Source organism: Rosistilla carotiformis, assembly GCF_007753095.1.
GTDB classification, from domain to species: Bacteria; Planctomycetota; Planctomycetia; order Pirellulales; family Pirellulaceae; genus Rosistilla; species Rosistilla carotiformis.
In genome coordinates this window covers 6357551-6588236 of record NZ_CP036348.1, presented here as the reverse complement: position 1 = coordinate 6588236, position 230686 = coordinate 6357551, and the positions used below count along the sequence as shown (strand labels likewise).

Sequence of the window (230686 nt, the reverse complement as noted above, 5' to 3'; positions counted from 1 at the left end):
CCGACCAAACCGCGTTTGTAAACAACTTGGATTACGAACCGGTTCTGCGCAACGGTGTGAAAGCGGAGACCGATTTGGGATATTACCAAGTCGAGATCCGTATCGGTGCCGACTATGGAACCGAACCAGATGGTTTTGTTCGCGATCTATATATTAACCGTACTTTCGACACCAATGATCGTCTGGCAACCGCCGTTTCGCTCAACGCGCCATCGCCGGATCAAGTTTACGACGGTCAGACGTTTACGCTGTCCGATGGCACCAATACCGTAACGTTCGAATTTGATGACACGACCATATTGCCCGGGCAGCCCGGAAGTGGTGTCACTGCAGGCAACGTGCGGGTGCCATTTGATCCATCGGGTACCATGTCACGTGCTGCGTTGGGACGTAGTATTCGGGATGCGATCAATGGTGCTCAGGCTCAAGAAACGCTTGCCGTTTCCGCTTCGATGTCTGATGGGTCCGTCAATGGATCGACCACGGTGTTGGGCTCGCCGAGCAATTCGCATGTGATCTCCTTACATGGCGTTGTTGCCGTCGATAACTTTGGCAGTTCCAATTTTGCCGACTTGAACAACCAGTTGCCAACGGCGACCGATGCCGCTGGAAATCTGATTCCTGACGACTACATCCTGCATGGCGTCGATATCTTCAATAGCGTTGATGGTGGCGATCGAAACCGCAAACGCGACCAAGGCCAAATCTTATTGCAGGGCAACGTGATCACGGATGCCTTGACCTATGGCATCAATATCATTCCTGGCGATCGAGATACGGCGATCTCCCCGTTGGCGGGGACGTTACCGCACGCTGGACCGCCACGAGCGACTCAAGAGTTCAACGATGAACGTTTAGCACCCGGCGTCTCCGTCTTCAACAACATTGTCGTTGCGAGCGGTACCGCAGGGATTCGGATTTCTGGGGAAGCGACCGACGATGCGGCGGTTCCGATGGCACGGATCGTTAACAACACGGTCTATGGAACCGGTTCAGGGATTGGTATTCAAGTCGAAAACAATGCGGGACCGACGCTCAGCAACAATATCGTCGCAAACGTTACAACGGGTGTTCAGGTCGATAGCTCAAGCAATGCTACGACTGAAATCAGTACCTCGTTATATTATCGCACTGGCACCGCGAGCACGTATCGTGGTGGCGATCTGGGGACATCGTCGGTCTTGATTGCCGATGCGACGACGCCTGTATTTGTCGATCCCGACAATCGCAATTTCTACCCAGTGCTCGATTCTCCCGCGATCGATAGTTCGCGCGAAGTGATCACCGATCGTAGCTACATGCTGACGATTAAGGGGCCACTGGGGATTGGGGCCTCGCCGATCGTGGCCCCCAATCGCGATGTGACGGGCCAATTCCGAACCGACGATCCCAATAGCCCTTCGTCTGGTACCGGGCAGAACGTTTTCAAAGATCTGGGTGCCTTCGAACGTTCAGACTTTGATGGTCCGGTGGCATTGTTGATCACGCCCCAAGACAACGACAGTGGCGGGCAAGACAAGGATCCCAACGATACCTATGTGCAATGGGTGCAAGGGACGTTGAATGTCTTTGAGATCTTGATCTCCGATATCAACGGAACGGGGCCTGATGTTGCGACGATCGATCCCGATTTTGGTCCTGCCCCCGATCCGAATGATCCGGCGATCGATCTATCGGCTGTCAGCATTACCGAAAACGGACGCCTGTTGACCGAAGGTGTTGATTATTCGCTTGGATTCTCGCCGACCAACAGCAAGATTCTGTTGACGCCGCTGACCGGCATTTGGCGTCCCGAGAGCATCTATGAGATCACGCTGAACAATCGCGACCGCATGGTCCTGACCGCTCCGGCTGGATCAGAGGTTCAGGATGGCGACCAGATCCAAATCGTTGACGAAAACGGCGTCGAAGCGACCTTGGAATTCGACAGCGGCTATGTGTTGGTTGTCCCGCAAACCTTGACGATCGTCGTGCCTGCCAACGGCGGCAGCGGCGTCCAGGACGGCGAAACGTTTACGATCAATGATGCCGGTACGCTCCGCGTCTTTGAATTGAACAGCGATTCGAACGTGACCGCATCGCGAACACGTGTTGACTTTGCGGTGAGCGACACCGCGACGCAATTGCGCGACAAGATTTTGACCGCCATGACCACGTTGTTGGCGAGCCTGCCAGCGAACGAAACCACCCAGCTTCAACCGGTCGCGGTGTCCGGCGACAAAATCCAAATCGGTAATTCTCCATCGATTGCACTCACGACGACCGGCGATACGCAGTTGGGACTCTCGCAGCAAGGCGTTGCTGCGGGTGTGACGGATGGTCAGTTGATATCGGTCACCCATCCGGGCGGCTCGACTGTCTTTGAATTTGATACCGATGCCGTCTCCACCATCGCCGCGGACCATCGCCGTATTCCGATTCAAGCGACCGCAACCCACGAGCAAATCGCTGCGGCGATCGCGCAAGCGGTCCGCAGTGCAGGAGTCGGCCTCGATTCGGCACGCGATCTGGGGCAAGGAGTGGTGCAACTGGGGGGCACGTCCGCAGTGACCGTCGACGTGACGAATTCGACGTTGGTCCCGTACGGTACCCCAGGCGTCGAGGAAAGTTTGCAATTGACGGTTCCGGTAGACTCTGCTGGGTTCCCCACGGTCAGCGATGGGACCAGCTTCACGTTGACCGTCGGCGCCGCAACGGTTCGCTATGAATTCAACGACTTGAACGTCAATCCGGCGACCACTCCCGGTACCCAGGTGATTGGGCTAACGAAGCCCGATCCGGTCAATCCTGGTCTGTTCGTGTTGCGTACTGCAGATGAACTGGCCGTCGAAATTGCGAGTGTCATCCAAAATTCGAGTCTCGATCTTGAGCCCACCGCGACCTCCGGCGGCGTCGTTGAATTGAATGAACCGCTGGGGACGACGTTTGATCTGAACAACAGTGGTCTGGTGGCCAGTGGGGTTGCGGGGGGAGCGATTCCCGTCGCCTTCAGTCCGTTGAATTTCACCAGCAGCCAAATGGCATTGGAACTGGTTCGTGCGATCAATGGCATCGATATCGTATCGGATCCGAACGATGGGCCGTTTGTCGGCTTGGCATCTCTGCGAGGCAGCGACACCTTGTTCCTCAGTGGCGTGACGAGTGTTGTCGATGCAAACAACCTCCTTGGTGTGAGCAACGTGTCGGCGATCCGCGATATCGCAGGGAATGCGCTGAGCCCGAATCGTGCCAACAGCGAAACGCAGTTCACGATTCTTACCCCCGGCTTGTCGCTCGATTTCGGGGACGCACCGTTTGCGTCGCTGTTGGCCGACAACGGTGCCCGACACGTGGTCGTGGATGGAAGCGTGTACTTGGGGACGGTCCCAACGACAACCGAAACCGACGCAAATGCGGTTGGAACATCCGCCGATGGCGATGCCGCCGAAGATGGTGTGGACTTCACCGAAGCCTTCTTTAGTCCTTATTACACCTCCTCGGTGATCCACGTTAGTGTGCAGGGCGACGGTGTCTTAGATGGTTGGGTTGACTTCAATCGCGACGGCGACTTCGACGACGTGGGTGAGCAGGTCGTCTCGATGCGACAAGTTTCGACCGGCACCGAAACGATTGCCCTCGCGGCGCCTTCGCTTGACGGGTTTGTTCCTGGGCTTACCTATGCCCGCTTCCGCGTCAGCCAGACTGGCGGTCTCAGTAGCACGGGCGTTGCCGTCGGAGGCGAGGTCGAAGATTATTTGGTTGAGAATCTTGCTGGACGGCCCCCCGTGGCTAATCCCGGTGGTGTTGTCGATGCGTATACAACCGCCGAGGACACACCATTGAGCGTTGCGACCCCGTCGCTGGGGATTTTGCAAAACGACGGTCCGGGGCTGTCGATTTTCGATGCCGATAGTACCGGTTTCCCGAAACAGATCGAGATCGGTGGTGGTGCGGTTGGGGCCGTGCAATTGAACAGTGACGGTACGTTCAACTTCACACCGGCTGAGAATTTCTACGGGACGGGCACATTCACCTATCGCGCGTTCAATGGCGTGATGCCTTCGAACGAATTGGGCACAGTGACCCTCACCGTCACTCCGGTCAACGATGAACCGGTAGCTGTCGATGATCCCGCCGGCACTCCTGCCTTCCGCTATCTGGAAGACCAGGTTGTTCGGATTCCTTGGTCGGTATTGTTGGCAAACGATGGTGGATTCCCCGCCAACGAAGCTGCCTTGGAGAATTTGCGGATTTCGTCGGTCGCCGGCATTACGCCTTCGCTGCCCGGGACACCCACGGTTCCCGTCACGGTGCGGATTATCGACGATAGCAGCACAACCGAACCAATGGTCGAGATCATCCCGCAGCAGCACTCGGTCGGTATCGCTCAGTTCATCTATCATGTGACTGACGACGGAACAACCGATGGTTCCGCCGATCCGAAACAGTCGGCGATCCCCGCAACGGTCACGTTGGAGTTCTTGAAAGTCAACGATGCTCCAGTGCCTGACGAAGCCGCGCACGCGGGATTGAATTTGACGGTGTCGGAAGACTTGCCGTACGATATCTCGATCGATTCGATCTTGAACGACGATGATCCCGCGCCCAACCGGATCAGTGATCGCGACATCTTCGAACTTACGTATCAGGAAGTTGTGTTGTCACCGGACGCGGAGGGTTTGTTCCCCGGTGGAATTCAATTGGCCACCGAAAACGGAGGGACTGCCGTCCTCGTGACGGATACCGCGGGGGATCTTGTCATCCGCTACACGCCGCCATCGAACTTCTTCGGCACCGATGCGATCTTCTACCGCATCGGCGATGTTGACACGGCGACCAATGGCTTTGAACCACCGGCTTCGGCACCGCAAAGCGGTCTGCCTCAATCGTACCTGCCGACCACCGCGCCGGCAGATCCCAACAACCCACCAGCGAACTACCTGCAGTTGGCCGATGGCAGTTGGGTGCGTTTGCAAGACGATGCCAAGGCAACGGTTGGCCGCATCACGTTGACGGTGACCCCTGTCAATGACGCCCCCGTGATCGCCACGACTCAGTTTGAAACACTGGAAGACACGCCCGTCGTGTTCAGCGACGCGCTTGCCAGTTTTGGGATCGCCGACGGCCCCAATGAATCGGGCAACGTCACGATTTCGGCGACCGGTAACATCACGACGACGACCCAGGGAGGAACGATTGCGATCGTTGGCAATCAGCTGACCTACACGCCGCCAGCCAACTTCTTCGGTTTGGACGTGCTTCGCCTGACACTTACCGACAGTGCGAATCCTGCCCTCAATACCGATGTCGAAATCACCGCGACCGTCCGTCCTGTGAACGACGCTCCCTTCGATCCGACCGCGGCAACGCCGACGGTGGTCAATGCGATCGAAGACAATACGAATCTGGTCATCGACTTGGCGCCATTGTTCACCGACAAATTGGTCAACCAGTTTGGGACCGATGAATCGACCGATCCGGATAACGTCGGCAATGTTCCGCAAAGTTTGGTCGTTCAAGGCGTCCGGCTTGGAGCGGGGGCGCCGTCGGGAGCGGCTGTATCGCTGTTGAGCAATGGCAGTGTGCGGGTGACGTTGCCGCAGAATTACTTCACCGAGATCGATGCCATGACATCGGCGCAACCCCCTTTGAATCTGATCTACACACTCAGCGATCAGGGGATCAGCTATGTTGGGGATGGTAGCGGTGGCTTTGTCGCTCAGTCGGACCCCAAGACCGTCGATGTGCCGCTGCAATTGAAGGTCTTCCCGGTCAACGACGCACCGGTTGGACGCATTCACCGTCTGGTGAATCGTGTCAGCGAAGACACGCCGGTGACGTTGGATGTCAGCGAGCTGATCCCGACCGATGGGATTGTCGCTGGTTTGAATGTTGGTCAATCGTTGCCAGGTACGTTTGATTCGGCGGGGCCCAACGAAGATCTAGGCGGCAATGCCATCAAGGACACCGCAGGCGAAACGTTGTCGCAACATCTGGCGGTACGATCCCCCAATAGCGGTTCGAATGTCATCACGACGTCGCGTGGCGGGACCGTGGAATTCATCGATACCGACAACGATACGACGAACGGTTTCGAGCAGGTGCTTTATACGCCACCGTTGAACTTCGCTAGTTCCTCCACGTCAGTTGTCGATACGTTCACCTACACGATCCAGGACGATGGGGCGACGTTTACCTTGGACGCCAACGGTAATCCGGTTGCGACTTCGTCGCCGTTGCAAGCGACTGGAACCGTCGAAATTCAAGTCACGCCGGTCAACGATCCGCCGCAGTTTGTGATCGATGAAAACGTTTCGGTCAGTGAGGATACGACACTTTACGATCCTAACGATCCTGGACACGTCACACTGTCAGGCTTTGTGAAGTCGGTTCGCCCAGGACCTGCGGATGCTTTGGATGAAGTGTCGCAGAACGTAAGGTTCGAGGTGACGACGACCAACCCAGGGTTGTTTGATCAGAAGTTCGTCGATGAATCGGGTGTCGTGACCCAACGTCCGGACATCAGCATTTCCGCCGCTGGCGATTTGGAATTCAATCTACAATTGAATCAAAACGGCAGTGCGGTGGTGACCGTCGTCGCGATCGATGACGATCCCGCCAATCCGTTGCAATCGACTTCGCAGCAGTTCACGATCACCGTCGGTGCGGTCAATGACCCGCCGGAGTTTGGGTATCCCAACGCTCCCGATGCGCCGTTGACGATTCAAGTGGCCGAGGGAAGTGGATTCTATTTGGATTCCGACTGGGCTTCCCCAATCGCTGCCGGTCCGGCATCGGCCCTGGATGAACAATCGCAGTCGGTTCGATTTAACGTGACCACCGATCGACCGGAATTGTTTGTCTTGGAACCGTCGATCACTTCGGCGGGAGCGTTGCGGTTCACGCCCGCACCGAATCAACATGGCGAGGCTGTGGTAACGGTCACTGCCGTCGACACCGGGCCGACCGGCGGCGACAACATCAGCAGTTCACAGCCGGTTGTATTGACCATCTCCATCGTTCCCGTGAACGATATCCCCGTCCCGGTCAACGATACCTATGCCGCCAATGAAAACGCTCTGTTGGAGATTACAGGGCCCGGCGTGGTGGCCAACGATACCGATTTCGATGGCGATGTTTTGTACGTCAATGCCTTTGGCGGAATGAGTCCTGGCGTCTTGACCGGAACGACCGCGTTGGGAGCGACGGTGACGTTTGCCGTCAACGACCAAAATCAAGCCGAGGGTGGATTCATTTACGATCCGACGGGGTCGGCGACGTTGGATCGATTGACTGATGGTGAATCGTTGGTCGATTCCTTCACCTACCAAGTGGTGGATGAGACCGGAGTCGTCGGTCTGACAGCGGGCCGCGTATCGATCACCGTCGCCGGTCGCAACGACGCCCCGCGTCTAGTGAACAATGCGATTCGGGTAGCCAGCAACCGCGTCACGATCATCGATGTGTTGGATCTTGTCGAAGATCCCGAAGCTTCCGGTGTAGATGCCGCATCGCTTGCGGTCACCCTTTCGGCGCTCAACGGCACGTTGACAAACAACGGGGATGGTACGCTTAGCTACAACCCACGGGAGAACTTTAAAGGTTCCGATTCGTTCCAGTTTACGATCGCCGACGTGGAAGGAAATCGCAGCACTTCGCAGACGCTGATGTTGGAGGTGGGAGAAACACCGATCTCGGCCAGCGATGTGGTTCGAACATCGATCAACCGATCGGTCGATATCGATGTGTTGGCGAACGATCAAGGAGTCGCGGGAGTCTTGGATCCCACCAGTTTGCGAATCACAACGCAACCTGCCGAAGCGGTTGGGCGTGTGGAAGTCCAGGCGAATGGGATCGTGCGATTTACCCCAGCGAATAATTTTGTCGGCACCGCTCAATTCCGATACACCGTCGCGGATGAATTTGGGGTAACGTCTGACCCTGCCAGCGTCGTTGTCTTGGTCTCGCTTAGTGCGGGGCAGAACAGCAGCAACATCCGAGACGTCAACGGTAGTGGAGAGGTCTCGCCGATCGATGCCTTGATCGTCATCAATCATCTCAATAAAAACATCTCCAACGATGTTGAGACCTTGGTCGATAACGGCACGATCTCGATCTCCGATGGGCCGTTCATGGACGTTAATGGAGACGGCGTGATAACGCCGATCGACGCGTTGACGGTTATCAACTACCTCAACGGGGTCAACGGTCTCAATGGCGAATACCAGTCGCTGGCGGCACCGGATATCTCGTCGGTGGTTGTCGGTGCTGCGGGTTGGATGCAACCGGAGGTGGACGAGCCTGAAGAGTTGACCCCCGAAGCGGCTACCGTGATCGCGTTGGGACAGCTGGTCGAAGAGGCTGGCGGGATCGAAATCGATCCAATCATCGATGAACTCGCCGATTCGCGAGAAGATCAACCCCTTGCCGAAGAACTCGACGAGTTCTGGAGCAACTTCTAAAGCCTGAAGATCCGCGAAAGAATCGGTTCAAAGCCTGTTAATTTGGGCCGATTCTAGGGATTCTGAGGACAATTCCGACACTTGGTCGTTATCCCCGTAACACCCCATTGCGGCGAGTGATCGCGGCGGGGCTGGGCCACTGCGCGTAGCGACCTAAGAACGGCGAATGGCTTCGCAGATTCCGGTCGTAACGATTTGTGCGATTTTATTGCACGAACCATAGTGTGTAGATACTATGGTCGCTTCCCCACTTGTTGGGTAATGGCTCCCGTGTAGAGAGTGAACGCAGTATGGCTGCGTAGTTACTTGGACCTCATTTCTCTGCATTAGTTTCACAAAAATAACAATATTACTGTCGTTTTTTGCAAGGGCGGAATCGCATGACTTGGCGGACATCGAAGAACAAGACTGACATCAAGGCCCGAATCAAAAATCGTCTGGAAAAACGTCGTCTACTCAACGAGATCTTAGAGCCCAGGCAAATGCTTTCGGTGGAGCCGACGTCCTTTGTCCCCTCACTGCATACCGAAGCACACTCGACTCAATACGGTCCTTACACCGCCGATGCGTTTAACGCGTCGCTGACATCTGGGGAACTGCAAGGATATGACGTGGTCTCCGCGTCCCCGCTGAACAACGTGGTGGCGAATTCAACAGGCACGGTCTACGCAGACGAAGGGTTGCTCGAAACGCAAGCGATGCTCGACGCCGATCGGGCCTTCTACCAGTCCCTGTCTGCTCAAGGGGACAGCGCCGTTGCGGGACTCGCATTTGCGCCGTTGGCCGATACATTCCGGCTGCACAGCAATCCGAGCGCAAAGCACACGATTTTTATCGATGCCGATGGTGCCGTGACAACATCATTTTGGGCGGGAGGTGCGACGATCACGTCTCCTGCGTATGATCCCGAAAATAACGGGGCTGGATTCTCGACCACGGAGTTGATGCGGATCCAAGATCTTTGGCAGCGGGTGGCTGAAGACTTTAGCCCCTTCGATGTGAATGTCACGACCGAAGATCCGGGCGAAGCGGCGTTGGTCAATACCGGCGCGGGGGACGATGCATGGGGCATTCGGGCGATCTTGACTGTCAACGATTCGGGCGTTTGCGTTGGGTGTGGTGGCGTTGCCGGTTATCACACGTTCAGTGCCGGATATGCTTTTGAGGGTGCCACCGACTCGCCGGTCTGGGTCTTCAATCAAGGCGTCAATTCCGTGGCGACAACCATTTCGCATGAAGTGGGGCATTCGTTGGGGCTAACCCACGACGGCGTGATCGGCGACGGGGATGACTACTATGACGGGCACGGCACCGGCGAGCACAGCTGGAGCTCGATCATGGGGGTTGGGTTCTATAGTCAGATGGATACCTGGGATTCGGGTGAGTACTACAATACGACCAACCCGGGCCAGGACGACTTGGCGACGATGACCAATTATGGTTTTGGGTTCCGGGCCGATGATCATGGCGATGCGATTGGCACCGCCACCAACCTGAGCGTGGCGGGAGGTTCGTTGACCGAGGACCTCGTGGCGTCGCAGTTTGGCGTGATTGGCGATCGCACCGACCGAGACTACTTCGGTTTTCAAACGGGATCGGGAACGATCGAATTGAACTTCGATTCGTACGCGGCGCGACTGTACACATCCAACGGTGCGGGAAGCTATTCGGTTAGTTATGAGAATAGTGAGGACTTTGGTTCCAGTCTCACCGAGACGCAGCACCGCAGCAATTTGAACATCGATGCGCGGTTGTACGATGTCGCGGGCAATGAGATCGCCGTGGCAACCGGTTCAGGGCTCAGCAAGACATTGACGGCCGAGCTCGACGCCGGTTTCTACTACGTCAGCGTCGATGGCATCGGGTATGGCAATCCCGCCAGTAGTTCGCCGACCGGCTACACCGATTACGGCAGCCTCGGTCAATACATGATCACCGGCACGGTGCCGAACTTCAACCAGACCCATCCCCAATTGATCGCCGTGGCGCCCAACGGAGGCGATCTGTTCGATTTGGATTCGGACGACCAGGGTGTCGCCAATGTTCGTCAAGTTGCACCGACCGAATTGACGCTGTCGTTTGCCAGCCGCGACGCGATCCGCCAGTCGTCGGTCGAAGGGGCGATCTCGGTTCAGTACAGCGAAACGGGCGACTTTGCTAACGGGTTTGTCGATGTGCCGGTTGGGTATGTCGATGTGCAGGGGAGCCAGGTGACCGTCCGGTTCGCCGAGAATCTGCGCGATGGTTTCTACCAATTGTCGGTGACTTCCGATTTGACCGACGCGTCGGGCGTTCCGTTCGAACCGATCTATCCCGAATCGGTACCGGGAAATCCGACAGCCACCCGCGAAGTCATCGGATTCGAATTGGAATTGGGAGCCAAAGTGACGGCGGTTGTTCCGCATCCGGGCACTCCGGCAACGAACCCGAACTATTTGAATCAAATCGAAGTCTATTTCGACGATCTCGATCTATTCCAAAGTGGGTCGGTGATCAACGAACCCTCGTTCTATCAATTGATCGACAATAAGGGGACGGTCAGCACCGAAGACGATGTTCCCGTGACACCAACCACGGTCGCGCGCGACGACGATGATCGCAAGGTCACGTTGACCTTTGCCGCTTCGTTGGCCAGCTTTGGCACCCATCTGCGACTCCGCGTCGGCGATGAATTCCAACCGGCCGCTGCGGTTTTGGATCGTCCGGCTGTTTTGACCAATCGCGGTGTTTTGACCGATCCCGGCGTGTCGGCTGCGGATGCTGCATTGCTTATCGCTCCATCGGCCAACGGAAATTGGTCGATCATTGTCAATGAAGAGATCGACAATGCGAATTCGTTCGACGCCTATCGCATGGCCGATAATCCCGGAGCCGCCAATGAACCAGGCCATCGCGATATCGACGTTACGCATCCCGGTGGCAGCGAAGATCACTACGCCATACCAGGCAGTCGCGATGGCGACAACGGGATTTCGACGATGGCCTATACGTTCATGCGGAACATTCCGATCGGAACGCTGCTTGGCCAACCGCAATACAACCAGATGAGCGCCCAGCAGGAAGAACGCTTTCGCGAGATTCTCGACATCTACGGAGAGGCTTACGGAATCGATTTCTATGAAGTTGAGGGGGCCGGGGGATTGCAGTTGTTGGTGAGCGATCTGAGCTTGCACGATCCCGCGTTGGTCAGCGGCGTCGGCGGCGTTGGTGGCGTGGCGGGTGGTGGTAAGGTTACGATGGACTACGTCGATTACCAAGACAGTTCCACCAATACGTTTGGCGGTGCTTTCTTCGACGTTGCATTGCATGAGATTGGCCATGTGTTGGGGCTCGGGCATTCGTACGATCTGCCGCCGGGGACATTCCAAGGTTCCACTGGGACTTACCCCACCACTCCCGGAGTTAACACCGGTTCGGAATGGTCGTTCCCCGCCGAATCCGATCTGATCCATGGCGAACACCTGCTGCAAAAGGAAGCTTTGGATGTCGATCTCTACCGAATCGATGTCGACCGGCCGGGCACGTTGGAAGCGCAAACGATCGCCGAACGGATGAGCTTTTCGAGCCTATTGGATACGCGGTTGACGCTGTTCCAAGAGCTGACCGACGGGGGTGGAAATACCCGGCTGGAACTGATCTCATCAAACGACGACTATTTTGGAACCGATTCGTTTATTCAATACGCGGTCCAACCCGGAACGTATTACGTCGGCGTCGCGGCGGAGGGGAACAACTTTTTCGATCCCAACGCTGGAACCACATCGGCCGGAGGCGTCAGCCAGGGAGACTACGATCTGCGATTGGACTTTAAGTCCGACGCAAACCCCAGCACGCCGTTGGATAACGGCGGCGCGTCCGTTGCCGCCGCGGCAACGGATGTCACCGTTGCCGATGGCAGTCTGTTTGTCGTCGGTGATCTTGTTCGTATCGGCAGCGAAGTTGCGCGCGTGACTGCAATTCCCGCCGCCAATCAACTGCAATTGGATCGCGCTCAACTGGGAACCGAAGCTGTCGACGTGGTCGATGGAACCTTGGTCACCAAGATCAGCACCTTGACCGATGGCGCGGGCAGTCCATTGGATGGCGATCGCGATGGAATCGCCGGCGGAAACTATAACTTCTGGTTCCGGCCTATCGAAGATCTCAACGGGCAGCAGACGTTGTTTGTGATCCCCACCGGGCAAGATGTGGTCGATTTCGATGGAGGCTTGGGGAATCCAGGCTCGTCGAGCAATCCCTATCAAAACATTTCAGCGGCGCTCGATGCTGCCAAAACGATCATCGAGGACACTTCCAATTCGATCGATCACGTGGTCGTTCGATTGTTGCCCGATGCGGGTGACGACGGCAATTTGCAAACGACCGACGACAATCTCGCCTACGAGATCGGTTTCGTTCAATCGTTGACCGACACCTTGGCCGATGGTCGCAATCTGATCCTCCCCGGCGGCGTCAGCTTGATGATCGAGCCGGGCGTGATCATGAAGTTCCTGGACAGCCAGATCTCGGTCGGCAGCAGCGACGACGGCGACGACCGCAGCGGCAGTTCGATCAAGGTGCTCGGAACACCTCAAGATCCCGTTTATTTCACAAGTTACAACGACACCACGATTGGGCAAAATTCGAACCGCGATATCAGTCGGCCGGTTGGCCCCGGCGACTGGGGTGGCATCGAAATTCGCAACGACGTCGATCGCCAACAGGGCCAGGGAGATCTGGAATTCGAAGGGATCTTCGGAAATTACATCAACCACGCGCAGATCTCTTACGGCGGTGGTCAGGTTTCCACGGTAGGTCGCACGATCGACCCCGTTCATCTGTCGGCCGCTCGGGCGGAGATCTCTTACAACACGATCCTCGACAGCTCCAACGCAGCGATCTCCGCGGATCCGAGCACCTTCGAGGTTTCGGAGTTTGTCGCGCCGCGGTATCAGCGTTCATCGATCGGTTACGGTTTTGTTGCCGATTACGATCGCATTGGTCTGGATGTGTCGGATAACACGTTGTTGGGGAATTCGACAAACGGTTTGTTTGTTCGGCTCGATACCCCCGCCGGCGACGAACTGTTGAAACTGGAGGTCGCGGCGCGATTCGACGACACCGATATCGTTCACGTGCTGGGCGAGAACCTTGTGGTCAACGGAAACTCCGGTGGCTCGCTGTTGCACACCCGAGCGGCATCGCCGATCGTCGGCCTAATCCCACAAACGGGAGGCAATCTCTCGCCCGGGAACTATGAGTACAGCTACACCTACGTCGATGCGTTTGGATATGAAAGCCTGCCGTCGGTTGTTCAGCAGGTAGCGGCAACGGAATCGGTACCGGGAGCAGCGGATGGCGCGGTGAAGCTGGCCAATATTTCGCCAGCCACCGGCGACTTCGTTGCACGTCGGCTGTATCGTCGCGATGCCACCAGTGGCGGGGAATTTTTGTTGATCGCAGAGCTCGATAAATCGACGCTCGATTACGTCGACAATCTTGCCGCCGCGCCGGCGACCGCGGCGGTGCTCCAGCCCGCTTCGTTCCGGCCACGGACCGATGCCAGCCTGGTGATTGATCCGGGAACGATCGTCAAGAATCAAGGGGCTCGGATCGAGCTGGAATTTGGTGCCAATCTGATCGCCGAAGGCGTGTTGGGCCGCGAGATTATCTTTACCGGTCGCGCCGACGATCGCTTCGGCCGTGGCGGCAGCTTCGACACCAATGACGACGGGGCCAGCGAAGGAAGCAAGGGTGAGTGGGCAGGTATCTACGCTTCGCCCACCAGTGGGCTCAGCATCGATCATGCTCAGCTATCCTACGGCGGTGGAACGACGGGTACCGACGGCGGTACCGCGTTCTACAACGTGATCCAGATCCATCAAGCGAACGCGCGGATTGCGAACAGTCTGTTTGAAGACAACGCCGACGGCGTTGGATCGCAACAGGATGGGGGACGCAGCGACTTGGCACCCAATTCCAGCGCGACCATTCATGTCACCGCGGCGCAGCCAACGATTGTTGGCAATACGATTCAATCGAACGACGGCGCGGCGATCACGATCAACGTCAACGCCATGGATGCCAACTTCCGGTTTGATACCGGGCGGCAGACCGGCAGCGTCGACGCCTACGAAGTTCCTCCAGCCAACGTGGGCCCTGTGATTCGTGGGAACAAGTTTGGATTGGGAACCGACAGCGATGGCAAACTGCTCGCTAACGACATCAACGGCCTGTTGGTACGTGGCGAAGTCTTGATGACCGAAGTGGTTTGGGACGACACCGATATCGTCCACGTGCTGCGGAACGATATCGAGATCCCCGACTTCCACACCTACGGCGGAATGCGGTTGCAGAGCAGCAGCACCGAATCGTTGGTCGTCAAAGCGGACAGCGATGCGCAGATCCTGGCGACCGGGCGATCGTTAGATATCACCGATCGCATCGGCGGCCGGTTGCTGGTCTTGGGGCAACCCGGCTTTCCCGTGATCTTCACATCGACAGCCGACGACACCGTCGGGGCCAGCTTCTCCCCGTTGGGCGAGCCCCATCGCGATACGGTCCTGTCGCCAGCTAGCGAAAACTGGCAGGGCTTGAACTTCGACCCCTACAGCCACGATCGCAACGTCGCCACCTACACCGAACGCGAAGGGGCGATCGGAGCGTTTGGCGATATCAACGGCCAGATCGGCAGCCATCAAGAATTGGGACTGTTGGCTAAGGATGAGAAATCGGGAGACGAAAACCTTCGCTTGGGATACACCGTCTACGGTGCCATCGCCGACGTCGGGGATCAGGACACGTATCAGTTCGAAGGCGTCGCCGGGACGATGGTTTGGATCGATATCGACAGCACCGACCCACGCCTGAATTCGATGATCGAGATCATCGAGGTCGATGGCAACGGGACGGGCAAAGTCTTGGCTCGCAGCACCGATTCGGCGACCGAAGATGCGGCCGGCAATTTGACCTATGTCGATCCTTCGATGCGCGATGGGCATGCGATGCCGATGCGGTTGGACATCGATCCGTCGACCAATGCCGACGGCAGCTACCGCGATCTGTATTCGGTTAATCCGGGCGATGCCGGTTTGCGGATCGTGCTTCCCGGAACGACGGGATCGACGAAAAAATATTATGTCCGTGTCAGTGGAGAGAACGAGACGACGGGTGGGTACCAGATGCAGATCCGGTTGCGCGAAACCGACGAGGTAGGCGGTTCGGTCGTCCGTTACTCCGATCTGCGTTACGCTGACACCGCCATCAGCGCCATCGGTCTCCCCGCGCATTCGCCGCTGGCCGCCGAGATCATGCATCCCGGAGGGACCAGCACGATCAACATCGGCAGCTTTGCCAATACCGATCGCGGTGCGGTCTCCGCGGGCGGTTATCTGAATGCGAGCAGCAATCCGTCGGATACGTATACCTTCCAGATCGACCACGATTCGTTGCAACGTACCGTCCCTGGAATCAACACCTCGTTGGTCTTCGATATCGATTGGGCCGATGGCTTAGTCCGTCCCGATACCACGTTGTATGTGTTCGATCAAAGTGGCAACTTGGTCGCTTTGGGAACGAATTCGAACATCCTGGACGATCAAGTCACCCCGGTGGTTCCCGGCCAACCGACCACGCAAACCGACCTGTCGCGCGGATCGCAGGGAACGCGAGATGCGTTCATTGGCCCGTTGGAATTGCCCCGTGGCAGTTACTCCGTCGTCGTCGGCACCGCTGCGGAGATGCTGGCCGATATGCAGCAGTACACGCAGCAAAACGCGACAAACAAAAACTTCCGCTTGGAGCCACTGGATCCAACCGTAAGAATCATCGACGACCGCTTCAGCACCGACGACGCGCGTTTCGAGACGACCAATCCGAATCCAGCGCAATTGCCCGTCGCCAAAGAGGTAGCCTTTACTCCCGAGAGCGTGATCGATTGGCACTTTGGCGATATCCCATTGATCGGAATCAGCCGCGTTGGGGTGCAGGACGGCAATAACTCTCAGATCAACATCTTCAATCCCTACACAGGTCGCCACGATGCGATCATCGATGAAGATACCAACCCGATCAACGCTGCGGCGCAGCGTTCGACGGGGTTAGTGCTAGCTATCGAACGCAATACGACAACAAGGAATGATACCAATACCGACACCGTTTATTCGATTAGTGCCGATGGTGTGTTATCCAGCGTTGGGACAACGGGAATCGCTACCTATGAGTACTTCGACACGGGGGCCGCAAACAATAATCACACTAATCGGCTAGACAATGAAGGAATGTTGTTCAGTAGCCTCGCATTTTATGAGGACAGCAATTCCTCAACCAGCTTCCTGTACGGATTGGCAAACCGAGGGTCGTTTGACGGGAGCAATGTCGGACGTAATGCTGCAAACACGGCCGACGTGATCTCGGGCAATGCAGGATCGAAAAACGCAAACAACCTGATCTATTTGTTAAATCCATCAACGGGACAGGCGATTTCTCGCAATGGGTCGGACATGCCAGGCGGTTTCCAATCGGCGAATCCCCAGGATAGCAATTTCACTAACAACAGTAGCGTCGAGATCGACGTGCCGCGTGAGGCCCCTTGGGCTGGTACCGACGTTATCGCCCAGATACAGGTCCCGACAACAAATGAAGCGGGAGACGTTACTGGTAGTGTGAATTCGTTGGTGACCGCAATCAGCGGAACGACCCTCTATGCGTTCACGGATGCAGGTGCGGTTTGGCAATTTTCAATTGATGAGAATGGTAGCGGTACATATTTTGCAAACGGCGACTTAAATGCAGACATGATTGCGGATGTGAGCTCGCCTTCGGGATATCGTCCCTCGGATAATAACTTGCTGCTAGATGGCCTGGTTGGCGGGGCATTCATTCGTGACGAAGACGGCAACAAGTTGATCTTCGAACAGGTTACCAAGGGGCCTGCGAACTACACTAACCCAGTCAACGGGATCGCCGATGTTCAGAACATGTACTTTGGCGTGACGGCAGGCGGAGAACTGTACGCTTTTACGATGGATGCCACTGGAGGCGTTGCTCAACGCATCTTCCAGTACGGAGCCGAGAGCGCTACGTTGAATGGCGCGAATGATGGTACCGGACTAGCCGGGTTGTTCTTCAGCAACTTGGACCAGAATCTGTGGCACCTCTCCAGCAGTGCACCGGCGGCTGGTCACGGGATGGATGCGTTGGATGATCGTCCCGATATTCGTGGTGGCGGTAGCCTGCGATTTGGTTTCGATACCCTCGGCGAAGACTACAACCACCTCGGTAATGATATCGGCACCGTTTACGCCGAGGATCTGCAAGGCTTCTCGGGCTACAACTTCCTGGGCGGTGCACATGGAAACATTCAAGGCGAATCGATCGATCTGTCGGGAATCGATGCCGCCGACCTGCCGAAGCTCTATTTCAATTACATCCTCGATTCCGAAAATGCCAACGCCGACGACAACCCATCGTCGTTTAGCGAGGCAAATCTCGACGATGTGATGCGTGATTCGCTTCGCGTTTATGTCGCGGGTGCCGATCAGCAATGGAAGCTGGTTGCCACGAACAATATGGATGATTCGCTAAACAATCGTGTTTGGGATGATTCTCGCGGCAACGTGCATGAATACGATCCGGTCGGAAGCGGTGGCTACACGAATGTCGCCAACCAAGTTTTTGTCCAAGAGTTGTTTGACGACAACGTCTTCCGCCAAGCCCGGATCGATCTGGGCCCCTGGGCGGGAGACAGCGACGTCAAGATTCGCTTCGAATTTTCGACAGCGGGTGAAAGTCGCCCCGATCAAACCGATCTGCAGATGTTGCCAGCCGATCAAATCGTCGATGGGCAAGCGTTTACCGTCGCAGGTTCGGTCGATGGCACCACTTACTCGGAGACCTTTGAGTACGACCTTGGACTTGTTGTGCGGATGCCTTCGGGAGCTCAAGTTGCTGCGGCGGGCGGCACGCTGAACCTGACCCGTGACGGTGGTGCTTCCACGATCGTCTCGCTGCAGATCGGTGGGAACATTTCTGCCAGCGACAGCGCCGCGACGGTAGCGGAAACGATTTCAGCGGCGGTGAGTGGAGCGTTGGTCAATCCAAGCGATCCGTCGCTGTTGCAATTCAGCAACGAAACATCGACGGGGACTTACGGATTTGGAGCTCTCAGCAGTTACATCGTCGGTACTCCAGGAGTTCAGGGAGGATCGACTGAAATTTCTGTCGATTACACAATGAGCGCCTCCGAAGTATTAGCCGTGACGCAAGCGGAACTGGCTGCGACAATCAATCCGGATGCGACATCGCAGGCCATGTTGGAGAGTTTCCCCGCGATCGCGACGTCCAATGCCATCCGCTTCTACGACGCTTTGGTCACACAGGATTCATCGAACGTGTCGGTCGGCGGCGTTGCGCCGATCTACAAGCCAATGGCATTGATCGGTGGCGAACATGCTGGCAACACGACGCTTCCGGGATCCGATTTTGGCGTCTACACCGGCGGGACCGATTCCGTTTCGGAACTGTTGCGAGCGGGGGAACGTTCGCGCGGTCTACTGAATGCATCGGTGGGGGTCTACTTGGACGACATCGTCATCGGTCTGGCGGAACGGGGCGAATCGGCGACCGGCGGCAGCGGTTCGGGGTTGGTCGACAATCCTTATCATGAAGCGCTGGCCTACAGTACGACCGGCGGTGTTGCTCCCGTCGCCCTCGATGTTCCCGAGGGCCCGTACCAATTGGAAGTCCGATTGGGGCGCGAGTATCTGTCGGATCCCGCGGGAACCGGGTTCCAGGTGGGCAAGGGAGAACGCTTCGATATCAACGACCGCTTGGCCGAAGGCTTTAATATCGAGATCGGTAACGGCGGGGCGCATGTCGTCGACGGCGATACCTTTAACCTTTCCAACGGTTACGAAACGCTAACCTTTGAATTCAACGACGTCACGCTCGGTGCACCGACTTCCGGAATCGATCCCGGCAATGTCGAAGTCGAGTACCGCATCAACAGCAGCGCGGGAGAGATCGCTGATGCGATCCGCGATGCGATCAATCGCAGTTCGGTCCGCGCCGTGCTGGGGATCGAAGCGACCTCCAGCGGCGGCCAACTCAAGGACTCCAGCGACACCACCATCGTCTTGCACGGCTACGCGGCGACCGACAATTTCGGTGGATCGGCGTTTGGGGCGCCAACAATGGTTGCTGATGCAGACGCCCGATTTGGTGACATTAGTTTTACTTTTCCCGCATTCACGCTCGCGTACACGTCGGCAGCGCAAAGTCTCGACGGCGAACTCTACGAACTGGCAACTGCTCCCGATGGCCAAGTTCGTCCTCTAATCACGATTGATGGTAAGGGCAACACCGCGGCACGCGCTGATCACTATCGGTTCACTGTTGACGAGCCCGCTACGACGGTCAATATCGAGATGCCCGACCCGACCTTCAACAGCATCATCGCGTTGGTCGATCTTTCCGATATCACCAACGCGACTCTGCTCGGGGCTAGCTTCCTCGGTTACCCAGCATTCGTGGAACATACCCTCGACACCCCAGGCGAATACCAAATCGTCGTCGGAAAGATCTCCGACGCTGATTTGCCGTTGTTCCTGGATCCGACAAACCTACCAAGCTTTTCCGACTTGCTTGACTTGAGCGGAGTACCTGGGGCAGTTTCGCCATTCAGCCGCTTCCGGCTCGATCCGACCGACGATTATCAACTGATAGTCGCAATCGATGGCAAGCGGACGCCGGTATTAAATCCCGTTGTCACCGGTCGTAACAACGGACGTGGCGAAGACAACGGCGATCGCAATCTGCATCGCGATCAAGGGCAGTTTGTTATCGATTCGAACACGATCAGCTTCTCGACGGCGACCGGCATCGTCGTCGACGCGGGGGATGTTGGTAACGGCGTGAAGGTGCCGAACGAAGGGGACCGGCCTAAACCGGGAGCGGTCCAGAACTTCCCAACGCTTAACGTCAGCAACTTGGTCCCTGGCGCGGTGGTTCAGAACAATCTGTTGATTCGCAATGCCAACGGCATCTTGATCAGTGGCGATGGGACAACGGCGGGGAACAATCTCGGAGCGCCCGCTCCGTTTGCTCGCGTTGTCAACAACACGGTTTACGGTCCGGGAACCGGTATCCGTGTCAACGACGGGGCAAGTCCAACGTTGTTGAACAACGTGCTTGTTGAAAATGCCACAGGGATTAACATCGCCGGAGCGGGGACCACGGTGATTCGGGGAACGACGGTCGTCAACGAAGGGGCGATGGCATCGGTTCCTGGCACGGCGACTGAAACCGATCTAATTTCTATCGGTGGTGCGATCCAGTGGGACGATGTCTTTATCGTCGGCGACACGGTCAGCGATCCATCCCTGCCCGATTCGTTGGATCTCGGGGCGTCGGGACTGTTTGGTATGTTCGAATTCGATCCCGCCAGCGGTGTGCCGAATCTGTATCCTGCATTTGGCAGCCCGATCATCGATAAGAGTATCGAAAACCAAAACGATCGTTTGCTGTTCGTCTCCACGAAGAATTCGGTGGGGATTGGCCAGAGTCCGATCAAGGTGACGAATCGGGACGTGGTCGGCCAGTTGCGAGAAGACGACCCGTACGTCAACAACAGCTCCGGCCAAGGTCAAGCGATCATCAAGGATCGCGGAGCGATCGATCGATCCGATCGCAGCGGGCCGTTGGCTCAGCTGTTGACGCCGTTCGATGGCGAACAATCCCAGGGCGTGTTGATCGACGGCGACGCGCGTGCCAATTCGGTCTTCCGCGATACGCGGGAAAGCGGCGTGCTGTCGTCGTTCCGCGTGCAGTTGAGCGAATTCAATCAAATCGGTCCCGATGCTTCGACGATCTCGGCGTTGTCGGTGATCGTCCGCGAGAATGGCCGAACGCTGGTCGAAGGGAAGGACTACACGTTTGGTTACAGCAAGACCAGCCGTCAGATCTCGCTGACTCCCACCGCCGGAATCTGGCGTCCCGATGCCGTTTACGAAATCATTCTGTTGAACCAGGATGCCAATCTCTACGAATTCGGATCGGGCGTCGTTCAAACCGATGGCGACACGTTCACGTTGTCCGATGGCGACACGCCGGTTGTGTTTGAATTCGACAGCGGTTTTGTTCTGAATCTGAATCAGCCTTTGGTCTTGAACGTGCTTTCGGGGATCACCACCAGTGGGATCGGACTGGGCGACCAGTTCTCGATCGCGCTGCCCGCCGGTCCGGTGCGCGTCTTCGAATTTGTCGATGCCAGCGGCGCGGATGCGGTTCGAAACGGGGGCCGCATTCCCGTGATCGTCGCCAATGGCGATTCGGCGACCAACGTACGCGACGCGATCATGGTTGCGTTGCAGGGACAGGTCAGCGTCGATCTTCAATTGTCACCGGTCGTTGTCGATGGGGGCGTGCAATTGGGGGCGACCGCAGGTCAGATCGTGACACTGGCGACCGGCTTGGCGATCTCCGGTTCGGCCGACACGGTGGCCGATGGCCAGACGTTCTCCTACTTGGACGCGGGGGACTACGAAGGGACGACCGGCGTTTCCAAGACGTTTGAGATCAAAACCTTGACCGAAGTCGGTGGAACGACGATCCGATTGACCGAAGGAAATGCGACAGCGATCGATGCGGCCAATGGTTTGTCCGCTACCAGCACTTCGTTGCCTCTCTTCAATGCGTCCGGAATCCTGCCCAATGCGTTGCTGAAAATTGGCGACGAATTGGTCCGCGTTGTCGGTGTCTCGGCAAACACCGCGACTGTCGAACGGGGCCAATTGGGGACCGTTGCGGCCAGCATCGGCCATGGTGCGTTGGTGGAGAACACGGGAGCGGTGTTCGCACTGGCGACCCCGGTTTCCGTCAACGAATCGGCGCTCGACAAGAGCGGATTCGATGCCGACGAGACGCTGCTGACCGTTTCGGACGCCACAGCGATCAAGACGAAGTTCGACAGCGATCAAGCGCTGACCCCGCCGCAGAACACCTACATTCATGTCGGCAATGAAATGTTGCGAGTGCGGTCGGTCGATGGCAACACGTTGAAAGTTGTGCGTGGTCAGTTTGCCACGACGGCTGCTGCGGCGGCCAATACCGATCCGGTCTACTTGGTCGATGCCCTCGACGTGGCAACGATCGCAAGTCCCGCCGGTCAGGTCTTTACATCGATCAGCACCGCGCTGACCGTTGCCAACGTGGCTCAACTGGGGCTCGCCCCCAACGATTATCTGCGGATCAACCACGAGATCGTTCAGGTTCTCGGAATCGCAGGCAACACGTTGACGGTCGAACGGGGCGTCTTGGGCACGTCGGCCGCGCGAGCTGTCGATGGCACGTTCATCTTCCCCGTCGCGGCGTTTGACGCCAGCGATGGGCTGCGGTTGAACGGTCTTAGCACCGCTGGCGGCAATGCGTTGGCAGACGGCGATTTCATCCGCATCAACAACGAAGTCTTCGTGGTCAGCGACGCGTCGACCAATCCGATCTCGGTGGTCCGAGGCCGATTTGGAACCGTACCATCCGAACCGGCGGTCGACGGAACCACGGTCACGCCGGTAACGGCCGACCATCTGTCGACGCTGACCTCGGCCGTCGATCCGACGCAGACAACGATCGATGTTACCGATGTGACGGCGCTTGGAATCGTGCCTGGCGATTACGTCGTCGTGCGAGGCGGCCATTCCAGCAATCTGGCCGCGGCGACTTTGAATACCCCGCTGGATGCCGTGTCGTTTGCTGCTGCCGATCCGACGTTGACCGTCGATACCGAAATTCCAGCCGGTTTGTACGAACTGAACGGTTCGATCATCCAGGTTGGCGATCTCGTCGATTTCGCTACCGACAGCTTCACCTATCGTGTGCTGGCGATCGAATCGACAGGCTTCGCTGCTGCGGCGACTCCATTGTTCGCCGCCAATCAGATCGAAGTCATGGCGGTTCGCAGCATCGATTACGCGAACAATCGCTTGACTGTCGATCGTGGACAACTGGGGACCTCGCATCCCGCCGCCGGCGGCGTTCGCGTGGGAGCTGAGTTCTCGGCCTTCAATCTGGTCGAAGGCTTGAAGAGCCCATCGGGTTTGATGGCAACGCTCGATACCGCGGGGCTCTTCCGCGACGACGAGACCGTTTTGAAAGTCGACGACGTCGCCTCACTGAACGTCGCGCCAAACGACTTCATCATGATCGCTGGTGGCTTCACCACCGGACTGCAGGCGGGAGCGTTGACCCAGCCGTTGTCGGCAACCGATTCGACGTTGGTTGCTGCGGCCGGACTAACTAATGGCTACTACAACGTCGGTGACGAAGTGGTGCGAATCAGCGGCACCGTCAGCGGGTCGCCAGAGACCTACAACATTGAACGCGCTCAATTGGGAACGGTTGCTGTCGCAGCCGCCGCTGGGGCCGCGTTGTTGCCCGCGACGGCGACGACCCAGTCGGCGGAATACATGAAGGTTCTAGCTGTCAATCACGCGACCAACGAACTGACGGTCGCGCGAGGCCAATTGAATTCGGTCGCGGTGCATCACGTCGACAGTTCAGTTGTAACGGCGCAGAATTCAGCGGCCGCAACGACGATCACGACAGGTATCACCGGGTTTGAATCGACATTCACCGTCGCCGATTTGGCCCGCTTGGCCGCGGAACCTGGCGACCTGTTGCAGATCGGTAATGAAGTTGTCCGCATCGTCGCGATCGACGGCAACGACATCACCGTCCTGCGTGGCTTCTATGGCACGCCGCAAGCGGATGTGGTTGCCGGTGCGAGCGTTGTGAAGCTGAGCCCTCGCAACGTCCCAATCTACGTCTTTGCCAGCGATTCGGTGGACGATCAAATGGTCGACGGCGTGCGACGCGATGGGATTGCGACCAAGATCGCCGATGCGATGCGTTCGGCCGATCTGCGATTGGATCGCGCTCAAGCGATCGAAGGGGGCCGCGTTTACATCGGTGGAACCGAAGGGGATCAGTTCGATATCCAAACGCTTTCGGGAACCGTGGTCGGTCAGCCGGGCGTCACCAAGTCGCTGTCGATTACTGTTCCGGTAGGCGATTATTCGTTTATTGGCGGCGTCGCGGGAGCGAACGATCTGCAGGGCCAATCGTTCGAAATCGCAAACCCTGCCGGTCAGATGGAAACTTTCGAGTTCGTTCGCGGCGGCATCGCCACCATCCCTGGAGCAACCCGCATCTTCCTGGACAACGACACCCCCGAATCGTTGGCTCAAAAGGTTGCCGCAGCGATTCGTAACTCGAGCATCCTGGGCTTGCCCGATGCCGCGGTCGACGCGGCCGATCCGACGCGTGTGATTTTGAACGAAGCCTATGGTTATGCGATCCTGGAGACGGGAACGTTGTTGGCCGAAGGCGTTTCGGGCGGGGCCGTGCCGGTGATGTTCATCCCAAGCGTGGCGTTCGACAGCGATGCGTTGGGGGCGCAAGTGGTGGGTGCGATCAGTAAGGTCCACGACGCGACTGCGACACTTCCGACGTTGGGGCGGTTTGACGTTGAGGCTTCGGTCAGCGGCGGAGCGGTTTATTTGACGGGACTCGATGGCGATAGTTCATCGCTGTCGACGATCTTCGTTTCGGGCATCAAGGATTTGGCCGGCAATTCGTTGCAGCCGAATCGCCCCAATGGCGAGACCAAGTTCATCGTGATCCTGGGCAATGGAGAATTGGGACTGGGCGAACCCGGCTTCGATTTTGGCAACGCCGATGTCGCCGAGTCGCCTCTGACGCCGTTGGACGCCGACGCTGCTGGCGGAGCGCGTCACGTGATCCTGCCACAGCAAGCCGATTACGCGATCCTTGGCAATAGCATCGATCGGGAAGCCGATTGGGACACGCCGGTCGCACCGGGAGCGGGACTCGATCCCGATGGCGGCGTTGCCGATGGGGTCCGTTTCCCCGAATACCGGGCCGTCTTTAATTACGACTTGAATAAGGTCCGCCCTGCGGAGATCGATGTTTATGTATCGGCCAACGTCGTCGATGGACTGCGCGATGGCGTGCTTGCATCGGGACTGTTGGACGGCTGGATCGACTGGAACCAAGATGGCGACTTCGGTGATCCGGGCGAGCAAGTCTTCCGTAACCAACCGGTCTTCGAAGGGGTCAACACCGTTCAGATCGTGACGCCGGTCAACGCCAAGATCGGCGGACTGACCGACATGCGCGTTCGCTTGAGCAACGGCGGCAATCTATTGGCCGACGACATCGCTGTGGGTGGTGAAGTCGAGGACTACCAGATCACCGTGTTGGGCGGAAACGCACCGATCGTGGCGAACGATTTCTTCCGCTTGACGGAGGATCAGAACGATCCATCCAGCGACGCTGCGGGTGATCCGTTGGTCGTGAAGGCAAACGATATCGCCGCGAACGTGCTGGAGGTTATCAATCCGTTTACTGGCCGGAAGCAGACGATCGAGATCGGCGGTTCGACAACCTTCGTCGACTTTGAAGATTCGTTCGGCGACATCGCCGGTACGCTGACGGTGTTTGCCAACGGAAATTTTGAGTTGGATCTAGCGCCGAACTACAACACCGACAACCTGCCGCTGTTGGCGGGGAATCCGAATCCCGCAGGCATCGGTGGTCGCGAGCTGTTGTTCTATTACAACGTGCTCAATACCGAAGGTGGGGTCGGTGTCCCCAGCGTGCATCAAGACGGCACCAGCCGTCCGGCGACGGTCACGTTGGTTGTCGATCCTGTCAACGATCGTCCGCTGCCACGTCCCAACGGAACGTCGGATGTCGGCGACAGTGCGATCCCACGGATCGATGTGTTGGAAGACTTCGACGGGGAACCGTTGTGGTTTGCCGACCCTCAAGGTCTAGGAGATCGCGTCGCGGTTTCGCGAACCTATGAATTGGTCGACGTCGGCGGAAACCCGCGCGTTGGCATGGCGAACACGCCGGGAGCGGTAACGATCGTCAACGATCTGTTGTTGCCGGGCGATCCGAACCGAGACGTTGCCGAACCGGAACTCGCACCATTCGATTCGCTGTTCGATATCGATGTCGATGCCAATTCGATCCGCTTCGATCTGGCAACCGTTCCCGCCGATCCGTCGTTGATTCGCGGCACGCTGCAAGCCGGGCAATTCGATCGCTATGAATTTCGCTTCGAAGGCCTGGCAGCCGATGAGATCATCACGGGCTTTACGGTCGACGCATCGGCCAACGCTCAGCCGACGGTCACGATCTCCGACGATGGCAAAGGCTTGGTTGTACTGTTCGAAGAAGGGATGACAATCGCCGATGGATATCAGGCGGGGATCGACATCAGCACCACCGTTGCCCCTGCCATACTGCAGCCGACGCCAGCGTCCCTGCTAGGCCAGTCGGTGGTGGTCGAGCGATTTGAGAACAGCGATGCCACGGGTGGCGTCGAGGTCTTCAGTCGTTTCAACAGCACGATCGCGGACGATCTGACCGATCCGGAGTTGACGATTTTAACGGGCTACGAGATCGATCTCGATCCCGGGCAGATCACGTTTGATTTTACCGCAGATTCGCTTGTCCTCGGAGCGGGCCAATACGATCGTTACGTCTTCACGATCGAGAATTTGGACGCCAACGAGAGCCTCGCCGATGTGGTCTTGGATGCCAGCAGCACGATCGCACCGACCGTGACGATGCTGTCGCGAAACCAAATCGAAGTCGTCTTTGAGACCGGGACGACGTACAACGATGGCGATCAAGTGTCGATCACGTTCGGCACCGAGATTGTTCGTTCGACCTTGCCGCTGGAATTTGGTGGCGAGACGTTCGAAGCGATCGTGCAACGCAACCTTGGTTTGTACGGTGACGCACCGGGATCGGCTCGCTTGGAGATGATTCTGCCCGCGTCGGCGTTGTTGATTGGCGATCTGCCAGGGCCTGTCAACGAAGGGGGCCAAACGCTGCGTGTTGTTGCCGCCAGTGGGATCCGTCCCCTGGCGAATCCGGACGTCGATGTCGAATTGAACGTCAACTTCTTGCCGATGTACGACTTCGGTGACGGCCGTATCGAGGACGCGATCCGGATCGTGCCGCAAGAGAACAGCGTCGGTTTGGCGCAGTTCACCTATACGCTGCGTGACTTCCACGAGATCCTTGCCGATGGAACGCAGGTCCTTGCCGACGGCACGCGGATTCTGAACGATGCCACCGTGCTGGCCAATGGCACCGTGGGCAAAGATGCGACGACGGTGATCATCCAATACGACAACGCCCCCACCAGTCCTTCGGTGGAGCTTCGCGATGGTGTCTTGTCGCAACCTTTGTTGGCCGGCGCAGCGACGATGGTGGTCAACAGCGCGATGCCGTTGGATGTTAATGCTGAATATCTGATCGGCGACGAATTCGTTCGCGTGACCGGTCGGGTAGGGACGTCGAATGTCTACAACATCACGCGAGCCTTGTTTGGTACCAGCGAGTTCGATCTGCCGGCGGGATCCGATGTGATTCCTGTCGATGTGACGCTGTTGCATCGCGATTTCGATGGCGACATTACCGAGATCACGTTGCCCGGCACGACGGTTCCCGTCAATTACGTCCCGGGGACGCATCCAAGCGATCCGCTCTCGGAGAACGAATCGACAGGAACGATCGAACTGAACTTCAACAAGGTCAACGACGATCCGTTGACCGATCTGTCGGACAACCATCGAGCTCGCGACTACACCGTCGTCGAAGATGGTTCGTTTACGATCGATGTCCGCGATCTGTTGATTCAGAACCAGACGAACGCGGGAACCGGTGGTCTCTATGCCGTCGACGAACCAGGACCTCGTCGCGACGCCTCCGGCGGCAGTTTGGCGATCGATGAAACCGGCGATCAAGGCGTTCGGGTTGTGGGGGTAATCAGTCCGACCCTTTATGGTGCGACGGTTGAATTCGACCCGATCACTCAAACGATCACCTACACTCCCGCTGCGAACTTCTTTACCGATGGCGGCGAACCCGATCTGATCGAATACCTTGTTGAAGACTACGAAGCGGTGAAGGTTACGTTCGGCGATGGTACCAACGCAGCCGTTGGTGTCAGCGACGATGATCAGATCACGCTAACCGATTTGGCCGGCAATGTGATCACGATCGGTCTCGATACGATGGCGGATGGAACTGCCAGCGACTACGACGTGGAAGTCCTTGCCACCGCGACCGGGCAGGAGATCGTCGCGGCGATCGTTGCGGAATTGAACGGTGTCCTCGGTGATTTCAACTTCTTTGTCGACTACCTCGATCCGCATACGCTGCGGATTCCAGGTGCCCTGGGAGCTGAATCGGTTGTCGGCTATGTGATGGCGGACGGGCTTGTCGCTTCGGCAGCAGGTTTGTCGTCTCCAGTTAACCATGTCCGTCTGCCCGACGGAACGATCGTCAACATGCCGACTTCGCTGCGAGCGATGCCCAACGGTTCGATCGCGGTGAACGTAACGGGGGTCAACGACGCACCGGTCATTCCCGATGAGATCGACGACGATAACGATCCCGCGACCCAGTACCCCGACGCGGGCGAAGCGATCCAAGTGATCGTCGATGGGGCCGTGGTCGAAAGCAGCTCGCCAGTCACCTTTGCTGATTTTGTGAAGAACTACGTCGGTGCCGAATCGGGACCGATCGCTGTCGACGCCGCGGGCAACCCGATTCTGGATTCTCTGGACAATCCGATTCGCGAAAGCGATGCACTCTTCTTGGACGACACCGTAGGGACGTTGGCAACAAGCCAGGGAGGTACGCTGACGCTGGGATCGAGGAACGCCAACGGAGACTACGACGTTGTCTACACTCCGGCAGCCGGCTTCTTCGGAATCGATACCGTCGACCTGACGTTGTTTGAAAAAAATAGCCTCGGCAATCGCATCAACGATGTTCCGTTCCAGACGCGGATCTATGTCTATCCGGTCAACAGTGCACCGTTGGGGGTTGAAGACAGCATTCACATTCTTGAGGACACCGTCGCATCGTTTGATGCCCAGTTCCTATTGAATAACGATCTGCCTGACGCATTCCCACGGCAAGACCCTCGCACGGGGATCGCGCCGCCGGAAGACACCGTCGTGTCACCAGATAACGCCGGTGTGATGCACATCGTCAACAATGCGAATCTCGTGGGCGGAGCCTTCGATCCGACGACGCTTTCGTTGACGGGGCAGTTCACCGACATCCACGGCAACCCGCTGCCGGCCACTCCGAGCAATCAGGTTTCGGTCGTCTGGGATGGAACGACGGTTCAGGTGCGGGCACCGCAGGACATGTACACACGCGATCGCGATGGGAATGAAATTCACGCCCCATTTGTTTTCCGTTATGAATTCCGTGATACCGGAACCACGTATGTCGACGACGGTAACCCCGAGACCCCGTTGGGGGCCCCGATCGAAGATTCGCAACTGGGCTGGGGGACGGTCACCGTTAACGTCTGGCCCGTCAACGATGCTCCGATCGGTACCACCGTCGAGATTCGCGACGCAGTCGAAGAGACGCCACGAGTGATCACGCAGGACGAGCTGTTTATCGATATCAGCGACCTGACCCTCAACGCACCTCCGGCGGCGGCCGATCAAGCTTCGGCGGGAACGTTGGAAGACGTGGGACCCGACGGAATCTACACCGCCGCGGACAACGGAATGCTCACGCAAACGTTGGCTCTGGTGCCGACGGGTGAATACACAACCGCGCGTGGTAACACGGTGAAGGTGGAACTCAACACAACCACCGGCCTGAACGAGATCACCTTCATCCCGCAAGACGATTTCTTCAGCGTCAATGCCGCCGATACCGATTCGTTCACGTACAGCTTCTTCGATGACGGCTGGACGTTCTCGATCGGGGGTGCGAATTCAACGGCCACCTTGGACATCAATGATGTTCAGAATAACGGTGCTGCCGCCCCACGCACGGGAACCGGCACGGTTGTAATCCAAGTGCTACCGCAGAACGATGCACCGGTCGGGACACCATTCCGATTCGACGCCTTGGAGGATTCAGCCCAGCCGCGCATCGTTCAGAACGTGTTGGCGTTGGCTCAAGTCAGCAGCGGTCCGAATGGTGAACCAACCATTCCGTTTGATCCGAACAATCCTGACAGCGGGTTTGCACTCTCCTTCGATGGCGGGACATTAAACGGCGATGGCTCGATGTCGATGGCATCCAACCTTGGCGGCGTCTTGACTCTGAGTGCCCGCAAGGCCAATGGCGACTACGATCTGGAATACTCTGCCCCGGCCGATTATTTCGGTGAAGACGACTACTTGATACTGACGCTCCGCGATTCGCATCCCGATGCGGCAGCCAGCTATTCGACGTTCCGCGTCGATGTCACCGTCCGTCCGGTCAACGATGCCCCTGCGGCAACCGATGATCGCATTCACATCATCGAAGACCAGGTCGCGACGATCTTCCCGAACTTGTTGACAGGCAACGACCGCTGGGATCCGTTTGACAGCAGCGATCTGGCCGATGCGGGTAAGTTGGAAGACCGAGCCGTGGCCGGGAACATTCCTGGTCAATCGACGGCGGGATTGACGTTGGCGGGTGCGGCCTCGGTTCCGTTGAATCGGGAGATCGCCAAACTGACCGCTCCGTTGACCGAATTGGCAACCTCGGCGACCTTCGATCAGAAGCCGCCGCTGGGCTATTACAAGCTGGGTGGAGAGATCATCGAAGTCACGTCGGTCAGTGGTGGGACGTTGGGCGTGCCGGAGATCACCGCGCAGATCACACGCGCCGCGTTTGGCACCACCGCCGCAGCGGCGGGCGCAAACGATGGGCTCTATCAAGCGATCGATGCCAGCGTGCTTGCCGGGACGACGATCACCTACAATCAATCGGATCGATCGATTCGCGTGCTGGCACCGACAAATTATTACACGATGTCCGAAACGGGCGTGCGTGTGGCACCGCCGATCTTGGTGGAATACACGGTGCAGGATAACGGTGTCAGCTATCGGTCGATCAACCAAACGATGGCGCCGTTTGGACCGATGGCAGATCCGAAAACCTCTACGGGGACGATCGCTGTTGATATCTGGCCTGTGAATGATAATCCGCAAGCCCGACTGCATATCGATCCGATTACGGTCAGCGAGGGGAGCATCGATCAACCGATCAACGCGAGCGATTTGTTTGTTTCCTTGGTGGGATTGGTCGATGGTGACTCGATGTCGGCAAGTTTGGATTCTGCTGGGCCGGGCGAGAATCTTGGCCCTGATAACATCTACTATGTCGGCGAAGCGGCCTCGCAAACGTTGAGCCTTTACGGGGTTGGGAACAGTGTCAATGGAGTGGCAAATGTAGGGCCGATCACAACGCTACGAGGCGGTACGGTTCGCATCGACACGTTGTCCAATCCGCCGCGTTTGCTCTACACGCCGCCGACGGAATTCAACTCTTCGGCGGGATTGCGGGACTCCTTCAATTACGTCATCCAAGATGACGGCTCGACCTATTATTTTGCCGGTGGCAAGACGGCCGATACGGCGATGCCAACACGAGATGCCAACGCGCAACGTCGCAGTGTGGGAACGATCTCGCTGGCAATCGAAGCCATCAATGATCCGCCTGAGTTCTTCATCGGTTCGGACAAGATCTTCCGCGAGGACCAAAGCGTCTCAGGGGCTGATTTTGCTTACGATCCGATAACCGGCGACATTCTGGTCGTTGATTTTGTTGTCGGTGTTCGGGGCGGACCAGATACGGCTCAAGACGAAGCGAATCAGCAGGTGACCTTCACCGTGACCCAGGTGTTGGGCGAAGCGCTGGTGCCTGCGGATTCGATCTTCGATGACGCGAACTTCGTGCTCGACGTCAATGATGTTCCTACGAATCAGTTTGCCGCGCCGTACGGAATCGATTCCGATGGAACGCTGCGATTGAAGCTGAAGGCAAACGCGAACGGCAAGGCGGTTCTTGATATCGTTGGAAGTGACGATCAAACACCTCCTGCATCGTATCCCGGTGTGGGTGATCCGAAGGAACGGTTTACGATCACCGTGGGGGCTGTCAACGATGCTCCGACCTTCGGTTTCACGGCAGCCGTCACCGAGACGCCAGCCGATCCGGGGACGCCGCAAATCGCCCAGGTCACGGTCGCGGAAAGCTCGGGACCGTTCAATCAGCAGGTGATTGATCCGGCAACGATTTCGGTCGGACCTCAAGATGAAGTTAACAGCAATCAGGTTGCGACGCTGCATTTGCGACTCGTCGATCCGACTCAGGCCAGCCTGTTCTCGGTCGCCCCGACGTTGGATGCCAACGGCAATCTGCGGTTTACCGCCAAGCCGTTTGTTTCGACGCTGCCCACTGCCCCGATCTTGGTCCATGTGTATGCAACGGACAACGGACTCAGTCAGGCACCCAACGTGAATCGCTCGATCGATCAGACGTTGGCGATCAACATCTCCCCGGTCAACGACGCTCCCGTCGCATTCCCGGGACCACCCGCTGGGCAGACCTACACGACCAGCGAAGATCCGTCGACGCTGTTGGTGATCTCGGGAATCGCAGGACCTGCGGGAACGGCCGGTTTATTGGTGACCGATTCCGATGGTAACGACACGCGCGTGCTCGACTTCGGCAGCAACGGTTTGGTCGTGACCACGACCTCGCTGGGGGCGACGGTCACGTTGTTGCCCGATGGATCAATTCAATACGACCCGTCGACGTCGACGCAAATCGATGCTTTGACAACCAACGGTGTTTTGACCGATTCATTTGTCTACCGGGCGATCGATGATCCCGCGGGGGATCAAAGCTTCCTCGGCTTGCCCAGCAATGCGGCGACGATTCGCGTACAAATTACTGGCGTCAACGATCGTCCGACGGCCGTCTCCGATGGAACGTTGACGACCCCGGTTGCTGTGGCCGCCAATCGAACCACCGATCTGGATGTTCTGGACAACGATTTCGATGTCGATGGTCAGATCGCCGCCGACCGAGTTCAGGCGACTCAGCCAGCGCACGGTACCGTGGTGATTCAGTCCAATGGCGAGATTCGCTACACGCCCGTCGACGGCTATTTGGGATCCGATCAGTTCACCTATACGGTTGAAGATGAACAGGGCTTCCGCTCGTCAGCGGCAACGGTTTATCTGGAGGTCACCGCGACGCCTCATATCGACACGATCGTTGCTAGCCAAATCGTCTCGGGTGGCAGCCTGACGCTGAATCCGGTTACCGATGCGGGCATCAACGGTGGGCTCACGCTTGATCCTGCCAGCATCTACGTCTTCGGATCTGCGGACCCTGCTATCCCAGGGGCGGTCGCGACGGCCAATGGTGGATCGGTTTCGGTCGACCACAATACAGGAGAGATAAGTTACCGCAGCCCTGCTGGATTTAGCGGTGTCGATTCGTTCCTGTTTACGATTCGAGATGCTTCGGGATTCGCGTCGGATCCGATCTTGGTCACGATTCCGATTGCGGCCAGTTTGGGACAAAATGCGATGAGCGTCACTGACGTTAACGCCAGTGGCTACGTTTCTGCGATCGATGCGCTCGTCATCCTGAACCATTTGAATCGCCAAACGAGTACCGACGTTGCAGTGCTGAGCAGCGAGGGCTTCTTTGATCCCGTCAAGGGACCGTGGGTCGATGTCAATGGAAACGGCGTCGTTCAACCGCTGGATGCGTTGGTGATTCTGAACTACTTGAATCGCCGATCGTCGGCTGTGGGTGAGGCGGAACAAACGTGGGCACTTCCCTCATCGGCACCGATTGTCGCCAGCGGGACGTTGTTGACCGAGACCGATGAATTGCCGGAGGATTCGGCCGTGCTGTCGATGGAAGAGGATTCGGTCGTCAGCGGTTCCGAAGTTGGTTTCGACGAAATCTTGGGTCAGATCGCTCTGGATTTGATCGACGACGAGAAGGACGACGACGAGGAATCGGACGATTCGCTGGATCAGTTCTTCAGTGAATTTGGACTCTAAGGTCGGCGGGCTTGAATTTGTCGGTGCGGCTGCCATCGGGTTTCCGGTGGCAGCGATCGGCAGTGTATGTGTGGTTCGCGTTGGATCCGTGTCTGCCAAGGACTACGTGATCCGACGTCAACCGCGTCCGAACGCTAAAGATTTGTATTGCGAGGGGCCTCGTGCGATGCGAGGGCTGGTAGGCGACGACTACTTGCGAATCCGTTGCGAGAAGTCTTTTGAGCCTAGATGTTGGCGGGCTTTGAGGCTTACGTAGGCGTCGCGACGGACCTGTTCAAATGGCCGCGAGGTGTCGATCAGTTTTAGATCGTACGCTAGTTTGTCGCTGTGGCCGGGAAGCATCAGACGCCAGTCGGTCATCAGATTCGCGGGTGCAAAGGGCGCGATGTGATCGGCGACGTTGGTCGCACAGCTGTTGCGAAGCGAGTCATAGAATTCGGGGGTCTGCCGCAATTGATTGCAGCGTTCCAAGACGCTCCGCAAGATCTGAGCCGCTTGCTCGGGCGTCGCACGGGATCGATACAAAAAGATATCGTTCCGCCGCACTTCGGCCCGCAGCCCCAACAGATCGGTCTCATCTCCAAGGATGTAGATCAGATCGAACTGTTGTGCCACACCCGCCAGCGGCGAATACGACTCACCCGCTTCCAGGCGGGCTTCGACACTGAGGGCTAGGTAGCGGTCATCGCCCAGATCGAAGCTGATCATCGTGTGGGCGAGCGCTGGCGTATCTTGGAATGGCACCACAATAAAGTCGACCGCTTGGACATCTTCCCAGCGGAACTTCCAATCGGAGTGTTTGACATCGTAATCTTCCGCCGAACGCCATCGGCATTGCCGGACGTTGTGGATGACGACTTTTTCATTCTCGTCACCGATCTCCGCATAAGGCAACACGCTTAGTTCCGGACGCCAGTCGCGGCGTTGCGAAGGGCCTGTGGAAGAAGCCAGGTCGACGACCAGTTTGGCGGGCGTGGGCAGACTCTCGGCGATCTCACTGGGGGGCACATCACCGCGCAACACACCACAGCCGCTCGCGCCGCCGATCAGGCAGAGCGTTTGGAGCAGGAGCAGATTCGTCGCGTTAAGCCATTGCCGCATCAGGACATGGATCGCCGATGCAGGCGGTGTGTGTCAAGATGGATTTGCAGCCAAAGGAAGGGATGCTGGCAAATCGAACCTCGGTCTTGAGATTGCGGGACGTCAGAAATTCGCAGCCAGACCGCTTCAGAAAGGCATTTCGCCATCTTCGTCAGGCTCTTCGAAGTCCATCAATTCATCCAGCTGTTCTTCGATTTCGTCGTCGGACATCCCCGTATCGGTCAATTCCGCAGGGGCTTCGGTGCCGTCGTCGGGAAACCAACGGACGGTCGGGCGGGGTGGATCGGTCAGTGCATCGTCGCAAAGAATCGCCCGCCAAACGATGTCTCCCGGTCCGTCGGCGGTATCGTCGTCCTCGATCACATCCCCTTCTTTGAGCATGTACAGCGAAGCGTTCCGCAAAAAGCCCTCGACATCCGTGGCGTCATACTTTTCGGCCGGGTAGGCCGCTTCGACATCGGGAAGGTCGAACTGGCCGTTGCCTACGGTATCCATCAAAGACCAGTCTTCGGTTGCGCGGAACAAGCGGACATTAGTCCACATGTCCAACGGCGGCAGATGATGGCTCCAGGCATAATTCAGGCCTTCCCGCAATCCATCTTCGTCGCGCAGCACCTCTCCGCCGGGGTTGAAATAGCAGAGTGCTTCGGGAAGCGTCAGCAACGCCGCAGCGATCTTGGTGAGATATTCCATCTCGTCGATGGCGTCGTAATCTTCCGGTAGCAGCGGGGCATCGTCGTCGGCAACGCCGATCACGTAACTGCATAGCACGCGGATGAAACAGGTATGTTTCTGAATCGCCTCGCTACACTCCTCCCAAGCCCATGCTTGTTCGGTGGAGCGTTCCAGGCAACCGGGGTAGGCCAGCGGGCCAAACTGTCCCAACGACCAAGCCACAAACACATCGGGCTGATCTTGCGGGTCGCCCATTTCGTCGGGCCAACGGTTTTCCACCACGCTCAGCAAAACCTGGCCATCGACGTCGGGCCGGAATGCAAGTAGCAGCGATGGCAGATCGATCAGTTCATCGTCACCACCGGTCGGTTGGCCGACGATTTCAAAATCGCGGAGCGCTTGCGCGATCCGATCCAGCGAAACCGGTTCGCTCAATAGAATGCACAGACCTTGCGAAAAAAAACCCTTGGGCATTGCGTTTCCTTGACGCTCCTCTCGCACACCGTTGTACTGCAATTTCGTGGCACTGACGACCGGGTGACACGCTGCCTTTGGTGAAGCTCGTCAACCTATTCTAATTGCGATACCACGGAACCCAATGCACCGGCGTTTCGTTAGAGACGTTCGAGGAATTGATAGAAACGTGCTTCCGCCATTGTTATAACATAGCCCATCAAGTTGCCGCGAACATTTTGACGATGCTCGCCGCTGTCGACGCGGACGGCGCAATGCTCTCTCCCGTTTAGGAATCTATCGCGATGAAATTCATTTTGGCCGCCGCAACCGCCGCGTTGCTGTCCGTCGGGGCTACCGCTTCGGCTGATGATCTTCCCACCCACGCCAACGTCCCGTACGGCCCGCACGCCAAGCAGGTGATCGATTTCTGGCAGGCCGAGGGTGATGGGCCACGTCCTTTATTGATCTACATCCACGGTGGTGGTTGGGTGGCTGGAGACAAACAGCGTCGGGCGACCGATGTGAAGCCGTTCCTGGACAAAGGGATCTCGTATGCCGCGATCAATTACCGTTTGACCGGTGAAGTGCCATTGCCCGCACCGGTTCACGACGCCGCCCGGGCGGTGCAGTTCCTGCGCAGCAAAGCCAGCGATTGGAATCTGCGTACCGACCGGATCGCGTTGACCGGTGGCAGCGCGGGCGCTTGCACGTCGATGTGGCTGTTGTGTCACGACGATTTGGCCGATCCCGATTCGGAAGACCCGATTGCGCGGGAATCGACGCGTGTTACCGCCGCCGCGGCCTCGGCGGGACAAACCTCCATCGATCCCAAAGTGATCGAGCCTTGGTTGGGGCCGGGCGTGCTAAAGCATCGGATGATCAACATGGCGGTCGGTGAATCGACGATGGCCGGGGCGTTGGCCAATTACGACAAGCATCACGATCTATATGTCGAATTCTCGCCTTACAATCACGTCAGCGGCGACGATCCCCCGCTGTACATGTCCTATTCAGCGGACATGACGCTCCCTTCGAAAAATGCAGGACATGGCATCCACCACCCCGTTTACGGCGTGAAAATGAAGGAGAAGGCGGATAGCGTCGGCCAGGAATGCCATCTCGCCATTCCCGGGCATTTCAAGACGCCGTTTGCCAGCGCCAACGCGTTCTTGATCACCAAGCTACTGGAATAGAATCGCTTGACGCGGTGGAAGCGGTCATGTCCCAATGCCCCCGAAGGCGTGCGTATCGATTCCAAAAAGCTGCGGAAACCCCGCAGCCGATTGCCAGGTGGAAGGCTCGCGTTAGTTGGCGTCGATCTTGCTGGCGTCGAAGCCCGCTTTTTCCAGCTTGGCCAATGCGGTTTCCAAATTGAAAGCATTGCTGTACGTCACGAAGACCGTTTTGTCATCCAGTTCGGTTTCGCTTTTCTGTTTCGCCAGTTCGACACTTTGGACGCCATCGACCGATTCCAACGCTTCTTTAACGGTCGGATAACAACCAAAAGCACAGTGCATGCCAGGCACGCTCAAGGCCACGCTTTGCACGTCGACGTCCGATCCCGCTTCGCTGTTTAGGCTTGCGCTGCTGGCGACGTTGGATGGTTCTGGGGTCTCGGTGGGTTTGCCCATAACAAAAACGATACCCGCGGCAATCAAGATCGCGGCAACATAAACCATGAATCGCATTGGATTCTCCGTTTGTAGAGTTTGAGGTGTGTTCAAGCGGCGGAGGGGGGCTCCGGCGGGGGAGGCCGATCGACGGTGTTGCCGCAACGACTTGAGTCATTCGAGTTTGGCTCGTGTTCCATTCTAGATCGCGACCGATGTCGCACCAAGAGCGCTCGAGAGATTGGATCGAGGCAATTTGGAACGCGAGAGGCGTTTGAGTCCTTCTCAACGGGGATCGACCAGTGTTATCATGCGCTCACCGGCTCATCGATCGAGGTCGGCGTTCGATGGTTTCTCCCGTTCGCCCGCACGAATGAAGCTGACCCTACCCGTTGAAATCGAAACCCAGCCGACGGATTCCGCCTGTGGAGCAACATGCCTGCAAGCGATTTACCGCTATTGGGGATTCCACATGGACGTCGCGCAGATCCTTGCCGACATTCCTCAGCTGGAGATGGGGGGCACGCTTGCGGTCCAGTTGGCTTGCCATGCCATGGTCCGTGGCTTCTCTGCGACGATCTACACGTACAACGTCCAGGTCTTCGATCCCAGCTGGTTCAACCGTCCCGATATCGATCTGGCGGAACGCCTGGAACGTCAGCGGGAGTGCAAGGGGAATTCCAATCCCCGCTTGGGCGTGGCCACCGAAGCTTACCTACGCTTCCTGGCGTTGGGGGGCCAAGTGCGGATGCAGCCGCTGGAACGTCCCTTGATCCGGCAGCACCTTACCGAGCGGGTGCCCATGCTAGCAGGGCTGAGTGCCACCTTTTTATATCAAGAATCGCGCGAGTGTCCGCAGCCTCCCGATGAACGCGGGATCAGTAGCATTCCCGACGATCTGCGAGGCGAACCGGTCGGGCACTTTGTTGTGCTCAGCGGCTACGACGACGAAGCGGATTCGGTGATGATCGCCGATCCGTTGCACCCGTATTCCAATCTCTCCTCGCAACCGTATTATTGGTCGCCAATCGATCACGTTGCCGCGGCGGTCTTGTTAGGCATCGTGACTTTTGATTCCAATTTTTTGGTCCTGCGTCCACAAACATAGCTGAAGGACTTTGCAGATCGATGGCTGTCGTAATCGTTACCGAGGCAGAACAGGATTGGATTCGAAACATTCCCGACGTCGAAATCGTCGATCCCCACGAATACTTGACCAGTCCCGACTGGAATCGTCGTCGTAATATCAAACTGTACAACCTGGCGCGTTCGTACCGTTATCAGAGCCTCGGATACTATGTTTCGCTGTTGGCCGAAGCGCGTGGGCACCGCCCCTTTCCCAGCGTCGTAACGATCCAAGATCTTGAACAACGGCAAGCGATCCGTTTGGTGCCGCTGGAACTCGAGGGGCTGATCAATCAGTGTTTGACACCGCTGCATTCGGATACGTTTTCGATGAGCGTCTATTTCGGACGCAATCTCGCGTCGCGCTACAATCGTCTGGCGCGGGAATTGTCAACGATGTTCCAAGCACCGTTGTTGCGGTTCGAATTTACGCGTCGGAAGAAGTGGCGGCTCGCCAGTGCCCATGCGATTGGTTTGGAAGACATTCCCGCGTCGCATCAACCGTTTGTTGCCGAGCAGGCGCAGCGGCACTTCAATCATGGGTCGTTAGGCAAAGCCAAACGCGCATCGTACCGGTTTGATCTTGCGATCCTCCACAACCCGAAAGAGGGCGACAACTCTCCATCGGACGACAAGGCGCTGCAGAAGATGGTCAAGGCAGCGGCAAGTGTTGGCATCAACGCTGAACTGTTGACGATCGAAGACGCCGGTCGGCTGTTGGAATTTGACGCGTTGTTCCTCCGCGAGACGACCGCGGTCAACCACTACACCTACCGCCTGGCGCGTCGCGCCGAACGCGAAGGTTTAGTCGTCATCGACGACCCGAAATCGATCCTGCAGTGCACCAACAAAGTCTATCTGGCCGAACTGCTGCACAAAGCGAAGATCGCCACGCCGCAAACGATCGTCGCGTATCGAGGCAATGCCGCGCGGATCGTGGCCGAGCTTGGGTTCCCCTGTGTTTTGAAGCGTCCCGACAGCGCGTTTTCCCAGGGCGTGGTCAAGGTTGAATCGTTGGAAGAATTGACTCGCCAGTTGGATCTCTACTTTGCCGATTCCGAACTGGTCGTTGCACAAAAATATATGCGGACTGATTTTGATTGGCGGATCGGAATCCTCGACCGTCGTCCGTTGTTTGCGTGTAAGTATCACATGGCACGCGGGCATTGGCAGATCATCAAACAGGACTCCGAAGAAAAAAATGGCAAGTATGGCAAATGCGAAACCATGCCCGTCGAGATCGCCCCGCGAAAAGCGGTTGCGCTCGCGCAGAAGGCGGCCGATCTGATCGGCGACGGTCTCTATGGGGTCGACATTAAAGAAGCCGACGGGCAGTTTTTCGTGATCGAAGTCAACGACAACCCCAATCTCGATTCGGGAGTCGAAGACAAGTTTCTCCGAGACGATCTGTATCGTCGCATTATGGAATCGTTCCTGCGTCGGATCGAACGGATTAAATCGATGGATCTCACTCAATGAATCAGCCGAGTCGTTTGTCAATTTTTGAAGCGTTTGGCATCGAGCTGGAATATATGGTCGTCGACCGCGAGACGCTCGACGTCCGTCCGATTGCCGATCGCGTCCTGCAGTCGGCGGCTGGTCGACCAACCAGCGATTTCGAATGCGGCCCGACCGCATGGAGTAACGAACTGGCGTTGCACGTGTTGGAACTCAAAGGCGCGCATCCGACTGCCGATCTGATGTCGCTATCGACCAGCCTGCAACAAGGGGTCGCGCGTTTGCAGGCAGCGTTGGCAAGTCACGATGCGATTTTGATGCCATCGGGAATGCATCCCTGGATGGATCCCACGACCGAGACCCAGTTGTGGCCGCACCAGTGCGCGGAGATCTACAACGCATACCATGCAATTTTTGATTGCTTCACGCACGGTTGGGCCAACGTGCAAAGCGTCCACTTAAACCTTCCATTTGCCAACGATTACGAATTCGCTCGGCTGCATGCGGCCGTTCGCTTGCTGTTGCCGATCCTGCCGGCATTGGCGGCCAGTTCGCCGATCGTGCAGCGTCAGTTCGGTCCGTGGCGTGACATGCGGATGCAGAAGGTTCGCGAGCATTGCAGGCGAGTCCCGTTTTTGACGGGCGATATGATTCCCGAACCGATCTATGACGAAGCGACCTATCGCCACGAGATCTTTGGTGGCTTGCAAGCTGCGATCGCGCCGCACGATTCCGCTGGCGTTTTCGATGCGAACTTCTTGAACGCCCGCGGCGCGATTGCTCGTTTTGATCGTGGATCGGTCGAGATTCGCGTGATGGATGTCCAAGAGCATCCCGCGGTGGACATCGCGATCTGCGTCGCCGCGATCGCGGCACTAAAGACCTTGGTGGCGGAGCGTTGTCAGCCGTTGAAGAGCCAACAACAAGTGGCGACGTCGACGTTGTCATCTTTGTTGGATCGTGTCTCGGCCGACGTAGAATCCACGGTGATCGACGACGCGGACTATTTGCGGCAATTCGGAGTGGTGGATCGATCGGTCACGGCCGGTGAGCTTTGGCGGCATCTGATCGACGTCGGGGCGGAGCATGAGTTGCTGATCGGCGATGTCAAAAATGAACTGCGGGTGATCCTCCGCGAGGGCTGTCTGGCGACGCGGATTGCGAGGGCGATTGGAGACGACATGCGGCAGGAACGTTTGTCCGAAGTCTATCGCTCGTTGAGCGATTGCTTGACGGCGGGACGCGCCTTCACGACTGGGTAAGTCGGATCGATTGGGGAAGTCGCCGTCGTGTCATGACAGTCATCACGCGGCGATGGGAGGGCGTTACGTGGATTTGATTCTGACTTGCGAGCATGCGACCAACCATATTCCGGCTGAATTCATGCATTTGTTTGGCGATGCGCAAGCGATACTCGCGAGCCATCGCGGTTGGGATCCCGGTTCGCTCGCCTTGGGAAGAACGTTGCAGCGGCATTGTTCGGCGGTTCTCTTTCGCACGACCGTCTCGCGGTTGTTGGTGGAAGTGAATCGATCGCCGCGCCATCGCCAACTGTTTTCGGAGTTCAGCCAACGCTTGGAACCGGCGGCAAAGGAGGCCATCCTGCAGCGATACTATTGGCCACACCGGAGGCAGGTGGAAGCCTGGATCGAGGACCGCTTGGCGATCGGAAATCGTGTCTTGCATTTGTCGCTACATACCTTTGTATCCGAACTGCATGGTCAGATCCGTAACGCCGACATCGGGCTTTTATATGATCCGCGGCGCGGGACGGAGAAGACGTTCTGTGATCGCTGGCACAACGCGTTGCAAGAGGCCAACGATGCTTTGCGGATTCGAAGGAACTATCCCTATTTGGGGAGGGCCGATGGTTTTACAACCGCCTTGCGACGGCGGTTTCCCGGTTCCAGTTATGCAGGCATTGAACTGGAAGTGAATCAGGACTTGGTTTGCGAGGCGAACGGTTGGCGGAAATTGAAACGCGACATCGCCGACGCATTGGAGGACGCACTGTCGGCTTCGAGTTGACGCGAACGCGTCCACAATTCTGTTTCCGTTGCTGCCAAAACGCTCACGATTGTCGATCATCGAGCGGTTCTCGGTGGCGGAATTCAATTTTGCCTTGCTGCGGTGCCACTGGCACGACGTTTGCGATTCCCCTGTTCCACCGCTCGCGAATGTTCGCAAGCAATCTTAACGCAAAATAAGGAGAATTCGATGAAGACGTTCACCGCAAGTGCTTTGGCACTCAGTACCATTTTGTTTGTTGGCTGTGATGAATCGGCGTTTGATCAACAAGCCGATGAGATCCGCGATCAAACCCAATATCAAGCGGAAGAAATCCGCGATTCTTCGCAAATGGAAGCCGAAGCCATTCGCGATCAATCCCAGAACGCAGCGGAGAATTTGCGTGAACGAACCGACAATGCTCCCGATGCGGTTCAGGATCGTGCTGAAGAGCGAGCCGATGCAATCGAAGATCGAGGTGAAGCCGCTGCCGATCAAGAAGAAGTTCGTGGGGAAAACAAAGCCGACGCCGTCGAAGATCGAGGTGAGGAAAAGGCTGATGAACTGGAAGCGGTTGAATAATCGGTTTCACGTTTGATTGATCCTGCCATCGTGTAAGGATCTTTTGTACACGTTCGATGCCCGGCAACTTTGCAGTTGCCGGGCTTCTATTGTTGATAGATAGCATCGCGCAGCGCAACGGCGAGCTACACTGTTGAATAGGACACCCTGTAGAAGCTGCAGTACGCTGTTGATCGTTCCGGAACACTGTCGCGTTGGACATTCGAGCCAGCGAGGATGTCTCCGCTGATATTCCCTGGTTTTCGGTTTCGCAAAGCATGACGATGCAATACAGTTTGGCCTTTGGGCTGCTATTGTTTCTACTTCAAGTCGCAGGTCCTTCGTACGCGCAGCCCGCATTGACGCCACCGATCGTCGCTCCTGCAGAGGTTGCCTCGGATGGCGAGGCTTCCCCCGCGCCGAACGTTCCCGCGGAGGGAACGCCAGCGGCCGACGCGACGTTGCCAGGTGATCCCGACGCGGCGGAGCCAACGCCTCCCGCAGCGATGTCGGAGGTCGACGAAGCGGACCAATCGTTGCTCGACCAACCCGCTCCTGAATCGGTCGCTGCCGATGCGGTCACTAAGGAGGCGATCGAAGCAGAGCTTGAGACGACGCCTCTGGAGGAGTTTGACGTACGCGAGAGCGATGAGGTCTGGACGATCAGCAGCCGACACGTCGGATCGCGACACGCGACAATCGAATCGCTTCAATATCGTCGGCGGATCGACGGAGGGCGTTGGGTAAACGAGAGTGCGTCGCGCTTCCTCAGTCCGTATTCTGGCCCTGGCAAACAGCAAACGATCTTTTTGATTCATGGAAATCGGACGCCGGAGACCAAGGCGATTCGGCGTGGGTTACAGACCTATGATCAGACCGTCCTGGGCTCGAGACCTATTTCAACATCGATTCGTTTCGTGATCTGGATGTGGCCGGCCGATCAGATCAAGGGACAGGTTCGCGATGTTCGTGTGAAGGCCGAGCGGGCTGATCTGCACGCCTTTCATTTCGCTCGGTTAATGACCTTTATCCAAACACAGGAACCGGTGGCGGTGATTGGGTACAGTTTTGGCGGACGGTTGGCCATTGGAGCGATGCATCTGATGGGAGGCGGTTCGTTGTGTGGTTCGCGGTTACCCAACACACCCGTTTCGGCGGTTCGCGTGAATCTTGGGTTGGTCGCTCCGGCGATCCGCAACGATTGTTTTATCACCACACGCACTCAGGCGTTGTATCCTGTCCAACGGTTGTTCTTGTTGCATAACTCACGCGATCAGTACTTGAAGTTGTATCGCTTCCTCAAACTCGACAATAATACGCCCGCATTGGGCTACACAGGTATCTGTGGGATCAACCGGTTGCCCCTCTCACGTGATCACATTCGTCAATTTGATGCGTCCCAAAGCGTCGGCAGCGATCACGACTACCTGGAATACCTGACGGACAAGCGTATCGATGCGCTGGCTAGGCAGAATCTGTTTACAGGAGCCCCGCTCAGTCCTGCGTCGCAAATGTCGATCGGGGCGCCGATTCAGCGTTTGCCGGCGGCGAGCATTCGTTTATCACCATAACGCATCGCCAGGACGTTGATCCGCCAGTTGGCGACCGCCCATGAAATACGCTATCGCGAAGGCATGGCACTGCTCGTCGGATCGTCGATCCGCACGACCGCAGACTGCGGTTGAATGATTGGTTCGGGCGCGGGGACGGGGGCCGTGGGCGTTGCGGTCTCGGGCGTCGCAGCTCCCAGGATCATTGCCAGCGGCATCAGTCCGTCGTAGCCTTCGCAAGTCATCCGCGCCGCGATCAGGATGGGGACCGAAAGGAAAACGCCCATCATCCCCCACATCCAACCCCAGACGACGATCGACAGAAAGACCAATACAGGGCTCATGCTCATCGATCGTCCCAGGATCGCTGGGGTGATGAATTGACCTTCCAGTGACGTCAGCGCCAGGAAGGTTCCCGTCACCACAAACGCATAGTAGGTTGGTTCGAAGTTGACTAACGCGACAACGCCGATCACGCAGGCTCCGGCAATCGCCCCGACGATGGGGATGAAGTTGAAAGCAAAAGCCATCACACCCCAAAGCACAGGCGAAGGCATTCCTAGCGCCCACATCGCGATACCCACCGATAGGCCCAGCCCGGCGTTGATCGAAGTGACTTGGGCCAGGTAACTACCGAGGCCTTCTTGGACGTTCTGGATCACCTCAACAAGTTTCCGCCTCGCGGTCAGGTTGGGAAGTGCGCGGACGATGCTCCGTAGCAGGTTGTCGCCCGTAGCCAATAGGAAGTAGAGAAGTGCGCCGCAAATGGTTAGGAACGAGACGACGTTGCCTGTCCCACTGAGGTAGGAGAGATTATTGTTCCAGTTCGGTTGTTTGATCTCAACGGGAACGGGTTTCTCTTCCTCACCAACCTCCGCCTCGGCTTCTTCGGTAAGATCTTCCGCTGCCCGGTCGATCGCCTTCAATTTGTCGGTGATTGTGGCCAGTCGCGCCTTAACGATCGATAAGTTTTGCGGGGCTTCGGCGATGATCTGCCTCGCCGGTTGCAGCACCAAGAACGTGCTTAGACTCAGCAGAACCAACAGGCCCAGCATCGTCCCGATAGCGCCAACGGTCGATGGAATCCCCAAGCGTTGCGCATGCCGCACCAAGGGCCGCAGCACCAGGTACAGGACGACCGCGGTGACGATCGGAACGATCAGGCTGCGCGCATAATAGAATGCATACAGCACGAGCATCCCGGCGCAGATCCGCGTCGACAAAACACCCGCGGCGTTGGGCTGAAGGTCTTTTGTGTCGTTGCTCATCGCAGGAGGTACTCGGCATGGAATCGCTGGGGGAAACGGTCGCAGTTTGATTATTCGTCGACTTCGATATCGATCGCACCCGTATCTCGAGAGCGTTCGATTTCGACGCCGCCACCATCGGGGGTGTCCACATCTAGCAGCGTTTCCTTGTTGTCGCAGCCCACCAACATGCAACTCACTGCAAAGGCGGAAATCAGCAAAAAGGTAAACATCAGGTCTTTAGTCGCGTTCATCGGTAGAGTTCCTTAGAAAGGGCTGTGTTGGTATGTTCGGGCCGAATTGGGGCTAGGTACAAATCTCCGCTCCCGTCTGCGACGGTTGGCTGCACGGGCAATGCGTGCGGTTGTCTACAGACGGTCACGGATTGTGCTGCGGTGTAGTTCCTTGCCGCTGCAAATCGCTAGGCATGGCCTAACGGTTTTTATAGCTGTCGCGAAGGTCGCGGATCTTGTCGTGACCCGCTTTCACGATCGCATATTGCGCGGTCAGCACGTCGTTCATCGCGCTGCCGGCGGTCTCCTTCAGCACGTCTTCGTACGCGTGTTTGATATGGTCCTCGCCACGTTCGGCTTCGATCAAAATGACATAGGGATCGCCCCCATTGATCTTGCTGCGGACGTTGATCCAAGCGCGATGGACGCTTGCTGCGACGGAACCGTCGTCCTCCGCTTCGGCACCGTTCCACTCAACGTAGTTTTGCAGTTCCGTGGCCAATGCGGAGCGCTCGCTGGCGACTTGACGGAACAATGTCGCCAGTGCGATATCCGAGATCTCCTCGGCCGACTCGCGAAAGCCATCGTAGGCGTCAATGTTGGCCCGAATCAGCTTTTGTAATTTTGTTACGGTGGCTTCGTTGAGATTCGTCTTCGTTTCAAGGCTCATGATTTCGCTCCGGTCAGGGGGATGAATATAGGATCGCGAGCAACCTGTCTCGCTCCATCACGCTAGTAACGCAAAGGGCGTGCCAGGTTCTGGCGAGCGCTGAATTCAGGCTTGAAGAGCGGTGAAAGCCTTTAAATCGACGTTGTCTTGTGTCGTCGATGCTCTCCGATCGACCACGGTGATCGGGTGGAGTGCTGGGTTTGCGAACGCCGTCCCGTATCGATCGGTGGTCCATCGTCGCCTTGGCAATCTTTGCCTGTTGTGATAGGGCGTTGACCGTGGGGACCGAATTCTCTTCAATCAGAGCTGGGTTCAAAGATTCATCGGGCGGCGGACTGCAATCGTCGAAGCGTAGGTCAAGGAACAAGGCAATGGACGAACAGTATCATGGTCACTCCACTGTGCTGCTTGCGGAGCCCTCTTGATGAACGAACACTTGTCCGTCGGGCTGGAAGCGGCCGACATTTCAGGGCGTGCATCCAGTACCTACTTGTCCGAATGAATGGAAACGGTAGCGGAAGTTTTGGCTTGCGCGACATGGCGGCGGCTCACGTCATCCCGGTGAAGTCGGTCGAATTTGCGAGGACTCGGAGTGACTGTGTTTTTGTGCCGCTAGAACCTTTTGTCTTTGGTTGATTCGGTAGGTGGCTTGGGGCGTTGGCGTGACGCGATGGCCCAAGGGGCTCGGATCGACCGCGGCGCACGGGGGTATTGCACTTCGGATGATTGGGGCGTTTGCCGAACTCCGTATACGACTCGAACACGTGGCTGCTCGAAAGGCCAGCCAGAGCTCAACTCAATGAAAGCTATTGAAACCTCGTCGAATCGAATCGATCCCACCGCGGGTCCGTTGATTGTTGGTGTCGGCGCATCGGCGGGAGGGCTGGAGGCGTTTCAGGAATTATTGCGCGCCCTTGGCGATGCCGACGGTTTGGCGATCGTGTTTGTCCAGCATCTCGATCCGTCAAGTGAAACGTTGTTGAATGATTTACTGGCCGGGGCAACGACTTTAGAAATCATTCCGCTGTCCGGCCGCAAGAAACTGAAATCGGGCAAGGTGTATGTTTGCCCGTCTCACAAGAGCCTGCAGCTGAAGAACGGTTCGGTAAGCGTGGTCGATCCCCCCCAAAGCCGCCAGCAGCCTGCTCCCATCGATGGCTTCTTTCATTCGATTGCTGAGGATCAGGGGGAGCTTGGGATCGGCGTGATTCTGTCGGGCGCTGGCAGCGATGGAACGTTGGGGCTCAAGGCGATCAGCGATCGAGGGGGATTAACTTTTGCTCAGGATGCTGCTTCGGCCAAATACGATTCGATGCCGCGGAGCGCGGCGACAACGGGAGTTGCCGACCATATTCTGAAGCCTGCCGAAATCGCGACGGAGTTGCTGCGGTATCACAATCATCTTCAAAGCGTACGACCTCCGGCGATCCAGCGACGGTTGCAAGATCAGATTGAAGAGGCGATTCCGATGATCGCCGAGACGTTGTTGAAGGTCACCGAGCACGATTTTCAGCACTATAAATTCAATACGCTGGCACGTCGCATCCAACGCCGCATGCAGGTGCTAAAAGTCGCCGTCGCCAGCGACTACGTCGACTACTTGCAGCATCACGATGAAGAAGCGCTGGCGCTGTTTCAAGAGCTATTGATCGGCGTGACAACCTTCTTTCGTGATCCCGAGGCCTTCAGTGTTTTGGCCGAGCAGGTGTTGCCCAAGTTGTTTGAAAATCGCGGCCCGGATGATTGTGTGCGGATTTGGGTTGCCGGGTGCGCCAATGGCTCGGAAGCTTATACGATGGCAATCCTTTGCCGCGAAGCGATGGATGCGCTTCCGATGGCGCCGGAAGTTCAGATTTTCGCCACCGATATCGATGAACGCGCACTCAATGTGGCGAGAGTGGGGTCGTATCCGATTGGAATCGAAGAGCATGTCTCCGCAGAGCGGTTGCAACGGTTTTTTGTCAAGCGTGGCAAACGTTATCAGGTCGCGAAAGAGATTCGTGATATCGTGCTGTTTTCGACGCACAACTTAATCCACGATCCTCCTTTTTCACGGCAGGACCTGATCTGTTGTCGCAACCTGTTGATCTATCTTGGTCCGCATCTACAGAACAAATTGATCCCGTTGTTTCACTACGCGCTACGTCCGTCGGGTTACCTATTCCTCGGTCCAAGCGAAAACATCACATCCCACGGCGAATTGTTTCGTCCGATCGATGCGCGGCTGCGGATCTCGCAACGCAAAGGGACCGCGGCGCGGTCCCACGGGTTGCAAACGGAGATGTCACCGCGTCGCAGCGGTCGTCCACCGCAGGATCCCGAGGTCGATCTGACGGAGATGATGCAGAAGATTGCGTTGGATGAGTTCACGCCCAAAACGGCAGTCATCGACGCCTCGGGGAACGTGCTGACGAGTTCGTCAAACATCAGTAAGTATCTGAGCTTTGCTGGCGGACCGATGCAAACCAATATCGTGAAATTGGCGGACAGCGGGTTGCGGATTGGGTTGCGGGCCGCAATCGCCGAAGCGAAGAAATTGCGTCGCCGGGTGGAGCATGAGAACCTTTCGATCCGTGTAGGAGATTTGGTTCAGCGCGTGATGTTGACCGTGCAACCGATGCCTCAGTTGGGCGAGGACGAACCGTTACTGATGGTCGTGTTTCACGATGTCGGTTTGCCGTATCGACGCGACGACGTCGAAGCGGAGGATGATTCGAGTGAAAATGGGGTCGATTCCATCATCGCGCAAATGGAACGCGAGTTGGAGACGGTCCGCAGCGATCTAGATCGGTCGATGCAGGACATGGAGGCGGCCAATGAAGAACTCAAGTCGTCCAATGAAGAACTGTTGTCGATGAACGAAGAGCTTCAATCGGCCAACGAAGAATTGGAGGCGTCCAAAGAAGAGATTCGGATCGGCAGTGACGCGACGGCGCGGGCCAATGCCGATTTGCAGAACCTGCTTCGCAGTACACAAATCGCTACGGTGTTCTTGGATCAACAGTTATTGATTCGCAGCTATACCCCCGCGATTCGCGAGATCTATGGCCTGATCAGCACCGATATCGGACGGCCCTTGGAGATGTTCGTTCCGTATGTGGAAGACATGCCGCCGCTGCCCGACCCGGCGATGATTCAAGACGGCCAACCCATCGAACACACGGTTGTGGCACGATCGGGCAAGTCGTTCATTCGCCGCGTGCTCAACTATCGTTCGCACACTGGACAGGCGGAAGGACTCGTGACCACGTTCACCGACGTCACGGAGTTGCGGAACAGTCACGAGTTGTTTCAGTCGTTGGTCGACGTCTCGGCGCAGATTGTTTGGATTGCCAATGCCGAGGGAAACATCATCGAAGATTCCCCCAGTTGGCGCGCGTTCACGGGGCAAACGTATGAACAGTGGCGGGGCCGCGGTTGGGTCGATGTGATCCACCCGGACGATCATGCGATCACGCTGTCGACGTGGGAGACGTGTCTTGACACGGGAGAACCGTTCTCGGCGGAATATCGCTTGAAGCATGTTTCGGGAGTCTGGAAATGGAACCACGTGCGGGCGGTTTGTTTGCGAAGGCATGATGGAACGATTCGCCGTTGGGTCGGTATGAACATCGATATCGATGCGCGGAAGCGGGCTGAATTGAATTATGGTTTCCTGGCCGATCTGCAGGCGCAGTTCAGCCCATTAATGTCAGATCGTGATCTGATGGAAGTTGCCGTTCAACGGACCGCACATTATCTCGGTCTCTCGCGATGCTGCATCGTCGAATTTGATGCGGAGGCAGAATCCGCCGAGGTGTTGTACGAACACCATGATCCTGAGTTGCAAAGTATTGTCGGCACGCATCGCGTGAAAGACTTTCATAGCGAACAGGAGCAGAAGATGTTGGCTGCCGGCCAACAGGTGCTGCAAAACGATACGCAAGCTGAGGGGATCGATCCAACGCTTGCGAAAAATCAACGAGATATCCAGATCCATGCATTTTGCAATTCTGCTTATGTGACCGAACAAAAAGTTCGATTTGTCGTCTCCGCGATTAAGTCCGAACCGTATTGTTGGCAGCCCGACGACCTGAGCCTTCTTCAAGAAATAGCGAATCGATTGTGCATCCGAATCGAACGGGCCCGCGCTGAAATGGAGACCAAGCGTCGCGAAGCGCACTTGCGACGAGTGATTAACAATCAATTGGGCTTGGTAGGGGTGATCGGACGCGATGGTCGTTTGTTAGAGGTCGACGACCGCTCGATAAACATCGCGGGGTTGAAACGAGAGGACGTAATCGGGAAACACTTTGCCGAGTGCCCTTGGTGGACCTACGACGCTCGAGTTGCCCAGCAGATGCGAGACGCCATGGATCGCGCATTTGCCGGTCAGCGGGTCCGCTTTGATGTCGGACTGTATGCGCAAGGCAATGATCGATTGATGATCGATTTTATGATCGCGCCAGTGCTGGGGGATGACGGCCAAGTCGAATATTTGATCCCGTCGGGAGTGGACATTAGCGACCGCAAAGCCGCGGAGGATCAGGTTCGTGCCCACGCGGAACAATTGTCGACCGAACGGACCAAGTTGATCGCGTTGTTGGCGGATTATCAAAAGAATGAACAGTACCTGAAGCTCTCATTGAATGCCGGACGGTTGGGAAGTTGGCAATGGATTCCAGGCAACAATCAACTGACACTGTCGGATGAATTGCTGGAAATTTTTGGGATGAAGGCGGCGCACTATGACGATTCGTTCGAGGCGTCGTTGCAGATCATTCACCCCGAAGATCGCGATTTCGCAGCCTCTCAATTACGGGCGCTCTTGGAAGGGACTAGCAACGAATTTCGCTTCGATTGGCGTATCGTGCGAGCCGACAATGGCAACGTTTGTTGGACCGAAACGCGTGGCTTGGTGACTCGAGATTCACAGGGCCAGCCGGTATCCTTGACGGGGATCACGAGTGATGTGACCGATCGTAAAATTGCTGACTTGGCGCTCGTTGAAAGCAATCAACGGATGTCGATGGCGCTGAAAGCGGGAGGCATGGCTGCGTGGGAATGGTCCGAGAATAAAAGCGTTTGGGAACCTGCAATGTTTGCATTGTTGGGGATCGAACCGATCGAAAACCCAACCATCGATTTGTTCTTTCAGTACGTCTACCCTGACGACGTGGCGGCACTGCGCGAAGTTTGGGGCCAGGCGGCCAACGACCAGGAGGATTACGATACCGAGTTTCGAATCGTGCGTTCCAATGGTGAGGTGCGCTGGTTGGCCGGTGTTGGTACCGTGATTTGCGACGATCGCGGGAACGTCGTCCGAATGCACGGTTTAAACTGGGACATCACCGACGAAAAACAATCGGAACTCGCGATCAAGCTCAGCGAAGAGCGTTTGCGAAGCGCTGCCGAAGCGGCAGGGTTTGGCATGTTGCATGCCGATCTGATGAAAGGGACCGTGACTTATTCGCAAGAGTTGAAACGATTGGTCGGGATCGACGATGCGGATGACGAACAGACCGAGGTTCCGATTGGCGAGATGTTGAACTGGGTCCATCCCGATGATCGGGCCGCTTGCGACCAACATTACCGCGAATTGGTCGAGCATCCGCATACGGCCGAACGCAGTATCGATCATCGGATCGTTTGTCCCAATGGCGATATCCGTTGGGTTCGTTTGCAGGCCAAACCACTATTCACTGGCGATGATGCCGACGAGGACAGTCAGGCAACACAATTGATTGGAACGTTGTTAGACATCACGCGCCAACGGCAATTCGAACTCTCTCTCAAAGAAGCACGCGAGCAGGCGGTCGCCGCAAATGAATCCAAGAGCGCGTTTCTCGCGAACATGAGTCATGAGATTCGTACACCGATGACGGCGATCTTAGGGTACACCGATTTGATTGCTGAAAAAGTGAACGACGACGAGACCCTGGCCCATGTCCGCACGATCCGTCGCAACGGTGATTTTTTGTTGGACATCATCAACGATATTTTGGACATCTCCAAAATCGAAGCGGGCAAGTTTGATATCAGCCATGAACGCTTTGCACCGAATCGATTGGTCGAAGACGTGCGGTCGATCATGGAAGTGCGAGCTTCCGAACGCAAACTGGACCTGGACGTCGAGTACCACGGTTTAATCCCGTCGGAAATTCAAAGCGATCCCAAGCGGCTCAAGCAGATTTTGATCAATTTGGTCGGCAATGCGATCAAATTTACAACCGAAGGCTGCGTGAATATCGTCGTTCGGTTCCTACCCGGAGAGATGCCAAGGCTGCAATTCGACGTGGTCGATTCAGGGATTGGTATGTCCGAAAAACAAAAACGTCGATTGTTCCAACCCTTCTCCCAAGGCGATGGAAATGTGAATCGAGAATTTGGCGGTACCGGGCTTGGATTGGCAATCAGCAAGCGATTGACGGAGATGCTGGGGGGCGAGATTTCGGTGCAAAGCAACCTCAGTCAAGGCAGTCGATTTACGATTACGATCGCGACTGGTGATGTCGAAGACGTGCCGATGATCCAACCGCAGTTGGCGATCGATAGCAAGCCGACCGAACCGGGGAAGGAAAAAGAGATCCGACTGAATTGTCAGTTATTGGTCGTCGATGATCGCCGCGACATCCGTTTCTTGAGTAGGACGTTGTTGGCCAAGGCGGGGGCTGATGTCGATGAAGCGGAAGATGGTCAAGTTGCGATCACAATGGTCAAGGAAAAGGCAGCGGCGGGTGAACACTACGACCTGATTCTGCTGGACATGCAGATGCCACGATTGGATGGGTACCAGACCGCCCAGCAGCTCCGAAAACTTGGTTTCAGCGGGCCGATCATCGCGTTGACTGCGGATGCCATGCAGGGGGATATGACTCGCTGTATCGAGTGCGGTTGCAACGATTACCTCAGCAAGCCGATCGATGTCGAACGGTTAACGTCAATGGTCCATCGATTGACCTCCGCCTTGAAGGCATGAAACCGGGCTGAAGCGGTTGTCGACCGACAGATCTGTCGTCGGTTGCGTTAGCTATTCGACAGCGGCTTCAGCAAGCGGCGAAAGGTGGGCGAGACCAGACCGTCGCCGGTGATCTTGCCATCGGGGTCGCTGACGATGAACGATTCCTGATCGGTTTCAGGGGCCAACACCGCCAGCACCGTGACGTAGGTCGAGTATTGGTCCAGAGGCTTGGTGAGTAAACCATTGCCCCCCAGACGCTGGATCGTCGGTTGAATCTGACTGTCGTGCAAGCTCGTGATCACGAGAACCGGAATCGACTGAATCTCTGCCGAAGAGGCGGCGCGTACTCTCCGAAGCAGTTCGAGGCCGCAGCAGTGAGGCATCTCGATGTCGGTGATCAACAGGTCGGGGGGGTGGTTTTCAATCGCCTCCCACGCCTGGTCGCCGTCGTGTGCCAGGATGCATTCGAAATGGCAATCGGTAAGCCACGACCGCAAGACTTCACGCGACGCTCGCACGTCATCCGCAATCACGCAGCGTTTGGGTTGTTCGGGGGTTGGCATAATGTCATTCGCACTGGAAGCGGAAAATCGATCGACGGGGGCAGTCGACCGGCCAGAGAAGCTTCTGTCAAACTGAACCTTACAAGCAACTTGCGTGCCAGTGAACCTATGTTACGAGGCGACTTCATCCCCTCGGTCCTTGAACCATATTTGCCATTCTAGGGGCTCTTTGTTGGGTGGTCAAATGTTCATTATTCTGAGGCCTCGTGGTTTGTGGGGAATCAACCGTAGAAGAAAATCGGCTCACGGTTTCTCCGAGGGCGGGACATTTCTGTGTGGCGGCCAATTCCCTCATTGAAAGAGGGAGCGATGCGCGTGGTGCGCTGCCCCCGATGCGTCGAAACTGGATGTTACGACGCGTTGTTGGTAACATGTTTCGCAATGCCATTGCCGACGACTCACGCGATCGTGAGCATCCTGGCGCAACCAATTCTCCAAAGTCCCGGAACCGTCATCCAATGCTTCGCTTCGTATTGTCCAGTGCTTTGGTCGTGATGGTTCTGGGCTCAGCCGGGGCAGGTGAGTTTAATCAGGTGCTGAGCATCGGCGACGCGGCGCCGACGTGGAACGATCTGCCGGGAATCGATGACTACAAGCATGGCCTGGACGATTGGAAACAGGCCGAGGTGGTGGTCATCGCCTTCACTTGCAATTCCTGTCCCTACGCGACCGACGTCGAACAGCGATTGATCGCACTGACGAAGGACTACAAAGATCATGGCGTCGCCGTGGTGGCGATCAATTCCAACAAGGTTCCCGAAGACGAACTGCCAGCGATGAAAGCGCGTGCGGCGATGGCGAAGTTCAATTTCCCGTATCTCTCCGACCCGACTCAGCAGACAGCCAAGGCGTATGGCGCGATCACGACGCCCGAGTTTTATGTGCTCGATAAAGAGCGACGCGTCGTCTACATGGGCGCGATGGACGACAGCCCCGATGGCAAACAGATCGAACATCCCTACGTTCGCCAAGCGATCGACGCCGCGTTGACCGGAGGCAAGCCCGCCGTCGCGGAGACCGTTCCGATCGGCTGCCGTATCCGCTTCCAACGCGTCCGCCGCAAACGCTAACGCGCTGGAGTCGAGGCTTTAGCCGAAGGCGCGCGCATCAATCGCCCACGGTCAACACAACCTTGCCGGCCAGCGAGCCGTCGCCGGCGAGCGTTCCCGCTTCTTGAAGGCGATGCGATTGGGCGGCTTGCGACAGCGGCAGGCGCTGCGAGATCTGGCTCTTCAATTGCCCCGAGGCGAGCCATTGGTTGATGTCCTCGGCCGCCAGCTTCATCTCGTCCGCTGTCGCCTTGAACATTACAAATCCATGCACCGTGCACTCTTTGACGTAAAAAGGCCCCACGGGAAACTCGGGCCGCGCGTCGCGACCGGCCATCAAAACCATCCGGCCTCGCGGCGCAAGGGCTTCGACGGCGAAGTCGAAATCGGGTTCACGGATCGTTTCCCAGAAGACGTCGACGCCATCGGGAGCCAGTTCGGCCAAACGCTCTTGCAAATTTTCGGTCTTGTAGTTGATGGCAAAGTCGGCCCCTAGCTCGCGGCAACGCTCGACCTTCTCATCGCTGCCGCCGGTCGTGATCACATTCGCACCAGCCGCTTTGGCCATCTGCACGACCATCGATCCAACGCCGCCGGTCCCGCCGCGAACAAAGATCGTCTCATCGGCTAACAGTCGCGCGCGGCCAAACAAACCCAAGTGGGCAGTGATCCCGACCAACGCACAGGCCGCGGCATCTTCGGCCGCGACGCCGTCGGGCAGCTCGTACAACCAATCCTGATCGATCGCGCACAGCTCGGCAAACGTCCCCTGTCGGCCCAGCAAACCTTGGCTGCTGCCCCAAACGCGATCGCCGATCCGGAATCCAGTGACACCTTCGCCAACCGCCGCGATCGTGCCGGCGATGTCGCATCCGATAATGAAAGGATCGGGCAGATCCATCGCGATCATTCCGCTGCGGACATAGGTATCGATCGGGTTAACCGACACCGCTTCGGTGCGCACCAAAACCTGGCCTTGGCCGGGCTGCGGATCGGGAAGGTCGCCGTATTGGATAACGTCTGCGTCGCCCGTCGTCTTAATAAATGCTGCTTTCATCGGTATCGCCTAAAGGTTTCTGTTTATTAAATGAAGCTAGATTTGATTGTCTGCTCGCGATATGAAGACTCGCCCATTCCACAATCGATGGGATCGATTCGTTTCGCCGCAGCGAAGCCGAACATCTTTCGAGATATTTAAAACTCGCCAAAGTCAAAATCGTTTAGTTCATCGAGCGCTTCGGACTCCGATTCCGAGAGCGGTTGGTTCAACACTTCGCTCGCCAGATCCTGATCGACGCCCCAGTGCTGGCCCAGGTTTTCGGCGATCGATTGTTTTTCTTGCGGGCTGAATTCGCCAAACGCACGCCGCAGGAAAACCAACGCCCGGCGGAACTGTTCGTCGTCCAACGACTCCACATAATCGGCCAATTGCTGCCACAGCGGTTGCCGAGCCAGCAGCGCGTATCGATTCCGCCGCGAGAGCCCTTCGAACCAACCGGCGCCGAGATCGGCCGGCGCACCGGGGGACAGTCGCCGCGAGACCTCGCGAGCCAACCGCGCGTTGTCGATCTGATCGCGCTCCAACAGCATTGCACATGCGTACCCGCTGAGCAACGGATTGCGATCATCGCTATCGCTTAAACCATGCAACTCAGCGATCCACAGCGGTTCGTCGACCAGATCGTGAAATTCGAGCGCGACGCGATTGAGGGCGTCGATCGACGCAATCAGATCACGGGCGGCGTCGTTATCGCAATTGGCGACCGACATCAGCACCAACGCTCCTTGCGCAAACAACGTTTCGATCAACGGACGCAGCGGCGCCGCGTCGAACTGGCGGACATCGCCATACTTTACCAGGCTGGCCAATTCAGCCGCCGCGCCGGCGACGGCGGTGAAGTCGCTCGATTCGGCCGCCAACGCCTGCAACCGCCCGCGAGCCTGGTCCATCGCCTCCATCATGCCACAACGACACGCGATCGCCACCGCCGAAGCGGCTTGCGCGACCGTTGTCGCTTCGTCCAACAGCGTCTTGAATTTGAAACCGGCGGCCAGTTCGATCGTCTCCCCCAACAGCACCGATTCGACTAACGTGATCTCCGATTCGGGCGTCCACTGCAACTCCCACTTCTCGCTCCACGTCGACGCCTGCTGTCGCGAGGCGACGGGGGACGCAAAGTTGATCTCCAGCAGATGCAGCCGATGCAGGAAGCTGGATCGATGCAGGTCCAAGAAAGCGGCCGCGGCGGTCTTCGCTCGACGGTTCTCTCGCAGATCGATCGACAACAACTGCCGAACCGCCGTCCGGTATTTGACTAACTTCAGTGCGGTCAACTGCTGAGTGAAGTCGGCTTGAATCGATGTCTGCGAGACGCCGTCGGGCAGGCTGCCGATCGCCGTCCCGACGTCGACTTGAGCCAGCGATTCGGCGACGCTCGACCGCTGGCCGTGTCCGATCAGCGTGACCGCTGCGTCGCGGAGATCGTTGAGCGTCGGTGCCATCCCCGCTTTTAAAGCCGACAGCGAATTGGCCAACCGAACCGCTTCGATCACCTCGGCCGTGGAGCGGTGCGTTCCGGCATCGCGCTGGTGCCGGACGACCATCGAAAGATAGCGAGCGGGCAGATGGGACAACTCGCGCGCCGACAACGCCTCCCACAACAACTCAAAATACGCGGGAGCTTCGTTCCCCGCGCCGTAGCCCGATTGGCTCGACAGTCGGAAGTACGAATAGGGCATCAGCGTTAGGTTGCTCTCCAGTCGCGGCAGCTGTTCCAATTCCTGATCGCTCATCGGCGGAAACTCTGCCGACAGCACCGGTGCGTGATAGGCACCGACGATCGCAACAATCTTGTCGGGCGCGACGCCACGATCGATCGCGGCTTGGATCTGCCGCCGCATGAACGCTTCGCGAACCAGATTCTCTGCCGCATCGGCCGCGGTGTCCGATTCGATCTCACGCAGATTGCGACCGAACTCCATCGATGTCTTGCGATACGAATCGAGACAGGTGTTGTGCTCGAAGTTCCGCTCCCAATAACTCTCGTAATGCTCTTCGCCCGCGAGGGCTGCCAGCTGTTGATACAACGAGCCACGCGAAACGATCGGTTCGATCGCCGGTTCGCCGACCGCCGGATCGTCGCTCGCGTCGGATGCCGCTGGCTCTGGCGAGACGGCATCGGGCTGAGCATCTTTTTTCGAAGCGATGATCGCTTCGGCGATCCGTCGATGTTCGCGATCTTGCAACCCGAGGAAGATATCGCTGCGCAAGTCGATGAACTCGCAATCGGCTTTATTTTCCTTGGCCCACAGGATCGCTTGGTACTCGGGGCTGTAGCGGGCCAGCGGGTAGACAAACGTTCGCACGGGGACCGAATTGGAGAAAGCGAGGATCCCAATCGGCGGAACCGTTCCCTTGCGAACGACGTCGTCCAACAGACCCTCCGCGTCGCAGGGGCCTTCGATCAGCACGACCTGCGGCTGCACTTGATCGAGGAATTGCCGCAGCTGCCACGCCCCCATCGGCGACAGATGCCGCACGCCAAAAACGTGGCAAAGGGAAGCCGTATCGATCGCAGACATTTTGTCTGGTGCCTTCGAAAGGGGGATGAAAACGCGGTCCTGATCGCCGCGATTGTTATACCACGGGCGGCCAACATTGGCACATTCCGTTCCCCCGATCGTCGTCGCGACCGATGCGGCCGGGCTGCCGTCATAGTCAATTAAATTGAGCGATGTTAAAATGCCTCGCCCATCGAGTTCGCGATACACCCAACGCACCGGCCCCTCCGTCCGCCAGGAAACATGATGCAAACCACTGTTAAGTCACCCGTAAATGATTCCACCGGCAACCTCTTGGACTTCGCCGACGGATTTGTGCGACGCCACATCGGCCCGTCGGACACTCACATCCAACAGATGCTGGAACTGCTGGGCTTCGATTCGCTGGATCATTTCTCCGACGCGTTGGTTCCCGAGGACATTCGGTTGACCCTACCACTGGACATTCCGTCGGCTCGCGGCGAGCACGAGTTCTTGGGTGCGTTGCGGGTGATCGCCGAAAAGAACAAGGTCTACCGTTCGTGTATCGGTATGGGTTACACGGGGACCGTTACGCCGCCGGTGATCTTACGGAACGTGCTCGAGAATCCGGGTTGGTACACGCAGTACACGCCCTACCAAGCGGAGATCGCTCAGGGACGGCTCGAAGCGCTGCTGAACTTTCAAACGATGATCGCCGACTTAACCGGCTTGCCTTTGGCGGGAGCAAGCTTGTTGGACGAAGCGACCGCGGCGGCCGAAGCGATGTGCATGTGCGTGGCGATCGCTCGCGATAAGAAGCGAGGATTCTGGGCGTCGGACGATTGCCATCCGCAGACGCTGGAACTGCTGCAGACGCGTGCCGACGGATTGGGGATCGACCTGAAGGTCGGCCCGATCGAAGAGATCGACTTCAACCACGGCCAAGGAGGACTCGGCGGGTTGTTGGTTCAATATCCAACCACCGACGGCCGAATCGAAGACTATGCCGCGTTGACTGCGCGGGCGGCCGAAAAGGGGTGCTTGGTCGTCGCTTCTGCCGACCTGTTGGCCTTGACTGTGCTGACGCCGCCTGGTGAATGGGGAGCGGATATCTGTGTCGGCAGCGCCCAGCGATTTGGCGTTCCGATGGGCTTGGGCGGACCGCACGCCGCCTTCATTTCGACTCACGAAGCCCATGTCCGCAAGCTTCCCGGGCGGATCATCGGCGTCTCGAAGGATCGCCAAGGCAACCGCGCGTTGCGGATGGCGATCCAAACGCGAGAACAACACATCCGCCGCGACAAAGCGACCAGTAACATCTGCACGGCGCAAGCCTTGCTGGCGATCATCAGTTCGTTTTACGGAGTCTATCACGGGCCGCGCGGCTTAAAACAGATCGCCGACCGGACGCATGCCTTCACGTGTGCGTTGTTGAAGGGACTCGAGCGACTGGGGCACTCGCGAACCAGCGACACACCCTTCTTCGATACGATCCGGATCCGGTTGGGCAAAGGGCGTGCGAGCGCGACGCGTCAGGTTGTCGATGCGGCGTTGGAGCGTCAGATCAATCTTCGCGAATACGCCGACGGCACGTTGGGCGTGACGTTGGACGAAACCGCCGACGCGGCGTTGGTCGCCGATCTGTTGGCCGCTTTCAACTTTGGCCACTACACCGGGTTCGATATCGACGACCTGCTGGCCGAAGCGGAAGCCGACGGCATGCTGTCGCATGGTGCACTGGCGCGGACCAGCGAATACATGACGCACCCGATCTTCAACGAACACCACAGCGAAACGCAAATGCTGCGGTACATCTTTAAGCTGATGCAACGCGATCTCTCGTTGGCACACAGCATGATCCCGCTGGGTTCGTGCACGATGAAGTTGAACGCGACAAGCGAGATGCTGCCGGTGACCTGGGCCGAATTTGGGCAACTGCATCCGTTTGCTCCCGACACGCAGTGGCGCGGCTACACGCAGATGTTCCGCGAACTGGAAAGCTGGTTGTGCGAAGTGACCGGATTCTCGGCGGTCAGTCTGCAACCGAACGCCGGTGCTCAAGGCGAATACGCCGGGCTGCTGGTGATCCGGGCGTACCACGAACACAACGCCGTCGGCGAGAACAAGCGGAACGTCTGCCTGATCCCCACCTCGGCGCACGGCACCAACCCGGCGTCGGCGGTGATGGCGGGAATGCATGTTGTGCCGGTCGCTTGCGACGCCAATGGCAACATCGACATGAACGATCTGAAAGCGAAAGCTGCCGATCATGCCGAGACGCTGTCGGCACTGATGGTCACCTACCCATCGACGCACGGCGTTTTCGAATCGACGATCCGCGAAGTCTGCGACGTGATCCACCGTCACGGCGGACAGGTCTACATGGACGGTGCCAACATGAACGCGCAAGTCGGACTGACCAGCCCGGCGATGTGTGGCGCCGATGTCTGCCATCTGAACCTTCACAAGACGTTCTGCATCCCGCACGGCGGTGGCGGTCCGGGAATGGGGCCGATCGGCGTGGCAGAGCAGTTGGTGCCCTTCCTGCCCGGCCACAGTGTCGCTCGCCCCGACACGGCGGGTGAATTTGCGATCGGTGCGGTCTCGGCGGCTCCTTATGGAAGCCCCAGCATCCTGACGATCAGCTACGTCTACATCGCCTTGATGGGAGCCGAGGGACTCAAGCGAGCGACGCAAGTCGCGCTGCTGAACGCCAACTACATGGCTCGTCGGCTGTCCGATAAATTCGACATCCTCTACACCGACAAAAACGGAAACGTCGCCCACGAGTTCATCGTCGATTGTCGCGAGTTCGACAAATCGGTGCACATCAGCATCGACGATATCGCCAAGCGTCTGATGGACTACGGATTCCATAGCCCGACGATGTCATTTCCCGTTCCGGGAACGTTGATGATCGAACCGACCGAAAGCGAACCGAAGGCGGAACTGGATCGGTTCTGCGAGGCGATGCTTGCGATCCGCGAAGAGATCGCAGCCATCGAGCGCGGCGAGATCGATGCGGAGAACAACCCGCTGAAAAACGCACCGCACACGTTGCAGATGATCGGCGGCGACCAGTGGCCACACCCGTACGGCCGCGAACAGGCCGCGTGGCCCAAGGCGTGGCTGCGGGATGCGAAGTTCTGGCCAACCGTGGGGCGGATCGATCACGCCTACGGCGACCGCAATTTGATCTGCTCCTGCCCGCCGATGGAAGAGTATCAATAGCGGTTGCCGTCCCCCCCTCCACATCGGCTGCACCGTGCGGTTACGCAGCAAAAAGTTGGATTGTGAGGCGGACAAGTCATTCTGAATGACAATTTCTTGATTATCCTTGACCAACCCTCGCCGATTTTATTCGTCGGTAGGGGTTCTTGTGTGCAAGAATTATAAGCCACAGCGGCCGCACGAAGCGGTTGGTTGCGGCCAGTCGTTAACTTCGGTTAGGCGACTGACTTGCGCACCCACGCTCACCTCAAGGATCTCTGTCGGCCTTGCGTTGCGATCCGGCAAGGAGTTTTCATCTTTATGGCTACCGTTGAACAATCGCCGCCGCCGGGCAAAGTCCGTCCGTCGCGAACCCTGCCGCTGAATCTGACCCCGTTCGAAGATTATATGATCTGGGACGATCGCCCCGAATATCCGATGACCTTCGTGGTTCAGATGGAATTTGCTGGAACGATCGATCACCCGGCGATCGAAGCGGCATTGACCGACGCCTTGGAGCGTCATCCGCTGCTACAAGCCATCGTGCAACCGGCCAAGGGGAATCGCGACTGCTGGGTCAACGCGCCGCAGCCGGAGATCGCGATCGATTGGGGCGACTTGGCCAAACCGATCGATCTGCCCGCTGGAGAAGCGATCGACGTGCGGAAGGATGTGGGGCTGCGGATCTGGATTCGCAGCGACGAAAACCAAGCCACCATCACGACTCAGTTCCATCATGCGACCTGCGATGGCATCGGCGCATATCAGTTCCTCGGCGACTGGCTGTGGTTTTATGCGTCCCACGTCGGCCAACCGATCGACGAACCGCTGCCGCCACTGGATGTCAAAGCGCTGCGTCAGCGGAACCGGAACAGTTTTGATGTCGAAAATTATCGCCTGCCCGATGGCAAACTGGACACCGCCGAAACGAAGGCGCTCGGCTGGCATTGCTTGACCGGCGTACAAGCCTTGGCCAAACCGCGATCACAGCAGGCCGAAGCGAATCCTCGAGCGTTGTTCCCCGGATTGTGCGGGTTTGAGTTCGACAAAAAGATCTACAAAGATCTCCGCCACGTGGCCGAGCGACGCGGCCAATCGACTAACGAATTGTTGATCGAACGGTTGTTGGTGACGCTGCGCCAGTGGAACCAGATGCAAGGAGATCGTGGCCGCCGCGATCTGTGCATCATGATGCCGATGGATCTGCGCGAGATCGAGAGCCGGATGGCGACGGCTGCGAATCTGGTGACCTACGCTCTGATCCGACGCAAACAATCCGAGTGCACCGAATCCGAAGCGTTGATCGATTCGATTCGCCAAGAGATGGTGATGTTGAAACGGAACCGGCAACGGACGCCCTTCATGAGCTTGATCGCCCATACGCAACGCTATCCCACCTGGTTGAAACGTTGGCTCGGTTCGCGGCGATGTCTCGCGACGGCGATCCTATCGAACACCGGCGACCCAACCAAACGATTCAGCGTCGCGTTCCCACGCGTCAAAGGTTTGCTGCAAGCGGGCAACCTGTCGATGACCGATATCGTTGGGGTGCCCCCAATGCGATCGGGCACGCGGCTGACGATCTCGATCTTCACCTACCGCCGCGTGCTGAAGATCTGTATGCGATGCGATCCGCACTACTTTTCGACGTCGCAAACCGAAGCGTTGTCGAATGAATATCGAGCGTCGATCCAACGGTTGCTGGATGCACCGGCGGAAGCTTAGCCTATCGGCAACATCCCACGCGTCGGCAATTGCGATTTAGTTGCTAAAATGCAGCGGTAGCAATTCTCCGCCACGCGACCGCTTGCGCCCCACCGGGTGCGAAGCGATCTTTTTCATACGGGATGTAAGGATATGGATTCGATGCCCTCGCCGACAACGGCTACGGTTTCGCTGACCCCAGGCCGATTTGTCGGCAAAAGTTTTCGACACCATTGGCGAATCAGCGCCGCGGTCGCGCTGGGCGTTGCCGCTGCCACCGCGGTGGTCACGGGAGCTCTATTGGTCGGCGATTCGATGCGGGGCAGCTTGCGCGAACTGACGATCGAACGCCTCGGTTCGATCGACTACGTCCTCTATCCGGGCCAATTTTTCCGAGCCGCCGCCGTCGATCCGCTCCGCAGCGACAGCGACCAACCGTTGGTCGATCGCGCGGTCCCCGCGATCTTATTTTCGCAAGCGGTCGTGGAAACCGATCGGTCTGCCAGCGACGTCGTTCGCCGCGCTGGGTCGATCCAAGTGATCGCGGCCAACGAAAAGTTCTGGGATCTCGATGTCGAAGGAGTCCGCCCCGACGTGATCCCCGAGGGAGACCAAGTGGTTCTGAACGCATCGGCTGCGGCGGAGTTGCAAGTCGACGTCGGCGATCTGGTGACGGTGCGACTTCCCGTCGAACAGGCGGTTCCAGCGGACAGCCCGCTGGGACGACGCGAGAGTGAAAGCGAAGGCTTGCCGCGATTGGAAGTCGTCTCGATCGTTCCCGATCGCGGGCTGGGACGCTTCAGCCTGCAGCCCAGCCAACAGCAACCGCTGGCGGCGTTCCTGCCGTTGGAATTGGTGCAAGATTCGTTGGATCGCGAGGGAGAAGCGAACGTGGTCTTCATCGATGCCGCCGGGACACAGGCGTTGCAACTGGAGTCGGCTCACGCGCAAGCTGACCAGATCGCCGCGGCGATGGCGCTACAGCTGAGCGACTATGGATTGAAGATCGAAGAGATTCGGCAGAGCTTCACCGACGCCGAGGGCAACGAAAAAGAGGTCTTCGATTATTACAGTCTGACCAGCGACCGATTGCTGCTGCCGACCGCGATCGCCGAAAGTGTCCGTGAGGAGTTGCCGGGAGCGACCGAGCCGGTGATGACTTACCTGGCCAACGCAATCGATCGGATCGACGATGAAGATCAGACCGCCGCGTCGGTTCCCTATTCGATCATCACGGCGATCGATTCGAGCGACGCGATGCCGCTGGAATTTGGCGACTACGATCCCAACGATCTCAGTTTGCCGGTGCCGGTCGTGATCAACGACTGGACCGCGGAACAACTGAAGGCTGCGGTGGGAGACAAGATTCGGATCTTCTACTTCGAACCCGAGACCTCGTCGGGCAAGGAGGTCGAGCGATCGTTCGACGCAGTCGTCAGCGGGATCGTGCCGATCACGCAGCCGCAGACGAAATACCGCCGCGGTCGGCCCCCGAAGTTCGACGAAGCCCCCACGGTCTATAACGATCCCGGGCTGACACCGACCGTGCCGGGAGTGACCGATCAAGATTCGATCGACGATTGGGACCTGCCGTTCAAACTGGAACGCCCGCGATCGAAGGATGACGATCTTTACTGGGACTATTATCGTTTGACCCCCAAGGCCTTCATTCCGCTCGCCGCCGGGCAGCGCTTGTTTGGCAGCCGGTTCGGCGATCTGACCAGTCTGAAGATTCGCAAGTCGGCAGTCGTCGATGTCGACGCGTTGCAAAAACTGGTTACCGAAGTGGCCGACCAAGATCGCGATCAGATCGGATTCGCCGTGATGCCGACGCGGGCGTTGCAGTTGGCGGCGTCCAAGGGGACGACACCATTCGACGCCCTCTTCGTATCGCTCAGCTTCTTTGTCATCGTCGCGGCACTGATGTTGGTCGCGCTGCTGTTTCGATTGGGGATGGAACAACGGGCCAGCGAATACGGGACGCTGATGGCCGTTGGGCTATCGGGCCGCTTGGTCGCGGGGATGGCGCTGCGCGAAGGGATCCTCGTCTCGCTGGTCGGTTCGGTGCTGGGCGTTGTCGGCGGGATCGGTTACGCGTGGCTGGTGTTATACGCCCTGCGGAACTGGTGGGTCGGCGCCGTGACGGTTCCGTTCTTGCGATTTCACTGGTCGCCGGTCAGCCTGATCGTCGGGATCGTGGCGGGAACGGCGATGGCGGCGGTCACGATTTGGTGGACCAGCCGACGGCTGCGTTCCAGCAAGGTATCAAGCTTGGTCGGCGGACATATCGACGAACTGCGAACCGAAAGCGGCCAGCGGCGGCGAAATTGGTCGGGGCCTGTGGCGATCGGATGTTTTGTCGTGGCGATGCTGACCAGCCTCAGCGCCGTCTGGCTGGGAGGCCAAGCTCAAGCGGGAGCGTTTGTCGGCGGCGGGATGATGCTGTTGGCAGCGATCGTGCTGGGCGTCTTTCATCGATTAACCAACACCAAGCCGCGACATGCGGCAAACCGCAGTTACAGTCTGTTCCGGATGGCGATGCAGAGCGCTCGACGCAATCCGCTGCGTAGCACGCTGTCGATCGGGCTGTTGGCGGTTGCTTGTTTCCTGATCGTATCGATGAGTGCGTTTCAGTTGTCTCCGAGCGACGAAGGGGTCGGCGGTTTCGATCTGATCGGGCAGACCGCGATGCCTTTGTATCGCGATCTCAGCGACCCGGCGATACGGGCGGATCTGATGGGGCGCGATGCCGAAGCGATCTCCGACGCCAAGATCTTTGGTTTTCGGATGAAGCCGGGACAGGATGCCAGTTGCAACAATCTGTACCAAGCATCGCAGCCGCAGGTCCTAGGTGTACCAGCTAACTTTATAAGTCGATTTAACGACCCCAAAGTGATGCCAAGATTTGGTTGGGTGGGGGCTGGCAGCGACAATCCTTGGGAGCGTTTGGAGGCGGAGGCCACCGGCACGGCGGAAGATCCGATTCCGATGGTCTTGGACCAAAATACAGCGATGTGGGCGTTGCAAATGTATGGTGGCGTGGGAGAAGTGAAGTCGTTTGAATACGTCGTCGGAAAGCCGCAATATTTTCAAGTCGTCGGCTTGATCGGCGGTTCGGTTTTACAGGGCTCGCTGTTGATCGGTGAAGCGAATTTTGAGGACGCGTTTCCCGAGATCTCGGGGTATCAATATTACTTGATGAAGGCCGACGGAATCGACGCCGATCAGCTGGCCGAAATCTTGGAGAACCGGCTGAGCGATTCGGGGATGGATGTCGCTGACAGCCGCGACGTGTTGGCTCGACTGTTGGCTGTGCAGAACACCTATCTTCGCACTTTTCAAGGTCTCGGCGCGTTGGGGTTGTTGCTGGGGACGTTCGGTTTAGCAACGGTACAGTTGCGCAGCGTGCTTGAACGTCGTGGCGAACTGGCCGTGATGCGGGCGACCGGTTTCAGCCGGAAGCGGCTGGCTGGGATGGTCGTTTTGGAGAACAGCGCGCTGTTGATCGCCGGGATTGGGTGCGGTCTGTTGGCCAGTTTCGCAGCGGTGATTCCGTACATGCTGATCGGCCAAGCAAAGCTAGGAATTGTGGAGCCGATCGTGATGCTGGGGATCGTCTTTGCGGTCGGCCTATTGGCCGCATCGGTGGCGGTTAAACAAGTGCTGCGGATGCCGTTATTGGAATCGTTGCGCGGGGCGTCGTGAGCCGTCTGGCAGCGGTGACGAAGGCTGATTTGAATGGCTCCGTCAAGCCGTCTCGGGCCGGTTGGACGACGGTGCTAGAATGGAGGAACTGGATTACAATATCCGCACTCGCTCCAATTCATTCCCTTTCTCGACGCACATTCAATTTGTTGATTGCGGCATCCGGCAAACCTGGAATTTCTGCAACACTGATTGCTATGTTTGATCCGAAGAAAGTTTAACATCGCCCCCCCGTTCAATCGCCTCCCCAAGGCTTCATGGTGCATCAACAACCGAGTCCAAACAAACCCGTAGTCGATTGTCTTTCCATGCCAGTCGAATTCGCACAACGTCTGCGAGTAGAGCTCCAGGATCGAGACTGTGGCATGGTTTGTTATGAAGATTCCGAATCGTTGTTGCTGCCACCAGCGATCGATCAGTATGGTTGTGTGGTGATCTACAATTGGTCCGATGGCCGCGAGTCGCTGGATTTGATTCGCCGTCTGCGAAGCCAGAGCGTCCCATCGCAGATGGTATTGGTCGTGGTGGAGACCGTGGCACCGATCATTGCCCGCGCCGTGCATTGCGGTGCGGTCGAGGTTTTGTCCGCGGATCAACCGCTGGCCGATCTTGTTGACGCGATCACCCATGCGGTGGAAATCGATCGCACGCAACGGCCGCAATCGATTGAAGCCTTGCGGCAGCGCGAACGGTTGGATTCGCTTTCGGACGGAGAACGCGATGTCCTGCGTCTGGTGCTCGAAGGCTTCCCCAACAAGGTGATCGCCTCGCGTTTGGACGTCAGTCAGCGGACGGTCGAAGCGCGGCGTCACAAGTTGTTCGTAAAGACCGAAACCACTTCGATTGCTGAATTGGTGCGTATGGTGGTCCGCTTGGAAGAGTGATCGGCAACTATCTCGCTAATAGTTGGATGAGCCGCTGGTCGGCCAATGAATCGATGCTCATGAAGGCTCGATCGTAGCGGTGCCCCGCGGTGTGTTCGCCAGGAACCGCGATCGCGCAGGCACCCGAATCGGCTGCAGATAGGCAACCGTTCTCACTGTCCTCCAAGACCAACATGTTTTCTGGTTGGATCTGAAAGCGATCGGCGGCGGAGAGATACATCTCCGGATGTGGCTTGCCTTGCGAGACATCGTCGCCCGTTAGTAAGAATTGCAACCGCGGGATCAGGTCGAACGACGACAGCATCTGTTCAGCGAAGTGTCGCTTGCTGCTGGTCGCCACGGCATACGGGATCGCTTCGTTTTCCAAATGCTCCAGCAGTTCAAACAGGCCTGGCATCGCGACCAGCCCGCCGGCCAAAAGGCCGCTGTACAGGTCGTCGCTCTCTTGCTGCAGGTCGGTTGGCGAATCGGACAACTGAAACTCGGAGATCAATACTGCGATCGCTTCCGGAGCAGGACGCCCCATCATTTTTTGCTGAATCTGCATCGTGAATTCAAATCCTCGACGCGCCAGCAGTTCGGTCCCGACTTGGTAGTACAATGGTTCGGTATCAAACATCAGCCCGTCCATATCCAGTGCAACCGCTTGGATTGGATGTGGCCAACCGGCACTGCCAGAATTGGAACGATTTGACATGTCTTTGGGGTCTCGCAATGGAGTTCGTATAGCTCAGGAGAGTAGTTCGGGAGAATATATTGCCGAAAATGCGCCGCATTGGAAAGCGGAGCCCTTCATTCCGATCACCGCGACGGAATTGAAAAACGTTCTGCTTTCCCACCCTTTGGCGGCGTCGAAGGCGGAGCATCTGCGTCGCGTATTCGAATCGCTGACATCGATCCTGAACCATGACTACCGAAACTTGCATCAGCAGCTGGAAACGCATTACTCGGTACTCGATCCGGACCGCGATCTGAAGCTGTTGACCGAACCGACTCCTGCCCAGTGTGACGCATCGCTGCGTCACATGCGAGGTTACTTGCACGATCTCTTGCGAGCGGCCAATTTCACGCAACTGAATCAGCAACAAATCCGCGGCGCGATCCAAACCTCCAGCGAGTGGGGGGTGCGGTTGCAGATCAATTTCGACATCTTCGAATCGATCGACGTCTATTCGCGAGGGGACATCGTGGGGATGCGGACGCGTCGGCTGTGGAAGTCGTATTGGAAGATGACCGAAATGGAAGTGCCGATCTACCAGCGGTTGGTTGCGGTTTTCAAACTCAAGCCCGATGCGAAACTGGCCGGTGCCCACGCCGGAGGCCAATACCATCGCGACCGCTTGCATCTATCGATGTTCAAAAACATCCCACAGGCCGATGTCGATATGTTGCTGCCCGGTTCAAGCATCCGTTTCAGCTGGCTTGATCGAACCAAGATCTTCGCGCCAACCCTGGGCGGGATTGGGGTCACGTTGTTCAAGATCCTCCGCGGTGCGGTCGTGATCGCGGCGACCGGTCTCGCAGCGGTGATGGGGGTGGCGGTGTTGATCATCGGGATCGTTGGATACGCCGTTCGCAGTGTCGTCTCCTACTTTCACACCAAAGACAAATACCTGCTGAGCATGACCCGCAGCCTCTACTATCAGAAGCTCGACAGCAACGCCGGGGTCATCTACCGCCTGTTGCAAGAGGCGCGGCAACAAGATCTGCTGGAATCGATCGTCGTCTACTTTGTGCTTGCGACCGCCAACGAACCGCTTTCCGAAGCGGCGATGTGCCAGCGGATTGAGTTACTGTTGAAGGAGCTGCTGGCAATCGAAATTCGATTTGATCCGTTCTCGGCGATGAAGCGACTGCATCGATTGGGGATTGTCTTGGACGGTGGCGGCGACACGGTCAGTGTATTGAGTCCTGAGACTTCGGTTCGACAGTTGGATCATTATTGGGATAATCTGATAACTTGTGATCGCACGTGGACGCCCGGGTAGAAAAGCTAGCAAACGAGATTCTGAGTGGATACCTCTCGAGAGGGGGCCGCCCTACAGTTTGCCTATTTAATTGCAAGCAAATTGAAGCAGTTACGATGCGGTGGCATGTTACGGTTCCCTCCGGATGGGCCCTCGGGGTTCGGCGGTTTTAGGTGTTTGCACGCATGCCAGATGCCGATGGGATGGACAAGCTGCGGGCGGTTGATGGCGGAAACAATCGTGTGTCGGCCGAGTGTCGTGTCAATTCATTCTGATGGATTGGCGACGTTAGTGACGTTGCGTGCCTCCGGTGAGATCTGTCTCGTGCCAGCCAGCCGATACCTAACCCCTCCAAATCAATGGCAGCTTGGCCGGCGGTTCGCCCGGACAACGGAGTTGATTGGAAAGCGATTTATCGAAACGCTGAAGGTGGTGATCAGTCTGTTGGCGTTGATTTGGGCCGTCTTTTTCATCGCTGCGAGCCCTCGATCGTGGACGCCGTTTACCCGTTTGGTGTTCGCGCGCCAGCTGTTGTTCACGGCGGTGGATGGTCTGTTGGTGGCGATGCGAATTTCCGCCGCGGTGGGTGTGTTAGTGATCGTGCAGACCGCGATGTGGTTGGACGCTGTGGGAGCAACGACCGAAGGGATCACGCCGGTGCTGTGGAAAGCGGTGATCCATGAGATCGCCCCCTTGATCGCCAGCCTGGTCGTGATCGGTCGCAGCGGGATCGCGATCTCGACCGAACTGGCGACGATGCTGGTCAGCGGCGAATTGGAAGTGCTTGAATCCCAGGGCATCGATCCGATGACGACGCTGATCATGCCACGCGTTTTAAGTGTCACGCTAAGCGTGTTTTGTCTGGCCATTGTCGTCGCCACGACGATGTTGGTCACGGGCTACATGATCGGTTGGTTGGTGGGCGTGATTCACATTCCGTGGGCCAACTTTTTGGAGAAGCTGTTGTATGAAGTCAACGTATTGGACTTCGTGTTTTTTGTCCCCAAGACGATTGTTGCTGGGGCCTTTGCCGGCGCCATTTGTTGCGCCGATGGTTTGACGGTGCGTGGCACGATGGCGGATATTCCGCGGATTGCCAGCCGCAGCGGAATCCATGCGATGACGGCGGTGTTTGGTGTCTCGGCGATCATGTCGATCTTGATCTATGGACGCATCTTGGTCTTTAAAATCCTCTGAGCCCGATCGATGAGTAAACACGCAACACGCACCATCGTCTCCGCGGATGCCAAACCGCGTCGCAAGGTCTTGGTTTTGGAGAACCTTACGTTTCGCGATTTGACGCGTCAGTCGTTGACGCTCCGCAATGCAAATTTGACAATCTGCGAGAACGATTTGGTCACCATCGGCTTACCACCTTCGATGGAATCGCGCGCGTTCACGTCGATGTTGCAAGGCCTTCGAATGCCTCAGGACGGACGTGTACTCTACGATGGCAACGATTGGTCGGGCGAAAATTATGTCTTGCATGATCGAATGCGCAGCGAAATCGGACGCGTCTTCGATGGCAAGGCGTGGGTCGAAAACATGAACATTTATGAAAACGTCGTACTGGCTCAGCGGCATCACCGCAATCGACCACTCCACGAATTGGACCATGAGATCCAGTACTGGTCGCGTCGCTTTGGTATCGAACCGATGAACAGTCAGCGTCCCGCGTTTGTTGGCAAGACGTTCCTGCGTATATGCGAGTGGATTCGCGCGCTGATCGGTTCGCCGCGATTATTGTTGTTGGAACATCCCATGCGTTCGGTCCCCAGTTCGCGGTTCGAATCGTTGATACAAGCGGTGGTTTCCGCGATCGAAGCGGGGGCGGCGGCGTTATGGATTGCCCCCGAAAGCGATCTTCCGCGTGATCAATTCCCGCCATCGACACGCCATTTTTGCGTGCGTGAATTTCAATTAAGCCCGGTAGGATGAGGTTGCTACGATGAACGATCCCTATCGGTTGCGGTACACGAATCAATTGGTGGGCACCTTCTTGTTGGTGGTGCTGCTGTTTTCGTTAGTTGTTTCGTTTTTGGTGTTTCGCACCAAAGACTACTTTGCAGAGAAAGACCTGTTCTGGATCGACGTCCCTCAGCATGCGGTCGATGGTTTGCAGAAGGGTTCGGAAGTCGTGATCTTGGGCGAGCGTGCAGGCGACGTCGAAAGCATCCGCTACATCGACGGTACCAGTAATATTCGAGTCATCTTGGCGATCCGCCGCGAATACAGCAAACAGGTCTTCGAGTCGTCGACCGTCGCGCTCGAACGTCGCTACGGAGTCGGTGCGCCGCAGTTGGTGATCCGTCGCGGCATGCCAGCCGATGGTGTCTTGAAACTACTGCCGCCGAGCAGCCGGATCGTCAACTTTGAAGCCGAAGAGGATCGCTTGGATCAGCTGGCCCGCGAAGTCCAGTCGGTAAGCGCATCGATCAATAAGATTCAAGTGAAAATGGATCCCACGCTGGATAAGATCGGCAAGTCCGCAGAGACCTTGGATACAGGAATTCAGGAGGACGCGTCGCCAGCGTTCCGCACGATGGGGGAAGCGTCGGCATCCTTCCAGCAGACGAACGAACAGCTGCGCCCCGAAGCCTCCCAAACGATGCTGGAAATCCGGCAAGCGACGAAAAATTTGGACCAACGGATCACGCAGCTTACGGAGAAGATTGAACTGCTGGTCGAGGCCGATATGCGCGATACGCTGCAGGGTGTCCGCGACACCAGCAACGATGTCAGCGATGCTGCCGGGAGCGTTAAAACGACCGCCACCGATGTCAACACCGATGTTGCCAAGACGCTTGTTGAGATTCGTGAAGCCGCTGACAAGATGACGCGTTTGGCCGACGAAGCACGCGATGTGGTCCGCGTCGTCCGCAAGGAGAGCGAAGAGCTGCCCGGGACGGTCGAGCAGTTTAATTCGACGGTCGGCAACGCGCAGGACATGGTAGGCGAAATCCGCAGCCATTGGTTGCTTCGCCGCTACACCGATCAATCGACCAGCACGCGGCAGCTCTCGCCGTCGGGAATCCGAGCTGGAGGTTCGCCGTGATCGCAGTTGCACCGCAACCATCCAAACACGCCGCCGCCGCGATCGTGGGGATTCTGATCTGTGGACTCGGGATCCTGGCAGGATGCCGCAGCGGTGGTGCGCCGCAGCGGAAGATCGATCCCCAGTTGAAAAACCATGCCGAGGCGGCGACGGAAGCTTTTGCCGAGGGGCAGCTGGAGGATGCGGTCAAACAGTATCGCAAAGTGATCCGCCGCGCCTGGGCGATGGACGATCCACTGGAATCGGGCAACAACGCATACAACATGGCTGCTGCGATGACCAGCATGTCACGCGTCGCGGAGGCTCGCGATTGGTTGGTCGATGCCCGCGTGGAACTGTTTCGGGCGGGCAAACCGGATGGCAACACCTGGCTGTTGGAAGCGAAGATCGCGCAGAACCAATGTCGCTTCGACGAAGCGGCCCGCATGATCCAGCGCGCTTCCTGTTCCGAACCTCCCTGCGAAGGGGATTCGGGCGATTGTTTGTGTGGCCCGCATGATCCGTGCGAGGGCAGCTGTGCCGCACAAATTCCTTGCGTCGGCGAGAAGTTCGAACAACGGAAACAGAAGGTCGATTGTGAGCAGACGTTCCAAATCCAAATCCACTTGGCCCAGGCCCGTTGGTACGCCGAACAATACGACCTGCCCAATGCGCGATGCCATTATCAGGCAGCCTGCGAAAAGGCTGCGGAGATCTGCGACTTTGAACTGCAAGCTGAACTGCAAAGCGTTGCAGCGATGATCCACCTGGCTTGCGGACAATTTTTGCAAGCGGGTTGGCATCTCGATCTGGAGGCGAAAAACCTTCGACTGGCTGGCAACTATCGCGAGATCCCGCGCGCTTTGGAATTGGCATCGGCCGCGTATGCGCAGGCCGCTCGTCCGGCGCTAGCCGCCGATCGGTTGTGCCGTGTCGCCCGGATCTGGTACGGCCGCGGGAACATCAATCGATCGTGGAAGTATGTGAAAGACGCGATTCCAATGGCAGAGATGTCGGGCTCGGCAAGCACCCAGATCCGGCTGGCCCTGTTGGTGCATGAATTGCGGCAAGAGATCGATGACACGACAGACAACGATCCCACATCCCACGGCGATTCGGCTCTCACGCCCGAATTGGCTAGGCTCGACGCGCCGCAAGAAACCGATCCTGCCGACACGAAGGTTCACCCCGCCGATCCCATCCAAGAAGCGGATTGGCTGATGCTGGAAGGCCCCAAAAAACAAGCCTCGGCAGTGATCGAGCGTTTGGCCAATCAACGCCTTCTTCACAGTGACATCTAGAACGGTTGCGTGAGCCGCCTGCCGTTGCAGGATCGCAACATGCAGCGGCTGGAGGCCGCGGGTACAATCTCGGAATCTGCCCCACGCCCATCGCTCCATCGGGGGCGTTGGCAATTCCTCTTTTGGCCGCCGAAAGACCTTGCCACGGATACGGGGCGTCGCCGTTTAGATGTTTTGAACATGCAATGATTCGTGCCGTCGCAACCTACTTCGCTGCCGTGTTTGGTATTGGATTCGTCCTGGGGCCGATTCGTGAATGGGTGCTTGTTCCCCGTGTTGGAGCACGGAACGCCGAACTCATCGAGTTTCCTGTGATGGTTGTCGCAATGCTGCTCGCTGCACGATGGCTTGTTCGACGCCATCGTCCGCTTTTAACTCGAACACGCTGGTTGTTCGTTGGCATGGCTGCGGCAACTTTGGTGTTGGCAGCTGATGTTGCGGTGGGTGTTTTTCTACGTGAAATGACCCTCCGCGCCATCTTGCTGCAGCGCGATCCAGTGACCGGGCTCATCTACTACGCTCTTGTCATCCTCTTTGCTCTGCTGCCTTGTTTGCTGCAAAGCTTCATTTGTCCCGTCGAACCAAAGGGCACCTCCATGCCACGCTCCGAGCCAGACGGCGGATAGTCATCCGATGGGCAAACGTGGTAGCGGCGAAGTCGTGCAATCCCATTCACGTGGGCCGATGGTTGGTGACGTTGTTCGACGTGCCCGTGCCGCCTTAGAATTGCTGCAGCAGCATACTTTTATGGAAGAGCCGATGAAGAATAATCCATTGCCGCGGTTGGACAACGATCTGAAGTTGCGAGATCGCATCCTGCCGTTTTGTCGACTGCAGCCGGGCGAAGTCTGGGACGATCCGGATGGCAAGCATCGCATCGCCTGCCGAGATGCGACGGACACCGACGCGGTGACGGACCTTGTTGGCAATGCGCTCCCGACCCTTGCCATTCACGATCCGCCGTACAATCTCGTTGCATTTGAGCTTCGTACGGTTGGCGAATTTGTGGCTTGGTGCCGCAAATGGATTGGGAATACCACCGAGGTGTTGGCGTCCGATGCATCGCTCTACGTCTGGCTGGGGGCGGATCAGAACAATGGTTTTCAGCCCTTGCCCGACTTTATGGTGATGATGCGCGACTTGCCTTACAGGTCGCGCAGTTTCGTTACGATGCGGAACCAGCGTGGCTACGGAACGCAAAAGAACTGGATGGCGGTTCGGCAAGAACTGCTGTACTACACCAAAGGCTCACCTGTCTTCAACGTCGAGGCGGAATACACCGACATCCCGAAGATTTTGCGAGGTTACTACAAGGATGTGCAGGGGAAGAAAACGGAAAACCTTGAACGCAGCAAATCCGAGAACATCCGCGCCGGGAACGTTTGGGTTGATATTCAGCAGGTGTTTTATCGGATGGATGAAAACGTATCGGGGTGCTACGCCCAAAAGCCTTTGAAGTGCATCGAGCGAATTGTCGAGGCAAGTTCCAGACCTGGCGATGGCGTTGTGGACTTCTTCGCGCACTCCGGTGCCACCCTGATCGCCTGCGAAAAATTGGGGCGACGTTGCATCACCACGGACACCGATCCGATTTATGCCGAAATTTGTATTCGACGATTGGAGCGTTATCGGGAAACGGGGCGTGAGGGATGGCAGAACGGCCATCCATTTGAAAAGGAAGTTCCCCGTCTTTCAGAGGATTGGGACGCGAGCGAAACGAGGGACGAGCCATCACAAAGTCTTCGATCCTAATTTTGGCATTCCAATGGGCCGTTTGAAGCGTTCGGGAAACGACTCGTTTGGGCCTTTCGAAGTATCGGTAACGACGTTTAACGACGCGCTGCGAGTCCCTGAGGGGGGATAGCATTGCATTGACCCGCAGGGAGCCGCGGAGATGACTTGCAATTTCTGAAGCCGACAATGCCTGAGCCCCTGTCCGGAGCTAGATCGAAGCCCACTCGATTGACTATACTTTTGTGACCTCTTCGGAGCCGAGTGACGTTGGTATATTGGATTGTTCGGTTCTTTCACGATGTTGTTTTCCCACAGAGCAAGTCAAAATAACGTTCTGGATGGTCGCGATACGTCGGCGACGAACCAGCCCGTGATCCAGCCTCGCCTATGCAAAGGTGAGGAGGAACGTTGTTTTGGGCTGCTCCCTACCGTACGAAGTTTGCATGCCAAATATCCTGGTCATCGACGATGACCGAACCATTCTGTTGCTCGCCTCGAAGGCCCTCGAACCGTTTGCTCAGGTGACGACTGCGGCGTCGGGACAAGCGGGGTTGGAGCAACTGCAGTCGAAGTCGTTTGATGTTGTGTTGCTGGACATCCAGTTGCCCGACCGCAGTGGGATGGCGATCTATTGTGAGATCCGCGCTCACGACCGTCGGTTGCCGGTGATTTTTATGACCGCCGATGCGGGCAGCCAAACGACGATCGAAGCGATGCAGTTGGGAGCGTTCGACTACATCGCCAAACCGTTGGCGGTCGAACCGCTGCAAAAGTTGGTCAACAAAGCGATCGAGCAGCGCAAGATGAGTAGCGTTGCGGTGGCGATCGCTGCCGACGATAAGCTGCCCGATGAATCGAGCGAGCTGTTCATCGGCAAGAGCCAACCGATGTTGGAAGTTTTTAAGTCGATCGGTCGGGTCAGCAAGCAGGATGTTCCTGTTCTGATCCGTGGCGAGAGTGGTACCGGTAAGGAACTGGTCGCCCGCGCCCTCTTTCAATACAGCCATCGCGATCAGGGGCCGTTCCTGGCGGTCAATTGTGCAGCGCTCCCCGACAACTTGTTGGAAAGCGAATTGTTCGGCCACGAAAAAGGGGCCTTCACCGGCGCCGAAACGCGTCGGATCGGCAAGTTCGAACAATGCAACGGCGGAACGCTGTTCCTCGATGAGATCGGCGACATGGCGGCGTCGGTACAAGCCAAAGTTTTGCGGGTTCTGCAAGAGCAGCGGTTTGAACGCGTCGGCGGCAACAAAGAATTGCAGACCGATGTGCGGATCATCGCCGCCACCAATCGTCCGTTGGAAAAGATGGTCGAAGAGGGAGAGTACCGCGAGGATCTTCTGTATCGGCTCAACGGCGTCACGATCGATCTACCGCCACTGCGTCAGCGGTCGAGCGATATCCCGTTGTTGGTGCAACACTTTTTGACTCAAGCGAAGCACGATCTGAACAAGCCCGATCTCGAAGGGATCGCTCCAGAGACGCTCAGCCTGCTGAACGCGTATCGCTGGCCTGGCAACGTCCGGCAACTGCGAGCGGTAATCCGGCGATGCGTGCTCGATTGCGTGATGCCTGTCATCGTTCCCGACGTGTTGCCAAAAGAACTGACGGCGCCGAGCGCTTCGAATGAACCCGTGACCGTTGAAGAAACGTCCGGCGAAGCGGCGGTGGAGAAAGCGGATGACTCAGGCGTCTGCGGATCCAAATTGCCAGAGTTGGTCGAGCGATTGTTGCGAGACAAATCGACCGATGTCTATGCCCAGACGATTGAGTATCTGGAACGCTTTGTCATCTTGCGCGTCTTGCAGGAGACGGGTGGCAACCAGAGCCAAGCGGCTGAGATTCTTGGTATCACGCGCGGCAAGCTTCGCGACCGCGTGATCACCTATGGAATTCAACTCTATCGCGACGTCTCGGCGAACTGATCGTCCAACCGAAGGTTGTTGTCGTCGACATCGCTCCGCTGCCACTCAGGCTTTGGGGTGATCGTGGGTCGCGACGACTTCGCTGTTGCAACGCTGCGATCGGTAGACGACTCGCAGTCATTCCATGATGTTGCGTCTATGGTGCTGCGGTTATCAGCAGGTTGCCGGTCCTCGCGGTGCCTTACCCCGTACAGGATGCACGGGGGAGAAGACTCCCCGTTGGGGAGGGCATCGATCGGGCGATCGACCTCGTGGCGATGCGGTTCACGCAGGGCCACGATTCGAATCGATCGCCGGTCATACCACGGGGCCGCGGCGACCTGCGATCAGGCTGATCACGAACAGTACCAGGAAGACGACGAACAAGATCTTGGCGATACTTGCTGCGGTACCGGCGACAACTCCAAAGCCCAGAGCTCCGGCAATCAATGCGATAATCAGAAACGTTAAAGCCCAGCCTAACATGGCGATCTCCAAATGGTTTGAGGAACAGAAAGGTGCGAACGATGGTTGTGAACAACAACAGCCACTCGTTTCGCTGAAGGGAACGGTAACGCGATTGTCGTGCCAATCGCGTCGATAGCTGAAATCTGCTTCTTTTCTCCCCGCCAGCTCGCAAATGCTGAACGGTCAGCGTCCGCGGTGGCTTCAAATCGCGCTCTTCCGCTCACCCAACCTAGGGTGCACCGCTTTCTAGGTGCCTTCCTCCCCTTTGCGGCAGCGATTCCGTTGCGTCGCTGCGGTGCGGCACCCTATTTGCTTTCTCCACACGCTGACTCTTCCCAGGCGGAATGCCGCCGGGATGCGTGTCGTCGATTGCTGTCTTCCTTCCACAGCTCGATTCTGTTCCTTTAACAATTCAACCAACGGCTTCGATCCGATGCGATCCTTTTATTGTCAGTGTGGCGGCACCCTTTTCTTCGGCAGCGTTTGCTGCGTCGCTTGCAACCGGCCCACCGCGATGTGCCCGCATTGCAACGCGGTCCGTTCGATGGCGGTTGCCGACGACGGGGTGTTGGTTTGTGATCACTGTCACCACGAGTGCCGGATGTGTTCCAACGCGACGCAGCACGCGGTCTGCAACCGCGGAGTCGACGCGGTGTCGGAACATACGCTATGCCGCTACTGTCGACTCAATTCCGTCGTTCCCGATCTCTCGGTGGATGACAATTTGTTGAAGTGGAAGCGGCTGGAGATGGCTAAGCATCGCGTGCTGTTCGATATTGAAAGAGTGGGCTTGCCGATCGTTAGCGAGACCGAAAACGGTTCAGCCGATGGTCGGCCGGTGTTGCAATTCGAGTTCAAGTCATCGGCGGTCAAGCCGGTTTCGACAGGCCACGCCGATGGTTTGATCACGATCGATATCGCCGAAGCCGACAGCGTGCATCGCGAGCAGACGCGGGTGGAATTCGGCGAGCCACAGCGAACGCTGGTCGGCCATTTCCGCCACGAACTGGGGCACTACTATTGGCAATTGTTGGTGGAACCAAACTGTCTCGACGACTTTCGGTCGCTGTTCGGCGACGAACGCAAGCCAACCTATGCGGAGGCGCAGAAGCGGTATTACGCCGACGGTGCGATCCCGAATTGGCAAGAACGCTTCATCTCCGCATATTCCACGATGCATCCTTGGGAGGATTTCGCCGAGACCTTTGCCGGTTACATGGATATCGTGGCGGTCGTCGAAACCGCGCGACACTTCGATCGCACGCGCGTCACCGCCGACGGCTCCGACTTCGACCAGATGCTAACCGCCTACCGCGACATCGGGATCGTTGCCAATGAGTTCAATCGCGACATGGGGCTATTGGATCTCGTCCCCGAGATCCATTCCGATGCTATCGTCGAGAAGCTGAAGTTTATCGATGACCTGCGGCTGGCGGTGCAGAAAGAGTTGGTGTGACACGTCGGCGTGCTGCCGAACTCGCGGTCTGGTCGACCGGTTGGGGAGGAAGGTGAATCCTTCGGCTGAGAACTGGCACAAACCTAGAAAGCTCTCGTTTCAACTTCAGATTTCGGTGCTGATCCGTGACGTGGGAAACGCGTTATATGTCGAGGCTGCATAACAGTTACTGACATAGGCACGAAGGCACTGAGGGGGGAAGGCTGTGGTTGAAAATGAGATTGGGACGATCGTAGTGGATCGTGCCGTGAAGTTGCATCAATCTCTGGGGCCGGGATTGCTGGAGACCGTTTACGAAGCTGTCCTTGCAAAACAGTTTGAGCGAGCGGGACTAACCGTCCAGCGGCAAGTGCCGGTTCCGATCAAGTTCGATGGACTTGTGTTTAATGAAGGATTCCGCGCTGATCTCATCTTGGAAGGGCTTGTGATCGTTGAACTCAAATCGGTGGAGAATATTCATCCGGTCCACAAGAAACAGCTACTCACCTACCTGAAATTGACCAACCTCAAGCTCGGTTACCTGCTCAACTTCGGCGACGAATTGATGAAAACCGGAATCACCCGAGTCATCAACGGTCAGCTCTAACCCCCTCTCTCAATCGCCTTGCCTTCGTTTGAGGATTCTTTGCCTAGGAAGAATCTCTCACGGAGGCACAAAGGCACAGAGAAAGGCAATGGGCTATTGGAAAGAATGGCGCGTGGCAGGAGTCGATTAACTGATGGCATTGATTAAGAAAAGCTTTCCAGTAATTCGCCGACTTCTCTACCGTCAGCCGCATTAAACCTCCGTGCCTTAGTGCCTCCGTGAGAAACTTCTTTTCGTTTACAAAGGGCTCTCACGGAGGCACAAAGGCACAGAGAATGAGGTGTCACCGAGGCGAGCGTGCGGTCGGGGTGAACCGGGCAGTGTTACGTGTTGCTCCGTTCAAATTCAGGTCCGACGAACATTTTGATCGCTGCGGGCATGACTTGAAATTCGACAGGTTCCTGTTCGATGACTTCGCCGTCGAGGGTGAACCGCATCGCCGGTTCGGAGCGCAGCGTCAGGCGGCTCGCCTTTTGGAAGAGGATCTGTTCGCACTCAAGGAAGTTGCCCAGTAGATTGCCGGCGATCATCTCCAGCATGTCGGTGGCGTCTCCGTCGCGGATCAAGATCACATCCATCAGGCCGTCGGCGGGGGAGGCTTCGGGAGCGACGACGATATGGCCCGCATTGGTCTTCCCGTTTGCCACCAAGACCGCCCAGGAGTCGAAGTCTTTGATCTCGACGCCGTCGATCTCCGCCGCGATCTGGAAGCTTTTCATATCCGTCAGCACACCAATCGCCCCGCGCAGGTAACTGAACGCGCCCCAACGCGACTTTAGTTCATCGGTTAGTTCCTCGGAAACCCGGACGCAGTTTCCACCGGCGGCGACGTTCGCATAATACTGCTCCAGCCCCTCGCCCCGGATCCGGATCACGTCGATCGCGACCGAACGGCCGCTGGAGATCAGACCCACCGCTTGATCGATGTCGTCGGGGATCGCCAGTGTGCCAGCGAAGTCGTTTGCGGTTCCCAGTGGGACCACCGCCATTTGGGGCCGTCGCGGCGGATCGATCTGCATCAGGGCGTTCACGATCGCGTTGACCGTACCATCTCCACCAGCTGCGATCACCGTGTCGCCGCTGCCTCGCAACGATTCTTCAATCGTCGACCGCAAGTCGATCTTGCGGGTCAGTTCGACGCAACGGGTTCCGTTGGCGTCCAGTGCGTTTCGCAATCGTTCGATTTGCGCGGCTCGACCGGAGCCTTGATTCCAGATCAACAGATGACTCATATTGTCCTACATGAGCAGAGAGTAAGGGGAGAGCGTTTGTGCGAGGTGAGTTTTTCAGCAAGTCGCTGGTGACGTGTCGTTGGCGGTTTCCTTGATCGCTTCCTGAACAACCGCAGCCAGATTGCCTTCGGTCTGCATCGTCATCCGCTGCCGATCGGCGCCACAGCCGTCGCGCACGACGTTTTGGACGAAGGCTTCGACACACTCGCGGTCCCCCGAGGTGGCCAGCGCGGGAGCGATGTATTCGAGCAGTCGAGTCGCCGATTCGGTCGCCGTGACCTTCTCGCAGGTCAACGGATCCAGCAAATCAGCGCTGACGCCATAACGTGCCGCATGCCAGATCGCAAACGACAACAGGTGCGATCGGATCGGCGGATACTCTCGCCCCGCATGAATGTCGTCGCAGGTTTGCATCACCAAAGCGCGTATGAGTCCCACGTATCCGACGCAGTGCTGAAGCGAAGTGATCACGTCGGCGCATCGGTATTCGATCGTTGGTACTTTGACCGACAGTCGGATATCCCAATAGATGAAGCTTTCGTCTTTGATCGCTCCCGATCGGGTCAGTTCGCTCAAGCAGGCTTCGTAATCCGCTAGATCCTGGAAGTGAGGCGGTGCGCCCGCCATCGGCCACTGCACCCAGACCTCGCGGCGATAGCTGGCGTAACCGGTATCCTGGCCGTTCCAGAAAGGAGAGTTGGCTGTTAACGCTTGCAACAGGGGCAGCCATCGCCGGGTCTGATTCATCACGTGCAGGCCAAGTGTCTTGTCCTGCATGTCGACGTGGACGTGACAACCGAAAATGAACAGCGATCGGGCGATATGTTGGAACTGTTGCCCCATCGATTGGTACCGAAACTTCGGTGTTAAAGTTTCGGATTCGGGCAGCGGGAAGGGGTTGGTCCCCGCCGAAACCAACGCCGCTCCCGTGCTTGCCGCCGCATCGATCAACAGCTTGCGCACCTTCTGTAGATTCTCACGCACCTCGTCGAGCGTCTCGCAGACATTCGATGCCATCTCGATTTGGTTCAGATGCAGTTCCCGTTGGATGTCAGCATCGGGCTCGCGTCCCAACTGGCGCAAGACCTCGCTGCATTTTGGAATCAATCGCCCCGAAGTCGGGTCGACCAACTGATATTCTTCTTCGACGCCAACGGCGGGAACTTTAGATCGGCTGAAGGAAACCATGGAAACTCACCAGCAAAAGGAATGATTGGTCGAACCGAGGGTTCTAGGTCATCCTCGCTCGCCGGGCGAGCTGAGGCATTGAAGACGGACCGTCACGCGGTTTCCAACACCGCATTGCTTCCGGCGTCAGCGGAGATCGAACGCTGCCAAGGCAAGCACGGCGGCGCCGTAGGGGAGGGCCGTTTCATCGATGTCAAACGTCGGAGTGTGCAGCGGTTGCTGGCCGATCTCGATCCCCGCGACCCCGATCCGCATCATCGCGGCGGGGACCTTGGATCCAAAAAAGGCGAAGTCTTCCGCCCCCATGCTCGGTTGGTCGATTTGGTGCACGTTCTCTTCTCCGACGATTCTTGCCGCCGCGATTCGGAACGCCGCGTCGATCAAAGGATCGTTGATTACCGGTGGCGTGTGCCGTCCGTAGGTTACTTTTACCTCGACGGGGTACCGCAACTGAAGGGCTTGCGAGATCCGATCGATCTGATCTTTCGCGTGATCGGCCGCCTCCAGCGACAGCGTTCTCACCGTTCCACTTAGCGACACCTTCGCTGGAACAATATTCGCCGCCGCCCCGGCTTGGATCTGCCCCACATTGACGACAATCGGATCGCGGGCGTCGTAGGAGCGAGGTAGTCGGGAGTAGAGCTCGTGAATCCACGCCGCCGCGGCACCCACGGTGTCGCCTGTCAAATGAGGTCGTGCCCCGTGGCCGGCTTTTCCCGTCAGCTCCATTTCGAAGACGTCGCAGCCCGCCGTGAATGCGAGATCGCGAAAGCCAAACGTGCCGACGTTACGCGACGGGTCGACGTGTAACGCGATCGCACAGTGAACCTCTTGCAGCGCGCCCGCATCGATCATGTGGATGCCGCCGGTGCTCGTCTCTTCGGCAGGTTGGAAGATGGAGCGGCTGGCGAAGGTTGCTGGCAACTCACCAGCGTCGCGCATCTGCTTCAAAATCGCGGTCGCTCCCCAAACCATCGTTGCATGAGCGTCATGGCCGCAAGCGTGCATCACCCCTGCGGTTTGGCTCGCGTAACAAGCTTCCAGTTGCGTTTGCAGAGGCAGTGCGTCGATGTCGCCTCGCATCGCGACCCGCCGTCCAGGCAGCGGACCACCTCCGTCGATGTCGGCCCAGACGCCGCGGCGTCCTCCGGCATATTGAGGTGTTAGATCGAGTTCGGCGATCCGGTCGGCGAGATAGGCCGTTGTCGCAAACTCATGCTCCGACAGCTCGGGAGCCTGATGTAGCGACCGTCGAATCTGCCGCATTCGTGGCGAGAGTGTTTGAGCTCGCTGCAGCACGGGGCGGCTGATATCGGTTATTTCAGTTACCATCGTACACCGCCTGTCTGGCGTGAGGTGTGAAGCAATGGAACGTCGATTCGAGAGGGCATCGTTTGTGTGTCTTCATTTTCGTTGTCGCAGCGGTCGGTAACAACCGTTAGTTACCTTTGCGATGAAACACAGATGCAAACCGTGTGCCGGTTTTATCGCAACGCGAACCGTCGCGCGACCAACCAGCAACCCACGGCCCAAACGAGACCGGCAGCCCAGCCAGCGAGAACATCGCTCGGATAATGAACGCCCAGGTAGACACGGCTGATTCCGACCAGTCCGGTCGCCAGCACGGCCAGCCCGAGCACGTAGACTCGCACCCAGAAATGTTTCAACACTGGTGCCAACAGGGCAGCCAGAGTTAGATACACGACCGCCGACATCATCGAATGGCCGCTGGGAAAGCTGCTCGTATAAACTTCTGCCAGGTGAGGCACGATGTCGGGGCGCGGCCGAGCGAAGAACTGTTTCAGCAACGAACTGACGATGATCCCTCCGATTGTGGAGACCAGCAATACGACCATCGTTCGATAGGCTCGGTGGATCGCCAGGAATCCGGCAGCCGCCGCAATTAACATCGAAAGAACCGACACGCCGCCGAGCCCCGTGATGTCGCGGCCGACCTCTCGCATCCAGCGGGGGCCAATCGGTTGCGTCGGATCATCCGCTTGTCGCATCGATCGGACAACCCAGCGGTCGAAGTCTCCGGTGCTCCCCTCGTTGACCTCGTCGGCCAATTCGATAAATCCCCAACTGACCGCCACGACCAACAACAACGCGATCAGAACGATCGGTTCGCGACCGCGCACGTATTTGATTCCTGAGGCGGTCCAAGAACGCAGATGTCGCGGAGCGTTACGGAGCACGGAATGCGTATCCTTTGATGGATTGTCTGCGGTCGAGCATTAGTCGTCGCTGGAAGCCGCGGCGGGATTTGGGGCGATCGTCTCTAGGCGACCAAGCTGGGATAGCTTTGTTTGGCAGAACCGTGCGCGATCACGCGCCGCTTGGCACCGCGAACGGGATAACCATCGGCTTGGGGGGCCATGCTTCCGCGGCGCCAATGGCGACCAACTCTAATCTCGGTGCTTCGTGCGGGAGCACAGGGGCCCGAGTGGCGTTTACGAATCGGTCGCGGAGCTGATGTTGGCCGGTTGGGTGCCTTGCTTCTGCGGATCCTTCGGGTGGCTGCTCTCCCACCGGACCAGGTAATCGTACTTGCGTTGGACCTGATTCGCCACACCTCGAATCTCGGCTCCACGTTGCGTTGATCGACCTTCACAAGCAGCAAGGATCCTCGCCTCCAATTCGACCCCCAGCGGTTGTTTCTTCTGCCGCTCAAAACCGCTCATCAGCAGCGATTTCAGCAATGGTTCGATCCGTTCGGGGAGCGACGCGCGGTCGGCTTCGAGCGAATCGCAGCAGAGCTTGGTCAGTTCGGCAAGTTGGCCTTCGACTTCGATATTTTTTTCGTGACTCATTCGATCGTTCCTCTATCGCTTCGTGATTGCCCCGTCGGTCGACTTGGCACTCGCTGATGAAGCGAGCCCACACTGCGGGGTGCAAATGGGTTGGACCCAGATAGTGACGTATCTGCATTTTGCGTGCCGGTTCGGATTTCAGGTGCCAGCGGTGGCCTGACAGGAGTGGCAGCGACCAGGTTGCTCGATGTTCCGCCAGCACTCTGTCGATCGTGCTGCCGCGGTGACCGTCTAGGGCGCGAGACCCGCCTCGCTAGCTTTGGCATATGAGTTGCAACGAAATATGACCAGAAGTTGTTACTGGCGGCGGAGATCCGATTCGCTCCGTCGCGTTACCGCGTACAATGTCGCGGCATTTGGAAATCTTGCAGTGCCGCGCTTCGCGGTGGGGCGAACTATCGATTGGAAGACGAGTGTTTAAGGTAATCAAGGAAACGTTCACAGGTTTTGTCGACGATCAGTGCACGACGCTCTCGGCAGCGCTCGCCTACTACACGATCTTTGCGTTGCCACCGATGTTGTATTTGTTGTTGACGATTCTTGTGTTCGGTTTTTCGTTGGCGTACGACAATGGCGAGGCCGAGACCGAAGCGCGGGCACTGCTCGAGCAGCAGGCGGCTCAGTTGTTGGGCAACGAAGTCGCAACCGAACAGATCGCAAACATTCTGCAACGCGAGAGCGAGGCGGGGGGGCATTGGTGGAAGACAATGCTCAGTTTCGCTGGCATCTTGGTGGGAGCAACCGGAGTCGTCGGGGCGATCCAAAGTTCGCTCAACCGCGTCTGGTCGGTTCGCCCCGATCCGGCGAGGTCGAGCATGAAGACGATCCTCGTCAAGCGATTGCTCTCGTTGGCGATGATCCTTGGATTAGGGTTCCTGTTGTTGGTTTCGTTGGTTGTGTCGACGATCCTGTCGGCGATCGGCGAACGACTGTCGAGCGTGATCGGGATGGACGAAGTGTTTGCTCGCGGGATCAACGATGGCGTTCAGTTCGTCGTCACCTTTGTGATCTTTGCGGCAGTCTTCAAGTTCATGCCTGATGCCAAGGTGGTGTGGCGGGACGTTGCGGTGGGAGCACTGATCACGACGCTGTTGTTCCTGGCAGGACGGCTGGGATTGCAGTGGTACCTGTCCAACAGCGATCCGGGAGCTCAGCTCGGTTCGGCCGCCGCGTCGCTGGCGGTGATCCTGGTCTGGGTTTACTACAGCAGCATGATCTTCCTGTTCGGAGCTGAAGCGACGCAGGCGTTTGCATCGGTCTATGGTGGCGGGATCCGTCCCGATTCACATGCGGTTCGCGTCGTCGAATCGATCCAGCGGCACAGTTAGCCACTGCGATGGCGAGCGGGCTCGCGAGCGATTGGATCCCGTCGCCTTGCTCTACAGTTCCGATGCAAACATCCGCACCGCGGTCGCCATCACGGCGCGGATTCGGGAGCGGTCGGTCACTCCGTGGGCGCACTTTTTCGACATCGCGTCGAACCAATCGGCTAGCAACGCAATCGTTTCGCTGTCGTGGGCGACAACCGAAAGTTCGTAGTTCAGGAAAAACGAACGCAGATCAAAATTGGCCGACCCCGCTAGCGCAACGCGATCGTCGACGATTCCCACCTTCGCGTGGACCATCTTGTCCGGATACCGCAGCAGCGTGGCGCCGAGTTCTTCGAGATCGTCGAAGTAGTCGAAACGGGCGTAGTCGACCGGCCGCAGGTCGCTCTCTTGAGGGACCATGATCCGCACATCGACGCCGCGTCGGCACGCGGATTCGAGCGAACGCATCGCCAGTGGCGGCGGGATGAAATAGGGAGTCGCGATCCAGATCCGCTGCTTCGCTTGGTGGATCGCGTACAGCCAGAAGTCGTCCAAGATGACATCGGGGCCATCAGGCCCGATCGGCATGACGGTCAGCCGCGCCCCATGTTTCGCCTTCTCGCCGTCGTAGTCCTCCAGTTTTGTGGGAGGCAAGTCTTCTTTCGTTTCGAAGTTCCAATCGCTGCAGAAGACCGCCTGCAATTGCACCGCGGCGGGCCCTTCGATCCAGAGACTCAAATCCAACCAACTATCCTCGTCGGCGTGGGGAGCGATCTGTTCCTGCACCAGGTTCGCCCCTCCAAGAATCGCCCGTTTGCCATCGACAACGGCCAGTTTGCGATGGTTGCGGAAGTTGAGGTAGGCCAGCCGACTCAGCTGCGACATCGGCTTAAACCGCTCCGCCTTGCCACCGGCTCTACGGACTCGTTCCAATTGCTCCTCGGAGACTTGGAACGATCCAAATCCATCGCACATCAGCCGGACTTGAAGTCCTTCTTCCGCCCGCGCGCACAAGCGGTCAACGATCCGGTTGGCGGCTTCGCGATCATCCAAAATGAATGTTGTCACATAGATCGCTTCTTCCGCCGAATCGATAAGCTCCAGGAAGGCAGCTCGCGTTTCGGCGACCCCCGCGAGCAGGCGGAGTTGGTTCCCTGCGGTCGGACGATGCAGGCCGCGATGCAGCAGAAGGTCCTCGAAATCGTCGCGTGGCGGCTCATCGTTCCCCGGCTGTGCCGGAATATCGACGAGGTCGCGGGTCTCGTGTTCAGCAGAGATCTTGCGGCCGCCGAGCCATAGGAACAGGATCAATCCAATGGGTGGCGACAGCAGCACCAGACCGAGCCAGCCGATGCGGCCGATGCTGTGCCGTTGATCGTTGCGGATGATTGTCATGGCGAGAATCGTCAAAAACGCGCCGACGACACTGCTGACGTAAGCGACGATCCATATCATATTGGCTCCAACAATCGAGGGGTAAACGGCGGGACCGGGTATAGCTGGCGCCACCCTTGGTATTTAGGTAGCGGTCGTTCTACAGCAACATCGCGGTTCGCGATGCGTGCCACGCCTGTGTAGCGATTTTCGTGCCAAACCGATCGGTAGCGGCGCGATGCCCGTTAGGTCAGTCGCGGATCGGTTGCCGTTATTCGAGCCCCTCGGCTCCCGGCGGCGGAATCAGCTGGCCGCCCAGACGCCCGAGTTTGCGGTTGGGGAAGAACCGCGGTTCGATGCGAAAGTTGAAACTGACGTTGTCGCGGCCACTGTCGACCGTCACGCCAACTTGGATCAGGGCCGATTCGCCGACGCGCGTGATGCCCAGTTCTTGCCCGACGTTTCCGACCTCGCCGAGATCGAAGGTCGATCCGGCAGAAAGGATCCATTTTTCGTTCAACCGGTAATCGACGGCCCCTTGCAACACGTTGCTGGAGATCGGTCCTTCAAGCGACAAAATTCCGGCGTAGATATTTCCGACGCCCGGACGGCTGGTCAGGATACCCGCGCTGACCGACTTCAGTCCGTCGGCGAAGAAGTCAAAATAGCCATCCGATAGCAGCGTCACCCGGTCGCCCGCGTGATAGCGGAAATCGTACGTCAACGGTCCGGCGACTTCACCCAAGTTGTCGCGATCCTCGTTCGGATAGACAAACAGATCGACATCGAACTGAGCCAGGTCGACGATCCGTTCGCGGCCGGGCAAGCCACGTTTGGTTTGCCAGTTTTGATGCAGCCCAATTCGGCCCTGCATCAGGTCGTCAACCATTTCCGTTGTGGGGCTTGTCACGTTTCGTTGCAGGCCCATCCGAACGGCATAGTACCGCGGGTCGAATGCAATCGGCAGCGGAGCGCCTGCTGGCAGGCCAAAGGTGTTGAATAGGAACCGGCGACGGAATTGTTCCTGCGCGTTGTCGTCCAATTGGTCGTACATCGGCAACTGATCCAGGTTCTGGTCCGCTTCGGCGAAGAAGAATTCACCCTGCACTTCCACCTTGTGCGCCAGCCCTTGGATGTTCAACAGGCTGCTCTGCACCTGAGGGGACAATCGCCACATCGGCAGCGAGCCGCGGATGCCCGCTTGGCCCAGGAACCGGGTGAGGTCTTGGCCATCCAACGCCTCGCCCCAATAGGCGGCTTCGCCCGAGACAAACGGAACCGCTTTGACAGCGCCCAACTGCAAGGGCATCGCCAGCTCCTGACGCGATGAAGCGCGCAGCCCCTCGCGGTCCTTTTCCCATTCGAACAGCGTGAACTTGGCAGCGTCGGTCGGATCCGAAGGGACCACGTCGACCTGCAACTTGGTATAGCTGACCGAGGTATGCGACGACCATGTGAAGTGATCGCCCAGCAAGCTGGATCCCAAAAGGTAGTGGTCGAAGCGAGGCAGTTCACTGTTGTCGGTAAAAAATCCGTTGACCCGAACCTTCGCCGAGAAATCAAACAATTGATTGTCGTAGTATTTGCGCAGGTGCCCACCGGTGGTGTGGTCCTTGTCGCGATCCCATTCCTGTTCCAGATACTGTTCCAGGAAGTTGCGATCGGAGATCAGCCCCGCTTCCATCGTGACTTCCCAGTCGTTGGCAAAGTATTGCCGGTGACGCCACAATACGCGGCCGCGGTTTTCCTGGGCTGGCGTCATGTTGCGTCGATCGCTACCGAGCGTGTCGAGTCCAGTGTCGTAAATGCCCCAGGCATCGGCGAATCCGTTGACCGGGCCACCGATTCCCAGCAGGTCGGGGCGGGAGTAGCGAAACTGCGTTCCCGCCGCGGGGCCGCGATCACTCAGGTAATCGGCGGACAGTTCCCATTCGGTCCCTTCGAGCGGCGCGTCGACACCAAACAATTGATAAGCGTCGAAGTCGAGGAAGACTTGCGTTCCGAAGATGCTGTCGTTTTTGACCTTTGCACCCGTCAGATAATAGCTGGGATTCTGCAGATTGGTCGCGAAGACGGGCCAATACAGCACGGGAAAGCCACCGACGTAGACGAAGTTGTTACGGCTGGTCGCCCGCATGTCGCGATCGATCACCGTCGCCTCTCCGCTGTACGGGTTGACCGCCGATTCCTCTCGATCGGTAAAACGAACCTCGCCGCTTTGCAGCCAATACGATGGCGTTCCCAGGCGGCTGGTCGTTACCGCAGCTCCGTTGGCGATAAAGTCCCCCTGGCCGACTTGCCGCAGCACGTCGGCTTTCAATCGTACCAGCCCGTCATACTGGGGCGTCGTTGCGATCACTTCAGCCGCTAAGACAACGCCCTGTTGCCGCGCGATGTTATAGTACATCCGCTTGGCATAGATGATCCGTTCACCTTGGCGGAAGACGATGTCTCCTTCCAAGTAAAGCTCGCCATCGATCCCGGTTGTCGGCTGGCTGCCACCGAACATCTCCAGGTTTTGAAGAAGTGGCAACCAAGCGACCACGCGGTCGGCCGAGATCGTGATCGCTCCCAAATCGAACGATCCGCCCCCCGCCATTTGCGCCTGAACGTCGCGAATCACAACCGTCACGCCTTGGCTGGCAACGACCACGGTTTCGCCGGTGTTGGGACGGTTGATCGTCTGGATCTGGGTCGGGGTGGTGCTGCCGCGGGAAGTGATTTCGACAGCTTGTGCGCCGATCGAAAAATTCAACCCACCGGCCCCCATCGCTCCCTGTTGAGGTGGCGCGACGTTGCCGGTGATCATCGGTGGTGGAGGCAGATCGGGAACCAGACCTGGCGGTGAGACTCCGCTAGGCGGAACTGTCAGGTTGGGTGGTGGTAAGTTGTTTTGCGGAGGCAAGTTTTGCGCAGGCAGGTTCGGTGGTACCGGTAGATTCGGTGGGGTCGTTGGTTGTTGCGGTGGAAGCTGCGGCGCAGTTTGGAATTGCGGTGCCGCAGGCTGCGTGTTGCCGCCAGGGGGCAGTTCGAATTGAACCTGTTGAATCGGAAAGCGATCTCCTTGGCCGTGAGCAATGCGCATCCGATCCAAGATCGCCGGCTTGTTCTCCGGTTCGCCTCGTTTTTGCTCCGCTGCGACGTCGGGCGTCAAGCGAGAGTAAAATCGGCCCAGCCAATTTTGATCGCGCAGCTTTTGGTTGCTGATGTTGAATCCGAACTGCACCTCGACGCCATCTTCAAGGTAAGCGATCACCTTGGTTGGGATCTCCGAATCGGGACCCTGTTGGTCGACCCACAGCATCATCTGTCCGCCGGTCGCTTGGCGACCGTTTTGTGCGATCTGGCAATTCCCTTGGAAGTGCAGGACTTCATATTGCCCTTCGGTCCAACGCGACAGCTGGTCGCCCCGAATTGTGATCCGATCCGATGGATCGACCGGTGGCAATTCGATCTCGACGCCGACGCAAACCGTTGCAAACAGGGACCAGGCGAGCGCGCACGCTACCATCGCGGCAGTTTGAAGAGTCTTCAAACCTCGCTTTTCGCAGTGCCTTCGCACACGCTTTTGGCTGGCGTCCGTGCCCAAATTCAAAAGCTACCTGTTCAAAAATAGATTCGATCGCTGCCGCTTCGTGCGCAGCGATACCGGGGAGAATCGGGGCGGAGTATAGAAATAGAAACATGCGAGCCACAACATCAAACTCACCTGCTAGCATCCTCAGAATTCCGCGTTTTCGCAGCTCTCCACAGCAGGTCCGATCGAAGCCACAGAAAGTTTTTTAACTTCCGGGACACAATGGACGCCGTTTCGAATGCAAGCAAATCCCCTGCGGTCAGCTTATATAGTCGCCGATTGAGACGATGTTTCCCGAGCGAACCGAGGCTTCCGCGGCCAAGCACATCGCGACCGACCAGCGGCCATCTTCGGCGGTGCAGTGCAACGGCACGCCGCTGCGATGCGCCTGGACGACTCGGGCGACTTGGTCTTCGAGTTCGAAAAGCTCGCCGGTCGGCTTGTCGATCGGAATCGTTACCACCTCGTTCCCATCGAATCCGCGCAGCGAGAAGGTCGGGTGCCGCGTGCGGTCCTGGGCACCGGACCACGACGCCCACAGCGCGCCCTTGGTTCCGGTGATCTTGGCGGTCTGGTGATGTTCAAACGCGGCCAAGGTTTGCGAGACGACGGCATAGCTGCCGCCGCTGAAGTGCATGATCGCGCTGAAGTTGTCCTGTAGTTCGGGACGCCCCGGTTGCCGCGAATTAGCGGTCGCATAGATTCGCTCCGGCTGCCCCGAACGCTCCAGATACCAGCGGGCAAGGTCGAAGAAGTGGATCGGTTCTTCTAGGATCCAGCTGCCAACGCGATCGATATCATATCGCCAGCCATCGGCTCCCTGGCGATACGGGTTTCGAGACAGTTCGACCAATGCGTACAGCGGATCGCCAATAAAGCCTTCGTCGATAAGTTCCTTCGCTTTGCCCCACATCGACGACAATCGCAGTTCGTGGCCGACGGCGAACAATCGCTTCTGCTGGTTTGCGATCCGGATCATGTCATCGCATTCGTCCATCGACACGCCCATTGGTTTTTCCAACAGCAGATGCTTGCCCGCTTGCAAGACCGCCGTTGCCACCGCGTGATGCAAGTGGCTGGGGACGACAACGTCGACAAAGTCGATATCTTCGCGCGCGACAAGTTCGCGGTAGTCGTTGTAGACCGCGGCGTCGGGATACTTCTCTTTCGCCGCGGCGACCGATGTGTCGCTGCGAGCCGCGATCGCCACCAGTTCCGCTCCGTCGGTGACGGTAATCGCGTTTGCATGATGTTGGCCCCAGGCTCCAAATCCGATCAGCCCAAATCTCACCGGTCGATCACTCATCCCTCAATTTCCTTTTCTCAAATGGTTTGCTGAAGCAGATCCGCTGGACCAACCGCCCGCCCAGTTGCCAAAATACGCGTCGCTTGTTTTTTGCACAGACGACCACGCGGCCTTCTATTTCGGTTATGTTATTGCTTGTAGCTCGATCGCTACCACCCGCCCTCCAAAGTTTCCGTTTGCGCCCCACAGGGTTTCTCACAATTGCTCACCACGCGATCGTGAACGTCGTCCCTCCCCCAACTGCCGCGACGAAATCCCAGCCGGACGTGAATGCCACTGCTCTTTCTGCACGTGAGTTCAATCATGAATATCGCTCCTGCGCCGGTCGACAAACAACAGACCTACGGCGATTCGGTCTTCCCCTATGCACTTGTCTGTTCGGAGCCCGACGCGACGCTTGCCGCGGCGTCCGATTGGGTTGCGGAGCACCGCGACGAGATCCTTGGTCTTGCCAACCAGCACGGCGCCGTGCTGCTTCGCGATTTCCCGGTCGAAAATGCGGAGGGCTTCGATGCGATCATCCAGTCGCTTCGGTTAGAGAACTTCCCCTACAAGAAGTCGCTCTCCAACGCGGTTCGCATCAATCGGACCGATCGGGTTTTCTCCGCCAACGAAGCGCCACCCGAAGTGCGGATCTACTTCCACCACGAGATGGCGCAAACGCCGCTGTTCCCCAAGTGGATCATGTTCAGTTGCGAAATCGCGGCCGACCAGGGAGGTGCGACGCCGATCTGCCGCAGCGATGTGTTGTGGGAACGCTTGGCGGCGGAGTGCCCCGAATTCGCCCAAGCTTGCGAGCAGAAGGGACTCACCTATACCAACGTGATGCCCAACGATGACGATGCGAATAGCGGGATGGGACGCAGCTGGCGAAGCACGCTGGGCGTTGCCGATCGCGAGGGGGCCGAAGCGCGGCTCCGCGAGCTGAATTATTCCTGGGAGTGGCTCGAAGGGGAGAGCTTGCGAGCGACGACCCCTCCGCTGCCCGCGGTGATGGATCTCGGCAATGGTCGCAAGAGCTTCTTCAATCAAATGATCGCTGCCTATTGCGGTTGGAAGGATCCGAGCAACGATCCGTCGGGTGCGATTCGCCATGCCGACGGAAGCCCGTTGGATGGGGATGCGGTTCGCCGAGCGGCCCAGTTGGCCGAAGAGCTCGCCTTCGATTTGGAATGGCAGGTCGGCGATGTGGTCATCCTCGACAACACGGTCACGATGCACGCTCGATCGCCATTTGTCGGCACGCGTAAAGTGGTCGCGTCGCTTGCCGAAATGAACACGCATTCGTTTGCCGCCACCGTCTAGCCCCGGAAATATTATGTCCAGTCCTCAGACCGATACCACACGTTGGTATTCCGGGATCTCGCGCTACCAGTGGTTGGTCTTGATCATCGCATCGGCGGGCTGGGTGTTCGATGTCTATGAAGGCCAGATCTTCAACATCACCCGAGGCGATATGCTGTCGGAACTGTTGCAGGGCGACCAGGCGGCGGTCAAAGGTTGGGGGGATCGGTTTCTCGCGATCTTCTTGTTGGGAGGAACCGTCGGTGGGTTGGTCTTTGGCTCGCTGGCCGATCGCTACGGTCGGCGGCCGATCCTGATCGTCACGATCCTGCTCTATTCGATCTTTTCTGGACTAACCTATTTCGCCAACGATATCTATCAAGTTGGCGTGCTGCGATTTTTGGTCGCGCTCGGAATTGGGGGCGAATGGGCGGTGGCCGCCAGCATGGTCGCTGAGGTCTTTCCGAGCAAAGCACGGGCTCAAGCGGCCAGTATCTTCCATGCGTCGAGCATCCTGGGAACCTGGTTGGCCGCGTTGGCCGGAATCTTGGTTGCAACGCAGTGGCGGAACGCGTACCTGTTGGGGGTGCTGCCGGCGCTGCTGATCGTCTGGGTTCGGGCGAGTGTGAAAGAACCGGAGCGTTGGCAACAGCAGGTCGATCAAGAGGCGGAACAATCGAATAAACATCTCGCCGGCAGTTTTCGCGATCTGTTGCTGAACCCTCGCTGGTCGGGCCGCGCCTTTGGCGGCCTGATGCTTGCCGCTGTCGGGTTGGGGACGTTTTGGTCGGTTACGGTCGCCGGGCAGGATCTTGTCAAAGAGCTGTTGCTGCGGACCGGGACCGCGGCGGAAGACGTCGGCGGGATGGCGAAGTTCGCTTATGGGATCGTGCAGGCTTCCGGAGGCGGACTGGGGCTGCTGGCCTTTGGCCCGATCGCCGCTCGCTTCGGCCGCAAGCCCGCCTTCGTCGGCTTTCAATTGCTGGCCCTGCTGATCGTACCCGTCGTTTGTTTTGTTCCGCAGTCCTACACCCAGATGCTTTTCATTCTGCCAGTCTTCGGTTTCTTGACCCTCGGCATGCATGCCGGTTACGCGATCTACTTTCCCGAGTTGTTCCCGACGCATCTGCGAGCGACCGGTGCCAGCTTCTGCTTCAACGGCGGTCGAATGCTTGCCGTTCCAGTGCTGTTGTTTTCAGGGTGGTTAAAAGAGCAGCCCGATATGCAGCTGCGGTACGCAGTGCTGGGACTGTCGACGCTGTTCCTGGTCGGAGTGGTGATCATTCTGATGATGCCCGAAACGCGAAACCAAGAGCTTCCCGAATAGCGTTGCTAGGCAGTCGTTATTACTCCAGCGGAACGATTGGCGAGGTCTGGGAAGATTGTCGCTGGCGATCGCCGAGGATTCCGACTGCTGCCACGACGGCGATCAGCGGCGTGGCCAGCGACCGCATCCGCATGTTGCTCCAGTAGATCGAATGGACGCAGCTGAGCGCAACGGCTAACAGCAGCATCGCCATCCAAGCCGGTGACATCAGGCGTCGGCCGAGTCGCCAGATTCCCAGCAGGCAGCAGGCGAAAAGGGCTACATAAAAGCTGCCGATGGCGTAGCGCAGCAGGTTCGAGTAATCGCCGGCGTGAGGCATCGGCGACCACAACCGGCCGAGCCGCACCAGGCAACTGGCGACAAACATTTGTGGCTGTCGGTGAATCGTCGCCTTGGCAGATTCGTAGGCCAGGCGATCGTCGTCGATCTCACCTAAGGGAGCCGCCGCGTGTGAGGTGTCGATCGTTTCGGCGGTCCAGAAGGCTGGCTCCCGTGGGTCGGCGGAGAAACGATCGGCCCACCGTCGGTGAAAAAATGCAGCGTCCCACTTCTCGCCGACCTTTGCTTCAGCAAGGTATTCGTAAAACGAAGGATTGTTCCCCAGCAGCAGCGTGTATCCGCCATGCGTTGTCGCCCAGATCGGTTTGCCCATCACCGATTGGTTCCGCCACGTCCAGCCACCGACGGCAAGGAGCATCACCAATCCAACGGTTGCGATCGTGATCGCCGTTCGTCCGACTTGACGTCGGCCTCGCAGGAACAGCATCAGCAACATCCAGGCGGCCCAGACGATAAAGACCGGCCGGCAGAAGAACCCCGCGGCCAAGCCGACGGCTAGTGCCAGCGACCAGGCAAGCGTTGACGTTGAGGTGCCGGCAGGCTGCAGCGTCGCTTCGTTGCGGAGAAACTGCCACCAGATCAGCGCAGCCAACATCGTCGCAAGCGTTTCGGTCATCACCAGCGTCGATTGACCCAGCAGGATCGGATCGATCGCAACCAATGCCGCGGCGACAAAGCCCGTCGCCTGGGACTGCAGCCGCGATCCGATCGCGAAGACTAGGCCAACCGTTGCCAAACCAAAGGCCAGATTGAGCGCGGCCGCTGCTGGCGAACCGAGTTGTCCGTCGGTGACGAACCAAGAGAGCAGCCACGGATAACCGGGAGGCCGGAAGGCGGTGGGACGCGCTTGCCCGTCGGCGTCGACTTGACCATAGACGTTGTGATTGGCAAGGTTCTCCGCGAGCAAGCGGTAGGCGTCGGGATCCTGCTGCAAATGATCGTACCGCCACGCCATCACGCCACCGCGAACCAATAAGGCAAGCAACATCAACGGCAGGATCAACCGCAGAGGCAGGCTGCAGCAGCGGGCGGAATCAGACATCGTTGTTTCTTTGCGGTGGTTGAGGGCTCGCGTCCGGCGGGGCGTCGCGGCGGGTGTCGAACTGAAATCCACACACCGCATACTGTCGCGGTCCGAAGTCCCAAATCCAAGGGGATGTCGATTGCAATCGCTGCAGTCCGTCGGCAAATTGCGAATCGGTTTGCATTTGGTGGGCGAGTACCGCCGGATTCAGACCGGTAAAGAAGTTTTGTTGGTTCAGCAATTGTCGAACGTATTGCGGCATTTGGTCGCTCGGAACATGAGGCAGCTGGGGCGCGGTCAGCGATGAAACGAAATCGGTGATCAAGATTCCGCGGCCGCCGGGCTGCATCAGATGTCGCAACAGATGCAGATGTTGTTGCCGGACCGCTTGAACGATCGACAGCAACTGTGCGTGTGCCCCGATCGTTTCGGTGACGCTATGGACCAACTGGCTCAACAGACAGACCGACGCGACCGTATCGAAACGCTCCGTCCGCAAGGCGTCGGGCGGTTGCTGCAATCGGTCTTCGATCGCAGCGACGATCGAATCGACATCCTGCGGCGCATCGACAGCTTGCGACAACAGCTCTGAAATTCCAGTCAGGTCGCCGACGACGGTTTTGATTTTTGCAGTCCGCTGTGGCGACGAGGCGCCAGAGAATTGTTTCTCCACTCCACGCAACATCGCATCGCCGTCGAGATCGACTAGCACGACTTCGCGATAGGCATCGGCGAGTTCGGGGAGTTCGATGTCGTTGCAATTTCCGGCTCCTAGAACGCACAAGCGCTTCGATGGCGAAGCGTTATCCAACAGCATCGCCATCACGCGGCGGCGGTGCTCGCGAGCACAATCCCATCCGTCGCGAGACTGCAGGTTGTGTTGCGATTGCGAGTGCAGGATTCGGTTCATGCGAGCAGACGTTGGCTGTGACCGGCGGCAGGATCAAGCGTGCCGCGGCGTCGTCGCGACCTCTTGCTGGCCAAGGGGATTCGCTTCGCCGCGCGCGATGGCGGCAAACATCTCTCCCATCTCCTGCAACGGGTAGATGCAAAACGAATAGTCGCGCGATGAGAGCAGGCGTCGTTGCGCTTCGCGACGATTGACCTGGTTCAATTGATCGGCCAGTTGCCAGCGGAGGTCATCCAGACGAGCCGACAGGTCGGTGTTGATCGCGGTGATCCGATCATGCCACGACTGTTTGTCGCCACGCGGCGGGATGTCGCTCAACAGTTCACGCTTCTCCTGCACCAGATCGATCGGCAGATCGGCTTGATCGGCAAAATGTTCGGGCTGAAATCGCGTGCGGCGGATCGATTGACGCAGTTGATCCGAACTGGCGTCATCACTTCCAACCGATTCGCCCAGCGGAGTGAAGGTTGCCGAGAGGACGGTGAAGTGCGGTGGCGCGATGTCGAAGAAACGGCGGATGATCGTATCGTTTAATTGGTCGTATTTGCCGCCACCGATGCCGTGCAGGAACAGATCCGACAGGACCAGTCGAGCGTACATCGTCGTGACCAACGCGCGGGGACGAAGCCGCACGTTATTCTGAAGTCGCTCAAGCAGTTCCGCTGCCGTCGCGGAGGGATCGCCATGATTGGAGATCGTCAAATGCGTCGATGCCAAATCGCTCAGCTCGATCTTTTCGTCGCTGACTCGCGCGAAGAGCGCCCGGCGTTGGCGATTCGTTTCGTCGTAGATCCACAGCGGCGCTTCGTACCAACCGTCGCGGCAAGCGAGCTCGGGCACGGGGTGGGAGTTGCTGCGGATGTGATGCGCGATCCGGTAGGCGACGACCGATTCGTTGTAACAATCGTGCAGCCGTGGTAGTTCGCGGATCAGATGGAGCACAAACTCGCAAAACGCGGGGCCTTCGCACAATCGGCTCAACGGAACCTCGAGCGTCGATAGTCCCAGTTGTGATTCGATTTGGTGACGCGATTGCGCCAGCGAAAGTCCGATGTTGCCGGTCCGATCTGCCGCTTGGACCGCTTCGGGCCACAGTTGTTCGATGCAGGGATGGTCGACCAGGGGAGCGATCGTTCGCGCGACGCGGCGGCCGAACGTTTGGAACGCCTCGCGGTCGTCGATATCCGCCATTTCGTAGGGGACGACGGCGGAAGGACGATCAAAAGCGATCGTCTCGGTCGCCGGTTTGCCGCTGCGCAGCGTCGGGACTCGGATCGATCGAGCGCGGCAGATATCGTTGTCGACAATCAGATTGATCGCCATCGTCGACAGCGACTGTCCCAACTGGGAGAGGACAAAGTTCTTGAACCAGACGCCCGGATGGAACAGTTCGGGTTGATGACCGGCCATGACCAATGGCCGATCGGTCGAACAACTGGAACAGATGTTGGGCAGATCGCGATACGAAGAGACGTAATCGATCGCGGTGTGGATCAATTCATGGCGTGCGCGTTTGCGAAACGACGCGATCGACTGGCCCCCGATCTGCAGGTTCCAATCGGCGGCGTTGCGCAAATTTTCTGCCAACGCATCGGCGTTCGCATCCAGCGGCGGGTCGATCAACCAATCGCGGTGGGCCCGCGGCACGCGGTAGGATCGATAGGGTTCTTCGTTGATCGTGGTCACGCGTCGGGGCACAGTTCTCGGCGTCGGGGCAGCTTGCGACCTTCACGACAGGCCGACGTAATCGCATCTTCCAGGACACGATTATAATACGCCAGCCGGGTTTCCGCGTGGTCCAACGATCCGCCAAACGAACGGCTGAGATCCAAGTAGATTCGCGGGACGGCGAGTTCGACGACCGACAGATCGGCCAATGCCGCTTCGACCCACAATTGCAACGGCATCGCATACCCAGGATCGGTGATCCGCAGCTTCCGCAACGCGTCGACGCGATAGGCTTTGAAACCGCAGAACGCATCGGTCAGCTTCAGTCCCAGACGACGGTTCAATTGTTGAGTGATCTTGCGATTGATCAACATCCGCTCTTCCGGCGGCGCGTCGTCGTCTTCGGACATCTTCAGATAGCGGCTGCCCGAAACGATGTCGGCTTGGCTGGCCGCGGCGACAAAATCGGGGATCCGCACCGGTTGGTGCTGGCCGTCGCAATCGATCGTGACGACGACGTCGTACCCGTTGTCGATCGCGTATTCAAAGGCTGTGGTCAGGGCCGCGCCGTAGCCACGATTTTCGGGGTGCCGAACGACCGTGACGTCGGTTCGCTGGGCCAGCCGGGCGTCGGTGCCGTCGTTGGAACCATCGTCGACGACCAAGATATTCGCTGCGTAATTGGCCACGTTATCCAGGACTTCATCGACAAAGTTGACTTCGTTGTAGACCGGAAGGGCACATAGCCACTTGTCTGGAGCTGTCATTGGATTTCCTTCGTGGAGCGGATGAACGAGCGAGAGGATCGAATGGCCAGCGCTCCCAGTGGTGCGGGCAACGGCTGGGCGAATTCGATCTCGCTGTAAGCATGGTAGGAACGCAGCCAGTGTTCGCTGACCGCATTCTAGACCGGAGCGGCCGAAGGTCAAACGCAGCCGATCGGGCGGATCGCAGAAATCGGACGATTCGCTATAGAGAAAACTGGCGCAATGGGTCCGATTCGCTGCGGCTTGCCCAGACGGTAAGCTCGTCGTGCTCTTGAATCAGGTGGTCGGCCAGTTGTTCCATCGCAAAGCGTTCGCTGGCGTAATGCCCGACCAGGATCAGCCCGATCCCCTGCGATTGGGCCTCTAGGCAGCCGTGAAAGTTGGATTCGCCGGTGAGCATGCAATCGCAGCCCTTGCGGCGGGCGGCGTCCAGAAACGATCCGCCGCTGCCACAGGCCAAGGCGACTTTGGTGACCGCGGCGTCGGGATCGCCGACGTAGCGGACGTTGGGCAGTTTCAGAAAGTCGGCGGCGCGACGCATGATCTGTTCCAGCGTCGTCGCTGCCACGCGGCCATAACGACCACTCCCGTCGGGCGTCTCCGAAGTGTCGGCCGGATCGGTTTGCAGAGGAGCGATGTCGGTCAACTGCAAGCCTTCGGCCAATTGTTGGTTGATCCCACGCCGGGCCGAATCAAACGCTGTGTGGGCGCTGTAGACGGCGATCCGATGGGCCGCCAGTTCCAGCACCATTCCGCTGGCCGTCGAGTCGGTGGTCAGCCGAGCGATCGGTTTGAAGGGCAATGGATGGTGCGCGACGATCAGATCGACCTGTTGGTCGGTCGCTTCGGCAACGACGTCGGGGGTGATCGTCAAGCAGGTCATCACGCGCCGGCAATCGCGTCGGCGATCGCCGATCAACAGCCCCACGTTGTCCCACGATTCGGCCAGTCGCAGCGGAGCGACCGCGGCCAGCGACTGGCAGACGTGTTCGATCTGGAGCGGCATGGTGGGCGGGCGCCTTGTGCTTCGCGGAGTACGGGGAGAGCGATGGTTTACTTTTTGTTGCGGAACATCGCGCTGATCGATTGATCGTTGTGGATCCGCTTGATTGCTTCGGCTAGGAAGATCGCAACCGAGCGGACTTTGATGTTGGGCAACATCTTACCGGGCGTCAGCGGAATCGTGTCGGTGATCACGATGCTGTCGATCGGTGAGGCCTTGATGCGTTCGATCGCGGGGCCAGAGAAGATACCGTGGGTGGCCGCAACGTGAATCTCTTTCGCACCCCACTGATGCACCAACGAAGCGGCCCCACAAATCGATCCGGCGGTGCTGATCATGTCGTCGAACATCAAACAGATCTTCCCTTCAACACTTGAGCCGATGATCGTGTCTTGTTTGACCTCGGTCGCGCTACTGCGACGTTTGTCGACGATTGCCAGATGACCGCCCAGGCGTTCCTTGTGGCCAACGGCCCGCTTGATGCTCCCTTCGTCGGGGCTGACGACAACAAGATCATCGGGGTTGATGTTCTGTTCCAGGAAGTGTTGGTTGAGCACCGGGGCGGCGTAGAGGTGATCGACGGGGACGTCGAAGAAGCCTTGGATTTGAGCCGCGTGCAGGTCCATCGTTAGGACGCGGTCGGCGCCGGCACGGGTGATGATGTTGGCGACCATCTTGGCGGTGATCGGCACGCGGCCTTCGTCTTTACGATCTTGACGCGCGTATCCGAAGTACGGAATCACGGCGGTGATTCGTTGAGCGCTAGCCCGTTTGCAGCTGTCGATCATGATCAACAGCTCCATCAAATGATCGTTGACCGGGGGGCAGGTCGGTTGGACCAGATAGACATCGCGGCCGCGAACGTCTTCGTCGATTTTGCAGAAGTTTTCACCGTCGGGAAATTTCCCCAACGTGATCGCTCCCGGAGAAAGATGCAATTCGTTACAGACATTGTGCGAGAGCTCGGGATTGGCTCGACCGCTGAAAATCTTAAGTTCACGCATCTTAGAAGTCCGCTGCTGAAGCATTCGGGGAGGTGGAGAGGCAGGAAAATTAAGCATCGTTATCGGCGTAGCCCATCTCGTGCATTTTGGCATCCACCATGGCAAGATCTTCGCGGGTGTTGATGCTTAACGCTTCGCAGTCCTTGAGCACCGGAAGCGCTTCGACCGGTCGGCCGGCAGCGCCCAGCAACGCAGCACAATCGGTCAGGTAATATTCGGCCTGGCTGTTATTCTGCTTCAATTGTCCCAGCGCGTCGAGCAGATCGCGGCAATTGAAGATGTAGGTGCTCATGTTCACTTCGGTGATCTTCCGCTGTGCGTCGGTGGCATCCTTTTCTTCGACGATCCCGGTGAAACGGCCGTCGGCATCGCGGACGATCCGTCCCAGCCCCGTTGGATCGGCCTTGTGCAACGTTCCCTGCAGCAGTGCTGGAGCGGTCTTTTCGAATTCCGCCAGCAAGGTCTTCAGGCTCTCGGTTTGCAGCAGCGGCGAATCGCCCGCCAGGACGATCACTGGTCCGTCGTGTGCTTGCAAGTTCTCGCGGCAGACTTGGACGGCATGGCCGGTCCCCAGTTGTTCGGCTTGAACCACGAACTCGATATTGTCGCGATCCTGCAGCGTCTCGCGAACCTTCTCCTGCTGGTGGCCGACGACGACGATCGTCTTGGCAACTCCGGCGGCTTGCAACGCGTCGATCACGAAGTGGATCATCGGGCGACCGCAAACTGGGAATAAAACCTTGGCCAGTTCACTCTTCATTCGAGTGCCTTTGCCAGCGGCGAGCACGACAGCAATGGGAGCATTCATATCTGCAAGGGGCTCTGAAAAGGACGGGTCGGGGAAAGGCGAGTATCTTGCCATGCCCACAGTCCAGTGAACACCGGGGATACCCCAGTAAAGCGAGTCGGTTTTGCTGTCGGTCCGACTGATCTTTCCGGAGGGAGAAGGTCCTGACACAATAGGCCGACATTCGAGGACCGGCAAAAGCTGCCCCGACGGGGGCGAACGGTTTGGGTAAGGAAAAGGATTCGACGTCGCGTGAACAAGCAGACCGCTATCGATTTTGCCGTCTATCTCCTGGTGCGGTCGCTGTTTGCGGTGATTCAAACGCTGTCGGTCCAGCGGATGCAACCGGTTTGCAATGGTTTGGCCTACTTGCTTTCCGACGTTTTACAGCTCCGACGCCGGACGATCGACACCAATCTTCGGATTGCATCCCCGAATGCTAGCGACGAACAAATCGATCGCACACGCCGTCAAATGTGGGCGCACCTGGTGATGATGGCTTGCGAAATCGCTTGGTCTCGGCGGCGATTGCATCTTTGCAATTGGCGGCAGATGCTCGATTTCCCCACCTCGGGGCTCTTCTTGCGTCCGTTTTTGGAAGGCCGGCCGATGGTCTTGGTCAGCGGACACTATGGCAATTTTGAGATCGGCGGCTACGCGACCGGACTGTTTGGAATTCCGACGATGACCGTTGCCCGTCCGTTGGACAACCGTTTCCTGCATCGTTACATCACCCAGTTCCGCGGCATGCACGGGCAGATGCTTGTCGACAAAGATGGCTCGGCCGACATCATTCAACAGCACTTGGAAGCCAACGGTACACTTTCGTTGGTGGCCGATCAATTTGCTGGTGCCCGCGGTTGCTGGGTCAACTTTTTTGGAAAACCGACCTCGTGCCACAAGGCCCTGGCACTGTTCACCCTAGCCAACGACGCGCCAATGGCCGTTTTCTACGCTCGCCGGACGACACGTCCGATGCAGTTCGAGATCGGCTGCAACGGCGTCGCCGATCCGCGCGATGCCGGGCCTGAGCTGGGGGGCGTGACCGAGCTGACCTGTTGGTACAACGAGCGTCTGGAGAAAGCGATCGCGCTGAGCCCCGAGCAATACTGGTGGATGCACCGCCGTTGGCGCGAGGTTCCCGAGAAGATCCAACGACGAATGGATAAGATGGCGGCGCGACAAGCTGCTTGATTTCGAGCGTCCCACGCCGAGACCATCGACGTTCTTAAGTCGCTGGGCTTGGAAGCGACGCGGTGGACGCGATGTGCTTCGATGCCGTCGTTGCGTTGGAACGCGAGATCGGAAACGCAATTTTCCCGAATTTCCAAGATTCTTGTACGGAATCCGCGACATCGGCCCACTAACCAAGGTGGGAGAACATCGACCGTGATCGCGTGGCCGATGGTTTTTCCGCGATCGCTTGCCCTACCGGCTGCCGTCGCGACCGCTGTTGGCTTATTCGGGAATCCTTTCCATGCGTTTGACCGTTCGAACTCTATTAGCGTATCTCGACCACGTGTTGCCCGAAGAGGCGAACGAAGCGCTTTCGGCGAAGCTGCGCGACAGTCCTTATGCGACTCAATTGGCCGACAAGATCAAGGCGTCGATCCAGCGCACCGATCTGGGGACCCCCGCGGTCGGTGCGGTCCATCCGATCGAAGACGCCAACACGATCGCGGAATATTTGGATAACGTGTTGCCGGGCGAACGGATTCCGGAAGTCGAGCGGGTGCTGTTGGAATCGGACGTGCACATGTCCGAAGCGGCCGCCTGCCATCAGATCCTGACCCTTGTCCTCTCGCGACCGGCGTTGGTTCCGCATGGGTTGCGCGATCGGATCTACCAGCTTTCGCAAGGTCTTGCGGCTGCTGGAGAAGCGACGGTCGTCCGCTCCGATGGTCCATCGTTGAGCGATCCATCGGTCGCTTCGTTGGACTTGCCCATCTCGGATGCCGCAACGGTGGAAAGGAAGACGGCTCCCGGAATCGACGCCGCTGCGACCATGGCGGTTCCTTTTCGTTCGGCAGCTGCGACGCAGCCAGCGCCCAACGGGCACCCCGCGGGGCTTTCGCCGCGTCGCCCCGATGTGCCCGAATATTTGCGAGCCGGTCGCCCGTCGCGGATCCTGCCTTGGTTGATGACGCTGGGGTTGTGCGCGGTGTTGTTGTTCATCATCGCCAAGGCCTTTCAGCCGGTCTCGCGATTGGCCTCCGATTCCTCTTCGACGTATTCGTCCGACGATCCGTTGCAGATCGAGCGTGAGAACATGCCAGCGCCAGGCTTTGGCCCCGTCGGCGAATCGCCGGGCGAAGTCGTCGTTGAAGACCCGGTCAAGCGTAGCTCGGCTTCGGGATCTGCAGGGGGGAACGTTTCGGCGGTTGAAATTCCGGCAGCCGATTCGTCAGTGGATACGCCGCCCCCAGCGACGGGCACCCCCAACAAGACCGACGTCGACGCATCCGCCCCGCCGGAACCTGTCGATTTGCCGACGGCGACGGCCGATTCCGTGACGTCGGAGTCGATGTCGCCCGCGCCAGCAGGTAGCGATGCGGCAGCGATTGCGCCGACGACGACGGTGCCAACCGTTCCCGAGCCTAACGTCGGTTCGACGGTTCCTGCTGCGGAGCCTGCCGGCGTGGATTCGGCTGCGAAGCCAGCGATGTCAGCGACTGGGGCCGATGCGGAGCCCGCAAGTCCTGTGGTTTTGCCTACGCTTGATCCCGCGATGGAACCAGCCGATGCGGCGGATTCGGAAACTGAGGCCGCGCCGGCGGCGATGCCTAAGCCCGTTGTTGCGGCCACGCAAATGGGGGTGTTGGAATCGGGCGATACGATTCTGGTCTCACGATCCGATGCTGGCTGGGATCGCGTGAAGAAGGGGGCTGGGGTGTTCTCGGGCACGACGTTGGTGAATGCACCCACATTCCGCAGCCGGATTTTGTTAGCCGATGGCGTGGCAATGACGAGCGTCGGAGAAGCCGAATTTTCGTTTGAACCGGCGACCGATGCATCGCCCACGATCAACCTAGACTATGGTCGATTTATGATCGAATCGGCGACGCCCGATGCGACGGTCGCGCTGAATTTGGCCGGCCGGCGGGGAACTTTACATCTGCCGACGGTTGAATCCCGAGCCGCCATTCAAGTGACCGTCTTTCGGGCACCGGGAGCCGATCCAACAGCGGCTGAGGCGATCCAACCGGTTGTCGCCATTCAAGTCTTGGCGGGAACCGCTGATTGGATGCTCGAAGGGATCGAGGAAGTGTCGCTGACCGCGCCCGTTCGTTGGAGTCAGGTGGGGACCGAAGAGGCCGCTAGCGATCTTCCCGAGCCGCCTGCGTGGACGAAAGCTCCCGAAGCGAACGCGGTTTCGATCGAAAGCATGTCGCGGAAGGGGATGTTGGAATTGATCGACGCAACCAAGACGATCGAGATCACGCTACGTGAAGCGGTTGGATTTCGCCGTGCCGAAGTGGCAGCGCTCGCTGCCCGTTCGCTGTTGATGCTGGGTATTTCGGATGTCTACTTTGGGACCAAGGGAATTTTTGAGAACGATGCTCAGAGATCACACTGGCAAGAACATTTCGTTTCGCTCCAGTCGCAATTGGATCGCGGGGGCCAAAACGCGACTGCGATTCGCGATTCGATAGCCCGCATGAATGCGGCTCAAGCGGCGAGGCAGTATCGGTTGTTGTGGGGCTATTCTCCCGCACAGCTTGCTAGCGGTGGTGACTTCGAATTGATCGAAGCACTCAACGACGGCGCTCTGACGACTCGTGTGTTGGCGTTGGAGAATCTTCGCGAAATCACCGGCACGACGCTGAATTTCCGTCCCCAGGAAACGGGGCCCCGTCGGGCTGCGGCAGGCAAAAAATGGGATACCAAGCTGGCGGCGAAAGATCTTCGCTGGGAAGAGCCGCCGGCGCCCCTGTCGGTACTGGAGCGATAGCTAGCTTTTCGTTGGGGGGAGATTTATCTCCTCCGTGAGAAAGTTGGGACGACCCGAACCCGCGAACCACGGTTCGCGGGACGCAGGTTGTCGCGGCGGGTGATTTGTCGGCCCACCGGTGGGCTTCTAAGCTCGTGAGCGTCGCCTTGCCGCTTATTCCGGGTAGATAAATACCAGCGGCGCTTCGATGTCGGCACGCAAGCTTTGGTGCACGGGACAGAGCCTCGCAGCTGCTTCGATCGCCGTGCGATGGCGTTCGTCCAGCGTGATGGGGAGACGAATTTCTACCGGCAGCCGCATGATTCGCCGTGGTAGGTCGGCCGACATGTGTTTTTCAATGCGAACCTTCATTCCCGTGAGATTCAAATCGTGGCGATCGGCATAGATGCCCATGATCGTGCTAACACAAGTGCCTAACGCAGTGGCCACTAGATCGGTGGGTGAAAACGACTCGCCACGCCCTTGGTTGTCGACCGGGGCATCGGTCGACAGCTGGCAGCCGCTGGGGCCGTGAACCGCTTGGCATCTTAGCCCGCCTTGGTATTCCACTTGAATCTCGACCACTGGTAAACTCCAAAACAACACGAAAGAGACGGGGATGGGGGATAACGCTCCCGAATGTACGACGGTATGGACATCGAGCACAAGTCGGTGCCTTCCATTGGCGGAATGTTGCCGTCAAGGGTGTCCGTCTGCCGCAAATCGTCGGTTTTGTGTATTATAGTGGAGGTCCATGCCAGCACGCCGCACGGGATTGCTGGCCCTTTTTGTTCGCGTTCGCTCTCGGCGTCTTATCGAATGTCACAGATTACCGAATCTTCTACCGCTGCAACCCGCCCCGTATCGAGTCGCGGTTCTGCGCCGCTAACCCAAACAGGAGGCCGCAGCCGACTTGGGCAAGCTCTGGGAGTTCGCGTTGCCTCGACCGGCTCGTATGCGCCCAGCGAAATTGTCACGAACGACGATCTTGCCAGTCTTGGTTGCGACAGCGAATGGATCATCAAACGCACCGGTATTCGCGAGCGGCGCAAAGCGCGGCCCGATGAAGCGACCAGCGACATGGCGTACGAAGCCGCCACGCGGTGCTTGAAAGATGCCGGTGTCGACGCGTCGGAGGTCGACATGATCTTGGTCGCGACGATGACTCCCGATCATCCCACGCCTTCGGCCGCATGTCATTTGCAACGGCGGTTGGGAGCGATTGCTCCGGCGATGGATGTCAACGCGGCCTGTGCGGGATTCATGTACGCTTTGGTGACGGGATCACAATTTGTTGCTGCGGGCAATGCCAAGAAAGTGCTGGTGGTGGGGGCCGACCTGATGAGCCGCACGATCAACCCGCACGACCCGAAGACCTACCCTTTGTTCGGTGACGGAGCTGGGGCGGTGTTATTGGTTCCCGATAAGCCCGAAGGGGCGGGGCTGTTGAAATACACATTGGGCAGCGAAGGCTGCGGCGGCAAGATGTTGTGCATTCCCGCTGGCGGATCGCGAACCCCGTTGGTCCCCGATGCCTTCAACGAGGGGCGGCATTATCTGTGGATGGACGGCCGGGCGGTCTTCAAGTGGGCGGTACGCGTGGTCGCGGAAAGTTCGATCGATGTCCTGAACGAACTGGGAATGGGGCCCGATGATTTGAATTTGATCATCCTGCACCAAGCGAATCAACGGATCATCGATTCGGCCGTTTCCGATCTCGGCGTGCATCGCGAGAGCGTTTTTGTGAACGTCGATCGCTATGGCAACACCAGTGCGGCAAGCATTCCGCTGGCGTTGGATGAAGCGGTGCGTGCGGGCAAGATCGAGCGTGGGCAACATGCCCTGCTGTGTGGTTTTGGCGCCGGGCTTGCCTGGGGCACCGCGGTGCTTCGCTGGTAGACGTCGATTGGCCTCGGTGACCGATTCTTCCTAACCTTGCGTTTTGCCGGCACGCGTGATGTTTCAGCGTTTATGCCGCGGCGACCAGCATCTCGTCTTGGATCGCTTCGACAATTTCGGGCGTGATCTGCGTCGCTCGCGAGCCGGCACCGGCGAGCAGTGACAGTTCCGCCAATCGAGCCAATGTCGCCACGCGGCCTTCGCTCAATTCGTGCAAACGGACGATCGCGGCATCGTTGAACAGTTCTGGATCGCCTCCCACATCGGCGATGCTTTGGCGAATGAAGCCCGCCGAATCCGAGAGCGCCCAGTGGGGCAGGTCGATCCGCAGCGGACAGCCACCGATGCGATGGACCAATCCGCCCGCTGCTTCCGTGTTGCAGCCGAGTACGGCGGTCACGTGCCGCGAGCGATTGATCAGCGCGCTGACTGATTCGGCCACCAGATTCGTGGCATCATCCACCAGCAGGCAGGTGAAGACGTCCTGCCGACTGGCCGCGTCGATCGTGTCGCAGATCCGACGCCAGGCGTCGGAGGTGTGCAGGGTGGGGTCGGCGCACAAGGCTCCGGAGAGTTGGTGAAGCCATTCAGCTTGCGTGTCACAGCGCCCCGAAATCAGCACAGGTTCCACGATCGCCCCGCTCCACAGCACGTTGCGGCTGACATGACGCAACAGCGAACTGCGACCCGATCCTGTCCCGCCGATCAACAGTCCGACCGAGCGGGCGTTGCCGACCAGGAAGCGAAGTCGCGCAATCGCCTCGCGTTGACTGGTGCCTTCGTAGAAATCCTCGCGTCCATTGACTTGGCCAAATGGCAGTCGCTGTAGACGCCAATATTCGTGATAAGACATATCTCAGGACCCAAACGACGTGACTCTTTTAAGCGCGACGATGCGGCGCAAAACGGCACAACGGAGATGCGCAGATGATTCCGAATATCTGCGTAAATCGGGTTTACTGGGTAACGCTCTTCAGGAAATATAAACGCTAGCGTTCAACACTTGCGTAATCGATGCCACGCAAGTCGGTTTGTCGGTGGAGAAGGCTGCGAATTTTACAGCGGGAAATCGTCTTCCGCTGCTTTGTCGGCATACAACGGCAGGTGACGGTAATAGACTTCTAAGGTCATCGTGCACAGCGAAGTGATCGCCAAACGTCCACCCCGGCCGCCGGTGTGGCCGCTATTGAAGTGCCAGCTGCCCGCCGCGTGACCTGTCGATTCCTGAGTATCGACGATCCATTTACTCATGTCCTTGTTGTACGCTTCCCACTGGGGGCCGCCGAATTGGCGAAGGACTTGAGCGGAATAGTAGTTGTGATAGGCATCGTTCTTGTTGAGTCCGATTTTCGCTAGATAATCGACTCCTTTTTTCAACGACGGGTTCTCTTTGTCCCAGCCCAGATACATCCGGCAAAGCAGTCCTACCGCAGTCGTCGAAGGCTTCTTCGCCGGCGATGTGTAGCCATAGTAAACGCCATCGTCGGCGGAGACACGATCCAAGAACAGCGAAGCACCGCGGACCGTGTTGGGTGGGATGACCAAATGCCCCATATGGCCACTCTTCAGCGCCATCACCATCCATCCCACGACCGAAGTGTCCCCTTCTTGTCCGGGGGCGTAACGCCATCCACCGCCGGTTTTGTGCTGCGACATGGCGATAAAGTTAAGAGCCGCTTGCGCGGGTTTGGCCAACGCCGGATCTTTGGTCATCGCATAGGCTTCACAAAGCACGATCGCACACAACCCGTGCGAATACATGTTGCCCGCGCCATCACGACAATCGCCTGTGATCAGGCCCCCTTGGTTTTTGACCTTCATGTTCCCCGCGAGGAACATCAGACCGCGTTGGACGACACTTTTGTATTTGCCTTGGCGGTGGGTTTGCCCGGCCCCCAGGAACGGCAGGATCGCCAAGGCGGTAGCGCCATTGAAGCTGTCTTTGGCTTTTTCATCGCCGGGATTTCCGCATTTGTTACCGCAAGCGATGTTGTGGTGCAGGTTCCACGCCCCATTGGGCAATTGATGCCGTTGGAACCATTCGAGCGCCTTGGTGACAGCCGCTTCGGTCGCTTCGCTGCCGCCGTATTTCTTCAGCAGTTCCTTTTTCATGTCGGTGCTGCGGGCAGAAAATTCGGTGGTCGCGTTCATCGCCTGGGTCAGCGATTGGGTCAACGATTCCATCGGCGCGATCGCGTCGATCATGTCGGGCATTTCGGTTCCGACCATCAGCACGGCATCCGGCGATTCGACTTCGATCGCCTCGACAGCTTGGACCGTCGTCGGCGGCGTGACGACAGGTTCTTCGAGCATTTCTTGCTCGAGCGAATCGGGCTCGATTTGCTCCAGCGAAAACTCTTCCATCTCTTGCCCCTCTTCGTTGGTCGGGGTGACGGTGAGCACATTCTTTGCGATTTGCACCGGATCCAAGGTGACCAAGGCAAGCATCAGCAAGACCAGTCCGTGGACGAGACTACTGACCATCCAAGGGGGAGCGGAGCTGAAGAATCCTCCCCGGCGATATTCGACTTCTTCTGGATCGTCCATTACCGCAGCGGCTGGCATCAGGGGCGCCGCGGCTTTAGGTTCCGGCTTCGCCGCAGCGGTCTGCTTTTGCACCGCTTGCAACGCTTTACCTTGGGCACGCACCAAGGCGCTGCCCGGCAGGCCCATCAGCGCCCCGAGCGATCCGGCCCATGGCGCATTGGGGTCTTTCACATCGTAAGGTTTGCCATCATCGACGAGTGCCTCGGACGGGAGGTCGTGTTTTGCGGCAATCGCTTGAAACATCGGATCGACCCAGCCGGCATCGGCAACGTCGGGACGCAAACGCTTGTGGAAACGCCGAAACATGTCGCGGAGCAACAAGATCCCGAAGCATTGCACTTGGTCGGGTTCCAATTCGGCGATATCGTCGTCATTCATCGTTTGCTCGATCAAAGCGGGCAAACTGTCGGCGATCATCGATTCGTAATAGTGGACGATCGGTTCAGGGTTGAATTCCTGCCAGTCCTGGTCTTGAATCGTCCCCTTGAGCGACTCTGACAATTGCATCATCGGTTCGGTAAAATGCTGTTGCCCGAGCGCTTTGCGGTCCATGGATCGAACTCGTGGATGGGAGATGAGGGTGTTGTCGCAGCCCACGATTAGCGTGTAAGGAGGTAATCGCGGCTCCTAATAGTATATCCAGCTAAACGCGATGAGTTGGCAAACGTACTTAATAAAAAGTTGTTTACTTGGCCGATTCTACCGATTCCGACGCTACTTTTGCGAACAAACGCAGTCGATAGGCGATGCGCGGCAGCACGCTGTCGGTCAGTCGTACCGCCTGCCCCCCACCGGGAAATCCGACCCATCCTTCGTCGAGATGGATCGCGATCGTCGTCGCTGCGGCTTCGTCGTCGGTTTGACCAAATCTCACAAACGCCCACGGCCATTTCGCCGCATCGGCGACCGGGATTTTCATCTCCCCCTGGCTTTGCCAATCGAAATTATTGTCTGCTAAAAATACGCGTCGAAAGTAGCCTAAATCGCGCAGCTCGGTCAGGTCGATCCAGCCTTCGTTGTAGAAATCGAGTTCCGGCACTGCCAGCGAACCCTCCGGACGCAGTAATTCCACTGGTCGGCCCACGCGGATCGCTGCACTCGCCTCGGGCCCCCAGAACGGAGCGGTCTTTGCCGTGGGCATGTTCCGGGTGCGAACGATCGCTAGCGACATGACGCTCGCAAAGACGAGGCCCAAGATTGCCACGGCGCAGCCTCGTGGGGATACCAGTCGCGGCCGCGCAGGCCACTGGGCGGGAACGTTCTCGCTGTCGGTCGATGCTTCTTTAGATGGATCCATGCTGCTATCCTAACGCACTTGCTTGATTCGCCTAACCTGTAGCAACGATCGAATTTCATGGTTTTGCCAAACGTTCCTGACCGCTTGGAAGTCCCGCTGCCCGACGCTCCGTACCCGATTCTGATCGGCAGCGATTGGTTGGCCGACCTCGTTTCGTCGATCGCCGATCGGATGCCCGATCTGTCGCATGCGATCATTATTCACGATGCGGCTGTCGCCCAGCCATGGGCCGCGACAATTCAGCAAGCGTTGCAGGCCAGCTATCGGACCGACATGATTTCGGTCCCGTCGGGCGAACCGAGCAAGTGTGTCGAACAGCTGCAGCGGTTGTGGATTGGGCTGCTGGAAGCCAAGACCGATCGCAAAAGCGCGATCATCGCCGTCGGCGGAGGCGTTGTGGGGGATCTCGCCGGGATGGTGGCGGCGACCTTCATGCGTGGGATCCGGTTTGTCCAAGTCCCGACAACATTGTTGGCTCAGGTCGATAGTAGCGTCGGCGGCAAGACGGGGATCAATCTGCCCGGCGCCAAAAATATGGTCGGCTCGTTTTGGCAGCCCCAGTTGGTTGCGATCGATATCGCGACGCTGGGGACTTTGGCTCCGCGGGAGTTCATCAGCGGACTGGCTGAAGTGGCAAAGTACGGCGTGATCTGCGATGCCGAATTTTTTGCTTGGTTGCAACAGAATCACGAAGCGATCCACGCCCGCGATGCCGCGGCGCTGAAGCATGCGATCCGAACCAGTTGTCAAGCGAAGGCCGACGTCGTTTTGGCCGACGAACGCGAAACGACAGGCTGCCGCGCGACGTTGAACTATGGGCATACGTTTGGTCACGCGATCGAAGCGCTCGCCGGATACGGACACTTCCTGCACGGCGAAGCGATCGCGATCGGGATGCAGATGGCTGCCGATCTTGCACGCCGCATGAGACGTGTCGACGATGCGTTTTGTGAACAGCAGACCGAACTGTTCACCTCGCTGCAGTTGCCGATCACTTGGTCCGAAGCCGATCCCGATGCGATGTTGGGAGCGATGTTCAGCGATAAGAAGACCGAACACGGCAAGCTGCGTTTTATCTTGCCAACAAAAATTGGACATGTCGAATTGGTCGACGATGTTCCCGAAGACTTGGTCCGCCAAGCGATCACCGCCTGCAGCAAATAGAGTGAACCGAAGATGAGCGATTTGGATCGAGAGCAGATCATGGAAGTCGCACGCCAGGCCGCGGTTGCCGCCGGCGACGTGCTGCGCCGCTATTACGAAACCGGCGTGCAGATCCGCAGTAAAGCCGACGCAACCGGAGGCCAACACAACCTCGTCTCCGACGCCGATCTCGAATCGGAACAGACGATTGCGAGCGTGATACGAGCGGCGTATCCCGATCACGAGCTGTTGGGAGAAGAGGAGCTTTCGGGAGCGATCGAAGCGGAGCATCTGTGGGTGATCGATCCCTTGGACGGGACAAACAACTTCGCCCACAGCATTCCCCATTTTGCGATCTCGATCGCCTACTGTTATCGCGGCCAGCCGCAGGTCGGCATCGTCTACAACCCGATTCGCGAGGATTGGTTCACGGCGATCGCGGGGGCTGGGGCGTGGAGCAACGATCGCCGGTTGAGCGTTTCGAGCGAAGAGTCGCTGGGGCAAGCGATGCTGGCGTGCGGGTTCCATTACGATCGCGGCAAGTTGATGCAGGCGACCCTCGATGCGATCGGCGAACTGTTCTCGCAACATCAGATTCACGGAATCCGCCGGATGGGCGCCGCGGCGCTCGACCTGTGTGGCGTCGCAGCGGGGCAGTTCGGCGGCTTTTTTGAATACTTCCTCTCGCCGTGGGACTTCGCCGCCGGGAAGCTGATCGTCGAAGAGGCGGGGGGAACGATAACAACATCGCGAGGCGAACCGCTGGGGCTGCAGGCCGGCGGCGTGATCGTGACCAATGGCAAACTGCACCCGAAGCTCTCCGAGATCGTCCAACGTCACCAACCCGCTGGATTTTAACGACTGCGGTGCCAATGGCTCGATTGTTCCAATGATTCGGAGCTAGTGTGTGGCACACGAACTACGTCGTGCCCGGGTGCCACTGGCTCTGCCAGTGCACTGCTGATCGAAGGTTTGAGTGTGACTTGATTGGGACGTTATCCAATACCGTCCTCCCTTCGTCTCCGATTGCAACGTCGTGCTCTGGGATGCTGTAGTCCAGGCCTTCGGCATTGTTGAGATTACTTGGTGCTGCATTCACTGGGGCTTTGGCAAATCAGCACTGGCAGAGCCAGTGCCACCCGGCATTTTAGAATCGAGCAGAGTCGTTGTTCGTGTGCCACTGGCTCTGCCAGTGTCTTCTTGATCGAAGGTTTGAGTTCCGTAGGATCGGGACGTTGTCCAGTTGAGAATCCCTTCGCCCTCGGATGCAACGTCGTGCTTTAGGGTGTTGCGACGTAGGTCGTCGGCATTGGATACTTGGCTTGGTCATGCATTTGCTAGGGGGGGGCAGCACTGGCAGGGCCAGTGGCACCCTGGCGATTTGGCATCCTGCGGTCCAAGCCAGGTTCACGAGCCTAGCGGAGCGATTCCGACGATCAAGAATTATGGTCGGAGCAGGCGTCGAAGAGTGGTCGCCACTGGGAGCCACGTTTCTTCATCACGTTCTTCAGGTATTCCGACCAGACCAAGTGATCTTTGTCGTCGTCTTTGACGACCGAGCCCTGCAGGCCCGCTGCGATATCTTCGGCGGTGACGCTGCCGTTTCCGAAGCTGCCCGCGAGGGCCATGCTGTTGCACAGCAAGGAGATCGCTTCGGCGGTGGAGAGGACGCCGGAGGGGCTTTTGAGTTTGTTCTTGCCGTCGAGCGTTTCGCCCGATCGCAGTTCGCGGAAGATGGTGCAGACCTTTTCGACGGCATCGGGCGTCGGTAGTTCCGCTTGCAAGTCGAGGTTCGATGCCAGTTGGGCAACGCGGCCGGTGACGATGTCGATCTCCGTTTCCAGATCCGATGGACTGGGCAGGACGACGAGATTGAAGCGGCGTTTCAGAGCTGCCGACATGTCGTTGACGCCGCGGTCGCGGGTGTTGGCCGTCGCGATCACCGAGAACCCTTTTTCGGCAGCGACTTCGGTCGCCAGTTCGGGAACGCTGATCCGCTTTTCCGACAGCAGCGAGATCATCGCGTCTTGGACTTCCGACGCGCATCGCGTGATCTCTTCGAAACGGGCAAGTTGCCCCGACTCCATCGCGCGAAAGACGGGACTCTTGATCAATGCTTCGGGGCTGGGACCGTGAGCGATCAGCATCGCGTAGTTCCAGGTGTAGCGGATCTGTTCTTCCGTTGTCCCCGCGGTCCCTTGGACAACTTTCGTTGAATCGCCGTTGATCGCCGCGGCCAGATGTTCGCTGAGCCAGCTTTTCGCGGTTCCCGGTTCGCCGATCAACAGCAGCGCCCGATCGGTGACCAGCGTCGAGATCGCGATCTCGACAAGGCGTCGGTTGCCGACGTATTTGGGAGTGATCGGCGTGTTGCCCGCTTTGCCGCCGCAGATGTAGGTGAGCACGCTGCGGGCGGACATTCGCCAGCCGTTGGGGCATGGATGCTGATCGTTTTTGATCAGCGCATCGATCTCTTCGGCAAACAAATCTTCGGCCGGACGCCGCAGCATCCGGTCGTCGTTGTTCGTTTTCTTCTTCGGTTGGGCTGCTTTTTTTGCCATCACGAAACTCCAAGTTCTTCGACCTGACAAATCGTTGCCGCCACGGTGCCGCGAGGGCTTCGCGCGACATGCGACTTCCAAGCCGAAATGATTCGCTGATCATTCCGGCTCAGCCCATTGTATCGGCGGCATCACATGCCGCAGTGCCTCGATCGATCTACTTGGCGTAGATCTCGTGCGACGGATTGCCTCCCGCCTTCAGATACGCCAACAGGTCGCGGATCTCTTCAGCGGTCATCGTGTTCAACAATCCAGCGGGCATCATCGACGTCGTCGCTTCACCCATCGTATCGATGTCGTCGCGGATGATCGTCGTCTGATCGGCGGGGTTCATCATGTTGGTCAGGACCATCATGCGGTCGCCCGACAGGTTAATGACTTTGCCGACGATGACTTTGCCGTCCAGCGTCAGGAACTGCGTTGCACCGTATTGGTCGCTGATGACTTTGTCCGGTTCGATGATCGAAACCAACAGATCCTTGTTGCTGAAGCGTCCGCCGGCACCCGTCAGATCGGGACCCAAGATCCCTCCCTGGCCGCTCATTCGATGGCACTTGTAGCACTGACCGACGGCGAACATCTTCTTGCCGCGTTCAAAGTCATACGCTTGCTTCGTGGCTTCGCTGTCGGCGGTCAGGTCCTCGACCTTCCATTCCTTGACGACGTCGCGCGGTTCCAGGTCGGCCAACGGATCGCGAGCCTCTGGAGTCTTCAGCAGGTCGCCCAATTCGGCTTTCTTTTCATCCGAGAGCTTGGCGATTGCCGCATCACGGATGTTCGTCAGGAAGCCGCCGAACGACATGCCGCCGCGGGCGGCAGCAGCGTCCTGGAACCAGCCGAAGTAGGCTTTTTGCGAATCGGCGTCCCAGGTCGCTTCGTGTCCGCGTAGCGCGAACGCGTATCGCATTTGATCTTCTTGCGTCGGCGCGTTGATCATCAGATCGACGACGCGAGCGGCGATCTTGTCGGCGTCCAGTGCGATCAGAACCTGAGCCAGTTCGCGGTTGACGTCGACGTTTTTGCCGGGCAGATGAGGATCCAGCTGGGCCAGAATCGTTGCACGTTGTGCGTCGTTTGGCTTACCCAAGCGAATGAAGGTCAGTCCGTAGGCTCGCAGCAAATCGATCCGCTGCGAATCGCTCAGAGCGTCCCACTTGATCGACGTCAGGGCTTCGATCGCCGCGGAGGCATCGGAAGCTTCGCCGCAACGGGCTAGAGCGATCACGCCGTGGATCAACGCTTGAGGATCGGTCAACGCCAGGACTTTGCTGCGCCATTGGTCGACAGGTTGGTGTTCCAAGGCGATGCGAGCGGCAAAGCGGATGTTGCGATCGGCTTTACCGAGTTCCGCAATCGCCGCAGCGACTGCCTCGGGATTAGCCGAACCGTGGAACGATTCCAGCTTGTGCCGCAGTTGACGCAGCGCCTGCGACTTTTGATCGGCTGATGCCTCGACAGGAGCCGTCGATTCGGGGCCGGTGTAGCGGATGCGGTAGAGTGCCGACTGAGTTCGTCGGCCACCGATCGTGAAGTACAGTAGGCCATCTTGAGGTCGGACGACCAGATCGGTCACTGGCAACGGCGCCGCGGTTGCGAAGGTTTCAAATGATCCGTTGTAGCTGGAACCCGATTCGTCCATGTGGACCGCAAAGATATTTCCGAAGCTCCAGTCACAGATGAACAATGCCTTCTGGTACTTCGCTGGGAACTTGGCACCGGTACCAAACGCGATTCCGGTCGGCGAACCGGGGCCGATGTCGACGACAGCGCCGAGGCTGTCGGGGTAATAAGCTGGCCACTTGCCAGCGCCATTGCGCCAACCGAACTCGGCGCCACTGACCACATGGTTCACGCGGGTCGGACGGTACCAAGGGGTACCGACGTCCCATTCCATGTCGGCATCGTAGGTGAACAGTTCGCCGGCGGGGTTAAAGGCGATGTCGTATTCATTGCGGAAACCGGTGGCGATGATTTCAAAGTCGCTGCCGTCGGGATTGATCCGTGCGACCCAACCGCCGGGAGCCAAGCGTCCCGCATTGTGGCCGCGGGCGTCGGGCATGCTTCCCAACAGATGATCCTCCGACCAATGGCGAGGGACGCGGCTGTGGGGAACTTCGGCTGGCAGATCGGTCGTGTTGCCGCCGGCAACATAAATTTGTTTGCCATCGGGAGAAAGGACCAGTGCGTGCGGACCGTGTTCGCCACGACCGTGCAATTCGATCAGGTGTTCGACCTTATCGTACTGATCGTCGCCGGTGGTATCGGTCAAGCGATAGATGCCGCTTTTGACTTCCTTCTGCTTCGCGTTGCCAGGCTGTCCGTTGACGTTGATGTACAGGCTGCCAAAGGCGGAGAGCATGCCGTGGGCCATGCCGAATTCCCCTTCCAGACGCGCCACATCGACAGCGCCATCATCCTTCACGGTGATGCGATAGAGACTGCCGTATTGATCGCTGGCCAGCAGGCGTCCTTTCGGGTCGGTCGTCAGGCAGACCCAAGAGCCTTCGCTGTCGGAGGGGACTTGGTACAGCAGTTCGACTTCAAAGCCTTCAGGGACGTTGAACGATTCGGCTGGAGTCACACCGACTCCCCCCTTTTTCGCTGCCGACGCCTTTTCCTCGGCAGCGGGAAGGCTCGTCGTAAGTGCGATACATAGCCCGAGCAGAAGCGGGCCGATTGGGAGTTTTGCTTTCGTTAATGACATTTTCTTGTTCATCGTGGGACGTTAAGGGAAGGTGGGGCGGCAACGCGACAGGGAGTGTGTCGCTTTAGCCGCCGATGCGGCCTGGGGCCGTAGGGCGATTTTACCCAGATTTTGGTTGATCGCCAGCCGAAGCGTTTGTGGAGGCGAAAGAATCGATTGATTCCCCTATAATCTCGACCGGTTCATTCACAGGCGATCTGCCACACCATTGGTGTGACAACGGTAGTTGTCCCGTGCGGGCTCGTCGTGTAACAGCCCTGTCTTTTCCACATTGTTTTGCCCAGGATTTACGAATGCCTTCGCCAAATAGCTCGGAACCTATCCAACGATCTCTCGGTTGGGATCGTGCGATTGCCACAGATACGGCCGAACGCGCCAAGCTTCACAGCTACATCGCGCTGCAGTTGGCCGCTGCCGGATTGCAGCCCCCCGAAGACGATTCGACCGACCACGCCTTGGCTCAATATTCCGTTGGCTTCTTGCAAAACTTGCGCGAGAAAAATCGTTTATTGGCCGATTACCGAGCCCCTGTCGATCGTCGGATCGAAACCTTTTTGGCAAATCATTTCGCCGACTTGAAGCTTGAGCGTCCGCTGCGATTGCCATCGAGTTCGTTGGTTCTTGACCGCCATGGCGTGGCGCGGGAGCTGAGCTTGCCCGCCCGCGGCGATCGTTTCCAGAACGCCTTCGTCGAAAGTTATCGCGTTCACAACGGCGTCTTGCATAATCCGCGCTTCGATCGCCGCACCACCGCGGGGACCTTCCACATCGTCGAAGGGGGCCCCGCGATCGCTGGCAGCAAGCGGACCGTACCCAAAGCGGTCTTTGCAAAGTTGTTTCAGGCGGCGATGTCTCCACCGGACGACTTGATGAGTCTGCCTTACACGGCCGACAGCGATTCTCCGGCGCGTTGTTTTGTCAGTCTATTGTTGCGTCCGTTAGTATGCCCTGCGGTTCCCGGTTGCTGCACCGAGAAGCGGATGGAGGTGCGGTTCTACGCTCCGGGCGCTTTGGTCAGTAACCTCGATTTTGTAGAGTCGATCTTCGGTAACGCCGGCGACGCATTGGTTCCCGAAAACGATGCTGGCTTAGATGTCGAACACTGGACCGGCCACACGGGCTGCGTGATCTTGGCACCCCATCTGGAACGGTTGACGAAAAAGGAATTGGGGCTGCCGCATATCAGCGAAGCGACGCCGCTGCAGATCGCTGATCGGATGTGTTGGGAAGACGAGAGCGAATGCTACAACGACGGGTCGCCTTTCAAAGCGGTCTGCCGGACCGACGAAGGGGTCGTCGTGACGCTGATCGCCGACAACTACTACGGCTACTGCAAGAAAGAAGTCAAGTCGCAGATCAGTTATTCCGCGAACCTGTTAGGCGGAGTCGAAGAGGAACACGCGGGCGGGGCGATGGCGTTTGCCAGTTATTCGTTGGGAGACGAATTCCAGGTCGATAGTCGTCGTTACAACAATCGCACTTTCGAAGATCTCGCTCGCGACTACAGTGAATTCATCGATGTCCAGCCCGAGGGCTATGGTGTCGATCGGTTGTATCCGGAGGTGATTTATATCCCGGAGAATGCCAAGGTGACGCTGTTGGAACAGTGCGTCAAATGGCAGCACGAGGGAGAAGAGCGACGGATTCCGCTGTTGCCTGAAAACATTTACATCGCGCCCAGCGGTTACAAAATTCGACTGGATAAGCACCCAGCGGCCCCGTCGTGGCGACTTGTTGGTACGGCGGGCGAAGGCTTAGTGTGTCACAAGCCCTGCACGGTCAGCGGTGGCGGCAAGAGCGAGATCAGCAAGAGTCTGCGCGATTACATGCTGTACGGGCCGATTTTTGTAATGGATTTGGAGCGGGATTTTGCGACGTTGGACGAATTGTTCCAACGCGACTACAGCGGCCGTTGGCATCCCGATTACAAACAGAAACCCAGTTACACCAACCTGCCCACGCGAAAGGTACTCGATCCGGATCGTTCGCTCGGCAGCATGATCAAACTGCTCACGCCTTCCCCCGATTACAACGACGACTACAACGCTTGGTTGGCATCGATTCCGAATCACATCTACGCGATGGCGTTTATCATCAAACGCTTCTCGAAGCCGGAATGGGAAGGGAATTGGCGGGAGCACTTCAGCGTCGATATCGTCAATGGCGAACTGGGCCATCAATTGAAGCATGGCCGTCGTAATTTGGTCGGTACGTATCTGAAAGTGGGACTCGACGGCGACCAGTGGCGGACCTTCAAGCTGCGTCAGGACTTCATCGCCGCGGCGAAGGTTCAGATGGAAGATGACATCACCGCAAGCGTTGTGATTCCGGGACGCTATGTTGGCGATGTTGGCCCTGCCGTTGCTCCGGCAGACAGCTACAAATTTGTCGAGAACTGCGAATTCCGCTTGTTCCAACGACCCGACGATGCGGTCCATCGCGGGCTCGATCATCAGACCGAATTGGATATGTCGCGTCCAGGGAACTTCTTGTGTAATTATGAGCCCAAGGACCACCATGCGATACTCGAGATGCTTTCGAGTACGATCGAGTTGAGCGAATTCACCGATCCGATGCGGGAAATGTTGATCGATGCGGGGGAACACGATGCCAGTTATGTCGTCAGTTCAGCGCATCCGCGAATGATCGATGGTAAACCGTCAAAGAATCCTCGCTACTTGCAAGATCGGTTGGATCTGACAACCCCGTTGGATACTTATGTTGCCCACCGTGGGATGCGGTTACATCGGGCGCTTCCGATGGATCAACCGGTCCACATGCCGGTCGCCGCGGTGCTCAGCGGACGCCGCAACAATCCGCCTGATCCGGAACAAGGGATCAAGCAATTGGCGGTCTATTCGCCGTTGCACTACCAGGAATTGCCCGAACTGTTCATGGACTACATCTGCAGTTTGACGGGCAAGAGTCCCAGCACGACCGGTGCGGGAAGCGAAGGCGCGTTGACCAAGGGGCCGTTCAATAATCTGCCCCCGACGGTCGATCTGAACGATGTCTTGGTCTCGATGATTCTGACCGGCCTGAGCGGCTTCAGCACGCCAGCGGGGCACATCGGGCCGCGGTTCGAAGTCGGCCACGACATTAGTCTGTTGATCCCCGAGATCTGGTGCCGACTGGGGCCCAAGGAACGCGACCCTCGGCAGATGATCGAGCAATCGCTGTTGGAACCGATCGCTGATTACGTGGATAGCAAAGGGGAATTTGTTCCGGCCAGCCGGCTCGGGTATCGGATCACGCAGCGATTCGTTGTCAAATATTTTGGACGCGTCTTTGACAATCCTGGGAAGGTCTTTTCCAAAGAGATTCTACGACCGGAACTGCAGGATCCCGATGCGTTTGCCGAAGGGGTCCGGCACATCGCCGATGCCCAGCAAAAAGTGGCACAGCGGTACTTCGACGATGGTACTTGGCAGCTGGCGAGCCCACCGATTCAAGCGATCCTGTCGATCATGGCAACCGGGGCTTGGCATGGCCACGATGCCAACAGCCCCGTGGTGCGGGAGATGTTTACCAAAGACTATCTGTTAGCGAGCGATTGGTATCAGGCGCGTTTGCAGGCCAAACAGAAGCGTGACATCGCGCTTTGGCAGCGGCATTTGGACTACATCGATTCGCAGCGCGAGACGCTTGCTTTGGTGCAATCGGAGATCGATCTGGACGCCCGTTATGCGCACGCGCAGCAACAGCTTCAGATCGTATCGAGTCCGCAGTATTTAGCGGATTTGGTCGGAACCTTAGGGGCCGATCCGATGTCGCCCGTCGATGCGCGACCAAGTCGCCCCGCAGCGGAATTGGCGTGATCGTTAACCCGTTAACGGTGGGGAGCTGCTGCTGCGATGCAGCGGCTCCCACCACGCGGTTTCTATTTGTGGTAGGGTTCGCCGCTCGCTACCGCCGTTGCGCGGTGGGTTGGTAGAACGTCGATTGCGACTATTGCAGTCGCAACATCTGTGTCGACGTATTGGATTGTTGGCGTTGTCGCTTGCGTTGGCGACTGAAGTACGGTCCGTTGTTCTCAGCGTTGCAGAACAGGCAGCGGTTCTGCGATTTCATGTGATAACGGTTTAAGAAGGGGTATGCCACACCAAGTGACGCGACCGACAAAGCGATCACCGTGCCTCGCGAGATGTTTTCATAGAACTCATGGGGCACCACCTCTCGACAGCGGCGGCACCAGCGAGGGACTTCTTTGACTTGAGGCATGCGAATTCCACACGAATAAGGACGCGATGGTCGTACGAACCCCAGGATTTCCAGCGCCCCAACCCACTGGCAGATTTTAGGCTTTTTGAAGCGCAATACAATTCGCACCCAATGGGGTGATGAAGGTTCCGGAAGGGCGTGTACGAACGTGCGTCGTGTATGAATTGCGATTGCTATTGATCTGTTCAGGAAGGGACAGGGCGGTTGTGGATTGGATGGAGTTTCTAAGTCTCGTTGCGTGCCGCGGTGCGATGGGTCTCCAGCAGCTGACGGAGCCAAGCCTCCAGACGCTGATAGATCGTCAACGTTTGGTGACCGATACGAACTTTGACGGTTTGTCCAACGGGCAGTCGATCGATCTGTGTGGGATCGATATCGACGACCGCTTCGAATCGTGGTGCCAATAGCCGGTATCCGCGCTTGGTCTGGGTGTCTTGGTCGGTCCGAACCGGCAAGGGGCCGTTATGGATGCTGGCCAGTGCGGCGTGAGGAAGCTCGCTAGATGCCAGTGGATGGATGTGAACTAACCGGCCGCTGGCTCGATCGCGCGCCGCAGTCCGGATTTCCACCGGTTGCCCCACCTGCATCGCAACCTGACGGATATCTTGTTGGGCAATCGACGCGAGTACACGGCGGTCACGGGGTTCCGCGATTGTCAGCAGTTCGGTTCCCTCGGCGACGTATTGCTGCAGCCGATCGGCAAGATCGCGCGCGACGATGGTCCCCCCGCGATGTGCGCGAAGGGTCAGGCCATCGATCTGCGTTTGCAACTGGCGGCTGCGTTCGTCGAGTGCTTGTCGGGTCTGCTGTTCCATCTGTGCCGCAGCGACATCTTGTTTCTCGGTGGCGCTCCGCTTGCGGATATCCGACTGTCCGATTTCCGCCTGCAATTCCACTTGCTGTTGGTGTAGGTCTTCGTTCTGCAGCCGGATCAAGACGTCGCCGGCTTGGACCGATTGGCCGTCGACCACCTCGATCGCAATGATGAAGCCATCGGTCGCACTGCGGACCAGCACATCCTCTCCTTGATCGACCACCGCCGGCGCGACGATGGCTGTATTGATCGGCAGATAGAAGATCCCAGCCCCAGCTAGCACCGCCAAAGAGCCGCCAACCAGCACGCCGCGAACGCACGCGGCGGGATCTTGCTGGCGTCGTCGATTCAGCGTTTGAAGCATCCGCGCGGTGGGGCGTATCACCCAGGCAAAAATAGCGAAGCCAACCAGAACGATCCCCGCACCGCGGAACATAAATGCCGCCGCCGTTGCGAGGGTGATGCAAATCAATATCCGCCAAACCATCGCTGCCAGGCCATATCCAATCACTACCGATCGCCGCCATCCAAAGTGCCGATCGCGGCCGACTCCGCGTGCAAAAAACAACCGGCTGGCCAAATCGCGAACCGCCATCGATCCTTCAGCGGCTAGGTTCGGCAATTCCAACAGGTCGGTCAGGATGTAGTAGCCATCGAATCGCATCAGCGGATTGGCGTTAAAGAGGACGGTCGAAAGGCTGGCTGCCACGATGATGTTGAACAGATGAAAACTGGCGACGGGCGAATCGATCCAGCTCCATGCAATCGCCGCGGTTGCCGCGAGCGTCCATTCCAAGTACATCCCCGCTGCGGCGATCGAGATCCGTTGCCATCGCGAGCGCAAACGCCAGCTGGTCGTTACGTCCACGTACGCCAAGGGTGCCAGCAGCACCAGGACAATCCCGACCTGCGTTGTTTCGCATCCGTAGCGTCGGGCCGCGGCGGCGTGTCCCAGTTCGTGAATGAACTTCAACAGGATCCAAGTCGTGAAGGTGGCAATCCAAGTGCTGGGACTGAAGATGGCCGCTGACGATGCGATAAATCGATCCCATTGCATCGCGATACTTGCCACCGCAATCCATGAGATCAGACAAGCGGCCAGCACGGCGGGCGGCGAAAACGCCGGTTTCAAACATGCCGATGCCGTGGTGATCCAATGCTCGGCGTGCGGCAATGGCAGCTTGATCCAGAACGGATTGAACCGTCGCAGCAGCCCTTTGTCGGATTCCTGGTCCGCTGGGCCTGAAGCCGTGGACGAAGCACGCGGAGCGCCGTCGATCCGTGCCAGCCGCTGTTGCAGCAGCCAGTGCGTGATCGAGTCGGCCTGCCGTTGGGTCAGCGCCTCGCGGCCTAGTGTCTGAGCGGCGCGGCCGCAAGCTTGCGCGACGGTGGTGTTGCCGTCGAGCAGCGAGATGAAGACATATTCTTCATATCCTACCGAAAAGAATTTGTGCCGCGCGGGGACCTCGATCCGGTACCGGGTGGCGCCGCCAACGCGGTCGGGCCAGAAAACCAATTCGGAGGCTATCCGCGGTTTCCATTGGCTGACGTCGTCCGTCAAGCGATCGATCATCGTCGACATGCTGCTACCACCCTAACCACATCATCAACGAGGACCATGGTTTGTGGAACAGCACCCAAGCCAGAGGCCGACGATCGGATTGAATCTTCGCCCGTCCATGCATGCCGGGACGATAGATCGCGTGTGCATCCTCGATTCGAATCTTGGCGACGAACACGTTTTCGTTTTCGATCACTTCGGCTTTGGGATGGATATGTTCCACCCGCCCTTCGATCCGCTGCGTCGGAAAGGCGTGCAGTCGCAATTGCACGGGCATCTGCGGTCGCACGTAGGCAAAGTCGGATTCGGGGATCATCAATTCGACAATCATGGCACCAACCGGTGCGATCTCGAACAACGTTTGCCCGGTCTCCAGCGGCGCGCCCTCGACTTGCTTGATGTCCCCCGCAATCACCACCCCTTTGAACGGACTGCGGATATCGAGATGTTCGATACGGCTTTCGATCAATTGCAATCGATGGTTGACCTGCTGGGAATCCAGTTGCGCAATTTGCGATGCGGCGTAGTCCTGCTTGGCTAGCGAGACCTGCCGCTCTTTGTTGGATCGATTCAGTTCCGCCTTCAGCCCGGCAAGTTCCCAGTTCAATTCGCGGGCGCTGATCCGCGCCAGTAGCGTGTTTTCGTCGACGAGATCGCCCGGGTCGACAAACGACTTCTCCAACGAGCCGTCGAACGGGGCCGCGACCAATCGCCGTGAGACCGGCTGCAACGCACAATCGCAGCGAACGTTGTAGTGAACGGGAAACAACATCCCGAAGATCAGTAGCATCGATCCGGCGATCGCGACAGAGCTGCGGCTGTTCGCAAACGTTTCGCGAACCGTGGCGATCGCGCGATCAATTCGGCCCGGTTGGTGACGCTGGATTGTCGCCAATCGCGCCCCCAGCGGTCGCGACAACGAATCGATCAGATGTGCTGCACGCAGCGATTCAACGCGTTCCGCGGGGTCGACAAACAACCACGCGCCGCAGCGGCGGCCGTCGACATCGACTAACGGGGCACCGATCAACCGTGTCGCATGCGAGGCAATTGCGAACTGTCGCAGAGCCAGGGCTGCCGCGGGTTGAGCCTGAGGCGTGGCGAGTTCAAGTTCCGTGACATGTCCTCGGACGATCAGTTCGTCGAGTGCAAATTGCAACTTGCGATATGATGTTTGCGCCGCGTCATGGACCGCGGCATCGGTATCGGCGATGACTTGGCAGACGGAACTGTTGCCTTGACACCAACCAACGACAACGCGTTGGGCTCCACAGAATTCACCGATCACGTCGCTGGCGACAGAGGCCGCCACGGGGAGTTCGTCGACCGCTTCCAATTGAATCAACAGCTCCAAAGCAGCAGCCAACGCGTGCGCTTCCCCCGCCGCCGACGGCGCAGCGGAGTTGGCCATCGGCGCGTTGCCTTGTTTCGGTTGATTCGGTCGGCTGTCGACGGGCAAAGACATGCGTGGGTGAGGTTCCTGCGGCGTTAACGACCCTTGGCTTGACGGCCAGCTTCGGCCATGAACATCTTACGACTGGGGACGCGGGCAACCGCTTCCCTTAGATTGGCATCCAGTTCCCAACGACACGTGCTGCCACTGAAAACGCGGCCGTTTGGATTGTCGATCCGAATCTTCACGCGCACCGTTCCACTTTTCGCATCCGCGGTAGGGGCAACCGATTCGATCACGCCTTGAACGGGTTGGTCATCGATCCCAACGGTCAAGCGAATTGTTTTCCCAGGCACAATTTTGTCGGCGACGGAGATGGGCAGCGAGAAAACCGATTGCATGATGTTCAATTGGACGATCGTCATCACGATGGGATCGGTGGGGGCAACAAATTCCCCGACATCCTTGTTGATGCTGGCCACCACTCCGTCGATGGGCGATTGCAGGACTCGTTTTTCCAGTTGCGCTAGGATGCGATCGTATTCAAAGCGACGAATTTCCAGGTCTTCGTTGACCGCCAGCAGACGCGCCTCGGACGCTTCGAAATCCGCCAACGCTCGATCGATTTCACGTTGTGTCGCGTTGCCGCGAGTCCGCAGTTCTTCCAGGCTGGCCAACTGGCGACGCTTCACATCGCGTTCGGCCTGTGCCGCGCGCAGGTTTCCTTTGGCATCTCTCGCAACGCGGGCCGCCGCGAGGGACGCTTGTAAGATGCGATCATCGACTTGGGCCAAGGTCTGTCCCCGCCGAACCTGATCCCCTTCTTGGACGTCGATGCTGACCAAGGTTCCGATTTCGGTAGCCGGAATCTGGATCGTCTTGTACGGTTCGATAAAGGCCTCAATTGCCGATTCCGTTTCCTGACCCGCGGATTGGTTTGCCGTGATCGCTATGAGAATCAACGCGGCGAACCGCGATGAGGCGGGTTGGGTGAAGGCTTTCATTTTTCGATACCTTGAGCATTTCGGGTACGCGGTGTGACGATCAATTTCTGGGTTGCCAGATCTCGCTGAAATAATTCGCGACGTTGGCAGGCTTGTTTGCGTTGATTGATCGATTGTTGTTTGGCGATCATCTGGGCCAAGCGCGAATCGCTCCGCGGAGTGTCGTCGCGCGGCGGGGCCAGTCGACGTTCCAGCCACCGCGCGATCCAAGGAGCTTGCCGGAAGATCGGATCGTCGGGGGCGCAGTAGAAGCGGACGCTGCCGGGATCGCCTTGACGCGCCGCCCGTCCAACCAACTGGCGATCGACGCGATCGATCGCGTGATGTTGGGAAACGATCACGTGGAGACCTCCCGCGGCGGCGGCCTCGGGATCGAGGTGTATGTCCGTCCCGCGTCCGGCCAGATTGGTCGCGATCGTAATGGCGCCGGCGCGGCCGGCGGCGGCGATCAGTTCAGCTTCGTCCGCGTCTTGTTTTCCGTTGAGTAGCGCGAACCGAAGCCCTTGCTGTTCAAACCGTTCCGCCAGTTGTTGGCTGTCGGCGATCGAATGCGTGCCGATCAACACCGGTTGCAACCGCTGTTGGCATTGCCGGGCTTCGTCGGCGATCCGCTGCCGTTTCTCCTCTGCAGTGCGGCAACGGATCGTTGGCAACGTTTGTCGGCGACTGGGCACGCGCAACGGAACGGGGACGACCGACAGCCGATAAAACTCTTGCAGTTCGTCGGCGCAGCCCGTGGCCGTGCCGGTCATACCGCAGAGCACCTCGTACATTCCGAAGAAACGTTGCCGCGTGATCCGCGCCAATGCCGTCTGTTCGCTTGTGATCCGCAGTCCCTCTTTGGCTTCGATCGCCTGATGCTGGCCATCGTTCCAGGTTCGATCGTCGAAGATCCGACCGGTGGAGGTGTCGATAATGCGAATCTTGCCTGCGGACACAATGTAATGCACATCGCGTTGAAATTGATGGGTGGCACGAATCGCAAGGTGAACGTATTCATGCCACGCGCGGCGTAGCCGTGGATCGTTGGCCAGCGTCGATTCGCGATAGATCGCGTCGATCCCTGCCGGCCGCAATTCCAGCCCGCCGCGATCTTCGGGGATCGTGAAGTGTGTCGCCGGGACGAGCGTCGCGGCGATTTGTTTGGCGGCGCGGTGGATCGCGGCGTCGGGGGCCTCGCGATCTCCGGCAGCGCTGAGGATCAGCGGACTGATTGCATCGTCGATGAGCACGTGATCGATTTCATCGAGAATCGCGCAGCGACGCTCGCGTTGCAGTAGTCGCGTCTCCCCCGCGGCACCCCGCAAGCGTTGACGCAATTGGTCTCCCAGTCGACTGCCCGCGGCCGATCGCAACGCCAATTGATCGCGAAGGTAATCAAAACCGAAAGCGTATCCGGGAGCGTAGGTGATGTCGCACTGGTAGGCGTCGGCACGTTCGCCATGTTCGGCATCGTCGCCGAGACAGCCGGCCGTCAGGCCCAGGTGCTCGATCACAGGTTGCAGGGTCTCAAAGTCTCGTTGCGCCAAGTAGCTGTTGGGGGTTGCGACATGTACGCCTCGTCCCGGTAGGGCGTGCAAAACCGCCGGCATCACTCCCGATAGCGTCTTTCCTTCGCCGGTCTGCATCTCGGCAACCGCGCCATGGGCCAGGATGATCCCGGCGATCAATTGCACGTCGTACAACGATTTCCCAAGAACTTGGTCGACCGCTTCGCAAACGATCGCACCGCCCAACGCCAGCACTTTGGGGCTGGCAACCGTCGCCCCCTGTTGAACAAAGGTGCGCAATTGGCTTGTGTGAGCCCTCAAGGTTTGTGGGTCGCATCCACGGATCGCCCGCTGGGCATCGCGAATCGCGGCGACCTGGCTGGGGAGGTTGCGGAGCGCAGCGGGCGCTTGCAGGTGGTGGCGCAGCAACGTCATCGGGGCACGCCCTCATGTTGGTCCGTGCGACCTTCATATCGGCTGGCGGTTGCTGGCAAGCGTTGCGGTGGCGGAACCGGTTCGGTCGGAGCGGCTTCCAGCAATTCGGGCGTTGGAGCGATGGCGGGGGGCCTTTCCCCGATCGGTTCCTTGTCCATTGACAACAGCGTTCCCATCGCCCGGCGCAACGAAATCCATGAGAGCGCGTAGGTCACTTGAGCGGTGGCAAAGGCCGATTCCTCGGTCCCCAATCGCTGCTGGGCGTCGAGTAGATTTTCCAACAACAAGATCGCGGAGTCCTGTTGGGTTGGCAACGTCCGCCAGCGTTCATCGAGATACTGGACTTCGGCCGCCGCGGCGTAGACCGCGCGTTGTTTGCTGGCCATCTCGCGATAGGCGGTCTGGGTTTCGCGGACCGCGATGTCGACTTCCAATAACGTCTGTTCAACCGTCGATTCAAAATCGTGAATCTCTCGGCTCAGCTCCAGACGACTGCGTTGCAGGCGTCCTTTCGCAGCGCGGTTGCCAATCGGAAACTCATACAACATGCCCACGCCATAGCTTGGCCGGCCATCGGTAAATTGACGGTTCCACGATCCCAGGGTGTCGGCGTTTTCTTCCAGGCCCGCGACATAGGTTCGCACCAACAGGTCCAATCGCGGCAGGATATCATTGCGAGCGACATCGGCTTGCACCGAAAGGGCTTTGACCCGCTGCATTGCTTCGGAAATTTCAGGTCGCGAGGCGAGTGCGATCTGCGCCGACGCGGTCGCAGAGATGTCGATACGGAAATCTAGCGGTTGGTCTTGTGGTGTCCATTCCAGTGCCATCGCAGCAACCAGTTCAGGATCGTTGATCAAACGGCGCAGCCGGGCTTGGGAATTTCGGATCTCCGTCTGCGCGCGAATCACTTCGGCTTCGCGACCGGTGACCGCGACTTGGGCTCGCAGAATCTGGCGTTGCAGTACGTCAACGCCTTCGCGGGCTTGCAGGGTTTGGTAGATTTGCCGCGCACTTTCGAGCAGCTTGCGACGTTGCAGCAACTGGCTGCGGCTGAGGTACAGTTCCCAGTACGCGTTGGTGACATCGATCAATTGGTCTTGGATTCGTGCCTGCGTGCGATCATCGGTCGCTCCAAAATCGAGCTGGGCCAGCACGATCCGGCTCTCATTGACAAACCGACCGGCGCCGTTGAGCAAGGGCTGGGTGTAATTCAATTCCAGCCGTGTCGTTCCCTGCGGGTTGGGGATCAAGAATTGCGAATTGTTGCGTTGGCTGCCACCGTTTTGAGCAACTTCCAGCTTTCCACCCAACCGATTGTTTTGGCGTAGACCCGCTGCTGCGGCCCACGTTTGGTCTTCAAAGCGACCGTCGACCGATCCGGTCGTCAAGATGCTTCCGATCGGATCGCTTTTGTCATCGAACTGCGATTCAATAAAGCTGTGCCAGTCGAACTGTGCTTGTTCGACACCGATTGTCGCGCGTCGAATTTTCGGTTCGGTCAGTAGCGATTGAATCTGCACCGAGTTGATCAGTGCGGATTGCACTAAAGCGTCGATCGAAATCGGCAGCGTCGCGGGCCCGATCCCGATAGATTGCTGGACTTGAGCGTTCCACCACATGGGTTCCAACCGCGCTGGCAACGCGTTGTGATCTGCGATCGTCAGCGTCGGCGTCGCGACTGCGGGGATCGGCGGGGTTGCAAAGTCCAACGCCATGCCTGTTGATGGATAAGTCGAGGGATAGGCGATTGGCGACGGGGCTTGCGTCTCGGTTTCTTTGATCGTCAAGTCCGCCCGCGGCTGTGGCGTTGGCTGTGGCAGACGCGTGGGGGCTGGCGATGCGCCGAGCGCGGGCAAGCGTTTTGGTGAATCGGTACGAGGCGGCGAATCGATCGACGGAACCATTGGCAGCGGGGGAGTTTCTCGTATCCCACCTGTCGTTCGCGGAAGGTTTGCCGGCTCGGGCGTTTCACCGATCACCTGCGGTAATTCGCGGGACGGAGTGCTAAACGCTGGCGTGGGCAAACGTTTGGGAGTCTCGGGAGTTTGAGCCATGTCAAGCTGCGGGCGGGGCAGACGTTGCGGAGATGGCTCGTTCGAGGTCGCCAACGACAGGGGCGCAGCGGTCAACATTGCCAAGAGGCAATGTCGGCGGATCGTCTTTATCGATCGTATGAGTGGAAACTGCTGCACGGAAACGCCTGTGAGTGAGGCCGATGTCGGTTCACGTTCGGTTCACTCAACATCGGATCAATCTGAGCATCCCGGACAACCGGATTGCCTAGAGAGGGTAGAGCAAGCCAGATCCACGTCCGATTCTCCGAAAAATCGTGTAGGTCTGATTAACCGTTAAAGTCGCTGCGGTCGATTCTTTTGTTCGTTTCGCAGCTTGCAGGGAGAGGGAAAATACGCAAATCGCCGCGTCGCGCATCGCTGTGACGTACCGTTTCCCATGCTCGCGCGGTCCAGGATGGCGGGTTCGAGCTTTAGACCGGAATTGATTCCCGCAGTAAATGCTTATGTTCAGCACAATAAAGACCACCGTTAACACGCTGCTGCGACCGTTTCGTTGGCTTGCAGGACGTTTGCCGACACGCGTTCGAATCGTCGCTGCGTTGGTGGCCATGGTTGTCGTCAGTTTTGTCGGCACGCTAACGCTGCAGGTTTTTCCAAACCCCTACGTCGCGACCATGGAAGGCCGAGCCACGTTTACTGAAGCGCTGGCGATGAGTGCGACGACCTTGATCTCGTCGGGGAACCGCGAAGGATTGAAGGCGTTGTTGGAAGGGATCGTGCGACGCCAACCCGACATCATTTCGATTGGGTTGCGAAAACCCAACGGTTCGCTGCACGTCGAAGCAGGGAAGCATGCGAAGAACTGGAACGCGCGTCTATTAGAACGCCGTGGCGGTCAGGTGCTATCGACAGATCGTCAGATGGTGTTGCCTGTTTATCAAAGGTCCGACAAATGGGCCGAATTAGAAATCGCTTTCGAACCCTATAAGCCGTTTTTGGGAATCGAGCCTTGGAAACTTGTTCTGATCCTTGTCGCACCCGCCTGCTTTATTCAGTTCTACATGTTTTTGGGGATGATCCTAAAGCAATTGGATGCCTCGGGAGCCGTTCCCACTCACGTCCGCGATGTATTGGATAACCTCGGCGTAGGGCTGGTCTTATTAGATCTTGAGTACCGCGTGTTATTGGCCAATCCAGTGATCCAGGCCGATCTGAAAATGTCGCAACGCCAGTTGTTAGGACAAAGTGCTTCGGACCTGAATTGGATCGCGGAGGAGGACGACGCGCTGCCTTGGACCGAGACGTTGCGACGTGGCGCACCGCTGTCCAACCGTCTGTTGGGGATCGAGGTCGAAGGCAAACACTGCATGTTCAGTGTCAACAGCACGCCGATCCAGACCAGCGAAGGGACCTGTCAAGGCGTGATGGTGACGTTCAAAGACATCACGACATTGGAAGATCACAAACGCGAATTGGCGATTGCCAAAGACGCTGCGGAATTGGCGAACGAAACGAAAAGCCAATTTTTGGCAAACATGAGTCACGAGATCCGTACGCCGATGAACGCCATCGTCGGTTTCACCGACGTCCTGCGTCGTGGGTTGGAACAGGATCCCGATCGGCAATTGGAATACCTCGACACGATCTATTCCAGCGGCAATCACTTGGTCGAACTGATCAACGATGTGTTGGACCTGTCGAAGATCGAATCGGCTGGGGTGCAGTTGGAAATTCGCGAATGCTCGCCGTTCCAAATCGTCAATGAAGTCGTGACCGTGTTGACGGGGAAGGCGAACGATCAAGGCATCCAATTATCTTCCTCCGCCGCTGGCGAGATTCCCGAAACTATCCAAACCGATCCGACCCGGCTGCGGCAGATTTTGATCAACTTGGTCGGCAACGCAGTCAAATTCACCGAATCCGGAGGTGTCCGCGTTAGCTTTGTTGTGATCGACGGAGCACACGGACCGCAGATGCGTTTCGACGTCATCGATACCGGGATTGGAATGAACGACGAACAGCTGCAACGGATTTTCAGCCCGTTTGTTCAAGCGGACAGTTCCGTCACGCGACGGTTCGGCGGCACCGGCCTGGGACTCTCGATCAGCAAGAAATTTGCCGAAGCGATGGGGGGCGCAATCACGGTGGTTAGCGAGCCTGGCGAGGGAAGTGTCTTTAGCGTATTGATTGATGTCGGTTTGCTCGAAGGCGTCCGCATGGTTTCGGGCGAAGAAGCGGCAAAGGTGCTACGCAGCCGCCAACGTGCTGCGGCCGAACAGGGAATCGCTAGCGTCCGTCCTGGCAAGATCCTAATCGTCGATGACACACCGGCCAATGTCCAATTGCTACGTTTGGTCTGCGATAAGGCAGGGTTGACCGTGGATACGGCTGAAAACGGTCAGGTCGCGATCGATAAGGCCGCCGAAAACCGGTACGACATAATCTTGATGGACATGCAGATGCCGGTCATGGATGGCTACAGTGCGACGACGGAGCTGCGCAAACGAGGCATCGCGACACCGATTGTGGCGCTGACCGGCAACGCGTTGGAAGAGGATCGCCGGCGGTGTTTCGATGTCGGTTGTACCGCATTCCTCGCGAAGCCGGTGAACATCGACGAATTGATCAAGCTGTTGCGAGAATTGCACGGCGTTGGCGATCTGAAGCAGAGTACCAGCAGGACGACGCAACCGATCGCGGTTGTATCCTCGACCAAGGACCGACCCGAGGCTCGAATCCGATCCAGTCTGCCGATGGACCTGCCCGAATTCCAACAGGTCGTCGCGCAATTTGTCGACGGTCTGGATCGCTGCGTCGAAGAATTGCAGCAGGCGTTCCAATCGGGCGATTACGAGGCCGTTGCGCGGAATGCTCACGCTTTGAAAGGGACCGGAGGTACGGTTGGATTCCCGCAATTCACCGAACCATCGCGTCAATTGGAAGATGCTGCCAAGCAAGGGGACGAAGCCCAGTTGCTTGCCAGCATCGAAGAAATTCAACAGATTGCCCGATCGGTTGAGCGACCCAATTCGCCGAAATTAGCCGCTCCAGCCGTGTGAGCTAAACCTGCCGATTAAGCGGGGTCTTTGCCGTCGACCCATGGGCCAGCCAGCTTCATGTAATCCGGCTCTTCCAATGTGCTGCCGGTATCGCCAGCACGCCAGCCCGGGATGTGTTTGACCGGTGCGCGCGCAGCCGACAGTTTTTCCCAGCTGGCTGCCCAGCCTGGATCGGTCGTGCTGATCTTGCCCGAATCGCCATCGAAGAAGAAGACAGTCCCCTCGCGGTAACTGCGAGCACCCAGGGTGACGACAGCGATCGCCGCGGCTCCCAGTTCGGGCGTGTTGTTGCACTGCAACGGCTCTTCAGCCGCACAAGCTTCGATCCAGTTCTTGAAGTGAGCGTAAGTCGTGTCGGCGACAGGCTTTGTTGCGATCCGTTCGGTCTTTTGATCGCGGATTCGCGTGACCTGCGATCGTTCGGGAACGAAGTCGAAGCCGTCGAACTGTTCGCCGTTGCCGAACACAAACGATCCGTTGTGTCCACGGATCAGTTGTTGGATTCGCGTTTCCTGGTTGCACATCGTGGCGTTGACCAGACCGTGAACACCCTCGGGGAAATCGGCGGCGACGGTTGCCACGTCGGGAACATCGCGTCCATCGTATTCCATGTACAATCCACCGGCACCGACAACGCGAGCGGGGAATCGCAGGCCGGTCGCCTTCAACATCGCGGTGGTGCGATGGACGAACAGATCGGTGTACATGCCCGAGCCAAATGGCCAGAAGCGACGCCATTGCTTGTAAACAGCGCGGTCGAAGGGGATCTCTTCGGCCAAGCCTTCGTCGGATCCCAACCAACGCTTCCAATCGACATTGGTTGGCGTCATTTCAGGTTCAAGCTTGTAGTATCGCCATTGGCCTTGAGCCGAGTTGCGGAAGTATTCGGTCTGGTACATCAAGACCTTGCCCAGCTTGCCGTCCTGCAGCAACTCGCGCACTTCGTCCCATACCGGCAAGCTGGTCGATTGAACGCCGACCTGCATCACCTTGCCCGACTTACGCCACGCGTCGACGACCTTCAACGATTCTTCCACCGTCTTGGTCATCGGTTTTTCGCAGTAGACGTGCAGTCCCGCTTCGAGAGCGTCGATCGTCTGCTTCGCGTGCCAGTGGTCGGGAGTACCGATCGCCACGGCGTCGAGATTCTCCTTCTCGATCATCTCGCGATAGTCGACGTATTTGGCCGGCTTGAATCCGGTTTCCTTTTCGATGTAGTCGGCGACGCGATCGCGCTGCACCGAATAGACTTCGGCCAAAGCGACAAGTTCGATGTTCGCACCATCTTTGTGCAGCTGAGCCAGCTTCTTCACATGGGCTCCGAATCCGCGGCCGCCAGGACCGATGAAACCGATCCGCAGACGTTCGTTGCTGCCAGCAGCACGAGCAGGGGCGGGAGCTTGGATGACCGACGCAGCCGCAGCAACCGCTGCGGAGGTCTTGATGAACGAGCGGCGATGAGAGCCTTGATTCTCCACGATATAAAGATCCTGTGTTGGGGTATTGGATTCGTTCTTGTGAACGCTGTGGTGTAAAAGAACTTTTATGATAAGTCGGTCAACACGCCATCGCTACACAAATTGGGATCGCCAAAGGTAGTGATTTCGTGTCCCATTCCATTGGCGATTGCTGCCAACAGCCGATTGTGGTTCTGTTTGTTGTATTTCAAAGAGCGGCCCATTTTGAAGCCCAGCCCGCCGCCGAGCATCACAAATGGGATGTTGTTCAGCGTGTGCGAGTTCCCCTTGCCCAGTTCGTTGGTCCAGACGATCGTCGTGTTGTCCAACAGCGATCCCTGCCCGCCTGGTTCGGGCGTTTCGTCGAGCCGCTTGGCCAGGTAGACCAACTGTTCACAGAACCATGTGTTGATCTTCACCAACTTTTCTTTGGCGGCTTTGTTGTCGTCCGGTTCGTGCGACAGCGAGTGGTGGTTCTCGTCGATCCCCAACCAGTTCATCCTGGCACCGCCAACGCTTTTGGTGTACTGCAGCACCGCGACGCGATTCATGTCGTTGGCCAAACCGTTGACCATCAATTCGATCTGCATCTTGCCCAGCAGCGGCGCGTTGTCGTTTTCGTTTTTGACTCCCGATTCCAGTTCGGGAACGCTGACGGCGTAGGTCTGCTTGCCGCCAGCTTTCAGTTCCTTCTCCATCTCGCGGACAAACGATTCGTGTTCGTCCAACAGACGGCGGTCCTCGCGGCTGATCAGCCCGCGGACCCGGCGGAGGTCTTCTTGCACGCTATCCAAGACGCTGCGAATCGTCGCTTGGTCCTCGACGCGGCCGTACATCTTTTCGAACATCCGGTAGGGATCTTCGATCGGTGCGACAGGTTTGTTGGGACCGGCGTAGCTGAGCCGAGTCCAGGGATCGGCGCGGTCGCCAACGTTGACGCCAAACAGCAGTTCGCCGAATCGGGTCTGCGTTTCGGGATTGCTTTGCAAAAAGTTCTTGATCTCTTGATCGATCGAAATGCCGCTGGCCCAGCCGGCCGGGGTGTGTGAGCCCCCTTGGATGTTTCCCGGAAACAGATGCGTTCCGGTCAACAGGCAACTCATCCCACGCATGTGGCTGTCGCCGTCTCCCTTGACTTTGTTGCAGATGCCATGCAGCGTCAGCAGTCGATCTTTGTACGGTTGTAGCGGTGCGAGGATCCGTTTCAGCTCAAAGTCGGAACCCTCTTGATCGGGCCAGAATTCATCGGGGACCGTCCCGTTGGGGCTGAACATGATCACCAGTCGCTGCTTGCGGCGGTTTGCTTTGGCAGCCGAAGCGATGCTGGGCAAATTGCTCAAAAACGGAATCGCGGCCGCCGAGACACCCAGCTTGCGCAACAGTTCTCGACGTCCTAGGTTTCGATGATTCATCACACGATCCTTTCGAAAGGGTTTGCGTTTTTGTAGCGTTCGAGCCAGCCGATCGGTCCGTCGTTAACGATGCAACGCGGCGATCGTTACGATATCGACCATCAACTCGCGGACGTTGAAGTTGTTCTCGACAAAGCTGCCGTGCAATCGATCCAGCGTCTCCGCACCGTAGGCGGCCGGCGGTTGTTTGATCAGGTGTTCAAACAGTTGGCGAATGAAGCCCTTCTGAGCCGCTTCGCTCTCGGCCGCATGCAGCGCCAGGTCGCGTGCCCCTTCGAGTCGGATGACTTTTCCGGAGACCGATTTGTAATCCGACGCCGCTTCGATCTTGCGATCCTTTTCTGTCGTTCGATATTGCCCCACGGCGTCGTAGTTTTCCAAGCTGAAGCCGAGCGGGTTGATCACGTGGTGGCAGCCTTGGCACTGCGACGACTTGGTCAGTTCGGAAACCTTCTCGCGCATCGTCAGGTGCGGATCAAATGCCGCCGCTTCGAACACCGTGGCGATCGGCGGTGGATTGAGCACGCGTCCCAACAGGTTCCGCGTCACAAACACGCCGCGATGGATCGGCGAGGTGTCGTTGTGATACGCCAAGGCCGAAAGGACCAACGGATGCGTGACCACGCCAGCCCGTGGTTCTCCCTTCAGCGAGACCGAGACAAATCGTTCGCCGTCGTCGGAATCTTTGTCCTTCGGATGCGGGATCTTATAAAAATCGGCGATCCGTTGATTGACGTACATCGTGTCGGACAACAGCAAGCGACGGTAATCGGGAGCGTCGCCCCAGAAGACCTCCTCCAGGAACAGGTCCAACGACAACCGCAGATCAGCGACCAATTCGGGCGAGAACTGAGGGTATTGTTCGCTGTCCTTCGACATCTCCTCGGCTCGTTCCAACGACAGCCAGCGTCGGAAGAAGCCTCTCAGTTTCGCCCGCGTCCGCGCGTCGCCGACCGCCGCGACGACCTCTTTCCGCACTGCGTCGGGTTTCATCAGTTGGCCATCTTTGGCGACCTTCATCAGTCGTTGATCGGGGATCGAATCCCACAGAGCGAACGAGATTTGCGATGCCACGTCGTACCCGTCGACTTCGCCAAACGGAGTTGTCGGATACAGGAACCTTGGCGATTTGAGCGTCAGGATCACGCATCGCTTGACCGCTTCGCTGATGTCATCGGTGGCGTCGAATTGCGATTCGACAAAGAACTTCCGCTGCTCGTCGTCCAGCGGGCGGCGGAACGCTCGCTCGACGAACTGGCCGCAGTATTGGATGATCTTTTTGCGGCGGTCCCCAGCGTCCGGCTTGGTTTTCGCCAGTCGGTCGATCTGGTCGACGATCGCCGCTGCCGCGTCCACAGCCGCTGCGGTCGTCGCTTCGTCCCATGATTTGGAGACCGCGGTGCCGCGCGGGAAACCAAAGCTGGCGTCGTCCGGAGGCAGCGGTGTGGTCGAGACGAACAGCGGCCGCGCGTATTGATCGCGTAAGCTGCGCGACGGGATCAATTGACGCGGGCGATGCGGCGGTTTCCACATCAGTTCGACCGACGCCGATTTGTCGCGATGCTTGAAGAAGTGCAATTTCAGCCGATAGCTGCGGCCTCCCAGCAGATGGATCGATTCGGTCAACTCGCGCGGTTCCCCGCCGCTGCTGACCCAGCCATCGATCAACGGCTTGCGCTCGTCGTTAACATATAGCTTGATTCCGTTTCCCGTATTGACGGTGAATTCGTATTCGCCCGTCTCGTCGGCGATCACCAATCCGCTCCAGACGATCGAAAACTCTTCGGCGCCGATCTTCTCGCCGGGGCTCCCTTGGCCGAAATCGAATTTGATCTTCGGATCGACCCGCTCGATCACCAATTTGTCGGCCTTGGTGTTGCGCGCGTTGTAGTACTGTGCCTTCAGTCCGGGATTTCCTTGGGGCAGCTGGATCCTGTCGTTGTGGCTGACCAGGTCGCTCAGCACGTTGTCGTATTGTTCCACCGTCAACCGCGACATGGTGATCCGCGGCGGTTGGTTTTTCGCACGCGCTTCGGCGGTATAAAATTGGCCGATCATGTACTTGGCGACCGCCAACGCGTCTTGATCGACACACGCCTCGGGCTTCTCGCTGGGCATCGTCTCATGGATCACGCGGGCCAGCTCCTCGGCTGCCAGATCGCCGTACAACGGTTCTTCGTATCGCTCGTTAACTCCCTGGCCTTGGTCGCCGTGGCACGAAGCGCATTGGGCGACGTACAGCTGTTTGCCGCGTTTTGCCATCGCCGCGGGATCCTCTGCCGCGGATGTCGCTGCGCAGAACAACAGACAGATCACTAGCGCGATCCCGCGCTGCGTTGACCGCAATGGAACAGAGGGTGATGTGGGCATCGGCAAGGTGGTGGGAATCGTTTGGGATTGGGGAGGACGCAGCGCGGTGGGCATGGCTCGCTTGGGGTGGGTTCCGCTGCGTTAGCTGGATGTTCGCGGTGGGCGATTTACCCCAGGGAGTCTTCTAATTGTACGAACCACGGCGATCCCGATGCAAGATCCTAATTGCTCGCAATACCAACGGAGGCGCTCGCCAAAACCGCGCGCAGCCCGGCCGAATGCCTACGATTCTCGCGTTAGTCGAGAGCTAAAAGGTCTTACCGCTGGAGGCTTCCGAAGCAGAGCGCCGCTGGCAGGGCGAGTCCAAAGATCAGTTGGAGGACGATCGAAAACCAGAATTTGCCTGGATCGTCGGCGCGGACCACAACCGCCTTGCCGCCGGTGAAACCAAAGACGGCGACACCCATAGCCAATTCGAGGCCGAGTATCGCCAGAATGAATAAAAAGCCTGCAACCACCATCGCGCAAGGCTCACTGCGTGGGGTTGATCAGCGCCGCGGCATAACCCAGCAGGTCGCCGCGGGCTTTGCAGAAGTCCTGGATCGGTTCGTATCCGGCTCCCTTCTTGGCGAGTTCCAGCATCAGCGGCACCACGCGCGTCGCGGGGACTTCGGCGGGAGTGTACTCCACCGCCGCGGCGAGCGCTTCGGCTGGGCGGCCGACACGGTCCAACAGTTCGACGTAGGTCTCGATGGGGCCGGTCCCCTTTTCCAGCATGTCGACGTTCCGCACCTTGCGCTCAAAGTACGCAATCCCTTCGTCGACCTTCTCTCCCAGCAGGACCGAGAAATAGAGGTCGTGGCTGCTGTAGAAATCAGCGAAGGGTTCGTCGCCGGGATACTGGAACTGGCGATTCAATTTGCGGCCGTATTGCGTCATCTCCCACGCGCGGCGGAGCTGAGCGGGATCGTCCAGGACGCGCGCAAATCGGATCGTCGAGGCGAGGTGAGTGGTGTCGATGTGGTAACCGTTGTCGGAGAACAACCAGCCGCGATCGGCGATCAGTTCGACGATGTTGTTCGATTCCGGCGGCGTCCCTTCCCGTTGTTCGATATCGCTGCGGACCGATTCGACCAATTCGTTGTAGACATGATCCAACAGCAGCGATGCGGCGGGACGCTGTGCCGCCGGAGGGCGACCGATGATCGATTGTTCGTAGGTGGTGATGCTGTTGCAGGTACCGTTGTTCTCCAGAATCAACTGATAACCGCGAGCGATGTCGATTCCTTCGTGCAACAGCACTTGGATCAGGTCGTCAGTGTTCTCTTCGTTCGGCTGGATGTCGCGCATCAATTCGGCAACCAGCGGAAGGTTGCCGACCGGACGCAGATACATCCAACCCTCGGCGATCCGCCCCTCCTGCATCAACATCTGACCGACCTCGCGACAGGCGTCGATCAATCCCATCTCCATCTGTCGATCCAGCTCTTCGCCGACCGGCGGATCGTTGTCGGTGCTGAACAGAGGCAATCCGAGTTTCAGACGCGTCTGCAGCTTCAGCGTCTCGAACAGTTCGTGAGGCAGGCGTTCGGTGCGGTAGTGATCGACCAAGTGCGACAGCACCGAAGCGGGGTCTTCGCGGCAGGCGATCAGTTGGTCAAAGGTGTCGGATGTGGTGGACATTTGGGTACCGCGTACAGGACTGGAGGTGGGAATCGCGTTTGCCAATGGGAGCTTGGCGACCGGGAACCTCTAGTATCGACGCGAAGCCCCGATCAAGCAAGCAGATGCCCCACAGTGTCACGCTCGGGGATTGGATTGGTTTCTGCGCAGCGGAGATCGTAAGAGAGAAGAGCGATCGCGTCACATCGACAACTGGTGATTCGGTGAAGCGATCGTGGCCCCTCGCGGTGTCGACATGTCCGCCGGTCGGTCTGTCAGGAACCTGGCCCCCGCCAAAGCGTAAGGCGATCGATCGCGAGAGAACCATGCGAAGGATACTGCCAACCGTTCTGTGAGAACGGGAAAAGAAAGACGCCTTTCGCAAGTAACAGCGAAAGGCGTCGAAGGTCACATTTGCACTCGTGAGAGGAACCACGCGTGATGCTTAATCTTTCAGCTGAAAGGGTTCCAGCTCGTTGTCATCACTTGCCGTCACGACGATTTCGATTCCTGATTTTTCAAAATCGGAGTACTGGGTTGGGACAAAGTTTTTCTCGGTCACGCTTCCCGGTTCACCCACTTCGGCGACGATGTTCCCCGCTTTATCGACCATGCCCGACTTTTTGATGGCAACGCGATGCGTTCCTTCGGTCAGCCCATCGCCGGGATCAAACGTTTGAACTTCAAAGCGTCCATCGGCATCGGTCACTGCGGTTCCCGGTTTGCCTTCGGGGCCGACCGGTTGGAAGATGACCGTCGCTTGGTCCAGCGGTTCACCATTTAATAAAACCTGTCCCGACACGTGATAGACCGGCGGTCGGTCCCGAGTCCAACGGTCGCTTGTCGGGCCACCGCAACCTACAAGGCAAATCAGCGGCGCCGCCCAAAGCACGTTCAACAGAGGGCGAGCGGAATAAAAGAGCATCATCAAAAAACCTTGTTCAGCCAAACGCAAAGAATGGAAATGTCGGAGACCTACAACTTGTTGACTTCACCACCGTCGCGCGAACCGAGTGCTCCCCAAACGCCGTAGGGGCTGGTTCCCGAGGTGACGGCCGACTGCGACAGGTCGCCGGTATCGATCGTTTCGGTGATGAAACGAACCGAACCATCGGCAAGCAATGCTTGAATGCCGCCGGGGTGTCGGCTGGAAGATGAGTAGATCCCGCCACCAGCCTGCGTGCTGCAGGTCGCACTGTTGGGAGGGAGGATGGTCGTGACAGCACAATACCCTGGCCGACCGTCCTGCCAGCGTTGACCGTGGCACCGAAACTGTGCGATCAGCGATCCAGAGGTGTACTGGCCATTGACCAAGTAGGCGCGACAGGCCAAGGGATTATTCGTTGAGTTCGCGACGGCGCGTCCAAGACGTGAACTGTCGGGAGAAATCAGCGTTTCCGACATCGCAATCGTGTTGCTCAATCCATCGGTGATCGCACTGAAATTTAAATACATCAAATATCCGAATAGCCCCCGGACACCTTGGTCGGGACGGCTGGCGTCGACCGAGATGTTGTAGTTGTCACCCATGTTGAGGCCGTAGTTTAGTGGCGAATACATCGCGGCTCGGTCGCCCCCTGCTGCCGAAAACAGACCATCCGAAGGGCAGATAAACGAATCGATCTCCCCCACGTATCCCGAGTTGGCATTGCTGTGCCAGACGTGGTAGCCGCCCGAGGTGATTTGGTCGTAGCGGGGTTGTTGTTCCATAAAGGGCAACAAGCCAACAAACGCGCTCCAACGAGGCGTTCCCGTGGCGCTACCACCAGTCCAGTTGGGGCCTCCCTGACGCGCTGGCATGGCGAGGTAGGTGTCGTGGTAATTGTGTAAAGCAATTCCGAGCTGCTTTACATTGTTCGAGCAACTCATACGTCGTGCCGCTTCACGCGCCGCTTGCACCGCCGGGAGTAACAGTCCAACCAAGATGCCGATGATCGCGATCACCACAAGCAGTTCGACGAGCGTAAAGCCGCTGCGTTGCCGGGCGCCTTTGCGTGGAATAAATAACCCTGACTTGCGCAACATTAAGATGACCTTCCAATGAATGTCGGGACCAAGAAGCGAAATAATCCATGGACGTTGTCCATCATCCCGACTTCGGAAATGACAGACGCCACTTATTGAGTCCGCACCCTAATTAGGGCGAAAAGCATGAATGAAATTGCGGACCAAAGGGAGCAAATGAACCCTCGAAAAGTAGCAAAATGTGTTTAACGGGTTTATCGTATTCCTCCACGGGAATGTTGTCAACGGAGCGTTCTCCTGCACTGCATCACCCTTAGTGGCATTGCGGGTCTCGCTAATGCGGCGTCGAATGCATGACTCACCATAGGGGGGGGCGAAGCAAGGACACGACCGGCAGCAGCGGAGGCTCGCCTCTTGTAAGAAGCAGAGGCGCGCTGGGGAGGGGCCCGGCGGCGATTTAGAAGCGTCGCCAGAACGAAGGCATCAGCAAGACTAGGACGCTGAAGACTTCGACGCGTCCGAGCATCATCAGCCACACGAACAGCAGCTTGCCTCCTTGGCTGAAACCGGCGTAGTTTTTCGTCGGACCGGTGACGCCCAATCCGGGGCCGATGTTGTTCAACGTGGCGGCGACGGCGCTGGCGCAATCGAGCAGTTTTTCATCGAGCGTGTGCTGTTTAATCTCCTGCGGCGTGACTTCGGGGTCGCCGGGCGGATTGCTTTCGTCCAACGCTTCGGCGACCGTGGCGATACGATTGCTGTCGACACCCCAGGTGGAGGAAGGTTCAAACGTGATCAGCACCAACCACGATGCGATGAAGATTCCCAAGATCAAACAGAAATAGATCGGGATCGATTTTCGTAACTCTTGATCTTCCGTCGGGCTTCCCCCCAGGGTCAACGGCCGGACGACCCGCGGATGATGCACGCGTTCGACTTCCAGCAACAAGATCTTAAAGAACAGGACGTGGCGGATGACTTTTAGCCCTCCGCCGGTGCTGCCTGCACATCCGCCGACGAACATCAGCAGCAGCAGGCTGCCTCGTCCAAAGTTGTTCCAATGATCAAAGTCGGCGGTGCCATATCCGGTCGTCGTGATCACCGAGACGACTTGAAAGAGGCTGAAACGTAGCGAACTGCTCAAAGTTTCAAAACTGGCGTCGTGGCTGCGCATTCCAAAGAAAATGATCAGCGCCGACAGCACGCCGATGATCCCCAGATAAAACCGCCATTCGGTGTCGCGAAACAGGCGATTGGGACTGACAAACACCGATAGGTACAAGAGAGTGAAATTGGTCCCCGCGAGGATCATGAACACGATCGTGGTGTAATCGATGATCGCGCTGTCGAAGTGTCCTAGGCTGGCGTTCCAGGTGCTGAAGCCGCCGGTTGCCATCGTGCCAAAGCCGTGGCAGACCGCGTCAAACAGAGACATCCCTTCGATCCGGTAGATGATGATCAAAATCATATTCAGCCCCAGGTAGATCCCGGCGAAGGACCAGGCGGTCGCCTGCATCCGCGGCATGCTGCCCTCTTTGGTCGGCCCCGGCATCTCGGCGCGCATCATCGCTTTTCCTGCGGAGCCCTGCCCCAGGATCGCGACGAACAGAACGACGATTCCCAGACCGCCAAGAAAGTGGGTGCTGCTGCGCCAGAACAGGATGCAGTAGGGGACCATGTCGGGGTTTTCGAGATTGGTTAGCACCGTCGCGCCGGTGGTGCTGAATCCCGATTGAGCCTCGAACATCGATTCGATAAAGGTGACCGGTTCGCCCGGTCGGATCTGAGTCCGGCTGAACCAAAACGGCAACGCTCCAAGAACCGTCGCCAACACCCAACTGAGCCCCACGACAGCCATCGCCTCTTTTTGAAACAATGGGGCTCCTTTGCTCGACCGTCCCGTGCGGATCAGCATCACGCCAAACAGCACGCTGACAGCGACCGACCCCAGCAGCGCCGCGACGCCGTCCCATTCGATCGTCTCGATCCCCGGGGTGTCCGCGCCAGTTCGGTTCGCCAATCCCGGCAGCGCCCAAGGGAGGCTGAACAGCATCGAACCGCCGATCAGTACACAGACGATGCCCAGCAATCGGCACAGCAGTCGATAATTCATGAAGCTTACTCTGACAGGCGGTCCAGTGATTTCCGGGCGCATTATCTAGGAACGATGCTGTTTTGTTTAGCACCGTCCGGAAAATTAGGTCTGCCGCCCGAAGAGGTCCTTTCTCCACCGTTATGGCGGTTCACAGCCCCTTTGTTGGACCGGCTTGTCGGTTGATCCCCCCTGGCGGAGAGAGGGACCGATCGCTGAAGACCTTTGTTTCCTTGAGATTTCTAACGGTTCTGCGGTCTACGCTAGCCTTTGAGTTGCGCGAATACGCAGATTGGGTTGTCTGGCGTTAACTTCACCGTTTGAGAAAGCGATATCTATTAGGTCGGGAAAGAGTGCGCAGGGTGGCGCCCTTTCCGAATCCCTTGTTGATGGAATTTCGAAGCCACAGCAACCCCATAGATCGACCGATGAAACCTTCTCTTGAACTGACCTATGACTACCTCGGTACCACGCCGAATGTGGCTGCCGTCGATCTCTTGTCGGAGACATTCCGGACGGCGGGGCCGCGGGCACGGCGGCTGTCGATCTTGGCCCTGATGCGTCGCGACTCAGAAGGCGCGTTTGAGGAACTGGTCGGCCTGTGGGATGACATGAAGCCATCGGAGCGTCAGTTGTTGGGGGACCATGGTCATAAATTTGGCATGTTTGTCGCCAATCAGGTCTCCACTGGCTCGGGACCGGAGGCGGCCAGGGCGGTCGATATCGCAGCGCATCTGAGTCTTCATGAAACGCTTCCCGAACTGATCCGGATCGCCGAATCGTCCAGCGATCCGGGGTTGCAATCGCGCTCACTGCACGCAGTGCTTCAGATGGCGTGGCTGTTGGGGGCGGATGCACGCAACAACCAGGACCGCCCACTGATCCGTCGTCGCGGATTGGAACGGTTGGCGATCTCGGTGCGGTCGGTCGATTTTCATCACCGCGACGAACTTGTCGATGCTTTCCTGAACACTGTCGCTTGGAGCGATTCGATGTTGCATGCGATGTTGGATGCCAATGGCAAATCGGCGGAAACGTTGACTCGTCGTCTGCGGCATTCCGCAAATCATGGCGTCATCGACTTGCTTGCCGGCTGGGTTTCAAAGAGCCGGATTCCCGATCCGGTGCTTCCGGTCATGCAGTTGCGCGACGATTCGGCGTTTCGCAACGCGGTATTGCGGCATGTGGGCCCCACGCCGTCGCAGCGCACGCTTCGCCAATTGGAGCACCTGCAATCAATGGTTGCGTTTCGCAGCGCGGAGGACTTGTTCGCCAAAACCGAAAGCGAATTGCATGCGGCTCTGCTGTATGTGGTCCACCGACTGGATACCGATCCACAGATCGTCCGCGCGATTGCGATTCAAGCGATTGAAATGGGAGACGATGATGCGGTCCGCGCCGCATCGATGGTGCTCCGCCAGATGGGCCCGTTGCCGATCGCGATCCTCAAACCCGAAGCCAATCAGATCGCGCATTCGATGGACAGCGATGCTGCTTACGAAGCGGTCTTTGATGTGTTGTTGTGGCGGCAGATCCAGTTGCTGGATTTTCCCTGCGAACACGTTCAGGTAACGATTCGACAGTCGTTGGCGAATTTGTCGGTCAATGCATTCCTCGAGCCCGATTCCAGCCTGCAATTTGCGGACTTGGCCAATTTTGCACCCGTTTTGCGACTGATCGATCCCCAGTTGCAGCAGTTCGTGATCGACGGGCTCAAGCATCCGATCATCGATGTCCGATGTCGCGCGGTCGAAGCGGCAGCGGCACTGGGGCTGATCGATAGTCTGCTGGATACTCTTCGCCAGATCTATGCTCAAGATCACTTGTCGGTTCGAATCCGAATCGCCGCGTTCCTGCAGCATTCGCTCGGAAACGAGGCCCGCGCTTGGCGGTCCGAACTGAAAAATGCATCGTCGGGGCCCGTTCGCGACGCCGCTCGGCTGGGGACGGATCGGTTGCAGGAGGTCTACTCGCGATGAGTACACGTGTTGGGGATTTAGCAACGCACTTTCAATCGGCAACGACCGAATCGAACCAGTCGTTTGTCGTCGGGGTGGCGATGGGGATTCTGGTTCCCGCCGTGGGGATTGGGTACCTGGTGTATCGTAAGTTCTACCCCAGCGAAGGCGAGCTGTGTTCGCATAACAAGTTGTTTGACGGGCTGTGCCAAGTGCATGGACTGGCCAAAACGGACCGACGCTTACTGCTGCGGATCGCTGAGGAAATGGAAATCGAACAAGCCGCCCTGCTGTTCACCAACCCAACTTTGCTGCGCACGGCGTCGCGGAAACAGATCGCTGCATCGCGCGACCGGATCCTGCAATTGCATCGCGTACTTTTCGATTGACTCTTGCCTTCATCTAAACTTCATCTGCCCGTGGGCCGCGCCTCGATACCGCGCGTTGGCACGTTCGACTATGCTGGTCTTTCCAACGGAGAACGCAGCGGATGCTGTCGATTCTTCAACGCGACCGAATCTTAGTTCTGTATCGAGAGTTTGAATGTTGAACGCACGCTGGTTGTTGACCGTAGTCTTGTTCTGTGGATGTTTAGACAGCACCGTTTGGGGGCAAGTGATCGTTGGCCATCGCGGGGCATCGTTTGATGCGCCCGAAAATACGGTGGCTGCGTTTGAGGAAGCTTGGCGTCAGCAAGCTGATGGCGTCGAGGGAGACTTTTATCTGACCACCGATGGCCAAATCGTTTGCATCCACGACAAAGACACCGCACGGACCGGTGGCCGCCGGTTGAAAGTCTCCGGTTCGTCGCTGGAGCAGTTGCGGCAACTCGAATACGGCAGCTGGAAAGACGCTCGATTTGCGGGCGAACCGCTGCCGACGTTTGCCGACGTTTGGAGAGCGATCCCCGAGGGCAAGCTGTTTGTGGTGGAATTGAAAGTTGGCCCCGAGATTGTCCGTCCGCTGAAGCAACAGTTGGAAGAACTCAAGGTCCCGCTAGAACAAGTGTTGATCATTGCCTTCAACACTGAAACGGTGGCGTTGTGTAAAGAGTTATTGCCGACGGTTCGGGTGCATTGGTTGACCGGTTATAAGAAGGATGCCAAGAGTGGCCAGTGGCGGCCCAGCCTCGAACAAGTCGCCCAGTCGATGCGCGATTGCAAAGCCGATGGTCTGGGGACGCAGGGGAATCGGCAGGTCGTCACGCCGGAATTCATCGAGCAATTGAAGCGCCGCGGGATGGCAGAGTTTCACGTCTGGACGATCGATTCTCCCGACGATGCCCGATATTTCCAAAAGCTCGGCGCGGTCGGAATCACGACCAATCGTCCCGCCTTGATTCGCGAATCGCTGGCGACGGGCAAACCGTCGCCGCTGTAAGGATGCGGATCCGCTAGGATTCATCCGCCGGCGGAGGCGCCGGCGTGGGGGCGCTTGGGGCGACGGCACCCTGCCCGGCGGCGCTCAACAGTTTTTTTACCCGGGCGATCTCTTCTTCGGCCCACGCTTTGTCGGCGTACAGACGGATCACGCTCTCCAGAAATTCTTGATGTCGATCCGCATCGAGACGTTCCAGCGACCCGTCGATCCAGTCCTGCAGTTGTTGCGATTGGGTATTGGTTTGTTTGCGATTGATCTCTTTCAGCGGTTGGATTTCTTGACGCACGATAGGGATCAAACGGGCGACCGATCGGTCGCGATGGTCGGCGTGGCTGAAGACGATCAACCAATCCTCCAGTAGTTCACGGGCCTCGGCGGGATTCTCTTCCCGCAACAACATCGCTTCGACAAATGCCTGTTCGGCCGGTTCGAGTTGTTCGATGCCTCCCTTGAACCGAGCCCGCACCCGCAAGCGGCGGAAGACACGATCCGAATCGATCTGGTCGGCCAGTGCCGAGACCTCTTCGGCGCGGTAGTCGTCGGGGTAACGAGCCAGGAATTGTTTGATCGAACCGGCCGCCTTATCGACGTCGCCAAAGTCCTCCGCTTCGCTGATCTTGTTGTACAGTGATTCAGCAGAGGGCGGTTGCATCATCCAAAGCGCTGCGGTGACCAGCAGCATCAACAGGCCGATCAGCAACAGGATCGAAAGCAGGCTTTCCCGGGGTGACGATCCGTGGGGATCGGCGGTCAGAGGCGCCGACGCGCGGTTGCGTTCCTCCTGATCGACCGTGCGGAAATGGGTTAACGGTGCCAGCGTTGCCGCTTCCGGAAAATCTTGAACTGCGGAGTTGTCGGTCTCTTCAAAGGCAAACTGGCTTCCCGTTCCTGGGGCCGGATGCTCGGTCGCATCGAGCGTCGGACGCTGATCGGTGGGGAGTGAGGAATGGGTGCCCAGTTCCAACGATTCCTCGCTGCTGGTCACGCGCTGCGGTAAATCGCTATCGATCGTTGGCCGATTGTCATCAAAGGTCAGCGAACCGAGCCGCAGGTCATCCTGCAATATCGCCCGCAAGCGATTCCCAACAGCAAGCGCTGTCGGGGGCCGGTCGCGCGGTCCCTTTTCTAACAACAGATGGATTAGCGTGACCAGCTCCATCGGCAACTCGGGCAGGATCAGATCGATGGGCGGTGGCGGGTCGGTATGGAGACTCGTGATCACGCGCGTCAGATCCTTGCCGGCAAACGGAGGCCGGCCGACCAGGCTCGCATACAGCACGTTCCCCAACGCATATAAATCGGTGCGTGGTGTGATCGGGCCATCGCCCGCCTGTTCGGGCGCCATGTAGTCGGCGGTTCCCAGCATCGCGCCGACGGCTGTCATGTCGTCGCCAAGCCACAGTTTGGCGATTCCAAAATCGGTCAACTTCATCGATTGATCTTCGGCAATCAACAGGTTCGCCGGTTTCAGATCGCGATGGATCACTCCAAAATCGTGTGCGTGTTTGAGGGCACCGCAGATATCGATTCCGTAGCGAACGACGTCGCGCCAAGGGAGCCGTTTGAGCGAGCGGATCTGCTGCTGCAAACTGGGGCCATCGACCAATTCCATCGAATAGAACAGATGCCCTTGTTCTTCACCGTATCCGATCAGGCGGACGATGTTCGGGTGATTCAACTTCTTCAGCGTTTCGATCTCGGTCGCAAACCGGCGACGAAACCGCGGTTGGTCCGCGATCTGCGAAGCGATTACCTTGATGGCGACCCGTTCGCTGGTTTTGGCGTGTTCGCCGCGGTAGACCGCTCCCATCCCTCCCTGCCCCAGTTTGTCGAGGACTTTGTAGGGGCCAAGTTGTTCGAAATCGATCATGATCGCTGAGGGTACCGTGCCGGGAAGATAAGCGCTTTGCTTTGATTCTAGCTGGCAATGGCTTTCATTGCCGTAACGTCGACGAGTAAATGTTGTCGAGGCCCGCAATTCAGTCTAGCTCGCCCGTTGGCAGCGGTGGCCAAGCAGTCCTTTGTATTAGGGGGAACTCTTGGCCGCCATCGGCCTATGATGGGCCTCATGTCGCTGTTTTCCAGCGCTTCGCAGCGTTGGAAAGGGGGCGTGGCACTCCCAAAATGAACCTCGATCCACTACCATTTTGGCGTCGCACGCACTGCGAGCGATGAACCCAGTGTTTCCGATTGCACCGGCGGACGTTTTTAGAATTCCTTGTTCCTCCGTGTTTGTTGGGGGGAAGGCGGCAAGTGAGTTCTCGGTCGTCCGTGGGGCCTGCAATTTTAGCAACCTTATTGAGACCGAAGAGGCGAGAAATGAATCGTATCCCCCAGCTAATTTTAATGTTTCTCATGTTGTCCGGCGGGGCAACGATTGGCATTTCCCAAGACACCGCGGTCGCAGACGCCGTCGAGCAGGGGACGGTGGAAACCGCAAGCGAGGCTACGCTGGAACAGATGCAGGCCAGCATCGATGCCGCTGCGTTGGCCGGTCACAACGCGTGGATGTTGACATGTTGTGCGCTCGTCCTGTTCATGACTGCGCCCGGTTTGGCCTTGTTCTACGGTGGTTTGGTCCGTCGTAAGAACGTGTTGAGCGTGATGATGCAGTGCATTTTTCTGATGGGCTTGATGACGGTGATCTGGGGATTGTACGGGTACTCATTGGCCTTTGGAGGCACGCCAGATGATAACTATCTGTCGCATTTGATCGGCAACGGCGAGTTCTTGATGATGGATAATGTCTCGCGCACGTGGGACGAATCTGCTGGCGCCCCCTTCACGCCGATGGAAGGCGTGATCCCACGATTAACCCACATGTTGTTTCAAGGCATGTTCTTCATCATCACCCCCGCGTTGATCTGCGGTGCGTTTGCGGAGCGGATGAAGTTCAGTGCGATGGTGGTCTATTCGGTCCTCTGGGGAACGTTGATCTATTGTCCGTTGGCACACTGGGTTTGGGACGGTGGTATCTTGGCCTTCAATGGAGATCAGGCAATCTTTGGGGGAGCCCTCGATTTCGCCGGGGGGACGGTCGTCCATATCAGCAGCGGAATTTCAGCGTTGGTGGCCGCGATCATGATCGGTCCGCGGATGGGATTTGGAAAGCTGCCTCTGCCGCCGCATAACTTGACCTTCACCGCCGTCGGTTCGGCGATGTTGTGGTTCGGTTGGTTCGGATTCAATGCCGGCAGCGAATTGGCCTCCGACGAACTGACAAGCAGCGCGTTTGCCGTCACTCACTTCTCCGCCGCTGCGGGGGCCGTCGCTTGGGCGGCGTGCGAATGGCTGTTGCGAGGCAAACCGACGGTTCTGGGGGCCAGCAGCGGTGCCGTGGCAGGACTGGTCTGCATCACCCCTGCGGCTGGATTCGTCAATCCGATGCCAGCGTTGATCATGGGAGCGATCGCAGGTGTCGCTTGTTATTGGTCGTGTGCCAAGCTGAAACACATCTTTAAATATGACGATGCGTTGGATGCCTTCGGCGTGCATGGTGTTGGCGGAACCGTGGGGGCGGTGCTGACGGGACTCTTCGCGACTCGTGCCTGTTGGGATATCGGCGAGGGTGCCAAGTTGGGGTTGTTTGAAGGGGGGAACATCTTAGCCGGACAGATTGCCGCCGTCGTTGTGACTTATGTCTACGCAGGCATCGGAAGCATCGTGCTGCTGCTGTTGATCAAGATGACCATTGGTCTGCGGGTCGAAGCCAACGATGAAGAGCAGGGGTTGGACATTTCGTTGCACGGCGAAGAAGCCTATGTCTTGAATTAGCTTTTGAGCGCGTTGGGATCCGGAAACGCGATCGCATTTCCCGAAGCATCGCGTGCACCTTCGACGGTGCAGCGATGCGAATCGGTTTGCGTGTCGAGCTCCGAACGCGGAACGTCCAGGGCCGCTATTGGACGGCGGTCTGCGACTTCAGCGCGATCGCGGTGGTATCGACATCCAGTCCCTCGCCGCAGGTTGCCAACATGTATTGGTTGCCGGTTTCCTGCTGTCGCGGCGTCCACCGTCGACTGACATTGGCCCAGTAGGCTTGGTCGGTTGCCAGCCAAGCCGCCACGCGATCGGGCGTGTCGCTGCGGTCGACCACCAACTGCTGCTTCAGTTTGCCGATCAATTGAATCTGCTCGGCATCCAATCGTTGGCGATCGATTTGATCCAACAGCGGCAAGATGCCGACGCCTGCCGAAGTCAAATGGCGTTGTGCCGCAAGCCGCTCACGTCGCGTGGGCGATGCCAACGCGTCGATCCTTTCTTGGACCCAGGCTTTGGTGATCGTGGGCGACCGCTCGGCTTGGCGTCGCAAATGTTGATCGATCCGCTGGGCATCGCGCGCCAGTGGCCGGTGCATGATCATCAACGACAACAACGGGCTGATCTCCGCTTCGAACAACTGCGGTTGTTCGGCCATCAGATGCCAGAAGCTGGCGGTCTGAATCTGTTCGCGATGCGTTCCGATCGTGCGTGTGATCTCGATCGGCCCACTCGCATTCTGTTGAATCAGCAGCGATTTTTGGATCCCCGTCGGGTGCTGCTGTTTGGCTTCAATCCGCACACAATCACTCTGGGTGGTGTCGATCGTGACCTTGGAGCGTCCCAGATGACGCAGGTAGTGCAAAGAAGGCGTGCCATCGTTGGCGGTCACGCAGACAAACTCTTCATCTTCGCTGGGAGCTTCGGTCGCTTGGTGCAGTCGGACTTTCTTGTAATGAAAGCAATCCAACTTGATCCGGCCTAGCACCAGATGGAATCGACCGCACTGGGTCGAGAGAATCAGACTCTCCTCAGCCTGCGGCTGAGCGACAGCGACGTTTGATAGCAATACTAAGCCGATGGTAACGGCCTTCGCGATGGACCACCTCATGACCTCCCCCTCCTTGGTTCGGTGTCTGTGAAAGACTGGGTGTTCCTGCGGCCGGGTTTGCTGGCACCCGACGAGGACGTGATCGTTAGATTTTATATTCGAATGATAATGCTACTCTCGAAAACCGCCTGTTCATACTTTGCGTGGTGGCAAAGGGCACCTTGCCAACTGGATGAAGACTAACGTGCCCATAACCGGCCGCGTGAAGTACAAGATCCTGTCACGTCCTCGCTGCGATGCTCCCAGCCGAGAACTCCCTCTTTCCTGGTTATCGGAAACGGTGGCCAGCGTACAGTTCAATTAAGGAAGATAATTTGATGAAAGCAGACGAAATGGCGAAATGATGTTTTTGGTAGCGGTTGGAATTTATCGATATTACCGATTCGAGGGGTATTGCGGTCAGAACTCGGCTTGTGACGGGATGCCGCAATTGGTTAGTTAACCACAAGCGTCTGAATATCGAGGTGAGTCGGAGCGTGAAACTGCGTGGTTTTCGCAGCCGACGGGTCGCTGGCGACCTTGTCTTGATCTTTTGGATCCGTGATTGAATTACGCAGAGGAAAGGAATCCATGCGTCAGAGAGTGAACCTGCTTCGCCGAAGCCTATGCCTAGTCTGCGTCCTCGCTTCAGTATCGGTTGCCCATGGGCAATTCGGTGGAGGTGGCGGCATGGGCGGTGGTGGTGGCAATGCGCCCGCGCCTCCGGGGGTCGAAAAACCGAAATTTCGCGACCACATGTTTCAGCAAGGGTCGATGCGCGTCCAACGCGAAACGGGGGACCAATTGGTTGCTAGCGTTTCGGTCAAAGGAAACCGCAGCGTCGGCCTGAATCGGATCATGGAACAAGTGCAAACCCGCGAAGGGCGTGTCTATGACTTCAATCTGGTCATGGAAGATGTCCGCCGATTGCATAAGTTTGGTGCCTTCGAACAGATCCAACCGGAACTTGTCGAACAGGCCGACGGGATGCACGTCACCTTTGTCGTGCGTGAGCGACCGATCGTTCAAGCGATCGAGTTCGTCGGCAACCGAGGCATCAACGACCGAGAACTCAATGGACGCGTCGGGATCGCACCGGGCGACCCGTTGAATCAGTTTTCGATCGAATCGGCGCGAACGCGATTGGTCGATTACTACCACGAAGAAGGCTTCAATCAAGCGACGATCGAAACGGTGATCGGCAAGACGGGCTATCCAAACGCGGTGATCTACCGGGTGAATGAAGGCCCCTTGGAACGGATCGGTTCGATCGAGATCGTCGGCAACACGTTTGTCAGCTCGGCACGCTTGGAAAAAATCATCAAGAGCCGCGAGGCGTTTTTGGGATTCTTCAATTTTGGCAACCGAGCCAAAATGGACATCCTGCAGCAGGATCTTGAGAAACTCACCAGCTACTACCGCGACCTGGGCTTCTTCGAAGCGGAGGTTGGCAAGATGATGCGGTACGACGAATCGGGGAAATACCTGACTCTTCGCTTTGTCGTCAAAGAAGGGCCTCGCTACTACGTTCGCAACGTCGAACTGATCGGCAATCAATTTGTCGACACCAACAGTTTGAAGCAGCGATTGCGTTTAAAGCCGGGCGATGCCTTTGACCGTGGCAAGCTGCAAGCCGATGTGACCGAGATCCGCTACGGTCTCGGATCGGTTGGATTTATCTTCGCCGACGTGCAACCGCGGCCGACCGTCTTGGACGAACCGGGGCAACTCGATTTGGTCTATCGGATCGCCGAGGGAGATCAGTACAAGTGTGGTGAGATTCGCATCCATGTCGATGGCGACGACCACTTGGTTGCCGAACACGTGGTCGAAAACCGTCTGGAGTTTGCTCCCGGCGAGATGCTCGACCGCAAGAAGCTGGACCGCAGTGAACGGTTGCTGAAGTCGACGCAGATTTTTATCACCAATCCGGCCGAAGGCGCTCTACCGCGCATTGTTGTCGAACAACCAAAGCTGGTCGATCTGGAAGCGGCTGCGGATGAATACTAAGAAGTTTTTTATCGACATTGCGCGATCTGGTGTCGCACGATTTCACGGTGTTTCCTACAGAGACCCCATCGTGCGATTAAATGCCTCACGCAATGAAACGCTTTCGGGACCGAAACCGGGCATATTTATGAATCGTTGTTTTTCTGCTCCATCGAACATCGCGGCCGGGTTGTCCCTGTTGGCATGTTTGACGCTTGGCGGTTGCGCTCATCTGCGACAGCAGAACCTTGCCAGCAATGATTCGCCCCCCGATGCTGTCGACTTTAGTCAGTTGGGCATCACGCCCGCGGCGAACGCTGCGGCCGACGATTCATCATCCGCCCTGGCTGCAGAAGAACCGCTCACGATCCGCGGCCAAGACTCTGGCTTCTCGTTGCCTCCAGGCGTCGCGGCAGCCGCTCCGGCACCATCCCCTGGTGGTGGAGGCTTCACGCGTGGCCCCGTCCCTGTCAGCGGTCAAAATGTCCAACCCCCGTTGGTGCAATCCCAAGCGGCTACCGCTGGCGGTGCTTACGGAAACACCGCGACCGATCCTCGCGTCGCCCAGAACGGCGTTGGTGAATACCAACCGCAGGTGCAGCCGGCTCCCAGCTACGGACTGCCCGCACCGCCCGCTGGATATCAAACCTACAATAATCAACCGGTTGTCCCGAACCAGCAGACCTTTGGTCAGCCCGTCGGCCAACCTCAGTTTCAACCCGAATTTCAACCGCAACAGCCCGGCATGATCGGTGCGCCGATTGAACCGATCAATCCGAACTTTGTCGATCCGTTGTCGAATGAACCGCCACCGTTGGTAATGCCTCGCGTGCGAACCGTCCCCGTCGACGTCTTCGTAACACCTGCCCGAACCGGTCGGTTCATGGTCGGTGGTGCCGTCAACAGCGATGCCGGTGTGACCGGTCAGATCGTGTTGGACGAACGCAACTTTGACATCTTGCGATTCCCACGCAGCTTCCAAGACTTGTTCTCCGGCTACGCCTTCCGCGGTGCCGGGCAAACCTTCCGTTTGGAAGCGGTCCCCGGTAGCGATTTTCAACGCTACATGATGTCGTTTGGCCAGCCGTATCTGTTTGGGTACCTGCCGCTGAGTCTTTCGGTGCAAGGCTTCTTGTTCGACCGTCAGTACCGCGACTGGGATGAATCGCGTTTGGGGGGCCGTGTCCAACTGGGCTACCGCGTGACCAACGAGCTTTCGCTTTCGACAGCGATCCGTGCCGAAAACGTCGACTTTGGCGATGTTCGCGTCCCTGGAATTCCTTACGTTGATCAATACGTTGGCAACCACGAACTCTATTCGGGCAGCGTCCGCTTGTCGCACGATACCCGCGATATCCCATTCGCGCCGACCGAAGGGCATCTGTTTGAAGTGACGTTTGAACAAACCTTTGGATCGTACGACTACTCGCGGATCCAAGCCGATCTGAGGAACTACTACCTGCTTCGCGAGCGTGCCGATCACTCGGGGCGTCATACGATTGCGGTCACCAATAGCGTTGGCTTTAGCGGCGCGGACACGCCGATCTTCGAGAATTTCTTCGCCGGTGGTTACAGCACCATGCGTGGTTTCGATTTCCGAGGTGCGAGCCCTGTCCTCTCCAACGGTTCGGACAACGTTCAGGTCGGTGGTCGTTTGAGCGTGTTGGGATCGGTCGAATACCAGTTCCCGTTGACCGCCGATGACGCCACCAAGGGCGTCGTGTTTGTCGATTACGGTACGGTCGAACGCGAAATCGAGATCAAACGCGAGAACTTCCGCGTCGCTCCCGGTTTTGGTTTCCGCGTCAGCATGCCCGCCTTGGGACCTGCTCCGCTGGCCTTCGACTTTGCCTTCCCCGTCGCCCACGCCGACACCGACGATCGCCAGGTCTTCAGCTTCTTCATGGGCTTCTCACGCTAATCCGCTTGAGCAAATTCCCGCAGCCGCGCCAGCTGCTGCGGATCGCTCGGCGGCGACGTTAACAGAAGATAGTTTGCCAGCTTCGCCGCGGCTTGCGAGTCGTTGACGGTGAGATAGGCCTGGCAAATTTCCAGCTGAACGGCGAACCAATCGTCGCTCCCCTTCTTCATCCCGCGGCCGTACTGCAACATCCGCTCAATCCCCTGCCGACGATCATCCGGCACGTCGCTGTGCAGCAACATCTGAGCCAGCTCTCGAGCGAGGCTTCCCGATCGTGGTTCGGGGAACTGCCCGATCACTTCCATCGCCCGGTTCGATTGCTCGCTGGCGACCAGCGCCTTGAGAATCGTGAGCTGATCGGGCAAGGATCGCGTTTCACTCGCGATGCGATTGGCGACCGCCAGAATCACGTCTCCCAAGCGTTTTCGATCGACCGAATGCTGTTGTGCGTCGCGACCCAAGCAATCGATTAGATCCAGCGGCCACGGCTCGTCGGGATTCGCTGACAAGAAGTCCAGGTCGAGGGTGCTCGTTTTGCCGAGTCGCAGTTGAGCGAGCGCCGCCGTAAACCGAGCCTTATCGGCCGCGGGAAACTCCGCTTGGCCAAGCTGTTGGTTGAGCGCGTCCCAACCGAACTTCAACACGACCGTTCGGTCTCCCCACAGCGCGACCAATAACGCTTGCTCGCCATCGGCTGGCAATTGAGCAACGGCTTCCTTCAGCAAGTCTGCCTGCTGATCAGGTTCCTTCGCTGCCCGTAACGCCTTCCGCCACAGGCTGGCCGCTCGCGACGAATCGTCCGCCGACAGAGTCCACAGCCTCGCGGCATCGGCCCAAGCCTGACGGTTCTCAAACAGCTGGCTCAGCATCTTTCGGGCTTGCGGTGTTTGTTCCCCCTCGGGCCACAGCCGCAACTGGGTTTCCAACAGCTTTTGATACCGTCGCTGTCGTGGCGAATCTCCGGGCCAACCCGCTTCGACCAACAAAAACGCAGCTTGCAAATGTGCCGCCTGGGCCAAGCGATGGGACGTCAGACCTTCGCCGGCTTGGGCCAGCTGTTGGCTCGCCGCGTCCAAGTCGCCCGCTTTGCGATAGGCGGCTCCGGATTGCAGTCGATGTTGGAACGCGGATTCCGCCTCGCCGCCTTTCGCTTCGCGGTTGGCGGCTTCCGCATACTGACCGGCTGCTGCCGCAAACTCGCCGCGACGCAACATCGCCGCCGCCGCAGTCGCCATCACGCGCGGATCGCTTCCCGCGTCCGAATCGCCGAGATCGATCAGCCGCAAACTCGCTGTCCGTCCATAAAATGCACCGTGCCGCGCTTCGATCGCTTCGGCCCAGTCGGCTGCCGATTGGACATCGGGATTTTTCCCCGAGAGCAAGAATTCCAACCGAGCCAGGTCGAGCGTCGGCGGAGCGGCGCGGACGGTCTTGGTGTAATCGTCGGGCTGGAAATAAGCGTCCAGCCACTGTTGAGCCTCGCCACGCTTTCCCTCAGCGATCGCGATCCGGATCAGCATTGCCCCGGTTTCGGGGACGATGTCCCAAATCGAAGCGGCAGCTGTCGAGGGCGTTGGATCGCCCTCTTCCGATTCGTTGGCTGGCAACAGCGGCCGCAACGCGAGCGTCGCTTTGTGCGTATCGCCAACGCGCAGCCACGATTCGGCCAACAACCGCACGACGTCGCCAAAGCTTGGGTCGTCGGCGGGAGTCTTGCGAAGCAGCGTCTCGGCTTGTGCCGCCGCGTCGGCCGCCGCCGCCAAGGCATCGTCGCTGTCGGGCGGATAGAGATCGGCTCGGGCCAAGAGGGTTCGCACCAATTGGCGTTGGACGGTTCCCTGCACCACGCGCAACTCAGCCGCCGGGGCCAAGCGGTCGTCCCGTTTCAAATCGGCCAGCGGGATCGTCTCTTGCAACGCATCGGCTAACTGAGTCAGTTGGTCTTCGCAATCGCGGATCGCCGCCAACGCAGCTTGTCGCAATGGGGAGCTCTCGGGCGAAGCGAGCACGCTGAGCGTGGCGGTCTGGCTGCGACGGAAGTCGACCATCGCGCGGGCCAGTCGGATCCAATCGGCGCGGCGGCTGGTTTCATATCCGACTAACCAACCGTCTAACAATTCCGAAGAGCGGTTCCAGATCGATGGATCGATCGGTCGTTGTTCGATCCCGCGTTGCAGCATCGCGTTGCTCAATCGAATCGTCCAAGTCGCCGATTCATCGGAGCCCGGTTTGGCATCAGCCAGCTTCTGCCGACAGATCTGTTCAGCGATGGCGGCCATGCCCGATTCCAGCAGCCGCCGTTGCAGGTCGCCTTGGCGATCGGTCGTCTCGCGTCCCAGCGGCGTCAGCGATTCGGAGGCATCGATCGAAGGCAGTCCGACCGAGAGGACTACAGCGATAGCCAACGCGCGGACAGCTGCCGGGAGAAGTCCAATAGATTGGATGCACTGCATCGACGGGAGTTCCTGCGGGGGCGCGACGGCAGGTTCGCTTGACCGTCCTGTTGATTCGTAAAGTCACGATTCAAGGTAAGTCAAAACCCCAACACCGTCCAGGCACCCGCAGCGATCGCCGGCGACGCGAACGTTCAGTAGGTACGAAGCGCCGACGCGCTATTGTCCTGTCGTTCCATCAGTTCGTGCAGTTGGACGTTGGGTTCAAAACGTTCGTAGTCCCGGACCTTAATGTCGAACGCGTGCAGCGCGTGAGCGGTCCAACTGGGCCAGCGAGTGAACATGCTTTGCGAGGAGGCCAGCGGATTGATTGGCAACCAAATTTGAGAGATCAGCAGAGCGGCGAGGATTGGCAGCAGGCTGACGCTGTGCGACCAGACGCTTGATTTGAGATCGTTTCCCGCAGCCAAACGCATCGCCCGCTGCCGTAGTTCGCTCGACGTGCGACCGATCGCAAACGTTCCACTCTGCGGTTTGGCGCGGTTCTCGACGACGCGAACCAACGTTCGCAAGTAGGTGGCCGTCGTCCCCGGATCGCTGGTCGAAGCGTCGTCGCAAACGAACTCGCGAATTAAGCCGGCTCGCTGGCCCGAAATCCAGACCAATGGATGGAACCAGAACATCGTCTGAAGGAACTTTTGGATGAACAACTGCATCGGATGTTGCGTCTTCAGATGAGTCAGTTCGTGGCGCAGCACGTGCGACATTTCCACCGCGTCACCTGCCAAAAGCGATTCGGGCAGGAACACATACGGCGTGTGGAATTGGTAGCAGAACGGGCCGAGGTCTTCGGGGCTGATGCGGTACTGAACCGGCTGTTTTCCGATCGTGCACAGTTCGGCTTCGACCAATGTATTGCAGCGCCGCCGACGCTCGTCGTCCAGCGGCTCGGTCGAACGAATGAAACGATGCAGTTGCACAAAATGGAAGATCCATCGCGACAGCACGATCGCGGCGCCGAACACCCACAGGACCAACAGCGTCTTGCCGATGATAAACTCCGCTTCGATCACTCCTAACAAAACGCTGGGCCGGATCTCGCTCCACGGGTGGAAAAACTGCAGCTTCGGCAACATCAGACCAGCGACCAACAGAATGCCCAGTCCGATAAACGCGCTGGTCCAAACGCGAGACTTCGCTTGCGATGACTTCAGCGTCCATTCAAGGTACCACGAAAACGCGAGCACCAACGTGATTTGGAGAGCGTAGGAGAGGACGATCTGCAGCCATTCAAACGATGTCATTGGCGTGCTTCCAAGTCGCGGATCATTTTCTTGACGTCTTTCAGATCTTGGGCGTCGATCGTCTCCTCTTGGATCATGTTCATCACCATCGACTTGACCGATCCGCCAAACAGTCGTTCAGCCAGATCGCGAACCATCGAACAGCGGACTTCATCGCGGCCCACACACGATTCGTAAATGAACGCCCGCCCCTCCTTGCCACATTGCCTGACAAACCCCTTGTCGCAAAGAATGCGGACCGTTGTCATCACGGTGGAATAGGCCAGTTCTCGCGGCATTTGCGCGACGATATCGGGAATCCCTGTCGGCTCGTTTCCCCAGATTACGTTCATGACTTCCGCTTCCGCCGCAGTTAGCCCGCTGACTGATTTATTTCGCACGTTGTCGTCTCCCGCCGCTTTTCAAATCGTCCCGACACCCTAAATCCGTTTAGGGCATTCGTCTTGAGTTCTCTTGGTACAAAACTGAATCGATCGATTCGCTGACCAAAGTCACGCGTCCGTCGCCCCACAAAAAATTCGAGCCGCCTGGATGCCGGCTCGAAAATTCGCATTCATCGCAGGTTTCGCAATTCGGCTGAGTCATCGCTGATCCGACCAGTCGACATGGCGCGTCGCCACCGCGAAGATCGATCCCAAGCCAAGTCGACGGGACGGCGGCCATCGTCCGCTCCCCAACGATCATCGTGTTGCTTAAGCCGCGTCGCAGATCGCGAAATCGAATGTCTTGTTCGTTGATGATGCTGCCATCGGCGAAGCCCGACGTCGGTGCGGCCTCTTCGTAATCGTCGGCCTCATGGGTGCCATACACGCCTACATAGTTAGCTGTTGGAAACCAGCCCAAGTTCGGCGACGCTGCTGCGTGCAGTGCGTTGTCCGTCGATCCGTCAACGTCGTCGTCGCGCTCGGTATCGACCTGCAATTCAAAACTCGGTTCGGTCAGATCCGACGGACAGACGAACAGTTCGTAGGCGAACGCTTCAGCCGCCACAGATGTCGTTAAACCCGTCGGCGATGTGGCCAGGTCCAGCTGCGCCAGCATGTTTTGTTGCCCGAGTTGCGGGAGCATGTTCGCAGCCCAGGCAAAGGCAAACGGCTTGCCGTCGTCGGTTGCTTTCCATGCCCGTGGCAGATGGCCAAAGCCGTCATGAAAATGATGCGCAGCGATGCCAAGCTCGCGCAAGTGGCTGCGGCAGGCGACGCGTCGGGCGCTCTCTCGCGCGGACATCAACGCTGGCAACAGTAGCGCTACCATGATCGAGATCACCGCGATCACCACCAGCAATTCGAGAACGGTCAATCCTTGACGCCGAGCATCCATTGGAGAGCTTTGACTTGTTGGGAATCGAAATCCTGAAGCAGCAAATACTACTAAAAATATAAGAGTTGTGGCAAGAGCCACTGCGTGATTGCCTGAAAACGCTTGTGTTTTTCGATGAAATCCGGTTTGGGACGCGACGGAATGTCGCGCTAGATGCTCTTGCGAAACGAACTATTAAGAGTTTAGTATTAACGCCGAAGCGGAGTAGGCGTGTAGACGCGTGTCCGTAAAATGAAGTGGTAATGTGCTTTGGAGTTCAAGGATGCACTCTCTCTCAACATCTCAGGCGTCTGCGGTTCGATGCCCCAGTGAAGCGTCTGGAAGCGAAGACAGCTTCGTTCCCGTGGCCGCGAGTCTCTCGTTGGTTTTGCCGGCTTGGAACGAAGCCGAAGTGATCGAGTCGGCGATCAAAGAAGCGGATCACGCTCTGGCTGGCCTGACCGATTGCTACGAGATCATCGTCGTCGATGATGGCAGTTCCGACAACACCGCTGGATTGGTTGCTCAAGCGGCTGCTGAGAATCCTAAGGTTCGTTTGATTCGGCATCAAACGAACCAGGGCTACGGAGCCTCGCTGCGATCGGGCTTCCAGGCGGCTCAGCACGATCTGGTTGTCTTCACCGATGCTGATTGCCAGTTTGACTTGACGGAACTCGATCGTTTCGTGTTGCTTTCGCGACGGTACGACATCGTTTGCGGATACCGTATCGACCGCAAAGATACCGCGCTGCGATGCCTCTATTCACGCGGCTACAACCAATTGGTTCGGCTGTTGTTGCGGACTCAGGTTCGCGATATCGATTGTGCTTTAAAAATGTTCCACCGCGACCATTTGAAGGATCTTCAGATCACGACCGATGGCTTCCTGGTGAACTCCGAACTGTTGACGCAGGCCAAACAGCGGAACCTTTCCGTGGTCGAAGTTGGTGTCTCGCATCGCCCTCGCACGCAGGGACAAAGCACCGTTTCGGTCGCTCATATCCCACGTGTCGCTACGAGTTTGATTCGTTATTGGTGGAATGCCGTCCAGTTTTCCGGCACTGTGGAGACCGATGGGATCGAGAGCAATCGTGGCTGGAAAAGATCGACAACGTTTTGGATGAGCGGTGGGCTGGTGTTGATCGCGGCGATCTTCATGCTAACCAATCTAGGCTATCCATTGATCGACCGCGATGAGACACGCTACGCGGAGATTCCTCGCGAGATGTTGGCGACAGGCGATTGGATCGTCCCACAACTGAACTTTCAGACCTACTACGATAAGCCGCCGTTGGTCTATTGGCTGTGCGCATTGAGCTACAAGTTATTGGGAATCCATGAGTATGCCGCTCGTTTGATTCCTGCCCTTGCGGGGCTGGCAACGCTCGTCGCGACCCTTTTCTTTGGGATCCGAATGATCGGGCCTCGCGGCGGTCTGTTGGCTGGCGTGGTCTTGATGTTGTCTTTCGGGTTTGCGTTTACCAGTCGCTATTTGTTGATCGACGGAGTGTTGTCGCTGTGGGTGACGTTGGCGTTGTTCACTGCCTACGAAGCGGTTCGCGACGGGCATTTGAAATGGAAGTGGTGGTTGTTGTCGGCGCTCTTCTGCGGGCTTGGCTTGTTGACCAAGGGGCCGGTAGCGGCCGTGCTTTGGTTGCCGCCATTGGTTGTCTTCGCCTGGTTGACCGATTCCGCTGCCATGCCGCGCTGGAGACATTTCGCGGTCGCGGCCTTGGTTAGTTTGGCCGTCGTTGTGCCTTGGGGGCTCGCTGTGGCGATGCAAGATCCCGAGTTTCTGCCCGAGTTTTTGTATAAGCATAACCTGCGTCGGTTTGCCGGCGATTTTCACGCTCGGCCGATCTGGTTTTTTGTTCCCGTGCTGTTGCTCGCCGGGCATCCGTGGTCGTTTTTAACGATCCCATACTGCAAGTTCCTGTTGGGCGATGCACCCCAGTGCCGTCGGCAGCGGCCCACGGTGATCGGGTTCTTGTTGTTGTGGAGTTGTTGGTGTTTCTTGTTCTTTTCGCTGTCGCGATGCAAATTGCCGACCTATCTGTTGCCCGCCGCTCCAGCGTTTGCGTTATTGATCGGGCATTACTTGAGTCACGTGTTGGGTGCGTCACGCGGCCAGTTGTTGCACCAATTTGCAGGGACTTGGTCGCCGCGGATGGCAACGTTGGCTACAACCGTTGCGGGTGTCGGGATCGTCGTTTACGCCATCGCCTCGGGAATCGATACTTCGCATGCGGCCTACCTGTGGGGCGTTCTTTGGCTTTTGTTGTCGGTTGTTGCCGTGGTGGTGTTGGTGCGCCGCCAGCAACGGCCCCAGGTTGCGTGGGCTTCGTCGGCCATTGTGGCTTTGGGCTTCGCGGTCATGATGATGCACGTGATGGTGCCTGCGTACAGCCGAGATCGGATGCTGTTCGTCCCCGATTCACCGCTGACGTCTCAGTTGAACGCTGATCCGGGGCAGGCGATCGCAACGGTAGCTCACGAATTTTCCGAAGTGCCGTTCTACTTGCGGCGCTCGGATATCTCCAACTTCAACGATCACCAGATCGATCGCGTCGGCATGTTTGTCGCGAAGCATCACGATGCGATCTTGATCGTCGACGAACGTGTGCCGATAGATCAAATCCGCGATCAATTGCCACGTGACCTCGCCGTCACCAAGATCGCTGATCGCGGGCTGGCTCAGCTCTGGGAAGTTGCCCCTGTAAAGCTAAGATAGCCGCTGCGCTAACCGCGGGCGGGGGAGACCCAGACGCGGCGGCTGTAGGTGATCCATTCGAGGACCAGCAGCAGCAGTGCGGCCAGCAAAATCCAACGCCATGCTTCGCTGCGGCGGTTCTGCTCGCCAGCGATCGTCTCGGCGGTTTCGTACCCCAACTCGATCGTTTCGGTCGCGGGGATCTTGCTCTCCTGAGCGTCAAACAGATTGACGGTGAACATCTGCAGCAGCCGATCGCCAGCGAACAACTGGTACTGCCCAACCGCTTCGGTATCCGAAAATCCAGTCTGACCACCGACACCGGCAGTCAGCGTTTCGGTCTCGCCCGAAGGCAATCGCAATTCAACTTCGGTCAATCGGTTTTCCGTTCGCAGCGTGATCGGTTGCCCCGGGCGGTACGACGGCGCGCCGGTCGTGTCGATCGCTCCGCCCAGATATCGCAAGACGTTGTAAACGAAGACCGGCCAGCTGCGTTGGATCGGCCAGTCGGTGTTGTAAGCTTCACCCCCATCCTCGCTTTGCGAAGCGATTTCAAAACCGAGCACCAAGTCTTGGTAACCGCGTCGCGAAGCCAAGGCCAGGATCGGTCCCGAATCGCTGGTCATCAGAGTCTGCGTTCCCGCCGGCCCGGTCAGCGTTTTGCCTTCGACAATTTTGATCGCAAACAATTCTAAGAACCGCATGATCGGATGAGTCCGATCGACATCGACCACAAACACCGCCGACGACAGGTCGCCCGCTTCCCAATCTTGTGGCGGCAGGCTGCCGATAAACCAAGTGCTGGCCAGTGGCATCGTCTCGGGGGCGCAGCGGTCGTAGACGATCAGGTCGTCGCTGCCGTCGGCCGCTCTTTTTTTGTATTCCTCCGTTTCGAGGTAGCTTGGTTCGACGAACTCCAGCCTCCCCAAACGCGCTGCGCGAGGCGTTTGCATCGCCGTCTTCAGCGGTTCGTTTCCCGGCGTGACAACCAGCACCGCGACGCTGTGCAGTGGCGAGAGTCCGGTGTAGGCGACGTTATCGATCGCCAAGTCGTCGGTCTGGTCGAGGCTCAGTTTTAAGCCGGCGTCGTCATCGATCTGCAGCGCGAACGAGAGCCCCTCCTCTTCGCCGGGATCCAGTTCGACAGCGGAGGCATCGAGGAATTCGCCGTCGCGCGTAAGCGTCGCCGTGACCGATTGCGGCTGCGCCCCGAGGTTGGCGATCGTCGCAAAGGCTTGAACCTGCGACGGATCCTCGGGGTTCCGTTCGGCGCTAAAGGCGGTGATCGCCATGTTGTTGGCGCTCCCCGATCCGATCGGGATGAACTTGGGCGTCAGGTTACCCAAGTCGAAATCGTTGATCGCACCGACCCGTCCATCGCTGTAGATGTACAGCGTCGCGGGGAGCGCGTCGGCGACCTGGATGTCGTTCACATCGGCTGCTTGGCTGGTGCGGTTTGGATTAGCCAGCCCCGCCGCGGCTTTCAGCGAATCGAGCATGTTGGTCGTCCGATTGGTCGGATGCGCTAAATCCAAGGCATCGCGCAACCGGCGTCGGTCGGACGTAAAGCCTTGCAATACGTCGGGTTCATCGCTGAACGCGATCAACATCGCCGAATCGCTGCCGTCCATGTTGTCGATCTGTTGAGCCAACAGTTCCTTGGCCTGTTCGAAACGCGAAGGTTTCACGTCGGTCGACTGCATGCTGGCCGACGCATCCAACAGCAGCACCATCCGGCGGCCGCTCTGGCTGCTCGCTTGCCATCCCGGCCGCAGCAACGCCAGCGCCGCCAACGCGACAAATAACAGCTGCAGGAACAGCAACAGGTTCCGCCGCAACCGCTGCAGGAGGCTGTTGACGTGCATGTCTTCGATCGTGCGGGTCCACAGGAAAGTGCTGGGGACTTCGATCGGTTGGCGCCGTAGCTTCAGGAAATAGAGCAGGATGATGCCGATTGGGATCAGCCCCAACAGGCCCCATTGCCATGCATGCAGCGCGGGCAAAAAGTTCATCGCACCACGCCTCGCTGTCGCAGATACTTGGTGACCAGTTCTTCGACGCTCTGGTCGGTCCGCGTCAATAGATAGGTCATGTCGCGTTGGCTGCAGAAGGTCCGCGATTGATCGATGAACGCGTCGACGGTTTGTTTGTAGCGTTGCAGCAACGCGCCGTTGACGGTCACTTCGGCTTCGTCAGCGTCTTCGACATCGATCAGCTTCAGATCGCCTTGCAGCGGCGGATCGATCTCTTCGGGAGCCAAGATGTGGACGACAAAGACGTCCATTCGGCGGCCCAGCAACATCCGCAATGCGGCTTCGTAGCCCTGCTTGTCCATCAGGTCGGTCAGCAGGACAACGATCCCGGTTCCTGGATTGCGGAGCACAAAATCTTTGACGCCGTCGGCCAGCGAAACGTTGTGAACCGGTTGGACGGTATCCAAGTAGTTCAGCATCTTCCACAAGCTGGCTTTGCCACGCAGCGTTGGCGCGGCGGCACCGGGCGGTCCCAAGGCGGCGACACGGACGCGGTCGGCGCGGCACATGCCGACGTAACCGAGCGCGGCGGCCAGCTGTTTGGCGACGTGTAGTTTCGTCGGATCGCCGAAGCTCATCGACGCGCTGGCATCGATCAACGCATAAAAATGCAGGTCTTCCTCTTCCAGGAACAGTTTCAGGAACAACTTGTCCAGCCGCGCGTACATGTTCCAGTCGATGAACCGCAGGTCGTCGCCGGGGACGTAGTTGCGGAAGTCGGCGAATTCAACGCTCTGCCCTTTGCGGCGACTGCGTCGTTCCCCTTTCATCCGGCCGCGGAAGACCTTGCGGCTGACCAATTCCATCCGCTCCAACCGCCCCAGCATCTCGGGCGATAACAAAGGCGTGGCGGTTGCGGTGGTATTCAATCAAAACTCTCCCAACCGACGGTCTGCCGGCGTCATGGACTTTTGGGGCGGCAATCGTTTTTGGACTTCGCCAACCGCCGAGTGCTATCGATCGAGATCAATCGTTTTGCACAGCGGCCGCCGGTTCGTCGCTGGCCGCATCGGCTGGCTGCGAATCGTCGGCGGGTTCGGTCGATGCGTCGGGCTGGCCGGCGGCACCTTCCGGGGCGGCGACCTTTGGCGACAGGATGATCTTATCACCTTCGATGCGGACGCTGTCCAAGCTCTTAATAAATTTTGCCATATCGGGATCTGTGTTCAGCTCTTTCGCCAAGTTCTCTTTGCCGATCGCTTCGATCGCCATATCGGGAACCGGTTCGCCTTTGATCGTGGCGGCTTTCAAGTTGACGAACAGCATGCCGTCGACCAGGTTGACATCGAAGGTGGCCGAACCGTTAAAGAATCGTCCGGCGACCGGGATGCTGACATCGCCTTCGACTTGCCCGTCGGCGATTTTCACGAACACGCGGCCGCGGAGGTCATCCTGCTTGGCGATCATCGCGTTGATCTCGTCGGCGGTCAGGATCAGTTCGGGCGGCGTCGATTCGGCTTCCACTGCGGTCTTGAAACCGCCGACCCGCGATTCCAGTTCGGCCAGCCGTTCTTCGCCGATCTCGACGACGGGCAGATCGGCGGCGGTTTCGGAGGTGTATTTCTGGATCTGATTGTTTACAAACCAATAGGTCCCCACGCCGCCGCAGACCACTAAGATGGACAACAGGGCGATCGATCCGAGGCAACCGTAGAGCCAACAGCTGCCCGAAGACTTGGGTGGGTCAAACGAATCGGCTGGTTGGGATTGATACGGGGCTTCGCTCATAGGGGACTCCGGCGAGACAGTGGGGCTTTGAAAAGATCATCGAGCTGTTCGGATTCTACCGAAAGATCTTGGACAGCAAACCCTCTCGCATTGGATGGGCTCTTCATGAAGAATCCCATATCAAGGAGACTGAAATGCGTACGAAGTTCTCAATCTGGCTGATATTGCTGGTCGCGATCATGAACCAATCCACCAACCACGCCGACGAACCGGTTCCTGAATCCGCAGGGTTTGTCGCGAATTTAAAGCTTCCGACCTTGGGAGGCGTTCAGTTCTGGACGGATCTGCGTTGGTGGTACGGTTGGCGAATCCAGCAGAACAAATTGACCGATCAGTGCCGCCTGCTGAATCCATCGAACATTCGTCATTTTTCAGGTTCGCGCGAGGCCTGCGACGCGCGGCTTGCCGCGATCATGAACGACGGTCCATGGCCCGAGTCGCCGCAACGCGTGGTCGTTTGTATGCACGGGCTGATGCGGACCCATCGTTCGTTTGCCTCCTTAGGGAAACGGATCGAACAGGAGACGCCAGCGACAGTCATCCATTTCGGCTATGCGAGCACACGCGCACCGGTCAGCGAACATGCGCGCGCGCTGCGAGGGCTGATCGAGAGCCTGCCCGGCCAACCGCAGATCGATCTGGTCGGACACAGCATGGGGAACATCGTCGCCCGGCATGCAATCGGCGATTGGCAAACCGAGGGCGATCCGGCGGGCGTCTTGGATCGACTGGGGCGATTTGTGATGCAGGGGCCGCCGAATCAAGGCGCTCAGATCGCCAAGCGGTTGCAGTCGACAACGGTGTTCGAAATCATCACCGGAACCAGTGGCGTGCAGTTGGGGATCAACTGGGACGAACTGCAGCAACATCTGGCGACGCCGCCGTGCGAGTTTGGGATCATTGCTGGCGCCTATGACATGGGACGGTTTCGCAATCCCTTGGTCGATGGTGACAGCGATCTGATCGTCAGCGTTGAAGAGGCGAAGCTCTCGGGAGCGAACGACTTTGTGATCGTGCCGGTGTTGCATTCGTTTCTAATGGACGACAAAGACGTCCAAGAGTTGACGCTTCGGTTCCTGGAAACCGGCGCCTTCGCAGCCGATGGCCAACGCAACCCGCTGCCCTGAGCCGTATGCGGTCAATCCGCAGGTGTTCGATCCACGGAGATGGCCCTCCCCGAAAAACTTGCTAAACGCTCGTTTTCCGACCCTCCCAGCTCCGTCGGGCGGGTGTAGTGTTGTTCGCTGCCGGTTGCCTGACTTCACCCTCCCTCAAACGAAGTTTGAAGGGGAGGGTCGAACAAGCGAAGCGAAGTTCGGGGAGGGGCGTTCGCGCATCGCTGGGGCTCGAACCGACACTCGAGCCCTCCCCGGAAAACTTGCTAAACGCACGTTTTCCGACCCTCCCAGCTTCGCCGGGCGGGTGAATTTGTGGCGTACTTCACCCTCCCCAAACGCAGTTTGCCGGGGAGGGTGGAACGAGCGCAGCGTCGTTCCGGGAGGGGCGTCGGGCGGGTGAAGTGGCGCGGAGGCTGCTGCGAGGCGCTGCTTCTTAGGGTTTGACCTGAGCCAACGATTCTTCCGATGCGATCGGTTCGAAAGCGTAATCGGGATTGTCGGCATCGAAGTCCAATGCGACGAAGTTCGGATTCAGGTCGACGTTGGCAAAGATGTATTCTTCCTTCAGCGGCGGTTCGCCACCATCGCTCTCGGGCCAGTCGTAGGAAGCGAAGTAGACAGGGACCTGCATTTCCTTGTCGATGAAAATCCGCGCGATGTGATAGTCAGCGGTCGTGTTGGGGTTGGTTTGCGTGACTTGAATGTGTTCGCATTCCCGATCCCCCAACTTTGCGTTGTCGTAGAACTTGACGTCGATATCGGTCGATGCCAGATCGCCGCGCATCTTTTCCAGCAGTCGGAAGATCAGGTTGCGGAAACCAAATTCGGTGATCGGGTGCAGGTTTCCCTGCATCGCCCAATGCCCCTTGGGGTTCAGTTCGACGGTGATGTTCGCTAGTCGTGGCCCGCCTCGCCGCGCCAGGACGTTGCCGTCGCGTTCGCCTTCGACGTACAACACCTCACGGCCGGCCAGTTCGCTTGGCTTGAGGAACTTCAGATAGACGCTCATCGGCGTGACCAACTTGCCGTCGGCAAAATGGCGGTGACGGACTTTGGCCTGCATGTATTGGCGCGCTGTCAGTTCGCCGTCGATCCGTTCGCGCTTAATCAACAGGCACGAATATTCCTTCACTTCTTCATCGGTTCGCTGCAGCCCCTTGGTCGCAATCTCGATGACGCGATCTAGCGGGTGCGCGGAGGTTTTTGCAGCGCCTTGTTTTTTCAGAGTCGAGCCTGCGGGTTTCGATGACTCTTCGGCATATGCTCCCAACTGGAAAAGACTACCCGCCAGAACTGCAATCGTTGCTAAACTCATTTGTTGTCGTCGCATTTCTCACCCTCGTTAACGGTTGGGAGGTGCCGCCCTCATCTCTTCGAACCACCAAGCTCAAAGATAGCTTTTTTTGAGCTGGAGGCGAGACGCAAATGTCCCTTTCTTCATGGATGCGATCCAAAGGGATCCCCATTCATAAAGCGAAAAAATGCTACCTTGCTCCGCCCACCGGACATTTCGCGTCCCAATGCCTGCTATCTGCATATTTTAGCGCTGCGGTCGGGAGAGTAAACAAGCGGTGTCGCCGTCGGCGGTTACGTCAGTTTAGCGGTCATCCCGATCCGCCCTTGAACTATCATCGCTGCGGCGTTGACAATACTGGTCAATTTTCCAATTCACGAACAATCTGTAGGGAACACGCATGAAGTACTGGCTGATGAAAACCGAACCGGGGACCTATTCGATCGAAGATCTGGCGAAAGAGAAGCGGAAGACGACTTGCTGGGAAGGTGTCCGCAATTACCAGGCTCGCAATATGATGCGCGATGATTTTAAGAAAGGGGATCGCGTTCTCTTCTACCACTCGGGTGGGAAAGACCCCGCGGTTGTGGGAACTGCCAAGATTGCCAAGGGAGCCTATCCCGATCACTTCGCCTGGGATTCGGGCAGCAAGTACTACGACCCGAAGAGCAGCCCCGAAAACCCGCGTTGGTTTATGGTCGACGTGCAGTTAGACAAGGCATTCGAGCAGCCGGTGACACTTTCGCAACTGCGCAACGAACCCCAACTGGAGCAGATGGAACTGCTCCGCAAAGGAAGCCGATTGAGTGTCCAGCCGGTCACCGAATCGGAATTTGAGGTCGTGTTGAAGATGGCCGAGGCGGCCAAAAACAAGGCTTAGCGGCGAGTCTTCTTCGACTTCGCGCCACCTTGGCGGACCTTGAACTTCGGATTGCTTTTGCAAATCACGTAGATTCGGCCACGACGCTTGACGACTTGGCAGTCGGGGTGACGATTCTTCAGCGTGCCGATCGAGCTTACAACTTTCATGGATCTAACTTTCTTAACAATATTATGCTAGCAACGGTTTACACTGCGTGCCGTTGGCAGTCTGATGTTTCTTCGGTTCATCAAGGGCTGCACATTTTATCCGTTCTTGATTTAACTGCAACGCCATTTTACCAGGAGCTTTTCTTTGCGTATCGCATACTTCGACTGCACCAGCGGAATCAGTGGTGATATGACCCTGGGGGCGCTGATCGACGCCGGGGCCAGTATCGACCGAATCCAAGCCGGTGTTCGATCGATGGGGCTCGGCGAGATCTCGATTACCACGGAAAACATTAAGAAATACGGGTTTCGTGCGACGCAGGTCACGATCGCGCATCCGCCAGAGCATGCTCATCGACATCTCCATCACATCGAAGCGATGCTCGATAAAGGGGATATTTCGGCCGAAGCTCGCGATTTGGCCAAGCTGATTTTTCGTAATTTAGGCGAGGCCGAGGCGCAGGTTCACGGCTCGACGCTCGAAAAAGTCCACTTCCACGAAGTGGGAGCCATCGATTCGATCGCCGATATCACCGGCGTGGCGATCGCCCTGACCGAACTAGGTATTGAGCGAGTCGAGGCGTCCCCCGTCCCCACCGGCGGCGGAACGATTCAGATCGCCCACGGCCGCGTCGGCGTTCCCGCTCCCGCGACCGCGCTGTTGCTGGCCGGGATTCCGATCGCACCGAGCGACATTCAGGCTGAGCTGACGACGCCGACCGGAGCGGCGATCCTGAAGACGACATGCAAAGCGTTTGGCCCGATTCCCGCGATGAAGATCTCCGCGATCGGTTGCGGTTCGGGGACGATGGATCTGGAGAAGCAAGCGAACATCTTGCGCGTGCTGATCGGCGACACCGCCAGCCAACCGGCCGCTGGCGAAGCTTCCGGGCAGTTCGAGACCGATCAGATCGTGATCACCGAGACAAACGTCGACGATTCGACGGCCGAAGAGTTGGCGTGGTGCGTCGACCAGTTGTTTGATGCCGGAGCGTTGGACGTCTACCAAACGCCAACGATGATGAAGAAGGGACGCAGCGGAACGAAGATCACCGTCTTGGCCGCTCCCGACCGCACCGCCACGATCGAATCGGTGCTGCTGGGATGTTCGTCGGCGATCGGAGTCCGCAGTTGGGCCGCGCGGCGGACGAAACTGATCCGCCGAGCGCATGCCGTCGAAACCTCGTTTGGCAGCGTGCAAGGGAAATGTGTCTGGCTCCCTTCATCGCAGTGGCGATTCACTCCCGAACACGAATCGCTCCGCCAACTGGCCGCCGAGAAGCAAGTCAGTCTCCACGCCGTCCGCGATGCAGCCGTGAAGGCCTTCGACGCGAGCGACCTTTCGGATCCGTAGTTGATCTTGTTGGTCGGTGTTTCAGTATCGGGGCGTCCGGGCGGTTGTGTTAATGACAACGCGTCCCGAGTTAGCTTGAAGCGTTTCACTCACGAACTCAAAATTCCGTTTGGCGAACGATGTTTGAATTTCCTCGCATGTTCCGCGTTCGTCAAACGTTTGATGACACGCGCGTCGCTTCGATACCAGATGCGGTCGCGGAGCAGTTGAGTGGATCGTCGCTGGCGGCGAAGGTTTCTGCCGGTCAGAGCGTGGCGATCTCGGTCGGCAGCCGTGGGATCGCCAACATCGCGGAGATCGTTCGCGCAATCGTCGACTACGTCAAATCCTTGGGCGGCGTTCCTTTTATCGTTCCCGCCATGGGCAGCCACGGCGGCGGGACCGCTGAAGGGCAAGCGGCACTCTTGGGGCGATACGGCGTGACCGACGCGGCGATGGGATGCGAGATCCGCAGCAGCATGGAGACGGTTATCGTCGCTCAGGCGAAAGAGGGTTTTGATGTCCACTTCGACCGGCACGCTTCGACCGCCGATCATGTGATCGTCTGCAACCGGATCAAGCCGCACACGCGATTTGTCGGCGAGATCGAAAGCGGGCTGATGAAGATGCTGTTGATCGGTTTAGGCAAACGCAACGGTGCGGTGGTCTACCATCAAGCGATCCAGAACTTCAGTTTTGGGCAGATCATTCGCAGCGTCGCCGGTGAGGTTTTGAATCGTTGCCCGATCGCACTTGGGGTCGCAATCCTGGAGAACGGGTACGACGAGACCGCAGCGATCCAGGCGGTCGAGCCACAACAGTTTGAATCGCATGAACGGAAACTGCTGCTGCGAGCCCGCGCGATGATGCCCGCCCTCCCCTTCGATCGCGCCGATCTATTGATCGTCGACAAGATCGGCAAGGACATCAGCGGCACTGGGATGGACACGAACATCGTCGGCCGCAAATACAACGACCATGTCGCTCGCGAGGATGAGTTCCCCAAGATCCATCAGATCTATGCCCGCGGCCTCACCGCAGCGACGGCCGGGAATGCGACCGGCGTCGGACTCGCCGAATATTGCCATCAGCGACTCGTCGATCAGATGGATCCCGTTGCCACGCGGATCAATTGCCTGACCGGCGGCCACGTGACGGCGGCGATGGTACCGATCCATTTCGCAACCGATCGCGAAGTCTTGGCAGCGGCGATCACGCAAGCGGGACTCGTCGCGCCGGCGGACGTTCGCTGGATGTGGGCTCCCAATACGCTGGAGATCTCCGAGGTGATGTGCTCCGAAGCCTACTGGAACCAAGTCGCCGAGCGGCCGAACTTGCAGATCGTCCATCCGCCCGAACCGATCCGTTTCGACGCAGACGATCAGTTGTTGGAAATTTTTTAGTAGCCGGCTCGCGACCCGCGGCCGTTATCTATCGCGCGAACGCGCGGGGCGTTGCCCACGCGGTTAAACGAACATACCGTTTAGCGAAGCGTAGTGGGCGAGGCTACGAGTCCTTTTGCATCAGACCCAATCGCTGGGACTCGTAACCTCGTCCACTACGTCTCGCCGCTAATTTTTTCCACGGTCCGAGGCTACGAGTCCTTTTGCTTCAGACCCAATCGCTGGGACTCGTAACCTCGTCCACTACGTCTTGCCGCTAATTCTTTCCACGGTCCGAGGCTCCTTCATTGAACGGTATTGCGGTTAAACCACGAGGGTCAATTGGGCTGCGTTTGGGCGACTTTAAGATTTCCCAAACCAGATCGCGCCACAACTGCTAGAATTTGCTATGTGTGGATTGCGGCTCTTTCCCGCCGCTGCGATCCGTTGGTGGTCGTTTTGTTGCATTGGCCGCCGAAAACGCTGCTTATCCGAGGAATCCGATCATGGACCACGTTCGCCATCAAGTTGCTCGAGTCCGCCGGCGGTTGATGCTGCAAAAATTTGCAAGCATTTTCTGCTGGTCGCTTTTTGCCGCTTTGTGTATCGCGCTGTTGGCGCTGGCGGTGCCGAAGCTGTGGGCGCTGTCGTTCGATTTGGACGCCTGGCGATTGTCGTGGTTGGCTGCCGCGGTTGCTGCTGCGGTGGTGATCGCAGGCGTGGTGACGCGGTGGACCGCGCCGAGTATGAACGACGCGGCGATCGCGATCGATCAGCAGTTTGGGCTCAAAGAACGGATCAGCAGTTCGCTGTCGATGAGCGAAGCGGAACTCGATTCGGAGATCGGTAAGGCGCTGTTGGCCGATGCGGCTCGCCGAGCGGAGAAGTTGGATGTGTCGGAGCACTTTCGCCACCGAGTGCAACGCATCGCGCTGCTGCCGCTGGCTCCTTTAGCAGCCATGGCGGTTTTGCTCTTCATTCCCGATGCGACTCAGGACAACCAAGCTCAAGCGAGCGTCGACACCGCATCGCAACAGCAGATCAAAACCGCTGCGGATGAACTGAAGAAGAAGCTTGCGGTTCGTCGGAAACGGGCCGAGGCGCAGGGGCTCAAAGATGCCGGCGATCTGTTTAAGAAGATCGAAGCCGATCTGGATCAACTGTCGCAGCGCAAAGACATGAACCAGAAACAGGCGATGGTTGCGCTCAACGACATCAAGAAGCAGCTGCAAGAACGCCGCGACCAAATGGGTTCGAAGGAAGAGATGCGGAAGCAGCTGGCTGGTTTAAAAGACATGCAACGCGGACCGGCTGACAAGTTGGCGTCGGCGATGCAGCGGGGAGAGCTGGGGAAAGCGGAAGAGGAGATCAAGAAACTTGTCAAGAAGCTCAACGACGGCACGATGACCAAAGCCGAACAGAAGCAGCTGGAGAATCAGATCGCCAAGATGCAGGAGGCGATCGAGAAGGCTGTCGAAAAGCACGAGCAAGCGAAGCAGGATCTGCAAAAGAAGATCGACCAAGCCAAGCAGGAAGGCCGCAGCGAGGATGCGGAAAAGCTGGAGAAGGAGTTGCAGCAGATGCAACAGATGGACCAGCAAATGCAACAGATGCAGCAGATGGCTGAGGGGCTAGCTCAAGCAAAAGAGGCGATGCAGAAAGGGGATGCGTCGAGCGCGGCGGAGTCCTTGGAACAGCTGGCCGAAGAATTGGGCGAGATGCAGAACGAGATGGATCAATTGGAAGAGATGATGGACCAATTGTCGCAAGCCAAGCAACAGATGCGCTGCCAGAGCTGTCAGGGGAATGGTTGTCAGCAGTGTCAAGGATCGGGGCAGTTTCCGGGCAAGGGGGGAGGCAAAGGCGAGGGTGGCGACGGAATGGGCGAAGGCGAAGGGGGTAAAGGCGACCGTCCCGAGGAGGAGACCGAGACGGGGAACTACGAATCGCAGGTCCGCACCAAACCGAAAAACGGCAGCGGGATCGCTGCCGGATTTGCCAACGGCCCCAATCGCAAAGGGGTGACGCGGGAGGAGATCAAGAGTGCGGTGATCAACGCGATGCAGGAGGAGAGCGACCCGTTGGAGGACCGTCCACTGCCCAGGGCCGAGCGAGAGCATACCGAGCAATATTTCAACCAGTTGCGTCAGGGGAGCAGCGAACCGGATCGGTAATTTTTTGCTCTTTGAGGTGGCTTTCCCAATCGGAAATGGCGATATACAATCTGCGAGGTTTTGGGAGTTATCCACATCGGCAGGCCCCGCTTGCATTGCCGATCGATTGGATGTAAACCATTGCCTTGAAACAACTTGGCGGCATAGCTCAGCCGGTTAGAGCAGCGGAATCATAATCCGCGTGTCGGGGGTTCGAGTCCCTCTGCCGCTACTGCCAAACAAAAAGCCCTGGTTCGCGTGAAAACGCCGAAGCCAGGGCTTTTTTTGTGCGCCCGGGCAGCACGGATCCACGATTGCTTCAGCCGCGGAGGCTGCGCCGTCTTGGTGGCGCTGGAGTTGCGTTGCCGGAAAGGGCTCTCACGGAGGCGCGAAGGCGCGGAGTAAGATCGTTGTGGTTCCTTTATCTGGGAGTTCGCTCCGCGTCGGTGGCTTGGTGCCTTGGTGAGAGCCCTGGTTCCCTCGCAGGAATATAGCCTCTCCGGCAAAATTCCTTTGCTTTCACCGGCAACATCGAGAAGTGAACGATCGAGCTCAAGTGATCTCCTCGGGATTCAACCCAGTCGTGAAGACGGGGCCAGAGCATATTTTCAGGTGGTGTAAGCGTTGCCAGCGAGACGGAGCTGGTGGTTGGCGGCTTATCCAAAATTGTGGCTGTCCCCGATTACGAGCTCGCCTCGAAGTAGAGGCGGAACTGGCGGCGCGAAACATTATTCTGCCCCCATCATTCTGCCAATTCACCAAACGGGGCCAGAGTATGTTTTCAGGTGGCGCCAGCATCGCCTGCGGGATGTGGATGGTGGATGGTGGATGTCGCCGGGGATTGTGGCTGTCCCCGATTACGAGCTCGCCTCGAAGTAGAGGCGGAACTGGCGGCGCGAAACATTATTCTGCCCCCATCATTCTGCCAATTCACCAGACGGGGCCAGAGCATGTTTTCAGGTGGTGCCAGCAACGCCAGCGGGATGTGGATGGTGGATGTCGTCGGGAATTGTGCCTGTCCCCGATTGGCTCTGTATAAAAAGAACGCGACAACGTCTGTCGTGCCATCGGTACTTACTGCTGTGCGGTTGCCTTGCGTCCATGGCTATTGCATGCCATGCCTGCGGCACTGAGCGGACCATTGCGGTGCTAGGCTATGTTCTCGTCCAGGCGTGGTACAATCTCACGCTGTCGAGAGCTGCCAGGCTCAATGGAATCGACGATTGTGCTTGACTCCGATCGTTCTATCGATCGCTAATTTAACTCCTAGAACTTACGAGCCACCAATGAGAATGACTTCACGAATTGACGTTTTGGGAATGATCCCTTGGATGCTTGCGGCGCTGTTGGTGTCGCTGGCCTTCGAGTCCGAATTGGGGGCCGAGCCGCCCGCTGCGGAAGCGTCTACCGAAGTCTCACAGTGGGTCGATCTGTTTAACGGCCGCGATTTGTCGGGATGGGCGAACGTCAACACAGAACCAGATACCTGGTCGGTCAAGGACGGGCTGCTGGTATGCAGCGGTAAGCCTATCGGTGTGATGCGATCGGAGAAGCAATACGAGAACTTCATCCTGCATATCGAGTGGCGGCACATGAAGGCCGGGGGCAATTCCGGCGTGTTTGCGTGGAGTGAGGGATTCGTCCCTGAGGGGAGCCGACTTCCCAAGGGAATGGAAGTCCAGATGCTCGAATTGGACTGGGTCAATCAGCATCCCTTAAAGAATGGTGAGCCGAACCATATCGGGTACATCTCGGGCGAATTGTTTGGTGCCGGCGGGCTCACCGCCACGCCCGACAACCCGCGCGGCAGACGCAGTATGTCGGTGGAACTGCGTTGCAAGGGTGTGGGGCAATGGAACGTCTACGATGTCGTTTGCGTCGACGGCACGGTCAAGCTGGCGATCAATGGCAAGTTCGTCAATTCCATTCGCGATTCGTCGGTCCGCAAAGGCTATCTCTGCCTGGAGTCCGAAGGCTCGGAAATTCACTTCCGCAATATCCGAATCCTCGAACTGCCCCCGGGCATCACCACGCCAGAACAGACGGCAAAAGTTATCGAGGAGTAGAATCCTCTGCACCGGTGTCGATCGCACGCGGGGGCGCTCATCACGCCCCTGAGCGATCAACCGTCGTTTCTGGATTCCTTGTCGCTGCGCGCCTGCTTCACCATCGCAACAATCGCTTGACGGCATTCGTCGGAACTCCGGACTTCGTGTGGGAATCCAATGCGAACCGATTGGACACGCTCGGGTGTTTTGAGCCGTAAATGAAAACCGAGGCGGTCGACCGCGGTCATCTTTGCTTCGGAGGCGACGATCTCTTTTTCCGCGTAAGCGATATCGAGCATCGCAGCGGCATGGTCGTCGTTCATGTGTTGCAGGATACCCGCCGCGGCGTCAGCCAATGGATCCGCAACCGCGTGCTGGAAATCATCCGTCTGAATCCAGCCCATCACTCCAAATCCTCCAACAAAATAGAGCTCCGTAGGATTGAGTCGCCAGAACGAGAAATCGGCAAAGTCGACGTAGTAGCTCGCGTTCTCATGGCGGCTGAGATACAGAGCGCGGGTTTCATCAAGGTCTTCATCGGGCACCGGTTCGGCGCTGCCGACCAGCGTCAAACGCCCTGCACCCAGCGGATCGAAAGCCGCTGTCGGATCGGTGACAAATAGCGACGCACGGGGATCCTCGCGCAGGTTCTTGGTGTGCATCGCCATCGCGCTGATCAGAAACAGCGGTCGGCCGATTGCATCCAATGCGTACGGCATTGTCGACCCAAACGGAAACCCTTTGCAGTGGACCGAGTGGGTGGAGATGACACCCACCTGACTCAGCGACAGCATCGTTCGAGCTCGCTCGGCAAACGTCGTCTCCGCCGCAGGATTTGGATCTTCGGGGGCCGTTGTGTAGGCGTGTTTTCGCGGTTGAGCCATTGCCTGAATGCTTTCTGTGGACAGAGATGCAAGAGATGAAAATGCGCTCCCGACCGCATCGCTTGATCAAGCATCCTAACGCAAAACCAACCACCTCCGAAATGCTTCGCACATTCCGAATCAGGGCACAGGCATCAACAGACATTACGAAAGGTGCCAGGATATGTTTTCGAGTGGTGTCAGCGTCGCCTGTGGGACGTGATGTTGGGTGTCGACCTCACCGGGAATTGTGCCTGTCCTCGATTGGTCCGCTACTGGGCGTCCTCGTATGCCAGACGGATGAGATCGTTGGTTCGTTTCCCGACGGGGCCGCTGATTGTGGGCGAGCGATGCTCCAGCACCGCTGCGGAAAAATCTGAGATCAGCGGAGCGTGCAGGTTGTCTGCCGGTGGGTGCGATTCCAACTGTTGCCCTTCGGACGTGGAGAGCATTAGGTCGCCATGGTTCAGGTCTTCGACGGTGATCCGTCCTTCGGTTCCGATGATCTCCAATCGATCCGGCGTCTCCACGGTGCCGAAGTAGCACTGCAGGATTCCATGGGCGCCCGAGTTGAATTGCACCAACAGCGTTGCCGCCTGTTCAGCTTCGTAGTCGGGTGAATCGATCACGCTCGCTTTGACTGTCGCGACATCTCCCAGCAGTTGCAGGAAGACATCCAATCGATGACTTCCGATATCCATCAACGGCCCTCCGCCTCCGCGCGTCCGGATCACTCGCCAATCATCCGCCGGGAATCGGTTGGGATTCCCGGTCACACACCCGATGGAAAGGATTCGGCCCAATTGCTTCGCTTCGATCAGTTGCTGGATTCGCAGCACGACGGGATAGAATCGTCGGTAATAAGCGACACCGAGAGAGACGCCTGCCTGGTCGCACGCGGAGATCATCTGATCGCACTCGGCGGGATTGAGAGCCATTGGCTTTTCGACGAGAACGTGCTTGCCAGCTCGGGCAGCCGCGATCGTTTGCGGGCAATGGCAGTCGACTGGAGTTGCGATGTAGACGGCATCCAAATTGGGTGAAGCGATCAAATCATCTGCATTGGTAAATCGGTGCGGCACACCAAATTGATCCGCAAACTGATCTAATTGCGGTTCACTGCGACGGCAAACCGCGACTAGTTCCGAATTTGGATCGCTCTGAATCGCCGCGGCAACACGTTTATTGGCAATGTCACCGACACCCACCAGTCCCCATCGAATCGTCAAATTTTCTACTCCATCGCTGTGAAAAGGGGCCAGGGCATGCGTTCAGATTGTGACAGCATCCCCTGCCTCAAAAGTTGTGCCTGTCCCCAATTGGCATCGATGGATTCGCACCTCACCCCAGCGGCCGCGACGCAAACACATCTCGTTAGCCCCGAATCGGAAACCGCCGCCGTGTCTCGGACTTTGCCTGAAGGCAAATCCCGTATTTGAGTTTAAACGAATCAACCGCCACGCTCCAGAGTCCGGTTCCCTTGGGCAACCGGACTCTAGCGGCTTGTCGGTTTAATCATAACGAGCTTCCTTGCATTAGCCGTTTGGGCGTTAGCCCCGGGTTCGTGGCAGCGGAACCGGGGCTAACGCCCAAACGGCTGATTAAACCGACAAGCCGCCAACGCGTGGCGGCTGATAACTCCGTTTGAAAAACGGAATCGTCCTGCACCTCGCCTGATGAACAATGGCGTCGCGATAGATTAATATCTATATAACAACGCTCGATAGTTCCCCGTTCAGGATCCCCCATGAATCGCCGTCGCTTACTGCCGCTACTTGCTGTTTTTGCCCTGATGAGTCTTCCGTTTCCATCGACCTCCGCCGCGGAGCCGGAGGAGAAATCGTACGACGTTGTGATCTATGGCGGTTCGTCGGCGGGGATCGCTGCGGCGGTGCAGGTGCGGCGGATGGGAGGATCGGTCATCGTGATCGAACCGAGTCGCAGGATCGGCGGTTTGACGACCGGCGGACTGGGGCAGACCGACATCGGCAACAAAGCCGCGATCGGCGGCATCGCGCGGGAGTTCTATCAACGAGTGCGCGCCTATTACGATCGACCCGAGGCTTGGAAATGGCAAAAACCGACCTCCTATCGAGACAGCGGACAAACGCGTACGAGTTCCGCTGAAGCAACCATGTGGACCTTCGAGCCCTCGGCGGCGCTGGCGATCATGCGCGATCTGGTTCGCGAGTACGAGATCCCCGTCGTCTTTGAACAGCGACTGGATCGGACCCCGTTGGCAGATGCCGGTCATCGTGCCCGCGGCGTGACGCTTGAGAACGGACGGATCGTGGCAATCGCGATGGAAGGGGGCCCGAGTTATCGAGGCCGGATGTTCATCGATGCTACTTATGAAGGAGACCTGTTGGCCGCCGCTGGCGTCTCGTTCACCGTCGGCCGTGAAGCGAATGCGGTCTATGACGAAACGCTCAACGGCGTCCAGACACGGCATGCGAAGTACCATCAATTTGTGCCGGGAGTCGATCCGTTTGTGGTCCCAGGGGACAAGTCCAGCGGCTTGTTGCCAGGCATCGATGCCGACGGCCCCGGCGAAGAGGGGAGCGGCGACGCCCGCGCACAAGCTTTCTGTTTTCGGATGTGCCTGACAGATCACCCGGAAAATCGTATCCCGTTTGCGAAACCCGACGGCTATAACCCGCTCGTCTTCGAATTGCTGCTACGCAATTTCGAAGCGGGCGAGAAGGGGATGCCTTGGATCAATTCCAGCATGCCCAATCGTAAAACCGATACCAACAACCGAACCGCCTTCTCGACCGATTTTATCGGCCAGAACTACGACTATGCCGAGGCGAGCTATGACCAGCGGGAATCGATTGTCGCACGCCACCGCACCTATCAACAGGGATTGATGTGGACGCTAGCCAATCACCCCCGTGTGCCCGATCACATTCGCAACGAAGTTGCGCGATGGGGCATGTGCCGGGATGAGTTCGAGCGCGCCGATGGTTGGCAACAGCAGCTGTATATTCGCGAAGCCCGGCGGATGGTGGGTTCTACCGTGATGACGCAACATCACTGCCAAGGACGCCAGACGGTCGACGACTCCATCGGATTGGCCGCCTACACGATGGATTCCCACAACACCCAACGGTATGTCGATGCCAACGGACACGTCCGCAACGAAGGCGATGTCGAAGTCGGAGGCTTCTCGCCTTATGAGATCTCGTATGGCGCGTTGACTCCGAAAGCGGAGCAATGCGAAAACCTGCTCGTTCCGGTTTGCTTGAGCGCATCGCACATCGCCTTTGGCTCCATCCGCATGGAACCTGTCTTTATGGTTCTGGGCCAGTCGTCGGCCACGGCCGCGATGCAAGCGATTGGGACCGATCGCGCCGTGCAAGCGATCGACTACGACGCGCTGCGACAGAAACTACTGGACGACAGCCAAGTGCTAACGTGGACGGGGCCAGTAAAGAAGTCGGCGGCATCGATTGATCCCAAGACGTTAAAGGGAATCGTCGTCGACGATGAAGCGGCTGCTCGCACCGGCTTTGACGCAATCAGCCAAGTTGTTGGTCCGTTTGTTGGAACCGGCTATCGTCATGACGGCGACAACGACAAGGGACATCAGAGCATTCGCTTTCCGGTGAAGATCAAAACACCAGGCAGCTATGACGTGCGAATCGCATATACCGCAAACGCCAATCGAGCGACCAATGTCCCGATCACGATTCGTGCAGGTGGGAAAACCCACTCAGCCACCTGCAACCAAAGGAAAGCTCCCCCGCACGGATCCTTCACTTCCGTCGGCGAGTTTGAATTTCCCGCGGGCGACGCCACCATCGAGATCGGCAACAAGGGAACTGACGGCCATGTGATCGTCGACGCGATCCAGTTGTTGCCACAATAAAATGCCTGGACCTGTCGTCTGGCATTTTTACAAAGCAGCAGCTTTTGCAACGTCTCGGTTTGGCAAAAAGCAAAATGCTGGGATGGCGATCGGATCGCGAGTCCGCCGAAACGGATGCCAGACAGCAAGTGCCTGCGAGGGCAATGCCTTTATTTCAAACAGCACTATGGACACCGTCGCGGCGACCCAATGGCTGATGGGCTTTGCACGGCTGCTGTTTGCTTTTGCCGGGCAAATTGACTTCGGCAATCCGGTCTACGAGACTGGGGGCGTCGTGGGATTCGAAGAAGCGGTTCCGCGATACCCTCTCGCTCTGTCTCTGCTCAGGATCTCACCATGAAATATCTTTGCTCGCTCGTCTTACTTACTTTCGCTGTTGTCGTTGGCCCTGTCGCGGACGCAGCTGATTCGGATGTTGTGAAGCCAACGGTTGGTTCGTTGCCGGTGGGCAGGGTGTTGTACCTTGGTAACAGCATCACCCTGCACCGACCCGCTCCCAAGATCGGCTGGACCGGCAACTGGGGAATGGCTGCCAGTGCTGCGGAGAAAGACTACGTTCATTTATTGACCGCAGACATTGCCAAGGCGAGTGGTTCGCAGCCGGAGATCAAGGTTCGCAACCTCGCTTCGTTTGAACGCGAGTACGACACGTTCGAGATCGAAACAGGACTCGAGGAAGAGCTGAAGTTCAAGGCGGACCTTGTCGTCGTAGCGATCGGGGAAAATGTGACCGCTCCGGCCAGCGATGCCGCCAAAGCTGCGTTTGCGGCAGCGTTCGGGCAGTTGCTCGCAACCCTTCAGCAGGCTGGCGATCCGGTGATCTTCGTGCGCAGTTCGTTCTGGCCGAGTCCGGTCAAGGATGGCATTATGCGCCAGGTGAGCTCAGATGCCGGGGCGACGTTCGTCGACATTTCTGCACTAGGCAATGACGAGTCGTATCAAGCGAGTGCGGAGCAGGATTTCCAGCACGCCGGCGTCGCAGCCCATCCGGGCGACAAAGGGATGCAGGCGATTGCCGATGCGATCTTTGCCGCCATGAAAGTGAAGGCTGGCCTGGCAGGAAAGTGAACCGACGTAATTAATTTGCGTTCGGAATGACTTTGGCAGGATGATATTGCGGGAAAAACATTATTCTGCCCCCGTCATTCTGCCAGTCCTCGAGACCACAAAACCGAGGCAGAGCATGTTTGCGGATGGTGTAAAATCGCCTGCTGGACGTGGAGGGCGGGGGGCCTACTCGGAAATGATGTCTGCGCCGATTTGCGAGTCGTCACTTGTCGTGCCTGCGGCACTGAGCAGACCAATACCGAGCCAGGGTGTGAGTACAGGTGACGCCTACATCGCTTCGCTTTTCACGATCGCGTCTTTCAAAAGTTCCTTCAGCCGCGTCGGATCGTTGGTGGTGACTTTTGCGACGAAGCCACGTTTGTGAGCGAAGCGAACTTCTTCGTGGGTTTCAATTTGCGAAAAGTCCAAACGCTGGCTGTCGTTGTATCGCGACAGGCCGTATCCTTCGCCACGACGGTCGGGAGTTACCATCGCCTGGATCGCGTCCTGTTTTCCTTCGCTCTCGATGAACGCGTAGACTCCAAACGACGGGTCGTTGGCAAGCGTGTCGCTCTTTGCAAGGAAGAGGGCTTGGATCGATTCGCCATCGCTTTCGACCGTCCAGTACTGAGCGTGCTCTTTCAGGTAGTCCAACCGTTGCCGCAGCGACTGCAAGTAGTTGACGATATCCTCCCCGACCATGCACATCACCTGGTAGACCGGGCTGTCGGGCCGCAGTTCGGTTTGGCTGGCAAAGCGGTTCAGCAGCGTGATGTCCAGCGGCGAGTTGAGCGCTCCCAACGCCGCGCGTGGAATTCCCATCAGCTTGGCCGCTTCGTTTGGTCCCAGCGTATCGAGCCATTCCGCAGGGCGCAGCCAGGCGCAGAACGAGAGGGCGTCGTCGTAGAGTCCCATGTTCTGCAGCACCAGCGAGAGGGCGCACAGCGGCGGCGCATCGCGCGGGAACCGGTGGTGGTCGAAGTTGTTTTGTTCGGGATCGTGCACCTCGCCGACATCGACGACGCAGATCGTGCTGTCGGCCAAATCCTCCTCCGTCGGCTCGCGGCGTTGGATCGGGACACCGTGCAGATGCGCCAGCAGGCTGCAAGCAAGGAAGTCGTCTTTGTGGGCTCCGCCCGGATGGGTCACGATCAACTGTATCGCCATAAGGTCGCGCTATTCAGATTGTTTTGGGAGGGGATTTGAAATCAAGAAGCAGATCCCAAAACATACAGGCAAAACCGATGGAGGGAACCTGGTCGCGCCCGAGGAAGAGAGACGGGCTGGCCGACTTGCTGCGATCCGGCTCGAACTGATGATGTGAGCGTTCGTTAAAGGCAGCGTCGGGCAATGCAAAGAGGAGCAAGCATCCCTCACCGCGAAAAAACTGCCAGCACCAGCATCGCCGTTTTGTGGAAGCGATTCGGCGCGTCGTTCCTTGGCTGGTGCTGCAACCGGCGGCTTGGGGCTACTCAATCATGCCGAATGACTGCAGTGCTTTATACAGATTGTAGGCACCAAAAATCCCCATCGCCGCGATAAACAATCCCCAAAACAATTGGTTCGGCTGCTTCGATTCTTGTTTCTCGTCGTCCATTGTGATACCTGACGTAAAGGATCCATTGGCAACATCGATACTGCAGTAGGGCTGATCGTTGCCGGCTTGTTCATCGGGGCCGCGTGCCCATTTTGAGGGTGTTTCCGCCAGCGATCAAGGTCGCTGGGGCAACGCAACGGAGAAACGTTTGGCGGACGAAAAAAAATGGAAACGAAGGAAACTGCATTGAAATAACGATGGGCGATCTACCTTGGGTTCACCGATTCCTTCTGCAGTTCCTGGCGACCGACAGAGCCCGCGTTTAGCGTGTTGATGTTGTTCTCCGTGTTTGTGTAGTCCACGAACACGGCCGGGTTGGTTCCGTTGAGGTATTCTTCGAGGTTCGTGTAACCATCTTTGTCCCCGTCCTTGGCTCCATCCGTAACATCGTCTGGATCGAGGCCGTGGCCACGTTCCCATGCGTCCGGCATCCCATCACCATCGGCGTCTGGTCGTGCGGCTTCCGATTCCAGATTTGGCCAACCTCCCACGGCACTTTGTGAGTCGATGATGCCTTTGCCACCACCTTCGTAGGTCTCACCGAAGTGGGCCGTGCCGGTGCGCACTTCCTCGACAATACGCGCGTCGATTGAGTCGCGTTTGGGCAAGGAAGCACCTGCGTGCTGCAGGACAAGAGGAAAAGCTTCTTGTGCAGTGTGCTCGCGGATGGGCATCGCATTCCATGGAGTGTCGAGCTTCAATAACCCAATGTGCTGTTCGCCGCCTTGGGGCTGGACTCCACCCGCCCAGTTATCGTGGGAAACCACCGCGTCGCCGTGCATGTAGTTCTCCGCCACGTACCATTGACCGAAATCGTTGACGCCATCGCGGGACGATGGGTTGATAATCCGGTACCCAATCGCACCGGACCCCGTGGCAGGTCCTGGCTTGTAGTAGTTGCCTACCATGTTGATGATCGTAACGTTGAATTTTGGATTGCCTTGTTGTTGCTTTTCGCCGCCGTAGGCGCTGTTGCTTCCCCAGTTGTAAATGACGTTGTTTCGGTAGTCGGTGTGCCCGCAGCCGGACGCAAATCGCGGGTTGCGACTGGAGTGATGGGCGAGAAGGTTGTGATGGTACGTGCTGTAGTTGGATCCCCATATGCCACCAAACCCGTGAGAACCTTTCGCGTGGACGGACTTGTAGAGGCTCTCGGAGATCAAGCTCCATTGAACGGTTACGTTTTCACAATGATAAATCGATAGCGTTTCGTCGACACTCCAACTGGCGGAAACATGATCTACTATGATGTTCTTGTGGTACCTGCTTGAGAGTGCGTCCACGTCGTCTCCCGTCTCGTCGCCCAGGCGAAGCCTTAGATAGCGTAGGATGACTTCATCGGCGTCAATCGTCAGAGGGTGCCTCTTGATTGCAATCCCGTCGCCCGGTGCCGTTTGTCCAGCAATCGTGATGTACGGGTTGCGGATGGTCAGCCTGCTTCTCAGATCGATGGTTCCAGAGACCCCGAAAACAACGGTGCGTGGTCCCTTGGCTTCCACCGCGGCTCGCAGGCTGCCAGGACCTGAGTCGTTCAGATTCGTTACAGCGATCACTTGGCCCGCACGCCCTCCCGTGGTCACGGAGCCATAACCTTCCGCCCCCGGAAACGCTGGCACTTTGGCGGACGGGGCATCTAGTGAAATTTGCTGGCCGCTGGCGACAAGTGACATTGTGCCCATGGCGGCAAGGACCGTCAGTGAAACGGTCTTGGAGGATTCGCAGAGGTATCGGATCATCGAATTATCTCGCAGTTGTTCGATCGGATTATTCTTGCAGAATGTGTGCAGTCGCCAGATCGCGGTGCTCGATCCACCATTTCCGAAAGCCTGTCAACGCAACTCTGGTGCATCGCATCTTTCTTTGGGCGGTTCCGTCTCGAACGCAATCGATTGGGTTACCCGATTTGAATATCATACCGAGCACGGCGGCGCAATAAAATCAATGTTCCCATCAGCTTTCGAACTGCCACGGCGCGACTGGAGCTGTTTGGCCTTGCAACGAATCGCTGCGCGACGAAAAGTGGGCACCATGCGGTGTTGCGACCTTGTGCGGACACTAGTCAGCCGTCGTTTGGATCTCGATGCTTGTTCATCCTCTCATAACTCCCGATCGCTCGCGGTTCAGTCGCGCCCCCTGATTAGCATCGACTAGGAGCGGCGGGCGACGTTTGGCGACCTGTCGAGATGATTTGCGCCACGCAATTGTACTGGTCGCGAGTCGCGCAGGCGTGGATGCTGATCTGCGCGGACACAAAAATTGATTTGCCTCACCTCTTCGCTTTCAACGTTTTTGTGAGGCCTTGGCTATGCGGTATGATGTCGATCTGTACGTTTTCTGGCTGATGTGACTCTTGGTCCTTGTGAATCGTTTTCCCACCTATGAATATCTCTCAAACGATCGTTGCCCTGGGGCTACTCGGCTCTCTTTGCTTTTCTGTTCAGGCGGATGAGCAGGGGAGTGTGTTGGATGGCGTCTCGATTCAAAGGTACGTGCCTCAGAGCGGGTCGCTGCCGGCTTGTACTCATATTGCTCGTCGTGGCGAGACGGAGATCGTGACCAGCAGCGATCGGCTGTTCTATCGGACCGATGCTCAGTCGCCGCTGATTCGATCCCCGATCGATATTTTGGTCGATGCGCACAGCGTTGTTTTTAATCCTGTCGAAAAGCTGTTTTACGCAACCGATACGGGCAACCATCGGCTGATCACGTTTGCAGATCCGGCGGGCGACACATGGGACACTTTTGCGACTTCGCTGGCCGGGATCAAACTGCAACGCCCCCACGACATCGTGTTCGACGATGCAACCGGTTGGATGTATGCTCTGAATCCCAACAGCAGCGAGGTGTTTCGGTTTAAAGGGAGCGGCGGGGACGTCGCGGTGTTGGATCTCTCGAAACAGTTGGGCTATTCCCGTGCGTTGACGATCGCAAACGGGACGTTGTATGTGATCGGTTCGAGCCATGGCGTGGTGGTCGAAGTGACCGACTTTGAAAAACAAGCCTTCCAGATCCACACCAGCTTCGGCAAAAAAAAGAACGCCGTCGCCGGCAGTTGGCTAACCACCGGCTTGGTGCTCAATGACGTCGACTATTATCAGGGGCATTGGTACGCGACCAGCTACTTCTGTCCAGCGTATGCGGGTAACGAAGATTGCGACGAAAACAAATTCATTCGCTTCAAGACCTGGGACGATTTGAAGACGGGGAAGTGGGACGACCTGAGTTCGCTGCTGCCCAGCAAAATTGTCCCTTATTTCCTGACGCCTCACGCCGATGGATTGGACATCGCCATGTTCCGCCACGAAGCCCGAGGGACTGCTGACTGGATCTATCGCTTAACACTCGCCGCCCACTAGCGATCCCATCTCTTCGGGGAGTGTCGTTTGTTGAGTACGTCGCCGGCATCCGTTTGCAGGATGATGAGTGGCAGGATGATGAGTGGCAGGATGATGAGTGGCAGGATGATGAGTGGCAGGATGATGAGTGGCAGGATGATGAGTGGCAGGATGATGAGTGGCAGGATGATGAGTGGCAGGATGATGAGGGCGCGAAACATCATTCTGCCCCGATCATTCTGCCAAACTATGTTGCGAGGTCTCGATTGCTTACGGACTCCTGGGAGGAGCAGTTCGGTCACTGCGCCGGATGACTTTGCGCCTCCGCTCGATTGCGGGCGATATCGCGTCGCACGCGATCGATCATCTCGCGGATTGTCGTGTCGTCGAATCCAAGCCGTTTGCTGACAGCGCGGATCGTGCGGATCTCATATCCGGTCAGTGTGCCATCGGCCATCGCTAGGCGGACAACGTTTCGCAAGTGTTCATCGTCGGCCGGGACCGAATCGAGCGACGCTCGCTCGCTTCGAGCTCGGGCAATCATCGCGTCGTACTTCGCTTGATCCCAGCGATGCTTCTTGGCCCACTTCTGAAGGATCTTCGTTTCGTTGTCGTCCAGTTGAGCATCCGACATCGCCATCTGAGCTAACTCTAAGAACTCGAGTTCCTTCAATTCATCGGTTCCCAGCGAGTGGCCATAACGCTGAATCAGGTCGCGACGGAGCGTCTGTTGGGATGCCTTGCCACGCTTTCTCATCAGATAAATTGTCGCCACGATTCCGGTCGCGATGATCGCTAACAGCAGCGGGTGGGCGACCAGGTAGGCGGCGGCGATGTTGACTATTGCGACCGTCAGTCCGATGATCACCGCGGCAAGAAACGAACCCCATCCGGCAAGCGGACCGATCAGGGGAAGATGGTACATGAATCCGGTGATGCTTGAAAATAAGATGGCGAACCCCATGATAATCGCTGCGGTCCCAAGCCCCCGTACGATCCACTTCAACTGTCTCATGTGCGAATTGATCGTCGCCAACGCGGCCGGTCGCTCTCCCGCCACGATGCAGTGGAGATTGCCCGAGTCCTGAATCATCTGATAGACAATGCCTGTCCGATGATGCGATTGATCGGCGACGCCGTGCCCCGATTCGTATTTGCCGAAGTAGGTTGCGACACGTGGCACGGGAATTCCTGTGTAGCGCACCCGTTCATCCCCCAGTCCATCGCTAGCCTTTTTAGTCAGGTGAAAGTACTCACTCCCAGGCTTTAGGTGCAGCTGCATTCCGGTTGGTTTAAGCCGGAGAGTTTTCGGAGCGATCGTGTCGTAAACGTCGAAGAATTCGATCAACGAGGTTTGGATCGGTAGTTCGCCAACTTGGTACTCCGCCCGGTAGAAGCTCTTGGATTTGCATTCCTGTTTGACTCCGGCGTTGTCGGCGCTGTTCTGGACGCTCGACTTCCATTTCATTTGGTAATGCGTGTTCCGGCTGAAATCTGGCTGATACCAGCTGTAGATCTCCGCCTCGCGATTGACCGTTAGGAAGCCAGGGAACGCTTCGACGTATTCCCCTGGGATTGCGGATCCCGACTCCATCGGGCCGGTCAAGGAGATCAGCGTTCCGGCCGCGACATCATCCAGTGAATCGACAGCCTGGGTCGCTGCAGCGGCACGATAATAGTCGAATCGCGTTTCGTTTTGCCACAGCACGGGGAGTGTGAGAAGGACCAAGGCGGGTCCCATCAGCATCATCGCCCAGCGGTCTTCTTGTGTGTGTGCCATCGTGGATCCGTCGCGATTGGTCGAGGTGCGTCATGCAGGGGGTAGGGGGGCAGGACGGCAATTATGCCCATAACGACCGCTGCGCGATAACACCTAAGCACCCACCGTTCGAACCGCGCCCCGGTGCTCACTCCGTTGCTTCGCACCTCATTTCGGCCCCGATCACTCTGGCAATCGATTGCTCGGTGCCGCGGCCTGCGGACGTCGGGGCTTCCGGGAAATCGGGAGTACAGGAAACGTCGCGGCGTTGCATCTAAGTTCTGGTGTTTGCTGAAAGCCAACTCCGAGGCGTCCAATTTGCTCAGCTGGCTTCTCATGATCACGGGGCCATTCCTGGGGGCAGTGTTTCTTAAAGGTGCTGGTTTTGGGCGTCGTCGTGGTTCAAAATCAATCCTCCGGCAATTCCCGATGTTCTACCGCTCCTCACCTCACGCCCGATCTTGGATGGCTCGTATCGACACCATTGTCAAACGCCTGCAGCGAAGCACCACCGGAATCATCCCACGCCCTACCAAAAAACGGCGACGTCCACGCAATCCTTTGGCTTCGGCAGCTCGCCGGAAAAAATAGGAGGCTCTTGAAACATCCGGTACCGACCGAGTGTTCTCGTAGGTTTCTCAGAGTCGGTATCTCCCGGAAGCGCGTCGCCGCTGCGGCCGCGCTCCGCTTTCCAGCGAACCGCCTCATCGCTTGAGGTTGTCTCAAGTTTGCGATGCGGCCAGGCACGTTTACTTTTGCAGGATGATGAGCGTCAGGATGATGGGTGGCAGGATGATGGGTGGCAGGATGATGGGTGGCAGGATGATGGGTGGCAGGATGATGGGTGGCAGGATGATGGGTGGCAGGATGATGTTCCGCGCTTAATCATTCTGCCACTCCAGAATTCAACCGTTCTCCTGCGCACCCTGTTTAAGCTGTGATTCGATGGTCGTATTGGATGAAGGAAGAAGCTGCTGATCCGTTTCTTCGAATCATTCCTGCAACATTTGGCTTAGGCCTTGCAGGTCGTCGGTGTTGATCAGGTCGACGCCGGCGGCTTGCATCGCTCGCCAGCTGCGCGGGTTATCGGGGATCGCCCAGAAACGCAGCACTCGGCCTTTGGCGTGCGCCTTCGCGACGATCGCTGCCAACTTGGCTTGTTCTTCGCCGCTCATCTCCCCTTCGCCACGCCATTTAAAATGTTTGCCCCAGCGGTCGCTGATCATCGGCATCAGGTGAGTGGGCATGTCGCTGTCCAAGTCGCTCAATCGGCCATCGAGACCTGCGAAGCGTTCTTCGTCCGACGCGACCGCTGCAAAAGGGCGATCGCCACTGATCACAACGTTCACCGCATTTTCGATTCGCTGGCCGTTGCGAACGACGGAGAAGACGTCGGGATATTGGCTCAGCAGGTTGTCTAACGCCGCGTAGGTCGCGGCACCGTCGGCTTTAAAATCGATCAACAGCGTGACGACGGGACCGCCCAGGTAGACCCGTCCGCCGCCTCGCTGCACTCGTTCGCGGAGGGGATCGAGGTAGAGTCGCTTGAGCGTTCGTTCGGGCGACAACTCCGATCGCGAATGAGCTACCAGCAGTTCGCCATCGACAAGAAACACGTCGGCTTCGACGCTACAGAAGCCATGATCCAGCGCGTCCAGCAGCGGCCGGTCGTGCAGGTAATCGTTATGCGCGTGCGCTTGTCCCAGCGGTTCAATCTTCGCGGCCGGCTGTTCGGCGGCGGCGATTTGCAGCATGACGGAACCGACCAAGAGCAGTAGCCCGGCAATGCGCGCCGCAGCGATTGCGAGTACCAGGAGTCTTAAATTGCCTCGAAACCGAAGGGGCGAAGCCGTTGTGTCGTTGGTCATATCAATTAGATTTCGGTACGGAAGGTCCAGGTGGCGGTTGATCGATGTCGCGCCCCGCAGGGCGTTGAGTGAAGGGCCTGATGTTGGTCTTGGAGGAGGTGCTGGCGGCGAACACGATCATGTTAAGTGCCCGCGTGGGAGAGCGGCAAGTTAACAGCGGCTCGCGTTACTATTCCTGCCCGGAAATCAAAGTATTCGCACAGCTGCACAGCAGTTCTACTCAGGCTTCTGAAACAGCACGTCTGCTATCAAAAAAGCGAATCGCGAGTGCCACGATGTTGAGCAAGTGCGCCGGTGAGGTCGCCACGATGGAAGGCATTTTGCTGTGATTTCCAAGGGGAAAACTCGCAAGGTTGGATCCCTATTTCGAAAAAGTTTTGCATTGAATTCGCTGGCTTTATGGTCGGCGAATCTTCCCAAAGGGGGGCGGTGGTGTCGCTGAGGGGCTGTTAGGGTTGCAACGGTTATTAGGCGATCACTCCCCGCCCGACGTTTTGCCAGGTGGCGGCTAGGGATTTGGCACGTCAATCGCTTGTTGGGGGGAGCGATCATGGTTGCGAAGGAGCGTCCTGTTCCTTGTCGCACCTTTGGTTTGCTCCGCTAATTCTCTTCCCCTTTCGTTCCTACTCACCATTGGGAATCCCTACCTTGTTCACATCAAAGAAACAACGCGCCTTTACGCTCGTCGAATTGTTGGTCGTGATTGCGATCATTGGCATCCTCGTCGGTCTGCTGTTGCCGGCGGTTCAAGCGGCTCGAGAAGCGGCTCGCCGGATGCAGTGCAGCAACAATCTCAAGCAGCTCGGCTTGTCGATGCACAACTACCACGACGTCTATCTCAAATTTCCGCCGGGCGGATTGGAGGTCAGCAGCTATCGGATCGGTTGGCCCGGTCGGATCTTCCCTTTTATCGAAGAGGGGAATCGTTTGGATGCGATGGACGGAATGTCAGCTGACGCGTTAGTGACACTTGCGCCCTACCGCTATACAACGGCACCTCACAACGGGGGCGATCCGATTTTTACCGATCCCATGCCGAGCTTCGCCTGTCCTTCTTCGCCGCTTGGAGATACGGTGAACGCATCGTCTTATGTGGGGCTTCAGCACGGCACGTTGCACTATCGAGCCAACGCTGGTTCGGTGAATTACGACATGGTCAACGTCGCAACCAGCAGCCGCGACTACAGCACGTCGGGCGTGATCTACCCGACCAGCAAAACCAAGTTCGCCCACATTATCGATGGGACGAGTTCGACGATTTTGGTTGGCGAATGCTCCGACCGCCAAGGCTGGACCGATTCAATGTTGGCCAGTTGGGGTGGTATTCAGCCTTGGACCTGGGGTTATTACTACTACGGTGCCGGAGCGGGCTTCTTGCAGTTGGATAACAAGAACCTGCAATATCCCATCAACTTTGAGGGGACAACGACCACCAACGCGACCGCCTATCGCAGTGCGCATCCCGGCGGTGCTCAATTCTCGTTCTGCGATGGCAGCACGCGTTTCTTGACCGAAACGATGAACATGCTGGTGTTGGACGCGATGGCAACGCGGGCGCGAGGCGAGGTGGTCACGACCCCGTAGATCCAAATGATTTTGTTTTAGAACGCAGGGGGGATGCTCCCTGTTTCCTGCCACGGTCATCGCACTGTTCCCGCTCAAATTAGGTAGGGAAACAGTGCGATACTCGTTTGGGTTTCAAGCACTTCACCGCCTCTTTGCTGGGCCTCTTTGTCCGGCAACGCTCGCTTATCGTGCTGTGAAGTTAGGCAACAATGCCTTGCCTTGCACTTCCGCGAGGCACTCCTCTGGTGCGGTTTTCTTTTGTTGGTCGGGGCGGTTTCTGGCGTTTCGGCGAGGATTTTCCACAAAACTCCCAGTTTTCGTGATGAAACATAAGGTGGGCGGATGCTGTCGCTAGGAAGTTTGCTGGGGAAAATGGTGCCCCGTTCCTCGTCAGGCGATGGATTATGAGGGCAGCGGGAGGAGGGATGAGCGAATGCGTGGGAGAAATTTGGCACGCCAATCGCTTTAACGGAGCAACAGTCTCGCTCGCCGTTCAGCTTGTTTTTAGTGCCGAGCGAAGCTTCCTACCTACATTCACTTTCCATCTTCCTAGCCTTGATTTCTGGAACATCAGCCTTGAGACCTCTCAAAAAACGAAGTGCGTTCACCCTTGTCGAATTGTTAGTCGTGATTGCGATTATCGGCATCCTTGTCGGTCTACTGTTGCCGGCGGTTCAAGCCGCTCGCGAAGCCGCTCGCCGGATGCAGTGCAGCAACAATATGAAGCAGCTTGGTTTGGCCATGCACAACTATCACGATGTGTATTTGAAGTTTCCGCCGGGTGGTTTGGATGTCACCGGGTACAGGATTGGTTGGCCCGCCCGGATCTTCGATTTTATCGAAGAGGGGAACCGTATCGACGCGATGGATGGATTGTCTCCCGACGCGTTGGTCACCATGCAACCGTATCGATTCACGACGGCTCCGCACTATGGTGACAATCAAATTTTCACCGATCCGATGCCGAGCTTCGCCTGTCCTTCTTCGCCGTTGGGCGGCACTGCGAAATCCGCAAGTCAAATTGGTAGCATCGACCAAGGGACGTTGCACTACAACGCCAACGCCGGGTCGGTGAATTACGACATGGTCAATACCACGACATCGAGCCAAGATTACAGCACCTCGGGTGTTATCTATCCGAAGAGCAAGGTCAAATTCGCTCACATTACCGACGGAACGAGTTCGACGATCTTGGTGGGCGAATGCTCCGACCGCCAGGGCTGGACCGATGCGATGCTGAATAGCTGGGGTGGGATTCTGCCTTGGACTTGGGGCTATTATTCCTATTCGTCGGGAGGATACCTGCAGATGGACAACAAGAACCTCCAGTATCCGATCAACTTCGAAGGGACGACGTCAACGAACGTGACGCCTTATCGCAGTGCACATCCTGGTGGTGCCCAGTTCTCGCTGAGCGATGGCAGTGTGCGTTTCTTGACCGAAACGATGGACTACGTCGTGTTGGACGCCATGGCGACCCGAGCTCGTGGTGAAGTTGTTTCGTTCGAGTAGTTTCTCGTTTACCCGTCTTTAAGAGTTTGGAAGCTATCCAATGAAGTCCATAAACTATTTCGCCGGCCGATCCTCGCGGGTTCGATTTGCCACAAGCGGTGCCGCGATCGCTCTGCTGTGCATCGTCGGCTGTGGGCCTGCTGAAAAGCGGGTTGCCACGGCACCGGTAAAAGGGAAAGTTGTCTACAAGGGGGCCCCGGTGACAACTGGGACGGTGATGTTTATCCCTAGCGGCGGTGGACCGCCTGCGACGGGAGAGATCCAGCCCGATGGCAGCTATAGCCTGAAGACCTACGAGCCCGAAGATGGAGCGGTTGTCGGCTGGCATGCCGTGACGATCTCCGCGATCGAACTGGCCACCGGGTCGCCCGAAGATCCCGCCTCGGATCCAAAGCTTTTGGTTCCGACGAAATACAGCAGTTCCAAGATGTCGGGCCTGACCGCTGAGGTCAGCGATGGCGAGAACGCTGTCGATTTTGAATTAGAAGGGCCGTTGAAGTAATCGGTTTGATCGCTTGTTCCATCAGCTGCCAATGTTTGAATCACACCCTCCCGAGATGCGATTGTTCTGGTCGCATCGCCAGTTAACCATCCCACCTTTGTTCGAATCCCACCTCACTACGGTGCAATCTACCTGATTGCATTCCCGCCCTTATCTTTCCCGCCTGGGCTCATACCCTTTGAGTCTGCAAAGCGCGGCACGTCATCTAAGGCGTGCCGCCTTTTCTTTTTTATAGACGTCGCCGATGCGTTGGTTCATCGAGATGTTAGATGCCGCCACGGTTTCCGAAATGAAAACCGTGGCTGTTTCCCGATGTTTTGCGAAGTGCGTTTGGTACGCGACCGCCGGAGCGGTCTCGCGAACCTGGAGTGTTAACGCAACGTTAGGCGTTTGAAGAGTCGCCGCCGGATGCTTGCAGAACTTCCGTAACAGCGGCCAGAGCCGCCGGCAGATCCAAGCAGCCATCGTAGAGGGCGCGGCCGATGATGCAGGCGTACGTGTTTTGCGCCGTCAGTTGCCGAACGTCTTCAACCGTTGTCACGCCACCGCTGGCGATCACGGGGATGTCGGTCGCGGCCCGCATCTCTGCCAGCGCTTCCAGGTTGGGCCCCGAAAGCATGCCGTCTTTGGCGATGTCGGTGTAGATGATCGCCGCGATGTTTTCGGTCTTGCTGCGAAGATCCTTCGCCAGATCGACAGCCGATCGTTGGCTTGTTTCCAACCAGCCATCGGTAGCGACCATGCCGTCGCGGGCATCGATTCCGGCGGCTAGCCGTTTGGGATAGCGATCGCACATCCGCGCGAACCAATCGGGCTGCTTCAGCGCCGCACTGCCGACGATCAGACGCGACAGTCCGAGACCAAACAGGTCATCGATCGCCGCGTCATCGCGAACGCCGCCGCCCAATTGGCAGGGAACATCGACAGCGTGCAGGATGTCGGCGATCGCTTGTCGGTTTTCGGGGATCGGTGCGCCGCGAGCGGCGTCCAGATCGACCAAGTGCAGGAACTGGGCGCCTCGGCTGACCCACTGCCGCGCCATCGTGGCCGGCTCGTCGCTGAAGACGGTCTCGCGGGCGTAATCACCCTGTTTCAAACGAACGCATTTGCCACCACGCAAATCAATCGCTGGCCAAATCTCCACTCGCGGCTCCTCGCTGCTTGCAATATCTCGAATTCAGAAGGTCCCTTCTGAACGCATTGTCGCACACCCTCGAAAGACCGACAACTTGGGGTGTTGGGGAATCAGGGCTAATAAATGTTTGCGCTTCGGCTGATACCTAAGATTAAAACACTGGATAACCCTGTTGGGGATTTCAGGGGGTCTCGACGATCGTGTTTTCCGCGATCCGATTCCCCTCGCCCCCCATCTGGCGAATCGCTTCGGCGGCTGCATTTTCTTCGGTGACGATACAGTTGTTGACGATCGATTGGACGCAATCGTCCAACAGGACCCCTGATTTCGGGAAGCCGCGGATCGTCGATTGGCTGACGACGATCTGGCTGCAGCGGTGCAGTTCGATCGCTCCGTCGACATCGCCCACGCCATTGATCGCGTTGGCGACCAGCAGGCATCCGCTGCATTGGGTCAGCCGGATTCCAAGTTTGGCGTCGCCGCCATCGCCGTAACCGTATCGCGGGTTGCGGTCGAAGGTGTTCCCCGAGACGACGATCGCCTCGCATTTTTTCAGCAGGATGTTGCGGTCGTATCCCTTCCAGATCGTGTTGCCGGTGATCGCCACGCCGCGGGTGTTCTGGACGTAGATATTGTGCTGGACGTCGGACAGGATGTTGCCGGAGATCGTGACGTTACCGTGCCGCAGTTCTTCGGTGAACTTCTGCCGGTTGCTTTGTAAGTCGATCCAGATGTTGGCCGAATCCTTGGCGTGGTGGGTGTGTTGGATTGTGCAGCCGGTGATCGCCACCTCGCCGATGCTTCCCTCTTCGGAATCCAGCAGCACGTTGGCGGCCGCCGGAGCGTCGGGAGTCCCCATGTTCGCTTCGATGTCACAGCCGGAGATGTGGACGTTGCGGACATCGCCGCCGCGGATCACGACCCCTCCCGCAGCGTTGTAACTGATGTGCGAACCGACGATGTTGGCTTGGTGCAAACTGAGGTGGTCGAAGTAGACCCCGGCGCCGCTGTTTTCATACAGGTGGCAATCGCTGACGATCAGATTGCGGTTCCGCGAGGTCAATCGGATCGCGTGCCGCGATTTGCGAATCGTCAGATCGCGGATCGTTGGCTGCATCACACCGACCAGTTCGATCCCGTCGGCTTCGGGGTGATTGCCGATGATTTCGAAACCGGCGATCAGCGGTGCGTTCTCTTTTTCAAAGACCTGCGGCTTGATCGTTTTCGGATCGGCGGTTCCTTTGAGCGTCCCCGTGATCCGGATTGCGGGGCCGGGGCCATTCATCACGATCCGCGAATGACCTTGGCCAACGATATGCAGCGGACCGGTCTTCGACAGATCGATCTCCAACGGTTGGTCGATCTCCAGCGTTCCAGCAGGCAACAGCAACCGACCATCAAAGATCAGTTTATCGGCGGGGTTGTCCTGTGCCGCGGAGAAATTGGGCAGGCAGACGAGGGCGAGAATCGCAATAAGCAGCGCGGCAGAGAACGGTGCGGAGCGAAACAAACGGAGGGAGGGGAAGGCGGGGTGGGAGGTCACAGTCGGATACACCTGTGCAGGAGGGAATCGAAGGCCCAAGGTGAGCAGAGGACAGTCTAATCGGTGACGCCACGGAAGAAAGCAGCCTGCGGCCGTCTCTCTCCGTGGGATCACAATCCTGTCGCTCGGGGCACCTTCCCGCTCAGCGATCGATTCCGCAGGCGTTACGCCTTGGCGGTATCCAGTGCCGCTTGCAGCGAACCCTTCGGGCGAACGCCGACGAAGCTTTCGGAGATCTCACCATTCTTGAAGACCAAGATGGTTGGGATGCTGCTGACGCCGTACTTCTGTGCAGCGCCGGGGTTTTCGTCGATGTTGACCTTACCGATTTTCAGATCGGGGTTTTCACCAGCCAGTTCTTCGATCATCGGCGCGATCTGACGGCAGGGACCGCACCAGGGCGCCCAGAAATCGACCAGAACAGGCGCATCCGACTGGAGCACTTCGGTGTCGAAATTTTGATCGGTGAATTCGGCTACGTTTCCAGCCATAACTACTACTCCAGTTTGGTGTGATCGAGGCAGCCGATGCCGCCTCTGAGAACATGCGTTTTAGAAATTCGATGCTTGGTCGAACTGTCCATCGAAGAACAAAATTGTAGCGCAACGGCGGAAAGTGTCAATTTGGCATGCGGATTTCAAGCCGACCTGAATCATCAGCGAATCTCGTGCCGAGATCCTTGCCAAGGCTTTCCGGATCGCCATACAGTGAGAGATAGGTCGGTTCATTTCTCACAATCGAAAGGTTCTCTCGATGGATATCAGTTCAATGGATCAATTGGCGAAGAAAAAATGTAAGCCGTGCGAGGGGGGAGTGGACCCTTGTTCGGCGGCCGAAGCCCAGGAGCAGCTGCAGAATCTTCCGGGCTGGCAGTTGTCCGACGACGGGAAATGGATTCGCAAGCAGTGGAATGTGAAGCACTTTGTGCAGGGGATGGAGTTCCTGAACCGCGTGGCGGAAGTGGCGGAGGAGGACGGGCACCATCCCGACGTCCACCTGATCGGCTACCGAAAGGTCAACATCGAACTGAGCACCCACGCGATCGGCGGGCTGAGCGAAAACGATTTCATCCTGGCGGCGAAGATCGATCAGGTCGCGCCCTAGCCTTTCAGGAGCCCTCGGCAGCACTGCTCGTTACGTTCGTGGAGCCGTATGCCGGCGCACCCGTTGGGGCCGTTTGCGGGTCATTGGTCCCGTTCGCCATCTGCCCCCTTGGAGGTTGCCAGGGGAACAAGTCGCGTCGGTTGATCGGGCTGGTCCCAGCGGTGCTGAATCAGTCTTCCATCGCTGCGAGCCAGTAGGCGTGAAGCGTCGACATCGATTTCGTCTTGAGTTTGCAGGTCGGGAACGATCCCCTCGACGGCAAATTTTCCTTCCTCATCGATCTGGCCATACAGGAATCCCGCACTTTGGGCATCGGCGGCATCTTGGTGGTCGATCAGCAGGCCGATGCGCCGCGTCGCTTTGTCGATCAATCGCAGCATCGGGTGAATCGGTCGTTGGTGGACGTTGCCCAACGGGCTGATTGCCACCAAGCTCGCTTGCTGCAAGGAGATCGTCAGCAGCATCGCCTGGGCAGGTTGCCGGCCATCGAGGGACAGGTCGCGCAAGCGGTCGATCGGGTCGGCGTGCTGTGGACGGGTTGCCAGAATCACAACGCGATCGTTCGACAATCGCACTCCTTCGGGATGGAGCGTCAGATTGGAATCGATTTTGATACGGCGAACGCGGTCGTCCGCTTTGAGCTGCTGCGGTTGGGTGTCGACCACGACCAACCCATCGGGCATGGCGGGATCGTACAGCAAAACCACGTCGGGCTGGGCGGCGATCACATAGCCCGCAAAGTTGGCAACCGATAACGAATCGAATAACCGAACCGTGTCCCCCGACAGATCCAAGATGTCGACAGCCGTGATGATCGCCGCACCCCCGGTTTGCTTGGATCGGATGACCGTGGCCGTTTGGTCGCTGGTGATTTCAAAGCTACCGATCCAACCACTGCCAATTTCGATCTGCGCCACCGGATCGATCGATTGGCTGTCGATCGCAAATTGCGTAACCGCGTTGTGCGGAGAGGCATCCGGTCCGAGCACGGCTCGTGGAGAATCGGTGCGCGTCGTCAGGTTGAACAGTCGGTTTCCACGCACGCGGAGGTTGCCCGGTTCGATCTGTTGCAGGGCGACCGCGGCTAGCCCCATGGCGGTGATGGCGAACGTGTACACCGTTTCGTGGGCTGGTAGCGAGGATGCCATTTCGCTGGCCGATGCAAACGTTTGTGTCACCAAGATCAATTGCTGTTCGTTGTGATGCAGTTCCTTCAGAATGCCGGGAACGGTTTGGTGGATCGCCGGGCCAGCGGCAGCGTCTGCCGTGGGCAGATCGATCGTTGCCACCAACGTTTGCGGTTGGTCGTCTGGGGATGCGTGGGAAGCTCCGACTCCCTGATTCCACGACCATTGCGTTCCGAACAGGATCGCTTGGTTGCCGGAGATCAACATCCGATCGACATGAAAGCCTGGGTCGACGACATCCCGGGCGGGTCCCAACGATCCGTTGGCGTCGCGGTCAAAGATCCACAGCTGGCTGGCAAAGCCCGAGCGATGGGAACTGTCGACGACCACCACGCGGCCATCTGCTTCGTGAATCAACCCGTCGATCGATGCATCGCGGGGGACCAGGATTGCGGACGATTCCACCGCCTCCGCCGCTATCAACGGATGCGTGCGATGTTCGACATCGATCGAATCGGTCGCAAAAACAGGCGTGGAAATGAGATCCCCAGCAAGCAGTCGTCGGCCTTCGAGTGATTCGTAGCGAAGCGGTCGTTTGGGTGTCATGCGTCGGGTCCCTAAAGTTTCCGCGTGGCCAATCCTTCCGCGTTGTGGTTGCGGCGGGTTCGATTCCAAGGGAGCGATCGCCGCGATTCGCCCGCTCCCCATTATCGGTCGGCCGCCGAGCCGGATGCAAGCCGGTCCCGTGACTTCCGAGGCGTGAACGGGCAGCGATCGGGTGACAAATGGCCAGCGATAGCAAAATACAGCTTGCCTGACCCGAACGACCCAAACCTCCTCTGGTAGGGATGGTATCGAACGCACCGACTTCGCCTGATTTGCCACCGACTGTGCCGACGATACCGATTTGGGGGAGAGGCCCGTCGTCGGGCGTTCTTCTAAAGGAATGTGTTGGCGGTTCGATTCGCCGATCGGGTAGAAATACAATGAACCAACGGTTTCCAATCACTCGAGCTCTTTTTGTCACATGTTGGATCGGTGGCGCCGTGCTCCACGCTGCTCCGCCGCAGCCCTTTGCGCAGCCGACGCGTGTCGCGGAAAAGCGTCCCGCGGTACAACCCTTCCAAGAGGTGTTGGATCAACGCCGGGCCGCAGCCAAGGCAGTTCAGTCGGTCGGTTACAAACGCGTTTGGGTTCAGTGGGAGAGCAAGCGGCCGCAACGCGTGACCGGCAAGTTCGCGCTCGATGGCAGCGAGATCATCAACTTCAGGCGTCTTGGGATCGTTGGAGACGAAGTGGCCGCCGTCCAACAGGCTGGCGACGAGATCGACGTCTTCGCCGCCACCCCCCACACTCAAGGTGGTTTTGCGTTTGAATCGGAATTGACATCTTCGACGCGGCTGATGTTTGGATTGCAAGGAGATCAGGCGGCCGATACCGCGGCGAAAACTCATCAGGTCGATTTGGCAACGCTTGGCAAGACCGCCGCCGTCTTTGAATTGCCAGGTGGTCTGGTCGTGAAAGCTCACGTCGAACCACTGCCGACAAAGCTTATCTATTCGCGGCCGCATCTGATCTTCGCGCCGGGAGAGTCGTTTCGGTTTGAAGTGTTGTTGGATGAAGTTCCGTCGCGCCCCCATACGAAGGTCCACTTTGCCGCCACGCTGACTCCGGCTCGCGGAGGGACGCCGCTAGCCGAGGTCGCTCAGGATGTGATGACCGACGCCTTGGGACAGTTTCAGGACTTGCGTGACTTTGCGATCCCGATGCCAACGACCGAAGGGGCGTACGAAATCGATTTGAAGATTACGTCTTCAAGCAACACGACCTCTCGGGACGGGACGCTGTTGCACAGCCGTCGCAAGGTCCAAGTGCTGGTGGTGGATGAATCCAACGCGCCGTCGGATGAGATCGACACGACTGCCTGGAAACTGCTGGAAGAAGTCGATTTGGATCAACTGGCGCTGGCCGATACCCCTCCACGCCGCGACGCGGCACGCACCGACCGGCATCCCGTTGGCCAAGCGACAACGCGAGCGGTCCGGATCGCCGGAGCCGATGCGGGGAAGCCGCACATTCTGGAACTCGAATGCCAGGGGAACGAGCCCGCCGAATATTACGTGTCGGTTCTACGCGTCGCCGGGAAAAGTCCGCAAGTGATGGTCGATTCTCAGTTTCGCATCGACGAACAATCGGGCGCCGTGGCAAGACATCAATTGGTCTTCTGGCCCGACGCCGATGACGTGGCGATCGAAGTGACGCGTTGGAGCGATGCGTCGCAACCTTCGTCGACGCGGTTGCATATCTACGCCGGGCCGGCAACGTTGCCGGAGGTCAGTTCACGCGGGATCAGTGGCCAACGCGGCGTCGTCGCCTATCTCGATTCGCCCGAAACAGGGGCACGTTTCGGGGCAACGCATCTGCAATCGCCCACCGCCAAAGATTTGAAGGACTGGAAATATTATTGGGAATCGACCGCGCGGCAGGCGCAACTGCTGAACAACGCAGGCTACACCGCGGCGATGATCACCGTGGCTGGACGCGGCGGGTCGATCTATCCGAGCAATCACATCGAACCGTCGATGCTTTATGACAATGGCGAACGCATCCCCGATGGAGGCGGTTCGCCTCGCAAGGACGTTTTGGAATTGATGTTCCGGATGTTCGATCGCCATCAGCTGGTGTTGATCCCGACCGTGCGATTCGACTTTCCCCTGGCCGCTCTGGAGCAACAGATTCTTGCCGGCGATCACAGCATTCGGCTCCGCAACGACCAGCAGCAAACGTGGTGGGAAGCCTATCCAGATTCAGGCCCCCAAGGCCCGTATTACAATCCCGCGCATCCCGCAGTCCAGGCCGCGATCCAACAGGTCGTGCAAGAATTGGTCGACGGTTACTCGCGGCATGCTTCGTTTGGCGGAGTGGCCGTGGTTGTGGACCAGCAGACGTATCTGCAGTTCCCTGGTGCTGCGTGGGGGACCGATCCACGCGTGCATGCGGAAGCATCGGCTGTGTTGAAGCAAGGCAAAGCGGATGCAAAATCCGGTTCTTTGGAAGGGCCTGCGTTGCGGGCATGGTGTGACGGCCAATTAAAAGGGCTGTTCGCCAACTTGGGGAAAACGTTGGCTGCGGGAGACGCCCGTCACAAGCTATTTGTGATCGATCAAATCCAACAACCGACCGAGGCGCATCGCCGACTGCAGCGAACGTTCTCGGGGACGCAGCCAGCTGCGTCGCGGATCGTTTGGGTTGCCGAATCACAATCGCATGCTGCGGGCGGATCGTCGCGCCGCGGTGACGGCGACGATGGTGAATTCGCATCCGGTGGGTCGCGAGCGATTCCGTTGAACAAGCAAGCGAACCTGTTGTTGGCGAGCGATGGGCCGATCCAGCACATCGGTTCGGCGGGGCGAGCCGATTGGATACCACGGATCGCCGCAAGCGATCCCGACTTGATCGTTCACGCCTTGCCGGATCTCAGCCTCGGACGGATCGATGCGCGACGCAACCTGTTTGCCGCCTTCGGGACGCTTCCTTGTGGTCGCTTCGATCCGATCAAGCGTTCGAAAGACGCCGACCCTACGGTGATGCTGCGGTCCGCCGCGTCGACCGTTGCGCGGTATGGATACATCATTAACAATTCCGCTTGGGCGACCGACGTGCAGATCCGCTTTGATGATCTTGCGGATGTCAAAGTTCAAACGGTCTGTGATGCTGCGATCGAGCGACCAAGCGACAACGTTTGGCAGGTCCGCGTTGCCCCGTTCGACATCGTTTCGTTTCGTGTGCCGAAGGCGGATGTTCAGATCGTCGATTGGAGCATGCAACGCGACCAGGCCGATGCAAAAGAGATGCGTCAATGGTTGACGACGCTCGATCGGCATCTGGACGCCGCGAAGAACTTGCAGTTGGAAGAATCGACGCTGTTGCCGAACGCGGATTTCGCGGAAGTCGATTCCCAGGACAGCATCGTTGGGTGGGACCTGGCGCATGGCGCCGGGATGACGCTGGAATTGGTACAGGACGATTCGGAGACCGATCGTGCACTCTGCATTCAAACCGAAACCCCGCGAGGTTGGCCGACGCCGCCGATCGGTTGGGCGCGATCTCAGACCTTCGCCTCTCCCGAATCGGGACGTATGTTGTGCATCGCGCGGGTTCGCGCCGAGGATGACTTTGCCAAGACGCGATTGAAAATGGTCGTGAACGGTCAGATCGGCGATCGGGTCTATGAAGAATCGATTTGGATCGATGGTTCGATGCCCACAAGTGAGCGTCGCGGACATGAACTGGCGACCGACAGTCCCTATCGCCAAGCAGGGATTCAGATTCTCGATATCGCCTCCAATCCGGAGAACCGGTTGCAGGTCAGCTTTGAAGTTCACGACGGTGGCAAGGTTTGGATCGATCAAGTGGCAATCTTTGATCGCTTCATGACCAGCGAAGAGGTGGCCGACGTGCAGTCGATGCGGGATGCTGCCTTCGCAGGAATCCGGGAAAGCGATTTCGGACCGTTTCTTGCACTGAAGCGATCGAGGGCGTCCGACACGCTGTTGACTCAGGTACCGGTGGTGCTCTCCGATCTTCCGCCGTCCAGCGAACTGGAACCGCGGGAAGTGGTCGCTTCGTTGACGGATGCCGCGAGCGAGTCGCCAGCTTTATCGCCATTGCTTGCGTCGTCGGAACCGGATGTTGGTGATTCAGAGGACCGTTCCAAACCGACCGCAACGGTTGCGGCGGGGCAGTCGTCGCGTCGGACTGCAGCGAACACAGCGCCCCTTGGCAAAGCAACCCCCTTGGTGAACATGTCGCGACGTGCTGCGAAGGTTGACGCGCTGGATGCGTTGGACTTTGGGATGATCGGATCGGAACCTGTCCCTCCATCGTCTCGGACCTTCGCGCCGGTTGCCTTGGCGACGACGGAAGCCAAACAGACGCAAGCGGCACAGCATCTTCATGTGTCCGATCGCACACCGGTGGCCAAGCCTAGCCTAGGGCAACGGATTGCCCGATGGTTCCGTGGCGATAGCGATTCGGCAGCTGAAGCGGCGTCACCAGTTCCGGTGAGCGATGGGCAAGCCGAAGCCGACGATGCGGGAGAACGGATTTCCGGCTTCCAATTCTGGAAAAGCCGGAAGAAGTAGGCACGCTGCGGAATCGGCAGCGTTGACGCTAGCGGCGGTCGCGGAGTCGGCGGCTGTGGCGTTCGAGGACTTTGCGTTCGGCGTTGGTAAGGCTCGCTTCGCCATGCTCGTGGATTTTTTGCAGGATCCTTTCGGCTTCGTCGGCATCCCGTAGTTCCTGACGCGATTGGCGATCGGGGTCGTGCAGTTTCAGCCGTGTGTTGCGTTTGGTGAGCTTGGTTAGCGCCGCGGGGGATAGCTGGCCGAGATTCCAATGGAAATAGTAATACGCGCTGGCAAAGGCGATGCCGACCAGATGGACGTCGAAGGCTGTGGTTTCGGACCCCATCCCAAACAGATTGCCGGCGATCATCATCACGCCGACGACCCACGCCTTCACCGGCAAGACCATCATCAGATAGATCTCGGTCTGCGGATACCAGAAGATAAACAGCATCGTGACGGCGACGACGCCACCGGAGGCACCGATCACGCCGGGGGCAAGCGAATCGGTCAGGTTCGCTCGCAGTGACCAGACGATCCCCCCCAGGATGATCGCCACGAGATAGAACCGCAGGAATTCAAACTTGCCTAGCCTTTGTTCGACGATTCGCCCGAAGAAGAACAGCCCGATCATGTTGAACAGGATGTGGTTCATGTTGCCGTGGGCAAATCCGTAGGTCACGAACTGCCACCACAGCCACGGTTTGACGATCGTTTGCGGTGTGACCTCCATCGCAGTCCGCAGCGCAAAACCTTCGCCGCCAAAGATAAAGTCGGCGAAAAAGACGGCGACATTGATAACGATCAATACGACCGCGAACGATTGAGCCGCCAGTGACGGAGGGAGGTTCGAGCGTTCTTCGTCCTGGTAATACGGTCGATCGTATAGACCCATTGCGCGGGTATCCTTGAGGGGCGGTCAGGAAAGAGATTCTGTCCAATGAGTGTATCGCAAGCCGATATCGCCTCAAGTAGCGTCCGTAGGCAATGCCCCGGCAAATCGGTGTTTCCATCGAGCCGCATCGGCCGGTGTGCGAGGCCGTCGGGTTCTCGATCGCCCCTGGCCGTCGCTTCCCTTCTCCGCCCCAATGGTTCAGGCGAACAGCGGCAGCGGCCGGCCGTCGCAGGCTGCTAGCGGCCGTCCCAGCGTGTCGTAGAGCGTGAGATTCTCGGAGATCCCCAGGGCGTGAAAGATCGTCGCGTGCAGATCCGCAGGTCCGCAGGGCTGTTCCAGTGGCTCGGCACCATTGCGGTCGCTCTTGCCGTAAACCAGCCCCCCCGCGATTCCCGCGCCGGCAAATGCAACGGAATAGACGTTTGGATAGTGGTCGCGACCGCCGCCGGGATTGACTCGCGGGGTGCGTCCAAATTCGGTCAGCCAGACGACCAGCGTTTCGTCCAATCGGCCACTGGCCGAAAGATCGTCCAGCAATGCCGCGGAGGCCTGATCCCAAGGTGGAATCATTTGATTTTTGAGTCGGTTGAAGCCATTGCCGTGCGTGTCCCAATGCGCTCCCACGCTGCCGTTGAGGTCGCCAGCACTGCAGTAAACGGTCACCAGGGGGACCCCCGCCTCGGTCAACTTCCTCGCCGTCAGGACGCTTTGTCCGCAGATGTGCATTCCGTAGCGTTCTCGAATCGCTGCCGGTTCGCTGTTGAGGTCGAACGTCCGCTGGACCCGTTCGCTCAGCAACATGTCGAGCGCTTGGGTTTGGTGCCGGGCCATCCCCTGCATTCCTTCGGTCGTTTGGAGGTCGCGGCTGCCGTCGATCTGCGACAGCAATTGCCGCCGGCTGGACAAGCGGGCGCGATCCAAGCCTTCGACCAGCTCCAGATCGATGTGTCCCGAATTGGGGCTGACTCCCTCGTAGAGTTTCCCTTCGCGCGGCTTGATGATCATCGGATCGCGATGCATCCCCAAGAAGCCACCGTCCTGCCCATTGGCTCGGCCGCCATCGTACATCGAATACGGCAGGCAGACCGCTCCCGAGAGGCCATCGGCGGCGAGCCGCTTTTCGAGATCGCTGCCACGTTGGTTCAACTTGGCATCCCAGACCATCGCTCCAATGCAGGGCCAATCGTCGCGCGATGCCTCCCAGTTGCCGCTGAGGTTCGGCGGCTCATGACCGGTCAAATTCCAATACGCTCCCGAGCGATGCGATGGCGCGTTGTGATGCACACTGCGAACGATCGCCATCCGGTGCGTCTGTTGAGCAATATTCGGCAGGTGTTCGGAAACGTAGTAGCCCGGCGTGCGCGTCGCGATCGGATGGAAGATGCTGCGAATATCCGACGACGCGTCGGGCTTCACGTCCAACGTATCGATGTGGCTCATCCCTCCCCATGCGAACAACACAATGCACGATTTCGCTTGGCCAAACGCATGGGTGGTCGCGGTGGTTGGCGGACGCGGGGCGGCCGCCGTGGCCGATCGCATCTGCAGTAGTGACGACGCCGATAGACCGGCGGCTCCAAAGCGAAGCAGATCACGGCGTGAAATTCGATCGCTCGGGTGGGCGTGGGAAGGCAACATCGTTGACATGCTCCCGCTGGCGAGGAATGGAAGGGGGCGGATGGGGCCGTCCATCGTAGCCGTTGCGGCGGGTGGAAGCTACATTAGACGCCCGTATTTGGTTTTTGATTTCGTGCCCCCCGGTGATGGAGCCGAGGTTGCCGCGACGATTCAGGAGACACCGTGATGAAGCTGCTGCTGTTCAGCGATTTGCACTGCGACCAGGACGCAGCCCGAGCGTTGGTTGAGCTAGCAAAACAGGCCGATGTGATCGTCGGTGCGGGAGACTTTGCTATCAAACGCAAGGGCTTGGCCGATACGATTGAGATCCTGCAAACGGTCGACTGTCCCGCGATCTTAGTGCCGGGAAACGGCGAATCGGTCGAAGAACTGACTCAGGCGTGCCGCGATTGGCCGCAGGCGCACGTCTTGCATGGCACGAGCGCTCGCGTAGCCGGATTCGTTTTTTTTGGAATCGGCGGCGGAATCCCGACGACGCCGTTTGGCGATTGGAGCTACGACTTCAGCGAAGAAGAGGCCGTCGCGCTGTTGAAACCGATGGCTGCCGGGAGCATTCTGGTGACGCATTCGCCACCGTGGAACTGTGTCGATATCGACGGCTCGGGCACCCATCGTGGCAGTCAATCGATTCGCCAGGCGATTGAGGCGAAGCAGCCGCCGCTGGTTGTCTGCGGGCACGTTCATGACAGTTGGGAGCAAACCGACCACATCGGTGACGCGACCGTCATCAACGCGGGGCCTCGCGGTGTCTGGCATCCCATTGGCTAGGGCCGTTGGGACGACGATCGGTATCGGAGCGGGAGTGGCAATCCGGGATGGAGTTCGACAGCCCAGGGGGGGCCTGAAACGATTCGCTCTGGACTGTCGATGGATTGCCTCCCGCACGACCGCTGCGGCCCGACTTGTGTCGGGCTGGCGTTGGGCTTCCGGATCGCAAAGCCGAATGTTATCGGCGCTTGCCAGCGGGCTATTCGATCGTCACCAGGCCGCGAGTGTTGCCACGTTTGACGACTAATTGCAACGGACGGCCCGCCTGTTGCGACTGTTCGATCAGTTGTTTCAACTGGTCGACACTGTTGATCGGTTGGCCGTTGACGCGCAGGATCACATCGCCCGCGTCGAGTCCCGCGCTAGCTGCGGCACTCTCTTCGGTGACGTTGGTGACCAACAACCCGCTGGTGGATCGCAGTCCCAATTGTTGCGCCGTCTCTTCGGTCAACGGTTCCATGTCGGCACCCCAGACTTTGCCGCCGGGATTGAAGCGGGCCAGGGCCGCATTGGTTCGTTCACCCAAGACGATCGTTAGCATGACGGGCTTTGAGGCGCGGATAACTTTGAACTTCAGGGTGCCATCGGGGGGGGTCAGCGCGACAATGTTTCGCAACTGCAACAGGTCGCGAATCTCGCGGCCATTGACTTCGACAACCACGTCTCCGGGTTGCAGCCCACCCAGGTGCGCGGGCTGGCCTTCAAGCACTTGATCGATGTAGGCACCGACCATGTTGGGAAGTCCCAGCTGTTGCATTCGTTTTTCGTCGATCGGTCCCAGTTTCGCTCCCAGGAATCCGCGGCGAACCGAACCCGATTCGATCAGGCTGTCGACGATCGGGCGGGCCAGCGAGGTGGGGATCGTAAATCCGATGCCGTTGTATCCGCCGCTGCGCGACGCGATCGCCGTGTTGATACCAATCACCTCGCCACGCAGATTCACCAGCGGGCCGCCGCTGTTGCCGGGATTGATCGCTGCATCGGTCTGCAAGAAATCCTCAAAGCCTTCGCCGTGGCCGACGATCCCTTGGACACGGTTCTTCGCACTGATGATGCCCGCGGTTACGGTCTGTTCCAAACCGAAGGGGCTGCCCATCGCTAACACCCAGTCGCCGACCTGCATCGTATCGGAATCGCCCAGCGGAGCGGGTTCCAGGTTGGGGGCGTCAATCTTAATCACAGCCAAGTCGGTCTCTGGATCGGTGCCAACAATCGTGGCTGCGACGCGGCGGCGGTCGGACAGTTCGACCTCCAGGGCATCGGCCCCTTCGACAACGTGGTTGTTGGTCAAGATGTAGCCATCGGCACGAATGATCACGCCGCTTCCGACCCCTGATTTCTGGGGCGCCGCCGATCCGCTGTCACCAAACCCGGGGCCAAACAACTGGTCGCGGAGTTCGGGGGGCAGGCCTTCCAGGATTCCGTCGGGGATCCCGCGAGTTCCACCGCGGGCGACGCGTGCCTTCTGTAGCGAATTGATGCTCACGACGCTGGGCCGCATCGAAATTGCGACCGTTCGAAAGGCTGTTGAGAGGTCGTTTGCGGTTTGAAGGTTTTGGGGATTGATGTCGCGTTGGGCGAGCACGTTGGAATGCATGCCTGCGGGCAAGCTTAGAAGTACCCCCGACAGCAACGTGCCGACCAGGAGACTGCCCAGCACAAAAGACACACTTTTCCACATTCTTTCCATCGGTTGACTCTCCTCGGTCGTTTGTAGAATCGTAAACCACGTGTCGTTTTTACATGAGATTCTGCCAAATCTGCAACGTCACAGCGGACGCTTTAGGGTCAGCAAATCTCACGCCAATTCAGGACACGGAGATATAGCGGCCGCGACGGTAGAAGCTGGGTTGCAACCTAAATCATTGTTGCAGCAAGCGTTGGCGAGGCCAGCAGAATGGTTCGCAAGCGGCGGAAAAACCGGCGGGTGGCGAAAGCGTGCCGCTTCGCTCACCCAAGTGTACGCGTCGAAAGAAGTTACGCGTTGCTGCGCGCGGCCAGCGTCTCTTTTAAGGCGCTGATCGGAATCGGAATTCCCTTGATGATCCCTTCGACCGCCAGGCCGTCGCGAACGACCCCTTGGAAGCGGGCAACAATCATCCGGCCGCGGCGGATCCGAGTCAGTTCGCACATCAGGACCAGACGGTCCCCGGGGAGCACTGGATCGCGAAAGCGGACCTCGTCGACACCACCGAAGCCGACCATGTCGGCTCCCAGTAGGTCGTGTTTTTGTGTGAAGTAACTGCACAATTGAGCAGCGGCTTCCAGCATCACGACGCCCGGCATCAGCGGCATGCCCGGCATGTGACCGCGAACCCAGAACTCATCTTGCGAGATGTCTTTGTAGGCGGCGCAAGCATTTCGCTGCATGTCCTCCCCGACGATGGCTGTCAATTGCAGCATCTCGTGTCGCTGAGGATTGACCTTGCAGATATCGTCGACGTTGCCAATTGGAGCGTCAAAATCGAGATCGGCCAGATTAAAAATCAGATCTTTGCTAGCCAAAGGATATCCGCTTTTCGAAAGAGTTTGGCGAACGAACGCGATGGTTCGGGAAGAGGAGCGAAACTAGCGATTAGGTACGCAGTTTCTTGCGTTTCGCTTTACGGGCCTTTGCGTTGGCTGGGCGTTTGCCGTGGTTCGCTTTCTTCAGTTTTCGGTGTGGTTTTGCCATGATTCGGTTCGTTTCAAGATGTGTTGAATTCGGAATATCATCCAGAGCGAGCGGTCTGCGGCTCAGCAATGCTTATTTTGAGCCTCGCAGAATAACAAAAAACAGGTTCGCCCGAAAGCCTAGACCGTCTGCCGACCTGTTTCTCGGTCCCCTCGTCTCCTACATCGGCAACTGGGCGCCGTTCCCTGACCTTTCCCGGACGCTAAGATTTGCGGTAGGCTAAAAAACTGCCCGCGATGCCTCCTTTGCTACGCGGAACCTTCGTTCCTCCCTCCACAGCCCACCTGCCGATGCTACCTTTTGACTTTCAACTGCGCCCTCGGATCGTCTTTGGCGCTGGTGTAATCGAGCAACTTGGTCCCTTGGCTTCTCAGTTGGGGGGCAAGGTCGTGCTGGTTGTATCGGACCCCGGCGTGGTCAAAGCGGGGCACTTTGGTACCGGTTTGCAGTCGCTGGAAGCCGCCGGATTGGTGGTCCACTCGTTCCACGAATTCACGGAAAACCCGACCACCGACTTTATCGATGCGGGAGTCGAAGTAGCGCGGCGTGTCAAACCGGATCTAATCGTGGGGCTCGGTGGCGGCAGCTCGATGGACTGCGCCAAGGGAATCAACTTCGTCTACAGTTGCGGCGGCCAGATCAAAGACTATTGGGGCGTCGGTAAAGCGACAGCCGACCTGTTGCCGATGATCGCCGTTCCGACGACTTCGGGAACGGGCAGCGAGGCCCAGTCGTTTGCTTTGATCAGCGACGCGAAGACACATGTGAAAATGGCCTGCGGCGATCGGCGAGCGGCTTGCGCGATCGCGTTGCTGGACCCCGCGCTGACCCTTACCCAGCCCTATGCCGTCACGGCGCTGACTGGAATCGACGCCTTGTCGCACGCTTTGGAAACGCACGTGACCACGCGGCGCAACGCGATCTCTTCGACCTTCAGTCGCGAAGCCTTCCGGTTGATCTCCAACAATCTGTCGCGAGTGCTCGATGCCAGCGACGATCTGGAAGCCCGCGGCTGCATGCAGTTCGGGGCCTGTTTAGCGGGAATGGCAATCGAGACGTCGATGTTGGGTGCGGCGCACGCCACGGCAAATCCATTGACCGCCCGGTATGGCGTCACGCATGGACAAGCGGTGGGGCTGATGTTGCCGCACGTCGTGCGATTCAACGGCCAGCATTATCCCGAGCTGTATTCCGAACTGTTGGCGGAAATCGATCCTCGCGAGAGTCAGCACGACGCGCCCGAACAGATTGCCCAGCGGGTGACCGAAGTGGTTCGGAAAGCGGGTCTGAAAACGACGCTCCGCGAATTGGGAATCGCGGCGGAGGTCCTGCCTGAATTGGCCGCCGATGCCAGCCAACAATGGACCGGAAGTTTCAATCCCGTGCCAGTCAACGCGGACAATCTGCTGACGCTCTATCAGGCCGCTCTTTAGTTGACGCCCTCGTTCCCATCGTCGCTCGGCGGTTCGCTGGACCGACGGGCCATCTGTTGAAGCACGGCTTGGTCGCCGCCGGTTGCAAAGAATCGCACTCGGCCGCTACCCAGTAACAGATTGACTCCGCCAGCGTGGCGGCTGGCAAGTCCGCCGACCCACAGCGGATCTTGGGGACTGCTGGCATCGACCGAGTCTGGATTTCCTTGCGGGCCAATGCCCAAGGGGTGGTCGACGTTTCGGATCGTCGACCGTGTGCCGCTGATCCAGCCGAGGTCCTGCTGGGGATCGCTCAACTTCTCACCGACGAACAGCGTGTATTCGAGTCCGTCAGTGATCTCTTCGGACGTGACACCGCGATTTTGAAAGAACATGCCGTCGTTCTGTTCGTCGATCGGCAGTTCGAGTGAGGAATAGATGGCGGCGTAATTGCTGGTCGTTGGAAGGGAGTTGCTGGCTGCCGATGGGCAACGAACAATCGGCAGCGGGGTCTCGCGAGGGACCGCGTTGGCCGCTGCGTAAACGCTTGCGTCGGGATCGACCTGATCGGCGAGGGCTTGTTGGTCCAGGTCGGCCAGCAGGGCGATGATCCAGTTGTGGTGATAGCCTTCGGCAACGTTCTGGATCGGAGTCTTCGAATCGATCGTGCCGGCAGGATAGTGGCGGTTGGCCAATTGGTATTCGGCCATCGCGACGCCAATCTGAACCAACCGATATTCGCAGGTCGTTCGTCGTGAACTCGCGCGCATCGACAGGATCGTGGGGATTGCTAGGGTCAGCAGAATGGTTACCGCGAGGATCACGACCACCACTTCGGGCAATGTGAGTGCGCGTCGTGGGGCGAATCGAATCATCTCAGGCGTTCGGACATGCGACATGGAGGTATCGTAAAACTTGGTTAGTGGAGGTAGGTGTTGTGTGGAGGTCGGCTGGGACGCTTCGGCGCCGTTTTGGCCAAGTGTCGCGTTGGTGCGGCGAACACGTCGCGATTGCCGCTGAACGTTTCCGGGCCTTGCGGCGTCTAAGGTGATGGCCTGTAGAATAATCGAGGAATTCTCACCATCAGCCGAACCGCTCGCGTGGTCGAGAGCGTAAAATTGGAGATGTTCCAATCCAGAGCCATCGCGATTGATTTCGCTTGCAGGGCTTCACTCTAGATCACAGACACCTTTCCGCAAACCGTCTCTCAAGGGGAATCACATGTTCAAACGGCTCTTATTATTGTGTGCGGCCGTTGCAATTTTGTCGGCCAGCTCCACGGCAATGGCACGCTATCCTTATCGCATGGGATATCGCGGCTATTATCCGCCAGCGCCCGTTGTTCGTGCTTACCGTCCCGCGTATGTCTACGGCTATAGCGTGCCGCGTGCGAGTTATTACGCGCCCTACTCCAGCTACTACGTGGCACCGCCGGTGCGGCGTTATTACGCCCCGGCTCCTGTCTACGTTCCGACCCCAGTGTACGGAGCACCCTATGGCGGCGTCTCGGTCGACTCTCCCGGAGTTTCGCTGCGGATCGGCTTCTAGGGCTCGCGGAACACCGGGTCACGGCTCGGCTGATGAATACGACAACGCTGCAATTGCTGACCGAAGCATTGCAGCGTTTTTCGTTGGAAGAGCGAGCTTGCCGAGGGCGTTGCTTGCAAATCCGATCGGGGTTGTTTCCGTCGGGGTGGATTTTGTATCACGCAGCATCAAGGAGATCACACATGCTGCGGACACTCTGCGCTACCGTTTTGACGACGACGCTATCGATCCTAACCACCGCTGGCTTTGCTGCCGGTCCGGTCGATGAACCCTACACCGTTTATGTCAGCGAAGCGGGCAGCTACGCGCGGTGTGGTCCATCGGGCGAACACTATCGCACCGATCGGTTGATCGAAGGGGAGGCCCTGGAGGTCTATCTGGAGACCGACGATGGTTGGCTGGGGATTCGCCCGCCCGAGACCAGTTTCTGCTGGGTGCCGGCCGACCAGGTGGAAGTGGACGCTGATGGCGTTTCAGGAACGATCATCGATCCCGAGGCGGTTGCATGGATCGGAACCAATCTTGGTCGTGCCCGCAAGTATCGCTGGCAGGTTCAATTTCAAGTGGGTGAATCGGTCGCGCTGATCGGATCAACAGGTCCCGATAGCGACACCGAATCTCCAGGAGCTTGGCTTCGTATCGTGCCGCCACCCGGCGAGTTTCGCTGGGTCCACGACAGTCAAATCGTCAAGAGTCGCGAAGCGATGGCTCAGTTGCAAAGCGATCGCAGGAATCTGCTCGCGTCGGGAGCCGTTCCAGTGATGCAGCCGGTTCGCGACGAATCGATCGAATCACCACGCGATCTCGACGTGCCCCCCGCTCCGTTTGATATGGAAGCTGCGCAGCAGCAGGCTGCGGCCGAGGGAGGGAGCGTGCTGGCGAACGCCGACGTGGCGCAAGTCGCTCATTCCGAAGTCGAACCGCGCCGGGAGTTTCGCAGTCGCATGAGTGTGGCCGAAAACGTTCGCGTTCGCGATATGCAAGCTTCCGAATCGGAAGCCGGTCAAGATTCTGCCGGCGGTTCGTCGTGGACGCAGGCTTATCGTGCGGCGCCACCACGCAACCTGCCTACGAGCCAAAATTTGCAGGCGTCGGCAACCTTTCCCAGCGATCGGCCCGGTGCAACGGCGAATTCCTTGCAGCGTTTGCAGATGGAATTGGCGCGTTTGATGGCCTCCGAAGCTTCCCCACAGCAGACCGAATCGTTGCGATCGCAAGTGGAATTGCTGCTCCAAACCTCGGGCGATGCCGGCGAACGGGGACGCGCCCGATTGTTGATCGATCGGATCGAACAGTATCAAGAAATTGCGATTCGCCGCGACGGACGCTCGATGGCCGAACCCGACCCTGTTGCCACGGTCGCCGCCCCGGTCCCAAGTGTTCCTCAGGCGACCACGTATGACCGCCAAGGCTGGTTGGTGGAGGTCTATTCTTCTCGTCCCGACGCGCCTCCCTTCGCGCTGACCGATCGTGATGGGCAGACGCTTGCCTACCTCTCGCCTGCGGCGTCGATCAACGCCCGACGAATGCTCAACCAGCAGGTTGGAATTGTCGGTCGGTTGAGCAATCGTTCCGAAGGGGACATGCCGCACTACATCGCCACGCAGGTTGTTCGCTTGAAACGCTAGAAGGTGAACGATCGAGGGGGCGAAAAAGCCGACCATCGATAGGCCAGCGTGGCGCTCCGGGCGAATCTTCGATGCTAGGAGAAAGGCAACGGGGGGCAGGCCCGTCGGCTAGGTGGTTGCACGTCGCCGTGGCGCGGCTCGCTGGGCTTCTCTTTCCGTAAATCAACCGAGCCTTCTCGTAAGAGCCGGTTGGGGGCCATCTTCCATACGCCCCCCGTGACGCGACGTGCTCGTTCCGTCTTTGAAAGCGCAGTGCGTGTTGCTTGTGCAATCTTGCTCTTCTCGTCGCATCCAGCGATTCCCCACATTTTGTCTCGCGGGGCCAGGCCACGGCATTGAATCTCGCACCTCTCTCACGTTTGCTATCATTTTGTAGACATCAGCTTGACAGACATCTACAGCGTGCCTAGCATGGATTTCCCCCCCCAACCCCCCCCCTACGAAAGTTGTCCGCCTCTCCTCCCTCCTCCTTGGGGTTTCGTATGCACGCCATTTCCCACGCCCGGTACGGGCTGTCGTTGCCTGTCGCTATTCTTGCAATTTGTTGTCTCGGATGCTCTGAAGATGGTCCAGAACTGGGGGCCGTCACCGGAACGGTCACGTTGGATGGTCAGCCTCTTTCGGGGGCGCTGGTGACTTTGGCGCCGGAATCGGGTCGGTCGTCGTCGGGTCGGACCGATGAAGCGGGACACTATGAGCTGAAGTTTACGTTTGATCGTGCCGGAGCCCATGTGGGCAGCCATTTGGTGCGGATCACGACAGCGGGGAATCCTGAATCAGAGGCCCGGTCCGAAGAAAAGCTTCCAGCGCGATACAACAGCGAGACCGAGCTGAAGGCGCAGGTCGAATCGGGCTCCAATCAACTCGACTTCGAACTAACTTCTGGCGGTGCTCCGCCTTCGAAATCTAAGCCGGCTGGTGTTTCCAGTTCACGGTCGAGCGCCTGACGCTCGGTATCTAAAGCATGGGAATGTTTGGTGGAGGTTCCACCTTGCGCTGCGTTCTCGTGAAACGATGAGTTGTGTGTAATTGTGTTTGCTATTTTTAAGTAGAAGGAAATGATGGAATGAAACGATTCGTGCCAAATCGCAAGGGTTTTACGCTTGTCGAGCTATTGGTCGTGATTGCGATCATCGGGATTCTGGTTGGGTTGTTGTTGCCCGCCGTTCAAGCGGCTCGGGAGGCTGCGCGTCGGATGCAGTGCTCGAACAACTTGAAACAGATGGGACTCGCGTTGCAAAACTACCACGACACGATGCTCCGTTTTCCGCCAGGCTTCATGAGCCACAGTCGTCTGGGGTGGGGGGCGCTGCTTCTCCCTTACATGGAGCAAACACCGCTCCACGACCAGATGGACAGTCACGGTGCGTTCGATGCGAATTCCACCAATGGCTACTGGCTCGGGATTACATCGGGATCGCCGGCGGCGGCAAACGTGGCGCTGATCGATGCCAAGGTATCGATCCCTGGCTACTTGTGCCCCTCGGACACGATGGGAGAGTTCAACACCGAGATGAACGACTATGCCACCTCGAATTATGTCGGAACGCGTTCGGGGTGCCATTTTGCATCTCCGACCGACACAACCTGTACGCAAACGGCCGGTGCGCTACCTTCGACGGGAGATTATGCCAATATCAGTCGCCGTTTCCGCGACTTCACCGATGGCACCAGCAGCACGATTATGATCGGCGAAAAGACGACCAAAGGGACTCCTAACGGATCGTTGTGGATTGGAGCTTATGATAATGAGGCAGCGCGCGTAATGGCTCGCGTCTATCGCACGGTATGGGCTGCTCCCGACTATCTGTTGAACCAAGACTACGCGTGGACCATCAGCAGTTTGCATCCCGGTGGTGCTCAGTTGGTGTTCGCCGATGGGAGTACCCACTTCCTTTCCGAGACGATCGATGTGCACACCTGGGCCGCCCTGGGGACGGTTAGCAGTGGAGAGATCGTCGGCGAATACTAATGGTTCGTTTCCCTGGCATTATGCAAGCCAGGCGGTACGCTTTGGATGCCATCGGCTTGGTCGGTGGCATTGTCGGATCTCGCCAGTTTGGGCTGACGAGAGGCGGATGATCGAGGTCGATGTTCTTGCGGATTGGAGTCGAGCCGCGGGGTGGTTGATCGGTCACGTTGTGCGATGCGTTAGGGGGGGGCTCAAGAGTTTAGGTTCGTCGTCGATTGGTTGTCGTGTGAGGGATGCTCTGTCCGTCTCCTAACAAGATGTTGTGCTGTGTCTTCGCGTTTCTTAAACCAAGCGTTTGTCTAGGCGTTGGCTTTCGTTTGGGGGGCAGTAGACTCGATTTTTCCTTCCTAGCGGTCGGTGGAACGAATGCTCTGTTCGGGCCGGCCGTCATCCCACCTTCTACTAACGAATCATGGTCTTTATCGGCTCGACGAGTCGGAGTTCGCATGTGATGTTGGTATCCCCTGTCTGGAGCATTCGAGATGAGAGTACTTCGTGCGAAACGAGGTTTCACTCTGGTGGAACTTCTTGTTGTGATCGCGATCATTGGAATTTTGGTCGGGCTGTTGCTGCCGGCGGTTCAGGCGGCACGCGAGTCGGCTCGGCGGATGCAATGTTCCAACAACATGAAGCAGTTGGGGCTGGCGCTGCACAACTATCACGACACCTACAGGACGTTCCCGGCGTATCGGCAGAAGGCGGGCAACCCGTCGGCGCTCGATTTTCAGGGTTACGGTCCGATGATCCCCTTGCTCCCCTTCATCGAGCAGTCGGCTGTCTACGACCTGGTCAAAACAACTTCCCGCGACTTCTATCTGCCGATCACTTCGGCTGTCGATGGTCTGGTCGCTGGCATGCCGATGGATGCGTTCACCTGTCCTTCCAACCTGCCGTTCCCAAGTTCGACGGTGCGTGGTGGGTCGAGCTATGCCGTATGTGCAGGTTCAAATATCGGCTGGACGGTTGCCGAGTCGCGACGCAACGGCGTCTTTGGGATGGATGTCCCGACCAAGATGGCAAGGATCATCGATGGGACGTCCAATACGATCATGCTGGGTGAGCATCTCTCGGGAGATGGGGACGACTCCTTGTACCGCAAGAAGACCGACCTGGTTCGCGCTCAACCATGGACGGCCGCCAACGAATCGACGACGCAGGGACCGATTACCGATGGCGAAATGGCTGCATATGGTCAAGCCTGCGAGGCGGGAAGCAACAATCACACCAGCTACTACGGCTATCGTTGGGGCCGCCCCGTCTACATCTACACGGTCTTCAACACCTTGGCCCCGCCAAACTGGAAATACCCCAGTTGCATGACGTGTGCAACGTGTGGGGCGGGAGACAGCAGCGGCGTCTACCCTGCGCGAAGCCGTCATCCCGGCGGAGCGATGCACGCGCTGGCTGACGCTTCGGTACGGTTTATGACCGAAACGGTCGAGCTTCAGGTGTATCACGGTTTGGGATCGCGCGACGGTGGGGAAGTGGTGACGCTTCCATAGCCCGAAGCTTTCTTTGTCGGTCCTATTGTTTAAGTCTTTGGTTATCAGGAGCGGAGTCGATGTTGGCTCGATTGATTGTTTGTAGTTTGCTGGTCAGCGCGTTGCTGGGCTGCGATGGACGCGAAGCCGGAGTTCCTGTGGAGCCACCTGGACCGGTGGAGTTGGCTCAGGCGGTGCTGCGAGATATCGCTTCCACCGGCACGCTCAACAGTTCGATCGAAGGGCTGCAGGATCGCTTGGATGCGGTTCGCGCGACCGATCCCGCCAAGGCCGATGAGTTGTTGGCCGACTACGAAAAGTTGATGGCGATTCCCCGCGGAAATGTTGCGAAGATCAAAGCGACCGCAAAAGAGATGGTCGACAAGTTCTGATCGCTTCGGTCTGCGGCGACTTCGCTCGTTCGTTAAAACTTTGGTGAATCGCTTGCTGCGAGGCGGAGCGATTCACCTTTTTTGTTTTGCTTTCGGCAAGGCGTTTTACGCTCCCACCACCTACCCCGTCCCACCCTATGAAATATTGCACCATGAAATTTTCGCCGTTGGCCATTGCGATGGCACTTCTCGTAAACGTCGCTACCGCAGGCGTGACGCTCGCCGCCGAACCCGACCCTTGGAACGTCTATCAAGGCGACTTGCCCGACAGTGCCAATGCGTTGCGATTTAATATCGACGCCTGTGTGGAGATCAGCCGGCAGCATGTCGATCCCGCGGGAAAGCAGGCCTGGGAAGCATCGAAAGAGTCGTTGGCGGAGGAGCTGCGAGAGGCGATTGGTTTGTCGCCGTGGCCCGCGAAGACGCCGTTGAACGTTCAGGTGACCGGGCGTGCCGATCGGGATGGCTATACGATCGAAAATCTCGCCTTCGAAAGCTTCCCCGGCTTTTACGTGACGGCGAATCTGTATGTGGCCAAAGATGTCGAAGGGCCGATGCCGGCGATCGTTGTCACGGCGGGACATGCGATGGAAGAGGGGAAGAATTACGATCTGTACCGCACGGCCCAGCTAGGCTTGGTGCGTCAGGGATATGTGGTGTTGGCTTATGATCCGGTGGGCCAGGGGGAGCGAAAGTTGCGGGGGTACGGGCACGCGGTCAGCTACCCTGCGATGTTGGTTGGGCACACGAATCTACGCTACATGTTGTGGGACAGCATCCGCTCGGTCGACTATTTGGAGACGCGAGCGGATGTCGATCCGAAGCGGATCGGAATCGCGGGGAATTCTGGCGGCGGACTAAACACGATGTATGCGATGCCGGTCGAGAGTCGGTTTGCTGCGGGAGCGTCGTTCTGTTGTCTGTGTTCTTATGAAGCTTGGATCAAAGATGGAGGCAATCACTGTATCTGCAATCATCTGCCCGGCATCGCTCAGCACATGGAGCAGTTCCAGTTTGTGGGGCTCGCCGCGCCGCGAGCGTTTATGGCGGGCAACGGCCAGAAGGATCCCATTTTCCCGATTGGTGGTACGCGCGATACGATTCGTCGCGCTCAACAGATCTACGGTCTCTACGATTCAGCCGACCACGTGGCGCTGCGCGATGCGCCGGCGGGGCACGGTTGGTCGAAACCGCTCCGTGAGGCAGGGTACGGATGGTTCAACCGTTTTCTGCAGGGGCGTGGCGATGGATCTCCCGTTGCCGAACCGGAGATTCCACTGGAGGACCGAAGTTCGAAGGATCTGTATGTTTTCAAAGATGGCAAATTGCCAGCCGATGCGAAGAGCTATGTCGATCTGGTGCGTGAAGAGGCGGACCGATTGGTGCAAGGTTATGCAGGCGTGCCGAGCGACGCCGACGAATATGCTGCTTGGGCGAAGGATTTGCGCGGCAAGCTCTGGGAGACCTTGGGTGGCAAGCCGGTCGAGTTCGAATCGCCGGCCGCGGAGCACGGAGCGTTTGATTGGGAAGGACACAGCGTCAAGCGACTCTCGATTCGTACCGAACGCGATCTGGAAGTTCCGGCTCTGCTGATCCAGCCCGAAGATGCCCAAGGGCCGATGCCGTTGGTGATCGTTCTCGACGCCGGTGGCAAGCAGGCCGCGATGAAGTCGGAGACGGTGGGGCGTTTGCTCGACCAGCCGATCGCTGTTTTAGCGCTCGACGTGCGGTCGCTGGGAGAAGGGAAGGTCAACCCGAATCAGTGTGCCAGCGACGCGATCGTGCTCGGTCGTCCGCTGTTGGCTCAACAGGCGTGGGATGTGATCTCCGCTGCCCGCACGCTTTCGGGGCAGGAAGAATTTGACAAGGTCGCCGTTTACGGTCGTGGAAGTACCGGTCTGATCGCGATGCTCGCCGCGGCCCTCTCCGATGAGATCGATGCCGTGGCGACGCAGTGGACGATCGGTAGTTTCGTCGATGCGATTGCCGATCCGCTGCCGCAACCGATGTGGGTTTATGCTCCCAACATCCTCAAGGTAGCCGATGTCTCTCAGTTGGCTGCGCTCTGTGCACCGCGACCTTTGCTGTGGGCCAATCCGGTTGATGGTAAAAAGGAAGCGATCACAGGCGCCAACGGTAAGTTGTTGTTCGATCCGGTCTTAGCCGCGTACCGCGCGACGGATGCGGAGTCGGATGCAAAGCTCGCCACGGGCAAAGAGTCCGATCAAGCGGCGGGCGATTTCCTGATCAAGACGCTGTTGCCGTAGCATGTGCTTGATCCAGCGGTGGAGCGTCCTTGGTCTCGGTCTCGCCGCTTCGCCGGATGCCGAGGAGGCTAGATCCCACTGGCGAGGAAACTCGCCAATCACATTTCTTGAAGTCGAGTCGTCGCTGCGTGAGAATGACGACTCTGTTGTGGCGAGTGAAACGTGAGCGACGCTGCAACTGTTTTGATAACGCCGTAAAAGGAAAGACACCATGAGGCACTGCAAGCTGTTGTTCGCGATGGCGGTTATGTTGGTTGCGAGTTCGATTTCGGTAGGGGCTGAAGAGAGCGAGGGGAGCGACGGGAAGCTGCGGATCATCTGTTTTGGAGCACATCCCGATGATGCGGAATACAAAAGCGGCGGGACAGCGGCGCTGTGGGCCAAACAGGGGCATCACGTCAAACTGGTTTCGGTGACCAATGGCGATATCGGCCATTGGCAGATGGCCGGCGGTGCTCTGGCCAAACGACGTATCGCGGAATCGGCGGAAGTCGCAAAACGGTTGGGAGTGACTTCGCAAGTCCTCGACATCCACGACGGTGAATTGATGCCAACGCTCGAAAATCGTCGCACGATCACTCGGTTGATTCGCGACTGGGACGCTGACATCGTGATCGCGCACCGTCCGTGGGACTATCATCCCGACCATCGCTACGTCGGTGTCTTGGTGCAGGACGCCGCGTTTATGGTCACGGTTCCCTATTTTTGTCCCGACGTTCCCGCTTTGAAAAAGAACCCGTTGTTTCTTTATTCGAGCGATCGTTTTAAGAAACCCTATCCGTTCGATCCCGATATCGCGGTAGCCATCGATGACGTGTTCGAACAGAAAGTCGACGCATTGATGGCGTTGGAGTCGCAAACCTTCGAGGGAGGTGCGTTGGGGAGCGCAGAAAAAATGGCACAGGTGCCGCCGGCGTCGCAACCCGAATTGCGTCGACAATGGCTGCGCGAACGGTGGGATCAACGGGCCGGCGGAGAGTCGCGGCAGTATCGCCAGGCGCTTAATCGTTGGTACGGACCCGAGCGTGGCGAGCAGGTGAAATATGCCGAAGCCTTCGAGATCTGCGAGTATGGTCTTCAGCCGTCCGACGAAGAGATACGGAAGATGTTTCCATTTTTTGGTGCGTCGGACTAATTGAAAATCGCCCGCGGTCGATCCCAAAGAGATCATGGAGGGGAGACCGCGGTGCGGGGGGAGCGATTACCATCGGGTGCGAGCTGCTTTTGATGGTGAGGAAGAAGCTTGGCTGTGTAGGCGTTGGGTATCGTTAATCGGTCGCTGTGTGACGGCGCAGCCAGCGGCTGATCAATGATCCGATGTGGAGTGCGGTGCCAAAAAAGGAGATCAGGCAGATCAGCGTGATCGATTGCGAGTTGTCGTTGATGAAGATCGGCAGCGACATGAAGCCGAGCAGCAGCAGGGCGCTGATGGCTTCGCACCAATGATTTTTCTTCAAGATGTAGCTGCCGACAGCGATCCAGATCAATGCCCACGGCAGGAAGACGGGTGAAGAGAGTGCTAAGGAGTCGGTGCGGTCGGCGTCCCACAGTCCGCCGATAATGAAGAAGACCCAAGTCAGCGGCGCGATGATAAAGTAGGTCCCCAGCATTTCCGTTGCGTGCGATGGGTACCAACGGATCAACCGGTCCAGCGGCGTCGGTGGGGTTGCGTGGATCGGTTCGTAGTTCAGGAATCGCTGCAAATCGTCGCGCAGTTCGCCCGCGGATTGGTAGCGATTTTCGGGGCTCTTTTCGAGGCACTTCATGATGATCGTTTCGACATCGGTCGGTACCGAAGAGTTTAGTTTTCGCGGCGATGGGTGCTGGTCGTGGATGACTTGGTGCAACAGCATTTGCACGGTCCCGCGGAAGGGGCGCTCGCCTGTCACCAGTTCGAACAGGATCACGCCCAGTGCATACAGGTCGCACCGCAGGTCCGCTTCGCTCCCCTCCCCGCGTGCCTGTTCCGGCGACATGTATGCGGCGGTTCCCAGCACATCGCCGTCGCAGGTGAGGGCCACGTCGTTCTGGAAGTCCTTGGCCAGGCCAAAGTCGGCGACGTGGGGTTTTCCCGCGGCGTCGATAAGAATGTTCCCCGGCTTCAGGTCGCGGTGGATGATTCCTTGGCTGTGGGCATGCGAAAGAGCGTCGGCAAGCTGGGATGCTAGGCCGACGGCCTTTCGGATCCCAATCATCTTTTCCTTCGCGATTCGTTCGGCAAGGTTGGGGCCGTCGATGAATTCCGAAACGATCACCGGAGCATCATTCTGCGTAGTGCAGACATCGTAGACCGATACAATGCCTTCGTGGTGCAGTTTCGCCGCTGCACGTGATTCGCGAAGAAACCGCTCCCGAACCGCTTGGTTCAGGACGGTGGGGTGGGGCTGTTTTACCGCCACCAGCCGTTTCAGTTGTAAGTCGAAGGCCTTCCAGACGACTCCAAAGCTGCCGTTGCCGATCTTTTCTTGGAATTGAAAACGCGTCGACGGAAACTGAGCTGCCAGCATCGGTTCGGGCGCGATGAAACGCAGGCGTGTGTTGCAGCCAATGCAGTGAAACGCGGTCGTGTCTCCAAGTTCCGACGCTCTGTTCTCGAGTCCACAATTGGGACAGCGAATGCTCGTGTTGGTCGGCCGGTTCGTCGCGACGCACGTTTTGAAATGGGTGTCAGGTAATGAATCTTTGACCTGCAGGTCCTGCAATCGTTTGGCAATCTCCGGGCGGTTGGCATAGTGGGCACGCAGTTCGTCGACGCGGCCGGGTTCGTCCGACTGGATTCGCGCAAGATACTCCGCTTCGATCCACCTCATTGGCGGCGACTTGGACTCGCCCTTAAGCAAGAGCTTTGCATAGTCATCGGCCGTGGGGCGCGTGCCGAGCGAGCTCTGGTCGTCAATGCGATCGCTGGGGTTGGGTTCACGCCAGCGAAGCGAGATGTCGAGGCATACTAATTCAAGCATCGCCATCGACATCAACGGAACATCGCCACACGACGCTTCTCGCAAGAAGCGATCGATTTCAGGCGCCTTCGCTTCTGTCTGCCATGCGTGCTCGAAGCGTTCGCGCAGTTGATCGACGACGCTGATTGCGTCGGTCTCAAAGCTCAGCGAGGTGGGGGTGTTTGCGTTCACAGGGCGGGTGAAGCTGCGGGGGGATGGCGGTGTGTGGGCGACCTGCCTCTCATGTTAACCTCTGCGGGGTGCAATCTGTAGCGGGGTGGGGGGCAGCGTCGGGGGGGCGCGGTTCCCTGTTTGTTTGCAGCAAGCGGGGCGGGGGAGGAGCGGATCTACCAAAATCGAACAAAAAAACCGTCGCCTGATGTCAGGCGACGGTTTGCAGTTGTTTAGGTTTTCACTGTCTCAGGCGACAGTCGGCGCGAGCTTAGTCGCGACGTGGGCCGCGGCCACGTCCGCCACCACCACCACCGCCGCCGCTGCGACGTCCACGCGAACGAGGGCGATCGTCGTCGCCACCGTCGCGGCTGCCGCCACGGTCTTCGCCACCTTCTTCAACGGCCGAAGCCATTTCGTCTTCGATGCCCAATTCGTCGATCGCTTGACGTCGGCTCAGCTTGACGCGGTCGTGTTCGTCGATGTCGATGACCAAAACCTTCATCGGATCGCCAACCTTGACGACGCTGTCGATTGCGCTGATGAACCCGCTGGACAGTTCGCTGATGTGAACCAGTCCGTCGCGTCCGGGCAGGATTTCAACAAACGCACCGAAGTCCTTGATGCTGCTGACCGTGCCGTCGTAGATCTTGCCGATCTGAACGGTTGCGGTGCAAGCTTCGATCAACTTCATCGCTTCTTGAGCCGATTCCAAGTTGTCGCTGGCGACCAAGACGTTGCCTTCGTCGTCCACTTCCACGACGGTTCCGGTCGATTCCTGGATGCCGCGGATGTTCTTGCCGCCAGGGCCGATCAGCATGCCGATCTTCGACGGTTCGATCTTCGTTCGCAGCAGACGTGGTGCGGTTGCTGCGATCTCGCGGCGAGGGCGAGAGATCGTGGTCAGCATCTTGCGAAGGATCTCAATGCGAGCTTCGCGCGATTGCTTCAGGGTGGCGCGAATGATGTCTTCGCTGATACCCCAGATCTTCAGATCCAATTGGATGCCGGTGATACCGTTTTGAGTTCCCGAGATCTTGAAGTCCATGTCGCCGAAGTGATCTTCGTCGCCCAGGATGTCGGTGATCAGAACCCACTTGTCGTTTTCTTTGACCAGACCGACCGAGATGCCCGCGACAGGGTTGGTGATTGGAACACCCGCTGCCATCAGGCCCAAGGTGGCACCACAGACCGAAGCCATCGAGCTCGATCCGTTGCTTTCCAGGATGTCGCTGATCACGCGGATCGTGTAGGGGAACGTGTCCGCATCGGGCAGTACCGGTGCGATGCTGCGTTCAGCCAAAGCACCGTGGCCGATTTCGCGACGTCCTGGGCCACGGATCGGGCGACATTCGCCGACCGAGAACGATGGGAAGTTGTAATCCAGCATGAATTTCTTGCTGAATTCGTCGTGCAGTCCGTCGACGCGTTGTTCGTCGCGCTTGGTTCCCAAGGTGACGGTGATCAACGCTTGCGTTTCACCGCGTTGGAACAGCGACGAACCGTGCGTGCGTGGCAGCAGGTCGGTTTCGCAGTAGATCGGACGCAGGCTGGCGTGGTCGCGACCGTCGGGGCGAGTTCCCGCCAGGATCAATTCACGGACGATCAGCGAATCGAGTTCGTGCCATTCGTGCGAGAAGCGGTTCGGGCAAACAGCGCCTTCGGCGTTTGGATCGGGGATGATCTCCGCTTTGGCGCGTTCCTTCAGTGCCTTGCATGCTTCGGCACGATCTTGCTTGCCAGCGGTTTGCTTGAGCGTCTTGAATTCTTGGTAGTAAGCGCTCTTGAGGCGATCGAACAGGCCGTCGTCTTCTGGCGGCGTGTATTCGATCTTTTCTGGTTTGACCAGATCGTAGAGTTCCTTTTGCAATGCGATGATTTCGCGGATGACGCCGTGGGCGAAGAGGATCGCGTCGACCATCTCGTCTTCAGGCATTTCTTGAGCGAAGCCTTCGATCATCGTGACGGCCTCTTGAGTGCCGCTGACGATCAGGTCCAGTTCACTCTCGTCGAGGTCGTCAACGGTTGGGAAGGCGACCAGTTCGCCATCGATCTTGCCGACG

General features: G+C 58.0%; 145 protein-coding genes and 1 tRNA gene (2 of these 146 cut by a window edge). 69 read left to right on the top strand and 77 right to left on the bottom strand.

All coding sequences use genetic code 11. The features are described from left to right. Together Poly24_RS23845 and Poly24_RS23840 are read left to right on the top strand one after the other, a co-directional pair. A protein-coding gene (locus Poly24_RS23845; protein WP_145101589.1) for a tandem-95 repeat protein crosses the window boundary here: on the top strand, window positions 1-8441 show its final stretch. Its footprint begins 11437 nt before the window's first position; only the last 8441 of its 19878 coding nucleotides appear in the window; its start codon lies beyond the left edge, outside the window; the stop codon is at window positions 8439-8441. A 380-nt stretch (window positions 8442-8821) separates the two neighbouring features. Then, window positions 8822-34354 (top strand): tandem-95 repeat protein, encoded by a 25533-nt coding sequence (locus Poly24_RS23840; protein WP_145101587.1) that lies wholly within the window; start codon window positions 8822-8824, stop codon window positions 34352-34354. A gap of 189 nt (window positions 34355-34543) precedes the next feature. Here the strand turns inward: Poly24_RS23840 and Poly24_RS23835 are convergent, their stop codons facing one another. Beyond that, window positions 34544-35455 (bottom strand): lipoprotein N-acyltransferase Lnb domain-containing protein, encoded by a 912-nt coding sequence (locus Poly24_RS23835; RefSeq protein WP_145101584.1) that lies wholly within the window; start codon window positions 35453-35455, stop codon window positions 34544-34546. Between the two features lie 126 nt (window positions 35456-35581). Beyond that, window positions 35582-36604, bottom strand: a complete 1023-nt coding sequence (locus Poly24_RS23830) for a DUF4261 domain-containing protein (RefSeq protein WP_145101582.1) — start codon at window positions 36602-36604, stop codon at window positions 35582-35584. 284 nt (window positions 36605-36888) lie between these two features. Here Poly24_RS23830 and Poly24_RS23825 point away from each other — a divergent pair, with 284 nt between their 5' ends. Continuing rightward, entirely contained in the window at window positions 36889-37779 is an 891-nt protein-coding gene (locus tag Poly24_RS23825) for an alpha/beta hydrolase (protein ID WP_145101580.1), read from the top strand. A gap of 111 nt (window positions 37780-37890) precedes the next feature. On the opposite strand, the gene Poly24_RS23820 is transcribed toward Poly24_RS23825, so the two are convergent. Further along, window positions 37891-38274, bottom strand: coding sequence for a heavy-metal-associated domain-containing protein (locus Poly24_RS23820; RefSeq protein WP_145101578.1), 384 nt, complete (start codon window positions 38272-38274; stop codon window positions 37891-37893). A gap of 295 nt (window positions 38275-38569) precedes the next feature. On the opposite strand from Poly24_RS23820, the gene Poly24_RS23815 reads away from it, so the two are divergent. From Poly24_RS23815 to Poly24_RS23790, 6 genes are all read left to right on the top strand, one after another. Continuing rightward, window positions 38570-39304, top strand: coding sequence for a cysteine peptidase family C39 domain-containing protein (locus tag Poly24_RS23815; protein WP_145101576.1), 735 nt, complete (start codon window positions 38570-38572; stop codon window positions 39302-39304). Between the two features lie 20 nt (window positions 39305-39324). After that, a complete protein-coding gene (locus Poly24_RS23810; protein ID WP_145101573.1) occupies window positions 39325-40800 on the top strand; it encodes a RimK family protein in 1476 nt (491 codons plus the stop codon). After that, window positions 40797-42041 carry a glutamate-cysteine ligase family protein gene (locus Poly24_RS23805; protein ID WP_145101571.1) on the top strand — a complete coding sequence of 415 codons (1245 nt, stop codon included), beginning with the start codon at window positions 40797-40799 and terminating at the stop codon, window positions 42039-42041. Before Poly24_RS23810 ends, Poly24_RS23805 begins: the two co-directional genes overlap by 4 nt. 67 nt (window positions 42042-42108) lie before the next feature. After that, window positions 42109-42807: an N-formylglutamate amidohydrolase gene (locus Poly24_RS23800; RefSeq protein WP_145101569.1), complete on the top strand. Its 699-nt coding sequence runs from the start codon at window positions 42109-42111 to the stop codon at window positions 42805-42807. Between the two features lie 189 nt (window positions 42808-42996). Next, window positions 42997-43368, top strand: coding sequence for a hypothetical protein (locus tag Poly24_RS23795; RefSeq protein ID WP_145101567.1), 372 nt, complete (start codon window positions 42997-42999; stop codon window positions 43366-43368). Between the two features lie 194 nt (window positions 43369-43562). Further along, window positions 43563-44918: a hypothetical protein gene (locus tag Poly24_RS23790; RefSeq protein WP_145101565.1), complete on the top strand. Its 1356-nt coding sequence runs from the start codon at window positions 43563-43565 to the stop codon at window positions 44916-44918. A 50-nt stretch (window positions 44919-44968) separates the two neighbouring features. On the opposite strand, the gene Poly24_RS23785 is transcribed toward Poly24_RS23790, so the two are convergent. The 3 genes from Poly24_RS23785 to Poly24_RS23775 all read right to left on the bottom strand — a co-directional run bounded on the left by Poly24_RS23785 (window position 44969) and on the right by Poly24_RS23775 (window position 47047). Beyond that, window positions 44969-46165 carry an AI-2E family transporter gene (locus Poly24_RS23785; RefSeq protein WP_145101563.1) on the bottom strand — a complete coding sequence of 399 codons (1197 nt, stop codon included), beginning with the start codon at window positions 46163-46165 and terminating at the stop codon, window positions 44969-44971. Window positions 46166-46215: 50 nt separating this feature from the next. Continuing rightward, the gene (locus Poly24_RS23780; RefSeq protein ID WP_145101561.1) at window positions 46216-46398 is read right to left on the bottom strand and encodes a hypothetical protein; all 183 of its coding nucleotides are present in this window, start codon (window positions 46396-46398) and stop codon (window positions 46216-46218) included. A 178-nt stretch (window positions 46399-46576) separates the two neighbouring features. After that, a complete protein-coding gene (locus tag Poly24_RS23775) occupies window positions 46577-47047 on the bottom strand; it encodes a PA2169 family four-helix-bundle protein (RefSeq protein WP_145101558.1) in 471 nt (156 codons plus the stop codon). A gap of 799 nt (window positions 47048-47846) precedes the next feature. Here Poly24_RS23775 and Poly24_RS27550 point away from each other — a divergent pair. Continuing rightward, the gene (locus Poly24_RS27550; protein WP_145101556.1) at window positions 47847-54005 is read left to right on the top strand and encodes a PAS domain-containing protein; all 6159 of its coding nucleotides are present in this window, start codon (window positions 47847-47849) and stop codon (window positions 54003-54005) included. Between the two features lie 47 nt (window positions 54006-54052). Here Poly24_RS27550 and Poly24_RS23765 read toward each other — a convergent pair whose 3' ends face one another. Continuing rightward, the gene (locus Poly24_RS23765; RefSeq protein ID WP_145101554.1) at window positions 54053-54550 is read right to left on the bottom strand and encodes a response regulator; all 498 of its coding nucleotides are present in this window, start codon (window positions 54548-54550) and stop codon (window positions 54053-54055) included. Window positions 54551-55008: 458 nt separating this feature from the next. Here Poly24_RS23765 and Poly24_RS23760 point away from each other — a divergent pair, with 458 nt between their 5' ends. Next, on the top strand, window positions 55009-55620 hold the full coding sequence (locus tag Poly24_RS23760) for a thioredoxin family protein (RefSeq protein WP_145101552.1): 612 nt from the start codon (window positions 55009-55011) through the stop codon (window positions 55618-55620). A gap of 37 nt (window positions 55621-55657) precedes the next feature. Here Poly24_RS23760 and Poly24_RS23755 read toward each other — a convergent pair whose 3' ends face one another. Beyond that, on the bottom strand, window positions 55658-56656 hold the full coding sequence (locus tag Poly24_RS23755; protein WP_145101550.1) for an NADPH:quinone reductase: 999 nt from the start codon (window positions 56654-56656) through the stop codon (window positions 55658-55660). 137 nt (window positions 56657-56793) lie between these two features. After that, on the bottom strand, window positions 56794-59181 hold the full coding sequence (locus Poly24_RS23750; RefSeq protein WP_145101548.1) for a DUF5682 family protein: 2388 nt from the start codon (window positions 59179-59181) through the stop codon (window positions 56794-56796). 222 nt (window positions 59182-59403) lie between these two features. Between Poly24_RS23750 and gcvP the strand changes: the two genes are divergently transcribed. From gcvP to Poly24_RS23730, 4 genes are all read left to right on the top strand, one after another. After that, on the top strand, window positions 59404-62352 hold the full coding sequence (gene gcvP, locus Poly24_RS23745; protein WP_145101546.1) for an aminomethyl-transferring glycine dehydrogenase: 2949 nt from the start codon (window positions 59404-59406) through the stop codon (window positions 62350-62352). A gap of 300 nt (window positions 62353-62652) precedes the next feature. Beyond that, the gene (locus tag Poly24_RS23740; protein ID WP_231753319.1) at window positions 62653-64056 is read left to right on the top strand and encodes a chromosome condensation protein; all 1404 of its coding nucleotides are present in this window, start codon (window positions 62653-62655) and stop codon (window positions 64054-64056) included. Window positions 64057-64197: 141 nt separating this feature from the next. Further along, window positions 64198-67740, top strand: coding sequence for an ABC transporter permease (locus tag Poly24_RS23735; protein WP_145101544.1), 3543 nt, complete (start codon window positions 64198-64200; stop codon window positions 67738-67740). Between the two features lie 365 nt (window positions 67741-68105). Beyond that, a complete protein-coding gene (locus tag Poly24_RS23730) occupies window positions 68106-68624 on the top strand; it encodes a response regulator transcription factor (protein ID WP_197452129.1) in 519 nt (172 codons plus the stop codon). Window positions 68625-68631: 7 nt separating this feature from the next. On the opposite strand, the gene Poly24_RS23725 is transcribed toward Poly24_RS23730, so the two are convergent. Further along, a complete protein-coding gene (locus Poly24_RS23725) occupies window positions 68632-69321 on the bottom strand; it encodes an HAD family hydrolase (RefSeq protein ID WP_145101540.1) in 690 nt (229 codons plus the stop codon). Between Poly24_RS23725 and Poly24_RS23720 the strand changes: the two genes are divergently transcribed. The 8 genes from Poly24_RS23720 (at window position 69320) to Poly24_RS23685 (ending at window position 78585) form a co-directional block, all read left to right on the top strand. After that, on the top strand, window positions 69320-70612 hold the full coding sequence (locus Poly24_RS23720) for a TMEM143 family protein (RefSeq protein ID WP_145101537.1): 1293 nt from the start codon (window positions 69320-69322) through the stop codon (window positions 70610-70612). The two genes, Poly24_RS23725 and Poly24_RS23720, sit on opposite strands and share 2 nt — an antisense overlap. Before the next feature lie 237 nt (window positions 70613-70849). Beyond that, window positions 70850-71788, top strand: coding sequence for an ABC transporter permease (locus Poly24_RS23715; RefSeq protein ID WP_197452128.1), 939 nt, complete (start codon window positions 70850-70852; stop codon window positions 71786-71788). Window positions 71789-71797: 9 nt separating this feature from the next. Then, window positions 71798-72529, top strand: a complete 732-nt coding sequence (locus tag Poly24_RS23710) for a P-loop NTPase family protein (protein ID WP_145101533.1) — start codon at window positions 71798-71800, stop codon at window positions 72527-72529. 10 nt (window positions 72530-72539) lie between these two features. Next, window positions 72540-73646, top strand: coding sequence for an MlaD family protein (locus Poly24_RS23705; protein WP_145101531.1), 1107 nt, complete (start codon window positions 72540-72542; stop codon window positions 73644-73646). Beyond that, entirely contained in the window at window positions 73643-74926 is a 1284-nt protein-coding gene (locus Poly24_RS23700) for a hypothetical protein (RefSeq protein ID WP_145101529.1), read from the top strand. The genes Poly24_RS23705 and Poly24_RS23700 overlap by 4 nt, the downstream gene beginning before the upstream one ends. A gap of 185 nt (window positions 74927-75111) precedes the next feature. After that, window positions 75112-75552 (top strand): hypothetical protein, encoded by a 441-nt coding sequence (locus Poly24_RS23695; protein ID WP_145101526.1) that lies wholly within the window; start codon window positions 75112-75114, stop codon window positions 75550-75552. A gap of 133 nt (window positions 75553-75685) precedes the next feature. After that, window positions 75686-76678, top strand: a complete 993-nt coding sequence (locus Poly24_RS23690; RefSeq protein WP_145101524.1) for a DNA-methyltransferase — start codon at window positions 75686-75688, stop codon at window positions 76676-76678. 425 nt (window positions 76679-77103) lie between these two features. Then, window positions 77104-78585 (top strand): sigma-54-dependent transcriptional regulator, encoded by a 1482-nt coding sequence (locus Poly24_RS23685; RefSeq protein ID WP_145101522.1) that lies wholly within the window; start codon window positions 77104-77106, stop codon window positions 78583-78585. Between the two features lie 297 nt (window positions 78586-78882). Here Poly24_RS23685 and Poly24_RS23680 read toward each other — a convergent pair whose 3' ends face one another. Beyond that, a complete protein-coding gene (locus tag Poly24_RS23680) occupies window positions 78883-79050 on the bottom strand; it encodes a DUF1328 domain-containing protein (protein ID WP_145101520.1) in 168 nt (55 codons plus the stop codon). Between the two features lie 415 nt (window positions 79051-79465). On the opposite strand from Poly24_RS23680, the gene Poly24_RS23675 reads away from it, so the two are divergent. Then, on the top strand, window positions 79466-80488 hold the full coding sequence (locus tag Poly24_RS23675; protein ID WP_197452127.1) for a zinc-binding metallopeptidase family protein: 1023 nt from the start codon (window positions 79466-79468) through the stop codon (window positions 80486-80488). 205 nt (window positions 80489-80693) lie between these two features. Next, entirely contained in the window at window positions 80694-81074 is a 381-nt protein-coding gene (locus Poly24_RS23670) for a GxxExxY protein (RefSeq protein ID WP_145101508.1), read from the top strand. A gap of 323 nt (window positions 81075-81397) precedes the next feature. Here the strand turns inward: Poly24_RS23670 and Poly24_RS23665 are convergent, their stop codons facing one another. The 5 genes from Poly24_RS23665 to Poly24_RS23645 form a co-directional block, all read right to left on the bottom strand. Continuing rightward, the gene (locus tag Poly24_RS23665) at window positions 81398-82306 is read right to left on the bottom strand and encodes a diacylglycerol/lipid kinase family protein (protein ID WP_145101506.1); all 909 of its coding nucleotides are present in this window, start codon (window positions 82304-82306) and stop codon (window positions 81398-81400) included. Window positions 82307-82360: 54 nt separating this feature from the next. Further along, complete coding sequence (locus Poly24_RS23660; RefSeq protein ID WP_145101504.1) at window positions 82361-83494, bottom strand: carboxylate-amine ligase; 1134 nt, start codon at window positions 83492-83494, stop codon at window positions 82361-82363. Window positions 83495-83620: 126 nt separating this feature from the next. Beyond that, on the bottom strand, window positions 83621-84826 hold the full coding sequence (locus Poly24_RS23655) for an amidohydrolase (RefSeq protein ID WP_145101502.1): 1206 nt from the start codon (window positions 84824-84826) through the stop codon (window positions 83621-83623). 152 nt (window positions 84827-84978) lie between these two features. After that, window positions 84979-85692 carry a phosphatase PAP2 family protein gene (locus Poly24_RS23650; RefSeq protein WP_231753317.1) on the bottom strand — a complete coding sequence of 238 codons (714 nt, stop codon included), beginning with the start codon at window positions 85690-85692 and terminating at the stop codon, window positions 84979-84981. A 255-nt stretch (window positions 85693-85947) separates the two neighbouring features. Continuing rightward, window positions 85948-86307 carry a hypothetical protein gene (locus Poly24_RS23645; RefSeq protein ID WP_145101500.1) on the bottom strand — a complete coding sequence of 120 codons (360 nt, stop codon included), beginning with the start codon at window positions 86305-86307 and terminating at the stop codon, window positions 85948-85950. Between the two features lie 413 nt (window positions 86308-86720). Between Poly24_RS23645 and Poly24_RS23640 the strand changes: the two genes are divergently transcribed. Next, window positions 86721-87635, top strand: a complete 915-nt coding sequence (locus tag Poly24_RS23640) for a YihY/virulence factor BrkB family protein (protein ID WP_231753316.1) — start codon at window positions 86721-86723, stop codon at window positions 87633-87635. 51 nt (window positions 87636-87686) lie between these two features. Here the strand turns inward: Poly24_RS23640 and Poly24_RS23635 are convergent, their stop codons facing one another. The 3 genes from Poly24_RS23635 to Poly24_RS23625 all read right to left on the bottom strand — a co-directional run bounded on the left by Poly24_RS23635 (window position 87687) and on the right by Poly24_RS23625 (window position 93874). After that, window positions 87687-89072, bottom strand: coding sequence for a phospholipase D-like domain-containing protein (locus Poly24_RS23635; RefSeq protein ID WP_145101496.1), 1386 nt, complete (start codon window positions 89070-89072; stop codon window positions 87687-87689). Window positions 89073-89262: 190 nt separating this feature from the next. Further along, window positions 89263-92526 (bottom strand): LPS-assembly protein LptD, encoded by a 3264-nt coding sequence (locus tag Poly24_RS23630; protein ID WP_145101494.1) that lies wholly within the window; start codon window positions 92524-92526, stop codon window positions 89263-89265. Window positions 92527-92827: 301 nt separating this feature from the next. Then, window positions 92828-93874 (bottom strand): Gfo/Idh/MocA family protein, encoded by a 1047-nt coding sequence (locus Poly24_RS23625; protein ID WP_145101492.1) that lies wholly within the window; start codon window positions 93872-93874, stop codon window positions 92828-92830. 303 nt (window positions 93875-94177) lie between these two features. On the opposite strand from Poly24_RS23625, the gene Poly24_RS23620 reads away from it, so the two are divergent. Next, window positions 94178-95179: a TauD/TfdA family dioxygenase gene (locus tag Poly24_RS23620; protein ID WP_145101490.1), complete on the top strand. Its 1002-nt coding sequence runs from the start codon at window positions 94178-94180 to the stop codon at window positions 95177-95179. Between the two features lie 13 nt (window positions 95180-95192). Further along, window positions 95193-96485 (top strand): MFS transporter, encoded by a 1293-nt coding sequence (locus Poly24_RS23615; protein WP_145101488.1) that lies wholly within the window; start codon window positions 95193-95195, stop codon window positions 96483-96485. 19 nt (window positions 96486-96504) lie between these two features. Here the strand turns inward: Poly24_RS23615 and Poly24_RS23610 are convergent, their stop codons facing one another. The 7 genes from Poly24_RS23610 to Poly24_RS23580 all read right to left on the bottom strand — a co-directional run bounded on the left by Poly24_RS23610 (window position 96505) and on the right by Poly24_RS23580 (window position 104008). Beyond that, on the bottom strand, window positions 96505-97866 hold the full coding sequence (locus Poly24_RS23610; RefSeq protein ID WP_197452126.1) for an ArnT family glycosyltransferase: 1362 nt from the start codon (window positions 97864-97866) through the stop codon (window positions 96505-96507). Continuing rightward, complete coding sequence (locus tag Poly24_RS23605) at window positions 97859-98758, bottom strand: hypothetical protein (RefSeq protein WP_145101484.1); 900 nt, start codon at window positions 98756-98758, stop codon at window positions 97859-97861. The genes Poly24_RS23610 and Poly24_RS23605 overlap by 8 nt, the downstream gene beginning before the upstream one ends. 33 nt (window positions 98759-98791) lie before the next feature. After that, the gene (locus Poly24_RS23600) at window positions 98792-100444 is read right to left on the bottom strand and encodes a hypothetical protein (protein ID WP_145101482.1); all 1653 of its coding nucleotides are present in this window, start codon (window positions 100442-100444) and stop codon (window positions 98792-98794) included. Continuing rightward, a complete protein-coding gene (locus Poly24_RS23595) occupies window positions 100441-101193 on the bottom strand; it encodes a glycosyltransferase family 2 protein (protein WP_145101479.1) in 753 nt (250 codons plus the stop codon). Before Poly24_RS23595 ends, Poly24_RS23600 begins: the two co-directional genes overlap by 4 nt. A gap of 202 nt (window positions 101194-101395) precedes the next feature. Then, window positions 101396-102199 carry a Nif3-like dinuclear metal center hexameric protein gene (locus Poly24_RS23590; protein WP_145101477.1) on the bottom strand — a complete coding sequence of 268 codons (804 nt, stop codon included), beginning with the start codon at window positions 102197-102199 and terminating at the stop codon, window positions 101396-101398. Window positions 102200-102246: 47 nt separating this feature from the next. Beyond that, the gene (locus Poly24_RS23585) at window positions 102247-103200 is read right to left on the bottom strand and encodes a ribose-phosphate diphosphokinase (RefSeq protein WP_145101475.1); all 954 of its coding nucleotides are present in this window, start codon (window positions 103198-103200) and stop codon (window positions 102247-102249) included. A gap of 49 nt (window positions 103201-103249) precedes the next feature. Further along, window positions 103250-104008 (bottom strand): sugar phosphate nucleotidyltransferase, encoded by a 759-nt coding sequence (locus Poly24_RS23580; RefSeq protein WP_145101473.1) that lies wholly within the window; start codon window positions 104006-104008, stop codon window positions 103250-103252. A 231-nt stretch (window positions 104009-104239) separates the two neighbouring features. Here Poly24_RS23580 and Poly24_RS23575 point away from each other — a divergent pair, with 231 nt between their 5' ends. Next, entirely contained in the window at window positions 104240-105181 is a 942-nt protein-coding gene (locus Poly24_RS23575) for a lysophospholipid acyltransferase family protein (RefSeq protein ID WP_231753315.1), read from the top strand. 283 nt (window positions 105182-105464) lie between these two features. Beyond that, a complete protein-coding gene (locus Poly24_RS23570) occupies window positions 105465-107939 on the top strand; it encodes a hypothetical protein (protein WP_145101469.1) in 2475 nt (824 codons plus the stop codon). A gap of 153 nt (window positions 107940-108092) precedes the next feature. On the opposite strand, the gene Poly24_RS23565 is transcribed toward Poly24_RS23570, so the two are convergent. Then, window positions 108093-108503: an OsmC family protein gene (locus Poly24_RS23565; RefSeq protein ID WP_145101467.1), complete on the bottom strand. Its 411-nt coding sequence runs from the start codon at window positions 108501-108503 to the stop codon at window positions 108093-108095. Between the two features lie 234 nt (window positions 108504-108737). On the opposite strand from Poly24_RS23565, the gene Poly24_RS23560 reads away from it, so the two are divergent. Further along, a complete protein-coding gene (locus Poly24_RS23560; RefSeq protein ID WP_145101465.1) occupies window positions 108738-109817 on the top strand; it encodes a beta-ketoacyl-ACP synthase III in 1080 nt (359 codons plus the stop codon). 70 nt (window positions 109818-109887) lie between these two features. Here the strand turns inward: Poly24_RS23560 and Poly24_RS23555 are convergent, their stop codons facing one another. From Poly24_RS23555 to Poly24_RS23545, 3 genes are all read right to left on the bottom strand, one after another. After that, complete coding sequence (locus tag Poly24_RS23555) at window positions 109888-110670, bottom strand: hypothetical protein (protein ID WP_145101463.1); 783 nt, start codon at window positions 110668-110670, stop codon at window positions 109888-109890. A gap of 203 nt (window positions 110671-110873) precedes the next feature. Beyond that, window positions 110874-112916: a prenyltransferase/squalene oxidase repeat-containing protein gene (locus tag Poly24_RS27545; protein ID WP_231753314.1), complete on the bottom strand. Its 2043-nt coding sequence runs from the start codon at window positions 112914-112916 to the stop codon at window positions 110874-110876. Between the two features lie 133 nt (window positions 112917-113049). Next, complete coding sequence (locus Poly24_RS23545) at window positions 113050-113661, bottom strand: hypothetical protein (protein ID WP_145101461.1); 612 nt, start codon at window positions 113659-113661, stop codon at window positions 113050-113052. A 57-nt stretch (window positions 113662-113718) separates the two neighbouring features. Between Poly24_RS23545 and aroB the strand changes: the two genes are divergently transcribed. Next, complete coding sequence (gene aroB, locus Poly24_RS23540; RefSeq protein ID WP_145101459.1) at window positions 113719-114825, top strand: 3-dehydroquinate synthase; 1107 nt, start codon at window positions 113719-113721, stop codon at window positions 114823-114825. 12 nt (window positions 114826-114837) lie between these two features. Further along, window positions 114838-115662, top strand: coding sequence for an inositol monophosphatase family protein (locus Poly24_RS23535; protein WP_145101457.1), 825 nt, complete (start codon window positions 114838-114840; stop codon window positions 115660-115662). A gap of 578 nt (window positions 115663-116240) precedes the next feature. On the opposite strand, the gene Poly24_RS23530 is transcribed toward Poly24_RS23535, so the two are convergent. Together Poly24_RS23530 and Poly24_RS23525 are read right to left on the bottom strand one after the other, a co-directional pair. After that, window positions 116241-117365 carry an ATP-binding protein gene (locus Poly24_RS23530; RefSeq protein WP_231753313.1) on the bottom strand — a complete coding sequence of 375 codons (1125 nt, stop codon included), beginning with the start codon at window positions 117363-117365 and terminating at the stop codon, window positions 116241-116243. Between the two features lie 157 nt (window positions 117366-117522). Further along, entirely contained in the window at window positions 117523-120081 is a 2559-nt protein-coding gene (locus Poly24_RS23525; protein ID WP_231753312.1) for a c-type cytochrome, read from the bottom strand. 281 nt (window positions 120082-120362) lie between these two features. On the opposite strand from Poly24_RS23525, the gene Poly24_RS23520 reads away from it, so the two are divergent. After that, window positions 120363-123887: a hypothetical protein gene (locus tag Poly24_RS23520; protein ID WP_145101455.1), complete on the top strand. Its 3525-nt coding sequence runs from the start codon at window positions 120363-120365 to the stop codon at window positions 123885-123887. Window positions 123888-124017: 130 nt separating this feature from the next. Here Poly24_RS23520 and Poly24_RS23515 read toward each other — a convergent pair whose 3' ends face one another. From Poly24_RS23515 to Poly24_RS23490, 6 genes are all read right to left on the bottom strand, one after another. Next, window positions 124018-124290 (bottom strand): hypothetical protein, encoded by a 273-nt coding sequence (locus tag Poly24_RS23515; protein ID WP_145101454.1) that lies wholly within the window; start codon window positions 124288-124290, stop codon window positions 124018-124020. A 224-nt stretch (window positions 124291-124514) separates the two neighbouring features. Next, a complete protein-coding gene (locus Poly24_RS23510) occupies window positions 124515-126686 on the bottom strand; it encodes an HlyD family efflux transporter periplasmic adaptor subunit (protein ID WP_145101452.1) in 2172 nt (723 codons plus the stop codon). Between the two features lie 4 nt (window positions 126687-126690). Then, window positions 126691-128130, bottom strand: coding sequence for an efflux RND transporter periplasmic adaptor subunit (locus tag Poly24_RS23505; protein WP_145101450.1), 1440 nt, complete (start codon window positions 128128-128130; stop codon window positions 126691-126693). 23 nt (window positions 128131-128153) lie between these two features. Continuing rightward, complete coding sequence (locus Poly24_RS23500; protein WP_145101448.1) at window positions 128154-129062, bottom strand: efflux RND transporter periplasmic adaptor subunit; 909 nt, start codon at window positions 129060-129062, stop codon at window positions 128154-128156. Further along, window positions 129059-130987: a preprotein translocase subunit SecA gene (locus Poly24_RS23495; protein ID WP_145101446.1), complete on the bottom strand. Its 1929-nt coding sequence runs from the start codon at window positions 130985-130987 to the stop codon at window positions 129059-129061. The genes Poly24_RS23500 and Poly24_RS23495 overlap by 4 nt, the downstream gene beginning before the upstream one ends. Next, the gene (locus Poly24_RS23490) at window positions 130984-133044 is read right to left on the bottom strand and encodes a TolC family protein (RefSeq protein WP_197452125.1); all 2061 of its coding nucleotides are present in this window, start codon (window positions 133042-133044) and stop codon (window positions 130984-130986) included. Before Poly24_RS23490 ends, Poly24_RS23495 begins: the two co-directional genes overlap by 4 nt. Window positions 133045-133508: 464 nt before the next feature. On the opposite strand from Poly24_RS23490, the gene Poly24_RS23485 reads away from it, so the two are divergent. Further along, window positions 133509-136064, top strand: coding sequence for a PAS domain-containing hybrid sensor histidine kinase/response regulator (locus Poly24_RS23485; protein WP_197452124.1), 2556 nt, complete (start codon window positions 133509-133511; stop codon window positions 136062-136064). Window positions 136065-136078: 14 nt separating this feature from the next. On the opposite strand, the gene Poly24_RS23480 is transcribed toward Poly24_RS23485, so the two are convergent. The 8 genes from Poly24_RS23480 to Poly24_RS23445 all read right to left on the bottom strand — a co-directional run bounded on the left by Poly24_RS23480 (window position 136079) and on the right by Poly24_RS23445 (window position 146983). Continuing rightward, the gene (locus tag Poly24_RS23480; protein ID WP_145101440.1) at window positions 136079-137542 is read right to left on the bottom strand and encodes a Gfo/Idh/MocA family protein; all 1464 of its coding nucleotides are present in this window, start codon (window positions 137540-137542) and stop codon (window positions 136079-136081) included. A gap of 65 nt (window positions 137543-137607) precedes the next feature. After that, entirely contained in the window at window positions 137608-138933 is a 1326-nt protein-coding gene (locus tag Poly24_RS23475; RefSeq protein WP_145101438.1) for a DUF1552 domain-containing protein, read from the bottom strand. 63 nt (window positions 138934-138996) lie between these two features. Continuing rightward, on the bottom strand, window positions 138997-141303 hold the full coding sequence (locus tag Poly24_RS23470) for a DUF1592 domain-containing protein (protein ID WP_197452123.1): 2307 nt from the start codon (window positions 141301-141303) through the stop codon (window positions 138997-138999). Window positions 141304-141560: 257 nt separating this feature from the next. Then, window positions 141561-141764: a hypothetical protein gene (locus Poly24_RS23465; RefSeq protein ID WP_145101434.1), complete on the bottom strand. Its 204-nt coding sequence runs from the start codon at window positions 141762-141764 to the stop codon at window positions 141561-141563. A gap of 10 nt (window positions 141765-141774) precedes the next feature. After that, entirely contained in the window at window positions 141775-142926 is a 1152-nt protein-coding gene (locus Poly24_RS23460) for a hypothetical protein (protein ID WP_145101432.1), read from the bottom strand. 424 nt (window positions 142927-143350) lie between these two features. Beyond that, window positions 143351-143833, bottom strand: coding sequence for a carboxypeptidase-like regulatory domain-containing protein (locus Poly24_RS23455; protein ID WP_145101430.1), 483 nt, complete (start codon window positions 143831-143833; stop codon window positions 143351-143353). A gap of 47 nt (window positions 143834-143880) precedes the next feature. Further along, entirely contained in the window at window positions 143881-144930 is a 1050-nt protein-coding gene (locus tag Poly24_RS23450) for a DUF1559 family PulG-like putative transporter (protein WP_145101428.1), read from the bottom strand. 397 nt (window positions 144931-145327) lie between these two features. Next, window positions 145328-146983, bottom strand: coding sequence for a TrkH family potassium uptake protein (locus Poly24_RS23445; protein WP_145101426.1), 1656 nt, complete (start codon window positions 146981-146983; stop codon window positions 145328-145330). Window positions 146984-147390: 407 nt separating this feature from the next. On the opposite strand from Poly24_RS23445, the gene Poly24_RS23440 reads away from it, so the two are divergent. The 3 genes from Poly24_RS23440 (at window position 147391) to Poly24_RS23430 (ending at window position 150300) form a co-directional block, all read left to right on the top strand. Further along, window positions 147391-148941: a hypothetical protein gene (locus Poly24_RS23440; RefSeq protein WP_145101424.1), complete on the top strand. Its 1551-nt coding sequence runs from the start codon at window positions 147391-147393 to the stop codon at window positions 148939-148941. Next, on the top strand, window positions 148938-149309 hold the full coding sequence (locus Poly24_RS23435) for a hypothetical protein (protein ID WP_145101421.1): 372 nt from the start codon (window positions 148938-148940) through the stop codon (window positions 149307-149309). The genes Poly24_RS23440 and Poly24_RS23435 overlap by 4 nt, the downstream gene beginning before the upstream one ends. A 154-nt stretch (window positions 149310-149463) precedes the next feature. Continuing rightward, window positions 149464-150300 carry a glycerophosphodiester phosphodiesterase gene (locus Poly24_RS23430; RefSeq protein ID WP_145101419.1) on the top strand — a complete coding sequence of 279 codons (837 nt, stop codon included), beginning with the start codon at window positions 149464-149466 and terminating at the stop codon, window positions 150298-150300. A 13-nt stretch (window positions 150301-150313) separates the two neighbouring features. On the opposite strand, the gene Poly24_RS23425 is transcribed toward Poly24_RS23430, so the two are convergent. Beyond that, window positions 150314-152170 (bottom strand): serine/threonine protein kinase, encoded by a 1857-nt coding sequence (locus Poly24_RS23425; RefSeq protein WP_145101417.1) that lies wholly within the window; start codon window positions 152168-152170, stop codon window positions 150314-150316. Window positions 152171-152646: 476 nt separating this feature from the next. Here Poly24_RS23425 and Poly24_RS23420 point away from each other — a divergent pair, with 476 nt between their 5' ends. Next, window positions 152647-154074 carry an ammonium transporter gene (locus Poly24_RS23420; protein ID WP_391556926.1) on the top strand — a complete coding sequence of 476 codons (1428 nt, stop codon included), beginning with the start codon at window positions 152647-152649 and terminating at the stop codon, window positions 154072-154074. A gap of 124 nt (window positions 154075-154198) precedes the next feature. Here the strand turns inward: Poly24_RS23420 and Poly24_RS23415 are convergent, their stop codons facing one another. After that, a complete protein-coding gene (locus tag Poly24_RS23415) occupies window positions 154199-155170 on the bottom strand; it encodes a hypothetical protein (protein ID WP_145101413.1) in 972 nt (323 codons plus the stop codon). Window positions 155171-155905: 735 nt separating this feature from the next. Between Poly24_RS23415 and Poly24_RS23410 the strand changes: the two genes are divergently transcribed. Both Poly24_RS23410 and Poly24_RS23405 read left to right on the top strand, forming a co-directional pair. Further along, complete coding sequence (locus tag Poly24_RS23410; protein ID WP_231753311.1) at window positions 155906-157159, top strand: BamA/OMP85 family outer membrane protein; 1254 nt, start codon at window positions 155906-155908, stop codon at window positions 157157-157159. A 127-nt stretch (window positions 157160-157286) separates the two neighbouring features. Next, window positions 157287-159059: a BamA/OMP85 family outer membrane protein gene (locus Poly24_RS23405; RefSeq protein WP_231753310.1), complete on the top strand. Its 1773-nt coding sequence runs from the start codon at window positions 157287-157289 to the stop codon at window positions 159057-159059. On the opposite strand, the gene Poly24_RS23400 is transcribed toward Poly24_RS23405, so the two are convergent. The 4 genes from Poly24_RS23400 to Poly24_RS23385 all read right to left on the bottom strand — a co-directional run bounded on the left by Poly24_RS23400 (window position 159056) and on the right by Poly24_RS23385 (window position 164076). Next, window positions 159056-161464, bottom strand: coding sequence for a hypothetical protein (locus Poly24_RS23400; protein WP_145101409.1), 2409 nt, complete (start codon window positions 161462-161464; stop codon window positions 159056-159058). The genes Poly24_RS23405 and Poly24_RS23400 overlap by 4 nt on opposite strands. A 182-nt stretch (window positions 161465-161646) precedes the next feature. Further along, the gene (locus Poly24_RS23395) at window positions 161647-162756 is read right to left on the bottom strand and encodes a M56 family metallopeptidase (RefSeq protein ID WP_145101407.1); all 1110 of its coding nucleotides are present in this window, start codon (window positions 162754-162756) and stop codon (window positions 161647-161649) included. Beyond that, window positions 162753-163136, bottom strand: coding sequence for a BlaI/MecI/CopY family transcriptional regulator (locus Poly24_RS23390; RefSeq protein WP_145101405.1), 384 nt, complete (start codon window positions 163134-163136; stop codon window positions 162753-162755). The genes Poly24_RS23395 and Poly24_RS23390 overlap by 4 nt, the downstream gene beginning before the upstream one ends. Before the next feature lie 49 nt (window positions 163137-163185). Then, window positions 163186-164076 carry a DUF1559 domain-containing protein gene (locus tag Poly24_RS23385; RefSeq protein WP_145103397.1) on the bottom strand — a complete coding sequence of 297 codons (891 nt, stop codon included), beginning with the start codon at window positions 164074-164076 and terminating at the stop codon, window positions 163186-163188. Between the two features lie 262 nt (window positions 164077-164338). Between Poly24_RS23385 and Poly24_RS23380 the strand changes: the two genes are divergently transcribed. After that, a complete protein-coding gene (locus tag Poly24_RS23380; RefSeq protein WP_145101403.1) occupies window positions 164339-166786 on the top strand; it encodes a glycosyltransferase in 2448 nt (815 codons plus the stop codon). 8 nt (window positions 166787-166794) lie between these two features. Here Poly24_RS23380 and Poly24_RS23375 read toward each other — a convergent pair whose 3' ends face one another. The 3 genes from Poly24_RS23375 to Poly24_RS23365 form a co-directional block, all read right to left on the bottom strand. Next, complete coding sequence (locus tag Poly24_RS23375; protein WP_145101401.1) at window positions 166795-168777, bottom strand: vWA domain-containing protein; 1983 nt, start codon at window positions 168775-168777, stop codon at window positions 166795-166797. Continuing rightward, entirely contained in the window at window positions 168774-169625 is an 852-nt protein-coding gene (locus Poly24_RS23370) for a DUF58 domain-containing protein (protein ID WP_231746219.1), read from the bottom strand. Before Poly24_RS23370 ends, Poly24_RS23375 begins: the two co-directional genes overlap by 4 nt. A gap of 139 nt (window positions 169626-169764) precedes the next feature. Further along, entirely contained in the window at window positions 169765-170526 is a 762-nt protein-coding gene (locus Poly24_RS23365; protein WP_145101399.1) for a hypothetical protein, read from the bottom strand. A gap of 134 nt (window positions 170527-170660) precedes the next feature. Here Poly24_RS23365 and Poly24_RS23360 point away from each other — a divergent pair, with 134 nt between their 5' ends. After that, window positions 170661-171653: an esterase/lipase family protein gene (locus Poly24_RS23360; RefSeq protein ID WP_145101397.1), complete on the top strand. Its 993-nt coding sequence runs from the start codon at window positions 170661-170663 to the stop codon at window positions 171651-171653. 424 nt (window positions 171654-172077) lie between these two features. On the opposite strand, the gene Poly24_RS23350 is transcribed toward Poly24_RS23360, so the two are convergent. Continuing rightward, complete coding sequence (locus Poly24_RS23350; RefSeq protein ID WP_145101393.1) at window positions 172078-172974, bottom strand: DUF1571 domain-containing protein; 897 nt, start codon at window positions 172972-172974, stop codon at window positions 172078-172080. Window positions 172975-173338: 364 nt separating this feature from the next. On the opposite strand from Poly24_RS23350, the gene Poly24_RS23345 reads away from it, so the two are divergent. Beyond that, complete coding sequence (locus Poly24_RS23345; RefSeq protein WP_145101391.1) at window positions 173339-173818, top strand: EVE domain-containing protein; 480 nt, start codon at window positions 173339-173341, stop codon at window positions 173816-173818. Here Poly24_RS23345 and ykgO read toward each other — a convergent pair. After that, window positions 173815-173967: a type B 50S ribosomal protein L36 gene (gene ykgO / locus Poly24_RS23340; RefSeq protein WP_145101389.1), complete on the bottom strand. Its 153-nt coding sequence runs from the start codon at window positions 173965-173967 to the stop codon at window positions 173815-173817. The genes Poly24_RS23345 and ykgO overlap by 4 nt on opposite strands. A 145-nt stretch (window positions 173968-174112) precedes the next feature. On the opposite strand from ykgO, the gene larC reads away from it, so the two are divergent. The 5 genes from larC (at window position 174113) to Poly24_RS23315 (ending at window position 180901) form a co-directional block, all read left to right on the top strand. After that, window positions 174113-175321: a nickel pincer cofactor biosynthesis protein LarC gene (larC, locus tag Poly24_RS23335; protein ID WP_145101387.1), complete on the top strand. Its 1209-nt coding sequence runs from the start codon at window positions 174113-174115 to the stop codon at window positions 175319-175321. Window positions 175322-175440: 119 nt separating this feature from the next. Next, on the top strand, window positions 175441-176703 hold the full coding sequence (locus Poly24_RS23330) for a lactate racemase domain-containing protein (RefSeq protein ID WP_145101385.1): 1263 nt from the start codon (window positions 175441-175443) through the stop codon (window positions 176701-176703). 485 nt (window positions 176704-177188) lie between these two features. Beyond that, entirely contained in the window at window positions 177189-178856 is a 1668-nt protein-coding gene (locus tag Poly24_RS23325) for a hypothetical protein (RefSeq protein WP_145101382.1), read from the top strand. 137 nt (window positions 178857-178993) lie between these two features. After that, window positions 178994-179067: transfer RNA gene (locus Poly24_RS23320), tRNA-Met, on the top strand. A 1060-nt stretch (window positions 179068-180127) separates the two neighbouring features. Further along, window positions 180128-180901, top strand: coding sequence for a 3-keto-disaccharide hydrolase (locus tag Poly24_RS23315; RefSeq protein WP_231753309.1), 774 nt, complete (start codon window positions 180128-180130; stop codon window positions 180899-180901). 56 nt (window positions 180902-180957) lie between these two features. On the opposite strand, the gene Poly24_RS23310 is transcribed toward Poly24_RS23315, so the two are convergent. Beyond that, the gene (locus Poly24_RS23310) at window positions 180958-181767 is read right to left on the bottom strand and encodes a HugZ family pyridoxamine 5'-phosphate oxidase (protein ID WP_145101380.1); all 810 of its coding nucleotides are present in this window, start codon (window positions 181765-181767) and stop codon (window positions 180958-180960) included. A 251-nt stretch (window positions 181768-182018) separates the two neighbouring features. Then, window positions 182019-182975 carry a Gfo/Idh/MocA family protein gene (locus Poly24_RS23305; protein ID WP_145101378.1) on the bottom strand — a complete coding sequence of 319 codons (957 nt, stop codon included), beginning with the start codon at window positions 182973-182975 and terminating at the stop codon, window positions 182019-182021. Window positions 182976-183538: 563 nt separating this feature from the next. Between Poly24_RS23305 and Poly24_RS23300 the strand changes: the two genes are divergently transcribed. The 3 genes from Poly24_RS23300 to Poly24_RS23290 are packed head-to-tail and all read left to right on the top strand — an operon-like array spanning window position 183539 to window position 186685. Beyond that, window positions 183539-185617: an FAD-dependent oxidoreductase gene (locus Poly24_RS23300; protein WP_391556925.1), complete on the top strand. Its 2079-nt coding sequence runs from the start codon at window positions 183539-183541 to the stop codon at window positions 185615-185617. Between the two features lies 1 nt (window position 185618). Then, complete coding sequence (locus tag Poly24_RS23295; RefSeq protein ID WP_145101374.1) at window positions 185619-185957, top strand: hypothetical protein; 339 nt, start codon at window positions 185619-185621, stop codon at window positions 185955-185957. Next, window positions 185954-186685 (top strand): SGNH/GDSL hydrolase family protein, encoded by a 732-nt coding sequence (locus Poly24_RS23290; protein ID WP_145101372.1) that lies wholly within the window; start codon window positions 185954-185956, stop codon window positions 186683-186685. The genes Poly24_RS23295 and Poly24_RS23290 overlap by 4 nt, the downstream gene beginning before the upstream one ends. 267 nt (window positions 186686-186952) lie before the next feature. Here the strand turns inward: Poly24_RS23290 and Poly24_RS23285 are convergent, their stop codons facing one another. From Poly24_RS23285 to Poly24_RS23280, 3 genes are all read right to left on the bottom strand, one after another. Continuing rightward, window positions 186953-187831: an MYG1 family protein gene (locus Poly24_RS23285; RefSeq protein WP_231753308.1), complete on the bottom strand. Its 879-nt coding sequence runs from the start codon at window positions 187829-187831 to the stop codon at window positions 186953-186955. A gap of 301 nt (window positions 187832-188132) precedes the next feature. Beyond that, window positions 188133-188261, bottom strand: a complete 129-nt coding sequence (locus tag Poly24_RS27695) for a hypothetical protein (protein WP_261343096.1) — start codon at window positions 188259-188261, stop codon at window positions 188133-188135. 206 nt (window positions 188262-188467) lie between these two features. Further along, window positions 188468-189997: a pectate lyase family protein gene (locus tag Poly24_RS23280; RefSeq protein ID WP_231753307.1), complete on the bottom strand. Its 1530-nt coding sequence runs from the start codon at window positions 189995-189997 to the stop codon at window positions 188468-188470. 642 nt (window positions 189998-190639) lie between these two features. Between Poly24_RS23280 and Poly24_RS23275 the strand changes: the two genes are divergently transcribed. Continuing rightward, window positions 190640-191617: an NHL repeat-containing protein gene (locus Poly24_RS23275; RefSeq protein ID WP_145101370.1), complete on the top strand. Its 978-nt coding sequence runs from the start codon at window positions 190640-190642 to the stop codon at window positions 191615-191617. On the opposite strand, the gene Poly24_RS23270 is transcribed toward Poly24_RS23275, so the two are convergent. The 3 genes from Poly24_RS23270 to Poly24_RS23260 form a co-directional block, all read right to left on the bottom strand. Then, window positions 191614-191820, bottom strand: a complete 207-nt coding sequence (locus Poly24_RS23270; protein WP_145101368.1) for a hypothetical protein — start codon at window positions 191818-191820, stop codon at window positions 191614-191616. The two genes, Poly24_RS23275 and Poly24_RS23270, sit on opposite strands and share 4 nt — an antisense overlap. A 74-nt stretch (window positions 191821-191894) precedes the next feature. Further along, window positions 191895-193376, bottom strand: a complete 1482-nt coding sequence (locus Poly24_RS23265) for a TMEM43 family protein (RefSeq protein WP_145101366.1) — start codon at window positions 193374-193376, stop codon at window positions 191895-191897. Window positions 193377-194347: 971 nt separating this feature from the next. Further along, window positions 194348-195109 (bottom strand): phosphatidylinositol-specific phospholipase C/glycerophosphodiester phosphodiesterase family protein, encoded by a 762-nt coding sequence (locus tag Poly24_RS23260; RefSeq protein ID WP_145101364.1) that lies wholly within the window; start codon window positions 195107-195109, stop codon window positions 194348-194350. 194 nt (window positions 195110-195303) lie between these two features. Here Poly24_RS23260 and Poly24_RS23255 point away from each other — a divergent pair, with 194 nt between their 5' ends. The 4 genes from Poly24_RS23255 (at window position 195304) to Poly24_RS23240 (ending at window position 198803) form a co-directional block, all read left to right on the top strand. Next, window positions 195304-195552 carry a hypothetical protein gene (locus tag Poly24_RS23255; RefSeq protein ID WP_145101361.1) on the top strand — a complete coding sequence of 83 codons (249 nt, stop codon included), beginning with the start codon at window positions 195304-195306 and terminating at the stop codon, window positions 195550-195552. Window positions 195553-195871: 319 nt separating this feature from the next. Continuing rightward, the gene (locus tag Poly24_RS23250; RefSeq protein ID WP_145101359.1) at window positions 195872-196807 is read left to right on the top strand and encodes a DUF1559 domain-containing protein; all 936 of its coding nucleotides are present in this window, start codon (window positions 195872-195874) and stop codon (window positions 196805-196807) included. A gap of 558 nt (window positions 196808-197365) precedes the next feature. Further along, a complete protein-coding gene (locus Poly24_RS23245; RefSeq protein WP_145101357.1) occupies window positions 197366-198301 on the top strand; it encodes a DUF1559 domain-containing protein in 936 nt (311 codons plus the stop codon). 40 nt (window positions 198302-198341) lie between these two features. Next, complete coding sequence (locus tag Poly24_RS23240; RefSeq protein WP_145101355.1) at window positions 198342-198803, top strand: hypothetical protein; 462 nt, start codon at window positions 198342-198344, stop codon at window positions 198801-198803. Between the two features lie 382 nt (window positions 198804-199185). Here the strand turns inward: Poly24_RS23240 and hisA are convergent, their stop codons facing one another. The 3 genes from hisA to trxA all read right to left on the bottom strand — a co-directional run bounded on the left by hisA (window position 199186) and on the right by trxA (window position 201972). Next, window positions 199186-199947: a 1-(5-phosphoribosyl)-5-[(5-phosphoribosylamino)methylideneamino]imidazole-4-carboxamide isomerase gene (gene hisA / locus Poly24_RS23235; protein ID WP_145101353.1), complete on the bottom strand. Its 762-nt coding sequence runs from the start codon at window positions 199945-199947 to the stop codon at window positions 199186-199188. 172 nt (window positions 199948-200119) lie between these two features. Beyond that, window positions 200120-201481, bottom strand: a complete 1362-nt coding sequence (locus tag Poly24_RS23230) for a right-handed parallel beta-helix repeat-containing protein (protein WP_145101351.1) — start codon at window positions 201479-201481, stop codon at window positions 200120-200122. 164 nt (window positions 201482-201645) lie between these two features. Further along, the gene (gene trxA, locus Poly24_RS23225; protein WP_145101349.1) at window positions 201646-201972 is read right to left on the bottom strand and encodes a thioredoxin; all 327 of its coding nucleotides are present in this window, start codon (window positions 201970-201972) and stop codon (window positions 201646-201648) included. Between the two features lie 262 nt (window positions 201973-202234). On the opposite strand from trxA, the gene Poly24_RS23220 reads away from it, so the two are divergent. Next, window positions 202235-202585 (top strand): 4a-hydroxytetrahydrobiopterin dehydratase, encoded by a 351-nt coding sequence (locus tag Poly24_RS23220; RefSeq protein WP_145101347.1) that lies wholly within the window; start codon window positions 202235-202237, stop codon window positions 202583-202585. 80 nt (window positions 202586-202665) lie between these two features. On the opposite strand, the gene Poly24_RS23215 is transcribed toward Poly24_RS23220, so the two are convergent. Next, window positions 202666-204318: a hypothetical protein gene (locus tag Poly24_RS23215; protein WP_145101345.1), complete on the bottom strand. Its 1653-nt coding sequence runs from the start codon at window positions 204316-204318 to the stop codon at window positions 202666-202668. Window positions 204319-204758: 440 nt separating this feature from the next. Between Poly24_RS23215 and Poly24_RS23210 the strand changes: the two genes are divergently transcribed. Beyond that, complete coding sequence (locus tag Poly24_RS23210; protein ID WP_145101343.1) at window positions 204759-208856, top strand: alpha-amylase family protein; 4098 nt, start codon at window positions 204759-204761, stop codon at window positions 208854-208856. 28 nt (window positions 208857-208884) lie between these two features. Here Poly24_RS23210 and Poly24_RS23205 read toward each other — a convergent pair whose 3' ends face one another. Continuing rightward, window positions 208885-209733 (bottom strand): rhomboid family intramembrane serine protease, encoded by an 849-nt coding sequence (locus Poly24_RS23205; protein ID WP_145101341.1) that lies wholly within the window; start codon window positions 209731-209733, stop codon window positions 208885-208887. A gap of 198 nt (window positions 209734-209931) precedes the next feature. Continuing rightward, a complete protein-coding gene (locus tag Poly24_RS23200; protein WP_197452119.1) occupies window positions 209932-211371 on the bottom strand; it encodes a DUF1501 domain-containing protein in 1440 nt (479 codons plus the stop codon). A 165-nt stretch (window positions 211372-211536) separates the two neighbouring features. Here Poly24_RS23200 and Poly24_RS23195 point away from each other — a divergent pair, with 165 nt between their 5' ends. Next, window positions 211537-212139: a metallophosphoesterase family protein gene (locus tag Poly24_RS23195; RefSeq protein WP_145101337.1), complete on the top strand. Its 603-nt coding sequence runs from the start codon at window positions 211537-211539 to the stop codon at window positions 212137-212139. A 199-nt stretch (window positions 212140-212338) separates the two neighbouring features. Here Poly24_RS23195 and Poly24_RS23190 read toward each other — a convergent pair whose 3' ends face one another. From Poly24_RS23190 to Poly24_RS27900, 3 genes are all read right to left on the bottom strand, one after another. Further along, window positions 212339-213829, bottom strand: a complete 1491-nt coding sequence (locus tag Poly24_RS23190; RefSeq protein ID WP_145101335.1) for a Do family serine endopeptidase — start codon at window positions 213827-213829, stop codon at window positions 212339-212341. 287 nt (window positions 213830-214116) lie between these two features. Continuing rightward, window positions 214117-214644, bottom strand: a complete 528-nt coding sequence (locus Poly24_RS23185; protein ID WP_145101333.1) for a 3-hydroxyacyl-ACP dehydratase FabZ family protein — start codon at window positions 214642-214644, stop codon at window positions 214117-214119. A gap of 70 nt (window positions 214645-214714) precedes the next feature. Further along, window positions 214715-214813, bottom strand: coding sequence for a 50S ribosomal protein bL37 (locus Poly24_RS27900; RefSeq protein WP_391556736.1), 99 nt, complete (start codon window positions 214811-214813; stop codon window positions 214715-214717). A 290-nt stretch (window positions 214814-215103) separates the two neighbouring features. Here Poly24_RS27900 and Poly24_RS23180 point away from each other — a divergent pair, with 290 nt between their 5' ends. Beyond that, on the top strand, window positions 215104-216246 hold the full coding sequence (locus Poly24_RS23180; protein WP_145101331.1) for an iron-containing alcohol dehydrogenase: 1143 nt from the start codon (window positions 215104-215106) through the stop codon (window positions 216244-216246). Here Poly24_RS23180 and Poly24_RS23175 read toward each other — a convergent pair. Continuing rightward, entirely contained in the window at window positions 216243-217124 is an 882-nt protein-coding gene (locus Poly24_RS23175) for a DUF1559 family PulG-like putative transporter (protein ID WP_145101329.1), read from the bottom strand. The genes Poly24_RS23180 and Poly24_RS23175 overlap by 4 nt on opposite strands. 322 nt (window positions 217125-217446) lie before the next feature. Between Poly24_RS23175 and Poly24_RS23170 the strand changes: the two genes are divergently transcribed. From Poly24_RS23170 to Poly24_RS23135, 8 genes are all read left to right on the top strand, one after another. Further along, window positions 217447-217773 (top strand): hypothetical protein, encoded by a 327-nt coding sequence (locus tag Poly24_RS23170; protein WP_145101327.1) that lies wholly within the window; start codon window positions 217447-217449, stop codon window positions 217771-217773. 182 nt (window positions 217774-217955) lie between these two features. After that, complete coding sequence (locus Poly24_RS23165; protein WP_145101325.1) at window positions 217956-219401, top strand: hypothetical protein; 1446 nt, start codon at window positions 217956-217958, stop codon at window positions 219399-219401. Window positions 219402-219883: 482 nt separating this feature from the next. Continuing rightward, window positions 219884-220348 carry a carboxypeptidase-like regulatory domain-containing protein gene (locus Poly24_RS23160; protein ID WP_145101323.1) on the top strand — a complete coding sequence of 155 codons (465 nt, stop codon included), beginning with the start codon at window positions 219884-219886 and terminating at the stop codon, window positions 220346-220348. Window positions 220349-220467: 119 nt separating this feature from the next. Then, on the top strand, window positions 220468-221373 hold the full coding sequence (locus Poly24_RS23155) for a DUF1559 domain-containing protein (protein ID WP_145101320.1): 906 nt from the start codon (window positions 220468-220470) through the stop codon (window positions 221371-221373). 482 nt (window positions 221374-221855) lie between these two features. After that, window positions 221856-222875 (top strand): DUF1559 domain-containing protein, encoded by a 1020-nt coding sequence (locus Poly24_RS23150; RefSeq protein ID WP_145101318.1) that lies wholly within the window; start codon window positions 221856-221858, stop codon window positions 222873-222875. A gap of 59 nt (window positions 222876-222934) precedes the next feature. After that, complete coding sequence (locus Poly24_RS23145) at window positions 222935-223246, top strand: hypothetical protein (protein WP_145101316.1); 312 nt, start codon at window positions 222935-222937, stop codon at window positions 223244-223246. A gap of 152 nt (window positions 223247-223398) precedes the next feature. After that, the gene (locus Poly24_RS23140) at window positions 223399-225513 is read left to right on the top strand and encodes an alpha/beta hydrolase (RefSeq protein WP_197452118.1); all 2115 of its coding nucleotides are present in this window, start codon (window positions 223399-223401) and stop codon (window positions 225511-225513) included. Between the two features lie 211 nt (window positions 225514-225724). Next, a complete protein-coding gene (locus tag Poly24_RS23135) occupies window positions 225725-226648 on the top strand; it encodes a PIG-L deacetylase family protein (protein WP_145101312.1) in 924 nt (307 codons plus the stop codon). Between the two features lie 133 nt (window positions 226649-226781). Here Poly24_RS23135 and Poly24_RS23130 read toward each other — a convergent pair whose 3' ends face one another. Both Poly24_RS23130 and Poly24_RS23125 read right to left on the bottom strand, forming a co-directional pair. Then, on the bottom strand, window positions 226782-228644 hold the full coding sequence (locus tag Poly24_RS23130) for a serine/threonine protein kinase (RefSeq protein ID WP_231753306.1): 1863 nt from the start codon (window positions 228642-228644) through the stop codon (window positions 226782-226784). Between the two features lie 250 nt (window positions 228645-228894). Beyond that, window positions 228895-230686, bottom strand: the 3' portion of a protein-coding gene (locus Poly24_RS23125) for a polyribonucleotide nucleotidyltransferase (protein ID WP_145101310.1). The gene runs 452 nt beyond the window's last position; the window shows 1792 of its 2244 coding nt (coding positions 453-2244); its start codon lies off the right edge, out of view; its stop codon occupies window positions 228895-228897.

Coding starts and splice junctions, on each gene's coding strand:
- Poly24_RS23840 (WP_145101587.1), top strand. CDS start 8,822: ATGACTTGGCGGACATCGAAGAACAAGACTGACATCAAGGCCCGAATC.
- Poly24_RS23835 (WP_145101584.1), bottom strand. CDS start 35,455: ATGCGGCAATGGCTTAACGCGACGAATCTGCTCCTGCTCCAAACGCTC.
- Poly24_RS23830 (WP_145101582.1), bottom strand. CDS start 36,604: ATGCCCAAGGGTTTTTTTTCGCAAGGTCTGTGCATTCTATTGAGCGAA.
- Poly24_RS23825 (WP_145101580.1), top strand. CDS start 36,889: ATGAAATTCATTTTGGCCGCCGCAACCGCCGCGTTGCTGTCCGTCGGG.
- Poly24_RS23820 (WP_145101578.1), bottom strand. CDS start 38,274: ATGCGATTCATGGTTTATGTTGCCGCGATCTTGATTGCCGCGGGTATC.
- Poly24_RS23815 (WP_145101576.1), top strand. CDS start 38,570: ATGAAGCTGACCCTACCCGTTGAAATCGAAACCCAGCCGACGGATTCC.
- Poly24_RS23810 (WP_145101573.1), top strand. CDS start 39,325: ATGGCTGTCGTAATCGTTACCGAGGCAGAACAGGATTGGATTCGAAAC.
- Poly24_RS23805 (WP_145101571.1), top strand. CDS start 40,797: ATGAATCAGCCGAGTCGTTTGTCAATTTTTGAAGCGTTTGGCATCGAG.
- Poly24_RS23795 (WP_145101567.1), top strand. CDS start 42,997: ATGAAGACGTTCACCGCAAGTGCTTTGGCACTCAGTACCATTTTGTTT.
- Poly24_RS23785 (WP_145101563.1), bottom strand. CDS start 46,165: ATGAGCAACGACACAAAAGACCTTCAGCCCAACGCCGCGGGTGTTTTG.
- Poly24_RS23780 (WP_145101561.1), bottom strand. CDS start 46,398: ATGAACGCGACTAAAGACCTGATGTTTACCTTTTTGCTGATTTCCGCC.
- Poly24_RS23775 (WP_145101558.1), bottom strand. CDS start 47,047: ATGAGCCTTGAAACGAAGACGAATCTCAACGAAGCCACCGTAACAAAA.
- Poly24_RS27550 (WP_145101556.1), top strand. CDS start 47,847: ATGAAAGCTATTGAAACCTCGTCGAATCGAATCGATCCCACCGCGGGT.
- Poly24_RS23765 (WP_145101554.1), bottom strand. CDS start 54,550: ATGCCAACCCCCGAACAACCCAAACGCTGCGTGATTGCGGATGACGTG.
- Poly24_RS23760 (WP_145101552.1), top strand. CDS start 55,009: ATGCTTCGCTTCGTATTGTCCAGTGCTTTGGTCGTGATGGTTCTGGGC.
- Poly24_RS23755 (WP_145101550.1), bottom strand. CDS start 56,656: ATGAAAGCAGCATTTATTAAGACGACGGGCGACGCAGACGTTATCCAA.
- Poly24_RS23750 (WP_145101548.1), bottom strand. CDS start 59,181: ATGTCTGCGATCGATACGGCTTCCCTTTGCCACGTTTTTGGCGTGCGG.
- gcvP (WP_145101546.1), top strand. CDS start 59,404: ATGATGCAAACCACTGTTAAGTCACCCGTAAATGATTCCACCGGCAAC.
- Poly24_RS23740 (WP_231753319.1), top strand. CDS start 62,653: ATGGCTACCGTTGAACAATCGCCGCCGCCGGGCAAAGTCCGTCCGTCG.
- Poly24_RS23735 (WP_145101544.1), top strand. CDS start 64,198: ATGCCCTCGCCGACAACGGCTACGGTTTCGCTGACCCCAGGCCGATTT.
- Poly24_RS23730 (WP_197452129.1), top strand. CDS start 68,106: ATGGTTTGTTATGAAGATTCCGAATCGTTGTTGCTGCCACCAGCGATC.
- Poly24_RS23720 (WP_145101537.1), top strand. CDS start 69,320: ATGTCTTTGGGGTCTCGCAATGGAGTTCGTATAGCTCAGGAGAGTAGT.
- Poly24_RS23725 (WP_145101540.1), bottom strand. CDS start 69,321: ATGTCAAATCGTTCCAATTCTGGCAGTGCCGGTTGGCCACATCCAATC.
- Poly24_RS23710 (WP_145101533.1), top strand. CDS start 71,798: ATGAGTAAACACGCAACACGCACCATCGTCTCCGCGGATGCCAAACCG.
- Poly24_RS23705 (WP_145101531.1), top strand. CDS start 72,540: ATGAACGATCCCTATCGGTTGCGGTACACGAATCAATTGGTGGGCACC.
- Poly24_RS23695 (WP_145101526.1), top strand. CDS start 75,112: ATGATTCGTGCCGTCGCAACCTACTTCGCTGCCGTGTTTGGTATTGGA.
- Poly24_RS23690 (WP_145101524.1), top strand. CDS start 75,686: ATGAAGAATAATCCATTGCCGCGGTTGGACAACGATCTGAAGTTGCGA.
- Poly24_RS23685 (WP_145101522.1), top strand. CDS start 77,104: ATGCCAAATATCCTGGTCATCGACGATGACCGAACCATTCTGTTGCTC.
- Poly24_RS23680 (WP_145101520.1), bottom strand. CDS start 79,050: ATGTTAGGCTGGGCTTTAACGTTTCTGATTATCGCATTGATTGCCGGA.
- Poly24_RS23675 (WP_197452127.1), top strand. CDS start 79,466: ATGCGATCCTTTTATTGTCAGTGTGGCGGCACCCTTTTCTTCGGCAGC.
- Poly24_RS23665 (WP_145101506.1), bottom strand. CDS start 82,306: ATGAGTCATCTGTTGATCTGGAATCAAGGCTCCGGTCGAGCCGCGCAA.
- Poly24_RS23660 (WP_145101504.1), bottom strand. CDS start 83,494: ATGGTTTCCTTCAGCCGATCTAAAGTTCCCGCCGTTGGCGTCGAAGAA.
- Poly24_RS23655 (WP_145101502.1), bottom strand. CDS start 84,826: ATGGTAACTGAAATAACCGATATCAGCCGCCCCGTGCTGCAGCGAGCT.
- Poly24_RS23645 (WP_145101500.1), bottom strand. CDS start 86,307: ATGAGTCACGAAAAAAATATCGAAGTCGAAGGCCAACTTGCCGAACTG.
- Poly24_RS23635 (WP_145101496.1), bottom strand. CDS start 89,072: ATGATATGGATCGTCGCTTACGTCAGCAGTGTCGTCGGCGCGTTTTTG.
- Poly24_RS23625 (WP_145101492.1), bottom strand. CDS start 93,874: ATGAGTGATCGACCGGTGAGATTTGGGCTGATCGGATTTGGAGCCTGG.
- Poly24_RS23620 (WP_145101490.1), top strand. CDS start 94,178: ATGAATATCGCTCCTGCGCCGGTCGACAAACAACAGACCTACGGCGAT.
- Poly24_RS23615 (WP_145101488.1), top strand. CDS start 95,193: ATGTCCAGTCCTCAGACCGATACCACACGTTGGTATTCCGGGATCTCG.
- Poly24_RS23610 (WP_197452126.1), bottom strand. CDS start 97,866: ATGTCTGATTCCGCCCGCTGCTGCAGCCTGCCTCTGCGGTTGATCCTG.
- Poly24_RS23605 (WP_145101484.1), bottom strand. CDS start 98,758: ATGAACCGAATCCTGCACTCGCAATCGCAACACAACCTGCAGTCTCGC.
- Poly24_RS23595 (WP_145101479.1), bottom strand. CDS start 101,193: ATGACAGCTCCAGACAAGTGGCTATGTGCCCTTCCGGTCTACAACGAA.
- Poly24_RS23590 (WP_145101477.1), bottom strand. CDS start 102,199: ATGCCGCTCCAGATCGAACACGTCTGCCAGTCGCTGGCCGCGGTCGCT.
- Poly24_RS23585 (WP_145101475.1), bottom strand. CDS start 103,200: ATGCGTGAACTTAAGATTTTCAGCGGTCGAGCCAATCCCGAGCTCTCG.
- Poly24_RS23580 (WP_145101473.1), bottom strand. CDS start 104,008: ATGAATGCTCCCATTGCTGTCGTGCTCGCCGCTGGCAAAGGCACTCGA.
- Poly24_RS23570 (WP_145101469.1), top strand. CDS start 105,465: ATGCGTTTGACCGTTCGAACTCTATTAGCGTATCTCGACCACGTGTTG.
- Poly24_RS23560 (WP_145101465.1), top strand. CDS start 108,738: ATGTCACAGATTACCGAATCTTCTACCGCTGCAACCCGCCCCGTATCG.
- Poly24_RS23555 (WP_145101463.1), bottom strand. CDS start 110,670: ATGTCTTATCACGAATATTGGCGTCTACAGCGACTGCCATTTGGCCAA.
- Poly24_RS27545 (WP_231753314.1), bottom strand. CDS start 112,916: ATGGACCGCAAAGCGCTCGGGCAACAGCATTTTACCGAACCGATGATG.
- Poly24_RS23545 (WP_145101461.1), bottom strand. CDS start 113,661: ATGGATCCATCTAAAGAAGCATCGACCGACAGCGAGAACGTTCCCGCC.
- aroB (WP_145101459.1), top strand. CDS start 113,719: ATGGTTTTGCCAAACGTTCCTGACCGCTTGGAAGTCCCGCTGCCCGAC.
- Poly24_RS23535 (WP_145101457.1), top strand. CDS start 114,838: ATGAGCGATTTGGATCGAGAGCAGATCATGGAAGTCGCACGCCAGGCC.
- Poly24_RS23530 (WP_231753313.1), bottom strand. CDS start 117,365: ATGGCAAAAAAAGCAGCCCAACCGAAGAAGAAAACGAACAACGACGAC.
- Poly24_RS23525 (WP_231753312.1), bottom strand. CDS start 120,081: ATGAACAAGAAAATGTCATTAACGAAAGCAAAACTCCCAATCGGCCCG.
- Poly24_RS23520 (WP_145101455.1), top strand. CDS start 120,363: ATGCCTTCGCCAAATAGCTCGGAACCTATCCAACGATCTCTCGGTTGG.
- Poly24_RS23515 (WP_145101454.1), bottom strand. CDS start 124,290: ATGCCTCAAGTCAAAGAAGTCCCTCGCTGGTGCCGCCGCTGTCGAGAG.
- Poly24_RS23510 (WP_145101452.1), bottom strand. CDS start 126,686: ATGTCGACGATGATCGATCGCTTGACGGACGACGTCAGCCAATGGAAA.
- Poly24_RS23505 (WP_145101450.1), bottom strand. CDS start 128,130: ATGTCTTTGCCCGTCGACAGCCGACCGAATCAACCGAAACAAGGCAAC.
- Poly24_RS23500 (WP_145101448.1), bottom strand. CDS start 129,062: ATGAAAGCCTTCACCCAACCCGCCTCATCGCGGTTCGCCGCGTTGATT.
- Poly24_RS23495 (WP_145101446.1), bottom strand. CDS start 130,987: ATGACGTTGCTGCGCCACCACCTGCAAGCGCCCGCTGCGCTCCGCAAC.
- Poly24_RS23490 (WP_197452125.1), bottom strand. CDS start 133,044: ATGGCTCAAACTCCCGAGACTCCCAAACGTTTGCCCACGCCAGCGTTT.
- Poly24_RS23485 (WP_197452124.1), top strand. CDS start 133,509: ATGTTCAGCACAATAAAGACCACCGTTAACACGCTGCTGCGACCGTTT.
- Poly24_RS23475 (WP_145101438.1), bottom strand. CDS start 138,933: ATGAATCATCGAAACCTAGGACGTCGAGAACTGTTGCGCAAGCTGGGT.
- Poly24_RS23470 (WP_197452123.1), bottom strand. CDS start 141,303: ATGCCCACATCACCCTCTGTTCCATTGCGGTCAACGCAGCGCGGGATC.
- Poly24_RS23465 (WP_145101434.1), bottom strand. CDS start 141,764: ATGGTGGTTGCAGGCTTTTTATTCATTCTGGCGATACTCGGCCTCGAA.
- Poly24_RS23460 (WP_145101432.1), bottom strand. CDS start 142,926: ATGTCCACCACATCCGACACCTTTGACCAACTGATCGCCTGCCGCGAA.
- Poly24_RS23455 (WP_145101430.1), bottom strand. CDS start 143,833: ATGATGCTCTTTTATTCCGCTCGCCCTCTGTTGAACGTGCTTTGGGCG.
- Poly24_RS23450 (WP_145101428.1), bottom strand. CDS start 144,930: ATGTTGCGCAAGTCAGGGTTATTTATTCCACGCAAAGGCGCCCGGCAA.
- Poly24_RS23445 (WP_145101426.1), bottom strand. CDS start 146,983: ATGAATTATCGACTGCTGTGCCGATTGCTGGGCATCGTCTGTGTACTG.
- Poly24_RS23440 (WP_145101424.1), top strand. CDS start 147,391: ATGAAACCTTCTCTTGAACTGACCTATGACTACCTCGGTACCACGCCG.
- Poly24_RS23435 (WP_145101421.1), top strand. CDS start 148,938: ATGAGTACACGTGTTGGGGATTTAGCAACGCACTTTCAATCGGCAACG.
- Poly24_RS23430 (WP_145101419.1), top strand. CDS start 149,464: ATGTTGAACGCACGCTGGTTGTTGACCGTAGTCTTGTTCTGTGGATGT.
- Poly24_RS23425 (WP_145101417.1), bottom strand. CDS start 152,170: ATGATCGATTTCGAACAACTTGGCCCCTACAAAGTCCTCGACAAACTG.
- Poly24_RS23420 (WP_391556926.1), top strand. CDS start 152,647: ATGTTTCTCATGTTGTCCGGCGGGGCAACGATTGGCATTTCCCAAGAC.
- Poly24_RS23415 (WP_145101413.1), bottom strand. CDS start 155,170: ATGAGGTGGTCCATCGCGAAGGCCGTTACCATCGGCTTAGTATTGCTA.
- Poly24_RS23410 (WP_231753311.1), top strand. CDS start 155,906: ATGTTTCAGCAAGGGTCGATGCGCGTCCAACGCGAAACGGGGGACCAA.
- Poly24_RS23405 (WP_231753310.1), top strand. CDS start 157,287: ATGAATCGTTGTTTTTCTGCTCCATCGAACATCGCGGCCGGGTTGTCC.
- Poly24_RS23395 (WP_145101407.1), bottom strand. CDS start 162,756: ATGACATCGTTTGAATGGCTGCAGATCGTCCTCTCCTACGCTCTCCAA.
- Poly24_RS23385 (WP_145103397.1), bottom strand. CDS start 164,076: ATGGATGCTCGGCGTCAAGGATTGACCGTTCTCGAATTGCTGGTGGTG.
- Poly24_RS23380 (WP_145101403.1), top strand. CDS start 164,339: ATGCACTCTCTCTCAACATCTCAGGCGTCTGCGGTTCGATGCCCCAGT.
- Poly24_RS23375 (WP_145101401.1), bottom strand. CDS start 168,777: ATGAACTTTTTGCCCGCGCTGCATGCATGGCAATGGGGCCTGTTGGGG.
- Poly24_RS23370 (WP_231746219.1), bottom strand. CDS start 169,625: ATGCTGGGGCGGTTGGAGCGGATGGAATTGGTCAGCCGCAAGGTCTTC.
- Poly24_RS23365 (WP_145101399.1), bottom strand. CDS start 170,526: ATGAGCGAAGCCCCGTATCAATCCCAACCAGCCGATTCGTTTGACCCA.
- Poly24_RS23360 (WP_145101397.1), top strand. CDS start 170,661: ATGCGTACGAAGTTCTCAATCTGGCTGATATTGCTGGTCGCGATCATG.
- Poly24_RS23350 (WP_145101393.1), bottom strand. CDS start 172,974: ATGCGACGACAACAAATGAGTTTAGCAACGATTGCAGTTCTGGCGGGT.
- Poly24_RS23345 (WP_145101391.1), top strand. CDS start 173,339: ATGAAGTACTGGCTGATGAAAACCGAACCGGGGACCTATTCGATCGAA.
- ykgO (WP_145101389.1), bottom strand. CDS start 173,967: ATGAAAGTTGTAAGCTCGATCGGCACGCTGAAGAATCGTCACCCCGAC.
- Poly24_RS23330 (WP_145101385.1), top strand. CDS start 175,441: ATGTTTGAATTTCCTCGCATGTTCCGCGTTCGTCAAACGTTTGATGAC.
- Poly24_RS23325 (WP_145101382.1), top strand. CDS start 177,189: ATGGACCACGTTCGCCATCAAGTTGCTCGAGTCCGCCGGCGGTTGATG.
- Poly24_RS23315 (WP_231753309.1), top strand. CDS start 180,128: ATGACTTCACGAATTGACGTTTTGGGAATGATCCCTTGGATGCTTGCG.
- Poly24_RS23310 (WP_145101380.1), bottom strand. CDS start 181,767: ATGGCTCAACCGCGAAAACACGCCTACACAACGGCCCCCGAAGATCCA.
- Poly24_RS23300 (WP_391556925.1), top strand. CDS start 183,539: ATGAGTCTTCCGTTTCCATCGACCTCCGCCGCGGAGCCGGAGGAGAAA.
- Poly24_RS23295 (WP_145101374.1), top strand. CDS start 185,619: ATGCCTGGACCTGTCGTCTGGCATTTTTACAAAGCAGCAGCTTTTGCA.
- Poly24_RS23290 (WP_145101372.1), top strand. CDS start 185,954: ATGAAATATCTTTGCTCGCTCGTCTTACTTACTTTCGCTGTTGTCGTT.
- Poly24_RS23285 (WP_231753308.1), bottom strand. CDS start 187,831: ATGGCGATACAGTTGATCGTGACCCATCCGGGCGGAGCCCACAAAGAC.
- Poly24_RS27695 (WP_261343096.1), bottom strand. CDS start 188,261: ATGGACGACGAGAAACAAGAATCGAAGCAGCCGAACCAATTGTTTTGG.
- Poly24_RS23280 (WP_231753307.1), bottom strand. CDS start 189,997: ATGATCCGATACCTCTGCGAATCCTCCAAGACCGTTTCACTGACGGTC.
- Poly24_RS23275 (WP_145101370.1), top strand. CDS start 190,640: ATGAATATCTCTCAAACGATCGTTGCCCTGGGGCTACTCGGCTCTCTT.
- Poly24_RS23270 (WP_145101368.1), bottom strand. CDS start 191,820: ATGATGTTTCGCGCCCTCATCATCCTGCCACTCATCATCCTGCCACTC.
- Poly24_RS23265 (WP_145101366.1), bottom strand. CDS start 193,376: ATGGCACACACACAAGAAGACCGCTGGGCGATGATGCTGATGGGACCC.
- Poly24_RS23260 (WP_145101364.1), bottom strand. CDS start 195,109: ATGCTGCAAATCGCCGCCGCCGAACAGCCGGCCGCGAAGATTGAACCG.
- Poly24_RS23255 (WP_145101361.1), top strand. CDS start 195,304: ATGTTGGTCTTGGAGGAGGTGCTGGCGGCGAACACGATCATGTTAAGT.
- Poly24_RS23240 (WP_145101355.1), top strand. CDS start 198,342: ATGAAGTCCATAAACTATTTCGCCGGCCGATCCTCGCGGGTTCGATTT.
- trxA (WP_145101349.1), bottom strand. CDS start 201,972: ATGGCTGGAAACGTAGCCGAATTCACCGATCAAAATTTCGACACCGAA.
- Poly24_RS23220 (WP_145101347.1), top strand. CDS start 202,235: ATGGATATCAGTTCAATGGATCAATTGGCGAAGAAAAAATGTAAGCCG.
- Poly24_RS23215 (WP_145101345.1), bottom strand. CDS start 204,318: ATGACACCCAAACGACCGCTTCGCTACGAATCACTCGAAGGCCGACGA.
- Poly24_RS23205 (WP_145101341.1), bottom strand. CDS start 209,733: ATGGGTCTATACGATCGACCGTATTACCAGGACGAAGAACGCTCGAAC.
- Poly24_RS23200 (WP_197452119.1), bottom strand. CDS start 211,371: ATGTTGCCTTCCCACGCCCACCCGAGCGATCGAATTTCACGCCGTGAT.
- Poly24_RS23195 (WP_145101337.1), top strand. CDS start 211,537: ATGAAGCTGCTGCTGTTCAGCGATTTGCACTGCGACCAGGACGCAGCC.
- Poly24_RS23190 (WP_145101335.1), bottom strand. CDS start 213,829: ATGGAAAGAATGTGGAAAAGTGTGTCTTTTGTGCTGGGCAGTCTCCTG.
- Poly24_RS27900 (WP_391556736.1), bottom strand. CDS start 214,813: ATGGCAAAACCACACCGAAAACTGAAGAAAGCGAACCACGGCAAACGC.
- Poly24_RS23180 (WP_145101331.1), top strand. CDS start 215,104: ATGCTACCTTTTGACTTTCAACTGCGCCCTCGGATCGTCTTTGGCGCT.
- Poly24_RS23175 (WP_145101329.1), bottom strand. CDS start 217,124: ATGTCGCATGTCCGAACGCCTGAGATGATTCGATTCGCCCCACGACGC.
- Poly24_RS23170 (WP_145101327.1), top strand. CDS start 217,447: ATGTTCAAACGGCTCTTATTATTGTGTGCGGCCGTTGCAATTTTGTCG.
- Poly24_RS23165 (WP_145101325.1), top strand. CDS start 217,956: ATGCTGCGGACACTCTGCGCTACCGTTTTGACGACGACGCTATCGATC.
- Poly24_RS23160 (WP_145101323.1), top strand. CDS start 219,884: ATGCACGCCATTTCCCACGCCCGGTACGGGCTGTCGTTGCCTGTCGCT.
- Poly24_RS23155 (WP_145101320.1), top strand. CDS start 220,468: ATGAAACGATTCGTGCCAAATCGCAAGGGTTTTACGCTTGTCGAGCTA.
- Poly24_RS23150 (WP_145101318.1), top strand. CDS start 221,856: ATGAGAGTACTTCGTGCGAAACGAGGTTTCACTCTGGTGGAACTTCTT.
- Poly24_RS23145 (WP_145101316.1), top strand. CDS start 222,935: ATGTTGGCTCGATTGATTGTTTGTAGTTTGCTGGTCAGCGCGTTGCTG.
- Poly24_RS23140 (WP_197452118.1), top strand. CDS start 223,399: ATGAAATTTTCGCCGTTGGCCATTGCGATGGCACTTCTCGTAAACGTC.
- Poly24_RS23135 (WP_145101312.1), top strand. CDS start 225,725: ATGAGGCACTGCAAGCTGTTGTTCGCGATGGCGGTTATGTTGGTTGCG.